At 69.7% G+C, this 224,237-nt stretch carries 227 protein-coding genes, 2 pseudogenes and 1 riboswitch (2 of these 230 only partly in view); of the genes and pseudogenes, 98 read left to right on the top strand and 131 right to left on the bottom strand.

What is annotated here, in order from left to right; translation table 11 throughout:
- Positions 1 to 155, top strand: the final stretch of a protein-coding gene (locus ACH413_RS08390; RefSeq protein ID WP_360033249.1) for an FAD-binding protein. Its footprint begins 1,045 nt before the window's first position; only the last 155 of its 1,200 coding nucleotides appear in the window; its start codon lies off the left edge, out of view; its stop codon occupies positions 153 to 155.
- On the opposite strand, the gene ACH413_RS08395 is transcribed toward ACH413_RS08390, so the two are convergent.
- Positions 131 to 709: an SRPBCC domain-containing protein gene (locus tag ACH413_RS08395; protein ID WP_360033246.1), complete on the bottom strand. Its 579-nt coding sequence runs from the start codon at positions 707 to 709 to the stop codon at positions 131 to 133. The genes ACH413_RS08390 and ACH413_RS08395 overlap by 25 nt on opposite strands.
- On the bottom strand, positions 702 to 1,199 hold the full coding sequence (locus tag ACH413_RS08400) for a helix-turn-helix domain-containing protein (RefSeq protein ID WP_360033243.1): 498 nt from the start codon (positions 1,197 to 1,199) through the stop codon (positions 702 to 704). The genes ACH413_RS08395 and ACH413_RS08400 overlap by 8 nt, the downstream gene beginning before the upstream one ends.
- 105 nt (positions 1,200 to 1,304) lie before the next feature.
- Here ACH413_RS08400 and ACH413_RS08405 point away from each other — a divergent pair, with 105 nt between their 5' ends.
- Positions 1,305 to 3,434 (top strand): RICIN domain-containing protein, encoded by a 2,130-nt coding sequence (locus tag ACH413_RS08405; protein WP_360033240.1) that lies wholly within the window; start codon positions 1,305 to 1,307, stop codon positions 3,432 to 3,434.
- 60 nt (positions 3,435 to 3,494) lie between these two features.
- Positions 3,495 to 4,745: an amidase family protein gene (locus ACH413_RS08410; protein WP_360033237.1), complete on the top strand. Its 1,251-nt coding sequence runs from the start codon at positions 3,495 to 3,497 to the stop codon at positions 4,743 to 4,745.
- Here the strand turns inward: ACH413_RS08410 and ACH413_RS08415 are convergent.
- Positions 4,720 to 5,046 carry a DUF6204 family protein gene (locus ACH413_RS08415; protein WP_360033234.1) on the bottom strand — a complete coding sequence of 109 codons (327 nt, stop codon included), beginning with the start codon at positions 5,044 to 5,046 and terminating at the stop codon, positions 4,720 to 4,722. The genes ACH413_RS08410 and ACH413_RS08415 overlap by 26 nt on opposite strands.
- A 69-nt stretch (positions 5,047 to 5,115) precedes the next feature.
- Here ACH413_RS08415 and ACH413_RS08420 point away from each other — a divergent pair, with 69 nt between their 5' ends.
- The gene (locus tag ACH413_RS08420; protein ID WP_360033232.1) at positions 5,116 to 5,757 is read left to right on the top strand and encodes a transcriptional regulator; all 642 of its coding nucleotides are present in this window, start codon (positions 5,116 to 5,118) and stop codon (positions 5,755 to 5,757) included.
- 39 nt (positions 5,758 to 5,796) lie between these two features.
- On the opposite strand, the gene ACH413_RS08425 is transcribed toward ACH413_RS08420, so the two are convergent.
- A complete protein-coding gene (locus tag ACH413_RS08425; protein ID WP_360033229.1) occupies positions 5,797 to 7,293 on the bottom strand; it encodes a cellulose binding domain-containing protein in 1,497 nt (498 codons plus the stop codon).
- 94 nt (positions 7,294 to 7,387) lie between these two features.
- Here ACH413_RS08425 and ACH413_RS08430 point away from each other — a divergent pair, with 94 nt between their 5' ends.
- Positions 7,388 to 8,152: an alpha/beta fold hydrolase gene (locus tag ACH413_RS08430; RefSeq protein ID WP_360033226.1), complete on the top strand. Its 765-nt coding sequence runs from the start codon at positions 7,388 to 7,390 to the stop codon at positions 8,150 to 8,152.
- Between the two features lie 13 nt (positions 8,153 to 8,165).
- Positions 8,166 to 9,173 carry a hypothetical protein gene (locus ACH413_RS08435; protein WP_360033223.1) on the top strand — a complete coding sequence of 336 codons (1,008 nt, stop codon included), beginning with the start codon at positions 8,166 to 8,168 and terminating at the stop codon, positions 9,171 to 9,173.
- Here the strand turns inward: ACH413_RS08435 and ACH413_RS08440 are convergent.
- Positions 9,170 to 10,000 (bottom strand): oxygenase MpaB family protein, encoded by an 831-nt coding sequence (locus ACH413_RS08440; RefSeq protein ID WP_360033220.1) that lies wholly within the window; start codon positions 9,998 to 10,000, stop codon positions 9,170 to 9,172. The genes ACH413_RS08435 and ACH413_RS08440 overlap by 4 nt on opposite strands.
- A gap of 66 nt (positions 10,001 to 10,066) precedes the next feature.
- A complete protein-coding gene (locus ACH413_RS08445; RefSeq protein WP_360033832.1) occupies positions 10,067 to 12,928 on the bottom strand; it encodes an alpha-L-fucosidase in 2,862 nt (953 codons plus the stop codon).
- A gap of 193 nt (positions 12,929 to 13,121) precedes the next feature.
- On the opposite strand from ACH413_RS08445, the gene ACH413_RS08450 reads away from it, so the two are divergent.
- Positions 13,122 to 13,988 carry a DUF4231 domain-containing protein gene (locus ACH413_RS08450; protein ID WP_360033217.1) on the top strand — a complete coding sequence of 289 codons (867 nt, stop codon included), beginning with the start codon at positions 13,122 to 13,124 and terminating at the stop codon, positions 13,986 to 13,988.
- A gap of 18 nt (positions 13,989 to 14,006) precedes the next feature.
- Here the strand turns inward: ACH413_RS08450 and ACH413_RS08455 are convergent, their stop codons facing one another.
- Entirely contained in the window at positions 14,007 to 14,393 is a 387-nt protein-coding gene (locus tag ACH413_RS08455) for a hypothetical protein (protein WP_319973078.1), read from the bottom strand.
- A 30-nt stretch (positions 14,394 to 14,423) separates the two neighbouring features.
- On the opposite strand from ACH413_RS08455, the gene ACH413_RS08460 reads away from it, so the two are divergent.
- The 11 genes from ACH413_RS08460 to ACH413_RS08510 are packed head-to-tail and all read left to right on the top strand — an operon-like array spanning position 14,424 to position 24,556.
- The gene (locus ACH413_RS08460; RefSeq protein ID WP_360033214.1) at positions 14,424 to 14,969 is read left to right on the top strand and encodes an XRE family transcriptional regulator; all 546 of its coding nucleotides are present in this window, start codon (positions 14,424 to 14,426) and stop codon (positions 14,967 to 14,969) included.
- A gap of 27 nt (positions 14,970 to 14,996) precedes the next feature.
- The gene (locus tag ACH413_RS08465; RefSeq protein WP_360033211.1) at positions 14,997 to 16,076 is read left to right on the top strand and encodes an FAD-binding oxidoreductase; all 1,080 of its coding nucleotides are present in this window, start codon (positions 14,997 to 14,999) and stop codon (positions 16,074 to 16,076) included.
- The gene (locus ACH413_RS08470) at positions 16,073 to 16,255 is read left to right on the top strand and encodes a 2Fe-2S iron-sulfur cluster-binding protein (protein ID WP_360033208.1); all 183 of its coding nucleotides are present in this window, start codon (positions 16,073 to 16,075) and stop codon (positions 16,253 to 16,255) included. Before ACH413_RS08465 ends, ACH413_RS08470 begins: the two co-directional genes overlap by 4 nt.
- Positions 16,252 to 17,442: an FAD-dependent oxidoreductase gene (locus ACH413_RS08475; RefSeq protein WP_360033205.1), complete on the top strand. Its 1,191-nt coding sequence runs from the start codon at positions 16,252 to 16,254 to the stop codon at positions 17,440 to 17,442. The genes ACH413_RS08470 and ACH413_RS08475 overlap by 4 nt, the downstream gene beginning before the upstream one ends.
- The gene (locus ACH413_RS08480) at positions 17,439 to 18,332 is read left to right on the top strand and encodes a dihydrodipicolinate synthase family protein (protein ID WP_360033202.1); all 894 of its coding nucleotides are present in this window, start codon (positions 17,439 to 17,441) and stop codon (positions 18,330 to 18,332) included. The genes ACH413_RS08475 and ACH413_RS08480 overlap by 4 nt, the downstream gene beginning before the upstream one ends.
- On the top strand, positions 18,329 to 19,321 hold the full coding sequence (locus tag ACH413_RS08485; RefSeq protein WP_360033199.1) for a proline racemase family protein: 993 nt from the start codon (positions 18,329 to 18,331) through the stop codon (positions 19,319 to 19,321). Before ACH413_RS08480 ends, ACH413_RS08485 begins: the two co-directional genes overlap by 4 nt.
- A gap of 17 nt (positions 19,322 to 19,338) precedes the next feature.
- Entirely contained in the window at positions 19,339 to 20,205 is an 867-nt protein-coding gene (locus tag ACH413_RS08490; RefSeq protein WP_360033196.1) for a hypothetical protein, read from the top strand.
- Positions 20,206 to 20,880 carry a hypothetical protein gene (locus tag ACH413_RS08495; protein ID WP_360033193.1) on the top strand — a complete coding sequence of 225 codons (675 nt, stop codon included), beginning with the start codon at positions 20,206 to 20,208 and terminating at the stop codon, positions 20,878 to 20,880. It begins immediately after the preceding gene.
- Between the two features lie 21 nt (positions 20,881 to 20,901).
- Complete coding sequence (locus tag ACH413_RS08500) at positions 20,902 to 23,346, top strand: ABC transporter permease (protein WP_360033190.1); 2,445 nt, start codon at positions 20,902 to 20,904, stop codon at positions 23,344 to 23,346.
- A 20-nt stretch (positions 23,347 to 23,366) separates the two neighbouring features.
- Complete coding sequence (locus ACH413_RS08505; RefSeq protein ID WP_360033188.1) at positions 23,367 to 23,942, top strand: ATP-binding cassette domain-containing protein; 576 nt, start codon at positions 23,367 to 23,369, stop codon at positions 23,940 to 23,942.
- Complete coding sequence (locus ACH413_RS08510; RefSeq protein ID WP_360033185.1) at positions 23,939 to 24,556, top strand: ATP-binding cassette domain-containing protein; 618 nt, start codon at positions 23,939 to 23,941, stop codon at positions 24,554 to 24,556. The genes ACH413_RS08505 and ACH413_RS08510 overlap by 4 nt, the downstream gene beginning before the upstream one ends.
- Here ACH413_RS08510 and ACH413_RS08515 read toward each other — a convergent pair.
- A complete protein-coding gene (locus ACH413_RS08515; protein ID WP_360033182.1) occupies positions 24,529 to 24,975 on the bottom strand; it encodes an Lrp/AsnC family transcriptional regulator in 447 nt (148 codons plus the stop codon). The genes ACH413_RS08510 and ACH413_RS08515 overlap by 28 nt on opposite strands.
- Positions 24,972 to 26,093, bottom strand: coding sequence for a Xaa-Pro peptidase family protein (locus ACH413_RS08520; RefSeq protein WP_360033179.1), 1,122 nt, complete (start codon positions 26,091 to 26,093; stop codon positions 24,972 to 24,974). Before ACH413_RS08520 ends, ACH413_RS08515 begins: the two co-directional genes overlap by 4 nt.
- 128 nt (positions 26,094 to 26,221) lie before the next feature.
- On the opposite strand from ACH413_RS08520, the gene ACH413_RS08525 reads away from it, so the two are divergent.
- Positions 26,222 to 27,166, top strand: coding sequence for a 5'-3' exonuclease (locus ACH413_RS08525; protein ID WP_360033176.1), 945 nt, complete (start codon positions 26,222 to 26,224; stop codon positions 27,164 to 27,166).
- Here ACH413_RS08525 and ACH413_RS08530 read toward each other — a convergent pair.
- From ACH413_RS08530 to pafA, 14 genes are all read right to left on the bottom strand, one after another.
- Positions 27,163 to 28,332, bottom strand: a complete 1,170-nt coding sequence (locus ACH413_RS08530; RefSeq protein WP_360033173.1) for a GNAT family N-acetyltransferase — start codon at positions 28,330 to 28,332, stop codon at positions 27,163 to 27,165. The genes ACH413_RS08525 and ACH413_RS08530 overlap by 4 nt on opposite strands.
- Before the next feature lie 113 nt (positions 28,333 to 28,445).
- Positions 28,446 to 29,159 carry a DUF4333 domain-containing protein gene (locus ACH413_RS08535; RefSeq protein WP_360033170.1) on the bottom strand — a complete coding sequence of 238 codons (714 nt, stop codon included), beginning with the start codon at positions 29,157 to 29,159 and terminating at the stop codon, positions 28,446 to 28,448.
- 96 nt (positions 29,160 to 29,255) lie between these two features.
- Entirely contained in the window at positions 29,256 to 32,003 is a 2,748-nt protein-coding gene (locus ACH413_RS08540) for a DEAD/DEAH box helicase (RefSeq protein ID WP_360033167.1), read from the bottom strand.
- Positions 32,004 to 32,118: 115 nt separating this feature from the next.
- Positions 32,119 to 33,960 carry a molecular chaperone HtpG gene (gene htpG, locus ACH413_RS08545; RefSeq protein ID WP_360033164.1) on the bottom strand — a complete coding sequence of 614 codons (1,842 nt, stop codon included), beginning with the start codon at positions 33,958 to 33,960 and terminating at the stop codon, positions 32,119 to 32,121.
- Between the two features lie 44 nt (positions 33,961 to 34,004).
- On the bottom strand, positions 34,005 to 34,865 hold the full coding sequence (locus ACH413_RS08550; RefSeq protein WP_360033161.1) for a diacylglycerol kinase family protein: 861 nt from the start codon (positions 34,863 to 34,865) through the stop codon (positions 34,005 to 34,007).
- Positions 34,862 to 35,770 carry a twin-arginine translocase subunit TatC gene (tatC, locus tag ACH413_RS08555; RefSeq protein ID WP_360033829.1) on the bottom strand — a complete coding sequence of 303 codons (909 nt, stop codon included), beginning with the start codon at positions 35,768 to 35,770 and terminating at the stop codon, positions 34,862 to 34,864. Before tatC ends, ACH413_RS08550 begins: the two co-directional genes overlap by 4 nt.
- 112 nt (positions 35,771 to 35,882) lie before the next feature.
- Positions 35,883 to 36,176 (bottom strand): Sec-independent protein translocase subunit TatA, encoded by a 294-nt coding sequence (gene tatA, locus ACH413_RS08560; RefSeq protein WP_360033159.1) that lies wholly within the window; start codon positions 36,174 to 36,176, stop codon positions 35,883 to 35,885.
- Positions 36,169 to 36,441, bottom strand: a complete 273-nt coding sequence (locus ACH413_RS08565; RefSeq protein WP_360033156.1) for a bacteriophage holin — start codon at positions 36,439 to 36,441, stop codon at positions 36,169 to 36,171. Before ACH413_RS08565 ends, tatA begins: the two co-directional genes overlap by 8 nt.
- An 18-nt stretch (positions 36,442 to 36,459) precedes the next feature.
- Positions 36,460 to 37,431, bottom strand: a complete 972-nt coding sequence (locus tag ACH413_RS08570; RefSeq protein WP_360033154.1) for a YafY family protein — start codon at positions 37,429 to 37,431, stop codon at positions 36,460 to 36,462.
- Positions 37,428 to 38,393 (bottom strand): WYL domain-containing protein, encoded by a 966-nt coding sequence (locus tag ACH413_RS08575; protein WP_360033151.1) that lies wholly within the window; start codon positions 38,391 to 38,393, stop codon positions 37,428 to 37,430. Before ACH413_RS08575 ends, ACH413_RS08570 begins: the two co-directional genes overlap by 4 nt.
- 61 nt (positions 38,394 to 38,454) lie before the next feature.
- A complete protein-coding gene (locus ACH413_RS08580; RefSeq protein ID WP_396424928.1) occupies positions 38,455 to 39,306 on the bottom strand; it encodes an alpha/beta fold hydrolase in 852 nt (283 codons plus the stop codon).
- Positions 39,307 to 39,364: 58 nt separating this feature from the next.
- The gene (locus ACH413_RS08585; protein ID WP_360033148.1) at positions 39,365 to 39,997 is read right to left on the bottom strand and encodes a hypothetical protein; all 633 of its coding nucleotides are present in this window, start codon (positions 39,995 to 39,997) and stop codon (positions 39,365 to 39,367) included.
- A gap of 1 nt (position 39,998) precedes the next feature.
- Positions 39,999 to 41,003, bottom strand: coding sequence for an oxidoreductase (locus ACH413_RS08590; RefSeq protein WP_360033145.1), 1,005 nt, complete (start codon positions 41,001 to 41,003; stop codon positions 39,999 to 40,001).
- Positions 41,004 to 41,035: 32 nt separating this feature from the next.
- Positions 41,036 to 42,394 (bottom strand): Pup--protein ligase, encoded by a 1,359-nt coding sequence (gene pafA / locus ACH413_RS08595; protein ID WP_093587937.1) that lies wholly within the window; start codon positions 42,392 to 42,394, stop codon positions 41,036 to 41,038.
- Between the two features lie 116 nt (positions 42,395 to 42,510).
- On the opposite strand from pafA, the gene ACH413_RS08600 reads away from it, so the two are divergent.
- From ACH413_RS08600 to ACH413_RS08615, 4 genes are read left to right on the top strand one after another with little or no spacing between them, the layout of a single operon-like run.
- Positions 42,511 to 43,875 (top strand): phosphatase PAP2 family protein, encoded by a 1,365-nt coding sequence (locus ACH413_RS08600; protein ID WP_360033823.1) that lies wholly within the window; start codon positions 42,511 to 42,513, stop codon positions 43,873 to 43,875.
- A 41-nt stretch (positions 43,876 to 43,916) separates the two neighbouring features.
- The gene (locus ACH413_RS08605) at positions 43,917 to 44,672 is read left to right on the top strand and encodes an IclR family transcriptional regulator (protein WP_360033142.1); all 756 of its coding nucleotides are present in this window, start codon (positions 43,917 to 43,919) and stop codon (positions 44,670 to 44,672) included.
- 54 nt (positions 44,673 to 44,726) lie between these two features.
- Positions 44,727 to 46,211 carry a glycerol kinase GlpK gene (glpK, locus tag ACH413_RS08610; protein WP_360033139.1) on the top strand — a complete coding sequence of 495 codons (1,485 nt, stop codon included), beginning with the start codon at positions 44,727 to 44,729 and terminating at the stop codon, positions 46,209 to 46,211.
- The gene (locus ACH413_RS08615; protein ID WP_360033137.1) at positions 46,204 to 47,724 is read left to right on the top strand and encodes a glycerol-3-phosphate dehydrogenase/oxidase; all 1,521 of its coding nucleotides are present in this window, start codon (positions 46,204 to 46,206) and stop codon (positions 47,722 to 47,724) included. Before glpK ends, ACH413_RS08615 begins: the two co-directional genes overlap by 8 nt.
- Here ACH413_RS08615 and ACH413_RS08620 read toward each other — a convergent pair.
- Entirely contained in the window at positions 47,721 to 48,545 is an 825-nt protein-coding gene (locus tag ACH413_RS08620; RefSeq protein ID WP_360033134.1) for a hypothetical protein, read from the bottom strand. The genes ACH413_RS08615 and ACH413_RS08620 overlap by 4 nt on opposite strands.
- A 5-nt stretch (positions 48,546 to 48,550) precedes the next feature.
- A complete protein-coding gene (locus ACH413_RS08625) occupies positions 48,551 to 48,970 on the bottom strand; it encodes a MarR family transcriptional regulator (RefSeq protein ID WP_360033131.1) in 420 nt (139 codons plus the stop codon).
- Positions 48,971 to 49,044: 74 nt separating this feature from the next.
- On the opposite strand from ACH413_RS08625, the gene ACH413_RS08630 reads away from it, so the two are divergent.
- Positions 49,045 to 49,653: a maleylpyruvate isomerase family mycothiol-dependent enzyme gene (locus ACH413_RS08630; protein WP_360033128.1), complete on the top strand. Its 609-nt coding sequence runs from the start codon at positions 49,045 to 49,047 to the stop codon at positions 49,651 to 49,653.
- Here ACH413_RS08630 and ACH413_RS08635 read toward each other — a convergent pair.
- Positions 49,643 to 50,269: a GNAT family N-acetyltransferase gene (locus tag ACH413_RS08635; protein WP_360033125.1), complete on the bottom strand. Its 627-nt coding sequence runs from the start codon at positions 50,267 to 50,269 to the stop codon at positions 49,643 to 49,645. The two genes, ACH413_RS08630 and ACH413_RS08635, sit on opposite strands and share 11 nt — an antisense overlap.
- Positions 50,270 to 50,382: 113 nt before the next feature.
- On the opposite strand from ACH413_RS08635, the gene ACH413_RS08640 reads away from it, so the two are divergent.
- Genes ACH413_RS08640 through ACH413_RS08655 form a run of 4 tightly spaced genes read left to right on the top strand, consistent with a single transcriptional unit; the run spans position 50,383 to position 54,904 of the window.
- Positions 50,383 to 50,928: a PadR family transcriptional regulator gene (locus ACH413_RS08640; RefSeq protein WP_360033123.1), complete on the top strand. Its 546-nt coding sequence runs from the start codon at positions 50,383 to 50,385 to the stop codon at positions 50,926 to 50,928.
- Positions 50,925 to 51,629: an ABC transporter ATP-binding protein gene (locus tag ACH413_RS08645; RefSeq protein WP_360033120.1), complete on the top strand. Its 705-nt coding sequence runs from the start codon at positions 50,925 to 50,927 to the stop codon at positions 51,627 to 51,629. The genes ACH413_RS08640 and ACH413_RS08645 overlap by 4 nt, the downstream gene beginning before the upstream one ends.
- Positions 51,626 to 54,262 (top strand): FtsX-like permease family protein, encoded by a 2,637-nt coding sequence (locus ACH413_RS08650; protein WP_360033117.1) that lies wholly within the window; start codon positions 51,626 to 51,628, stop codon positions 54,260 to 54,262. Before ACH413_RS08645 ends, ACH413_RS08650 begins: the two co-directional genes overlap by 4 nt.
- 9 nt (positions 54,263 to 54,271) lie before the next feature.
- Positions 54,272 to 54,904, top strand: coding sequence for an alpha/beta hydrolase (locus ACH413_RS08655; RefSeq protein WP_360033115.1), 633 nt, complete (start codon positions 54,272 to 54,274; stop codon positions 54,902 to 54,904).
- A 51-nt stretch (positions 54,905 to 54,955) separates the two neighbouring features.
- Here the strand turns inward: ACH413_RS08655 and prcA are convergent, their stop codons facing one another.
- From prcA to ACH413_RS08680, 5 genes are all read right to left on the bottom strand, one after another.
- Positions 54,956 to 55,720, bottom strand: a complete 765-nt coding sequence (prcA, locus tag ACH413_RS08660) for a proteasome subunit alpha (protein ID WP_360033112.1) — start codon at positions 55,718 to 55,720, stop codon at positions 54,956 to 54,958.
- 34 nt (positions 55,721 to 55,754) lie between these two features.
- Entirely contained in the window at positions 55,755 to 56,603 is an 849-nt protein-coding gene (gene prcB, locus ACH413_RS08665; protein ID WP_360033109.1) for a proteasome subunit beta, read from the bottom strand.
- Positions 56,604 to 56,652: 49 nt separating this feature from the next.
- Entirely contained in the window at positions 56,653 to 56,847 is a 195-nt protein-coding gene (locus tag ACH413_RS08670) for a ubiquitin-like protein Pup (protein WP_030477124.1), read from the bottom strand.
- A gap of 79 nt (positions 56,848 to 56,926) precedes the next feature.
- Complete coding sequence (gene dop, locus ACH413_RS08675) at positions 56,927 to 58,420, bottom strand: depupylase/deamidase Dop (RefSeq protein ID WP_360033106.1); 1,494 nt, start codon at positions 58,418 to 58,420, stop codon at positions 56,927 to 56,929.
- A gap of 73 nt (positions 58,421 to 58,493) precedes the next feature.
- Positions 58,494 to 60,890 carry an FtsX-like permease family protein gene (locus tag ACH413_RS08680; protein ID WP_360033103.1) on the bottom strand — a complete coding sequence of 799 codons (2,397 nt, stop codon included), beginning with the start codon at positions 60,888 to 60,890 and terminating at the stop codon, positions 58,494 to 58,496.
- 107 nt (positions 60,891 to 60,997) lie between these two features.
- Here ACH413_RS08680 and ACH413_RS08685 point away from each other — a divergent pair, with 107 nt between their 5' ends.
- Entirely contained in the window at positions 60,998 to 61,483 is a 486-nt protein-coding gene (locus ACH413_RS08685) for an NUDIX domain-containing protein (RefSeq protein WP_360033100.1), read from the top strand.
- Here ACH413_RS08685 and ACH413_RS08690 read toward each other — a convergent pair.
- The 5 genes and pseudogenes from ACH413_RS08690 to ACH413_RS08710 all read right to left on the bottom strand — a co-directional run.
- The gene (locus ACH413_RS08690) at positions 61,480 to 61,815 is read right to left on the bottom strand and encodes an antibiotic biosynthesis monooxygenase (RefSeq protein ID WP_360033097.1); all 336 of its coding nucleotides are present in this window, start codon (positions 61,813 to 61,815) and stop codon (positions 61,480 to 61,482) included. The genes ACH413_RS08685 and ACH413_RS08690 overlap by 4 nt on opposite strands.
- Positions 61,816 to 61,828: 13 nt before the next feature.
- Positions 61,829 to 62,707, bottom strand: a complete 879-nt coding sequence (locus ACH413_RS08695; RefSeq protein ID WP_360033094.1) for an aldo/keto reductase — start codon at positions 62,705 to 62,707, stop codon at positions 61,829 to 61,831.
- 74 nt (positions 62,708 to 62,781) lie between these two features.
- Positions 62,782 to 63,837 (bottom strand): glycoside hydrolase family 5 protein, encoded by a 1,056-nt coding sequence (locus tag ACH413_RS08700; protein WP_360033092.1) that lies wholly within the window; start codon positions 63,835 to 63,837, stop codon positions 62,782 to 62,784.
- Between the two features lie 96 nt (positions 63,838 to 63,933).
- Positions 63,934 to 64,689 (bottom strand): ABC transporter permease, encoded by a 756-nt coding sequence (locus ACH413_RS08705; RefSeq protein WP_360033089.1) that lies wholly within the window; start codon positions 64,687 to 64,689, stop codon positions 63,934 to 63,936.
- A 56-nt stretch (positions 64,690 to 64,745) separates the two neighbouring features.
- Positions 64,746 to 65,387 (bottom strand): annotated as a pseudogene (locus tag ACH413_RS08710) (ABC transporter ATP-binding protein); the annotation flags it as partial.
- Positions 65,388 to 65,498: 111 nt separating this feature from the next.
- On the opposite strand from ACH413_RS08710, the gene ACH413_RS08715 reads away from it, so the two are divergent.
- On the top strand, positions 65,499 to 66,566 hold the full coding sequence (locus tag ACH413_RS08715; protein ID WP_360033086.1) for a histidine kinase: 1,068 nt from the start codon (positions 65,499 to 65,501) through the stop codon (positions 66,564 to 66,566).
- A complete protein-coding gene (locus tag ACH413_RS08720) occupies positions 66,563 to 67,189 on the top strand; it encodes a response regulator transcription factor (protein WP_360033083.1) in 627 nt (208 codons plus the stop codon). The genes ACH413_RS08715 and ACH413_RS08720 overlap by 4 nt, the downstream gene beginning before the upstream one ends.
- 54 nt (positions 67,190 to 67,243) lie before the next feature.
- Here ACH413_RS08720 and arc read toward each other — a convergent pair whose 3' ends face one another.
- Positions 67,244 to 69,043, bottom strand: coding sequence for a proteasome ATPase (arc, locus tag ACH413_RS08725; RefSeq protein ID WP_093587965.1), 1,800 nt, complete (start codon positions 69,041 to 69,043; stop codon positions 67,244 to 67,246).
- Between the two features lie 713 nt (positions 69,044 to 69,756).
- On the opposite strand from arc, the gene ACH413_RS08730 reads away from it, so the two are divergent.
- Positions 69,757 to 70,602, top strand: a complete 846-nt coding sequence (locus tag ACH413_RS08730; RefSeq protein ID WP_360033079.1) for a hypothetical protein — start codon at positions 69,757 to 69,759, stop codon at positions 70,600 to 70,602.
- A 40-nt stretch (positions 70,603 to 70,642) separates the two neighbouring features.
- Positions 70,643 to 71,503, top strand: coding sequence for a hypothetical protein (locus ACH413_RS08735; RefSeq protein WP_360033076.1), 861 nt, complete (start codon positions 70,643 to 70,645; stop codon positions 71,501 to 71,503).
- 54 nt (positions 71,504 to 71,557) lie between these two features.
- On the opposite strand, the gene ACH413_RS08740 is transcribed toward ACH413_RS08735, so the two are convergent.
- Positions 71,558 to 72,385: a tRNA (adenine-N1)-methyltransferase gene (locus tag ACH413_RS08740; protein ID WP_360033073.1), complete on the bottom strand. Its 828-nt coding sequence runs from the start codon at positions 72,383 to 72,385 to the stop codon at positions 71,558 to 71,560.
- A 12-nt stretch (positions 72,386 to 72,397) separates the two neighbouring features.
- Entirely contained in the window at positions 72,398 to 73,516 is a 1,119-nt protein-coding gene (locus tag ACH413_RS08745) for a site-2 protease family protein (RefSeq protein ID WP_360033070.1), read from the bottom strand.
- Between the two features lie 176 nt (positions 73,517 to 73,692).
- Here ACH413_RS08745 and ACH413_RS08750 point away from each other — a divergent pair, with 176 nt between their 5' ends.
- The gene (locus ACH413_RS08750) at positions 73,693 to 74,538 is read left to right on the top strand and encodes a PD-(D/E)XK nuclease family protein (RefSeq protein ID WP_360033067.1); all 846 of its coding nucleotides are present in this window, start codon (positions 73,693 to 73,695) and stop codon (positions 74,536 to 74,538) included.
- Positions 74,538 to 75,311, top strand: a complete 774-nt coding sequence (locus ACH413_RS08755; RefSeq protein ID WP_360033064.1) for a thioesterase family protein — start codon at positions 74,538 to 74,540, stop codon at positions 75,309 to 75,311. Before ACH413_RS08750 ends, ACH413_RS08755 begins: the two co-directional genes overlap by 1 nt.
- On the opposite strand, the gene ACH413_RS08760 is transcribed toward ACH413_RS08755, so the two are convergent.
- From ACH413_RS08760 to ACH413_RS08770, 3 genes are read right to left on the bottom strand one after another with little or no spacing between them, the layout of a single operon-like run.
- Positions 75,312 to 76,058: an OmpA family protein gene (locus tag ACH413_RS08760; RefSeq protein ID WP_360033061.1), complete on the bottom strand. Its 747-nt coding sequence runs from the start codon at positions 76,056 to 76,058 to the stop codon at positions 75,312 to 75,314. It abuts the gene before it with no gap.
- Positions 76,055 to 76,576, bottom strand: coding sequence for a sigma-70 family RNA polymerase sigma factor (locus tag ACH413_RS08765; RefSeq protein ID WP_360033058.1), 522 nt, complete (start codon positions 76,574 to 76,576; stop codon positions 76,055 to 76,057). The genes ACH413_RS08760 and ACH413_RS08765 overlap by 4 nt, the downstream gene beginning before the upstream one ends.
- Positions 76,577 to 76,634: 58 nt before the next feature.
- Positions 76,635 to 76,817 carry a hypothetical protein gene (locus ACH413_RS08770; RefSeq protein WP_360033056.1) on the bottom strand — a complete coding sequence of 61 codons (183 nt, stop codon included), beginning with the start codon at positions 76,815 to 76,817 and terminating at the stop codon, positions 76,635 to 76,637.
- 128 nt (positions 76,818 to 76,945) lie between these two features.
- Here ACH413_RS08770 and ACH413_RS08775 point away from each other — a divergent pair, with 128 nt between their 5' ends.
- Positions 76,946 to 77,560: a phosphoribosyltransferase family protein gene (locus ACH413_RS08775; protein ID WP_360033053.1), complete on the top strand. Its 615-nt coding sequence runs from the start codon at positions 76,946 to 76,948 to the stop codon at positions 77,558 to 77,560.
- Here ACH413_RS08775 and ACH413_RS08780 read toward each other — a convergent pair.
- Genes ACH413_RS08780 through ACH413_RS08790 form a run of 3 tightly spaced genes read right to left on the bottom strand, consistent with a single transcriptional unit; the run spans position 77,521 to position 78,969 of the window.
- Positions 77,521 to 77,832 carry an antibiotic biosynthesis monooxygenase gene (locus ACH413_RS08780; protein ID WP_360033051.1) on the bottom strand — a complete coding sequence of 104 codons (312 nt, stop codon included), beginning with the start codon at positions 77,830 to 77,832 and terminating at the stop codon, positions 77,521 to 77,523. The two genes, ACH413_RS08775 and ACH413_RS08780, sit on opposite strands and share 40 nt — an antisense overlap.
- Positions 77,829 to 78,689, bottom strand: a complete 861-nt coding sequence (hisG, locus tag ACH413_RS08785; protein WP_360033048.1) for an ATP phosphoribosyltransferase — start codon at positions 78,687 to 78,689, stop codon at positions 77,829 to 77,831. The genes ACH413_RS08780 and hisG overlap by 4 nt, the downstream gene beginning before the upstream one ends.
- Before the next feature lie 16 nt (positions 78,690 to 78,705).
- A complete protein-coding gene (locus ACH413_RS08790; protein ID WP_089912086.1) occupies positions 78,706 to 78,969 on the bottom strand; it encodes a phosphoribosyl-ATP diphosphatase in 264 nt (87 codons plus the stop codon).
- A 108-nt stretch (positions 78,970 to 79,077) separates the two neighbouring features.
- Here ACH413_RS08790 and ACH413_RS08795 point away from each other — a divergent pair, with 108 nt between their 5' ends.
- The 7 genes from ACH413_RS08795 to ACH413_RS08825 all read left to right on the top strand — a co-directional run bounded on the left by ACH413_RS08795 (position 79,078) and on the right by ACH413_RS08825 (position 84,415).
- Positions 79,078 to 79,728 (top strand): (2Fe-2S)-binding protein, encoded by a 651-nt coding sequence (locus ACH413_RS08795; RefSeq protein WP_360033045.1) that lies wholly within the window; start codon positions 79,078 to 79,080, stop codon positions 79,726 to 79,728.
- 34 nt (positions 79,729 to 79,762) lie between these two features.
- Positions 79,763 to 79,954, top strand: a riboswitch (cobalamin riboswitch).
- Positions 79,955 to 79,986: 32 nt separating this feature from the next.
- Complete coding sequence (locus ACH413_RS08800) at positions 79,987 to 80,175, top strand: CbtB-domain containing protein (protein ID WP_330277318.1); 189 nt, start codon at positions 79,987 to 79,989, stop codon at positions 80,173 to 80,175.
- A gap of 25 nt (positions 80,176 to 80,200) precedes the next feature.
- Positions 80,201 to 80,959 (top strand): CbtA family protein, encoded by a 759-nt coding sequence (locus ACH413_RS08805; protein WP_360033042.1) that lies wholly within the window; start codon positions 80,201 to 80,203, stop codon positions 80,957 to 80,959.
- A gap of 60 nt (positions 80,960 to 81,019) precedes the next feature.
- The gene (locus ACH413_RS08810) at positions 81,020 to 81,475 is read left to right on the top strand and encodes a YbaB/EbfC family nucleoid-associated protein (RefSeq protein ID WP_360033040.1); all 456 of its coding nucleotides are present in this window, start codon (positions 81,020 to 81,022) and stop codon (positions 81,473 to 81,475) included.
- Positions 81,472 to 82,902: a hypothetical protein gene (locus ACH413_RS08815; protein ID WP_360033038.1), complete on the top strand. Its 1,431-nt coding sequence runs from the start codon at positions 81,472 to 81,474 to the stop codon at positions 82,900 to 82,902. Before ACH413_RS08810 ends, ACH413_RS08815 begins: the two co-directional genes overlap by 4 nt.
- Positions 82,902 to 83,378 carry a hypothetical protein gene (locus ACH413_RS08820; protein WP_360033035.1) on the top strand — a complete coding sequence of 159 codons (477 nt, stop codon included), beginning with the start codon at positions 82,902 to 82,904 and terminating at the stop codon, positions 83,376 to 83,378. The genes ACH413_RS08815 and ACH413_RS08820 overlap by 1 nt, the downstream gene beginning before the upstream one ends.
- Entirely contained in the window at positions 83,375 to 84,415 is a 1,041-nt protein-coding gene (locus ACH413_RS08825) for a hypothetical protein (RefSeq protein ID WP_360033032.1), read from the top strand. Before ACH413_RS08820 ends, ACH413_RS08825 begins: the two co-directional genes overlap by 4 nt.
- A gap of 8 nt (positions 84,416 to 84,423) precedes the next feature.
- Here the strand turns inward: ACH413_RS08825 and ACH413_RS08830 are convergent, their stop codons facing one another.
- Together ACH413_RS08830 and ACH413_RS08835 are read right to left on the bottom strand one after the other, a co-directional pair.
- A complete protein-coding gene (locus ACH413_RS08830; RefSeq protein WP_360033029.1) occupies positions 84,424 to 85,992 on the bottom strand; it encodes a hypothetical protein in 1,569 nt (522 codons plus the stop codon).
- A gap of 11 nt (positions 85,993 to 86,003) precedes the next feature.
- Positions 86,004 to 87,503 carry a serine protease gene (locus ACH413_RS08835; RefSeq protein ID WP_360033026.1) on the bottom strand — a complete coding sequence of 500 codons (1,500 nt, stop codon included), beginning with the start codon at positions 87,501 to 87,503 and terminating at the stop codon, positions 86,004 to 86,006.
- A gap of 157 nt (positions 87,504 to 87,660) precedes the next feature.
- On the opposite strand from ACH413_RS08835, the gene ACH413_RS08840 reads away from it, so the two are divergent.
- A complete protein-coding gene (locus ACH413_RS08840) occupies positions 87,661 to 88,005 on the top strand; it encodes a CU044_2847 family protein (protein ID WP_360033023.1) in 345 nt (114 codons plus the stop codon).
- On the opposite strand, the gene ACH413_RS08845 is transcribed toward ACH413_RS08840, so the two are convergent.
- Entirely contained in the window at positions 88,002 to 88,658 is a 657-nt protein-coding gene (locus tag ACH413_RS08845; RefSeq protein ID WP_360033020.1) for an HAD family phosphatase, read from the bottom strand. The two genes, ACH413_RS08840 and ACH413_RS08845, sit on opposite strands and share 4 nt — an antisense overlap.
- The gene (gene metH / locus ACH413_RS08850) at positions 88,651 to 92,187 is read right to left on the bottom strand and encodes a methionine synthase (protein ID WP_360033017.1); all 3,537 of its coding nucleotides are present in this window, start codon (positions 92,185 to 92,187) and stop codon (positions 88,651 to 88,653) included. Before metH ends, ACH413_RS08845 begins: the two co-directional genes overlap by 8 nt.
- Before the next feature lie 48 nt (positions 92,188 to 92,235).
- Between metH and ACH413_RS08855 the strand changes: the two genes are divergently transcribed.
- The gene (locus ACH413_RS08855) at positions 92,236 to 93,135 is read left to right on the top strand and encodes a PAC2 family protein (RefSeq protein ID WP_093587980.1); all 900 of its coding nucleotides are present in this window, start codon (positions 92,236 to 92,238) and stop codon (positions 93,133 to 93,135) included.
- Positions 93,136 to 93,528: 393 nt separating this feature from the next.
- The gene (locus ACH413_RS08860; RefSeq protein ID WP_360033015.1) at positions 93,529 to 94,689 is read left to right on the top strand and encodes an MFS transporter; all 1,161 of its coding nucleotides are present in this window, start codon (positions 93,529 to 93,531) and stop codon (positions 94,687 to 94,689) included.
- Here the strand turns inward: ACH413_RS08860 and ACH413_RS08865 are convergent.
- Positions 94,619 to 96,202 (bottom strand): ABC transporter permease, encoded by a 1,584-nt coding sequence (locus ACH413_RS08865; RefSeq protein WP_360033012.1) that lies wholly within the window; start codon positions 96,200 to 96,202, stop codon positions 94,619 to 94,621. The two genes, ACH413_RS08860 and ACH413_RS08865, sit on opposite strands and share 71 nt — an antisense overlap.
- Positions 96,199 to 97,086, bottom strand: coding sequence for an ABC transporter ATP-binding protein (locus ACH413_RS08870; RefSeq protein WP_360033009.1), 888 nt, complete (start codon positions 97,084 to 97,086; stop codon positions 96,199 to 96,201). Before ACH413_RS08870 ends, ACH413_RS08865 begins: the two co-directional genes overlap by 4 nt.
- An 83-nt stretch (positions 97,087 to 97,169) precedes the next feature.
- Between ACH413_RS08870 and ACH413_RS08875 the strand changes: the two genes are divergently transcribed.
- Positions 97,170 to 97,667: a MarR family transcriptional regulator gene (locus ACH413_RS08875; RefSeq protein WP_360033006.1), complete on the top strand. Its 498-nt coding sequence runs from the start codon at positions 97,170 to 97,172 to the stop codon at positions 97,665 to 97,667.
- Between the two features lie 52 nt (positions 97,668 to 97,719).
- On the opposite strand, the gene ACH413_RS08880 is transcribed toward ACH413_RS08875, so the two are convergent.
- Positions 97,720 to 98,820, bottom strand: coding sequence for a S1 family peptidase (locus tag ACH413_RS08880; RefSeq protein ID WP_360033003.1), 1,101 nt, complete (start codon positions 98,818 to 98,820; stop codon positions 97,720 to 97,722).
- 499 nt (positions 98,821 to 99,319) lie between these two features.
- Here ACH413_RS08880 and ACH413_RS08885 point away from each other — a divergent pair, with 499 nt between their 5' ends.
- Positions 99,320 to 101,026, top strand: coding sequence for a S8 family serine peptidase (locus ACH413_RS08885; protein WP_360033000.1), 1,707 nt, complete (start codon positions 99,320 to 99,322; stop codon positions 101,024 to 101,026).
- A 64-nt stretch (positions 101,027 to 101,090) separates the two neighbouring features.
- Here ACH413_RS08885 and ACH413_RS08890 read toward each other — a convergent pair whose 3' ends face one another.
- Positions 101,091 to 102,104: a hypothetical protein gene (locus tag ACH413_RS08890; RefSeq protein ID WP_360032997.1), complete on the bottom strand. Its 1,014-nt coding sequence runs from the start codon at positions 102,102 to 102,104 to the stop codon at positions 101,091 to 101,093.
- A gap of 32 nt (positions 102,105 to 102,136) precedes the next feature.
- Here ACH413_RS08890 and ACH413_RS08895 point away from each other — a divergent pair, with 32 nt between their 5' ends.
- Together ACH413_RS08895 and ACH413_RS08900 are read left to right on the top strand one after the other, a co-directional pair.
- A complete protein-coding gene (locus ACH413_RS08895) occupies positions 102,137 to 102,379 on the top strand; it encodes an ATP-dependent Clp protease adaptor ClpS (protein ID WP_360032994.1) in 243 nt (80 codons plus the stop codon).
- Positions 102,376 to 102,837, top strand: a complete 462-nt coding sequence (locus ACH413_RS08900) for a hypothetical protein (RefSeq protein ID WP_360032991.1) — start codon at positions 102,376 to 102,378, stop codon at positions 102,835 to 102,837. Before ACH413_RS08895 ends, ACH413_RS08900 begins: the two co-directional genes overlap by 4 nt.
- On the opposite strand, the gene mshC is transcribed toward ACH413_RS08900, so the two are convergent.
- Complete coding sequence (gene mshC, locus ACH413_RS08905) at positions 102,834 to 104,072, bottom strand: cysteine--1-D-myo-inosityl 2-amino-2-deoxy-alpha-D-glucopyranoside ligase (RefSeq protein WP_360032988.1); 1,239 nt, start codon at positions 104,070 to 104,072, stop codon at positions 102,834 to 102,836. The genes ACH413_RS08900 and mshC overlap by 4 nt on opposite strands.
- Before the next feature lie 236 nt (positions 104,073 to 104,308).
- Here mshC and ACH413_RS08910 point away from each other — a divergent pair, with 236 nt between their 5' ends.
- From ACH413_RS08910 to ctaD, 5 genes are read left to right on the top strand one after another with little or no spacing between them, the layout of a single operon-like run.
- Entirely contained in the window at positions 104,309 to 108,469 is a 4,161-nt protein-coding gene (locus ACH413_RS08910) for a glycoside hydrolase family 2 TIM barrel-domain containing protein (protein WP_360032985.1), read from the top strand.
- Between the two features lie 49 nt (positions 108,470 to 108,518).
- Positions 108,519 to 109,301, top strand: coding sequence for a slipin family protein (locus ACH413_RS08915; RefSeq protein WP_360032982.1), 783 nt, complete (start codon positions 108,519 to 108,521; stop codon positions 109,299 to 109,301).
- Between the two features lie 58 nt (positions 109,302 to 109,359).
- Positions 109,360 to 113,256 (top strand): AAA family ATPase, encoded by a 3,897-nt coding sequence (locus ACH413_RS08920; protein WP_360032979.1) that lies wholly within the window; start codon positions 109,360 to 109,362, stop codon positions 113,254 to 113,256.
- A complete protein-coding gene (locus tag ACH413_RS08925) occupies positions 113,257 to 114,582 on the top strand; it encodes a hypothetical protein (RefSeq protein WP_360032976.1) in 1,326 nt (441 codons plus the stop codon).
- Positions 114,583 to 114,620: 38 nt separating this feature from the next.
- Positions 114,621 to 116,381, top strand: coding sequence for a cytochrome c oxidase subunit I (gene ctaD, locus ACH413_RS08930; protein WP_360032973.1), 1,761 nt, complete (start codon positions 114,621 to 114,623; stop codon positions 116,379 to 116,381).
- Here ctaD and ACH413_RS08935 read toward each other — a convergent pair.
- Positions 116,378 to 117,190 (bottom strand): hypothetical protein, encoded by an 813-nt coding sequence (locus ACH413_RS08935; RefSeq protein ID WP_360032970.1) that lies wholly within the window; start codon positions 117,188 to 117,190, stop codon positions 116,378 to 116,380. The genes ctaD and ACH413_RS08935 overlap by 4 nt on opposite strands.
- 76 nt (positions 117,191 to 117,266) lie before the next feature.
- On the opposite strand from ACH413_RS08935, the gene ACH413_RS08940 reads away from it, so the two are divergent.
- On the top strand, positions 117,267 to 117,803 hold the full coding sequence (locus ACH413_RS08940; RefSeq protein ID WP_360032967.1) for a DUF4240 domain-containing protein: 537 nt from the start codon (positions 117,267 to 117,269) through the stop codon (positions 117,801 to 117,803).
- On the top strand, positions 117,800 to 118,321 hold the full coding sequence (locus tag ACH413_RS08945; RefSeq protein WP_360032964.1) for a DUF4240 domain-containing protein: 522 nt from the start codon (positions 117,800 to 117,802) through the stop codon (positions 118,319 to 118,321). Before ACH413_RS08940 ends, ACH413_RS08945 begins: the two co-directional genes overlap by 4 nt.
- Here ACH413_RS08945 and ACH413_RS08950 read toward each other — a convergent pair.
- From ACH413_RS08950 to ACH413_RS08960, 3 genes are read right to left on the bottom strand one after another with little or no spacing between them, the layout of a single operon-like run.
- On the bottom strand, positions 118,289 to 118,624 hold the full coding sequence (locus ACH413_RS08950) for a hypothetical protein (RefSeq protein WP_360032961.1): 336 nt from the start codon (positions 118,622 to 118,624) through the stop codon (positions 118,289 to 118,291). The genes ACH413_RS08945 and ACH413_RS08950 overlap by 33 nt on opposite strands.
- A gap of 38 nt (positions 118,625 to 118,662) precedes the next feature.
- On the bottom strand, positions 118,663 to 120,591 hold the full coding sequence (locus ACH413_RS08955; protein ID WP_360032958.1) for a VWA domain-containing protein: 1,929 nt from the start codon (positions 120,589 to 120,591) through the stop codon (positions 118,663 to 118,665).
- The gene (locus ACH413_RS08960; protein ID WP_360032956.1) at positions 120,588 to 121,979 is read right to left on the bottom strand and encodes a sigma 54-interacting transcriptional regulator; all 1,392 of its coding nucleotides are present in this window, start codon (positions 121,977 to 121,979) and stop codon (positions 120,588 to 120,590) included. The genes ACH413_RS08955 and ACH413_RS08960 overlap by 4 nt, the downstream gene beginning before the upstream one ends.
- A gap of 155 nt (positions 121,980 to 122,134) precedes the next feature.
- On the opposite strand from ACH413_RS08960, the gene ACH413_RS08965 reads away from it, so the two are divergent.
- On the top strand, positions 122,135 to 122,560 hold the full coding sequence (locus ACH413_RS08965) for a YcxB family protein (protein ID WP_360032953.1): 426 nt from the start codon (positions 122,135 to 122,137) through the stop codon (positions 122,558 to 122,560).
- A gap of 60 nt (positions 122,561 to 122,620) precedes the next feature.
- Entirely contained in the window at positions 122,621 to 123,418 is a 798-nt protein-coding gene (locus tag ACH413_RS08970; RefSeq protein ID WP_360032950.1) for a hypothetical protein, read from the top strand.
- 2 nt (positions 123,419 to 123,420) lie between these two features.
- Here the strand turns inward: ACH413_RS08970 and ACH413_RS08975 are convergent, their stop codons facing one another.
- Positions 123,421 to 124,332, bottom strand: coding sequence for a catechol 2,3-dioxygenase (locus ACH413_RS08975; RefSeq protein ID WP_360032947.1), 912 nt, complete (start codon positions 124,330 to 124,332; stop codon positions 123,421 to 123,423).
- 2 nt (positions 124,333 to 124,334) lie between these two features.
- Positions 124,335 to 124,673, bottom strand: coding sequence for a 2Fe-2S iron-sulfur cluster-binding protein (locus tag ACH413_RS08980; RefSeq protein ID WP_360032944.1), 339 nt, complete (start codon positions 124,671 to 124,673; stop codon positions 124,335 to 124,337).
- A gap of 132 nt (positions 124,674 to 124,805) precedes the next feature.
- Here ACH413_RS08980 and ACH413_RS08985 point away from each other — a divergent pair, with 132 nt between their 5' ends.
- Complete coding sequence (locus tag ACH413_RS08985; RefSeq protein WP_360032941.1) at positions 124,806 to 125,651, top strand: alpha/beta fold hydrolase; 846 nt, start codon at positions 124,806 to 124,808, stop codon at positions 125,649 to 125,651.
- Here the strand turns inward: ACH413_RS08985 and ACH413_RS08990 are convergent.
- From ACH413_RS08990 to ACH413_RS09005, 4 genes are read right to left on the bottom strand one after another with little or no spacing between them, the layout of a single operon-like run.
- Positions 125,596 to 126,321 carry an FCD domain-containing protein gene (locus tag ACH413_RS08990; RefSeq protein ID WP_360032938.1) on the bottom strand — a complete coding sequence of 242 codons (726 nt, stop codon included), beginning with the start codon at positions 126,319 to 126,321 and terminating at the stop codon, positions 125,596 to 125,598. The genes ACH413_RS08985 and ACH413_RS08990 overlap by 56 nt on opposite strands.
- Positions 126,322 to 126,352: 31 nt before the next feature.
- Positions 126,353 to 127,378, bottom strand: a complete 1,026-nt coding sequence (locus ACH413_RS08995; RefSeq protein WP_360032935.1) for a ferrochelatase — start codon at positions 127,376 to 127,378, stop codon at positions 126,353 to 126,355.
- 52 nt (positions 127,379 to 127,430) lie between these two features.
- Entirely contained in the window at positions 127,431 to 128,198 is a 768-nt protein-coding gene (gene fabI / locus ACH413_RS09000) for an enoyl-ACP reductase FabI (protein WP_093588011.1), read from the bottom strand.
- Positions 128,199 to 128,235: 37 nt separating this feature from the next.
- Entirely contained in the window at positions 128,236 to 128,940 is a 705-nt protein-coding gene (locus tag ACH413_RS09005) for a beta-ketoacyl-ACP reductase (RefSeq protein ID WP_360032932.1), read from the bottom strand.
- A gap of 108 nt (positions 128,941 to 129,048) precedes the next feature.
- On the opposite strand from ACH413_RS09005, the gene ACH413_RS09010 reads away from it, so the two are divergent.
- Genes ACH413_RS09010 through ACH413_RS09025 form a run of 4 tightly spaced genes read left to right on the top strand, consistent with a single transcriptional unit; the run spans position 129,049 to position 132,927 of the window.
- Complete coding sequence (locus ACH413_RS09010) at positions 129,049 to 131,631, top strand: FAD-binding and (Fe-S)-binding domain-containing protein (protein WP_360032929.1); 2,583 nt, start codon at positions 129,049 to 129,051, stop codon at positions 131,629 to 131,631.
- A gap of 28 nt (positions 131,632 to 131,659) precedes the next feature.
- Positions 131,660 to 132,082 (top strand): hypothetical protein, encoded by a 423-nt coding sequence (locus tag ACH413_RS09015; protein WP_360032926.1) that lies wholly within the window; start codon positions 131,660 to 131,662, stop codon positions 132,080 to 132,082.
- Between the two features lies 1 nt (position 132,083).
- On the top strand, positions 132,084 to 132,503 hold the full coding sequence (locus ACH413_RS09020) for a hypothetical protein (protein ID WP_360032923.1): 420 nt from the start codon (positions 132,084 to 132,086) through the stop codon (positions 132,501 to 132,503).
- A gap of 1 nt (position 132,504) precedes the next feature.
- The gene (locus ACH413_RS09025) at positions 132,505 to 132,927 is read left to right on the top strand and encodes a hypothetical protein (protein WP_360032921.1); all 423 of its coding nucleotides are present in this window, start codon (positions 132,505 to 132,507) and stop codon (positions 132,925 to 132,927) included.
- Positions 132,928 to 132,981: 54 nt separating this feature from the next.
- On the opposite strand, the gene ACH413_RS09030 is transcribed toward ACH413_RS09025, so the two are convergent.
- Positions 132,982 to 133,299, bottom strand: coding sequence for a hypothetical protein (locus tag ACH413_RS09030; RefSeq protein WP_360032918.1), 318 nt, complete (start codon positions 133,297 to 133,299; stop codon positions 132,982 to 132,984).
- A 150-nt stretch (positions 133,300 to 133,449) separates the two neighbouring features.
- Here ACH413_RS09030 and ACH413_RS09035 point away from each other — a divergent pair, with 150 nt between their 5' ends.
- Genes ACH413_RS09035 through ACH413_RS09050 form a run of 4 tightly spaced genes read left to right on the top strand, consistent with a single transcriptional unit; the run spans position 133,450 to position 136,804 of the window.
- A complete protein-coding gene (locus ACH413_RS09035) occupies positions 133,450 to 134,109 on the top strand; it encodes a response regulator transcription factor (RefSeq protein ID WP_093588014.1) in 660 nt (219 codons plus the stop codon).
- Complete coding sequence (locus ACH413_RS09040) at positions 134,110 to 135,414, top strand: HAMP domain-containing sensor histidine kinase (RefSeq protein ID WP_360032915.1); 1,305 nt, start codon at positions 134,110 to 134,112, stop codon at positions 135,412 to 135,414.
- Positions 135,411 to 136,274 carry a TAXI family TRAP transporter solute-binding subunit gene (locus tag ACH413_RS09045; protein ID WP_360032912.1) on the top strand — a complete coding sequence of 288 codons (864 nt, stop codon included), beginning with the start codon at positions 135,411 to 135,413 and terminating at the stop codon, positions 136,272 to 136,274. Before ACH413_RS09040 ends, ACH413_RS09045 begins: the two co-directional genes overlap by 4 nt.
- Positions 136,271 to 136,804, top strand: a complete 534-nt coding sequence (locus ACH413_RS09050; protein WP_360032909.1) for a dihydrofolate reductase family protein — start codon at positions 136,271 to 136,273, stop codon at positions 136,802 to 136,804. Before ACH413_RS09045 ends, ACH413_RS09050 begins: the two co-directional genes overlap by 4 nt.
- Here ACH413_RS09050 and ACH413_RS09055 read toward each other — a convergent pair.
- From ACH413_RS09055 to ACH413_RS09075, 5 genes are all read right to left on the bottom strand, one after another.
- Complete coding sequence (locus ACH413_RS09055) at positions 136,789 to 137,754, bottom strand: VWA domain-containing protein (protein WP_330277363.1); 966 nt, start codon at positions 137,752 to 137,754, stop codon at positions 136,789 to 136,791. The two genes, ACH413_RS09050 and ACH413_RS09055, sit on opposite strands and share 16 nt — an antisense overlap.
- Positions 137,751 to 138,632 (bottom strand): DUF58 domain-containing protein, encoded by an 882-nt coding sequence (locus tag ACH413_RS09060; protein WP_360033820.1) that lies wholly within the window; start codon positions 138,630 to 138,632, stop codon positions 137,751 to 137,753. Before ACH413_RS09060 ends, ACH413_RS09055 begins: the two co-directional genes overlap by 4 nt.
- Before the next feature lie 59 nt (positions 138,633 to 138,691).
- Positions 138,692 to 139,741 (bottom strand): MoxR family ATPase, encoded by a 1,050-nt coding sequence (locus ACH413_RS09065; protein ID WP_360032906.1) that lies wholly within the window; start codon positions 139,739 to 139,741, stop codon positions 138,692 to 138,694.
- 62 nt (positions 139,742 to 139,803) lie between these two features.
- Positions 139,804 to 140,334: an NTP transferase domain-containing protein gene (locus ACH413_RS09070; RefSeq protein ID WP_360032903.1), complete on the bottom strand. Its 531-nt coding sequence runs from the start codon at positions 140,332 to 140,334 to the stop codon at positions 139,804 to 139,806.
- Positions 140,331 to 141,014, bottom strand: a complete 684-nt coding sequence (locus tag ACH413_RS09075) for a TetR/AcrR family transcriptional regulator (protein ID WP_360032900.1) — start codon at positions 141,012 to 141,014, stop codon at positions 140,331 to 140,333. Before ACH413_RS09075 ends, ACH413_RS09070 begins: the two co-directional genes overlap by 4 nt.
- A gap of 77 nt (positions 141,015 to 141,091) precedes the next feature.
- Between ACH413_RS09075 and ACH413_RS09080 the strand changes: the two genes are divergently transcribed.
- Together ACH413_RS09080 and ACH413_RS09085 are read left to right on the top strand one after the other, a co-directional pair.
- The gene (locus tag ACH413_RS09080; protein ID WP_360032897.1) at positions 141,092 to 142,000 is read left to right on the top strand and encodes an ATP-binding cassette domain-containing protein; all 909 of its coding nucleotides are present in this window, start codon (positions 141,092 to 141,094) and stop codon (positions 141,998 to 142,000) included.
- Positions 141,997 to 142,740: an ABC transporter permease gene (locus tag ACH413_RS09085; protein ID WP_360032894.1), complete on the top strand. Its 744-nt coding sequence runs from the start codon at positions 141,997 to 141,999 to the stop codon at positions 142,738 to 142,740. Before ACH413_RS09080 ends, ACH413_RS09085 begins: the two co-directional genes overlap by 4 nt.
- Here the strand turns inward: ACH413_RS09085 and ACH413_RS09090 are convergent.
- Positions 142,727 to 143,599: an oxidoreductase gene (locus tag ACH413_RS09090; protein ID WP_360032891.1), complete on the bottom strand. Its 873-nt coding sequence runs from the start codon at positions 143,597 to 143,599 to the stop codon at positions 142,727 to 142,729. The two genes, ACH413_RS09085 and ACH413_RS09090, sit on opposite strands and share 14 nt — an antisense overlap.
- A gap of 27 nt (positions 143,600 to 143,626) precedes the next feature.
- Here ACH413_RS09090 and ACH413_RS09095 point away from each other — a divergent pair, with 27 nt between their 5' ends.
- Positions 143,627 to 143,968, top strand: a complete 342-nt coding sequence (locus ACH413_RS09095; protein ID WP_360032888.1) for a DUF2203 domain-containing protein — start codon at positions 143,627 to 143,629, stop codon at positions 143,966 to 143,968.
- On the opposite strand, the gene ACH413_RS09100 is transcribed toward ACH413_RS09095, so the two are convergent.
- A complete protein-coding gene (locus ACH413_RS09100; RefSeq protein ID WP_360032885.1) occupies positions 143,965 to 144,975 on the bottom strand; it encodes a hypothetical protein in 1,011 nt (336 codons plus the stop codon). The two genes, ACH413_RS09095 and ACH413_RS09100, sit on opposite strands and share 4 nt — an antisense overlap.
- Between ACH413_RS09100 and ACH413_RS09105 the strand changes: the two genes are divergently transcribed.
- The 3 genes from ACH413_RS09105 (at position 144,974) to ACH413_RS09115 (ending at position 147,045) form a co-directional block, all read left to right on the top strand.
- Positions 144,974 to 145,522 (top strand): isochorismatase family protein, encoded by a 549-nt coding sequence (locus ACH413_RS09105; protein WP_360032883.1) that lies wholly within the window; start codon positions 144,974 to 144,976, stop codon positions 145,520 to 145,522. The genes ACH413_RS09100 and ACH413_RS09105 overlap by 2 nt on opposite strands.
- Complete coding sequence (locus ACH413_RS09110) at positions 145,519 to 146,421, top strand: DJ-1/PfpI family protein (protein ID WP_360032880.1); 903 nt, start codon at positions 145,519 to 145,521, stop codon at positions 146,419 to 146,421. The genes ACH413_RS09105 and ACH413_RS09110 overlap by 4 nt, the downstream gene beginning before the upstream one ends.
- Positions 146,422 to 146,493: 72 nt before the next feature.
- The gene (locus tag ACH413_RS09115; RefSeq protein WP_360032877.1) at positions 146,494 to 147,045 is read left to right on the top strand and encodes a cysteine hydrolase family protein; all 552 of its coding nucleotides are present in this window, start codon (positions 146,494 to 146,496) and stop codon (positions 147,043 to 147,045) included.
- Here ACH413_RS09115 and ACH413_RS09120 read toward each other — a convergent pair.
- The 4 genes from ACH413_RS09120 to ACH413_RS09135 are packed head-to-tail and all read right to left on the bottom strand — an operon-like array spanning position 147,042 to position 148,825.
- Positions 147,042 to 147,212 (bottom strand): hypothetical protein, encoded by a 171-nt coding sequence (locus tag ACH413_RS09120; protein ID WP_360032874.1) that lies wholly within the window; start codon positions 147,210 to 147,212, stop codon positions 147,042 to 147,044. The two genes, ACH413_RS09115 and ACH413_RS09120, sit on opposite strands and share 4 nt — an antisense overlap.
- 55 nt (positions 147,213 to 147,267) lie before the next feature.
- The gene (locus tag ACH413_RS09125) at positions 147,268 to 147,657 is read right to left on the bottom strand and encodes a hypothetical protein (protein WP_360032871.1); all 390 of its coding nucleotides are present in this window, start codon (positions 147,655 to 147,657) and stop codon (positions 147,268 to 147,270) included.
- On the bottom strand, positions 147,654 to 148,295 hold the full coding sequence (locus ACH413_RS09130; protein ID WP_360032868.1) for an epimerase: 642 nt from the start codon (positions 148,293 to 148,295) through the stop codon (positions 147,654 to 147,656). The genes ACH413_RS09125 and ACH413_RS09130 overlap by 4 nt, the downstream gene beginning before the upstream one ends.
- The gene (locus tag ACH413_RS09135; RefSeq protein ID WP_360032865.1) at positions 148,292 to 148,825 is read right to left on the bottom strand and encodes a TetR/AcrR family transcriptional regulator; all 534 of its coding nucleotides are present in this window, start codon (positions 148,823 to 148,825) and stop codon (positions 148,292 to 148,294) included. Before ACH413_RS09135 ends, ACH413_RS09130 begins: the two co-directional genes overlap by 4 nt.
- Before the next feature lie 14 nt (positions 148,826 to 148,839).
- Between ACH413_RS09135 and ACH413_RS09140 the strand changes: the two genes are divergently transcribed.
- Together ACH413_RS09140 and ACH413_RS09145 are read left to right on the top strand one after the other, a co-directional pair.
- The gene (locus ACH413_RS09140; RefSeq protein ID WP_360032862.1) at positions 148,840 to 149,349 is read left to right on the top strand and encodes a GNAT family N-acetyltransferase; all 510 of its coding nucleotides are present in this window, start codon (positions 148,840 to 148,842) and stop codon (positions 149,347 to 149,349) included.
- 86 nt (positions 149,350 to 149,435) lie between these two features.
- Positions 149,436 to 149,873, top strand: a complete 438-nt coding sequence (locus ACH413_RS09145; RefSeq protein WP_360032859.1) for a PLAT/LH2 domain-containing protein — start codon at positions 149,436 to 149,438, stop codon at positions 149,871 to 149,873.
- Between the two features lie 38 nt (positions 149,874 to 149,911).
- On the opposite strand, the gene ACH413_RS09150 is transcribed toward ACH413_RS09145, so the two are convergent.
- The 3 genes from ACH413_RS09150 to ACH413_RS09160 all read right to left on the bottom strand — a co-directional run bounded on the left by ACH413_RS09150 (position 149,912) and on the right by ACH413_RS09160 (position 153,714).
- Positions 149,912 to 151,222 carry an NlpC/P60 family protein gene (locus ACH413_RS09150; protein WP_360032856.1) on the bottom strand — a complete coding sequence of 437 codons (1,311 nt, stop codon included), beginning with the start codon at positions 151,220 to 151,222 and terminating at the stop codon, positions 149,912 to 149,914.
- A gap of 158 nt (positions 151,223 to 151,380) precedes the next feature.
- Positions 151,381 to 152,895 (bottom strand): AMP-binding protein, encoded by a 1,515-nt coding sequence (locus tag ACH413_RS09155; protein WP_360032853.1) that lies wholly within the window; start codon positions 152,893 to 152,895, stop codon positions 151,381 to 151,383.
- Between the two features lie 9 nt (positions 152,896 to 152,904).
- Entirely contained in the window at positions 152,905 to 153,714 is an 810-nt protein-coding gene (locus tag ACH413_RS09160) for a Sir2 family NAD-dependent protein deacetylase (RefSeq protein WP_360032850.1), read from the bottom strand.
- Between the two features lie 18 nt (positions 153,715 to 153,732).
- On the opposite strand from ACH413_RS09160, the gene ACH413_RS09165 reads away from it, so the two are divergent.
- From ACH413_RS09165 to ACH413_RS09175, 3 genes are all read left to right on the top strand, one after another.
- The gene (locus ACH413_RS09165) at positions 153,733 to 154,185 is read left to right on the top strand and encodes a hypothetical protein (RefSeq protein ID WP_360032848.1); all 453 of its coding nucleotides are present in this window, start codon (positions 153,733 to 153,735) and stop codon (positions 154,183 to 154,185) included.
- Positions 154,182 to 155,681, top strand: coding sequence for a flagellar basal body protein FliL (locus ACH413_RS09170; RefSeq protein WP_360032846.1), 1,500 nt, complete (start codon positions 154,182 to 154,184; stop codon positions 155,679 to 155,681). Before ACH413_RS09165 ends, ACH413_RS09170 begins: the two co-directional genes overlap by 4 nt.
- Before the next feature lie 84 nt (positions 155,682 to 155,765).
- The gene (locus ACH413_RS09175; RefSeq protein WP_360032843.1) at positions 155,766 to 157,067 is read left to right on the top strand and encodes an FAD-dependent monooxygenase; all 1,302 of its coding nucleotides are present in this window, start codon (positions 155,766 to 155,768) and stop codon (positions 157,065 to 157,067) included.
- On the opposite strand, the gene ACH413_RS09180 is transcribed toward ACH413_RS09175, so the two are convergent.
- From ACH413_RS09180 to ACH413_RS09190, 3 genes are read right to left on the bottom strand one after another with little or no spacing between them, the layout of a single operon-like run.
- Positions 156,987 to 159,776, bottom strand: coding sequence for a BTAD domain-containing putative transcriptional regulator (locus ACH413_RS09180; RefSeq protein WP_360032840.1), 2,790 nt, complete (start codon positions 159,774 to 159,776; stop codon positions 156,987 to 156,989). The genes ACH413_RS09175 and ACH413_RS09180 overlap by 81 nt on opposite strands.
- A complete protein-coding gene (locus ACH413_RS09185; protein ID WP_360032838.1) occupies positions 159,776 to 160,408 on the bottom strand; it encodes a hypothetical protein in 633 nt (210 codons plus the stop codon). Before ACH413_RS09185 ends, ACH413_RS09180 begins: the two co-directional genes overlap by 1 nt.
- Positions 160,405 to 161,115 (bottom strand): ATP-binding cassette domain-containing protein, encoded by a 711-nt coding sequence (locus tag ACH413_RS09190; protein ID WP_360032836.1) that lies wholly within the window; start codon positions 161,113 to 161,115, stop codon positions 160,405 to 160,407. The genes ACH413_RS09185 and ACH413_RS09190 overlap by 4 nt, the downstream gene beginning before the upstream one ends.
- A 237-nt stretch (positions 161,116 to 161,352) precedes the next feature.
- Here ACH413_RS09190 and ACH413_RS09195 point away from each other — a divergent pair, with 237 nt between their 5' ends.
- Both ACH413_RS09195 and ACH413_RS09200 read left to right on the top strand, forming a co-directional pair.
- Complete coding sequence (locus tag ACH413_RS09195; RefSeq protein WP_360032833.1) at positions 161,353 to 164,169, top strand: aconitate hydratase; 2,817 nt, start codon at positions 161,353 to 161,355, stop codon at positions 164,167 to 164,169.
- Positions 164,170 to 164,291: 122 nt separating this feature from the next.
- Positions 164,292 to 164,717 (top strand): DUF1761 domain-containing protein, encoded by a 426-nt coding sequence (locus ACH413_RS09200; RefSeq protein ID WP_360032830.1) that lies wholly within the window; start codon positions 164,292 to 164,294, stop codon positions 164,715 to 164,717.
- On the opposite strand, the gene ACH413_RS09205 is transcribed toward ACH413_RS09200, so the two are convergent.
- The 11 genes from ACH413_RS09205 to ACH413_RS09255 form a co-directional block, all read right to left on the bottom strand.
- Positions 164,714 to 165,145, bottom strand: a complete 432-nt coding sequence (locus ACH413_RS09205) for a PH domain-containing protein (protein ID WP_360032827.1) — start codon at positions 165,143 to 165,145, stop codon at positions 164,714 to 164,716. The two genes, ACH413_RS09200 and ACH413_RS09205, sit on opposite strands and share 4 nt — an antisense overlap.
- Positions 165,145 to 165,642 (bottom strand): 6,7-dimethyl-8-ribityllumazine synthase, encoded by a 498-nt coding sequence (gene ribH / locus ACH413_RS09210; RefSeq protein WP_086665621.1) that lies wholly within the window; start codon positions 165,640 to 165,642, stop codon positions 165,145 to 165,147. Before ribH ends, ACH413_RS09205 begins: the two co-directional genes overlap by 1 nt.
- Entirely contained in the window at positions 165,639 to 166,901 is a 1,263-nt protein-coding gene (locus ACH413_RS09215) for a bifunctional 3,4-dihydroxy-2-butanone-4-phosphate synthase/GTP cyclohydrolase II (RefSeq protein ID WP_360032823.1), read from the bottom strand. Before ACH413_RS09215 ends, ribH begins: the two co-directional genes overlap by 4 nt.
- Positions 166,898 to 167,518 carry a riboflavin synthase gene (locus ACH413_RS09220; protein WP_360032821.1) on the bottom strand — a complete coding sequence of 207 codons (621 nt, stop codon included), beginning with the start codon at positions 167,516 to 167,518 and terminating at the stop codon, positions 166,898 to 166,900. The genes ACH413_RS09215 and ACH413_RS09220 overlap by 4 nt, the downstream gene beginning before the upstream one ends.
- An 8-nt stretch (positions 167,519 to 167,526) precedes the next feature.
- Positions 167,527 to 168,510, bottom strand: coding sequence for a bifunctional diaminohydroxyphosphoribosylaminopyrimidine deaminase/5-amino-6-(5-phosphoribosylamino)uracil reductase RibD (gene ribD / locus ACH413_RS09225; protein ID WP_360033817.1), 984 nt, complete (start codon positions 168,508 to 168,510; stop codon positions 167,527 to 167,529).
- Positions 168,511 to 168,524: 14 nt separating this feature from the next.
- Complete coding sequence (gene rpe / locus ACH413_RS09230) at positions 168,525 to 169,190, bottom strand: ribulose-phosphate 3-epimerase (RefSeq protein WP_360032818.1); 666 nt, start codon at positions 169,188 to 169,190, stop codon at positions 168,525 to 168,527.
- Positions 169,191 to 169,216: 26 nt separating this feature from the next.
- Positions 169,217 to 169,714 (bottom strand): flavoprotein, encoded by a 498-nt coding sequence (locus ACH413_RS09235; protein WP_360032815.1) that lies wholly within the window; start codon positions 169,712 to 169,714, stop codon positions 169,217 to 169,219.
- 539 nt (positions 169,715 to 170,253) lie between these two features.
- Positions 170,254 to 171,705 (bottom strand): RsmB/NOP family class I SAM-dependent RNA methyltransferase, encoded by a 1,452-nt coding sequence (locus ACH413_RS09240; RefSeq protein WP_360032812.1) that lies wholly within the window; start codon positions 171,703 to 171,705, stop codon positions 170,254 to 170,256.
- 109 nt (positions 171,706 to 171,814) lie between these two features.
- Positions 171,815 to 172,741: a methionyl-tRNA formyltransferase gene (fmt, locus tag ACH413_RS09245; protein ID WP_360032809.1), complete on the bottom strand. Its 927-nt coding sequence runs from the start codon at positions 172,739 to 172,741 to the stop codon at positions 171,815 to 171,817.
- A 2-nt stretch (positions 172,742 to 172,743) separates the two neighbouring features.
- On the bottom strand, positions 172,744 to 173,292 hold the full coding sequence (gene def, locus ACH413_RS09250; protein WP_360032806.1) for a peptide deformylase: 549 nt from the start codon (positions 173,290 to 173,292) through the stop codon (positions 172,744 to 172,746).
- 46 nt (positions 173,293 to 173,338) lie between these two features.
- A complete protein-coding gene (locus tag ACH413_RS09255) occupies positions 173,339 to 173,488 on the bottom strand; it encodes a hypothetical protein (RefSeq protein ID WP_360032803.1) in 150 nt (49 codons plus the stop codon).
- A 120-nt stretch (positions 173,489 to 173,608) separates the two neighbouring features.
- Here ACH413_RS09255 and ACH413_RS09260 point away from each other — a divergent pair, with 120 nt between their 5' ends.
- From ACH413_RS09260 to ACH413_RS09270, 3 genes are read left to right on the top strand one after another with little or no spacing between them, the layout of a single operon-like run.
- Positions 173,609 to 174,211, top strand: a complete 603-nt coding sequence (locus ACH413_RS09260) for a sigma-70 family RNA polymerase sigma factor (protein ID WP_360032800.1) — start codon at positions 173,609 to 173,611, stop codon at positions 174,209 to 174,211.
- Positions 174,211 to 175,362, top strand: a complete 1,152-nt coding sequence (locus ACH413_RS09265; RefSeq protein WP_360032797.1) for a hypothetical protein — start codon at positions 174,211 to 174,213, stop codon at positions 175,360 to 175,362. The genes ACH413_RS09260 and ACH413_RS09265 overlap by 1 nt, the downstream gene beginning before the upstream one ends.
- Before the next feature lie 10 nt (positions 175,363 to 175,372).
- Complete coding sequence (locus tag ACH413_RS09270) at positions 175,373 to 175,891, top strand: DinB family protein (protein WP_360032795.1); 519 nt, start codon at positions 175,373 to 175,375, stop codon at positions 175,889 to 175,891.
- Position 175,892: 1 nt separating this feature from the next.
- Here the strand turns inward: ACH413_RS09270 and ggt are convergent, their stop codons facing one another.
- Positions 175,893 to 177,662: a gamma-glutamyltransferase gene (gene ggt, locus ACH413_RS09275; protein ID WP_360032792.1), complete on the bottom strand. Its 1,770-nt coding sequence runs from the start codon at positions 177,660 to 177,662 to the stop codon at positions 175,893 to 175,895.
- 65 nt (positions 177,663 to 177,727) lie between these two features.
- On the opposite strand from ggt, the gene ACH413_RS09280 reads away from it, so the two are divergent.
- A complete protein-coding gene (locus ACH413_RS09280) occupies positions 177,728 to 178,195 on the top strand; it encodes a hypothetical protein (RefSeq protein ID WP_330277405.1) in 468 nt (155 codons plus the stop codon).
- Positions 178,196 to 178,199: 4 nt separating this feature from the next.
- On the opposite strand, the gene ACH413_RS09285 is transcribed toward ACH413_RS09280, so the two are convergent.
- Genes ACH413_RS09285 through ACH413_RS09295 form a run of 3 tightly spaced genes read right to left on the bottom strand, consistent with a single transcriptional unit; the run spans position 178,200 to position 183,927 of the window.
- On the bottom strand, positions 178,200 to 180,734 hold the full coding sequence (locus tag ACH413_RS09285; RefSeq protein ID WP_360032789.1) for a primosome assembly protein PriA: 2,535 nt from the start codon (positions 180,732 to 180,734) through the stop codon (positions 178,200 to 178,202).
- A gap of 30 nt (positions 180,735 to 180,764) precedes the next feature.
- On the bottom strand, positions 180,765 to 181,970 hold the full coding sequence (locus ACH413_RS09290; RefSeq protein ID WP_360032786.1) for a hypothetical protein: 1,206 nt from the start codon (positions 181,968 to 181,970) through the stop codon (positions 180,765 to 180,767).
- Between the two features lie 10 nt (positions 181,971 to 181,980).
- Positions 181,981 to 183,927 (bottom strand): phosphocholine-specific phospholipase C, encoded by a 1,947-nt coding sequence (locus tag ACH413_RS09295; protein WP_360032783.1) that lies wholly within the window; start codon positions 183,925 to 183,927, stop codon positions 181,981 to 181,983.
- A 113-nt stretch (positions 183,928 to 184,040) separates the two neighbouring features.
- Here ACH413_RS09295 and ACH413_RS09300 point away from each other — a divergent pair, with 113 nt between their 5' ends.
- A complete protein-coding gene (locus ACH413_RS09300; protein WP_360032780.1) occupies positions 184,041 to 184,526 on the top strand; it encodes a hypothetical protein in 486 nt (161 codons plus the stop codon).
- Here the strand turns inward: ACH413_RS09300 and ACH413_RS09305 are convergent.
- The 13 genes from ACH413_RS09305 to pyrR all read right to left on the bottom strand — a co-directional run bounded on the left by ACH413_RS09305 (position 184,513) and on the right by pyrR (position 199,947).
- Positions 184,513 to 187,377, bottom strand: a complete 2,865-nt coding sequence (locus tag ACH413_RS09305) for a hypothetical protein (protein ID WP_360032777.1) — start codon at positions 187,375 to 187,377, stop codon at positions 184,513 to 184,515. The two genes, ACH413_RS09300 and ACH413_RS09305, sit on opposite strands and share 14 nt — an antisense overlap.
- Positions 187,378 to 187,492: 115 nt before the next feature.
- Positions 187,493 to 188,695, bottom strand: a complete 1,203-nt coding sequence (gene metK / locus ACH413_RS09310) for a methionine adenosyltransferase (RefSeq protein WP_319973231.1) — start codon at positions 188,693 to 188,695, stop codon at positions 187,493 to 187,495.
- Between the two features lie 38 nt (positions 188,696 to 188,733).
- Positions 188,734 to 189,942: a bifunctional phosphopantothenoylcysteine decarboxylase/phosphopantothenate--cysteine ligase CoaBC gene (gene coaBC / locus ACH413_RS09315; RefSeq protein WP_360033814.1), complete on the bottom strand. Its 1,209-nt coding sequence runs from the start codon at positions 189,940 to 189,942 to the stop codon at positions 188,734 to 188,736.
- A gap of 38 nt (positions 189,943 to 189,980) precedes the next feature.
- Positions 189,981 to 190,259 carry a DNA-directed RNA polymerase subunit omega gene (gene rpoZ, locus ACH413_RS09320; protein WP_045313812.1) on the bottom strand — a complete coding sequence of 93 codons (279 nt, stop codon included), beginning with the start codon at positions 190,257 to 190,259 and terminating at the stop codon, positions 189,981 to 189,983.
- 3 nt (positions 190,260 to 190,262) lie between these two features.
- A complete protein-coding gene (gene gmk / locus ACH413_RS09325) occupies positions 190,263 to 190,859 on the bottom strand; it encodes a guanylate kinase (protein WP_093588062.1) in 597 nt (198 codons plus the stop codon).
- Positions 190,856 to 191,173 carry an integration host factor, actinobacterial type gene (mihF, locus tag ACH413_RS09330; RefSeq protein WP_030481817.1) on the bottom strand — a complete coding sequence of 106 codons (318 nt, stop codon included), beginning with the start codon at positions 191,171 to 191,173 and terminating at the stop codon, positions 190,856 to 190,858. Before mihF ends, gmk begins: the two co-directional genes overlap by 4 nt.
- A 290-nt stretch (positions 191,174 to 191,463) precedes the next feature.
- On the bottom strand, positions 191,464 to 192,276 hold the full coding sequence (gene pyrF, locus ACH413_RS09335) for an orotidine-5'-phosphate decarboxylase (RefSeq protein ID WP_360032774.1): 813 nt from the start codon (positions 192,274 to 192,276) through the stop codon (positions 191,464 to 191,466).
- Positions 192,273 to 195,575: a carbamoyl-phosphate synthase large subunit gene (carB, locus tag ACH413_RS09340; protein WP_360032771.1), complete on the bottom strand. Its 3,303-nt coding sequence runs from the start codon at positions 195,573 to 195,575 to the stop codon at positions 192,273 to 192,275. Before carB ends, pyrF begins: the two co-directional genes overlap by 4 nt.
- Positions 195,575 to 196,687, bottom strand: coding sequence for a glutamine-hydrolyzing carbamoyl-phosphate synthase small subunit (gene carA / locus ACH413_RS09345; protein WP_396424929.1), 1,113 nt, complete (start codon positions 196,685 to 196,687; stop codon positions 195,575 to 195,577). Before carA ends, carB begins: the two co-directional genes overlap by 1 nt.
- Entirely contained in the window at positions 196,684 to 197,172 is a 489-nt protein-coding gene (locus ACH413_RS09350) for a transporter (RefSeq protein ID WP_360032765.1), read from the bottom strand. Before ACH413_RS09350 ends, carA begins: the two co-directional genes overlap by 4 nt.
- Complete coding sequence (locus tag ACH413_RS09355; RefSeq protein ID WP_360032762.1) at positions 197,169 to 198,449, bottom strand: dihydroorotase; 1,281 nt, start codon at positions 198,447 to 198,449, stop codon at positions 197,169 to 197,171. Before ACH413_RS09355 ends, ACH413_RS09350 begins: the two co-directional genes overlap by 4 nt.
- Positions 198,446 to 199,378, bottom strand: a complete 933-nt coding sequence (locus ACH413_RS09360) for an aspartate carbamoyltransferase catalytic subunit (protein ID WP_360032760.1) — start codon at positions 199,376 to 199,378, stop codon at positions 198,446 to 198,448. Before ACH413_RS09360 ends, ACH413_RS09355 begins: the two co-directional genes overlap by 4 nt.
- Complete coding sequence (pyrR, locus tag ACH413_RS09365; protein WP_089912344.1) at positions 199,375 to 199,947, bottom strand: bifunctional pyr operon transcriptional regulator/uracil phosphoribosyltransferase PyrR; 573 nt, start codon at positions 199,945 to 199,947, stop codon at positions 199,375 to 199,377. Before pyrR ends, ACH413_RS09360 begins: the two co-directional genes overlap by 4 nt.
- A gap of 257 nt (positions 199,948 to 200,204) precedes the next feature.
- On the opposite strand from pyrR, the gene ACH413_RS09370 reads away from it, so the two are divergent.
- Entirely contained in the window at positions 200,205 to 200,693 is a 489-nt protein-coding gene (locus tag ACH413_RS09370; protein WP_030471611.1) for a transcriptional regulator, read from the top strand.
- 82 nt (positions 200,694 to 200,775) lie between these two features.
- Here ACH413_RS09370 and ACH413_RS09375 read toward each other — a convergent pair whose 3' ends face one another.
- Positions 200,776 to 201,501 (bottom strand): RNA polymerase subunit sigma-70, encoded by a 726-nt coding sequence (locus ACH413_RS09375; protein WP_360032757.1) that lies wholly within the window; start codon positions 201,499 to 201,501, stop codon positions 200,776 to 200,778.
- Positions 201,502 to 201,585: 84 nt separating this feature from the next.
- Complete coding sequence (locus ACH413_RS09380; RefSeq protein WP_360032754.1) at positions 201,586 to 202,395, bottom strand: sigma-70 family RNA polymerase sigma factor; 810 nt, start codon at positions 202,393 to 202,395, stop codon at positions 201,586 to 201,588.
- 88 nt (positions 202,396 to 202,483) lie between these two features.
- On the opposite strand from ACH413_RS09380, the gene ACH413_RS09385 reads away from it, so the two are divergent.
- Both ACH413_RS09385 and ACH413_RS09390 read left to right on the top strand, forming a co-directional pair.
- Entirely contained in the window at positions 202,484 to 203,185 is a 702-nt protein-coding gene (locus ACH413_RS09385) for an NAD(P)H-binding protein (protein WP_360032751.1), read from the top strand.
- A 12-nt stretch (positions 203,186 to 203,197) separates the two neighbouring features.
- The gene (locus ACH413_RS09390) at positions 203,198 to 203,839 is read left to right on the top strand and encodes an HD domain-containing protein (RefSeq protein WP_360032749.1); all 642 of its coding nucleotides are present in this window, start codon (positions 203,198 to 203,200) and stop codon (positions 203,837 to 203,839) included.
- Here the strand turns inward: ACH413_RS09390 and ACH413_RS09395 are convergent.
- From ACH413_RS09395 to ACH413_RS09410, 4 genes are all read right to left on the bottom strand, one after another.
- Positions 203,836 to 204,372 (bottom strand): hypothetical protein, encoded by a 537-nt coding sequence (locus tag ACH413_RS09395; RefSeq protein ID WP_360032746.1) that lies wholly within the window; start codon positions 204,370 to 204,372, stop codon positions 203,836 to 203,838. The two genes, ACH413_RS09390 and ACH413_RS09395, sit on opposite strands and share 4 nt — an antisense overlap.
- Before the next feature lie 95 nt (positions 204,373 to 204,467).
- On the bottom strand, positions 204,468 to 204,887 hold the full coding sequence (nusB, locus tag ACH413_RS09400; protein ID WP_360032744.1) for a transcription antitermination factor NusB: 420 nt from the start codon (positions 204,885 to 204,887) through the stop codon (positions 204,468 to 204,470).
- The gene (gene efp, locus ACH413_RS09405) at positions 204,887 to 205,456 is read right to left on the bottom strand and encodes an elongation factor P (RefSeq protein ID WP_360032741.1); all 570 of its coding nucleotides are present in this window, start codon (positions 205,454 to 205,456) and stop codon (positions 204,887 to 204,889) included. The genes nusB and efp overlap by 1 nt, the downstream gene beginning before the upstream one ends.
- Before the next feature lie 31 nt (positions 205,457 to 205,487).
- Positions 205,488 to 206,564, bottom strand: coding sequence for a Xaa-Pro peptidase family protein (locus ACH413_RS09410; protein ID WP_360032738.1), 1,077 nt, complete (start codon positions 206,562 to 206,564; stop codon positions 205,488 to 205,490).
- Between the two features lie 35 nt (positions 206,565 to 206,599).
- On the opposite strand from ACH413_RS09410, the gene ACH413_RS09415 reads away from it, so the two are divergent.
- On the top strand, positions 206,600 to 207,010 hold the full coding sequence (locus ACH413_RS09415; RefSeq protein ID WP_360032735.1) for a B-4DMT family transporter: 411 nt from the start codon (positions 206,600 to 206,602) through the stop codon (positions 207,008 to 207,010).
- On the opposite strand, the gene ACH413_RS09420 is transcribed toward ACH413_RS09415, so the two are convergent.
- Together ACH413_RS09420 and ACH413_RS09425 are read right to left on the bottom strand one after the other, a co-directional pair.
- Positions 206,994 to 207,602, bottom strand: a complete 609-nt coding sequence (locus ACH413_RS09420; RefSeq protein WP_360032732.1) for a hypothetical protein — start codon at positions 207,600 to 207,602, stop codon at positions 206,994 to 206,996. The genes ACH413_RS09415 and ACH413_RS09420 overlap by 17 nt on opposite strands.
- Before the next feature lie 19 nt (positions 207,603 to 207,621).
- Complete coding sequence (locus ACH413_RS09425; protein WP_360032729.1) at positions 207,622 to 207,999, bottom strand: VOC family protein; 378 nt, start codon at positions 207,997 to 207,999, stop codon at positions 207,622 to 207,624.
- Positions 208,000 to 208,030: 31 nt separating this feature from the next.
- Here ACH413_RS09425 and ACH413_RS09430 point away from each other — a divergent pair, with 31 nt between their 5' ends.
- Complete coding sequence (locus ACH413_RS09430) at positions 208,031 to 208,756, top strand: Long-chain-fatty-acid--CoA ligase (protein WP_360032726.1); 726 nt, start codon at positions 208,031 to 208,033, stop codon at positions 208,754 to 208,756.
- 172 nt (positions 208,757 to 208,928) lie between these two features.
- Here ACH413_RS09430 and aroQ read toward each other — a convergent pair whose 3' ends face one another.
- The 7 genes from aroQ to ACH413_RS09465 form a co-directional block, all read right to left on the bottom strand.
- A complete protein-coding gene (gene aroQ / locus ACH413_RS09435; protein ID WP_360032723.1) occupies positions 208,929 to 209,360 on the bottom strand; it encodes a type II 3-dehydroquinate dehydratase in 432 nt (143 codons plus the stop codon).
- Positions 209,357 to 210,466: a 3-dehydroquinate synthase gene (gene aroB / locus ACH413_RS09440; protein ID WP_360032720.1), complete on the bottom strand. Its 1,110-nt coding sequence runs from the start codon at positions 210,464 to 210,466 to the stop codon at positions 209,357 to 209,359. The genes aroQ and aroB overlap by 4 nt, the downstream gene beginning before the upstream one ends.
- Positions 210,463 to 210,969: a shikimate kinase gene (locus ACH413_RS09445; RefSeq protein ID WP_360032717.1), complete on the bottom strand. Its 507-nt coding sequence runs from the start codon at positions 210,967 to 210,969 to the stop codon at positions 210,463 to 210,465. The genes aroB and ACH413_RS09445 overlap by 4 nt, the downstream gene beginning before the upstream one ends.
- Complete coding sequence (gene aroC / locus ACH413_RS09450) at positions 210,966 to 212,165, bottom strand: chorismate synthase (protein ID WP_360032714.1); 1,200 nt, start codon at positions 212,163 to 212,165, stop codon at positions 210,966 to 210,968. The genes ACH413_RS09445 and aroC overlap by 4 nt, the downstream gene beginning before the upstream one ends.
- 13 nt (positions 212,166 to 212,178) lie before the next feature.
- Positions 212,179 to 212,631, bottom strand: coding sequence for an A24 family peptidase (locus ACH413_RS09455; protein ID WP_360032711.1), 453 nt, complete (start codon positions 212,629 to 212,631; stop codon positions 212,179 to 212,181).
- Positions 212,632 to 212,750: 119 nt separating this feature from the next.
- Complete coding sequence (locus ACH413_RS09460; RefSeq protein ID WP_360032708.1) at positions 212,751 to 213,206, bottom strand: PTS glucose transporter subunit IIA; 456 nt, start codon at positions 213,204 to 213,206, stop codon at positions 212,751 to 212,753.
- A complete protein-coding gene (locus tag ACH413_RS09465) occupies positions 213,203 to 213,439 on the bottom strand; it encodes a glucose PTS transporter subunit EIIB (protein ID WP_093588084.1) in 237 nt (78 codons plus the stop codon). Before ACH413_RS09465 ends, ACH413_RS09460 begins: the two co-directional genes overlap by 4 nt.
- A gap of 115 nt (positions 213,440 to 213,554) precedes the next feature.
- Between ACH413_RS09465 and ACH413_RS09470 the strand changes: the two genes are divergently transcribed.
- The 3 genes from ACH413_RS09470 to ACH413_RS09480 are packed head-to-tail and all read left to right on the top strand — an operon-like array spanning position 213,555 to position 215,914.
- Positions 213,555 to 214,310: a GntR family transcriptional regulator gene (locus ACH413_RS09470; RefSeq protein ID WP_360032705.1), complete on the top strand. Its 756-nt coding sequence runs from the start codon at positions 213,555 to 213,557 to the stop codon at positions 214,308 to 214,310.
- A complete protein-coding gene (locus ACH413_RS09475; protein WP_360032702.1) occupies positions 214,307 to 215,617 on the top strand; it encodes a PTS transporter subunit EIIC in 1,311 nt (436 codons plus the stop codon). The genes ACH413_RS09470 and ACH413_RS09475 overlap by 4 nt, the downstream gene beginning before the upstream one ends.
- Before the next feature lie 30 nt (positions 215,618 to 215,647).
- Positions 215,648 to 215,914 (top strand): HPr family phosphocarrier protein, encoded by a 267-nt coding sequence (locus tag ACH413_RS09480; protein ID WP_319973703.1) that lies wholly within the window; start codon positions 215,648 to 215,650, stop codon positions 215,912 to 215,914.
- 198 nt (positions 215,915 to 216,112) lie between these two features.
- On the opposite strand, the pseudogene ACH413_RS09485 reads toward ACH413_RS09480, so the two are convergent.
- Positions 216,113 to 216,604: pseudogene (locus ACH413_RS09485) on the bottom strand (phosphatase PAP2 family protein); the annotation flags it as partial.
- Between the two features lie 102 nt (positions 216,605 to 216,706).
- On the opposite strand from ACH413_RS09485, the gene ACH413_RS09490 reads away from it, so the two are divergent.
- From ACH413_RS09490 to ACH413_RS09505, 4 genes are read left to right on the top strand one after another with little or no spacing between them, the layout of a single operon-like run.
- Positions 216,707 to 217,381, top strand: coding sequence for a response regulator transcription factor (locus ACH413_RS09490; RefSeq protein ID WP_360032700.1), 675 nt, complete (start codon positions 216,707 to 216,709; stop codon positions 217,379 to 217,381).
- Positions 217,382 to 217,424: 43 nt separating this feature from the next.
- Positions 217,425 to 218,735 (top strand): HAMP domain-containing sensor histidine kinase, encoded by a 1,311-nt coding sequence (locus ACH413_RS09495; RefSeq protein WP_360033811.1) that lies wholly within the window; start codon positions 217,425 to 217,427, stop codon positions 218,733 to 218,735.
- Entirely contained in the window at positions 218,732 to 219,127 is a 396-nt protein-coding gene (locus ACH413_RS09500; protein WP_360032697.1) for a hypothetical protein, read from the top strand. The genes ACH413_RS09495 and ACH413_RS09500 overlap by 4 nt, the downstream gene beginning before the upstream one ends.
- Positions 219,128 to 219,141: 14 nt before the next feature.
- Complete coding sequence (locus ACH413_RS09505) at positions 219,142 to 219,966, top strand: MarR family transcriptional regulator (protein WP_360032694.1); 825 nt, start codon at positions 219,142 to 219,144, stop codon at positions 219,964 to 219,966.
- Between the two features lie 2 nt (positions 219,967 to 219,968).
- Here ACH413_RS09505 and ACH413_RS09510 read toward each other — a convergent pair whose 3' ends face one another.
- The 5 genes from ACH413_RS09510 to alaS form a co-directional block, all read right to left on the bottom strand.
- A complete protein-coding gene (locus ACH413_RS09510; RefSeq protein WP_360032691.1) occupies positions 219,969 to 220,463 on the bottom strand; it encodes a DUF6985 domain-containing protein in 495 nt (164 codons plus the stop codon).
- Positions 220,464 to 220,662: 199 nt separating this feature from the next.
- Complete coding sequence (locus tag ACH413_RS09515; protein ID WP_360032688.1) at positions 220,663 to 221,481, bottom strand: shikimate dehydrogenase; 819 nt, start codon at positions 221,479 to 221,481, stop codon at positions 220,663 to 220,665.
- A gap of 2 nt (positions 221,482 to 221,483) precedes the next feature.
- Positions 221,484 to 222,704: an endolytic transglycosylase MltG gene (gene mltG / locus ACH413_RS09520; protein WP_360032686.1), complete on the bottom strand. Its 1,221-nt coding sequence runs from the start codon at positions 222,702 to 222,704 to the stop codon at positions 221,484 to 221,486.
- Complete coding sequence (gene ruvX / locus ACH413_RS09525; RefSeq protein WP_360032683.1) at positions 222,701 to 223,189, bottom strand: Holliday junction resolvase RuvX; 489 nt, start codon at positions 223,187 to 223,189, stop codon at positions 222,701 to 222,703. The genes mltG and ruvX overlap by 4 nt, the downstream gene beginning before the upstream one ends.
- Positions 223,176 to 224,237: the final stretch of an alanine--tRNA ligase gene (gene alaS, locus ACH413_RS09530; RefSeq protein ID WP_360032680.1), read on the bottom strand. The gene runs 1,608 nt beyond the window's last position; the window shows 1,062 of its 2,670 coding nt (coding positions 1,609–2,670); its start codon lies off the right edge, out of view; it ends in the stop codon at positions 223,176 to 223,178. Before alaS ends, ruvX begins: the two co-directional genes overlap by 14 nt.

The following is a 224,237-nucleotide window of genomic DNA, read 5'->3' on the forward strand; positions in this document are numbered from 1 at the left end:
CGCACTGGGGCAAGCTCTTCACCGTGCCGCCGGCGCTGCTGGCCGCCCGCTACCCGCAGTGGGACGCCTTCCGGGCGTTGCTGCGCGAGCACGACCCGAAAGGCGTCTTCCGCAACGACTTCCTGACGACCTACTTCGGGTCCGCCTCCAGCTGAGGCCCCTTGCCGCGCAGTTCCTCCAGCTCGGCGTCGGAGAACCCGTAGGTCGTCACGACGGTCATCTTGTCGCTGGTGACGAGCAGCCCGGGGCCCCACTCCTCGACGACGACGCCGCGCTGGTTCGCCGACTCGAAGAACGGCTTCCCCTCGACGCCGAGATCGGCCACGGCCGGCCAGAACAGCGTTCGGCGCTTCTCGCCGGGGTGGAACTCGTGCGCGAACTTCAGCTGGTGCAGGAACGTGATCCAGCCTTCGGTGATGTCCTCGTAGTAGTCGTCCCACTCGGGCGAGGTGCCCTTGGGCGCGCGGGTCAGCACGACGCGGGTGCCCTCGGGAACGGGCGTGAGGGCGAACGTGTCGTGGTTGTGCACGATCAGCGTCGTGCCGTCCTCCTCCGCGTTCTGGAAGTAGATGTGGTCGATCTCGGCGTCGAGCTCCGGGATGTCCCAGCCGTGCCAGTGGCGCAGCTTCTCCTTGTCTCGGAACGACTGCCACACCTCGTCGACCGGTGCGGCCACGGTGATCTCGATCCGCACGCCCTCGTCACTCATCTGCTGCTCCGGGATGGCCCATCGCGACCACCCGGTACGGGCGGCCTGCCTCGGTGTCGTACCTCAGCGCGATCTGCCGCACCGCTTCGGCCAGGTCGCTGGTGAACTCGTGGACGGCGCCGGGCGCGCCGAAGCGGACCGTCGTCTCCACCGTGAACGTGAGCAAGCGCTTTCCCGCATCGGCCGCGGCGCTCGACATCCGCTCGACGTCGCGAGCGGTGTCCTCGGCGACGGACATGAGGTGCGTCGCGGCGAACTGATCTTGGACGTCGGCGGCGATCTCCCGGCCGGGCTTCGCCCGCAGCACGCGTTCGACACAGCCACGGCGCTGGCGTTCCTCGACGAGTTCGACCAGTCCTGCCTGCTCCAGGGCTCGCACGTGGTAGTTGACGCGCTGCCGGGGCAGGTCGAGGACCGCCGCGAGCTGCGTCGCCGAGGCGGGCGATCTCAGCAGCTCCAGCAGCGATCTGCGCAACGGCGACAGCTCCACGCATAGCACGGTCTCATTTGACAAAATATTTTGTCAATACCGGAACGGGACCGGAAACAGTTAGGTTCGTTGACGGTTGCAACAAACCACCCCCACCCTGTGACCGTGAGAACCCCCCTGCTGGTGGCAGCGTTGGCGGCAGCAGCGATCGTTCCTGTGTGGACGGTCGCGGCGCAGGCCGACGTGGTGCCCGGAACCGCTTATCAAGTGACGAACGTCGGCAGCGGAAAGTGCGTGGAGTCGCTGGGAACGGCCAACGGCGCACAGCTCCGCCAACAAGGATGCTCTGGACAGACCTGGACCTTCACGCCCACGAGCGACGGCTACTACACGGTCGGCGACGGCCAGGTCTGGGACGTCTCGAACGTGTCGACCGCGGACAACGCGGCGGTCCACATGTGGCAGTCGTTCAGCGCGAACAACCAGCAATGGCGCGCTGAGGCCGTCGGCACGGACACCTACCGGTTCGTGAACCGCAACAGCGCCAAGTGCCTCGACGTGCCCGGCGCGTCGACCGGTGACGTCCAGTTGGTCCAGTACACCTGCAACGGGACCAACGCACAGCTCTTCCGCCTCACCGGCGGCACGCAGCAGCCGGGCCAGCCCGACTTCGGCCCGAACGTGCTCGTCTTCGACCCGTCGATGTCCTCCGCCACGATCCAGGCGCGGCTCAACGACGTCTTCCGTCAGCAGGAAGAGGGTCAGTACGACGCGCGCCGGTTCGCGATCATGTTCAAGCCCGGCAACTACAACGTCGACGTCAACATCGGCTTCTTCACCCAGGTCCTCGGCCTGGGCCTGCTGCCGGACGGCGTGACGATCAACGGCCAGGTGCACGTCGAGGCCGACTGGTTCGAGGGCAACGCGACGCACAACTTCTGGCGTGGCGCGGAGAACCTCGCGATCCGGCCGCCGTCGGGCACGAACACGTGGGCCGTCTCGCAGGCGTCCGCGATGCGCCGCACGAAGACCTACGGCAACATGCAGCTCGACGACAACGGCTGGTCGAGCGGTGGTTTCCTCGCCGACTCCGTGGTCACGGGCCAGGTCCGCTCCGGTTCGCAGCAGCAGTGGCTGTCGCGCAACACCGAGTGGGGTTCGTGGACCGGTGAGAACTGGAACATGGTGTTCGTCGGTGCCCGCAACGCACCGCAGAACACGTTCCCGGAGCCGCCGTACACGACCGTCGCGCAGACCCCCGTCGTGCGGGAGAAGCCGTTCCTGAACGTCGACGGCAGCGGCAACTACAACGTGTTCGTCCCGGCGCTGCGCTCCAACACCAGCGGCACCACCTGGGCCTCTGGCAACCAGCAGGGCACGAACATCCCGCTGTCGCAGTTCTACATCGCGAAGCCGGGCACCTCGGCGGCGACGATGAACGCGCAGCTCGCGGCCGGCAAGCACCTGCTGCTCACGCCGGGCGTCCACCAGGTCTCGGAGCCCATCCGCGTCACCCGGCCCGACACCGTCGTGATGGGCCTCGGTCTCGCGACCGTCATGCCCACCAACGGCAACCTGGCGCTCGACGTGGCCGATGTGGACGGTGTGAAGATCGCCGGTCTGCTGCTGGACGCGGCCCCGACCAACTCGCCGCTGCTGGCGCAGATCGGCGCGCCGGGCAGCAACGCCAACCACTCGGCCAACCCGACGTCGCTGCACGACTTCTACGTGCGCATCGGCGGTTCGGCCATCGGGCGGGCCACGACCTCGTTGGTGGTCAACAGCCACAACGTGATCGGCGACCACCTGTGGTTGTGGCGGGGTGACCACTCCGTCGGCGTCGGCTGGGACGTGAACCGGGCGGACACCGGCCTGATCGTCAACGGCAACAACGTGACGATGTACGGCCTGTTCGTCGAGCACTACCAGAAGTACCAGACCATCTGGAACGGCCAGGGCGGCCGGACGTACTTCTACCAGAACGAGATGCCGTACGAGGCGCCCAACCAGGCGGCGTGGATGAACGGCTCGACCCGCGGCTACGCGGCGTACAAGGTCGCCAACAACGTCACGACGCACGAGGCGTGGGGCCTGGGCAGTTACATCTTCGCCAACGCCAACCCGAGCGTGGTGGCCGACCGGGCGTTCGAGGTGCCGAACACCCCGGGCGTCAAGTTCCACAGCATGGTGACGATCTCGTTGGGCGGCAAGGGAACCATCGAGCGCATCATCAACAACTCGGGTGGACGGGTGACCGCCGGTTCTACCGAGGCTTACCTGGCCAACTACCCGTGATGTTCCGCTGAGTGGATTTAGATCCCACATCCCCATGCTCCGGTCCGCATAGACTGGAGCATGGGGATTCTTTCTGAGCAGTTGCGCATCATCGAGGCCTTGAACCCGGTCTACAACGCGTTGACCAGCGTGTTCGACGTGTCTGGCGAGCCCGTGGGTCCGCTCGCGGGCATGGTGTTCTCGGTCAAGGACAACATCGACGTCGCGGGCGCCGCCACCACGCACGGCCTGAAGTCGCTGGCGGGCAACGTGAAATCGGCGGACGCGCCCATCGTGGCGCGGCTGAGAGCGGCCGGTGCGACACCGATCGGGCACGCCAACATGCCGACGTTGAACGCCCGTGGCATGCACACATACAGCGAATTGGCGGGGCACACCATCAACCCGTGGGACAGCACTCTCTCGCCCGGCGGCAGCTCGGGCGGTGACGCGGTCGCGGTGGCCACGGGCATGGTGCAGCTCGGGATCGGCAACGACAGCGGCGGCTCACTGCGCCTGCCGGCGTTCCTGAACGGCGTCTGCGCCCTGAAGCCGAGCCACGGCCGCTACCCGCAGGGCAGCGTGCTCGGCCAGCCGGACCCGTCGTTCCCCACCCAGGTCATGACGGTCGAGGGCCCGCTCGCCCGCACTGTCGCCGATCTGCGGAAGGTGCACGGCCTGCTGTGCGGCGCGGATCCGGCCGACCCCCGCGCGGTGCCGGTACCGGCGTTCGGCGCGCCGGCACCGCGGGTGGCAGGGTTCGTGCTGGGCGACCCGGTCGTCGAGGAGGCGGCCCACCGCCTGGCGCAGGCCGGGTACGAGGTCGAGGCCGTCGAGGTGCCCAGGCTGGACGAGGCCGCGGACCTGTCCCTGCGGATGATCGCCACGCCGATCGCGCTCGGCTTCGAGCAGTTCGCCGCGTTCGCCGGGGAGGAGGTCGCGCTGTTCGCCCGCCATCTCCTGGAGGTGCGGCCCGGTCTCGACCTCGCGGAGTTCCTCGCGCTCACCGGCACCCGGCTGGCGATCCAGCGGGAGTGGGCGGGCCTGCTCGACCGCTACCCGGTGCTGCTCGGGCCCGTGTCCACGATCCCGTCGTTCGAACCGGACCAGGACCGCCGCAGTTCCGAGGCGCTCGGCGAGTACTTCGACGCGCTGAAGCTGTGCGAGGCGAGCAGCTTCGTCGGCGTGCCGTCGGTGGCAGTGCCGACGGGGCTGCGGAACGGGCTGCCGACGGGCGTCCAGGTGATCTCCCGGATGTACCGGGAGGACCTGGCCCTGGACGCCGCCGAGGTCCTGGAAACCCCGCTCAGCCCAGCCGTTTCGGCCGGTTGATCTTCATCTCGTCCACGTCGGTGACCTTGGCCTTCAGGCCCTTGAAGTCGACGCCGAGCGAGTCGAGGGCTGTGGCCGCGCGCCGCAGCCCCGCCTCGTCGGGCTTCTCGGCGGCGGTCAGGATCACGCGGTAGCTGAAGAAGTCGAGCTTCTCGTCGTAGGTGAGCGCGCCGTCCTCGCTGAAGCCCATGTCGCGCAGGACGTCGAAGCCCTTGAGACGATCCTGGAGCGTGACGCGCTGCTCTGAGGTGAGGTCGGCGAACCGGCCGCGGACGAGTACTCGGTAGGTGTGTTCAGCCACGAGCGAAGATGCTCCCTGAAGGGCCCGCGGTCTGGCGAACGATTTCCCGAGTGCGAAAGAATCGGGACCATGAACGCAAAAGAGCTGGTCACGCGCATCCGAACGGAGCTGCACCCCGGTGAGCACGACAACCTCGTGGTCAAACTGATCGAAACCGGACAGGCTCCGCGCGCTGTGATCGCCACGTTCGCCGCGGAGGAGAACCACATCGTGTCGTCGGACTGGCGAACATTCCTGGCGCTGGCGGCGAAGGCGGAGGAGCCGAACGCGCGGGCGTTCTTCACGTTGCTCGCGGGCGGCGAGGAGCTGGTGCTGCCGATGCTGGAGCCGCTGGCGAGGGCGGCGGGCATGTCCGCCAAGGACTTCCAGAACTACGAACCGTTCCCCGGCTGCCAGTCCTACCCCGCCTACCAGGCGTGGATGGCGCTCAACGGCGAGACGACGGACGTGATCCTCGCGATCCTGGCGAACTTCACCGCGTGGGGCGGGTACTGCGCGCGCATGGCGAAGGGGCTGCGCGAGCACTACGGGTTCGACGACGAGGCGTGCGCGTTCGTCGACTTCTTCGCCACCCCCGCGCCGCAGCTCGAAGACCGCGCGGTCGCCGCGATCCAGACGTCCCTCGACGCCGGCTGGCAGCCGAAGCACGCGTGGCGCTACGGCCGCCTGCTGCAGGCGTACGAACTGCAGTTCTGGTCCACGCTGGCGTGACGAGGACGGGGGCGGCTCGCGAAAGCCGCCCCCGACCCGTTATCGGGGCAGATAAGCCCTGTGGGCCTTGGAGAACTCGTAGTTGTTGTACTTGTCCCAGTTGATCGACCACGTCATGAGGCCGCGCAGGTTCGGGTAGACGCCCTTCGGCTTGTAGCTGCCGCAGCGCGTGCCCTTGGTGAGGCAGTCCAGCGCGGTCTGCACGTCCGCGACGGACGTGAACCCGTTGCCCGCGTACTGCGCGGCGGGCAGGCCGATCGCGACCTGGTCCTGGCGCAGGCCCGCGAAGAACTTCGACGCGTCACCGCGCACCGGGAACCCGGCGAGCACCATGTCGGTCATCGCCACGTGGAAGTCCGCGCCGCCCATGTTGTGGTACTGGTTGTCCAGCCCCATCACGGGTCCGGAGTTGTAGTCCTGCACGTGCAGCAACGTCAGGTCGTTGCGCATGGCCTCGATCACCGGCAGGTACGCACCCGTGCGCGCGTCGCCGGTGCCCGTGCCGCCGTAGAACTGGTAGCCGACCTGCACGAAGAACGTCTCCGGTGCCATGGTGAGCACGAAGTTGGCACCGTAGCGGGCCTTCAGCGACCGCAGCGCCGAGATCAGGTTCACGACCACGGGGGTGGTCGGGTTCTTGAAGTCGAGGTCACCGGGGTTCAGCGACAGCGAGTGGCCCTCGAAGTCGACGTCGAGACCGTTCAGGCCGTACTTGTCGATGATGCCGCCGACCGTCCGCACGAACGCGTCACGTGCCGCCGTGGTCTCGAGCCGCACCTGGCCGTTCTGGCCGCCGATCGAGATGTTGACCTTCTTGCCCTTGGCCTGCTGGGCGCGGATGCCGGCGATGAACTCGGCCTCGGACTCGACGTTCGGGCACTCCGCGACCGGGCACTGGCTGAACCGCAGGTCACCGCTCGTCGCGCTGGTGGGTTCGGCGAACGACAGGTTGATGACGTCCCACTCGTCCGGCACGTCCTTCATGCGGATGTAGCCGGAGCCGTTGGCGAAGCTGGCGTGCAGGTAGCCGACGAGCACCTTGCGCGGCAGCTGACCCGTGGGCGGCTGACCGGTCGTTGTCGTGGTCGTAGTGGTTGTCGTCGTCGTGGTGGTGGTCGTGCTCGTGGTGGACGACGTCGTAGGTCCAGTGCCACCCGTGCATGCCGCACCGTTGATCGTGCAGTTCGCCGGGTCGGCGGTGCCGGCGGCGTTGAAGCCGAACGACACGCTGGCGCCGGGCGCGACCGAGCCGTTGTACTCCCGGTTGACGAACGTGTTGTGGTTGCCGCTCTTGGTGAGCAGCGAGTCCCAGTAGGCACCGACGGAGGTCGAGGCCGGGTAGTCGAACTCGACCTTCCAGGAGCTGATCGCCGCGCTGGTCTCGTTCTTGATCGTCACCGTCGCGGTGTAGCCGGAGTCCCAGCCGTTCTTGGAGAACGTCGCCGTGACTCCGGCGGCGCTGGCAGGGGCGAGGCTCACGATCACGGTGCCGAGCACCAGTGCGGCCACCGCGGATATTCGAGCGAACAACAGCATGGGTTCCATCCCTCACGCGTTGGCGGCCGGCAGGGGGTCACCCCGAATTGGACTAGACCATCTATCGAGAAGTCAAGGTTCTAGACTTCTCGCCGTGCCCCACGCTCGTGCCGCCGACGGAACCAGGCTCTTCTACTCGGTCGAGGGCTCCGGGCCCCCGCTGCTGCTCATCGCGGGCCAGGCGAACTCGTCGAAGTGGTGGTCACAGGTCCGCGGGGACTTCTCCGCCCGGTTCACGACGATCGTCACCGACCACCGCGGAACCGGTTCCAGCGACAAGCCGGACGTCCCGTACAGCACGAGGATGTTCGCTGAGGACTGCGTGGCGATCCTGGCCGACGCGGGCGTCGAGTCGGCCCACGTCTACGGCACCTCGATGGGCGGCCGAATCGCGCAGTGGCTCGCGGCCTCGCACGGCGAGCGCGTCGACCGGCTCGTGCTCGGCTGCACCTCCCCCGGCGGCCCGCACGGCATCGAACGCAGCGCCGAGGTCCGCAAGTCGTTGGCGCAGGTCGACCCGATGAAGGCGCGCAGGGCGTTGGAAGCGCTGATGTACACACCGGCCTACCGCGGCCCGTACAACACGCTGGGCGACCCGCAGATGCCGCCGCACGCCCGCAAGCGGCACCTCTTCGCGAGTGCCGAACACGACGCGTGGGACGTGCTGCCGTCGATCGCCGCACCGACGTTGGTCGTGCACGGCACCGAGGACATCTTCAACCCCACGGCCAACGCTCCCCTGATCACGGAGCGGATTCCCGGCGCGCGCATGCACCTGATCGAGGGAGCCCGACACGGTTACTTCGAGGAGTTCGCGAGCGAGGCGACGCCACTCGTGGTCGACTTCCTGGAGGCCTAGCTCTGGGGGATGTATGCGGAAAGCGCCTCTCGTTCTTCTCGTGTTGTCGTTCTTCGCCTTCCTGCCCGCTCCCGCCACCGCGGCCACCGAACTGCCCGGCGGCAAGGCGTACTTCGTCGTGTCGCGCGGCTCGTTCAAGACGGGCACGTCCAACTGGATGCGCCTGAGCGACTACACGTTCACGACCGACGGCAAGGTGCGAGCGCGCACCTATCTGTGGCAGCAGGCGAAACCGGTCGCACGTCAGGGCACCGGCACCACGCCCGACAGCTCGTGCTCGACCTCGTCGCCGACCGCTCCGCAAACCCTCGTGCGCTCCTGCCAAGTCATGACGGCCGGCGGCTTCACCTCGTCTCCGAACGAGTCGACCGCGGGCAACTACCGGCTGGACGGCGACCAGCTGCACATCACCTGGGACGTGCCGGGCTGGAACGAGCAGTGGGCCGTCGTCCCGAGTCCCGACGCCACGCTCGCCAGGCTGGACTTCCAGTCCAACGCCCTGGCCACCGCCGGATACGGCTACGGCAGCAACACCCCGCTGACCACCCGCCGCCAGATGGCGAGCGTGCAGTCGTTCCCCGGCAACCTGCGGCTGGAGTTCCACGGCTGGGACAAGGGCAACCCGGTCAGCAACGGCAGCGGGTTCAGCATCGGCCTGTACAAGACCTGCACCACCACCTCGTGGTGCCTCACCTACCGCCAGCCCGAGTCGGCCAACTCCTGCCAGGGCGGGAGCGGCTGCAAGGCGGGCGGGGACACGTCGATCCAGAACCACATCGTGCGCGTCTCGAACACCGACCGCCGCGACACGCACTGGCACTGGTGCAGCTGCCTGAGCATCAACTCGCAGGGCAAGGAAGAGTTCTGCTACAAGGGCAACTCCCACGTGAAGCCCATGCTCCAGATCCTCGACGACAACGGCCAGTTCCATGGCTGGGTGGGCGTAGAAGCCTCCTTCAGCCCGCAGAACAACCGCAACGACGACATGATCTCCGCGTTCCGCGTCGCCGACTTCCGCTAACCGGTCACCCACCGCAGGCCGCGCATCAACGCGTGGCCGGCGAACCGCACCCCGGTGGCCTCCGCGATCGGCAGGTAGGGCAGCCGCAACGGCACCCGAGCCCACACCGGCAAGGTGGCGACCGCGGTGGAGCTCAAGATCGCGTACGGCCCGCGCGCCAGCACCGGCAAGGGCGCCTTGAGCAGCAGGAACCTGGCCGCCTCCCGTGCCTCGGGCGTGCCTTTCAGCTCGGGCCGGTAGGAGGCGAGCGTCGCGTCGAGCTCGGCGGTGGTGCGCGGCGGGTCCGGAATGCCCATCGCGTCGGCGATGACGGCCATGTCGGCGACGTACCCGTCGTAGTCGTCGAGCGGCTTCTCGCCATAACGCTGATGGCAGCGCAGGAAGCTGTCGACCTCGGCCACGTGCACCCACGCCAGCAGGTGCGGGTCGTCGGCGCGATACTGCCGCCCGTCCGCCGCTGTGCCATGGATGTGCTGATGCACGCGCCCAAGCCGTTCAACGGCCTTGAGCGCGTCCTGGGTCGTGCCGTACGTGGTGACGCCGACGAACAAACTCGTGCGCTGCAACCGCCCCCACGGGTCGGTGAGGTAGTCGGAGTGCTGCGCGACCGCCGCCATCGCCAGCGGGTGCAACGACTGCAGCAGCAACGCCCGCAGCCCGCCGATGAACATGGCGTGATCAGCGTGGACGTGCCGGATCGGCCGGTCGTCGGCGAACAGGCGCGGACCGGGCGAGTCGTGGATCCGGCGTGCGTGTTTCGCCCGCTCCGGACCCGCGACCTTCTCGAACAGGCTCTCGCTCAGCTGCCGCCGCAGTGCCTCCAGCATCACTCCATGATGCGCGCCGGTCGCTGAGAAAGGCACCCCGCCGAGGCAGGGTGCCTTTCAGCCTGATCAGGCGAGCGCGATCTGGTCCAGATCGGGGGCGCCCGCGCCGTCGTTGCCGAACCTGATGGTGTTGGCGCCGGCGTTCAGCGACACCGGGATCTCGGCCACGTAAGGCGTGTTGTTGCCGACCCCGTCGAGCTTGACCTCGACCGGCGCGCCGCCGTTCACGGAGACGAAGTACGAGCGCGGCCCGTTCACCGTGAACTGGATGAACAGCTTGTAGGAGCGCGTCTCCGGCACGGTCACACCGGGGAAGGTCACCGACGCGTCCGCGCTGCCGCCGATGTTGCGCACCTTCTCCGCGCCCGAGCACGGGCCGCAGCTCGTCAGGCCGGTGCTGCCGAACTGGTTCGCCGAGTCCTCGGCCTCGCGCACGAACACGCGATCAGCCGGCCGGGTGCGCACCGGCACAGACCCGGAGACCTTGCGGTCGGAGCCGAGCAGCTGGAACGAGGCGACGACGGGAATGCTGACCGAACCCACGTCGGCCGGCGAGGTCGCGGTCCAGGTTCCTTCCAGCACACCGGCGAGGCGCATCGACGCACGCACAGCGGGCGCACCGGTCAGCGTCCAGCCCGCGGGCAGGACCGGGGCGAGGGACACGTTGTCGATCTGGTCGTCGGCGTCGAGGCGCAGCCGTGCGGTGATCTTCACGGACTGCTGTCCGGGCGCGACCCATTGCACGCCATGGGGTTCCACGGTCAGGGTCGTCTTCGGCGTGTAGTTCGACGGCGGCAGCCCGCCCACCGAGATCCGGTCCAGGCCGAGCTCGCCGGTGCCGGACACCTTCACCGTGTTGCGGCCCGCGTTCAACGGCACCGCGACCGACGTCGGGTCCGGCACGTCCGCTCGATCACGTGGCACCGCAACGGAAACCGGTGCCGCGCCGTTCACGGAGACCGAGACGACCGAGGACTCGGCGGACGTCAGGTCGAGCCGCAGGTCGTAAGTGCCAGCCGCAGCAACGGAAACATCGCGGAAGGTCACAGCGCCGCGTTCGCCGAGCCCGACCACCTGCCGCGTGCCGGAGCAGGCCGCGCAGAACTCGCCGTGCGCCGAACCCGACCGCGACGCGTCCTCGGCCTCCAAGGCGCCCGGCACACCGCGCGGATAGCTGTGGCCGACGCGGATCTCGTCGATCTTCAGTTGCTTGAAGTACACGGGAGCCTGCGGCCCGCCCCACGTGTTCAGCACGGTCAGCTTCAGGAACCGGGCCTCCTGCGACCCGATGTCGATGAACTGCGTTCCACGCGCCGAAGGCAAAGCCCCACTGCGCACGTGCCACCAGGAGCGGCCGTCAACAGACGCGGTCAGCTGATAGTCCTTGATACGTGAGGAATCCTCCGGCCGCCCGAACGACACACGGGCATGCGTGGGCGACGACTCGCGCTGGTTGATCGCGAGGAACGCGGCCGCACGACGACGCCCGAGATCCAAGGAGATCGAGACGGGCTGGGCGGCGCCGGCGTCCCAGTACGTCTCGTAGCTGCCATCCGTCAGATTCGAGGCCGGGAAGCCGCCGGAGGAAGACGTCGCCGAAGCCTTCACGCCGGTGTAGAAGCCTTGCTGCCCAGCGGTTTCCACGGCGAACACCGTGTCGTACTCGTCCCACGCCGTGATGCCCTGGATCGCCAGAAACCCGGCCGACTGAGAGAACCGCATCCGCGCGCCGGTCCGCAGATCACGAACAGAAGTGACGCGATATCCGTTGTCCCGCAGGCGAACGAAGTCGGCACGCGGCCGGGTGACGACGTGGACGTACTGCTTGCCGCTGGCGGGATTGATGGTGATCACGCCGTGCGCGCCGTCGTTCCAGAACCCCGGCTGCATGCCGCCGTACATGTACCCGGCGCCCTCTACGCCCTGGATCGACTCGCGGATCGGCGGCACCCACGAGGCCATGAAGTTGTTGTAAGTCTCTTGCTGCACAGGCATCCTGCCGTTCACCATCGGCGTCTCGGCCATCAGCGACTTGATCGACGAGCCCGCGTTGGTGATGTAGCGGCCGGTGTTCAGGCGCGTGTCGACGGCGTGGTTTCCGCCGTCGTACCACCAGTCCCCCGTGGTGGGCAGCTTGTAGCAGGCCTCGGACAGGCGCGGCATCGGCGTGAACGTCGCCGCCGGGTAGTCGTAGGACGGGAACATGCCGGTCTTCTGCTCGTTCGAGACCGTGTCCATGATCGGCGTGTCCTCGTTGTTGTTGCTCAGCAACCAGGTGGGCCGCAGCTGCCGGATCTGCTCGTAGAGCTTGTTGCGCTCCCAGTACTCGTTGTCGTTGTCGATCCAGAAGCCGGCGAGGTCGTCGTAGTTCTTCATCACCTCGAAGAACAGGTCGTAGCTGTACTTGCCGAAGCCTTCCCGCGTGGTCAGGTCGACCTGCTCGCCGCGATAGGCGGAGTACGCGGCCGAGTCGAGCATCTGCACGCCCTGCTCGCTGTGCCACTGCGGGTCGTCGGTCATGTAGAGGACGACCTTGACGCCCTTGGCCTTGCCCGCACGGACGAGTTCGCCGAGCAGATCGCGTTCGGTGGCACAGCTTCCGGGGACATGAGACGGCCACGGCCGCGCGTAGCCCAGCCGCGAGTGGAACGTCGCCAGCACGACGTAGGAGGCGCCGAGCTTGCGGGCCTCGTCGATCCAGTAGTCCGGGGTCCACCCGCCGCCGGTGACGTCGCGCTCCCACTCGGCGCAGTTCAGGTGCTTCGGGGCGGTGAACATGCCCCAGTGCAGGAACAACCCGGCGGTCGACTGCCGCAGCCACTCCTGTCTCGGGTGCTGCACCTCGGCTGGAGCGGCGCCTGGGGTGAGCAGGCCTGCGAGCAACGCGGCCACCACAGCCGCGCACCAACGACGTAGTCCCATGACCATCGCCTTCTCGTCCGGGGCGGCGGCGAGAAGATCCGATGATTGCAACCGGAACCAGGCGGGTCAAGGCCCATTCGCCCACCAGACACGAAGACTCATCGGAGCAATCCATGATCCAGCGCATGGTCAGCCGCCGCCGTGATAATCAGGCGTTTGGCTGCGCACGATCAACTTCGGCCAACGAGGACGGAACCGGATGAACGACGAGCACCTGCCCGGCTTCTACCACGACGCGGAGGCGGTCTCCCGGCTCGGACAGCGGCTCACCCTGCTGTTCAGCCGGGTGCGGCTGATCGGCGCGGTGGTCGCGGCGGTGGGCGGTGCGTTCAAGTGGCAGATCGGCGGCGGGGTCGACGTCTGGGCGTGGGTGGCACTGGGCGGTTTCCTCATCGCGCTGTTCGGCGAGCTGCTGCTGTGGGTGATGCACCCGGAGCTGAAGTGGAACGCGGGCCGCACCGTCGCCGAACGCGTGAAGTCGCTGGCCTGGCGCTACGCCGTGGCGGGCGACCCGTTCCACCGCATCGTCCAGAACCCGCGCGCGGAACTGGAGCTCGCCATCGCCGACGCGGTGCGGGAACACCGCAGGGAGGTCATGCTCACCAGCGCGAACGACAACGGCGAGCAGGTCATGACCGAACTGCGCACCGCGTCGTTCGACGAGCGCAGGACCGCCTACCGCGAGGCCCGCGTCCAGCCGCAGGTGCAGTGGTACCGCGACCGGTCCGCGATGAACGAGACCCGCGCGAACGTGTTCCGCGTCCTGATGATCGTCGGCGAGCTCGTCGCGATCGTCTTCGCCATCCTGCGCATCAACGGCGTCTGGGACGTCGACCTGTCCGGCGTGATGGCCGCGGCCGTCGCGGGCGGCGCGGCCTGGATCGGCCTGCGGCAGTACGAGAACCTCAGGGTCACCTACGCGGCCGCGGCCGGCGAGCTCGCGGACATCTACCAGCGGCTCCCCCACGTGCGGGAGAGCGACTGGGCCGCGGTGGTCGCCGAGACCGAGGCCGTGATCGGCAAGGAGCACGCCGCCTGGCTCGCGTCGCGGCCCAGCGCGACCTGAGCCAGGCGGAACGCGCCGTCAGCTGAGTGCTTCGACGACCTTGGTGACCATCGCCCGTTCCGCGGCAGCCACCTCGCCGTCCGCACCCGCCACCGAACGGCACATCTCCGACACGGCGGCGCGGAAGATCGCGACATCACGCGGTTCGTGGGCGTTGATGATCGCCACCGAGTCCCGCAGCGCGGCCAGGACACCCGACTCCACATCGGACGCCGAGCCCTTCGGCAACGAGGGCGGCGCGGCGGCGATGATGGCGCGCAGGTCGTCCGTGAGCAGGGTGATGGCCCTGACGCCGGCCTGGCTCTCCTCGTCGACCGAGCCGGGGTCCGCAGTGGACACCAGCACCATGGCACCGAAAACGGCCGTGCGGAGGGTCTGCCCCTCCGCCTCCGTGTACGCAGTCATGGGCGCAAGCCTATGCAACGATCAGTGGCTATGAGTGCGGGTCAGGTGCTTGGCGCCAACATCAGGGCGTTCCGTGAGCAGCGCGGGCTGTCGCTGTCGGAGCTCGCGCGGCGGTCGTCCATCGCCAAGGGCACGCTGTCGCAGCTGGAGAGCGGCGCCGGCAACCCGACGATCGAGACAGTGTTCAGTTTGTCGAACGCTCTGGACGTGCCCGTGTCGGAACTGGTGACCGCGCGGACGCCGCCGGAGGTCGTGCTGGTGCGCGCCCGCGACGTCGAGGTGCTCAGCAGCAACGCCGTCGACCTGCGTCTGATGCGGCGGATGGACATCGGGGACACCGTGCTGGAGATCTACGACCAGCGCGTCCGCCCCGGCGCCACGCAGACCAGCGAAGGGCACCCCGGCAGGGAACACGTGCTGGTCACGAGCGGTCAGCTGCGCGTGGGACCGGCGGACGAACCGTACGAACTGGGCCCCGGCGACTACGTCTGCTTCCCAGGTTCGATGCCGCACTCGTACGAGACCGTCGACGGTGAGGTCAGCTCGGTACTGGTGCTGGAGTACCCGAAGCACTAACGTTCATTCTATTGAACGGAGGTGGCGATGCAGCCGGACGTCGTGGTCATGGGCGCGGGCATCATCGGGGCGGCGTGCGCGCAGGCCCTGAAGGCACGCGGGCTGCGCGTTGTCATCGTCGACCGCCACGGACCGGCGTCGGGCACCAGCGCGGCCGGTGAGGGCAACGTCCTGGTCAGCGACAAGGAACCCGGCCCGGAACTCGACCTGGCCCGGGCGAGTCGCGACCTCTGGCCGGAACTGGCGGAAGACGCCGAATGGGAGGAGAAGGGCGGACTGGTCGTCGCCACGACTCCCGAGGCGGTCGTGCCGCTGCAGTCCTTCGCCGCGAAGCAACGAGCCGCGGGCGTCGACGCCTGCGAGATCAGCACCGCCGACGCGCTGACCCACGAGCCGCACCTCAACCCGGAGATCACCGCCGCCGTCCACTACCTCCAGGACGCGCAGCTCAACCCGGTCAGGGCGACCCGAAGCCTGCTGCGCGGCATCGAGGTCAGACGCGCCGAGGTGTCCGCGACGGACGGCCGGTCAGTGACCACCCCGGACGGCGCGATCAGCTGCGGCGCGGTCGTGAACGCCACCGGCCCGTGGGCGAGGAACTTCGGCGTCAACGTGCTGCCCCGGCGCGGCGTGGTGCTGGTGACCACGCCGATCCCCGGCACCATCCGGCACAAGGTCTACGACGCGGACTACGTCGGCGCGGTCGCGAGCGGCGACGCGGACCTGCAGACGTCCGGCGTCGTCGAGTCGACCCAGGCCGGCACCGTGCTGATCGGGTCGAGCCGCCAGCGCAAGGGCTTCGACGACACGATCGAGAGCAGGGTGCTCAAAGCGTTGGCGCTCAAGGCGATCGCGCTCTTCCCGATGCTGACGAACGTCCCGGTCATGCGCGCGTACGGCGGTTTCCGCCCGTACGCGCCGGACCATCTGCCGATCATCGGCGAGGACCCCCGCATGCCCGGCCTGTGGCACGCCACGGGTCACGAGGGCGCGGGCGTCGGTCTCGCCCCGGCGACCGGGCGGCTGCTCGCTCAACTGCTCACCGGCGAGTCCCCGCTGGTCGATCCCCACCCGTTCCGCGTGGACCGGCCGGAGGTGATGGTGTGAAGGTGACGTTCAACGGGCTGCCGCGCGAGGTCGCGCACGTCGCGGAGTTGTTGCCAGGCAGGTTCTTCTGCGGCATCGGCGTGTGCTTCGGCTGCGTCGCGGAGATCAACGGGGTGCCCGAGGTCCGCGCGTGCCGCCACCCGTTGCGCGACGGCGACGTGATCAGGACGACGTCATGAGGGTCGTGGTCGTGGGAGCGGGACCGGCCGGGATGGCCGCCGCCAGGACCGCCGCCGACGCGGGCGCCGAGGTCGTGCTGGTCGACTCGGAACCGGAGGCCGGCGGCCAGTACCTGCGCGGCCGGGCGAAGTTCGGCCACGCAGGGGTCACGCACCTCAAGAACACCGAGGCCTGGCTGGTGGAGGGGAACACCCTTCATCTGCGCGGGCCGCAGCAACTGCGGTTCGACTCGTTGGTCATCGCCACCGGCGCCTACGACCGGCCGCTCCCCTTCCCCGGCTGGGACGGCCCCGGCGTGATCACCGCGGGCGCCGCCCAGGCACTCGCGAAGCAGGGCGTCACGCTGGCCGAACGCGTGATCGTCGCGGGCACCGGCCCGTTCCTGCTGCCGGTCGCGACCGCGCTGCAGGACCTCGGCGCCACGCTCGTCGGCGTCTACGAGGCCTCCTCCCCCACCAAGTGGCTCCGTGAGGCCAAGGCGATCGCCGCGAACCGGCACAAGATCGGTGAACTCGCGAGCTACCGGAAAGTGCTGCCACGCCTGGAAACCCGCACCGCCGTGATCGCCAAGCAGGGTGACCGGGTGACCGTCGCGAAGCTCGACAGCCAGTGGCGTCCGGTCAGCCACCGCACCGTGCAGGCCGACCTCGTCTGCATCGGCTACGGCTTCCTGCCCCGCACCGACCTCCTACCGAACGCCCGCCGCACCAACGACTTCTACGACGTCGACGACCACCAGCGGACGTCGGTCGAGCACGTCTACGCGGCCGGTGAGGTCACCGGCATCGGCGGCGCCGACCTCGCCGAGGCCGAAGGCGTCATCGCCGGAGCCTCAGCGGCAGGACAGAAGCCTCCGCAGAAGGCCGTAGAAGCCGTGCGCAAGGGGCGGTTGTTCGCCCAGGCCCTGGCCAGAGCGCACGCCGTTCAACCGGGCTGGCAGACGTGGCTGGACCCGGACACCACGGTGTGCCGCTGCGAAAAGGTCAGCCTCGAAGACCTCTGCACAGCCACGAGCATGCGCGAACTGAAGCTCACCTGCCGCGTCGCGATGGGCCGCTGCCAGGGCCGCATCTGCGCCCGCAACGCCGACGAACTCACGGGTGTCCCGTTCGACGGCCAACGCCGCGTGATCGCAGTCCCGATCCCCCTAGGCGAACTCGCCACGCTCCCAGAGGAGATGTCATGACCGAACGCCTCGACGGCGTCATCGTCGCCACCGCGCTCCCCTACGCGGAGGATCCCAGCGCACCGGCCGGACTGCGCCCCGACCTCGACAAGTTCGCCGAGCACTGCCGGTGGGTCGTCGAGAACGGCTGCCGCGGCGTCGGCCCTAACGGTTCGCTGGGCGAGTACTCGTCGCTGACCGACGCGGAACGCCGTGAGGTCGCCCAGACCGCCATCGCCGCGGTCAAGGGCCGCGGAATCGCGGTCATCGGCGTGCACGGCGTGGGCGCCCACCAGGCCCGGCACTGGGCCGAACTGGCCGCCGAGGACGGCGCGGACGGCGTGCTGTGCCTGCCGCCGACCATGTACCGGGCCAACCGCGGCGAGGTCGTGCACCACTTCCGCGAGGTCGCGAAGGCCGGGCTGCCGATCATGGTCTACAACAACCCGATCGACACCAAGGTCGACCTCACGCCCGACCTGCTCGCCGAGATCGGCCAGATCGAGAACGTCGTGGCGGTCAAAGAGTTCTCCGGCGACGTCCGGCGCGTGCTGGAGATCCGCGCGGCCGCCCCGCACCTCACCGTCGTGGCAGGCGCGGACGACGTCGTGCTGGAGAGCCTGCTGATGGGCGCGACGGGCTGGTTCGCGGGCTACCCCAACGTCTTCCCGGCCGAGTCCACCCAGCTCTTCAATCTGGCGCTGGAAGGCAAGCTCGACGAGGCCCGCCACCTCTACGAAAAGCTCGTGCCGGCGTTCCGCTGGGACTCGCGCACCGAGTTCGTGCAGGCCATCAAGCGTTCGATGGACTACGTCGGCCGCTACGGCGGACCGTGCCGTCCCCCGCGCGGCCCGCTGAGCCCCGAACAGCTCGCCCAGGTCGACGCCGACATGAAGCTGGCGACGTCGTGAGGTTCGCGAAGTACTTCAGCGCCGTCGACTCGCACACCGAGGGCATGCCGACGCGGGTCATCACCGGTGGCGTCGGCGTGATCCCCGGCGAGACCATGGCCGAGAAGCGGCTGAACTTCATCAAGAACCACGACCACATCCGGAAACTGCTGGTCAACGAGCCGCGCGGGCACGCGGCCATGAGCGGCGCGATCCTGCAGCCGCCGACCCGCCAGGACGCGGACTGGGGCGTGCTGTTCATCGAGGTCTCCGGCCTGCTGCCGATGTGCGGGCACGGCACGATCGGCGTCGCGACGGTGCTGGTCGAGACCGGCATGGTCGAGTTGACAGAACCTGTCACGACCGTGCGCCTGGACACCCCGGCCGGGCTGGTGCTCGCCGACTACGACACCCGCACGAAGCTCGTGACGATTCGCAACGTCCCGGCGTACGCGCACGAGCTGGACGCCGTCGTCACCGTGCCCGGACTCGGCGAAGTGCGCTACGACATGGCGTACGGCGGCAACTTCTACGCGATCGTGCCCCTGGCGGACCTGGGCATCCCGTTCGATCGCGTGGAAAAGGACCGAATCCTGGCCGCCGGTCTGTCCATCATGGACGAAATCAACTCGGCGAACCGGCCGGTGCACCCCGTGGACCCGTCGATCGGCGGGTGCAAGCACGTCCAGTTCACCGCACCCGGCCAGGACGGCGCCGACGCCCGCAACGCGATGGCGATCCACCCCGGCTGGTTCGACCGATCACCCTGCGGCACAGGCACTTGCGCCCGAATGGCCCAGCTGCACGCACGAGGCCTGCTCGGAATCGGTGAAGACTTCGTGAACGAGTCGTTCATCGGGACGAGGTTCATCGGCCGGCTGCTGGAAGAGGTCCAGCTGGGTGACCGCACGGCCGTCGTGCCCACAGTGGCCGGTCGGGCGTGGATCACTGGCATGGGTCAATACTTGTTGGACGAGACCGATCCGTTTCCTGAGGGATTCACGTTGTAGTCACTACAGTCATGCGCGTGACAACGACGCCCAGTCTGGAAGCGCTGCTGCGCATCGGACCGTTCCACTCGGCACTGCGCGCGGCCATCCGCCGGCGTGGCCTGACGCTGGAACGGCTGCGGCTACGCCTGGCACAACAGGACGTGGCGGTGGCGTTGTCCACGCTGAGCGACTGGCAGCAGGGCCGGGTGCGGCCGAACTCCCCGAAGTCGCTCAGGGCCGTCTCGGTCCTGGAAGAGCTGCTGGAGGTGCCGCCCCGCGCGCTGCGGACCCTGCTCGAGCACACCGGCCCGAGCGGCTGGCCGGACGTCGTGCCCGGCATGATGCCCGGCTTCAACGCGAACGACCTGGAGATCCTCTCCCGGCACGACAGGGTGTTCGTGGACGCCGCCCGGCACGCGTCCCGGGTCGACGCGCAGGTGGTCGTCCGGGCACGTCGTGACGGCGTCGACCGCTTCTACGCGCACTACTTCTGCGACGACTCGGTGGAGACGGCGGAGGTGCGGCAGGAGCCCGTCCGCAACTGCCGTCTCGGCCGGTCCACGCGGAACGAGACCGAGCGCGTGGTCGTGGACGAGCTGCTGTTCGACAAGCCGTTGCTGGAAGGCGAGACCTGGGTCTTCGAGTACACCGCGCACGACCCGACGCGGCTGGACAGCATCGAGTACGCGCACGGCGTGCGGTGCTTCCTCGCGCAGAGCCTGATCGAGGTGCACTTCGACCCGGCCGCGCCGCCCGTCGACCCGCACGTCTACCTCCAGGACTGGGAGGAGCCGCAACCGCACCGGACGATCGACCTGGAACCCGACCACACGAACTCCGTGCACCACTTCGAGACTGATGTGTCGGTGAACTGGGTAGGTATCCGCTGGAGGTGGGCGTAGATGATCACTACCGACTTCGTGCCCGGAGCGCCTGCCTGGCTCGATCTGGGCACGTCCGACGAGGCCGCCGCGGCGGAGTTCTACGGGCGCGTGCTCGGCTGGGGCTACCAGCCGCTCGACACCCCGGGCACCGGCGTGTTCACCCACGCGGGCCTGACGGTCGCGGGGCAGGTGCCCTCGCAGTCCGGTTCGTGGACCGTCCACTTCGCCGCGTCCGGCGCGGAACCGGCGGCCGACGTCCGGCTGACCGATCCGCACGGCGGCGAGTTCGGCGTGTGGCAGGCGGGAGAACGCCCCGGGATCGGCGCGGTGTCGATCCCGGGATCGCTGACGTGGCTCGAACTCCACTCCCCCGCGCCCAGCGCGTCCGCGGCCTTCTACCGGTCGCTGTTCTCGTGGGAGATCGAGCTGATTCCGGGTGCGCCCGGCCAGTTCCTGCGGCCGGCGGGCGCGGGAACCGGGCGGCTGTTCGGCGCGATCGTCGCGGACACGCAGGCGTTCTGGTTGCCGTACTTCGAGGTGGCCGATGTGGATCAGACCGCGGCCTCCGCGCCGGTGCTGCTCGCACCCCACGACCTGGACGGGGTCGGCCGGATCGCGGTGCTCGTCGACCCGTTCGGAGCGCGGTTCGGGGTCATGCGTTCCGTTACCGTCGAAAGCCTCCCAAATTCCTGAGTCGCCGGTTAGCGTGCGCAGGTGCAGTTGCCGTGGAGAGCCGCGCCCAGGGCCGCGCTGTCGAGTCCGCTCACGTTGCTGGTGAGCATCGCGACGACGTTGCTGCTGGGCTTCGTGGTGGCCGCGGCCGCACTGCACTCCTCAGCGGCGGGCAGTGCCGCTCTCGCCTACCAGCAGGGCCGGATGTGCCCGCATTCCGTGCATCCGTCGCTGGACGGGGACGGGATGCCGCTGGCGGCGGCCGTCGAGATGGCGGCGCGCAGCGACCTGGGCGCCGCCTACACACCGATCGGCCGGCCCGACTTCAACGGCCTCGCGACCTACGGCCGCTTCGGTCATCGGCCGGACGCGCTGCGGCACCTGACCGTCGTGCAGGGCGGTGGCACCGGGTTGTGGGTGCCGCAGACGATCGCCACGGCCGCTCGGGTGAAGGTCGGCGACCGGCTGACCGGGTCGTCGCTGGTGGTGACCGCGATCTACGCCGACCTCACCCAGCCCGTGTCCGGGTGGTGGTGTTCCGAGGCGAAGTCCGTGGTGCCGAACCCGCTGGGCGGTGACGGCGCCAGCACGTCGGTGATCTGGGTGGCCTCCTCCTCGGACCTCGCGCTGCTGCCGCCGGAGTTCACGGAGTACGCCACGGTGTCGCTGCGCTTCCCGGTCGAGCCACCGGCGACGCTCGCCGAGGCGGAGACGCTGCGGGACAACGGCAACGCGCGGCTGGCGTCGCTCGGGCTGTCGCTGACGCGGACCGACCTGCTGACCGGGGCGATCACGGCGGCCCGCACCGCGGAGCGCAACGTCTCGTCCGCGCTGCTGCCGTTGGTGATCATCAGCGTGCTGGTCGGGCTCGCGGGTGTGGGCACCGTGACCGTGCAGTGGGCGCAGCGCCGGCTTTCCGAGCTGCGGCTGCTGTGGGTGCGTGGGGCGAGTCCGTTGTCCCTGGGTTTTCGCGGCGTGCTGGAACTGGGGTTGCCGCTGGTCCTGGGCGGTCTGCTCGGACTGGTGGCCGCGCGGCTGCTGTTGCCGTTGTACGCGCCTGGGGTCGTGCTGGCGTCCGGAACGCTCTGGGTGGCGCTGGGTTTCGTGCTGGCCGTGGTGGTGCTGAGCCTGGCGGTGACCGTGCTCGTGGCGGCCTGGCGAGCGCACCGGACGTTCCAGGCCCGGGCCCGGACGCGGCGGCTTTCGCTGGTGCCGTGGGAACTGGTCGTCGCCGGACTGGCCGTGCTGGCGTGGGTTCGCCTGTCCCACAACGGGTTGGGCACGGCGTTGAAGTCGGGCACGCTGCCGCGCGTCGACGTGGCCGCGCTGGCGTTCCCACTGCTCGTGGTGCTGGCGGCGGCGTTGCTCGCGACCCGGCTGCTGCGGTGGTCACTGGGCTGGTCGCACCACGTGCAGTGGTGGCGGGTGCCGGCCGCCCAGCTGGCGGTGCGCCGCCTGGCCGCGGCCACCGGTCCCGTGACCGGTGTGCTGCTGGTGGGTGTGCTGGCGGTCGGCACCATCGCGGTCGGCAGCGCGGTGGCGGGTGCGCAGCAGTCGGCGCTGGACTCGAAGTCGGGCGTGTTCGTCGGCGCCAACAGCACGGTCCAGGTGTCGCAGGACATCGCGCTCGGCCGGGTCGCGCTGCCGTCATCGTTGCGGGGCAACACCACTCTCGTCGGCGTGAGCACCGGTGCGTTGGTCGTGGACCCTGTGACCTTCACCGACGCCGCCGTTCTGAACGACGCCGCGTCGGTGCGTTCGCTGCTCTCGGGGTTGCGGCGGGACGGTGAGATCGCGCAGGCCGTGCGCATCGGCCGTTCGGCGAACCAGGAGATCCAGGTCCCCGGCCTGCCGTTGCTCAAGCCCGTGGCGTCGCTGCCGTCGTTCCCGAAGCTCGGCACGCGCGGTTACGTGGTCGCCCGCGACTCGGTGCCCGCCGCCGAACAGGTCGGCTCGTGGCACCTGTGGTCGTCGCTTCCGTTGTCCGCCTTGACTTCCGCCCTGCAGGCCGAGGGCATCCACTACACGAACGTCGCCGACCGCGCCCGCGTGCTGGACGGCCTGCCGTTCCTGACCGTCGAGTGGACGTTCGGCTTCGTGGCGGCGATCGGCGTAGTCCTGGCCGTGGTCGCCGCCGTGGCACTGCTGCTGGCCGTCGAGGTCCGCCGCCGGCAGAACGCCGTCTCCGGCGCGCTGTCGACCCGCATGGGCATGCGCCCGTCCGTGCTGTGGTCGAGTCATCTCCTGGAAGTGGGCGCGCTGGCGTTGCTGGCACTCGGGATAGGCTCGGTGGCCTCGTTCATGAGCGCGGGAGCGGCCGTACCGCGCCTGGATCCCGCGCCGTGGCTGAACCCGGCCCCGATGCTGCCGGACCTGGTGCCGTTGCTGACTTCTATGGTGACGTGCGGCGCCCTGGTGGTCGTCGTGGCGGCCTGGCTCGCGTTGCGCGGTGTGCGCACCGCACGGATGGGAGAACTGCTCAGGTGATTCGCGCTTGTGGCGTAGGGGTGTCCTACGGTTCCGTGCGCGCCGTCGCGGACATGTCGTTGTCGATCGCGCCCGGCCTCACCGTTCTGTCCGGACCTTCCGGGTCTGGCAAGTCGACACTGCTGCGCGTGCTCTCGCTGATCGAACGTCCGTCCCTGGGCGAGGTGTTCGTGCACGACGTGCCGACCTCGTCGCTGTCGTGGACGCAGCTGCGGGCGTTGCGGCGCAAGGAGATCGCCGTGGTGTTCCAGAACCCGGCCGACAACCTGATCGCGCACCTGACCGTCGGCGAGAACCTCCGCGCGGCCGGTGCCGAGGACTTCTCGCTGCTGGACCAGCTCGGGCTGGGCGGGTCCGCGACCTGGCGAATCGGTGCTCTCTCCGGTGGGCAGCAACAACGTCTGGCGTTCGGGTGCGCCATCGCCCGTGGCGCTTCGGTCGTGATCGCCGACGAACCGACCTCGCAGCTCGACGTGAAGTCCGCCGATCTCGTGCTGGAGATCCTGGAGTCCTTGCCGGTGCCCGCTGTGGTGGCGTCGCACGACCCGCGGCTCGTGTCGCTGGCGGACCTGTGCATCCCGCTGGCCGCGTCATGATCCGGGCGGACGGCGTGCACCGGACCTTCGGTGGTGTCTCCGTGCTGCGCGGGGTGGATCTGGCCGTCGCTGCCGGTGAGCTGGTCACCCTGAGCGGGCCGTCCGGGTCCGGGAAGACGGCTTTGCTGTCCCTGTTGTGCGGGTTCGACTTCCCGGACAGCGGGTCGGTGCTGCCCGGACTGGCTTCGTGGTCCGCCTGCGCGGTTCTGCCGCAGTCGCTCGGGCTGGCGTCCGAGCTGACGCTGGAGGAGAACGTCGCGCTGCCGCTGCGGCTGGCGGGGCGCGAGGTGGCCGGGGTCGCGGAGTTGCTGGCGGAGCTGGGGATCTCCGGGCTGGGTGCCCGGTATCCGGGGCAGGTCTCGTTCGGGCAGCAGCAGCGGGCGGCGCTGGCACGCGCTGTCGTGGCGCGGCCGTCGGCGTTGCTCGCGGACGAACCGACCGCGCACCTGGACGCCGTGAGCGCTGTGGCGGCCGTGGGGCTGCTGCGGCGGGTCGCCGACGAGGGCGCCGCGGTGCTGATCGCCACGCACCACGACGCCGTGCACGCCGTCGCCGACCGAGTGCTGCTGCTCGCCGACGGACAGGTTCAGACCGCCGGAGGCCTGTCCTCGTAAGGCGTGGACAGCACGACCGTCGTCCGCGTCGAGACGTTCGCCGACTCCCGGATCTTCTGGAGGAGCTCCTCCAGCGCGACCGGCGAGGCGACGCGGACCCGCAGGACGTAGGACGCGTCGCCCGCCACCGAGTAGCAGGCCTCGATCTCCGCGAGGTGCTCGAGGCGCTTCGGGTAGTCGTCCGGCTCGGCGGGGTTGATCGGGAACAGCGAGATGAACGCGGACATCGGCAGGCCGATCTCGGTGCCGTCCAGCCGGGCCGCGTAGCCCTTCACGATGCCGCGCTGTTCGAGGCGCTTCACGCGTTGGTGCACGGCCGACACGGACAGGCCCACGCGCTCGGCGAGGTCGGTGAAGCTGCACCGGCCGTCCGAGGCGAGTTCCTTCAGTATCGCTCTGTCGATCTGCTCGAGGGTCAAAGCACCACCAGGTCGTGAGGTCGGTTGTTGAAGGACTCGACGCCGTCCGGGGTGGCGACCACGATGTCCTCGATGCGCGCGCCCCAGCGGCCGGGCAGGTAGATGCCGGGCTCCACGCTGAAGGCCATGCCCGCTTCGAGCGGCAGGGAGTTGCCGCTGACGATGTAGGGCTCCTCGTGCACGTCCAGGCCGATGCCGTGGCCGGTGCGGTGCACGAAGTACTCGCCGAAGCCCGCGTCGGTGATGACCTTGCGGGCTACGGCGTCGATCTCCTCACAGGTCACGCCAGGCTTCACGGCGTCCACCGCGGCCTGCTGCGCCGCCTGGAGCACCGCGTAGGTGTCCCGGACGTCGTCGTAAGTGGGCTCGCCCATCACGTAGGTGCGGGTCGAGTCGGAGTTGTAGCCCTCGGCGACCGGGCCGCCGATGTCGATGACGACGACCTCGCCCGCCTGCACCACGCGGTCGGAGTCGCGGTGGTGCGGGGACGCGCCGTTCGGGCCGGAGCCGACGATCACGAAGTCGGCGACGGTGTGGCCTTCCTCGACGATCGCGGCGGCGATGTCCTTGGCGACCTCACGCTCGGTGCGGCCGACCCGCAGGAACTCGCCCATGCGCGCGTGCACGCGGTCGATCGCGGCACCGGCCTTGCGCAGGGCGTCGATCTCGGCGGTGTCCTTGCGCATGCGCAGCTCGCGGATGATCGGCCCGGCCAGCGACTGCTCGCCGCCGATCGCGTGGCCGAGCTTGATGGTGTGCAGCGCGGGCATCATGTCCGCGACCGCCGTGCGGGTGCCCTTCAGCGCGTCCTTGACCAGCGCGTACGGGTCCTCGCCGTCGACCCAGGTGACGACCTCGACGCCGAGTTCGTCCGTGGGGATGGCCGCGTAACCCGGCTGCTCCAGCTTCGGCACGACCAGCCTCGGCGTGCCGCCCACCGGCAGCGCGAGGCAGGTGAGGCGCTCGAACGAGTCGCCACCGGCGCCGATCAGGTACCGCAGGTCCGAGCCGGGCGAGATGAGGAGGGCGTCGACGCCCGCCTGCTCGGCGGCGGCGGTGGCGCGGTCAAGCCGCGCACGCAGCGCGGACACGTCGATGGGCCCGGTGATCGTTGCCATGGTCGAAATCCTAGTGCGTGGACCGCAATGCCCGCCGCACGCCTTCGGCACTCAGCAGGACACCTCACGGGAGCGCTGAACGCGTCCGGCAAGCGTCAGCGGTCCACGCACGAGTAGTTTGTCCACTCGTGAGCTCTCCCCTGGTGCTGCTCGACTCCGCGAGCCTCTACTTCCGGTCGTACTACGCGCTGCCGGACTCGATGACGGCGCCCGACGGCACGCCGGTGAACGCCGTGCGCGGGTTCGTCGACACGATCGCCCGCGTCATCACCGAACGCGGCGCGGCCCGGCTGGTCGCCTGCCTCGACGCCGACTGGCGGCCCGAGTTCCGGGTCAAGGCGCTGCCGTCCTACAAGGCGCATCGCGTCGCCGAGGGCGCCACCGACGGGTCCGAGGAGGTCCCGGACACGCTGACGCCGCAGATCCCGATCATCCTCGACGTGCTCGACGCCGCCGGCATCTGCACCGGCGAGGCGGCGGGTTACGAGGCCGACGACGTGATCGGCGCGCTCGCCCACCACGAGAAGAAGTCCCGCGTCGAGGTGGTGACGGGCGACCGCGACATGTTCCAGGTCGTGCGCTTCGACCCCACGCCCGTGCACGTCGTCTACGTCGGCCGCGGCTGGAACAAGGCCGAGGTCCTCGGTCCGGAGGAACTGGCCACCAAGTACTCGCTGCCCGTCGAGAACGCGGGTTCCGCGTACGCCGACATGTCCGTGATGCGCGGCGACCCGTCCGACGGCCTGCCGGGCGTCGCGGGCATCGGCGAGAAGACCGCGGCGAAGCTCATCACCGAGTTCGGCTCGCTCGACGCCGTCCTCAAGGCCGTGACGGACCCGATGGACCGCAAGCTCACCACCAAGGCCCGCAACGCCCTCATCGCGGCCGAGGACTACCTGGCGGTGGCACCCCTGGTCGTCCGCACGGCGCTGGACGCCCCGGTCGTCCTGGACCGCTCCGACGAGGTGCCGCGCGTGCCCGCCGACCCCGAGCGGCTGCGTGAGCTCACGCAGCGCTGGGGCCTCGGCAGTTCGGTGCCGCGCCTGGTGAACGCGATGGAGCGGCGCGGCTAGAAGAAGGTCGAGCAGAGCGGTGCGACGGGGACGGCGAACAACGCGTCGGCCTCGTCGAACCGCGAGCCTTCGATCCGCTTGGCGGCCGCGAGGTCCGAGAACCTCGTGTCGCCGAGGTAGACGGCTCCGAGCAGGTCGGCGGGGATCGTGATGTCGGCGGGGCCGTCGACGCGTTCGGCACCGTCCGGAGACACGCGGTAGCTGCCGTCGTTCGCGGGCAGCAGACTGTCGCGTACCTCGATGACGACGGGCTCGGCGACGCCGTAGGTGCGGGCGGCGAGCATGCGCGGCACGTCCACCAGCCGCAGCCAGATCTGGTCGAAGACGTCCTTCGTGTACACGACCCGCGGGTCCTCGAACAGCCAGTTCACCGGGTCGTCGAGGGCGGCGTCGACGTTGATCTCGTCGATCAGGTCCAGCCGCGTCAGGTAGATCCAGAGGTCGCGCCACGCGTCGGCGTTGGCCCACGCGAAGTCCTCGATCTCCATGTTGTGCTTGAAGTCCTTGTCCTCGGACACCTTGTAGCACACGTAACCGTCGTCGCCGTCCGGTCCACTGTGGACGACGGTGACCACGTTCTCGGCCGCGCCCTTGCGCTCCTGGTGGATCGCCCACCAGCCGGCCCAGCGGGAGATCTGACCAGGACGGTCGAGCCCGAACGTGGCGTGCAGCTCCGGCACCAGCTTGTCCGAGGTGTCGGGGTCCACCATCCGCACGCGTCCGACCGGCGAGCCCGGGATCACGGCCTTGCGCGCGTCGATCCGCAGGAACCGCACCCGCCCGGCGAGCCCGTACCCGAAACGGCCGTAGATGCGGCCCTCCGACGCACGCAAAGTCGCGACGGGATCCGACAGCGTCGAGAGTTGCTCGCGCATCAAGGCGCTCAGCACGCCACGGCGCGTGTAGTCCGCACGAACCCCCACGCGCGACACGGCGGCGTGCGGTACGACGGCGCCACCGGGCACCACCATCGAGCCACCGAAGGTCTGCGTCGTGCCGACCATCTCGTCGCCCTCGAACGCGGCATGCGTCCGGCCGGGCTCGTAGGTCTGCCGGATGATCTCCCACTTGTCGTCCTCGGCCGGACTCCAGTGCATCGCACGGCGGAAGAGCCCGTGGTGGGCGCGATACTGCGCTTCGTCGGTGAGAACGCGGATGTCGGTCACGCCCGCGATCCTGGCTCAGCGGGCGCGCGAACGCACCTCAGTTTCCCGGCCGGACGCGAAAGGCGTCCGCCAGAACAGTTCTGGCGGACGCCTCGCGAAGCACAACCGGACGATCAGCCGGTGGGCTGGCCGACCTCGTACTCGCCGTCCTCGGTCTTGACGACGATCTTGACCTTCTTGTCCTTGCCGCCGACCTGCACCTTGCACTCGAACGAGGTGTTGGGCTTGACCTCGTTCTCACCGGCGCAGGTCGCCGCGCCGACGTCGGAGATCTTGTACTCGTCCTTCAGGATCTGGACGATGCCGCTCTGCACCGCGGTGTTGTCGAAGATCTTCTTCTTGAAGAAGGCCGGCGACACGAACCCGGTGAACAGCACGCCACCGACGAGCAGGACGACGACCACAGCGGCGACCCAGATGGCCGCGCTGGACTTCTTCTTCGGCGGCACCGGCGGGCCGTAACCCGGCTGCTGGCCGTACGGGTTGGGCTGCTGTTGCTGGCCCGGCATGCCGTACTGCTGCGTCTGCTGGCCGTACGGGTCCTGTGCGGGGGTGCCGTACGGGTTCGACTGAGGCTGCTGGCCGGGCATGCCGTACTGCTGCGTCTGCTGCTGCGACGGGTCGAAACCCGGGTACGGCTGCTGCTGGCCCGGCTGGGGCTGCGGCGGGCCGTAGGGGTTCTGCTGCCCCGGGTTCTGCGCCGGGAAGCCGCCGGACGGCGTGCCGGGAGGGAAACCGCCTCCATAGGGCTGCTGCGGCGGCTGCGGCTGCTGGCCCCACGGCTGCTGCGGATCGTTCCCTCCGGACGGTCCGTACGGGCTGCTCATCTGTCGACCTCCACGTGTACGACGTTGCGGCGAAATCCAATCACACCGTTGACGTCAGTCTTTACTCCGACTCGCAAAACCTTCGTCAGGCCCATGTCACATCATCGCCACAACTCCGCGCCTCAGCGCGTCGACGGCCTTGGCCGCGGCCGCTCCGACCGGGTCCTGGCGGCCGACCACCTCGCGGATCTGGTCCAAAAGGTCGATCACCTGCCGGCACCAGCGCACGAAGTCGCCCGCGCCGAGCTCGTTGCCGCCGGCCTCGGCGGCCACGAGCACCTTCTCCAGCGACTCGCCGCGCGCCCAGCGGTACACCGGCCAGGCGAAGCCCGGATCCGGCTGGCGGGTGATGCGTTCGAGCTTGTGCCGGCGCTCGTCGTCCTCGATCTCCGCCCACAGCCGCACGGTCTTGAGCATCGCGTCGGCGACCGGGCCCTGCGGCAGCCGCGCCTCGACGGGACCGTCCCTGCGCGCCTCGTAGACCAGCGACGACACGACGGCGGCCAGTTCCTCCGGCTTGAGGCCCTTCCACACGCCGTTGCGGATGCACTCGGCCGCGAGCAGGTCCGACTCGCTGTAGAGCCTGGTCAGCCGCTTGCCGTCGGCGGTGATCTCCTCGGCCTCGCTGAGGTAACCGCGCTCGCGCAGCAACGCGCGGATGCGGTCGAACTGACGCGCCAGCGAGTGCGTCGTCGCCGCGACCTTGCGCTCCAGCTGCTCGGTCTCGGCCAGCAGCCGGTGGTACCGCTCGCCCCACCTGGCGTGGTCCTCGCGCTGGTCGCAGCCGTGGCACGGGTGCGCGCGCAGTGCCCGGCGCAGCGTCGCGAGCTCGGGGTCGTCGTCCGCCGTGGTCTGCCTGCGGCCCCGCGACGGCACGGTGATGCCCGTGTTGCGGATCGTGGACGCGAGGTCGCGCCGCGACTTGGGCGAGCGCACGTCGACCTGCTTGGGCAGCCGGATGTGGCCCAGCACCTCGACCGGCGACGGGAAGTCGGCCGACGTGAGGCGGCCTGACCAGCGGTCCTCGGTGACGACCAGCGGCTTCGCCTCGCCCATCGGCTCGAGGCCGGGGTCGACGACGACCGCGAGGCCGCTGCGACGCCCGGACGGCACGGCGATCACGTCGCCCTTGCGCAGCCGTTCGAGCGACTTGGCCGTCTCGATGCGGCGCGAGTTCGTGTTCTGCTTCGCGAGCTGCTTCTCCCGGTCGCCGATGCGGCGGCGCAGTGCCGCGTACTCGGTGAAGTCGCCGAGGTGGCACGTCATCGCCTCGGTGTAACCGGCGAGCGCCTCCTTGTTGCGGTCGATGCGGCGGGCGAGCCCGACCACCGACCGGTCCGCCTGGAACTGCGCGAGCGACTGCTCCAGGATCGCGCGCGCGGCCGAGGCGCCGAGCTGGGCCACGAGGTTGACGGCCATGTTGTAGCCGGGCCGGAACGACGACCTCAGCGGGTACGTGCGCGTGGACGCGAGCCCGCCGACCGCCTTGGGGTCGATCCCCGGCTGCCAGACGACGACCGCGTGCCCCTCGACGTCGATGCCACGACGCCCCGCGCGACCCGTGAGCTGCGTGTACTCGCCCGGCGTCAGGTCGACGTGCGCCTCACCGTTGTACTTCACGAGCTTTTCGAGCACGACCGTCCGCGCGGGCATGTTGATGCCCAGCGCGAGCGTCTCGGTCGCGAACACGACCTTGACCAGCCCGCGGACGAACAGCTCCTCGACCGTCTCCTTGAACGCGGGCAGCAGCCCGGCGTGGTGCGACGCGATGCCCCGTTCCAGGGCCTCACGCCACTCCCAGTAGCCGAGCACCGCCAGGTCGGCCTCCGGCAGGTCGCGCGTCTTCTCGTCGACGATCCGGCGAACCTGCTCGGTCTCCTCCGGCGAGTTGAGCCGCAGTCCCGCGCGGGCCGTCTGCGCGACCGCGGCGTCACAACCCGCACGGCTGAACACGAACACGATCGCGGGCAGCAGCGAGGCCGCGTCGAGCCGCTGGATCATGTCGGTGCGCGAGGTCGGCTTGAACCCGCTGTTGCGCGCCGGACGGCCGGGGCCGCCGCCACCGCTGCGGTTGCGCCCGCGGCTGAACGGCACGTGGTAGCGCGTGAGCTCCTCGGTCTTGCGCAGCACCTGGGTGTTGATCCGCGCGTGCGTCTGGTCGCCCTCGAACAGGTCGAGCATCTGGTTGCCCACCAGCATGTGCTGCCACAGCGGCACGGGCCGGTGCTCGTCGACGACGACCGAGGTGTCGCCGCGCACCTCGACCAGCCACTCGCCGAACTCCTCGGCGTTGCTGACCGTCGCGGACAGGCCGACCACCTGCACGTGCTCGGGCAGGTGCAGGATGACCTCTTCCCACACGGGGCCGCGGAACCGGTCCGCGAGGTAGTGCACCTCGTCCATCACGACGTACGCGAGTCCGTCCAGAGTGGACGAACCCGAGTAGAGCATGTTCCGCAGCACCTCGGTGGTCATGACGACCACGGGCGCGCCGCCGTTGATGCTCGTGTCGCCGGTGAGCAGGCCGATCTTGTCCGCCCCGTACCGCGCGGTGAGGTCGGCGAACTTCTGGTTGCTCAGGGCCTTGATCGGCGTGGTGTAGAAGCACTTGCGGCCCTCGGTCAGGGCCAGGTGCACGGCGAACTCGCCCACCACCGTCTTGCCGGCACCGGTGGGGGCGCAGACGAGCACTCCGTGACCGTCCTCCAGGGCCTCGCAGGCCTGGCGCTGGAACGGGTCCAGCTCGAACGAGATCACGGACAGGAAGTCGGTCAGCTTGGGCCGTTCGGCACGACGCCGGGATTCGGCGTAGGCCTCGGCCGGGGACCGCGAAGCACTTGACACTCCATCAGGCTTTCACATCACACCGACAATCGCCGCCGAGATAGATTAACTTCAATCAACACTGAAACGACAGAGGGCGATGTCCCTCGGACATCGCCCTCCACCTGCGGTTTTGTCAGAACGTGCGCTGCACCCGGTCCGCCACCAGCTTCACGAAACGGGACGGATCCGCGAGTTCGCCGCCCTCAGCCAGCAACGCCAGCCCGTAGACGAGCTCGGCGGTGTCGGTGAGCGACTCGCGTTCGCCCGCCGCGAACGCCCCGTGCAGCCCCTCGACCAGCGGGTGCGACGGGTTGAGCTCCAGGATCCGCTTGATCTTCGGCAGCTCCTGCCCCATCGCCTTGTACATCTTCTCCAGGGTCGGAGTGATGTCGTAGGAGTCGCCGACGACGCACGCCGGTGAGGTCGTCAGGCGCGTGGACAGACGCACGTCCTTGACGTCGTCCTCCAGCTGCTCCTTCAGCCACGTCAGCAGGTCGCCGAACTCCGCGGCCTTGGCCTCGTTGGCCGTCTTCTCCTCGTCGGTCTCCAGGTCGACCTGACCCTTGGCGACGGACTGCAGCGTCTTGCCGTCGAACGCCGGAACGGAGTCGACCCACATCTCGTCGATCGTGTCGGTGAGGATCAGCACCTCGAAGCCCTTGGCGCGCAAGGCCTCCATGTGCGGCGAGTTCTCGACGGACGTCCGCGAGTCGCCGGTCATGTAGTAGATGTGCTCCTGGCCGTCCTTCATCCGCGAGACGTACTCGGCGAGCGTCGTCATCGAGTCCGCGGAGTTCGTCGAGGCGAAGGAGCAGACCTCCAGGATCGCGTCGCGGTTGTCCGTGTCGGAGAGCAGGCCCTCCTTGAGCGCCGCGCCGACCTCGCCCCACAGCTTCGCGTAGTCGTCGGGACGCGAGGACTGCAGCGACTTGATCGAGGAGAGCACCTTCTTCACCAGACGGCGGCGCATCAGCTGGATCTGGCGGTCCTGCTGCAGGATCTCTCGCGACACGTTCAGCGAGAGGTCCGCCGCGTCGACGACACCCTTCACGAACCGCAGGTACTCCGGCATCAGCTCGGCGCAGTCCTCCATGATGAAGACGCGCTTCACGTAGAGCTGCACACCGCGCTTGCCGTCGCGCATGAACAGGTCCATCGGCGCCTGCGCCGGCAGGAACAGCAGGGCCTGGTACTCGAACGTGCCCTCCGCCTGCATGCGGATGGTCTCGAGCGGCGCGTTCCAGTCGTGGCTGATGTGGCGGTAGAACTCGGCGTACTCCTCCTCCGTCACCTCGGCGGCCGGGCGCGCCCACAGGGCCTTGCGGGAGTTGATCTCCTCGCCGCCCAGGCGCACCGGCCAGGTGATGAAGTCCGAGTAGCGCTTGACGATCTCCTTGATCTTCGCCGGCTCGGTGTAGTCGGGCAGGCGGTCCTCGTCGTCGGACGGCTTGAGGTGCAACGTGACCGAGGTGCCCTGCGGCGCGTCGTCCACGTCGTCGATCGTGTACGTGGCCTCGCCACTCGACTCCCAGCGCACGCCCTTCTCGGCGTGCGGGTACTTCGTCACGAGGGTGACCTTGTCCGCCACCATGAACGACGAGTAGAAGCCGATGCCGAACTGGCCAATCAGGTCCGACGTGCTGGACTGCTGTTCCTTGAGCTGCTTCAGGAACTCCGCCGTACCGGACTTGGCGATCGTGCCGATCAGCCGCACGACGTCCTCGCGCGTCATGCCGATGCCGTTGTCCCGCACGGTGAGCGTGCGCTCGGCGGGGTCGGACTCGATCACGACGTGCAGGTCGTCGACGTCGACGACCATGTCCTTGTCGCGGAACGACTCCAGCCGCAGCTTGTCCAGCGCGTCGGAGGCGTTCGAGACCAGCTCGCGCAGGAACGTGTCCTTGTTCGAGTAGATCGAGTGGATCATCAGCTGCAGCAGCTGGCGGGCCTCGGACTGAAACTCAAGCGTTTCCATGCATCCCTACCGAAAACCGAAAACGAACCGAACAGCCGTACAACTTAGCGACCCAGGACTGTGAGAGCGCCTGGAACCGTCCGAACTGAGACCGGCAATGCCTCCTGGCGTTCGCCATCGGCGTACGCGATCCAGCCGTTACCGCCGGACAGAGAGACCTCACGCGCGCGGAACGTCCGCACGGCCGGGTGCTCGGTATGCGTGCCCGTGCGCAACGTCGGCAGCATCCGCATCAGCATCCTGCGGTTGCCGTGCTCCACCACGGTCACGTCGAAGAGCCCGTCATGGGCGTCGGCACCGGGGCACACGGGGATGCCGCCGCCGTAGTTCGGCGTGTTGCCGATCGCCACGAGCGTCGCGTCCAGCTCGAACGTCTGGTCCTCGGTCGTCACGACCAGCGGCGCCGACTTCAGCGACGCCAGCTCGGCCACGATCGCGAGGTCGTAGCGGCGCGGACCGGCGGGCCAGCGCATCGCGTTCGCCCGCTCGTTGACCGCGGAGTCGAACCCGGCGCACAGCACCGTCGCGAACCACTGCCCCGTCGACAACCGGCCGAGGTCGAGCTGCTTGCGAGTGCCGTGCACGACGTCCTCGACCGACCGGGACCCGACGGCCACGGCCAGGTCGTTGCCGGTGCCGGCCGGGACGATGCCCAGCGCCGTGGACGTGCCCGCGACGGCCTGAACGCCCAGGTGGGCCGCACCGTCACCGCCGAGGACGACCAGCAGGTCGACACCGTCCGCGACGGCCTCACGGGCCATCGCGAGCGTGCCTTCGGCGTCGTGCGCGACCAACTGCTTCAACGACGAGACGTGCGGACGCAACGCCGCGGCGGTCGACCCGGCCATCCGGGCCGCTCGCCCCTTTCCCGACGCGGGGCACACCAGTAAGGCGGCCCGCGTCACGTGGCGTCGTCGTAGTTCACGCGCTTCGAGGGCTCCGAAGCGATGGCCTTCTCACCGGGATCGTTGCCGTCGGCGTCGGACGCGACGTAGTCGAACGGCGCCGCCTCGTCGTCGTCGAGCTCGTCCAGACCCTCGGCGGCACGCAGCTTCGCCTTGCGCTTGTCGTGCACGCGGGAGATCTGGATCGCCATCTCGAACAGCACCGACAACGCGAGGGCCAGCACGACCATCGAGATCGGGTCGGTGCCCGGCGTCGCGATCGCGGCGAACACGAACAGGCCCATCAGCAGGCCGCGCCGCCACTTGGACAGCCGCTCGTAGGACAGCACGCCCGCGCGGTTGAGCATCACCACGACCAGGGGGAGCAGGAAGCTCACCCCGAAGATGAACAGCATCGTGATGACGAAGTTGATGTACTTGCTACCCGTGAGCGCGGTGACCCAGTTGTCGCCACCGAAGCCGAGCAGCACCTTCAGGCCCTGGGGGACCACCAGGTACGCGAGCACCGCGCCGGCCACGAACAGCAGCGCTCCGGCGCTGACGAACATGCGCGCGAACTTGCGTTCCTTCTGGTAGAGGCCGGGCGTGATGAAGGCCCAGATCTGGTACAGCCACAACGGGCTGAGCAGCACCGCGCCCGCCGCCGTGCCGACCTGCAACTGCACGAGGAAGATCTCGAACGGCTCGGTCTGCAGCAACGCGCAGGTGCCGTCGTTGGTGATCTTGGCTCGGTACTGCGCCAGATCCGGCTGGCAGTACGGCCCCGTCAGGATGTCGCCCAGCGACGGGATCGGGCCGAGCCGCACCTGGAACCAGATGAAGCCGAAGATGGCACCGACGGCGATGACCAGCATCGCCAGGCCGAGCCGGTACCTCAGCTCGTACAGGTGCTCTTTGAGCGACATCGTGCCGTCGGCGCTTCCCCGACGGCGCCTGCCGCGTTCCCGGCGTTCAGCAACCCACCGGAACGGACTTGCCACCGCGTTGACCGTCCTTACAAGTCAGGAGACCGGAGGGTCAGTTGTTCGCGGCCTTGTTCTGGCTGGTCTGCTCGATCGGAGGCGCGACCTGGGGCTGCTGCTGCACCTGCGGCTGGGCCGGAGGGAGCTGCTGGACCGGCTGCTGCGCGGGCTGCTGCTGCACCGGCGCGTCGTCCGCGTCGTGGTTGTCGCGCAGGCCCTTGGTCTCAGCCTTGAAGATCTTCGCCGACTTGCCGAGCGAACGCGCCATGTCAGGAAGCTTCTTCGCACCGAACAGCAGAATGATCACCACTGCGATGATGATCAGCTCGGTGGGTCCGAGGTTACCCATTGGTGATCCTCCTGTCTCCCCCGTCACGACGATCGTACGCGGGGTTTGCCCTGGTGCGGGCCTGTTCCTTGGGGCGTCGTTGTGCGAAGGCCACCTTCAGCGCTGCGGATCGCGCCTTGAGCAGGCCCACGCCGTCCCCGACCCTGTCCCCCACCAGAGTGCGGGCACGGGCGAATCGACGCAAGGATCGGATGACTCGGACCATGATCGCGACGAGCACGATCAGGCCGAGCGCGATCAGCGCCAGGGTCGGTGTCGACGGCACAACCACAACCTATACGTCTTAGGTGGACAGCAGGTGATCTGCCCGGCGCAATGCCTCCCGCGCCTGGCGGACCACCTCGTCCGCCAGTTCCGCCGGCTGCTCTACGTGCACGTCGCCGCCCAGTCCGAGGAGCAGGCGGACCATCCAGGACGGGTCGTCGTAGCGCATGAGGACACGCGTGCGGCCGTCCGAGAGCTCCGCCGAGTGATCAACCGGGTAGTACTCGGCGACCCAGTGCGCGTCCGGTTCGAGAAGAAGGACCGCGATCTTCTGATCGTCCCGTGGATGGAACAACCCCTCCGATGTATCGGTCAGCTGGGCGTGCGGAGGAGGCGAGGACGGCTCGTCGAGCACCTCGACGTCGTCGATGCGGTCGAGCCGGAACAAGCGCACGCCGAGCGCCGAGCGGCACCATCCTTCGAGGTAGCCGCGCCCCTCGACGAGCAGCAGCCGCATCGGATCGACCACTCGGTCGCTCATCGCGTCGTGCGACTGCGAGTAGTAACGGATGCGCACGGCCCGTTCGCGCTTCACGGCGTCCTGCACGGCGGCGCGGACCTCGGCGGTCTCCCCGCGTTCGAACGCGCCGAGCCCGACCACCATGCCCGCCGGCTGCGCCTTGCCGACCGCCGCCTCGATCTTCGCGAGCGCCCGCTGGACGGCGTCCGTGTCGACCACACCAGGCGTGTCGGCCAGCGCCCGCAGCGCGACCAGCAGCGACGCCGCCTCGGCCGCGGTGAGGCGCAACGGCCGGTCGAGGCCCGCGTCGAAGGAGACGGTGATCGTCTCCCCTTCGAAGGACAGGTCGATCAGGTCACCGGGCCCGTAACCGGGCAGGCCGCACATCCACAGCAGTTCGAGGTCCTTGCGCAGCTGCTTGGGCGTGATGCCGAAGTCGGCCGCGGCCTCCTTGACGGTGATGGCGGGGCGGGTGAGCAGGTACGGCACGAGTGCGAGCAGACGCGGCAGCCGTTCGTTCGACGCGGTCACCGCGCTCCTTCCAGTGCGCCCTGCAGGCGGTCGCGGACCGACTTGGCCAGGACCTCGGGTTCCAGCACCACGACGTCGGGCCCGAACCCGGCGAGCCACTTGGCGGCCGAGTCGGGGAACTTCAGGTCGATCTCGACGACGTCGCCGCCGTCGCGTTCCTCGACGACCTTCGCGTGCCGCCGCAGCCCCTGCGCCCGGTCCTTGGCCACCCAGATCTTGGCGGGCGCCGTGTGGTGCGGATCGACCTCCGTGCGCGCGATGAGGCTCATCAGGTCCGTGCCTTCGGGAACGGTGAAGGCGTTGGGCCTGCCCACGGTCCGGACCGCGCCCACGACGCGTGAGAGCCGGAAGCAGCGCGTGTCGTTGCGTTCACGATCCCAGCCCACGAGGTACCACTTGCCGCGCCACGCGACGACACCCCACGGCTCGACCGTTCGTTCCTTCTGCCCGCCCGGCGGCGGCTTGCGGTAGTCGAACGCGACGACCTGCCCCGCCTGCACGGCCTGCAACAGCGGCGGGAACGCGGGCTCGTTCGCCCGCACCTTGGGCTCGACGGCCGCGGGCGTGTCCTGGTCGACGTCCACCCCGGCGGCCCGCAGCTTGATCAACGCCCCGTGCACCGCGCCCGTGAGCTGCGGCGAGTCCCAGAGCCGGGCGGCCAGCGCCACGGCCGCGGCCTCGTCGGGTTCGAGGTCGATGTCGCCTAGCTCGTAGTCACGCCGCGCGATCCGGTACCCGTCCTCCGCGCCCTCGGCGTTGGACTGCCGGCCGGTCTCGAGCGGCACGCCGAGATCCCGCAGCTCGGACTTGTCCCTTTCGAACATGCGGAAGAACGCCTCGTCCGTCGGCGCTTCGTGATAGCCGGGGACGATGGCGCGGATGCGCTCCGCTGTCAGGTACTGACGGGTCGACAGCAGGCACAGCACCAGGTTGACAAGGCGTTCGGCGCGTGCGATGGCCACGGAGAGACCCTAACGCGTGCGCGCACCGAAACCTCATCACCACCTGTCGTCAACGGTCCGTTCAGAACAGGGTCCGCAGTTCCCGGACCAGTTCGACGGGTGCCTCCTCGGCCATGTGGTGACCGCAGTCGAGGGCACGTACCCGCACGTCATCCGCCCACTCGGCCCAGATCCCCGGCAGGTCGTCGTACAGCTCGCCGAGGTCGTCCCCGGCCGACCACAACGCCAGCACCGGGCAAGAGATCTTCCGCCCGGCGGCGCGGTCCTCGTCGTCGTGCCGGCGGTCGACCTCCAGACCGGCGCGGTAGTCGCCGCACATCGCGAGCACGGTCGCCGGGTCGTGGATCGCCCGCTGGAAGTCGGCCCAGTTCTCCACGCCCATCGCGAGCGGCGTGTCGTGGTAGCGGCGGCCGTACCAGAGATCGGGGTCCTGGTTGATCATCGCGGCCGCGAGTTCCTGCTGTGCCAGGAAGAACCAGTGGTACCAGTCCTGGGCGAAGCGGGCGTTCGCACGGGAGAGATGAGCGCCGATCGGCAGCCCGTCCAGCACGGCGAGTCGCGTGACTCTCTCCGGGTGGTCGAGCGCGAGCCGGATGGCGGCGGCGGCGCCCCGGTCGTGGCCCGCGACGGCGAACTCCTCGTGGCCCAGCTGGCTCATCAGGTTCACGAAGTCGCGCGCCATGGCGCGTTTCGAGTAATCACCGGGTTTGCTGGATTCGCCGTAACCGCGAAGATCCGGGCACACGACCGTGTAATCGTTCGCCAGCAACGGCGCGACGCGGTGCCATGTGGTGTGTGTTCGCGGATGGCCGTGCAAGAGGAGGACCGGCGGCCCTGCACCACCGGTCCTCACTCGCAGATTGGCCTCGCCAACGTCCCTGCAACGCAACGAGAATCCGTCGAACACCTGCATCGGCTACCCCGCTCGGAAGTGGCCGACACGTCCTTTTTCGCCGGACACCCGGCAGGCGTTACACACCTACGACGATCTCCGTCTCGGGATCGTGGTCGAGCGTGGTCGTACCTGCCACGACGACGGTCGCCTGGCGCCACGGCTGTTCGCGCGCCAGGAACGGCAACTCCTCGGCCAGCCACGCGGCGACGTGCCATTGGTGCTCGGCGGAGTCACCGTCCCGGGCGACCAGCCGTCGTTCCTGCTCGTCCAGGTCGCCCTGCACCCAGATCGAGGCGTCGATCCACTCGGCGCACCGCTCCCGGATGATCCCGGTGCCCTCGATCCACACGACGTCCAACCCGGACGCGACCTGGATCGCGCCGGGCCGGTCGTGTTCGGCCCAGGCCACCGGCCGGAACGCCACTGCCTCGCCCCGGCGCAGGGGCGCCAGCACGTTCTCGACCAGCAGGTCCGCCCAGTCGAAGTAGGCGTGGTGCCAGGCGACGTCGTCGGTGTGCACCACCTCGGACCGCGGCACGATCCTCCGCAGCCGTCCGGCGAGAGTGGACTTCCCGGCACCGCCGCGCCCGTCGATCGCGACGAGGAGGGGACGCCCGGTGGGCGCCTCCTCCCGCAGCCGCCGCACGACGTCGGCCAGCCTGGTGACCCGCCAGCCCGCAGCCTCGGTCTCACCAGGATGCAGACGCATGTCAGGTCCGGCCGACCCGCCCCTTCTCCCCCGCCGCCCAGCAGGTGGAACCGACGCAGTCCACAGTGTCGAAACTCCCGGTGTCCGCGACCTTCCAGGACTTGCCGTCCCTGCTGGTGTCCGTCCCGGACGGACCGACCGCGACCAGCCCGTCCCCGCGATAGGCGATGCCGGACCGATACCCGACCGGCGCCTGCTTGCCCGCCGTCCACCCGCGACCGTCGTTGGTCGCGAACGCCGGCGTCGGATCGGTCGGCTTCAGGTAGTCCCCGCCGATAGCCACACCCCGCCACGGCGTCTTGAACGCCACCGCGAACACCCCGGCCGCCTCACCGCTGGGCAAGGGCGTGTCGGAGGCCTTCCACGACCGCCCACCGTCCCGCGACTCCAACACCCGTGCCTTCGCCCCGCCGCCGGTAGCGATCCACGCGTGGTTGCCGCTGGTCGTCACACACTGCCCGGACGCCGCGAACGCGAACTCGCCCGGCAACGCGTCCGGCATGCCCTTGGTGTCGTTGACGTGCCACGACCGCCCACCGTCCCACGTCCTGAGGACACGGAACTTGCCGTCGACGGGATCACTCAACGCCAGCCCGCGGAACCGGTCGAAGAACGCCACGCAGTCGTAGAACGCCTTCGGATCCGCGTTCCGGAACTCCTCCTGCCAGCTCTTACCGCCGTCGGCCGTGCGGTAGATCCGCGACGACTCACCCTCGCCGATCGACAACGCGACGGCGTTGCGCGCGTCGAAGGCCTCGATGTCGCGGAACTCCAGCGCCTCCGTACCGGGCGGCCCGACGGAGTCCCACGTCCGCCCGCCGTTCGTCGTGCGCAGCACGGTGCCCTTCGACCCGCTGACCCACGCGACCTGCCCGTTGACCGCGGACAGTCCTCGGAAGCGCGCGTCGGTGCCGGTGGGTTTCAGGTCCCAGAAGGTGTCGTCCGATGCCGAAGCCACCCCGGGAAGTATCAGGAAAGCAGCGAGTGCCGCCGCGATGATCCTCATGCGACGGCACTCTGCCACTTCTCAGACGCCTGCTACAGCGACGAAATGAGCCTTTCGACGCGCTCGTCCACCGCGCGGAACGGGTCCTTGCACAGCACCGTGCGCTGCGCCTGGTCGTTCAGCTTCAGGTGCACCCAGTCGACGGTGAAGTCGCGACCGGCGGCCTGGGCCGCGGCGATGAAGTCACCGCGCAGCTTGGCCCGCGTGGTCTGCGGCGGGGTGTCCTTGGCGGCCTCGATCTCGCCGTCGTCGGTCACCCGCTCGACCTGGCCCTTGCGCTGCAGCAGGTCGAACACGCCGCGGCCGCGGCGGATGTCGTGGTAGGCGAGGTCGATCTGGGCGATGCGCGGGTTGGACAGGTCCATGTTGTGCTTTTCCATGTACCGGTTCATCAGGCGGTTCTTGATGGCCCAGTCGATCTCGCGGTCGATCTTCGTGAGGTCCTGCGCCTCGACGGCGTCCAGGGTGCGGCCCCAGAGTTCGAGGACGCGCTCCGCCATCGGGTCCGGTGAGCGCTTGGCGCAGTGCTCGACGGCCTTCTCGAAGTACTCGCGCTGGATGTCGAGCGCGGACGCTTCCTTGCCACCAGCCAGCCGGACGGTGCGGCGGCCCGTGAGGTCGTGGCTGATCTCGCGGATGGCGCGGATCGGGTTGTCCAGCGAGAAGTCGCGGAACTGGACGCCCTGCTCGATCATCTCGAGCACCAGGTTCGCGCTGCCGACCTTCAGCAGCGTCGTCACCTCGGACATGTTCGAGTCGCCGACGATGACGTGCAGGCGCCGGTAGCGCTCGGCGTCGGCGTGCGGCTCGTCGCGGGTGTTGATGATCGGGCGGGAGCGGGTGGTCGCGGACGACACGCCCTCCCAGATGTGCTCGGCGCGCTGCGAGAGGCAGTACACGGCGCCGCGCGGGGTCTGCAGGACCTTGCCCGCGCCGCAGATCAGCTGCCTGGTCACCAGGAACGGCAGCAGCACGTCCGCGATGCGCGAGAACTCGCCGGCGCGTGCCACCAGGTAGTTCTCGTGGCAGCCGTAGGAGTTGCCGGCCGAGTCGGTGTTGTTCTTGAACAGGAAGATGTCGCCGCCGATGCCCTCGTCGGCGAGCCTGCGCTCGGCGTCGACGAGCAGGTCCTCGAGGATCCGCTCACCGGCCTTGTCGTGCGTGACGAGCTGCGCCAGGTCGTCGCACTCGGCCGTCGCGTACTCCGGGTGGGAGCCGACGTCGAGGTAGAGCCGGGAGCCGTTGCGCAAGAAGACGTTGGAAGAACGCCCCCACGAGACGACGCGGCGGAACAAGTACCGCGCGACCTCGTCCGGGGACAGACGACGCTGCCCGTGGAAGGTGCAGGTCACCCCGAATTCTGTCTCAATGCCGAAGATCCGCCGCTGCATGCCTCAACAGTAGGCGACTCTCAGGCGGAGCAGGGTGATCCGTTCGGGCGGCACGCCGGTTGCGGTTTAGTGTCGGAGGGGTGTGGAAACGGGTCAGCGCTCTCGACAAGAAGCTCATGAGCTCCTCGGCCGGACTACGTCCGAGCAGGCTCGACAGGGGTTTGAAGAGGCTTTCGAAAGCCGCCAACCACAGCCTGCTGTGGTTCGTCGTCGCGGCGATTCTGGCGACCAGGAAAGGCCCGTACCGGCGTGGTGCGATGCGGGGCCTTGCGGCCATCGCAGGGGCCTCTGCCAGCGCGAACCTCGTCGGCAAGTCACTTTTCCCGCGCCGTCGGCCCGCCGCGGATCTGCTCGCGATGGACCGCAGGTTGTCCAAGCGGCCGACGTCCTCGTCATTCCCGTCCGGTCACTCCGCGTCAGCGGCCGCTTTCGCCACGGCGGTGGCCATGGAATCCCCCAAAGCAGGCGCTGTGGTGGCGCCGATCGCGGCCGCGGTCGCCTATTCACGCGTTCACACGGGCGTTCATTGGCCGACGGATGTCGCGGCCGGCGCGGCGGTCGGTGTCGGCGCCGCGCTGCTAACCCGCCGCTGGTGGCCGCTCGGGGTGAACGAGCCCGCGTCGGCCTACGAACACGCCGACCTGACGTCGTTGCAGGACGGCGACGGGCTGGTCGTGGTGGTGAACCCGCACTCGGGGATCGGGCCGGATCCGACTCCGCAGATCACCGAGGAGTGGCCGAAGGCGCAGATCGTCTCGGTCGAGGAGCTGTCGGACCTGCCGGACGCGAAGGCGCTGGGCGTGGCCGGTGGCGACGGGACCGTGGCCACCGTGGCCGCCATCGCCGCCGAGCGCGACCTACCGCTGGTGCTCGTCCCCTCCGGCACGTTGAACCACTTCGCGCGTGACGTGGGCATCATGGGCCTGCACGACACGGCTCAGGCGGTGGCGGACGGCGTGGGCGTGCGGGTGGACATGGCGAAGGTCAACGACCAGTGGTTCATCAACACGGCGTCGCTGGGCGGCTACCCCGACATGGTGCGCATCCGCGAGAAGCTGGAGAAGCGGTGGGGCAAGTGGCCCGCGGCCGGAATCGCGATGTTCCGGGTCCTGCAGCGCGCGAAGCCGTTGCACATGACGATCGACGGCGACAAGCACCTCGTGTGGATGCTGTTCGTGGGCAACGGGCCGTACCGGCCAAAGGGCTTCGCGCCGACCATGCGGCCCCGGCTGGACGACGGGCTGCTCGACGTGCGGTTCGTTCGTGCGGACCGGAAGTACTCGCGGACGAGGTTCTTCTTCGGCGCTCTTCTCGGGGCGTTGGAGCACTCGCGCATGTACAAGCACTTCGAGGTGGCCTCGTTGAACGTCGAGGTGCACGGATCGCCCATCTCGATCGCGACGGACGGTGAGGTCCGGGAGAAGGCGAACCACTTCAAGTTCCGTTCGCGTGCGGCCGCGCTGGGAATCTATCGGCCGTAAGTGTTCGACATTGTCGAACGTACGCAGCTAGAGTGGGGTGCGTGCCCGGCCCCATTCAGTCCATCCAGCGCGCGGCAGAGGTCCTGAAGCTGCTCGCGCACGGCGGCGCGCACCAGCTGAGCGTCGGCGAGATCGCCCGTGCCCTGGACCTCGCGAAACCGACGGTGCACGGCATCCTGCGGACGTTGCAGGAGGTCGGGTTCGTCGAGCAGGAGGTCGAGGGCGGCAAGTACCGCCTGGGTGCCGCGCTGTTCCAGATCGGCACGTCCTACCTGGACGGCAACGAGCTGCGCGCCAAGGCGTTGAACTGGTCGGACACGTTGGCGATGCGGGCGCGCGAGGCCGTGCGCATCGGAGTGATGCACGGCAAGCACGTGCTCGTCGTGCATCACGTGTTCCGGCCGGACAACAGCCGGCAGACGCTCGACACCGGCGCGCTGCTGCCGTGGAACGCGACGGCCCTGGGCAAGGCGCTGGTCGCGTTCGGCGACTGGCCGGACGGCGACCTGCAGCCGTTCACGCGGCACACCCTCAACCCCGAGCAGCTCGCCGCCGCCATGAACGAGGTCCGCGACCGCGATTGGGCCTACGACCTGCACGAACTGGTCGAGGGCGAGGCGTCCGTGGCGGCGCCGATCCGGGACAAGCGTGGCGTGGTTGTGGGCGCCGTCGGCATCTCCGGTCCGGTCGAGCGACTGTGCGACTCCCCCGATCTGCCCCCTCGCCTCGAACTCGTCTCCTACGTACGTGAGGCAGCTCGCAGCATCTCGAGGGAGCTCGGCGGGCTCTCCTGGTAGTAGTGTGGAATCGTTCGACATTGTCGAATGGTTCGCACAAGGGAGTGTGTGCACGTGGCTTACATCGCGGCGATCGACCAGGGCACGACGTCGTCCCGGTGCATCGTGTTCGACCAGTCCGGCGGGATCGTGTCGGTCGCTCAGCGCGAGCACCGGCAGATCTTCCCCAGGCCGGGCTGGGTGGAGCACGACGCGACCGAGATCTGGACGAACGTGCAAGCCGTCGTGCGCGACGCCCTCTCTCACGCGTCGCTGACCTTCGCCGACATCGCCGCGTTCGGCATCACGAACCAGCGCGAGACCACGGTCGTGTGGGACAAGGCGACCGGCGAGCCCGTGCACAACGCGATCGTCTGGCAGGACACGCGCACCGACGCGTTGATCAAAAAGCTCGGCGACCAGGACAGGTTCCGCGAACGCTCCGGACTCCCCCTGGCCACCTACTTCTCCGGCCCGAAGCTGCGCTGGCTGTTCGACAACGTCGACGGTCTGCGGGAGAGGGCCGGCCGCGGCGAGGTCCTGTTCGGCACCATGGACACCTGGCTGATCTGGAACCTGACCGGCCGCCACGTCACCGACGTCACGAACGCTTCGCGCACCATGCTGATGAATCTGGAGACCCTCGACTGGGATCCGGAACTCGTCGCCGCGATGGACGTTCCGCGCGAGATGCTCCCCGAGATCCGGTCCTCCTCCGAGGTGTACGGCAGCTACGAGGGCGTGCCCGTCGCGTCGGCGCTGGGCGACCAGCAGGCCGCGCTGTTCGGCCAGACCTGCTTCGAGCCCGGTGAGGGCAAGTGCACCTACGGCACCGGCGCTTTCCTGCTGATCAACACCGGTGGCAAGCCGGTGCACTCGCGGAACGGCCTGCTCACCACCGTCGGGTACAAGATCGGCGACGAGCCGGCGGCGTACGCGCTGGAGGGCGCGGTCGCGGTGACGGGCGCGCTGGTGCAGTGGTTCCGCGACAAGATCGGGCTGATCTCGTCGGCGGCGGAGATCGAGACGCTCGCACGGACCGTGGACGACAACGGCGGTGCGTACTTCGTGCCGGCGTTCTCCGGGCTCTTCGCACCGCACTGGCGCAGCGACGCGCGTGGCGTGATCGCCGGCCTGACGGGCTACATCTCGCGCGGGCACCTCGCACGGGCCGTGCTGGAGGCATCGGCGTGGCAGACGCGTGAGGTCGTGGACGCGATGAACGCCGACGCTGTGAATGCCCACTCGGCGGCGGACCTCACGACGTTGCGCGTCGACGGCGGCATGACGGCGAACAACCTGCTCATGCAGTTCCTGTCGGACGTGCTGGACGTGCCGGTGGTGCGCCCGATCGTGGCCGAGACGACGTGCCTCGGCGCGGCGTACGCGGCAGGCCTCGCGGTGGGCTACTGGCCCTCCACCGAGGCCCTCAAAGCCAACTGGCACAAGGCGGCCGAGTGGGAGCCGTCGATGGAACCGGCGGCGCGGGCTCGCGGCTACCGGAAGTGGAAGAAGGCGGTCGAGCGGACCGTCGGGTGGATGGACGAGGACGATGACTGACTCAACTCAGCGGACCAGGGCTCGCGAAGAGCTGCAGCACGGCAAGTTCGACGTCGTCGTGATCGGCGGCGGCATCCTGGGCATCGCGACCACGTGGGCCGCGGCGCGGTCGGGACTGCGGGTGGCGCTGGTGGAGAGCGGCGACTTCGCGGGCGCCACGTCGTCCGCGTCGTCCAAGCTCGTGCACGGCGGCCTGCGCTACCTGGCGATGGGCCCGTCGGCGGTGCCGATGGTGCACGAGAACCACAAGGAACGCCGCGCGCTGGGCGACCACCTGGCCCCGCACCTGGTGCGCCCGCTGCCGTTCCTCGTCCCCGTCTACAAGGGCGGCCCGCACAGCCGGTTCGTGCTGGGCGCGGGCGTCACGCTGTACTCCGCGCTGTCGGGCTTCGGCGACGGCATGGGGAAGGTGCTGTCGGCGCGCAGGGCCGCGGAGTGGGTGCCTGACCTGCGCGCCGACGGTCTGCGCGGTGCCGCGATGTACTACGACCACCAGATGAACGACAGCCGCGTGGCGATCACCGCCGCCCGCGCCGCCGCCGAGGCCGGTGCCGTGCTGCTCAACCACATCTCGGTCGTCGGCCTGCGCAAGACCGGCGCGAAGGTCACGGGCGTGGACCTGCGCGACTCGCTCGGCGAGTTCGGTGTGGACGCGAAGGTCGTCGTGAACGCCACCGGCCCGTGGCTCGACGTGCTGCGGCGCATGGAAGACGCCGCCGCCGACCCGTCGATCCGCCTCTCCAAGGGCTCGCACCTGGTGCTGAAGCAGACCTCGGAGTGGAAGGCGGCGCTGACGATCCCGGTCGACGACGTGCGCGTGTCGTTCGCGATCCCGTGGGAGGGCCACCTCCTGCTCGGCACCACCGACGAGGCCTACGAGGGCGACCCGGCCGCGGTCGCGTGCACCGACGCAGACATCGACCAGATCCTGGACGAGGCGGGCGTCGCGGTGTCCGGTCTGGACCGTTCGCGGATCGCCTACACGTTCGCGGGCCTGAGGGTGCTGCCCGGCGGCCCCGGCGACACCTCGCACGCCAAGCGCGAAACGGTGATCACCGCGGGGTCCGGCGGCATGATCAGCGTGGCCGGCGGCAAGTGGACGACGTTCCGCAAGATCGGCGCCACCGTCCTGGCCCGCGTGAACTCCGAACTGGGCCGCACCTTCGACGGCCCGCTGGACGGCGTCGCGCTGCCCGGCTCGGCGTCGCCCGACACCGTGGGTTCCGTGCTGGGCCACGCGTTCGACGCGCTGCCCGGCGACGTGGTCCGCCACCTCGCCACGCACTACGGCACGACGTCGCACGAGGTCGTCGCGCTCGGCCTGGAGAACCCGGCACTGCTGGAGCGCGTGCACCCGGACGGCCCGGACATCTGGGCGCAGGTCGAGCACGCCCGCCGCACCGAGTGGGCGTCCGAAGTGGACGACGTGCTGCGCCGCCGCACCACCGTGATGGTCCGCGGGCTCGACTCCCCCGAGGTCCGCTCGCGGGTGTCGGAGTTGCTGGCGTCCTAGAGGGCCATGGCGCGTTCCACGAGGTACTCGGCCAGTTCGGGTTCCGAGTGGAACGCGCTGCGCACCGCCAGCGTCCCGTCGCACCCCAGCACGACCTCTTCCCGTGACACCGCACGGTGTTCCAGCCGCAGCCCTTCGAGGTACGCGTCGATGATCGCCTCGCGCACGGGCGGCAGGTCCGCGACGGCCATCCGTCCTTCCTGTGCGAGGCCCACGAGCAGCTGCCCCAGGTCGGCTCCGACCGGGTTCGGACACTGCCAGCCCACGTCGATCACCACGAACGACTCGGGATCGTCGAGCGGTACCAGCAGGTTCTGCGGGCACGCGTCGTTGTGCCCGGTGGCCTGGGGCAACGCCTCCAGCCGTGCCAGCAGATCAGGCATCCGGCGGGCGAGTGGCGGGCAGTCCGGCCGCAGGAACGCCTCCCGCACCAGTCTTCCCTCGTACAGCAGCCGCAACGCCCTGCCCGGCGCGCCGCCGAAGCGACGTCCTGCCCACCGGCCCAGCGCCACGGCGGCTCGCCGGAATCGCGGCAGATCCCACGGGACGTCCGCGCACACGACGTCCTCCAGCCACAGCCCGATCCGGTCGCCGAGGTCGTCGACCCGCAGCACGCGCGGCCGCCGCATCCCCGGTGGCAACACGAAGTCCGACACCAGGAACTCCGCCTCATCGCGCCACGGGAACTCCCCGACCAGCTCCTCGAAGCCCGGAAACACCGGTCGCCGCAGGACTTTCACGAACGCCGGCTCCCCCGCCGACTCCACCCGGTAGACCGCGGCCGTCGTCAGCGCGACCGGGTCGAACGCCACCGGCACCACGCGGGTCAGCGGTACGGGTCGGTGATCTCGCCGAGCATCTCCAGTGCCTCGCGGAGCTGGCCCATGCGCCGCTTGCCCAGGTGCCGTTCCCATTCCGCCTCGATCCTGGCCAGTTCCTCGTTCGCGACGGGCACCGCGCCCAGCGCCTTCTCGGTGACCCGCACCAGCCGCGCCCTGCCGTCCGCCGGGTCGGGCACCCGCTCGACGTACCCGGCCTTCTCCAGCTGGTCGACCAGGAATCCGGCGGTCTGCTTGGTCACCTGGGCCGCCTCCGCGAGCACGGTCAGCCGCGTTCCCTCCGGGTCGACGCGCATGAGCACCCGAGCCTGCGCCTGCGTCACCTCGAAGCCCGCCGCGTTGACCGCCGCCAGGACGCGGTTCTCGACGTCGCGGTTCGGGATGAAGAGCAGCAGTCCGATGTTCACCCAGACCCCTTGTTCTAGTCAGATTCTCTGATTAAAGTAGTCAGCCTCTCGAACTAAATCAAGAGGAGAGGGCGATGGACGAAGCGACGATCTGGCAGACGATCGACTCCGAACGCGCGGCGACCGCGGACCTGCTCGCCGGACTGACGGAGGTCGAGTGGACCTACCCGTCGCTGTGCGAGGGCTGGACGGTGCGCGAGGTCGCCGCCCACCTGTCGCTCGCGGGCCGGGTCAGCGTCGGGATGGCGTTCAAGGCGTTCGTCCGGGCACGCGGGAGCTTCAACCGCATGGTCGACCAGACCGCGCGCGACGAGGCGCGCAGACCGGCCGCCGAGCTCGTCGCGGAACTGCGCGGCGCCGTCGGGCTCCACCGGCTCGCGCCCGGTCAGACGCTCAAGAACGCGCTGATGGACACCATGGTCCACACGCAGGACATCGCGATCCCGCTCGGGATCGAACGCCACATGCCCCTCGACGCCGCCGTGGTCGCGGCGGACGACCTCTGGCGCATCGGGTTCCCGTTCCACGCGCGGCGCAGGCTGGCCGGGCACCGGCTGGTCGCCACCGACGTCGACTGGTCTGCCGGCGACGGCGCCGAGATCCGTGGGCCGATCGAGGCGCTCGTCATGCTGCTCGCCGGACGTACCGCCACCATCCCGAGGCTCACCGGCATCACGGCCTGAGCGCGCGCACCATCCTCCGGCACACGTGCACGCGCTCGAACCGTTGCCGCAGCTCGGTTTCCCGTTCGATCCTGGCGTGCAGGAACGCCCCTACGGGCTCCAGTCCGTACCTCACGCTCAGCACGCTGCCCACCTCGGCGGGCGACGCGTACACCTGCAGGTAGCGGCGGTCCTCCACGAACCCGTTGCGCGCGAACCATCCCAACGCCGGCGCGTCCTCACGTGTCCATGCGTGGACCTCGCGCACACCACATCGCTCCAGCCGTCGCACCGCCTCCGCCAACAGCGCCGTCGCGATGCCCCGCCCTTGGTGGTCCGGGTGCACGACGACGGTCTCGATCATCGCCTCCGCCCCCGGCACGGACACGTCGAGCACGCCGGTCACGTCGCCGTCGACCGCGACGAGTTCCAGGTCGGCGCGGCGCTTGGCAGGCCACACGTCGTCGTAGCAGGTCGTCGCCAGCAGTCCGAGAACCCGGCAGCGCAGCCACGCCGGCTCGTCCGCCGGTTCGTAGTCCCGCACGTCGGGCGGCCCCGGAACGTGGCGCGCCTCGGTCCTGCCCGGAGCCCCCAGCAAGCTCAGTCTTCCCGTTCTTCTCCGCGCGGTGCCGTCCACGCTCCCACCCCGCTTCAGCCACCCATCAGGGTTCCTGATGTCAGCACCGATCGCACGTGTGTTTACCCGTCACCGTTTGCCAGGAACATACTCAGTATGCATACTCAGTAGGTATGTCGGTCAAACACGGTCTGCTCGCGTTGCTGCAGCGCGGGCCCATGTACGGCTACCAGCTGCGGGCGGCGTTCGACTCGGCCACCGGCGGCACGTGGCCGTTGAACATCGGGCAGGTCTACACGACGTTGTCGCGCCTGGAGCGCGACGACCTGGTCGCCGCGCTGCCCGAGAACGAGGGCCAGCGGCCCTACGAGATCACCACGCAGGGCCGCGACGAGCTGAGGAAGTGGTTCGCGACGCCCGTCCAGCGCGGCGACCGGCCGCGTGACGAGGTGGCGATCAAGCTCGCCCTCGCCATCACCACGCCGGGCGTCGACGTCGCCAAGGTCGTGATGACCCAGCGCACGGCCACGATGCGCACGTTGCAGGAGTACACGAGGCTCAAGACCCAGCCCGGCGACCTGCCGTGGCTGCTCGTGCTCGACGCGATGATCTTCCAGGCCGAGGCCGAACTGCGCTGGCTCGACCACTGCGAGACGAGCCTGCTGCGCTACGAACCGAAGCCCGTCCCCGAGACGACCGACGTCGAGGTGCCGAGATGACCGTCCTCGAACTGCGCGACGTGCATCGCGTCCACGGCACCGGCGAGACGGCGGTCAACGCGCTCAACGGCATCTCCCTCACCGTCGAACCGGGTGAGCTCGTCGCCGTGATGGGGCCGTCCGGCTCCGGCAAGTCGACACTGCTGAACCTCTGCGGCGGCCTCGACAGCCCGACCAGCGGCCAGGTTCTCGTCGACGATACGAGCCTGCAGTCGTTGTCCCGCAAGCAACTCGCCGCCTGGCGCCGCAAGCGGATCGGCTACGTCTTCCAGGACCTCAACCTCATCGCGAGCCTCACCGCCGCCGAGAACGTCGCACTCCCCCTCGACCTCGACGGCGTCCGCAGGTCCCGCCAGCAGGCCGAAACCGCACTGTCCGAAGTGGACCTCGACGGCTACGCCGACCGGTTCCCCGACGAGATGTCCGGCGGCCAGCAGCAACGCGTCGCCATCGCCCGTGCCCTGATCGGCGAACGCCGCCTGGTGCTCGCCGACGAACCCACTGGCGCCCTCGACTCCCGCACCGGCGAGACCGTGCTCCGGCTGCTGCGCTCCAAAGTGGACGCCGGAGCCGCCGCCGTCCTCGTCACGCACGACGCCCGCCACGCCGCCTGGGCCGACCGCGTCGTCTTCCTGCGCGACGGCGTCGTGGTCGACGTCTCGTCCCGCGACCAGCCAGAAGAACTGCTGAGCACGCCGTGAACGGGTGGCGCGCGGCACTGCGCATCGCCTGGCGGGAGGCCCGCAAGTCCGCCGGCCGCTCGGCCCTCGTCATCGCCCTGATCGCGGTCCCGGTCGCCGCGCTGTCGTTCACCGCGATCGTGCACGACTCGACCAGCCCCACCCCGGACGAGGACGCCGACCGCCGCATGGGCGCCGCGCAGGCCCTGGTCAGCTGGCCCTACCGCGGTCCCGTCATCCAGGAACCGACCAGGGACTTCGCGATCCCGACCACGAACGCCGAGGGCCAGGACCCGTCGGAGGAACGACTGAAGGCCCTGCTCCCCGGCACCGAACTCGTCCCCGTTGACCGCGGCGGCGTCAACATCCGCACGACGGCGGGCGTCGGCCGCGCGGGCGTCCGCATGCTCGACCTGAACAACCCGGTCACCCGCGGCATGATCACCGTGCTGGAGGGCAGGGCGGCCGCGAACGCCACCGAGATCACGTTGTCCCGCAAGGCGATGGACCGCACCGGCGCCGCACTCGGCGGTTCCCTCACGACCGAGGACGGCCGCACGTTCACCGTCGTCGGCGTCGTCGAGGAACCGGACCGGCTCGACAACACGACCCTCGTGGCGCTGCCCGGCACGTTCGAGCGGACCGACCGCTCCTGGCTGGTGACGACGCCGCTGTCGTGGCCGAAGGTCAAGGAGCTCAACAAGGTCGGCATCGCGGCGTTGTCCCGCGCCGTGCTGAACGACCTGCCGCCCGCCTCCGAGCGCTACCCGGAACTCCCCGGCTCGAACGAGATCACCGCCGACGTCCTCGTCCTGGTTGCGGGCCTGGCCGTGCTGGAGATGTCGCTGCTGGCGGGCTCGGCACTGGCCGTCGGCGCCCGCCGCCGCAAACGCGACCTCGCGCTGGTGGCCGCGGTCGGCGGTTCCCCCGCCCACGTCCGCCGCATCGTCCTGGCGGACGGCGTCGTCATGGGCGCGCTGGCCGCTCTGGGTGGCGTGATCCTGGGCGTCCTGGCCGCGGTGGCCGGTCGTCCACTGATCGAATGGCTGCTGGCCGAACGCTTCGCCGCCCAACGCTTCTACCCGTCAGCCCTGGCCGCACTGGCTCTGCTGGCGATCGTCACCGGCGTCCTCGCGGCTCTCGTTCCCGCGTGGATCTCGTCCCGGCAGGACGTGGTGACGGCGCTGGCGGGCAGGCGGGGCATCACCCGCTCGCGCCGCCGCTGGCTGGTGCTGGGCCTGACCCTCGTGGCCGCGGGCATCGCGGTGGGCGTCTTCAGCGCGATCCAGATGCGGTTCACCGGCATCCTGGCCGCCCTGGTGCTCACCGAGGTGGGCCTGGTCCTCTGCACCCCGTCGCTGCTGGGCCTGCTGGCACGCGCCGGTCGTTGGCTGCCGGTGGCACTGCGCATCGCCCTGCGCGACGCCTCCCGCAACCGTACCGCCGCGGCCCCCGCGATCTCGGCCGTGATGGCCGCGGTGATCGGCGCGGTGGCCGTGAGCGTCATGCTCACCTCGCAGTCCCAGCAGGAAGCAGGCCAGTTGGCGGGCAGCATGGGCGACGTCACCGTCTACCGCCTGGACGACCTCACGAAGTCCAGCACCGCTCCCATCCCGGCCTCGGTGGCGACCGCGATCCGGAACGCCCTGCCGGTGGCGGAGACCCACGAGATCAAACTCCTCTCGTGCGACGGCGGCCCCTGCTTCGCGCACGTCCGTCCGCCGGCGGACCGCGAGTGCCCGTACACCCTCGACGTCCTGCACCGAGATCCCACCGAGGCGGAACAACAGTCCGCGCTGGCCGACGACCGCTGCGCCGGCGTGGGCCGGACCCACCGCTACTTCGGCACCTACACCACCCCGAACGGCTTCCTGGTGGTGGCGAAGCCCGAGGCCGTCCAGTCGTTGCTGCACTTGAACTCCGGCGACGTGGCGGCCGCCCAGACGGCGTTGCGCGAAGGCAGGATCGTCGTCAACGACCCCGATCTCGTCTCCGGCGACCAGGTCCTCCTGGCCACCGGCACCCAGGCCACCACCACCCCGGCCCCGGGTTTCGCGGCACCCCAGCGACATCCGGCACCGCTGGCCGTGATGACCGAGGAGACCGCGCGCTCACTGGGCTACGACGTCACGACGTTCACCATGTACGCCACCACTACCCGCATGCCCACCGAAGCGGAGCAGGAGGCCCTGACCGCGGCGCTGGGCGGCGAGTACGAGGTGAACGTCGATCGCCCGACGGAGTCCGACGTGCAGCAGGCGCTGACCGTCCTCGGCATCGTGGCGGGCATCATCACCCTCGCGGCCGCCGCCCTCGCCACGGGCCTGGCGGCAGCCGACGGCCGGCGCGACCTCACCACGCTGGCCGCGGTGGGAGCGACCCCGACGTTGCGCAAACTCCTGTCCCTGAGCCAGGCGGGCGTGATCGCGGGCATCGGCGGCTTCCTGGGCACGGCGGCGGGCGCGGGCTCGGCCCTGGCCCTGCTGGCTGCACTCAACATCGGCTACTCCGGCTTCTGGCCCGCGCCGGAACCGAACCCGCTCACCGTCCCCTGGCCCACGATCGCGATCTCGCTGCTGGTGGTCCCGGCCGTGGCCATGCTGGGCGCGGCCCTCTTCACCCGTTCCCGCCTGCCGATCGAACGTCGCGAATAGGCTGCGGCCATGACGACCTTCGCGATAGCGCACGGCGCGGGCGACGTCGGCTGGTCGTGGCACCTGGTCGCAGAAGCCTTGCGGGCCAAGGGTCACACCGTCGTCGCACCGGACCTCCCCATCGAGGACGAGTCGAAGGACCTGACGGACTGGGCGTCGACCGTCGTCGACGCCCTCCCGTCCACTTCGGACGTGGTGGCGGTGGGCCACTCGTTCGGCGGCTTCGTCGCACCCCTGGTCGCCGCCCGCGTCAACGCCAGGGCGTTGGTGCTGGTGACCGCGATGGTGCCGAGTCCAGGTGAGACTCCTGGCGACTGGTGGGCCAACACCGGCTACACCGACTCGGGTCTGGAGGACCAGTTCTTCCACGACGTTCCCGCCGACCTGGCCGCGGAGTCGCAGAAGCGGGAACGCGGCATGTCCGAGACCTCGATGGCGAAGCCGTGGCCGTTGGACGCGCTGCCGGACGTGCCAACGCACTTCATCCTGTGCACGGAGGACCGGTTCTTCACCCCGGACTTCATGCGCGGGGTCGTGGCGGACCGGCTGGGCGTCGTGCCGGTGGAGCTGGCCGCGGGCCACTGCGCGCCGCTGAGCAAGCCGGACGAGCTGGCCGACCTGCTGGCGATCTACGCGGACTGACGTGAAGGGCCCCGGGCAACACTGCCCGGGGCCCTTCACCAGCGATCAGACCTACTTGGACTCGTCGTCCGACGGCAGCTCGACGTCCTCGACGGTCTTGCCGTCCTTGGTGGGCGCGGGCATCAGGCCGTCCAGAGCGGCACCGGCGATCCGGCGGAACGCCCTGCGCGGCCGAGCCCTCTCCAGCACCGCCACCTCCAGCTTCGCCGCCGGAAGCAGCTCAGTGGACCCAGTCCCCGTGGACGGTGACCCGGCGGACAACGCCTTCACCGCAAGAGGAACGGCCTCGGCCAGCGTGAGACCGTCGGCGAAGGCCTCCTTCAGCGCCGTGTTGGCGGCGTCGACGGTGCCGCCCATCACGATGAACTGGGGCTCGTCCACGATGGACCCGTCGTAGGTCAAGCGGTACAGCGTGTCCGACCCGGCGGTGTCGCCGACCTCGGCCACGGCGATCTCCACCTCGAACGGCTTGATCTGCTCGGTGAAGTACGTGCCGAGCGTGGTGGCGTAGACGTTCGCGAGAGACCGGGACGTCACGTCGCGCGGGTCGTTCTGGTACCCGCGGACGTCGGCGAACCGGATGCCGGCCTGGCGGAGGTTCTCGAACTCGCTGTAGCGGCCGACGGCGGCGAAGCCGATGCGGTCGTAGATCTCCGAGACCTTGTGCAGCGTGCTGGAAGGGTTCTCCGCGACGAAGAGAATGCCGTCGGCGTACTTGAGCACGATGACGCTGCGACCCCTGGCGATGCCCTTGCGGGCGTACTCCGAGCGGTCGCGCATCACCTGCTCCGCCGATGCGTACAGCGGCATCGTCATGGGTGGTGCTCCTGACGTCGAACCTGTGGGGGACTCAGCCTGAGGGGCGGGACCGGCGGCCTTCGACGACCGCGTCGGCGATCGTGGCGACCTGGGGTTCCGGCACCTCTACGGCACCATCGGCACCGTTGATCGTGACCACGATCGGGTAGAGGCGGCGGACCGGGTCCGGGCCGCCTGTCGCCGAGTCGTCGTCCGCCGCGTCGTAGAGCGCTTCGACGACTGAGCGGATCGCCGCTTCGGCGTCCGCGTCGGGGTCGTAGAGCTTCTTGAGCGCGGACTTCGCGAACAGCGAGCCCGAGCCGACGGCCTGGTAGCCCTGCGACTCCTCGTAACGGCCGCCGGTGACGTCGTAGGACACGATGCGGCCGGCGCGCTCCGAGTCGGTGGCCGAGGTGTCGTACCCGGCGAACAGAGGCACCACGGCGAGGCCGGCCATGGCCGCGTCGAGGTTGCCCCTGATCATCGCCGAGAGGCGGTTCGCCTTGCCGTCGAGCGACAGCGGCACGCCCTCGATCTTCTCGTAGTGCCGCAGCTCCACCGTGTACAGGCGCACGATCTCGATGGCGATGCCCGCCGTGCCCGCGATGCCGACGGCCGAGTGGTCGTCGGTGACGAAGACCTTCTTCATGTCGCGCTGGGCGATGACGTTGCCCATCGTCGCGCGCCGGTCGCCGGCGATCACGACACCACCCTTGTAGGTGGCCGCGACGATCGTCGTCCCGTGCGGGGCCTGGACGGTCCCCTCCGGGAGCTTCCGGGCGCTAGGCAGCATGTCGGGTGCCTGGGCCCGCAGGAAGTCCGTGAACGACGACGAGCCCGGCGTGAGGTACGCGGAGGGCAGCGCCGCGGCCGGGTAACGCCCGGTCGAGCTGTGGTCCATGTGTTGGTTGTTCTCCCGTCCCCGAGGTGGTCAACAGGCCCCCGAAGGCCTACTGACCACCCTTCTGCACGTATGCGCGGACGAAGTCCTCCGCGTTCTCCTCAAGCACGTCGTCGATCTCGTCGAGGATCGCGTCCACGTCCTCGCCGAGCTTCTCGCGGCGTTCCTGACCGGCTCCCGCGGCGTCGTCGGCACCGTCGTCGCCGTCGCCACCACCCTGGTGCTGCTTCTGTTCCTGGGACATCTCGGCCTCCCACTCACTCGCCTGACAAGAACACTACCCAGCGGCACCGACAAAAATCCTGAGCCACTCGGGTAGACGATCACCCGCGAGTCAGTGCGTCCACGAGTTGCTCGGCGGTGTCAGAGGCCTCCAGAAGGGCTCCGACGTGCGCTTTCGTCCCGCGCAGCGGCTCCAGGGTGGGGATTCGCACGAGGGATTCTCGACCGAGATCAAAGATCACCGAGTCCCACGACGCGGCCGCGACCGAGGTCGGGTAGCGCTCCAGGCACCGGCCGCGGAAGTACGCACGCGTGTCCTCGGGCGGCGAGGTGATGGCCGCGCGGACCTCGTCCTCGCTCACCAGCCGCTTCATCGAGCCGCGCGCGACGAGGCGGTTGTAGAGGCCCTTGTCCAGGCGGACGTCGGAGTACTGCAGGTCGACCAGGTTCAGCCGGGCGGCGCCCCACTCCAGGCCGTCGCGCTGCCGGTAGCCCTCGAGCAGCCTCAGCTTGGCGACCCAGTCGAGCCGGTCGGCGCACTCGGACGGGTCACGGGCCAGCGCGTCGAGCACCTCGCCCCAGATCCGCAGGACGTCGCGGTCGCCGACGCCCTCCTTCTCCACGAACGCCAGCGCGCGCTCGTGGTAGGCGAACTGCACGTCGAGGCCGGTGAACTTGCGGCCACCGGTCATCTCGACCTTGAACTTCAGGGTCGGGTCGTGGCTGATCTGGTGCACCGCGCGCACCGGGTCGACCATGCGCAGGTCGTCGAACCGCTGCCCGGCCTCGATCATGTCGAGCACCAGGGACGTGGTGCCGACCTTGAGGAACGTGGAGTATTCGGCCAGGTTCGCGTCGCCGATGATGACGTGCAGGCGGCGGTACTTGTCCGCGTCCGCGTGCGGCTCGTCGCGCGTGTTGATGATGCCGCGCTTGAGCGTCGTCTCGAGGCCGACCTCGACCTCGATGTAGTCGGAGCGCTGCGAGAGCTGGTAGCCGGCCTCCTCGCCGGACTGCCCGATGCCCACGCGGCCGGACCCCGTGATGACCTGGCGCGACGCGAAGAACGGCGTGAGGCCCGCGATGACGGACGTGAACGGCGTCGAGCGCTGCATCAGGTAGTTCTCGTGCGTGCCGTACGACGCGCCCTTGCCGTCGACGTTGTTCTTGTACAGCTGCAGGCGGGGCTGGCCGGGCACGGAGGCGGCCTTGATCGCGGCCTCCTCCATGATCCGCTCCCCCGCCTTGTCCCAGATCACCGCGTCACGCGCGTTGGTGACCTCGGGAGCCGAGTACTCGGGGTGCGCGTGGTCGACGTAGAGCCGCGCGCCGTTGGTGAGGATGACGTTCGCCGCGCCCAGGTCCTCGACGTCGGAGTCGGCGGGGTGGCCACCGGGGCTGCCCAGGTCGAACCCGCGCGCGTCGCGCAACGGTGACTCCACCTCGTAGTCCCAGCGCGCCCGCCTGGCGCGCGGTATGTCCGCCGCCGCCGCGTACGCGAGCACCACCTGTGTCGAAGTGAGCACCGGGTTCGCGGTCGCGTCGCCCGGCACCGCGATGCCGTACTCGACCTCGGTTCCCATGATCCGCCGCATAGCTCACACCTTATGACCTCACCCCGACACCAAGCGTGAGGGGAGCTTCGCGTTGAAGCTCCCCTCACCCTATTCACCCGGACGCCAGTCCGGCGGCAGGACGAATCCGGGACGCGCCGCGAGACGGCCCGAAAGCGGCGGCCACGGCGAGCAGGACCACGATGGCCGCGCCTGTGACCAGCGGCAACACCACCTTGAGAGCGGGCAGTGTCAGCGGGACGCCGATCGAGAGAAACGCGACCTCCGCGTAGGCGAACCCGAGCACGCCTCCCCCGATCACCCCGACGAGGGCCAACATGATCGCTTCAGCGATGACTCCGCCCTGCAGTCCGCCCTGAGTGACACCCAAGGCGCGCCTGAGCGCGAGCTCCTTGCGGCGTTCCTGGACGGAGATGGTCAGCGCGGTGCCGATGCCGGTCACGGCGACCGCCACGGACAGTCCGAGCAGCACCATCATCAGCACGGTGCCCAGGTGCATGTACCGGGCGGCCTCGGCCCGTTCGTCCGCGTCCGTCTGCACGATCACGGTCGGGTTGTTCGGCAGCGCGGCCTGCAGTTCCGAGCGGAACTGGGCGGGGTCGACGCCGGGTTTCAGCGCGACCAGCACCTTGTCCGCCGGTCCCGACGTGGCGCCGGCGATGATCGGCGTGTAGCCGGTGATGCTGCCGGGGATCGTGCCGACGACCTTGTACTGCTTGCCGTCGGCCTCGACGAACGGCCGGTCCTCCCAGTGCGGCGGCACGATCGCGGTACCGGCGACGAGCTGGTCGGCACCGGACACGTTCTGCGCCCGAAGCCAGGTCCTGAACTGCTCGGGGTCCACGCTCGCGGCGCCGTCCCCGGTCTTGTGCAGCACGACGCTCGCGGCCACGCCCGGCTGGGCGGGGATCTGCGGCAGCGGCCGGTCGCCCGCGTCCACCACGGTCGCGTCCGGACGTTCCTCGTTGGCGTACTGGAACGTCAGCTCCTCTGCCCCGCCCAGCACGACCAGGAAGAAGGTCACCATCGAGCTCGCCAGGAGCAACGGCAGCGCCACCGAGGCAGAGCGCTGCGGCATCCTGCGCACCTCGGCGCCGGCGAGCTTCCACTGCGTGCCACCGATCCGGCCGAACAGGCGCGCGATGAGCGGGACCGTGACCGGGCCGAGGATCCAGAACAGGCCGGTCACCGCGGCGATCGCGGAGAACGTGACGGCCAGTGGGGCGGCGGACGTGCCCTTGGCCGCGATCGCCGCCATCGCGAGCAGCACGGCACCACCGGTGAACAGCACACCGAACACGAGCCGAAGGCGGCGCACGGACCGAGGCGGCACCTCGTTCTCCGCGTCACGCAGAGCAGCCAACGGCGAGACGCGGGCGGCGTTGATCGCGGGACGGACAGCCGCCATCACGCTCAACAGCGCGGCGACGACGACTCCGAGGATCACGTACCCGAGCGACGGCAGCAGTTCCGGGCTGAGCTCCACCGCACCGAACAGCACCGAGATGCCGGTGACGTCGAACGTCCTGGCCAGCAGCCACGCCATCGGCCCGCCCAGCAACGCGCCCGCGACACCCGCCAGCGCACCCGTCACGAACGCCTCGAACAGGCTCCTGCGCACCAACGGCCCGCGCTGGGCGCCGATGCACCGCAGCAACGCCGTCTGCCGCTGGCGTTGCGCGTAGACCGCCCGGAACGTGGCCGCCGCGACGAACACCGCCGTGGCGAGCGCGAGCACGCTGAACGGCAGCAGGAGGAACGTCAGCTCGTTGCCGATGCTGTCCGCGTCCGGCGCCGGATCCCACACGACGTAGGACGCGCCCGCCGCACTCGCGACGGCGTCCCTGGCCCCGCCGATCACCCAGATCTCCTTGGTGAACGGCTGCGGGTCGAGCTTCTTCGCGAGATCCGGTCCCGCGACCAGGATCGGCCGCGCGTCCATCCCGCCCTTCTTCATGATCCCGCTGACGGTCACCTCGACCGGCTTGCCGTCCGCGGCGGCGAGCTTGATCCTGTCGCCGGGCTTGAGGCTGCGCTCGTACGCGGTGATCTTGTCGACGGCGACCTCGCCGTCGGCGGCGGGGGCCTTGCCCTCCGCCAGCGGCCAGCGCACCAGGTCGGGCTGCTGGACGTGCACCTCGGCGCGGTGCTCCCCCGCCCGGCCGTTGCCGTCGAGGAGGTCGGCCTGGGCGACCTGCACCGGCACGGCACGGCCGACGGAGGAGAGCTTCGCGAGCAACGCGTCGTCGAGCTTCGGGCGGTTCGCCTCGGCGGCGCCCGCGTCGTACTCGACGGGTTTGGTGTCCACCACGTGGCTCACCGACGACGGTGTGAGGGGCGCGCCCTCGTCGACCGACCTGGTGAGCGCGTCGCTCAGCACGAGGGCGGCCAGCAGGCAGGCGACGCCGACGACGAGCGCGACGCCGGGCAGCAGCGCGCGGCCCGGCCGGGCGCGGAACTCGGCAACGCCGAGCCGCAGGGAAGTGGACACGAATCCTCCTCGGTGACGTCTGACGTTCACGAAGGTAGGAAGGAAGGCGATCAGCGGGCGTCGGACTGGGGTAGCAAGCTCGCGTACGACCACAGGAGGACACGGGGATGATCAACCTCTACGACGAGGCCGCGAACGTGATCGGCGAGGTGACCCGCGAACGGATGCGCGCCGAGAACCTCTGGCACGGCTGCGTCCTGACCGTCGTGTACTCGGGCGACGGCGACCGGATCTACGTGCACCGCCGCACCGACACCAAGGACATCTTCCCCGGCCTGTACGACTACGCGGCGGGCGGCGTGATCGACGCGGGCGAGACCCCGGACGAGGCCGCGGTCCGCGAACTGCGCGAGGAGCTCGGCGTCGAGACCCCGCTGACGCCGCTCTTCCGGACCACCTACGTCGACGAGCAGACGCGCTATCACGCGTGGATCTACGAGACGCGCAGCGACGGCCCGTTCACCCACCAGCCCGAGGAGGTCGCCTGGGGCGGGTGGATGGACGCGGACGAGCTGCGCGGCAAGATCGAGGACCCGGGCTGGCCGCTCGTGCCGGACGGCCGCGCGATCGGCCGGGAGTGGCTGAAGCTCTAGGCGCGCTTGAAGGTGTGGCTGCGCTCCACCTTCGCCACGTGGATCGTGTAGCTCTGGTACCAGTGGGCGCGCCCGCGCTGCTGCGCCGCCTGGTGTTCGGCGTTGGTCCGCCATTGCGTGAGGGCGTCGGCGTCGCGGAAGTACGCGACGGTGATGCCGAGTCCGCCGGGGTTCTGCGCGTGGTCCATCCCGAGATAGCCGGGGACGTCCTTCACCAGTTCTTCCATGCGCGCGTTGGTGTCGCGGTAGCCGCTCTGCTCCTGCGTCCGCACCGTGGTGAAGACGACCGCGTAGTAAGGGGGTTCGAAAGCCTCGACGGGCGCATCGCTCACCGCGCCACGGTAACTAGTTCCAGCTGAGGCCGGAACGGATTTTCCAGTACTGCTCGGCGGGCTCGGCCAGATCCGGCAGGTCGGCGTCGATCCGCAGCGCGTCCACATTGGACCGCAGCTGGTCAGGGCTCGCCGCGCCGGACAGCACGACGTCCACCCACGGCTGCCGCGCGATCGCCGCCAGCGCGACCGCGTCCGGGCCGACGCTGAGCGCTTTCGCCTGGGCCGCAACCGCTTGCGGCGGGTCGACGACGAGCCGTCCGTTGGCCACGCCCTCCTTGATGATCACGCGCAACCCGGCGTCGTGCGCCTCCCGCAGGGCCTCGCCCGCCGAGGTCTCCAGCACGTTCCAAGTGGACTGGACGGACCGGAAGATGCCGAGTTCCAGCGCCTTGCGGATGGCGTCGGCCTGGCGCGGCCCGGACGTCGAGAAGCCCAGCGGCACCCCGATCCCGGCCATCGCGTCCTGCAGCGCGCGATCGTCGAACAACGGGCTGTCGGCCGTCAGCGAGTGCACCTGGTAGAGATCGACCCGGGGCAGCAGGGCCGTGGTCTCCTGCCACTGCCGGGTGAAACGGGCGAGCGAGTGCTCCTTGACCTCGTGCACCTCGGCGTCCGGCCGCCAGTCCGCGGTGTAGGCGTAGCCCCACTTGCTGGAGACCGTCACGTCGTCATGACCGGGCAGCCACGACGCCAGGAAGTCCTCGGACAGCCCGTACGAACGGGCCGCGTCGACCCACCGGATGCCCAGTTCGTAGGCCGTGTCGAGCACGAGATGACACTGCGCGCGCATGGACTCGACGTCGCGCACGGCGGGCAGCGCGTCCTCACGGCCGAGGTTGATGTAGGCGGGACGACCGAGGGAGGCGAGACCGAGCGCGAGTTGTGCCATGCCGACAACGGTAAACGGCGGCCCCGAAGGACCGCCGCTCACGTGACCCGCCGGGGTCGGTCGAACAGAGGAACTCAGAAGTCGTCGGCGGTGCGGATGTGGTTGCGCACCCACTTGCCGGCGTCCTTCAGGGGACCCTCACCGGTGAAGCCGCTGCCGGAGCACGTGCCGCTCTTGAACACCGCGCCGGTCCGGTTGTCGTCGGAGAAGTTCCAGTTGGTCCAGGAGATCTTCGCGTCCTTCATGAACGTGATGAACTTGTTCGCCATGGTGAAGTCGTTGGGACCGTCACCGGAGGCCTCCTGCGAACCGAACTCGGTGACGAAGACCGGCACCTGGCTCGAGACCGTCTTCAACGCGTTGAGGTACGAGTCGCGGTGGTCCTTGGCGTAGAAGTGGAACGTGTACATCAGGTTCGAGGCGTTGACCTTGTTCTGGCTGACCTCGTTGATGTTCTTGCCGTCGGACAGGCCGAACGTCGACCAGCCGTGCGTGCCGACGAGCACGAGGCTGTCCGGGTCCTCCGCGCGGATCGTCGGGATGACGGCCTCCGCGTAGGACTTGACCTTCGCCCACGTCACGCCGTTCGGCTCGTTGGCGATGTCGTAGATGATGTTCGTCTTGTCCTTGTGCCGCTGCGCGATCTCCTTGAAGAAGGTCTTGGCGCGCGCGGTGTTGGCGTTCGGGTCGCCCGGCGAGAGCTGGTGCCAGTCGACCAGCGCGTAGAGGCCGCGCTTGGTGGCCTCCTCGATGTAGCCGTGCACCAGGTCGGTGAACTTGCGAGGGTTGGTCTCGTAGCCACCTTCCTGGATGTACATCGAGATGCGGAGGACGTCCGCCTTCCAGTCGTTGGCGAGCGCGTCCAGCGACGCGGTCTTGACGCACTGGGAGTACCACTGGATGCCGTGCGTGCTCATGCCGCGCAACTGGATCTGCTTGCCGTTCTTGTTGCACAGCTTCACGCCGCACACCTTGAGCTGACCGTTGACCGCCGCGGGCGAACCCGGCGGCAGCGCGGCAGCGGCGAAGGTGCCCTCGGGGGCGGCGGCGACGGAACTGCCCGCCATCGCACCGGTCAGCGGGAGCACGACTGCCGCGGCGAACGCCACCACAGACTTCTGCCAGGACATACAGCGTCTCCTCTCGGATGCCGGCGGCGGATTAGTTAGGTAAGTTTCCTTACCGATTAAAGGTATAGATGACCTTAGGGGCACCCCAAGAGCGAGTCAAGCGTCTCGTCGCAGAAGAGTCACCGTTCCGGCACCCAGCGTCACCAGTACGTAAACGGCCAAAACTGCAGCGGCGGCCAATGGACCCAGCGGTGCGTCGTTCACGACCCCGGCGACCTCCCACACCAGGTACGGCACCATCACCGCGGACGCGTCCATGTTCCAGGGCTCCGGGAGCATCGGCGTGATGGCGGGCAGACCCCACAACAGCACGCCCACCACGACGATCGTGACGGCCGTCGACCGCACCGCGAGACCGATGCCGAGGCCGGTCAGTCCGGTCACCAGGATCGACAGCACGGCCGCGCCCGCCCACGGCAACGCGTCGCCGAGGCCGTCCCACGGCGCGATGGGCGGCGGCCGGTCCCCCATGATCAGCCAGCTCGACCCGACGCTCAGTGCCAGAGTGATCGCGCCGACCACCACGGCCGTGGTGGCGACGAGCACGCTTTTGGCCACCAGCAAGCGTTTCCGGTCCGGCACGGCGGTCAGCGCGGTCAGCCTCGGGTCGGAGGTGGCGACCAGCGCGCCGAGCGCGGCGACGAGGAACTGGACGACCGGGGTGATCACCACGCTGCTGTCAGCGGAGGCGAACCTCGCCTGCTCCGCGGCCGGTGAGGTGTCGTAGTCCTGGACGATCAGCCACGACAGCAGCGCGCCCGCGACCACCATCAGGCCGACGGTGATGATCAGCCCGTACGACGAGCGGACGGTGCGGAGCTTGAGCCACTCCGCGGCGAGCGCGTTCTTCACAGTCCCCTCCCGGAGGTGAGTTCGAGGTAGGCGTCCTCCAGCGAACCGTTGCGGGTCAACGCCTCCATCGGCGTCTCCTTGACCAGCTGTCCTCTTGCGACGATCACGACGTGGTCGGCGGTCAGCGCCATCTCGCTCATCAGGTGACTCGAGACGAAGACCGTGCGGCCCTGCTTCGCGAGTCCGCGCATGAGGTCGCGGATCCACCGCACGCCCTCGGGGTCGAGGCCGTTGACCGGTTCGTCGAACATCAGCACGCCGGGGTCGCCGAGCAACGCCGCCGCGACGCCGAGCCGTTGCTTCATGCCGAGCGACAACGCCCTGATCCGCTTGTGCCGCACGCCTCCCAGGCCGACCTGCTCCAGCAGCTCGACCGCGCGCTTCTCGCCGAAGCCGTTGCTGGCGGCGATCCAGCGCAGGTGGTCGAGCGCCTTGCGGCCGTGGTGCACGGCGGCGGGATCGAGCAACGCGCCGACGTGCCGCAACGGCCGGTCCAGGTCCTGGTAGCGCTTGCCGGCGATCAGGGCCTCACCGCCCGATGGCCGGTCCAGGCCGAGGATCATCCTCATGGTCGTGGACTTGCCGGCGCCGTTCGGGCCGAGGAAGCCCGTCACCAGTCCAGGGTGGACGGTGAAGGACAGGTCCTGGACGGCCGTGGTGTCGCCGTATCTCTTCGTCAGGTTCCGCACCTCGATCATGCGGAACAGGTTGGCGCTCCCGCGTTCGGGGCGGATCGGCCTCTGCTCCGATCCCGGGAATCGGACCGTGGTCCGAGGCGCACCGCTCGACGGCTCGTTAACGTCGTCGGTGTGATCGCCAAACTGCACCTCTACCTGGTCGACCTGACCGCCGCCGTGGTGATCGGCGTGCTCGTCGCCTACGCCATGGTGGAGAACCAGGACAAGCCGTGGTGGCTGGTCCTGCCCGGTGCCGTGCTGGTCGCGCTGCCCGTCGCGGTCCGCCGGTGGTGGCCGCTGACGGTGCTGGCGATCACCACGGCGGCAACGGTGGCGGTGGTGATGACCCAGCTGCTGCCGGTCCAGGCGCTCGGCGCTCCGGTCGGCGCGGTCTGCTTCGGGCTCTACACGGTGGCGGTCGAACGCACCCGCAGGTGGTCGCTGGCCGCTCTCGTGGTCACCGTCGTCGCGGTCTCCGGTGTCTCCGGAGGCGAACCGGAGACCCTCCTGGTCGGTCTGGCCGTGCTCGGAGCGGTGTGGGTGATCGGCTACACGACACGGCTGCGGCGCTCGTTCCTGGCACGCGAGACCACCCAGCAGGCCGAGCAGGCCCTGGCCGACGAACGCCTGCGCATCGCCCGCGAGCTGCACGACGTAGTGGCGCACAACCTGTCCCTCATCGCCGTGCAGGCCGGCAACGCCGCACACGTGCGCTCACCCGAGCACGCCTACGAGGCGTTGCAGGTGATCTCCGAGACGAGCCGCGCGGCGCTGACCGAGATGCGGGGGCTCCTGGGCGTGCTGCGGTCCGACGCCGAGCTCGCGCCCTCCCCCGGCCTCGGCGGACTGGCCGACCTCGCGGACCGGGCATCGCTCGCCGGGGTGCGCGTGACGTTGGACGTGCGGGGTGACGCCGTCGTGCCGGAAGGGGTCGGGCTGTCGGTGTACCGGATCGTGCAGGAGGCGCTGACGAACGTCGTGAAGCACGCGGCACCCGCGGCGTGCACGGTGCTGGTAGAGGTGACACCGGAAGCCGTCCGCGTCGACGTGGCGGACGACGGGCCTGGGGTGAGGGAGCTCGGAGTGGGACACGGGTTGATCGGCATGCGTGAACGCGTGGCCGTGTACGGCGGCACGTTCAGCGCGGGCCCCGGTGAGACCGGCGGCTTCCGGGTCGTCGCGGAACTGCCGCACCGATGATCCGTGTGCTGATCGCCGACGACCAGGCGTTGCTGCGCGCCAGCTTCCGCCTGCTCGTCGACAACGAACCGGACCTGACGGTCGTCGGCGAGGCCGGCACCGGTGCCGAGGCCGTCGCGCTGGCGTCCACGGCGAAGCCGGACGTCGTGCTGATGGACATCCGCATGCCCGAGATGGACGGCATCGAGGCCACGAGGCTGCTGGACGGCCCCCGCGTGCTGGTGCTGACCACGTTCGACCTGGACGAGTACGTCTTCGGCGCGTTGCGGGCCGGCGCCTCGGGTTTCCTGCTCAAGGACACCCCACCCGCCGAACTGCTGGCCGCGATCCGCGTGGTGGCGTCCGGCGAGTCGCTGCTGTCGCCGACGGTCACGCGCCGGCTGATCTCCGAGTTCGTCCGGCGGCCCGCCTCGCCCGTGGTGCGCGGGCTGGACCGCGTGACCGAACGGGAGAAGGAGGTCCTGCTGCTGATCGCCCGCGGACGGTCGAACGCGGAGATCATGGCCGAGCTGCACGTCAGTCCCGGCACGGTGAAGACGCACATCGGGAACCTGCTGGCGAAGCTGCACGCCCGCGACCGCGCCCAGCTGGTGATCGCGGCCTACGAGTCCGGCCTGGTCTGAACGAGAAACCGCCCCGGCCGTGTGCAGCGACCGGGGCGGTTCGGTGAAGCGGTCTTACAGGTACGTGCCGGTGTTCGTGGCCGTGTCGATCGCGCGGCCGGCGTCCTGGTTCTTCCCGGTGACGAGCGTGCGGATGTAGACGATCCGCTCGCCCTTCTTGCCCGAGATGCGAGCCCAGTCGTCCGGGTTCGTCGTGTTCGGCAGGTCCTCGTTCTCGGCGAACTCGTCGAGGATGGCGGCCTGCAGGTGCCGGACGGAGAGTCCGGGCTGCTTGGTGTCCAGCAGCGACTTGATCGCGGCCTTCTTCGCCCTGTCGACGATGTTCTGGATCATGGCGCCGGAGTTGAAGTCCCGGAAGTACAGGACCTCCTTGTCACCGTTGGCGTAGGTGACCTCCAGGAACCGGTTGTCCTCGGACTCCTCGTACATGCGCTCCACGGTGTGCTGCACCATGCCCTCGATGCAGGCCTTCGGGTCCCCGCCGAACTCGGCGAGGTCGTCGGCGTGCAGCGGGAGGTTGGGCGTCAGGTACTTGTTGAAGATGTCCTTCGCGCCCTCGGCGTCCGGTCGCTCGATCTTGATCTTCACGTCGAGTCGGCCGGGGCGGAGGATCGCCGGGTCGATCATGTCCTCGCGGTTGGAGGCGCCGATGACGATGACGTTCTCCAGGCCCTCGACGCCGTCGATCTCGGCGAGGAGCTGGGGCACGATCGTCGTCTCTACGTCGGACGACACACCCGAACCACGGGTGCGGAAGATCGAGTCCATCTCGTCGAAGAACACGATCACCGGGGTGCCGTCGGACGCCTTCTCACGAGCCCGCTGGAAGATCAGGCGGATGTGCCGCTCGGTCTCACCGACGAACTTGTTGAGGAGCTCGGGGCCCTTGATGTTGAGGAAGTAGGACTTGGCCTGCTTGTCGGTCTCGCCGCGGATCTCCCGCACCTTCTTGGCCAGGGAGTTCGCCACCGCCTTGGCGATGAGCGTCTTGCCGCAACCGGGAGGGCCGTAGAGCAGCACGCCCTTGGGCGGGCGCAGCTCGTACTCGCGGAACAGGTCGGCGTGCAGGAACGGCAGCTCCACGGCGTCGCGGATCTGCTCGATCTGCCGGGAGAGGCCACCGATGTCGCTGTAGTCGATGTCCGGGACCTCCTCGAGCACGAGGTCCTCGACCTCGGCCTTGGGGACCCGTTCGTAGGCGAAGCCCGCCTTCGAGTCGACCAGCAGCGAGTCGCCGGGCTTCAGCGGCGAGTCGAGCAGCGGCTGGGCGAGCCAGACCACCCTCTCCTCGTCCGCGTGGCCGACGACCAGCGCGCGCGAGATGGTGTCCAGACCGTCGTCGTCGGTCAGCACCTCCCGCAGAGAGCAGACCTCACCGGAACGCTCGAACCCGCCGGCCTCGACGACCGTGAGCGCCTCGTTGAGGCGCACGGACTGGCCGTAGGCGATCTTCTCCGGCTCGACCGCGGGGGACACGGCTACGCGCATCCTGCGGCCGGACGTGAAGACGTCCACGGTCCCGTCGTCGAAACGTGCCATGAAGACGCCGTACCCGCTGGGCGGTTGCGCCAGCCGGTCGACTTCCTCACGCAGCGCGAGCAGCTGGCTTCGTGCTTCGCGGAGGGTGTCTATGAGCTTCGTGTTTCGCTCGGTCAGCTGGCTGACGCGCTCTGTCGCCTCAGCCAAGCGCTGCTCGAGCAACCGCGTGTGCCGCGGCGACTCGGTCAGCTTGCGACGCAACGACGCGATCTCGTCCTCGAGGAACCTGATCTGCGCAGTCAGCTCAGCAGAATTGTTGCCCTGGTTCAGCTCGCCACCCTCATCGGGTTGGCTGCCGGGATGACCGTGCTGCATGTCGGCACCCTCCTCCCGTGTTCGTACCGATTACGGTACCGGCGATCACCGACAAAATGGGGTACTCACAACATCATCTTCGCTCGTGTGGTGCAACGGTGAACCCTCCAACTGAGGTCAACTGCTCCATCTCGGTGTCCGGTCCGACCGCCCAACCGCTACGGTGCGTCTCAGAAACCACCATCGGCGTTTCGCGCCGCGACACGCCAGACGACCTGCGAGAAGTCCGAGGAGGGGGTCATGGGAGCACCTGTGCGGGCACCCGGCCCCTACGGTCCGCGACCACCCTCGGACGATCACGAGCACACCTGGTATAGGCCACGACCCGTCGACGGGCGGCAATCCGCCATCGTCCCACCAGGTGGACCAGACATTGGTCCGATCGGCGGTCACGCACCGCAACCCACCCCGTTCGTGCCCGTCGGAGGACCCGCGCGAGCGAGGCTCCGATGCCTCCGGAGGGCGTGCGGCCAACCGGGTGGTCTCGCCGACGCGACCGGCGCACCACCCCGACAGCGCAGAGCATCGCGCTCAAATCCCGGTGGAGTTGCCACAATCGTTATCAGACACGACCTTTGCGCGGCCAGATCGCGGGTACAGGGCGTGTGCATAACCACTCGTGCGTGTCGATAGACCCCATTCGCCCGCGAGTAGTCCGGCGAAGTACGACAATGTCCAGCGAAAGATCACCTCATCCGCATCGGGGGAGTTTCATGACCTACCCGCCGCAGCAGCCCGGGCCGTACGGGCAGCAGCCGCCGCAGCCCGGAGGTCCCTACGGGCAGCAGCCGCCGCAGCAGCCGGGGTACGGCCAGCAGCCCCCACCCGGCTACGGCCAGCAGCCTCCGCCGGGACACGGACAGCAGCCCGGTCAGTACGGCCAGCCGCAGCAGGACCCGTTCGGCCAGCAGGGACCGCCCAGCGGCGGCTTCCAGCAGGGCCAGTACGGGCAGCAGCCAGGTCAGTACGGCCAGCAGCCCTACGGTCAGCAGCCGTTCGGCCAGCCCGGCGGGTTCGGCGGCCCTCCGCCTCCCAAGAAGAGCAACACCGGCCTGATCATCGGCGTCGTCATCGGCGTGCTGGTGCTCGTCGGCGGTGGCATCACGGCCGCCGTCATGCTCACCGGCAACAGCTCGAGCAACTCCAGCAGCTCGTCGCCGGACTCGGGTTCGAGCGACAACGGCAGCAGCGGCGGCAACGACGAGGCCGACGTCAAGAAGGCCGCCGAGGAGTACATCGCGGCGGCGACCTCGAGGAACGAGAGCAAGGCCAAGTCGATGGCCTGCCAGGAGATGCTCGACGAGGCCGCGGAGGCCGAGAAGAACGCCACCCCCGAGCAGAAGAAGCTCGCCGAGGAGATGAAGAAGCTCCCGGTGCCGAAGATGGTGTACAAGAGCGCGACCGTCTCCGGCAACGAGGCGACCGTCAAGATCACCGTCACCGCGGACTACGGCGGCCAGACCCAGACCGTCGACTCCGACACGAAGTTCAAGAAGGTGTCGGGCAAGTGGAAGGTCTGCATCCTGGTCAAGGACATCAAGGTCCCGACGACCCGCTAGCCGGGAAGCAGTCGGTTCATCCACCTCGGGGGAATTCGTCATGACCTATCCGCCGCAGCAGCCAGGGCCCTACGGGCAGCAGCCGCCGCAGCAACCCGGTTACGGCCAGCAGCCGCAGCCGGGGTACGGACAGCAGCCCGGCCAGTACGGCCAGCAGCCGGGATACGGGCAGCAGCCCGGTCCCGGTCAGTACGGGCAGCCTCAGCAGGACCCGTTCGGCCAGCAGGGACCGCCCAGCGGCGGTTTCCAGCAGGGTCAGTACGGGCAGCAGGGCCAGTACGGCCAGCAGCCGCCCGGCCAGCCCCCGTACGGCCAGCAGCCCGGCTACGGCGGGTTCGGCGGCCCTCCGCCTCCCAAGAAGAGCAACACGGGCCTGATCATCGGCGTCGTCGTCGGCGTGCTGGTCGTGGTCGGTGGCGGTATCACGGCCGCGGTCCTGCTCTCCGGCGACGACTCTCCGAGCAGCACGAACACCGCGTCGTCGAACACGAACACGAACCCGGAGCCGGCGGACGGCAGCACGAAGCCGACCGCGCCGTCGTCGAAGAGCTCGTCGAGCGGCGGTGACAGCGATGCCGAAGACGTCGCGAACGAGTTCACCGAGAAGATCCTGAAGGGCGTTCACGCGGGCACCAGCACGCCGAACGACGTCAAGGACCTGGTGTGCACGGCGGAGTTCCCCAAGCTGAAGGCGCAGACCACCAAACCGAACCCGAGCGTGAAGGCCACCGTGTCGGAGGTCAGGACGTCGGGCAGCACGGGCACGTTCCGGCAGAGCCTCACCGGGCTCGCCGATCCGGCCAACCCCGGCAAGACCACGTCGGGCGCCATCATCTACAAGCTGTCCAAGGAAGGCGGCAAGTGGACGGTGTGCGGCATCGACAAGCTCGAAGGCAACTGATCTGACGCGAGAAAGGGCCCCGCACCTCGGTGCGGGGCCCTTTCTCGTCCGGGATCAGCCCTTGCTGGGCCGGCGCTGCGGACGCGGTGCCGTCACGCCGTCCGCGAGCTTGCGCGTGGTCAGCAGGAACGCCGTGTGCCCGATCATCCGGTGCTCCGGCCGCACGGCCAGGCCGACTACGTGCCACGGGCGGACGAGCGTCTCCCACGCATGGGGCTCGGTGAAGCACGTCATCTCGCGCAGCGCCTCGGTGACGACCGAGAGCTGCGTGGTGGTGGCGACGTAGACGACCAGGACGCCGCCGGGGATGAGGTTCTTCGCGATCGAGGGCAGGACCTCCCACGGCGAGAGCATGTCGAGGATGACCCGGTCGACCTCGCCCTCGTGGTTCTTCACGTCGTCGACGGTGATCGACCAGTTGCCGGGGCGTTCGCCGAAGAACGTCTCCACGTTGCGGATGGCGTGGACCGCGTGGTCCTCGCGCACCTCGTAGGACTGGACGCTGCCCTTCTCCCCCACCGCGCGCAGCAGCGAGCACGACAACGCGCCGGAGCCCGCGCCCGCCTCCAGGACACGCGCGCCCGGGAAGATGTCGCCGTACATGCAGATTTGCGCGGCGTCCTTCGGGTAGATGACCTGCGCACCGCGCGGCATCGACAGCACGTAGTCGGGCAGCAGCGGGCGCAGCGCCAGGAAGTTCGTGCCGCCGACCGACGCGACGACCGAGCCCTCGGGCTGGCCGATCAGCTTGTCGTGCGGGATGGCGCCGCGGTGGGTGTGGTACTCCTTGCCGGGTTCGAGAACGACCGTGTAGTGCCGGCCCTTGGGGTCGGTCAGCTGTACCCGGTCACCCGGCTGGAACGGTCCACTTGCGCTAATCACCGCGCAATGGTGTCAAACGCCCTTCTCAATGGCCGCACGCAGGTCCTCCCTGCGCAGCACGCCCGCCGGGCGGCCCTCCAGGTCGACGACGAGGAACTGCCACGCGGCGGTGCCCTGGACGCGTTCGACGATCTCCTCACCGGGCTCGTCGGCGAGCAGCACGGTCTCGGGCAGGATCGGCTCGGCCGCCTGCTCCGCGGGAGCGAAAGGACTTGCGGCGGCGAGCTTTCTGGCCAGTTCGGTGTCGAGCAGACCGGCCGCCACGCCGTCGGCCCGCACCAGCACCACGCCCCGGCCGGCCGACGTGCTCAGCGCGTCCGCGACGGGGCTCTCCGCCGGCAGCTGGAGCACCGGCAGGATCAGGTCGCTGAGGGTGACACCAGCGGGCCACGTGCGGCGGCGCTCGCTCGCGAGTTCGCTCCTCGCGCCGGCGACGACGACCCACGCCGTGAGCACGCACACGCCGAAACGCAACCAACGGTCGTCCGCGCCTTCCGCGACGCCGTACAGCGCCCACGCCACCAATGCGATGGCCACGGCGAACCCACCGACCACGGCGACGCGCGTGCCCATCGCCCGTTGCCCCGTCACGGCCCACACACCGGCCCGCACGATCCGGCCACCGTCGAGCGGCAGGCCGGGCAGGAGGTTGAAGACGGCGACGGCGACGTTGGCGGCGGCGATCTGGAAGACCAGCACCCACACGACGTCGCCGGGTTCCATGACCAGCGCGCCGACGCCGAAGATCGCCGCCAGCGCGACGGACACGATCGGCCCCGCGCCCGCGACCACGCCCTCGTGGCTGGGTTTGCCGGGCGTGCGCATGATCTCGGACAGGCCGCCCAGCAGGTACAGGCGCAGTCTTCTGACCGGCAGCCCGAGCCGCAGCGCCGCGACGCAGTGGCCGAGTTCGTGGGCCAGCACGCTCAGCCCGAGGAAGATCGCGAAGAGCGCGGCGAGCAACAGGCCGACTCCCGGCGGTGTGCCGGGGGCGAGGTCGTCGACGAGCGGCGCGTAGAAGGCCACCACGATCGCCGAGCCGATCCACCAGGACGGCGCGAGGATCACCGGGATGCCCGCCACCCGGAACAGCAGCAGGCCGCCCTCTCGTTCACTGATCCGCGCGGCCACGGGTGAACTGTAGGGCTCCGGGTGTGATCCCGCGGTCTGGTGCTGCTCGCCCGAAGGCGATGAGGGCGGCGTTCCTGCATGGGAGCCTCGTCGAGCTCGGCCCTCATCGGCTTCGGGCAAGGGGTTGTCAGGTGGCGAAAACAGAATTGTCAGACCTCTGTCCTAGGGTGCGAACCATGAGCACCACGTTGCGCAGGCCCGCGCTCTCGCCTTCCCGGGCAGGGGACTTCAAGCAGTGCCCGCTGCTCTACCGGTTCCGCGCGGTCGACCGGCTGCCGGAGAGGCCGACGAAGGCGCAGGTGCGCGGCACGGTGGTGCACGCGGTGCTGGAAGACCTGTTCGCCCTGCCCGCCGCCGACCGCGTGCCCGACCGCGCGCGTTCGATGATCACGCCGGCCTGGGAGCGCGTGAAGGCCGAGCGCCCGGAGTTCTCGACGCTGTTCGAGGTCGAGGGCAGCGAGGAGGAGGCGGAGTGGCTGGCGTCCGCCACGAAGCTGCTCGACGGCTACTTCGGTCTCGAAGACCCCCGGCGCCTGGAACCGGAGTCGCGCGAGCTGCTCGTGGAGTCCGAACTGCCGTCGGGCGTGCTGCTGCGCGGCTACATCGACCGCGTGGACGTGGCCCCGACGGGTGAAATCCGCGTGGTGGACTACAAGACCGGCGCCGCCCCCCGCGAGGTGGGCGAGGCGAAGGCGTTGTTCCAGATGAAGTTCTACGCGCTGGTGCTGTGGAAGCTGCGCGGCGTCGTCCCCCGCCAGCTGCGCCTGATGTACCTGGCCGACGGCCAGGCCCTCGCCTACACGCCGGACGAGTCCGAACTGGCCCGCTTCGAACGCACCCTCGACGCGATCTGGCAGGCCATCATGCGCGCGGCCCCGACGGGCGACTTCCGCCCCAACCCCAGCCGCCTGTGCGACTACTGCGACCACAAGGCCTTCTGCCCGGCGTTCGACGGCACCCCGCCGCCCTACCCCGGCTGGCCGGAGCCCGACGACACCGAGACCCTCCAGGACCGCGACTGATGACGGCCTTCTACCTGCCGCTGGGCAACGACACGTACCGCTCCACCGAGCACACCGTCGGCCCGTGGGGCCCGGACAGCCAGCACCTGGGCCCACCCTCGGCGTTGCTGGTGCGCTCCCTGCTCGCCCTGGGCAACCCGTCCTCCGCCCTGGCCCGCGTGACGTTCGAGGTGCTCGGCCCGGTCCCGGTGGCCGACCTCACGGTGTCCACTTCGGTCGAACGCCCAGGCCGCTCGGTAGAACTGCTCGCCGCCTCGCTTTCCTTTGAGGGCCGCGCAGTCCTCACGGCACGTGCGTGGCGCATCGTCGGCTCAGACACCACAGCCGTAGCGGGAGGCGAAGTCCCCGCTCTCGCACCACCCGCTTCCGCCGTGCCGATGGAGATCCCGGACCACTGGGGCGGCGGCTACCTGGCCGCGGTCGAGTGGCTTTCCGTGTCGAGCGGCATCTTCACGCCGGGCGACGCCCAGGTGTGGGCCCGCCCGCGCGTGGCCGTCGTAGAGGGCTTCGAACCCTCACCGGAAGAGCGCCTGTTCGCCGTCGTCGACTCGGCCAGCGGCGTCTCGTCCCGTGTGGACATTCGCAAGTGGTACGCCATCAACACAGATCTGACCGTCCACCTGCACCGCCGCCCCGCCGGCGAGTGGGTGGGCATGGACGCGCGGACGACCATCGGGCCGGACGGGGTCGGGCTCGCGACCAGCGTGGTGCACGACGTGGAGGGGCCGGTGGGCACGACGGCGCAGGCGCTGTTCGTGCGCGAGCGCTCCTGATCACACCCTCTCCACCACGGCGCGATCGTCGCGAGGGTCGTACTCGCTCGCGGCCTGCGTACAACCCACGCCGTTCGCGGTGATCACGCCCTCCCGCAGACCGGCTTCGAGCAACACACCGCGCACGGCCTCGGCTCGACGCCAACTGAGCGCGAGCGCACGCTCAGTGTCACTCGTTCTGGCCGTGTACCCGATGACGATCACGCGATCGCTTGGCCTCACCCTCCCCACGAACCTGCGCAGAGCGCGCAGGTCTACGTCCGACAGTTCCGCCGAATCCATCATGAAGATGACGGTGAGGTCTTCCAGCGATGGCTGAGGTGGAGGCGGTGGAGGCAACTCGGTCCAGGGCGGAGGCTCCGCTCCGTTCGTCGTCGTCCTCGCGGACGAAGTGATCTGACTTGGTTCCGGCGCCGGGGTCATCCTTTCAGTGGTCATGGCGTCAGGCGGTACGGCCTCGCTCACGTACGGCGACGTCAGCCACGGATATCCAGGCTCCTGAGTGGCGATTCGGCGCGCGTCCGGCAGCACCGACGCCGGCGAGGCGAAGGCCACGACCAGCGAGACCACCACAGCAAGAACGACACCGGTCGCCACCACCAGCGCGGCCCGGTCCAGCTGCGGCACCCACGACCGCACGGGACGTTTCACCACAAGTGGCAAGCGGGCGGGTGGCAGCACCGCGGCCAGGTCGGCGACGAACACTTCGTGTCGCGCCTTCAGCATCTCGTCCAGGTCGTCGTTCATCGTTTCCCCTCCCCAGTGGCGAGCATCGGGCGAATCGCGTCTCCCGCCTTCTTGACGCGGTCCTGCACCGTGCGCTCCGCGATCTTCAGCTCGACCGCGATCTCCTTGGTGGTGAAGCCGTCCAGACGCAGCGCGATCACGTCGCGCTGGTGCTTGGGCAGGCTGTTGATCGCCCGGACGAGATCGCTGTCGCGTTCCAGGATCTCGTCGACAACGGCGTCGTGCCGGTCCTCGTCGGGACGAACTCCCTTGGCCAGCAAGTGTTTCAGCAACTTCATCGGCGTCCGCGCGACCTTGTCCCCCGCGAGGCGCCTGGCCGTGGTCCGCACCCACATCCGCCGATTCGTGTGCACCTTGAACCACGACAAGTACAGCTCGACCAGTGCCTCGGACGCCGCCTCGTCCGCGATGTGGTGGGCGAAGCCGAGGTAGCGCAGGTGGGCGACGACGGCGGGGTACTCGGCCCGGTGGAAGCGCAGGAAGTCCGCGTCGCGGTCCGGGAGTTCTTCCTGCGCCATCGGTCTCCGTGCGTCGGGTGCCGGGTCACCCAGGAGATCGCGCGACAGTGTCATCCCGTCACGACCCGCTCGGCCGGCCGAGGATCGACAGCGCGGCGAGTCCCGCGGCCAGCACCGCCGCGCCGGCCGTCACGACGACCGAGCCCGTCAGGACGTACAGGGAACCAACGCCCGCAAGCAGTCCGTTGACCAGCACAGCCGCCTCGCCACGGCCGACCGGGCTTCCGTTGCGTCTCGTCATGACGCTCAGGGGCGATCAGAGGCCGTTCCGCGCAACCAAGCGCTGGAATTCACTCGACCGGGTCAAAACGATTCCAGGTCAACGCTGTGCGCCAACTCCCAGTAGAAGGGCGTAGCGTCAACCAGACTGTGAAGAGGTTCGCGAACCGGCAGGAAGCGGGCCGCGCCCTCGCCGCGCGACTCGCCGACCTCCCCTGGCACGACCCGCTGGTCCTGGGCCTCCCCCGAGGCGGCGTCCCAGTCGCCAAGGAGGTAGCCCTCCACCTCAACGCCGAACTGGACGTGGTCGTGGCGCGCAAGATCGGCGCCCCAGGCCACCCCGAATACGGCGTGGGCGCCGTCACCGCCGACAGCGAGCCCATCTACGACCCGAGAGTGCTGAGAGCGCTCAACCTCACCGAGGAACAACTGGGCCGCACCTGCGACGAGGAACGCGAAGAAGCCAGAAGACGCACGACCCTCTACCGCGGCGACAAGCCGCTCACGCTCAAGGACCGCGACGTGATCCTCGTGGACGACGGCCTGGCCACCGGCGTCACGGCCAAGGCAGCGCTGCACTGGATCGCCCAGCACGAACCGCGGACCACGACCCTCGCCGTGCCGGTGGCCGCGCGAGAATCGCTGACCACGTTCACGACGCCGGTGATCGCGCTCCTGCTCCCGCGCCGCTTCGGCGCGGTCAGCCGCTGGTATGACAGCTTCGCTCAGACCACGGACGAAGAGGTGCTCAGCGCGCTCTCGTAGTGCTCCACCACGGGGAACGGCGAGTAGAAGCGGTGCAGCAAGGCAGACCACTTCTCATACGAAGGCCCCTGCCGGAAGCCGACCGTGTGCGCCTCGACCGAGTCCCAGCGCACGAGCAGCAGGTAGCGCGACGGCGTCTCCAGGCACCGCAGCAGTTCGAGGCCGCGGAAGCCCGGCGAGGCGGAGATCAGCTCCCGCGCCTCGCCGAACGCCCACTCGAACTCCTCGGCGGAACCTGGCAGCACGTCCAGCAGGGCGTGCTCCGTGATCACAGCCGGCAGAACCTGATGTCCGAGGCCAGCACGGCCTTGGCACCGATCGCGGCCAGCTCGTCCATCACCTGGTTCGCCTCCTTGCGCGACACCATCGCCCGCACGGCCGCCCAGTCCGGGTTGGCCAGCGGCGCGACGGTCGGCGACTCCAGGCCCGGAGTCAGCGCGATCGCGTCGTCGAGGATCGAACGCGGGCAGTCGTAGTCGAGCATCAGGTACTGCTGCGCGAACACGACGCCCTGCAGGCGTGCCGTCAGTTGCTTCTTGGCGGCCGTGAGTTCCGAGCCGTTGCGGTGGATCAGCACCGCCTCCGACTGGCAGATCGGCTCGCCGAACGGCACCAGGTCGTGCTGGCGCAGGGTGCGGCCGGAGCCCACCACGTCGGCGATCAGGTCGGCCACGCCCAGCTGGATCGAGATCTCCACGGCGCCGTCGAGCCGGATCACCTTCGCGGTGATGCCGCGGGCCTTGAGGTCGCGGCCCACCAGCTTCGGATACGCGGTGGCGAGGCGCTTGCCCTCGAGGTCGGAGACCTTCCAGTCGGTGCCGCGAGGGCCCGCGTAGCGGAAGGTCGACGAGCCGAAGCCCAGCGCCAGCAGCTCCTCGACGGAGTTGCCGTTGTCGTCGGCGCCCGAGTCGGCGGCCAGGTCGCGGCCGGTGATGCCGAGGTCCAGGTCGCCGGACGCCACGTAGATCGCGATGTCCTTGGGGCGCAGGAAGAAGAACTCGACGTCGTTGTTGTTGTCGAGCACGGTCAGGTCGCGCGGCTCGTGCCTCTGCCGGTAGCCGGCCTCGGTGAGCATGGCGGAGGCGCGTTCAGCGAGCGCGCCCTTGTTCGGGACTGCAACGCGCAGCATGTGAAAGTCTTTTCCGTCAGAGGTACTTGTAGACGTCTTCGAGGGTGAGCCCACGGCCCAGCATGAGCACCTGGAGGCGGTAGAGCAGCTGCGAGATCTCTTCGGAGAGCTTCTCGTCGGACTCGTACTCGGCGGCGATCCAGACCTCGCCCGCCTCCTCCAGGACCTTCTTGCCCTGCGCATGGACCCCGGCCTCGAGCGCAGCAACGGTGCCGGAACCCTCCGGCTTGGTGGCGGCTCGTTCGGTCAGTTCAGCGAACAGGGAATCGAAGGTCTTCACGGCATGACATCCTCCCATCCCGGCGACCCCCGTCCACACCGCGGTCACATCTGTCCCAGGCCGTGGACGTGATCTGTCCTGCATGGACACCCAGTAGCGTGAACTTCTGTGTCTGAGTTCGCCGAGGTCCTCGAAGCACTGCGCCGGGTGCGCGGAATCAACCCGTTCTTCGCGCTCGACGTGGGCCGCCCCGACGAGTCCTGGCTGCCGGGAACGGCCCTGCTCGAAGGTCCGGCGCTCAAGAACACCATCGACGCGATCGCGATCCGGTACAAAGCGGAGGAACCACGCGTAGCGGCCAGCCTGTTCTTCCTCAGCTACACGGCACGGCTGCTCAGCCCGCTCACGGCCGCGGGCATCCCGATCGACGTCCGCCCGGAGAACCTCTGGTGGCAGCACCACCCCGCGAACGGCCTGAGCGTCCGCATCGACCAGCCGAGACTGGGCCCGAAGGCCGCAGAGGCACTCGAACCGGTGGTGGAAGCGATCCAGGCCGTCACGCCGGTGGCGCGTGGATTGTTGTGGGGCAACGCGATGTCGAACGTCGCGGGCGCGCTCAAAATGGTTGTGCGCGCACGCATGCTCACCGCCGAGGAAGCGGAAGAACGCGGCGAACGGCTCATGAGCTCACCGCCGTTCGAACAGGCGGGAGAATTCCTCAGTTTTCCCGGCGAGGTCACGTTCCGGCGTCGGTCGTGTTGTCTCTACTACCGCGTCGCCGCAGGTGGGAAGTGTGGTGACTGTCCACTCGTGAAGTGAGGAACGCAACAACTCTTATGGCCGGTTGTGCTTAACCGATGGATCAACTTACGGTGCACGCGCCGCAGTGACGGGAAGCCGGTGAAAATCCGGCGCGGTCCTCGCCACTGTGACCGGGAAGCGATCCCCGCCGAGCACGTCACTGGTCCTCGCGAGAGGGCTGGGAAGACGCGGGGGCAGCGTTGATCCGGGAGTCAGGAGACCGGCTGCGGCGCCGCAAGGAGAGTTGACCTTCCACGAGGTATGGAGGAGCCCGTCATGACGAGCCCCGCAGCAAATCTGTCCGCCGTCCAGGTGCCCAAGTGGGCGTTCGCCGCCGCACTTCTCGGCCTGATCGTCACGTACCTCGTCCTGCAGGAGAACGGTCTCGCGCTCGGCGCGGGTTCCGAGTTGCTGCACGAGTTCTTCCACGACGGCCGCCACGCGCTCGGCGTCCCCTGCCACTGATCCCCCGATCCCAGGCAGGGAAGACATGACGACGACGTACAAGTCCCTTGCGCTGCGCGGAGTCGCGGCCGGCGGTATCGCCGGCGTCGCCTCCGCGCTCGTGCAGCTGCTGGTGACCGAGATTTCGATTCGCGCCGCGCTCGCGGTCGAGGAGGCACGGGCACCCGCCGGCGAAGAGGCCGGCCACACGCACGGCGGCGAGGAAGAGCTGGTCAGCCGCGGCGCCCAGATCGTCGGCGGCATGCTCGGCGTGGTGATCGTCGGCATCGCGGTGGGCCTCGTGTTCGCCACGGCCTACGCGCTGTCGAAGCGCTGGTTCGCCGACCGCACGCCGTTCAGCCGCAGCTTCGCGTTCGGTGCCGCGGTGTTCGGTGCCGTGGCGCTGCTGCCGTGGCTCAAGTACCCGGCCAACCCGCCCGCCGTGGGCGACCCGGAGACGGTGAACTACCGGACCGCGCTCTACCTCGGTGTGGTGGTGGCCGGTCTGGTGATCGTGTGGGCCGCGAGCTGGCTCGCCGAGCAGCTGCGCGCGCAGTCGCAGCCGGTGCGGACCACGGCCGTGCTGCTCGCGGTGGCCGCGGCCGTCGCGGTGGTGCTGCTGGCGTTCCCCGCGCCGCCGGACACGATCCCTGCGGACATGCCGGTGAACGTGCTGTGGCAGTTCCGCCTCAGCTCGCTCGCCCAGCTCGCCACGCTCTACGTCGGCATCGGCGTGGTGTTCGGCCTGCTGATCGACCCGGCCACGCGCAAGGCCAAGGCCCCTGAGAAGGCCGCTGTCGCCTGATGGTGTGGGGTGGCCGCGGGTGCGGCCACCCCGCCCAGCCGCGATTGGTACGTTCGGCGCATGCCTGACAGCGCTGAGTTGCTGGAACAGATGCGTCAGAAGCTCGAGTTCTTCGAGCAGGCGAACCGCGCCGCCGACGCCCGTGCCGCCGAGTACGACGCGATGGGCGACGAGCTCAGAACAGTGGAAGCCAGCGTCCAGTCCCCCGACCGTTCCGTCACGGTCGTCGCGGGTTTGTCCGGTTCCATCAAGGAGATCCGGTTCACCGAGGACGCGAAGCGGCTGAGCACCACGCAGCTCTCCCAGGCCGTGATGTCGACGCTGCAGCTGGCCGTCGCCGCGGCCGCGCGTCAGCAGGCGGAGATCGTGCAGGGCCACACCGACCTCCCGATCGCCGAACGGGTGCTGGCGACGCAGCAGGAGATCTTCGGCCGGCCCGCCGACCCACCGGCCCGTCCCCCGGTGGACGACGACGGCGACACCGGCAGCATCTTCCGCAAGGACGACCGCTGGTGACCGGGATCGTGGTGCACGCGGACGAGATCGCCCGGTGCGCGAAGACCATCGGCACGCTCTCCGGCACCTCCACGAAGCTCAACGACGCCGCCACGACCGCGTCGGTGCCCGCGGTCAGCTGGGGCGCGCTCGGGCACCTGCTCGGCCTCTACCAGCAGTACGACGAGTTGCTGGGCGATCTGCACGGCCACTTCGGCAAGATGACCGAGGGCTTCGGCAAGATCGATTCCGCCCTCACCGCCACCGCGCAGACCTACGCGGGCCACGAGCAGACGACGACGGACGCGTTCGGCAAGACGCTCCAAAGTGGACTCGACAGCGCCACCGCGCCGCCGATGGTCTCCGGCGGCAAGGGGACCTCGAACCTCGGCGCGCTCGGCAAGAGCTACGGCGACCAGTACTCCGGCGACAACGTCGGCAAGGCGTCCGCGAAGCTGATCCCGTTCGGTGGCAGCAGTTACTCGCTCATGAAGGACAGCGCGAAGCTCGGCGACGACCTCCAGAAGGGCGACGGCGCCGCGATCGCGAAGGACGTCGTCAGCGTCATCTCCGACATGAACAACTTCATGCAGGACGGCATGAAGCTCGCCGGCGCGATCTCCGACCCGCTGAACTTCCTGATCAGCAAAGGACTCGGCTGGCTGCTCGACGTCGTGGCGCCGTTGAAGCAGGCCGTGGACCTGGTCACCGGCGACCCGGCGGCCACGAGCAAGGCCGCGGGCGCGTTCAACGACATCGCGACGCAGACCGAGGACTTGGCGCGCACGTTCGACGAGCACCTGCGGCAGGGCCTGCAGAGCTGGAAGTCCGAGGCGGGCGACAAGGCCGCGGCGAAGCTCGGCGGGTTCCACCACGGCATCGAGGGCACGGCGGGCACCGCGGGCCACGTCGCGTCGCTGCTGCAGGGCAGTTCGATGTTCATGCAGGTGGCCGAGGACATCATCAAGGGGATCCTGAGCGACCTGATCGAGTGGCTGGTCGTCACGTGGGTCGCCGCGCAGATCGCGGCCATCCCGACGTGCGGGGCCTCCGAGGCCGCCGCGGCCGCCGCCACCCCGGTCGAGGCGGGGATCTCGACCGCCAAGGCGGGCAAGGAGGTCGGCAAGGTCCGTTCGGTGATCCAGAAGATCATGGACGTGCTGCGCCGGATCCGCGAGGTGCTCAGGAACTCGAAGGTCGGCAACGCCTTCCGCGAGGGCGTGGCCGACAAGCCGGGCTCGTTCGGCGAGGCACTCGGCAAGGCCGCGAAGGACCAGCTGAAGAAGGCGGCCGGACTCGACAAGAGCGGCCCCGACGGCGCGAAGTACACGGACCCGGTCAAGATCGCGAACAAGGTCGCCGGGTACGCCGACGGGATCTACAAGACCGTGTCGTACGGCTCCAAGGGCGACGAGTCCTCGAAGACGGACCAGGAGCTCGACATCTGATGCGCTGGTGGCGGAAGTGGCTCTGGCCGGAGGAGTCGGCGGCGGCCACGCTCTCCGCGGGCGGCCGCACGTTCGCGGTCCACTCGGAGACGAGGATCGTCGGCCTCGCGTCCGCGCCGGGCGACGACGTGAGCGCCCGCACGGAGACCATCGTGTCGGTGAGCACCGACCTCGGCCCGTGCCCACCGTTGCGCGTAGTGGAGCGTGTTTCGCCGGACCCACGCGACGAGAACGCGGGCGCGGTGGCACTGGGCGTGCCCGCGTTCGACGACCGCTTCCTGGTGTTCTGCGACGACTTCGCGTTCGTGCGACGCCTGACCCCGGCCCTGACCGCCGCGCCCACCGAGTCGACGGCAGGACTGTCACTCGGCGGCGGCAGGATCACCGTGCACCGCAAGGGAGTGCGACACAACGCCACCGCCGCGAACTACCTCAACGCCCTGATTCCCTTGCTACCGCCGGAGTTGCACCGATGAACGACGCGCCGATCATCGTGCCGCTGTCCACCGGACTGGCCGTGGTGATCGAACAGGACCGCGTCTACTTCAGCCGCCTGGCCAACGGCGCGCTGGTCGACTCCCCGGTCCTCGGCGTGCCGCTGGCGGCGGTCGTACTCGTGCAGCCGGGGGAACTCCGCGACGAACTCACGCACCGCATCGACCAGAGCGACGGCATCGCCGAGAAGGTCGTGCTCCCCCGCGGCCCCGCCGTCTGGATCCGGTACGCCGACGACATCATCGTGCCTTGTGCAGACCCACGCGGGCTGGCGGCCGAGATCGAACGACGCCGCCGCCGGGTCGCACGGCACGGTGGCCTCGCGGCGGCCGAGGTGTGGAAGGTCAACCCGAAGCTGCGCAACGGATTCGAGCCCGGCGGCGCGGAGTTCGCTCCCCCGCACCCGCTGAACGCTCACTGGCAGCCGGTTTCGCCCTCTCTGACCGGGGAACCGTCCCCAGGTCGACCGCTCACGCCTCCGGTGGTGCCTTCTGCGGTGCCGTACCCGGAGTCGCTGCCGGTGCTCACCGAGACGCTGGCCGGCGGGGTTCGGCTGTCGGTGTCGGTGCGCAGGACGGTGCTGGGGTTCGGCACGGCGGCTCCTGAACTGGTGACCGAGGCGGTGCCGCCGTCCGCGCTGCACGTGCCGCTGGCCGCCTGGCACGTGGTGGAGGCGGGTTCGGTGCGTGGCGGGCTCGCCCCGATCCGCCGGTGCGCCGCCGATGGCACCGAGATCAGGGTCGACCTGCCGGACGGGCCCGCGCTGTGGTTGTGGGGGCCGTTGCGCGAGTGGGTCGTCGCGACGCCTCGCGCTGCCGAGCTGGCCGACGAGATCCGGCTGAGGCAGGCCGTGGGGATGATGTTCCCGCTGTCCAGTGGGCTCGGGGCGGAGCGGAAGACGTGGCTGGACCTGCCGACTACGCGGCCGGTGGACACGGCAGCGGGACGCGCCCTGCCCGCTGTTCCTGAGTGGGCACCAGTCTCGCCCACTCTCGTGCCGCGCGACTGCTGGAGCTAGTGGTTCGGTCAGGCCCCGCACTCGCCCTTGGCTCGGTTTGTGGCGTCACACCATCGCAACGTCAGTCCGGACGGGCCGCTCATCATCAGTCCGGGGAACTTCCGCTCGAACACCACGCTCGCGCCGTTGGGCATCGCGGTGTCGTTACTCGTGAGCACCGTTGCGGTGGCACGGTCACCGGTCACCTCGGTGATCCGCATCGTGAGTTCCGGGAAGGTCGGCATCACGGTCACGGTGGACTGGTAGCTCATCGTCACCAGGCCGTCTGGGGCGATGGTGAGGCCTCCGGCGTGCTGCGACCACGTGCCGGCGAAGGACGCGGGAGGTGCGGCCGCGACGACCGAACTGGTGATGGGCTGCGGTGCCGGCACGCTGATCGGCGGCGTTGAGAGGAACATCGCCTTCTCGGCGACCACTGTGCGTTTGCCGTCCCGTTGGAGCACAAGTAGTCCGGTGGTGCAGTTCGCGTTCGGGTCGGTCTGACCGAGGCAGCTCGGCACGGTGAGCGCTGCGGTGGTGCCGTTGCCCAGATCACGCACCATCGTCACAGCGTCCATGCCTCCCTTGACCCACTTGCCGTTCTCCAACGCCCACAGGTCCCCGGCGCTGTGCAACACGTGCGTGCCGTTGTTGTTCGGCTTGAGATCGGTGCAGGTCCACGAGTTGGCAGTCGCCCGCAACTCGCCCTTCGGGGTCCACCACAGATCGGTCACCCGGAATCCACTCCCGGCGCCAGGCGGCATCATCGCGGACGTGTCCGTGTTCGTCGCCTTGCCGTTGACGTCCAGGATGCGAACCGCAGACCGACCTCCGCAACCATCACTCTCGGCCACGGCGAGCGCATACTTCTCACCGTCACCGTTCTCGTAGGGCGCGACAGGGGTGTAGTAGTTGGAGCTGTGGGTCCCGAACTGCTTGGCCGCCGCGCCGGACTCCGCCAGCACCAGAACGACCTTCCCCTTGCCGTTGTACTGCATGGTGATCACACGCCTACGGGTGCTGACGAGGAACGCTCGTGAGTTCGGTGAGTCGAGCGCGGGCGGGAACCGGGTGTCGTCCTTTCTCTCCCCCGTGCGCAGGTCGACCGTCTGGAATCGATCCCCGACCGAACCCGTCAAACCCACGTTGAGCAACACGCTGTCCGGACCGGTCGTGGTGATGTCGTAGCAGAAGCCACAGGGATGGCGCCGCTGTTCTCCGGTGCGTGCGTTGATCGCGATCAGTTCGGCCTGTTCGTTCGACCCAGGAAGCAGGTTCGCGTCGGAGAACAACGCGATGTAGTCCCCGCTGTTCGTCCACACCACCCTGTTCCGCAGCGCGTCGCCGCCGCCGAAGAACCGGCGAAGACGAGTGATGACCTGGTCGCCGTGCATGACGAAGAGATGGGTCTCCGTGAAGTAGAGGTAGTCGGCTCGTCCCGTCACGACCGGACCGGAGGAGCTCGGAGCCGAGGTGGCAGCGGTCGGCGGTGCGCCTGCAGGCGCCTGTTCGCCCCGCTGCTTCAGGACGAACACCGTCATCACCGCCGTGACGAGGCAGAGCCCCGCGAGCAGGGCCACGAGCTTCTTCACGGTCATGGCGGGCCTCGCTAGGGACGGTAGGTACGGGGATCGATGCGGGACCAGGTGTCGTAGTTGCGCAGGTAAGCGGCCTGATATGCGGAGAACGGCGCTCCCTGCACCGTCGGTGCGGCCTTTCCGCTGACCTCGAACGGCTTGCCGTTGTCGTCGACGTCGAGCGAGTACGAACCGGCCGCGGTCGCGATGATCAACCGCAGGCGGAATTTGCAGTGCCGGTTCGTGGTGAGGGCGGCGAGCACCAGGTCCTGCTGATCACCTGGGCTCAGCTCGATCGACTTGTCGGTGAAGTAGCTTTCGCCGATCAGCTTCGGGACGTCCTGGAGCGCCATCTGCTGGACGGTGGGACTCGGCTCGTCGAGGTCGAAGCCGAGATGCACCACGCCGGACGGACCGCCCTGGGTGAAACCGCTGAAGTACGTGCCCGCGATCGGAGTCGCGCACTCCTTGAGAACCTCGATGTCGGTGATCCGCACAGCAGCGCTGTCCTTGTTCATCAGGGTCACCTTGGTCAGTCCGAACCCGATCGGAACGCCGCCGTTGCGGTCGTACCACGTGGCCTGTCCCTCGGTCTTCTCGACGACCTCGGTGGTGAACTTCGCGAGCTGGGAGTCATTCATGTCGATCTTGGCTGGGACCGTGAACGCCGACGCGCCACCGCTGCGGCGTTGCACGCGTTCGGTTCCCACCACCGCCACAGCCGGCGAGTCCGCCGGCATCGGCTGGACACCTTTGTGGACGGCGACCGGTGTCGTGGTGGGTGGGGCCGATGTCGCCGTGATGGCTGGTTGCCGGGCGAGTTGGACGACGCCCGCCGTCGCGGACACGGTCAGCAGCAACGCGGCGACCGTGAGCAGCACCGCCACCTTCCTGCTCACGCGTGCCTTCGGCTGACCGACGACCTTCACCCGATGGCCGACGGGGAGCAGCGCGAGAACGTCCTCCATCCGTGCAGTCCACACGGCGAACTGCAGCCAGCGATCGCTGTTGTACCGCGCGGAGACCACACCGACCACCGCGTCATCAGCGGCGCGGCGCACCGGACCGCCGCTCATCCCCAGCGCCACGGAGTCCGAGGTGAAGTAGCTCTTCGGAACGTCGTTCCTCGTGAGCTCACCACGCCACACACCGGTCGTGGTGAGGAATCCGTACTCGTGACCGGGATCCTCGACCTTGGCCACCCCGGTCACGACGACCTTGGTGTCGGGCGCCACCGCGTCGGTCAGCGAGACGGCCTCGATCGTGCCGGGCAGTGGTGTCTCCCTGCGCAGCACGGCGAGATCGCGCCGTTCATCCACCGCGACCACCTCAGCGCGCAGCACTGGGTGATCACCGCCCGCCAACGCGTCCACGTCCACGTACGAACCGACCTCACCTGCCCGGAGGTCGCGCAGGACGTGCCACGCGGTCACCAGGACTCCGGGAGTGACCTGGAAGCAGGTGCCCATCGGAGCCCCCGCTCCGGTCAGGATCCGGCCGAGGTACAGCGGAATCCGTTCATCACCCGGCATCTGGCCTCCCGTCGCGGATCTGTCTGCCCATCGCCGCGACCGGCACTCCGCGTTACGCGAGTCCTTTGTGGACAAAAAGATTCCAGAATGCCTGGAATCCCCCCGTGTAACGCCGAACCGACCGTCGGACGATCAGACAGCGACCAAGGAGGACGTCATGACGGGCAAGCTCATGCCGATGAGGATCGGCGACGTCGAAGTGCTCGTGGAGGCGGTCGGCGAGCAGTGGAGCGAGGACACCTCAGCCCTGGACGAGGCGGGCAAGCGCTTGCTGGACGCCTTCGCTATGGCGCGCGAGGTGATCGTGGGCGCGGCCATCGCCACCGCGGAGACAGCGGGCAACCTCGCCGCCCGTTCCGTGCGACCGGACAAGCTCGAGGTCGAGTTCGGGCTCGGCTACTCGATCAAGGGCAACGTGGTCGTGGTAAGTGGTCATGCCGAGTCGACCCTCAAGGTGAAGCTGACCTACGACGCCCCTGATCAGGACGAGAAGCCGGTCTAGAGCGCCTTCAGGACGTCCGCGTCCACTCCCACGAGCGAGTCGCGGAAGATCCGCCGCTCCCCCTCCGCCACCTCGACGTCGCACGGCACCACCAGCACGGTGCACCCGGCCGCCACCGCCGCCGCCACCCCGGTGGGCGAGTCCTCGATCGCGACACAGCTCCCGGCGTCCACGCCCAGCAGCCGGGCGGCCTTCAGGTACGGCTCGGGCAGCGGCTTGTTGAGGCCGTCCACCTCGTCGCCGCACACGGTGACGTCGAACAGGTCCCGCCCGATCGTGTCCAGCGCGACCTCGGTCAGGGAGCGCTCGGTCGACGTCACGAGAGCCATCGGCACACCGGAGGAACGCACGGCACGCAGGGCCTCCTGAGCGCCTGGACGCCACGGCAGGCCCGCGCGGAACACCTCCTCGGTGCGGCGCGAGATCCACGCGGCGCCGTCCACCAGGTCGGCTGGGGTGGGGTCGATGCCGATGTCGGCGAACAGCAGGCGCATCGTCGTGGGCACGTTGGTGCCGACCATGCTCTCGCGGGTCTCCAGGGAGAGGACGCCGCCTAGCTTCTCCGCGTACTCGTAGAGCGGGATGTCCCACAGCTTCTCGGAGTCCAGCAGCGTGCCGTCCATGTCCCACAGGACAGCGTGCAGGTCAGACATTGAAGTACTTCGCCTCCGGATGGTGCGCCACGAAGGCGTCGGTGGACTGTTCCGGGTGTAGCTGAAGTTCCTCGGACAGCGAGACCCCGATGCGCGCCGGGTCGAGCAGTTCGACGACGCGCTTGCGGTCTTCCATTTCGGGGCAGGCGCCGTAGCCGAACGAGTACCGCGCGCCGCGGTAGCCGAGTTTGAAGTACTCCTCGACGGCGGCCGGGTCCTCAGCGGCAACGGACTCACCGCTCGGCCACACGAGTTCCTCGCGGACCCGCTTGTGCCAGTACTCGGCCAGCGCTTCGGTGAGCTGGACCCCCAGTCCGTGGACTTCCAGGTACTCACGATACGCGTTCTTGCCGAACAGTTCGTTCGCGTAGTCGGCGATCGGCTGGCCCATCGTCACGAGGTGGAACGCGATGACGTCGACCTCGCCGGAGTCACGTGGCCGCCAGAAGTCCGACAGGCAGAGCCGCCGATCCCTTTTCTGGCGCGGAAAACTGAACCGGAAGCGCTCGGCGGAAGCCACAGCGGGCTCTTCCAGCACGACCAGATCGTCGCCGTCCGAGACGCACGGGAAGTAGCCGTAGACGACGGCGGCGTGGGCAAGAACACCTTCCGTGGCAAGGCGTTCCATCCAGTAGCGCAGGCGTGGGCGGCCCTCGGTCTCGACCAGTTCCTCGTAGGTCGGGCCTCCGCCGCGCGCGCCCTTCAGGCCCCACTGGCCCATGAACGTCGCGCGCTCGTCCAGCAGAGCCGAGTAGTCCGCGACCGGGATGCCCTTCACGACCCGGCTGCCCCAGAACGGCGGGACCGGGATCGGGTTGTCCTGAGCCACGTCGGAGCGGCCGGTCACGACCTCTTCCACCGCAACGGCTTTGCGGGCCGCGGCGATGCGCAGCGACCGTTCGCGACGGGCCTTGCGCTCGGCGGCCTTCTCCCGCATCTCGTCGTCCACCAGCGGAGCCTCGCCGCGCTTGGCCGCCATGATGGCGTCCATCAGGCGCAGGCCCTCGAAGGCGTCGCGGGCGTAGCGGACGTCGCCGAAGTACATCTCCGTCAGGTCGTTCTCGACGTACGCGCGCGTCAACGCCGCGCCGCCCAGCAGCACCGGCCACCGTGCCGAGACACCACGGGAGTTCATCTCCTCGAGGTTCTCCTTCATGATCACGGTCGACTTGACCAGCAGGCCGGACATGCCGATCGCGTCCGCGCGGTGCTCCTCCGCGGCTTCGAGGATGGTGTTGATCGGCTGTTTGATGCCGATGTTCACGACCTCGTAGCCGTTGTTGGACAGGATGATGTCCACGAGGTTCTTGCCGATGTCGTGAACGTCGCCCTTCACGGTGGCGAGCACGATCCGGCCCTTGCCGCCGTCGTCGGACCGTTCCATGTGCGGTTCGAGGTGCGCGACGGCGGTCTTCATGACCTCGGCGGACTGCAGCACGAACGGCAGCTGCATCTGGCCGGAGCCGAAGAGCTCGCCGACGGTCTTCATGCCCGCCAGCAACGTGTCGTTGATGATCTGCAACGCCGGCCGCTCGTCCAGGGCGAGATCCAGGTCGGCTTCCAGGCCGTTGCGCTCGCCGTCCACGATCCGGCGCTGCAGGCGTTCGAACAACGGCAGCGCGGCCAGTTCCTGGGCCCGCGTGGCGGAGTTCGACTTCGTCGTGACGCCCTCGAACAGCTCCATGAGCCTCTGCAACGGGTCGTAGCCCTCGCGGCGGCGGTCGTAGACCAGGTCCAGCGCCACCGCGCGCTGCTCGTCGGGAATGCGCGCCATCGGCACGATCTTGGCGGCGTGCACGATCGCCGTGTCGAGACCGGCCTGCACGCATTCGTGCAGGAACACGGAGTTCAGCACCTGCCGCGCGGCCGGGTTCAGTCCGAAGGAGACGTTCGACAGGCCCAGAGTCGTTTGCACGTCCGGAAAACGGCGCTTGAGCTCGCGGATCGCCTCGATCGTCTCGACGGCGTCGCGGCGGACCTCCTCCTGGCCGGTGGAGATCGGGAACGTCAGGCAGTCGACGATGATGTCGTTGACGCGCATGCCCCAGTTGGTCGTCAGGTCCTCGATCAGCCGGGCGGCGACGCGGACCTTCCACTCGGCCGTGCGGGCCTGGCCCTCCTCGTCGATGCACAGCGCCACGACCGCCGCGCCGTGCTCCGAGACGAGCCGCATGATCTTCTGGAACCGGGAGTCCGGGCCGTCGCCGTCCTCGTAGTTGACCGAGTTGACCGCGCACCGGCCGCCGAGACACTCCAGACCGGCCCGCAGCACTCCGGGCTCGGTGGAGTCGAGCATGATCGGCAGCGTCGACGCGGTGGCCAGCCGGGAGGCCAGCGCGCGCATGTCCGCCTCGCCGTCGCGGCCCACGTAGTCGATGCAGAGGTCGATCAGGTGGGCGCCCTCCCGCGTCTGGTCGCGCGCGATCTCGATGCAGTCGTCCCACTTCTCGACCAGCATCGCCTCGCGGAACGCCTTGGAGCCGTTGGCGTTCGTGCGCTCGCCGATCATCAGCACCGAAGCGTCCTGTTGGAACGGAACGGCCTGGTACAGCGAGGACACACCGGGTTCCGGACGCGGCCGCCGCGTCGACGGACCCAGGTCGCGCACCGCCTCGGCCACCTGACGCAGGTGCTCGGACGTCGTGCCGCAGCAACCGCCGACAAGCCGCGCGCCGAACTCGCGAACGAACCCGGAGAGCGCCTGAGCCAGCTCTTCCGGCGACAACGGGTAGACCGCGCCGTTCGGCCCCAGCTCGGGAAGTCCCGCGTTCGGCATCACCGACAACGGGATTCGCGCGTGCTTGGACAACGTGCGCAGGTGCTCGCTCATCTCGGCGGGACCGGTGGCGCAGTTGAGTCCGATCAGGTCGATTCCCAGCGGCTCCAGCGCCGTCAGCGCCGCGCCGATCTCCGAACCGAGCAGCATCGTGCCGGTCGTCTCGACGGTGACCTGGGCGATGATCGGGACGTACCGGCCCTCGGCGGTCATCGCGCGCTTGGCGCCGACGACGGACGCCTTGGTCTGCAGCAGGTCCTGCGAGGTCTCGACGATGATCGCGTCCACGCCGCCGGCGAGCAGGCCCTTGCACTGCTCCTGATAGGCGTCGCGCAACGTCGCATAAGGAGCGTGGCCGAGCGTCGGCAGCTTCGTGCCGGGACCGACGGAGCCGAGCACGAACCGCGGCTGACCGGACGTGCTGAACTCGTCCGCGACCTCCCGCGCCAGCGCCGCACCGCGTTCGGACAGGTGGAAGATCTGGTCCGGAATGTCGTACTCGGCCAGGTTCGCGAGGTTCGCGCCGAACGTGTTGGTCTCCACGGCGTCGCAGCCGACCTCGAGATAGCCGCGATGCACTGCCTTCACCACGTCCGGGCGGGTGACGTTCAGGATCTCGTTGCAGCCCTCCAGACCGTTGAAATCGTCAAGAGAGAGGTCAACGGCCTGAAGCATGGTGCCCATGGCGCCGTCAGCGACGACAACACGGTTCACCAGCGCTTCCAGCAACGGCGACTCTCCGCGATCACGCATGGGCCAAGCCTACGATGAGTTGACTGGCCGAACCCGTAGTCTGGCGCCGTGAACGATCCGTCCCAGGAATCCCCGACCCCCTCGAACCCGCGCATCCCGCTCACGGCTCCGATCATGGTCTGTGCGTTCGAAGGCTGGAACGACGCCGGCGACGCCGCCAGCACCGCGATCGAGCACCTCCAACTCACCTGGGACGCCACCCCGCTCGCCGAGATCGACCCGGACGACTACTACGACTTCCAGGTGACGCGCCCCACCGTGCGGATGGTGGACGGCGTCACGCGAAGGGTCGACTGGCCGACGACGCGGCTGTCGGTGTGCCGCCCTCCCGGTTCTGACGTGGACGTGATCCTCGTGCACGGCATCGAGCCGAACATGCGGTGGCGCAAGTTCGCCGCCGAGTTGCTGGGCCACATCGACGCTCTCGGGGTGACGACCGTGGTGACGCTCGGTGCCCTGCTGATGGACACGCCCCACACCCGCCCGGTCCCGGTCACCGGCACGGCCTACGACGCGGACGCCGCCGAGAAGTTCGGCCTGGAGCACTCGAAGTACGAGGGCCCCACCGGCATCGTCGGCGTGTTCCAGGACGCGTGCGTGCAGGCCGGCATCCCGGCGATCTCGTTCTGGGCCGCCGTGCCGCACTACGTGTCGCAGCCGCCCTCCCCCAAGGCCACGCTGGCCCTGCTGCACCGGGTGGAGGAGGTGCTCGACATCGAGGTCCCGCTCGGCGCGCTGCCGGAGCAGGCCGAGGAGTGGGAGCGCACGGTCACCGAGATGGCCGACGAGGACGAGGACGTGCGCAACTACGTGCGCGCCCTGGAAGAGCGCGGCGACGCGGAACTCCAGATCACCGAGGCCTCGGGCGACGACATCGCGGCGGAGTTCGAGCGCTACCTGCGCCGCCGCGGCCGCGGTCCGGGCTGGCCGTCGACCGGCCCTCGCTAGCCGCACCTTCACGCAGGTCAGAAGCCGTCTCGGTCATTTGGGCCGGGACGGCTTTTTCACGCTTCCGAGTGATCGAGTCGGGGATTCCAGACGCCGAGGAATGGGTACAAGATCCTTCTTCAGACAGGAACCACCCGTGTCTCTCGTGCGCAAGATCGTGGTCGGCCTTGCTGCGGGCGGCGGCGTGCTGTTGGCCGTGTCTCCCGCCAGTGCAGCTCCTCTCTCCCCCGTCGACTCCCTCGGGGAGAACGGTCCTCACACGACCGTGAGCGATGTCAGGGAGTCGTTCCAGGGTTTCACCGCGGGCCTCCACGGATAGAAACTTAGCGACAACAACCACTTTGTGGCGCTCTCCGCCGCTCGCCCCCATAGGGTGAGCGGCGGAGGTGTCAGTTGGGACGGTTGGCACGCGCCGGGCTGTACGCGGGCGCATTGATCGGGCCGTTCGGCGGCGCCATCACCACGTCGATCCTGCCGGAGATCGGGGACAGCTTCGGCCGCTCGGCCGGATCCGCGGCCTCGACGCTGACGTACTACCTCGTGCCGTTCGCCGTGCTGATGCTGGCTTCCGGCACGCTCGCGCAACGCTGGGGTCCACAACGGACTGTCCGGATCGCGTACATCGCCTACGCGCTGACCTCTCTGCTCGCCGCCTCCTCGTGGACGTTCGAGGTGCTGCTGGCCTCACGGGCGTTGCAGGGCGCGGCGAACTCGTTCACGACGCCGGTGCTGTTGGCCGTGATCGCGGCCTCGACGCCGAAGGAGAAGCTCGGCCGCGCGCTCGGGCTGTTCGGGTCGATGCAGGCCGCCGGGCAGACGTCCGCGCCGCTCGTGGGCGGCCTGACCGCCGAGATCGACTGGCGGCTGGCGTTCGTCGTGATCGCGGTGGTCGCCACGGCGCTCGCGGTCCTGGGCGTGCCGGACACGGAGGCCGAACCGGAGCGCGACGCGAGTCTGCGCAGCGCGTTCGTGCCGAGCACGCTGAGGCCCGCGATCGTCGCCTTCGTCTGCTGGGGATGCCTTGGCGGACTGTCGTTCCTCGTGGCGTTCCGGCTGGACGACGTGTTCGGTCTCGGCGCCGGTGAACGCGGAATCCTGCTCACCGGCTTCGGCATCGTCGGGTTCCTGACCGCACGGCAGATCGGCAAGGCCATCGACAGGTTCGGTGCCGCCACCACCGTCGTCGTGGGCGCGACGCTGGGCGCCGGGCTCGTCGCGGCGGTGGGCACGACGCCGATCATGGCGGTCGCGGTCATCGCGTGGGCGCTGACCGGTGCGGCGGCTCAGGGTGTGCTGGTGAGCATCAACGCGTTGGTGTTGCAGAGCGACAACGCCAACAGGGGCGGCAGCGTCAGTGTCGTGCAGTCACTGCGCTTCATGGGCGCGGCCGCGGCCCCGTTGGCGTTCGTCCCGCTCTACCAGGCGCACCCGTTGCTGGGCTTCCTGGTGCCGGCGGCTCTGCTGATCACGATCCCGGCGATCGTCACGTGGTCAGGTCGCGCCGGCGGAAACCGGCGAACCCCGCCGCCAGCAGCACCACCGCCACCACGGTGAGCCACGCGAGCGGCCCGAAGGTGATGTCCGGGTACTTCGGGACGTGCGTGAACGGCGAGACGTCGATGATCCACTGATCGAGCTGCAGGGCCGGGCCGAGCAGCGTGATCACCAGCGACACCGACACCACCGCCCAGCTCACGCCGGTGAGCTGCGGGAACAGTCCGAACAGGGCCAGCGCCACGCCCGCGACCACCCAGGCCGCCGGGAGCTGGACCAGTGCCGCGCCGAGCATCTTCGGCACGACCGTGCCCAGGTCGTCGATCTGCAGCCCGTAGACCAGGCCCAGCCCGAGTCCGGCCGCCGCCAGCACGACCGCGCCGCCCACCAGGGCGAACACCGCGTGCGAGGCGACCCAGCCCCAGCGCGAGACCGGCGTGGCGAGGACCGGTTCCGCGCGGAACGAGGTCTCCTCCGAACGCAACCGCAGGATCGCCTGCACCAGGTAGATCGAGGTGATCAGGCCCAGCAGCTGGGTGATGGTGGCGAAGAAGGCGTCCACCATCGCGTCGGCGCCGCCGATCTTGCTGACGATCTGCCCGAGCGTCGGGTTGTCCTGCACCATCTGCCCGACCGCCTGGGCGACGCTGCCGTAGATCGCGCCCACCGCGAACAACGCGATGGACCAGCCGATCAGCGAGCCCTTCTGCAACCGCCACGCGAGCCCGAACGGCGTGCTGATCGTGCCTTGCGGCGGGCCGAGCCTGGCCGGGAGCAGACCGAGCCCGACGTCGCGGCGGGTCACGACGTACGAGGAGACGCCGACCAGCAGGGCGAACGCCGCCAGCGGGAGCAGCAGCACCCAGAACCTGTTGTCCGCGAACGACCGCACGTGCTCGGTCCAGCCGATCGGCGAGAACCAGGTCAGCCACTGCGGGCCCGACTCCCCCGCCGCGTCGCCCGCCGCGCGCAGCAGGTAGATCACGCCGAGGAACCCTCCCGCGATCGCGTTGGACACGCGCGAGTTCTCCGAGAGCTGCGCGGTGAACGCGCTGACGCCGGTGAACACCAGCCCGACGCTCGCGGTCGAGAGGCCGAACGCGAAGGCGCCCGCCGGAGCGAGGTCCTTGCCGATCAGCGCCACCGCCTGCAGAACACCGATCAGCAGGCTCGTGCCGCCCGCGACGATCACGGCGGCGGCGAGCGGCGCGTGCCGTCCGACGACCGTGGCCGCGATGAGTTCGGTGCGGCCGGCTTCTTCTTCCGCCCGCGTGTGCCGGGTGACGACCAGCATGGCCATGATCGCGATGAACAGGCCGGAGAAGACGCCCCAGCGCCACACGACCAGGCCACCGAGCGACGACCAGTCATGCAACGGGCCGAGCATCGCCAGGAACGCGGAGTTGGCGTTCGCGGTGACGCCGAGCAGGTCCCGCGACTGCTGCGTGTTGTACAGCTCCTCGAGCGCGGTCGTCGTCGAGAAGGTGACGCCGACCAGGAAGAGCACCCAGACGGGCAGCAGGATCCGGTCGCGGCGCAGTGCCAGGCGGACCAGTTGCCAGGTGCCGGTCATTTCACGTCCTCGTAGTGGCGCAGGAAGAGCTCTTCCAGGGTCGGCGGCTGCGAGGTCAGCGTGCGGACGCCGGTGGACACGAGCTGCTTGAGCACGAGGTCGAGCTTGTCCGAGTCGACCTCGAACCGGACGCGGTTGCCCTCGGTCACGAGGTCGTGCACACCGGCCAGCGACGCCAGCCCGTTCGGCGGCCCCGCGAGCTCCGCCGAGATGGACGTGCGGGTCAGGTGCCGCATGTCGGCGAGCGTGCCGGTCTCGACGATGTGGCCGTTGCGGATGATGCTCACCCGATCGCACAGCGCCTCGGCCTCGGCGAGGATGTGGCTGGAGAGCAGCACCGTGCGGCCGCGCTCGCGTTCGTCGTTGATGCAGGCCTGGAAGACGGACTCCATCAGCGGGTCGAGGCCCGAGGTCGGCTCGTCGAGGATCAGCAGCTCGACGTCGCTCGACAGGGCGGCGACCAGCGCGACCTTCTGCCGGTTGCCCTTGGAGTAGGTGCGGCCCTTCTTGCGGGGGTCCAGTTCGAAGCGCTCCAGGAGCTCCTCGCGGCGACGGGAGTTCAAGCCGCCGCGGAGCCGTCCGAGCAGGTCGATGACCTCGCCGCCGGTCAGGTTGGGCCAGAGGTTGACGTCGCCGGGGACGTAGGCGAGCCGGCGGTGCAGAGCCGCGGTGTCCTTCCACGGGTCGCCGCCGAGCAGCCGCGCGGTGCCGGAGTCGGCACGCAGCAGGCCGAGGAGGATCCGGATCGTCGTCGACTTGCCCGCGCCGTTCGGGCCGAGGAAGCCGTGCACCTCACCGGTCTGGACGTCCAGGTTGAGATCGTCCAGTGCACGCGTCGAGCCGAAGGTCTTCACCAGGCCCGACACGGATATCGCAGATGTCATGCCCGGTAAGCTACACTTCTTTCACAACTTCGTGAAGGACGTAAATTTTGCTCGATCGGCTGACGAAAGGGGATGATGCCGCCGTGACGAGTACTACGGAGCGTGACACGCAGGCGGTGAGCCAGTTCGTCGAACGGTTCGGCGGGATTCTGGCGGACACCGGCGTTCCGCGCATGCCGGCTCGCATCCTCGCGGCGCTGCTGACGACGGACACGGGACGGCTCACCGCGGCCGAGATCGCCGACCTGCTGCAGATCTCCCCGGCGGCGGTGTCGGGCGCGGTGCGCTACCTGACCACGGTCCAGATCGTCAGCCGCGAACGCGAGCCCGGATCACGCCGCGACGTCTACCGGATGCGCGACAACGTCTGGTACGAGGCGACGTTCCGCAAGGACCAGATGCTGGTGATGATCGACGAGGTGCTCAGCGAGGGCGTCACGGCACTCGGCCCGGACACCGACGCGGGGCTGCGGCTCGACGAGACGCGGGAGTTCTTCCGGTTCGCGCACAGCGAGCTCGGCTCGATGCTGGACCGGTGGCGCGTGCACCGCGAGAAGTGGCTGGAAGAGCGCGAGGACTGAAAGCGGAAGGGGGAGCCTCCACGGATGGAGGCTCCCCCGTTCACTGCCCGCGTCAGCCCGTGGTGAGCGTCAGGCCGTAGGTCTCGAGGATCTCGTTGACCGGCTGGTAGTAGGTCGTGCCGCCGCTGGTGCAGTCACCGGAGCCACCCGAGGTGACGCCCTGCGCCTGCGTGCCGCTAACCCACGAGCCACCCGAGTCACCGGGCTCCGCGCACACGTTCGTGCGCGTGAGGCCGCTGACCGAGCCCTCCTGGTAGTTCACGGTCTGGCTCTTGGCCTGGACCTCGCCGCAGTGCCAGCCCGTGGTCGAGCCGGAACGGCAGATCGAGGCGCCGACCGCGGACTCGGTGTGACCGGACACGATGACGTCAGCGCCGCCGTAGTGGTTCACCTTGGCCGTGGACGTCCAGGACGAGTTGGTCTTCACGAACGAGTAGTCGTTGCCCGGGAAGGACGACTTCTCGAACTCGCCCATCGCCGTCTTGTCGACGCCGGTCACCGTGTCGCCGGGCGACCCGCAGTGCCCGGCGGAGACGAAGCCGCCCTCGACCGCGAAGCCGACGGAGCAGCGTCCCGCGTTGTTGATGTAGTAGGCGTCGCCGCCGCGGGTGTCCTTGAACAGCCGCGGGGCCTCGTCGGTCTCGACGACCTTCGCGACCGCGCCGGCCTTCTCCACCAGCGTCTTCGCCGCCTCGGTCTGGCCGCGCTTGACGGTGATCGTGACCGCGTTCGCCTTGGTGTCGACGAACCAGCCGGTGACCTCGGCCGGAGCCTGCGACGCGTCGAGCTTCGCCTTGGCCGCGTCGAGGTCACTCGCCTTGTGCGCGACCGTGCGGGGCTCCGCGCCGAGCTTGCGGAGCCGGTCGGTCTTGGTCGCGTCGGTCACGCCCACGACGAGCTTGCCGATGGACGCGTCGAACCACGCGCCGCCGTAGCTCTCGCCGGCGAAACCCTCCGCGACTCGCTGCAGGACCGTGGCCGCGCTCTCCTGGCGCAACCGTTCCGCCGCCTGCGTGGCGTCCAGCCCGAGGTCGCGCTGCATCGCGGCGAGCAGGTCGGCGGAAGGTCCCTCGGCGGCGACGGCGGCAGGGGAGACCGTCGTCGCGAGAGCACCCGCCAACACGGCCACAGCTGCGACAGCCATGCGCTTCATAGGCATTTCTCCTTGATCTTCGGTTTTGTGCAGGGCCGGTGTAACGCCGGACCGGGCAACCGCGATGAGGAGATCAGCTGTGCTGCAACACAGCGCGTACGACACCGGATGAATGGCGTCCCCAGGCGGCGAACTGCCCGATCAGTTCGTTCCTCCGTCTGGGCGACGCTACTTCGGCATGTCTACCGGACGGTAGGGTCGATCGAGGGGTGGACCTCGCGGCGTTCGGGTTGATATAGGGAAAGCAAATGCGTTCTCTCGGCCTATTTCCGTGACTGTCCGCAACTGTCGCTTTGACACGAAATGTCAAATCTGTCAACAGTTCGCACTCGTCGGCGTATCCCTCTGACCTGCGGTTTAGGGCTAGCGTGCTGGTCACCCTGTTCCCTGCACGAGGGAGAACCCTGCAATGCGAAGAGTCTTGGGTACGGGACTCGCTGCCGCGGCCGCCGTATGTCTGGCCGCCGCCGTGGTCCCCGCCGCATCAGCTCAAGAAAACGTGGGGACGATTCTCGGCGCCGACCGCGCCGATGTCGTGAAGGACAGCTACATCGTCTCGCTGAAGGCCGACACGGCGTCGAGGGCCGCCGCACCGGGCTTGGCGAGCAAGTACGGCGGCCAGGTCGGTCAGGTCTGGCAGCACGCGCTCAACGGCTTCTCGGTGAAGATGACGGCCAAGCAGGCCGCCAAGCTCGCCGCGGACCCGAAGGTCGCGTACGTCCAGCAGGACGCCGAGGTGCACCTGCTCGACGTCCAGCAGAACCCGCCGTCGTGGGGTCAGGACCGCGTCGACCAGCGCGACCTGCCGCTGAGCAACAGCTACCAGTACGACACCACGGCGTCCAACGTCACGGCGTACGTCATCGACACGGGTGTGCGCACGACGCACTCCACGTTCGGTGGCCGCGCGACGTGGGGCACCAACACCTCCGGTGACGGCAACAACACCGACTGCAACGGCCACGGCACGCACGTCGGTGGCACCATCGCGGGCGCCGAGTACGGCCTCGCGAAGGCCGCCAAGGTCGTCGCCGTCAAGGTGCTGAACTGCTCCGGCTCCGGCACCACCGCCGGTGTCGTCGGCGGTATCGACTGGGTGACCGCGAACCACGTCAAGCCCGCTGTCGCCAACATGTCGCTCGGCGGCGGCGCGGACGCCACCCTGGACGCGGCCGTGCGCCGTTCCATCGCGGCCGGCGTCACCTACGCCATCGCCTCCGGCAACTCGAACACCGACGCCTGCAGCACCTCGCCTGCACGCGTCACCGAGGCGATCACGGTCAACGCGTCGACCAACACCGACGCGCGCGCCTCGTTCTCGAACTACGGCTCCTGCACGGACATCTACGCACCGGGTCAGAACATCGTGTCGTCGTGGAACACCAACGACACCGCGACGAACAACATCTCCGGTACGTCGATGGCCACCCCGCACGTCGCGGGCGCGGCTGCCCTGTGGCTCGCCACGCACCCGACCGACAGCCCGGCCGCGGTGTGGGACGGCCTGAACGCCGCCTCCACGCCCAACAAGATCACCAACGTCGGCGCCAACACGCCGAACAAGCTGCTCTACACGCTGTTCGGCGGCGGCCAGCCGGGCAACCCCTCGGTGACGAACCCCGGCACGCAGACCTCCACGGTCGGCACGGCGGCGTCGTTGCAGCTCTCGGCCAGTGGCGGCACCGCGCCGTACACCTGGTCCGTGAGCGGCCTCCCGGCCGGTCTGTCGGCGTCCGCCTCCGGCGCGATCTCCGGCACCCCGACCACGGCGGGCACCTCGTCCGTCACCGCCACGGTGACCGATGCCGCGAACAAGACCGGCACGGCGACCTTCTCGTGGGTCGTCAACGCGGTCGGCGGCAGCTGTGACGCCCGGACCAACTCGACCCCGGTCGCGATCCCGGACCAGGCCACGGTGACCAGCACGATCGTCGTCTCCGGCTGCGCGGGCAACGCGTCGGCCACCTCGACGATCAAGGTCTCGATCACGCACACCTACAAGGGCGACCTCGTGGTCGACCTGGTCGCGCCCGACGGCACGGTCGTCAACCTGCACAACCGGACCGGCGGCTCGGCCGACAACATCAACGAGACCTACACCAAGAACCTCTCTGGTGAGGCTGCCAACGGCACCTGGACGCTGCGCGTGCGCGACGCGGCGTTCCTGGACACCGGCACGTTGAACAACTGGACGCTCGACGTCTGAGCAGACCAGCTGTAACCGCTGAACGAGACCGCCCCCGGTGCTTCCGCCCCGGGGGCGGTTTCCTTCATCTGAAGCGTTTCTCCGCCTCGGCCACCGCGTCCAGCACGACCGGAGGCAGCCCCGGCACGTCCCGCGCCTGCCGCCCCGCCTCGGCGAACACCTCACGGGCGAGCCCGATCTCCGCGACCCCGGCGAGCAGGTACAGCTCGTGCACGAAATCGCGCCCGAGCCCGACCTCCCGCCAGTCCGCCACAGCTCCCAGAGCGGCCCCGCACTCCCGCAACGCGTCCCAGGCAGCGCGGTGATCCCCGGCCTGGCGTTCGAGCCGGGCCAGGACGCACCACCCGACTGCGCGATCCCAGTCACTGTCCGCGAACGGGAGAGCCTCCCGCTGGGTCCGCGCCGCCTCCGCGAACTCCCCCAGATCCGCGAGCTCGTAGCGCAACTGGTTCAACGTGCTGATGTCCCTCGAACGGCCCAACGCCCACCGGTCCAGCTCGGCACGCGCCAGCTCCCGCTCCCCCGCCAGCTTCGCGCGCTCGACCCACGTCAGCGGGTCCTCGTCGGCGGGGTCTTGCGGGAACCACTCGTGGCGGCTCTCCAGCCACGCCCGCACGTCCTCGTCGGCCACGTCCCGGTCGAGGAGGAACTCCAGCACCTCGTCCCGGTCGGGATGATCACTCGCCCGCACGTGCGCGACCGTGGCCTCGGCACCGGCGGCGAAGACGTGCTCCTGGTCGTAACCGCACCAGGTGTCGAAGTTGGCGCGCTTGATCGCGTGCTGCCGCCACACGTCCTCGACCTGGCCGTGCACGGCCAGCAGGAAGCCGGCCAGCTGGGCCTCCTCGCCGATGCCCTGGAACGGCGCGTTGCGACGGCACAACGCCTCCTGCTCGGCCAGGAACCGCAGCAGTGGCAGGTCTTCGGGCCGTCGGTCGTACTGCAGGGCCCACAGGACTTTGGCGCGCGGCACCTCGTTCGCGTCGTCGCCGTCGTTGATGCTCTCGTAGCGCAGTTCCTGCCACGCTGCCGCTGACTCCCGCATGCGCGCGAGGTCGCGCCGTGCCGCCTCCATCACGGTTCCATTGTGGTCTGCCGCATACTTCGTCCATGACTTCTGGGGGAAGTTGGCAGGTCGTCGTGCACAACGACGACGTGAACTCGTTCGTGCTCGTGCACCACGTCCTGCGCACGGTTTGTGGCCACGACGATGCGCAGGCACGAGAGAAGACGATGGACGTCCACCGCTCCGGCCGTTCCGTCGTAGGTGTCTACGACCGTGCTACCGCCGAGGCGATGGCCTTGCGGCTGGTGAGGTTCGGGGTGCGCGCGACGGTGGACGGTGCGCGATGACCGAGGTGCACTTCGACGCCTTCCCCGCCGGGGACGGCCTGCTGGCCCGCAGTTCGGACGAGAACCTCACGGCGATGGCCGACCGGCTCGACGAGCTGGTTCGCCTGCTCGAGAACGGCGTGGTGCCACCGGGACGCGAGAGGTGGTGGCGCGCTCCGGCGGCGGACGTGCTGCTGAGGCGGATGTTCCCGATCTCCGACGAGTTCTGGGCCGTGCACCGCGAGATCCTCACCGATCCCGGCCCCGCGAGGAGGGTGCGCGCCAAGATCGACGAACCGACGCCGTGGCTGATCGGCTTCGACGAGGTCGACGACTGGCTCATCGCGTTCGCCCTGATGCGCGCGCTCTACGTGACACGGAGAACCGCGTCGGCCTCGGGCGCCGAGACGTTCAACCACGTCCCTGAGTGCCTGGCGGTGGCGCTGCACCCGAGCAGCGCCACCGGCTGGCCTGTCTAGAGGTCCACGCCCAGAAGCGCGTCCACCGCGTCACGGATCTGTGACGGCCCGTGCTTGTCCGACCCGCCGTGCGTCAACGCCTCGTCGGCCCACGCGTCGATCGCGGCCAAGGCCTTCGGCGTGTCGAGGTCGTTGCCCAGGTGGTCGCGCAGCCGCGTCACGGTGTCCACAGCGGACGGTCCGGTGTCGCGGCCGGCGGCCTGGCGCCACTTGTCGAGCCGCGCGAGTGCCGTGTCCAGCAGCTCCTGCGACCACGGGCGGTCTTCGCGGTAGTGGCCGGAGAGCAGGGCCAGGCGGACGGCGTTCGGGTCGACCTTCTGCGAGCGCAGCTTCGAGACGAAGACCAGGTTGCCGCGCGACTTCGACATCTTCTCGCCGTCGAGGCCGATCATGCCCGCGTGCACGTAGTGGCGGGCGAACGGGTGCTGGCCGGTCTGGGCCTCTGCGTGCGCCGCGGAGTACTCGTGGTGCGGGAAGATCAGGTCGGAGCCGCCGCCCTGGACGTCGAAGCCGGAGCCGAGGCGGTTGTGGGCGATGGCGCTGCACTCGATGTGCCAGCCGGGGCGGCCCTCGCCCAGTTCGGACTCCCACGCGGGCTCGCCGGGACGCTTCATGCGCCACAGCAGCGCGTCGAGCGGGTGGCGCTTGCCGGGGCGGTCCGGGTCGCCGCCGCGTTCGGCGAACAGCCGCAGCATCTCCTCGGCCGAGTAGTTCGACTCGTAGCCGAACCGGCCCGTGGCGTCGTGCGCGAAGTAGATGTCCGGGTACTCGGAGTCGTCGGCGCGGTACGCGTGGCCGTCGTTGAGCAGCTTGACGACCACCTCGACGATCTCCGGGACCGCCTCGACGACGCCGACGTAGTCCTGCGGCGGCAGGACGCGCAACGCCTCCATGTCCTCGCGGAACAGGGCGGTCTCGCGCATCGCGAGCACCTCCCAGTCGTCCTTGTCCCGCAGCGCCCGCTCCAACAGCGGGTCGTCCACGTCGGTGACGTTCTGGACGTAGTGCACGTTGTGGCCGTTGTCGAGCCACACGCGGTGCACGAGGTCGAACGCGAGATAGGTGGCGGCGTGGCCGAGGTGCGTCGCGTCGTACGGCGTGATCCCGCAGACGTACAACCTGGCGGTGTCTCCTGGAGCCGTCGGACGCACTTCGCCCGTGGCCGTGTCGAACAGCCGCAGCGGGCGGGGGTCCCCCGGAACCCGCGGCACAGGAATTGATGACCAGGTCTGCATGTATCCGACACTAACGCGTGCTGCGGAGTGGAGCGTGATTTCCGGACGTTGGGACGCGTCGGCCAGATCCGTTCGGACAGAAAGAGCGGACATTCGTTGACGCCGTCCTCACGCCGCCCCTAGCTTCCGAAGGCATGCTTCGTGTCGTCGTAGCCACGGTGGTAGCGCTCTCACTGGCCCCCGCAACCGCGCAGGCCGAACCCCTGGATGCCTTGGCATATCTGGAGAATCCCAGAATGACGGGCGAGAACCAGGAACCTCCGCACCCGGATCTGAAACCCGAGCGCAGGCTCAGCCTCAACGGCGAGTGGCGCATCCGGATGTTCGACAGGCCGCAGGACGTGAGAGACACGCCCGACGGATGGCGCACGGTCAAGGTCCCCCACACGTGGCAGACCGACTTCCTCGACCACCCGATGTTCCGCAACATCCCCACCGAGATGTACCCGGACGCCCCACCGGCGATCCCGCACGACGTCAACCCGACCGGTGTCTACGAGAAGACGTTCGACCTGCCGCAGAACTGGGACCGCACGCTGGTCCGCTTCGAGGGCGTGACCAGCGGATACTTCGTGTGGGTCAACGGCGCGTACGTCGGCTATGACCAGGGCGGCTACACGCCCGCCGAGTTCGACATCACCAGCAAGCTCAAGCCCGGCCGCAACACGATCAGACTCCAGGTCCACCGCTGGGGCTCCGGCTCCCACCTGGAGGACTACGACCAGTGGCGGTTCTCCGGCATCTTCCGCGAGGTCTGGCTCTACTCGACGCCGAAGACGTACCTCCAGGACGTCACGATCAAGACCGACCTGGACGCCCAGTACCGCGACGCCACGATCAGCGCGGACGTCAAGATCGGCGGCCCGCAGGAGGGCCACACCGTCCGGACCAGGCTCTTCGACCCGCTGGGCCGCGAGGTCCCCATCCGGGACGGCAGGGTCACCGACCCGCTGAAGTGGACCGACGAGACCCCGAACGTCTACGAACTCCGGATCGAACTGGTCAAGGACGGCCGTGTGATCCAGACCGGCAGGCAGCCGGTGGGGTTCCGCAAGATCGAGATCATCGACCGGCAGTTCAAGATCAACGGGAAGCGCGTGCTGTTCCGCGGCACCAACCGGGCCGAGACGTCAGTTCACGGCAGCCGCTACGTCACCCGCGCCGACCAGGACAAAGACGTCCAACTGATGAAGCGGTTCAACATCAACGCCGTGCGGACGTCGCACTACCCGAGCGACCCGTACTTCTACGAGCTCGCGGACCGCAACGGCCTGATGATCGCCGACGAGGTCGACATCGAGACCCACCACCACGACGGCTGCCCGACCAACTGCCTCGCCGAACGCCCCGAGTGGCAGGACGCGTTCCAGGACCGGTTCACCGCCATGATGCAGCGCGACAAGAACCACCCGAGCGTGGTCATGTGGGACACCGGCAACGAGGCCGGTCTCGGCAAGGCGCACTACACGATGGCCGAGTACGCGCGGAAGAACGACACCCGCCCGCTGTACCACCAGCCGAACGTGCCGGACGGCGACGCGCCGTTCGCGGACGTGGCCGGCCCGCGCTACCCGTCGCCCGCGAGTCTCGAAGCCAAGGCGAAGACCACGACCAAGCCGATCATCATGGGCGAGTACGCGCACGCGATGGGCAACAGCCTCGGCAACTTCAAGGAGTTCTGGGACGTCGTCCGCGCCTATCCGCAGGTGCAGGGCGGGTTCATCTGGGACTGGGCCGAGCAGAACATCGCCCTGCCGCTCTACACCACGCCCGATGACGCCAACGGCATCCTCTCCTACCTGTCCGGCAAACCGTCCCAGGTGGACGGACCGCACGGCAAAGCGTTGCAACTCAGTGGACTCGACGACTTCGTGGAGGTCTACCGCGACCGCAAGCTCGACGAGGTCACCAACGGCCTCACGCTGGACGCCTGGGTCAAGCCCGACACCTGGACCGGCGACTTCACCGTCATCTCCAAGGGCGACCACCAGTACGCGCTGAAGATGTCCAACGCCACCACACTGGAGTTCTTCGTCCACAGCGGCACCTGGCGCACGGTCAGGGCCACGGTCCCGGCGGACTTCTACGGCAACTGGCACCGCGTCACCGGCACGTTCGACGGCGCGAAGCTGCGGTTGCTGATCGACGGCCGCGAGGTCGCCACCACCGAGTTCAGCGGCGCGATCGACTGGTCGCACTGGCCGGTCAACATCGGCCGCAACGCCGAGACCATGCAGGAGAACGTCGGCACCCGCATGGCGCACGGCTCGGTCGACCAGGTCCGGATCTACCACCGCGCCCTGACCGACGCCGAACTCGCGGCAGATCCGAAGAAGACCGCCGTGCTGGCGCTCGACTTCGAGAAGCTGGAGGACAAGGGCCGTCAGCAGTCCTACGGCGCGGGCACCGGTGGCGTCGACGGCGTGGTGTGGTCGGACCGCAGGCCGCAGCCGGAGACCACCGAGCTGATGGCCGTCCACTCCCCCATCCGCTTCTCCTTCTCGGACAACAAGCTCACGACCGTCAGCGAACGCCAGTTCACCGGCACCGACGACCTCGAACTGCGCTGGCAGGTCCAAGACAACGGCCGCACGATCGCCGAGCACCGCGGCAGGCTCCAGCCGGGCACGATCACGTTGCCGGACTTCCAGGCCGAGACCGAGCGGTGGCTGACCGTCCGCGCGACCGACCGGCAGGGCAACGACGTCGGCATCGCGGACTTCCCGCTGGGCGGCACGCAGATCGCCGGCCTGCACACGCCGGGAGCGCCCGGCAAACTCACGACCACCCAGACCGACGTCGAGATCGTGGTGTCCGGCAGGGACTTCCGGTACGTCGTCAGCAAGCGGTCCGGCACGCTCACGTCGATGCGCGTGCGCGGCTCCGAGCTGCTCAAGACCGGCCCGGAGCTGGACGCGTGGCGCGCCCCGCTGTCGAACGAGTTCATGAGCGAGGACGGTTCCTGGTACCGCAACGGTCTCGACCGCCTCAAGACCACGCCGTCGAGCGTCACCGTCACCCAGAACGCGACGGACACGGTCATCACGGCCAAGTCCACCGCCCAGGCCGTAGCCGACGCGTCGTTCGGCCAGACCTTCACCTACCGGATCACGGGTGACGGCGAGATCAACGTCGGCCACCGGGTCGCCGCCCGGGACCGCATGCGCGACCTGAGCTACCTGCCCGGCATCGGCTTCACTCTCAAGGTTCCCGCCGACTACGGCAGGTTCACCTGGTACGGCCGCGGTCCCGGTGAGAACTACGACGACCGCAAGGCGGGCAACCCGGTCGGCGTCTACCAGTCCACTGTGGACAAGGAGTTCAACGACTACTACAAGCCGCAGGACTTCGGCAACCACGCGGACACGCGCTGGGCGACGCTGTCCAACGGCCGCGCTGGCCTGCTCGTCGCGGGCGACCTGGACGTCCGGGTCTCGCGGTACGACGACCTCGACCGCGCCGCGTACCCGTTCGCGCTCAAGAAGAACGACGGCTGGACGACCCTGCACGCGGCACATCGCGTGACAGGTGTCAGCGAGACGTTCCACGAGCCGTTGCCGCAGTATCAGGTGGAGGCGGGCAACGAGTACGCGTACTCCGTGCTGCTGCGCCCGCTCACGCCCGTGGAGGCCGCCACGGGCAAGCTCGGCCGCAACGTCGACTGCGCTCCTGCCGCGCAGCTCAACGCCGCCGACACCGTCCTCGAACCAGGTGAGCAGGTCGAGGCGGAACTGGTCGTGACGAAGCCGTGCCCCGGCAGGACCACGGCCAGGCTGACCGCGCCGGACGACTGGTCCGTCACGCCGGGCACCGTCGACCTCTCCAGCGGCTCCGCGAAGGTGACGATCAAGCGCGAGGGCGGGGAAACCGGCACGCGTCCGATCTTCGCGGAGATCAGCTCGGGCAAGGCGACGAGCACGATCATCAAGGACTTCACCGCCACGCCGCGTCCGCCGCAGGGTGAGGCTCAGGTGTCCGCGCTGGAGTTCCTGAACGAGCGCAACGGCTGGGGCCCGATCGAACGCGACCGCAGCAACGGTGAGAACGCGGGCGGTGACGGCAACCCGATGAGCATCCGGGGAGCGAAGTTCGACCGGGGCGTCGGCACGCACGCCGACTCGGAGTTCCAGGTCTACACCGGCGGGAAGTGCTCCGCGCTCACCGCCACGATCGGTGTCGACGACGAGACGAACGGTGGCGGCACCGTCCGGTTCGAGGTGCTGAAGGACGGCGTGTCCGCCTACCAAAGCCCCACGCTGACAGGACAAAGCGCCGCCGTACCTATCACCGTCGACACGTCTGGAGCAACGGTGCTGACGTTCCGGGTGACAGACGGCGGTGACGGCAACGCCCACGACCACTCCGACTGGGCGAACCCCGTTCTGAGCTGCGTTTGAGGCGTACCGTTGGAGATCAAGGGCATTCGCCGATGAAAGGCGGGGTCTCATGATCTTCTTCGAAATCCTCGGTGGTCTCGTCGCGCTCGGAGGCCTCGGCCTCGCCATGAGCGCGCGAGTGATCAAGCAGTTCGAACAGGGACTGGTGTTCCGGTTCGGCAAGCTCCAGGAGGGCGTGCGCGGGCCGGGGCTGACGATGCTGGTTCCCGGGGTCGACCAACTCCGGAAGGTCAACCTGCAGATCGTCACCCTCCCCGTGCCGGCCCAGGACGGCATCACGCGCGACAACGTCACCGTGCGCGTCGACGCCGTCATCTACTTCAAGGTGCAGGACGCCGCGAAGGCCGTCGTCAGCATCGAGGACTACCGGTTCGCGATGCAGCAGGTCGCGCAGTCCTCGCTCAGGTCGATCATCGGCAAGAGCGAGCTCGACGACCTGCTGTCCAACCGGGAGCGCCTCAACCAGGGCCTGGAGCTGATGATCGACACACCCGCGCTGGAGTGGGGCATCGACATCGACCGCGTCGAGATCAAGGACGTGGCGCTGCCGGAGAGCATGAAGCGCTCGATGTCGCGGCAGGCCGAGGCCGAACGCGAGCGCCGCGCCCGGATCATCACCGCGGACGGCGAGTTGCAGGCCTCCAAGAAGCTCTCCGAGGCCGCCGGGACCATGGAGGCGACGCCCGGCGCGCTTCAGCTGCGGCTGTTGCAGACCATCGTGGAGGTGGCGGCGGAGAAGAACTCGACGCTGGTGCTGCCGTTCCCGGTGGAGCTGCTGAGGTTCCTGGAGAAGAACACGAACCTCGAGCTGCCCAAGGATTCGGCCGAATGAGTTAACCGGAGTAACGGCCCTTGCCGCACAACGACGTGTGGACAGGGGGTAGTGAGTCATGCAGGAGAGGGTCAGAGGCAGGTTCGTCGGCATCGGCGTCGGCTCCTACGAGCTGGTGCAGCCGCTGCAGCACGCCGTGAGCGACGTGCGGGAGTTGCGCGCGCTGCTCAAGGGCTACGAGGGCGAACCGCTGGCCGACCCGACCGAGGCCGAGATCCGCGCGCACATGAAGGCGCTGCGCGCCAAGCCGCAGGACGGCGGCGCGCTGGTGGCGTTGTGGAGCGGGCACGCCATCCCCGTCGCGGGCAACCTCAGGCTCCTGGCCAGGGACAACGACGGCGTGGTCGACGGGATCATGCTGCACGAGTTCGCGCTGTGGTGTGCCGCGTCGGGCGCGCACCAGGTGCTCATCGTCATCGACGCCTGCTATGCCGGCGCCCAGCTCGACGAGGCCGTGCGCACGGTCGCGGCCGTCCAGGAGGAGCTGCTGGCGGGCCAGGCGCACTGGGCGGGCGTGCTGGTGGCGTGTTCGAGCGTCGAAACGGCCCGTGACGGCCTGTTCGGCGGGAAGCTCCGCAAGCTGCTGCGTGCCGGTCCCACGGCCGATGAGGACGCACGGCGGTGGAGCGACCGCATCGCGTTGATCGACGGTGGTGCGGTCGGTACCGCACTCCTGAACGCGTGGGACAGCGACATCCAACGGCCGCGCTTCATGCAGTACGGGTCCGCACAGCCGATGCTGCCGAATCCTCTCTACGCCGCGAACACGGTCGTGAAGCACCTTCTGCTCGCGGCCCGCGGTGGTGACTCCACGACCAACCGGTCGTGGTTCACCGGCCGCACCGCCCAGGTCGACAAGGTCGTGAGCTGGGTGAAGTCCGGGGCGGCCGGTCTGCGGGTGGTCACCGGGTCGCCGGGCACGGGCAAGTCCGCGGTCGTCGGCCGAGTTGTCAGCCTGTCCAACTCGGCCGAGCGCGACCGCCTGCTGTCCGCCGGGCCGTCGTTCCGGCACGCCGACCCCGGTCCCGAGTCGGTCGACGCGGCCGTGCACGCCCGCGCGATGGACGCCGACCGCGTCGCCGACCTGCTCAGCCGCCAGCTCGTCGCCGCGGGCCTGGTCCCCGCACCCGACGGCCCGCGCCGGGGCGCCGCCGAACTGGTGGGCGTGGTCAGCGCGTTGACCGAACCGCCGGTGCTGGTGGTCGACGGCCTGGACGAGGCGCGCGGCGAGTCGTTCTCGATCGCCACCTCGCTGCTGACCAAGCTCGCTGCCTACGCCGTCGTGATCGTCTCGACGCGGCAGGCGCACCGGGTCGCGGGTGGCGCTCCCCTGCTGACCGAGCTGTCGCCGGTCGAGGTGCTCGACCTCGACGAGGCGGGCAGCGAGGCCGACGTGCGCGAGTACGTCCTGGCACGTCTGGGACCCGGCGCTCCGCAGTCCACTGTGGACGAGCTGGCGAAGCTGCCGTTCCTGACCGCGTGGATGATCACCGACCAGGTGCTGGCCGACGGCGGTGGCGATCTCCGGTTCTCGCTGGAGGCGGCGTTCGACCGTGAACTCGCGAAGGTGCCCTCAGCTCGTGCGCTGCTGACCGCGTTGACGTGGAGCTACGGCGCGGGGTTCCCCGAGGCCGAGTGGATGGCGGTCGCGCAGGCGTTGTCCGGCGAGGAGTTCACCCGTGACGACATCACCGCCGTGCTCACCGAGCTGGGCCGCCACGTCGTGCAGGACGGCGAGGAGGGCACGGCCGTCTTCAAGCTGACGCACCAGACGTTCGCGGACCACCTGCGGCCGCAGTTCGCGCCGAGCCGGGAGGTGGTGTTCGCACCGGGCGCGGAGAAGGTGGCCTGCGCGTTGATCCGGCTCTACCGGCAGCGCCTGGAGGCCGGCGTGCCGCCGAACGTGCCGGGTTACCTGTGGAAGTACGCGTGGCGGCACTGCGGGCACGCAGGCACGCAGGCGTTGGACGGGCTGCGCGACCTCGCGGGGATGAACCGGATGTTGTTGCCGGACATCGCACTCGCGGCCACGACGTCGGCTAACGAGCTGATGCACTGGGGTCGCGGCGACGAGGCCATCGCGCCGTTGGAGGAAGCAGCCGAACACTTCCGCGCACTCGTGCCGACACTGCGGATGTACTTGGCGGACTTGGCTTTCGTGCTGAACAAGCTCGGCCGGCGGTTCCGCGACGCCGGACGCCTGCAACAGGCCGTGGCGCCCGCCGAAGAGGCCGCCGTGCGCTACCGCGAGCTGGTGGCGTCGACACCGACGACGGCAGAAAGCCTTACGCACAAACGGCTCGCGCAACGCATCGCGAAGACGACGACGCACGGCGGCGACAACCCGACGTACGCGGCGCACCTCAGCGGCGCGTTGGTGGACCTGAGCGAGGTATACGCGATGCTCGGCCGTCGGCAAGAGGCGCTGTCCACGGCACGTGACGCCGTCGCGGCCGTCGAAACCGATGCACCGCTTGCGCGCGCGGTGACGTGTCTTGCCGCCCGATGCAGCGACTCGGGCCTGCGTTATGAGGCCATGCAACGGTCGAAGCAGGCCGTCGAGCTGTACTACTCGCTCGCGCAGACGAACCCGGTGTTCCTCGCGGACCTGGTCAGCGCGTTGGTGGAACTGAGCCGCGACTACCTGGCGCTGGGCAGGCTGTCCGACTCCGACAGCATGACCCGGCAGGCCGCGGAGATCAGCGGCACGCTCGGCCGGCACGCCGCGTTCCGTCCCCAGCTCGCGGACGCGGCGCTGAGCCTGAGCGTCGCCTACAGCATGGTCGACCGCACGGACGCGGCCCTCAACGCCGCCCGGCAGGCCGCCGACCTCGCCGAGGGCTCGCGCATCCACGCCCAGGCGCTGCACAACCTGATGCGCCGCCAGCGGGACGCGGACAAGCCCAGGGAGGCGCTGGCCACCGGGCTGCGGACCGTCGAGGTCTGCCTGCTGCCGGAGAACGTCGACCGGCTCTCGACGCTGTCCGCCGCGTTGTTCACGCTCGACACGATCTGCGCGGGACTCAAGCAGCCCGAGATCGTCGAGGAGACCTGGGAACGGGTGACCGCGCGGTTCAACGGCCCGCACCTCGCCACGCTGCTGATGCTGCGGGCGGCCGCGACGAAGGCCGGTGATCCGGCGGCGGCGAAGTGGCTGTGCCAGGCGCTCACGCACGTCGGCCAGTCACGGCAGGCGATCCACGACGTGCACGACATCGCACGCCGTCACTACGACTCGGGTCCGTGGCCGTGGGACTCCACGCCGGACTGGCTGACGGTCGACCGTGCGTTGCTCAAGACCGCACGCTTGTGGGTGTTCGCGCGCTCGTACGCCGAGGAGCGCGCGCTCCTGGTCGCACACCCCGAGTTGTTGTCGACCGACGCGGACGTCGCCGTCACGGAGGCGTTGTACGGCACGAGCCTGATCGAGGCGCAGGTCATCCAGTCCCGCCGCACGACCGCGCAGCAGCAGGGCGTCGCACTCGCCTATCGGCCGTGGCTGCTCGCGAGTCTCGCGGACGAGTTCATGGACGCCACGCCCGCACGCCGTCGCGAACTCCTCGCCACGCGACGGGAGGAGTTGCTGGACAAGGAAGTGCTGAAGAACGTCCGCGACAACCGGCCCGTGCACGCGTTGCTGCTGCTGGCCGACGAGGACGCCGATGTGCTCGATCTCGTGCTGGACGCCGTGGAGGACCCTTCGCGCGTGACCGACATCCTGCGTGGGCTCGCCACCGGTGCTTCACCGCAGGCCTTGAGCCAGGCCGTGACGGCATTGGAGCCGCACGCCTTGGCGGCGCTGTACAAGGCGGTCGCGCGCGCTCGGGCCGGTGACGAACGTCTGGCGTTGCCCGCGCCGGACCAGCGTCTGGTCTGGATCCATGAGCTGACCTACCTGGTGCCCGCGAACCTCGCGTTGCTCTCCCTCATCCGCAAGCTCGCAGAGGAGTCCTAGATGACCGATCTGGTGGTGGTCCTGCCCGGCATTCTCGGCAGCACGCTGCGCAACGCGGACGGCATGGTCTGGGAGGTGTCCGGCAGGGCCGCGTTGCGCGCGGTGCTGACGCTGGGCCGCAGCCTGGGGAGGTTGAAGCTGCCCGCCGGCATCGGCGACGAGCACCCCCAGGACGGGGTCGAGCCCGTCGCGCTGATGTCGGACCTGCACGTCATCCCGGGCATCTGGACGCCGTTGAAGGGCTACGACCGGGTGACGCGCAGGATGAACTCGCTCGGCTACACCGTCGAGAAGGGCAATCTGCTGCTCTTCGCCTACGACTGGCGGCTGTCGAACCGCTACAACGGCGCGTTGCTCGCCCGGCGGGTGGACGAGGCGCTGGACCGGATCGGGCCGGACGCCAAGGTCAGCTTCGTGTGCCACTCGATGGGCGGGCTGGTCGCGCGGTGGTGCATCGAGCAGTGCGGGATGGCCGAGCGCACGGCGAAGCTGATCACGATGGGCACGCCGTATCGCGGAGCCGCGGCCGCGTTGGACCAGCTGGTCAACGGCGTGCGCAAGGGGCTCGGGCCGTTGGCGATCGACCTGACGGAGTTCGCGCGGTCGATGCCGTCGCTGCACCAGCTGTTGCCCGAGTACGCGTGCATCGAGTCGCCTGGTGGCCTGCTCAAGACCACTGAGACCTCGTTGCCCGAGCTCGACACGAAGATGGTCGAGGACGCGATGGCGTTCCACGGCGCGTTGACCGACTCTTTCGCTGATCAGACGTACGCGATCCTCGGCGGTAAGCAGCCGACGGCCACCACTGCTCGGATCGCCGACGGCAAAGTCACCTGCTTGCGGACGTACGAGGGCGAGGACCTGTACGGGGATGCGACCGTGCCCATGGTCGGCGGCGCACGGCGTGGGTTGGCGTTGTCGTCGAACACGCTGCACCGCGTGACGGAGCAGCACACGTCGTTGCAGGACAACGCCGCCGTACTGGACGCGGTGGAGTCGTTCCTGACCGCGAAGGCCGTCGTCCCGCGCAACGTGACGGCGACGGAGCCCCAGCTCACCGTGCCCGACCTCGTGCTGACCGGGGAGGACCTGGAGGTCACCGTCGAGCTGAAGGACACGGCGGCGCGGGCGGTGAAGGTGGCGTTGCTCGACGAGAACGGCAAACAGGTCGAATCGCGCAGTCCGGCGATCTCCGAGAGGATGACGATCAAATTCGATGAATTGGTCCCCGGCGCCTACTACGTGCAGGTCAGCGGCATTTCGGTAGGTGCTCCGGTGGTCCCGGTGACCAGTGCGGTGCTCGTCATGGATTGCCCCCCGGTCTGACCGGGAGGACGATTCACGTCTGGCACGGAGGAGGCGCGATGACCACGATCAAGCCCACGCCTGTGGTGCCCCATCCGGGGGCGGCGCGTGCACGGCCGAAGGGTTCGTACTTCCTCTCGTTGTTCAAGACGACAGATCCCAAGCAGATCGGGATCATGTACCTGACCACGTCGTTCGCGTTCTTCATGATCGGCGGCGTGATGGCGCTGCTGATGCGCGCCGAACTGGGGCGGCCGGGTCTGCAGTTCCTGTCGAACGAGCAGTACAACCAGCTGTTCACCATGCACGGCACGATCATGCTGCTGCTCTACGCGACGCCGATCCTGTTCGGGTTCGCGAACTACATCCTGCCGCTGCAGATCGGCTCGCCGGACGTCGCGTTCCCACGCCTCAACGCCTTCTCGTACTGGCTCTACCTGTTCGGCGCCATCATCACCGTCTCGGGGTTCCTGACGCCCGGTGGCGCGGCGGACTTCGGCTGGTTCGCGTACACACCGCTGTCGTCGGCCGTGCACTCGCCGGGCATCGGCGCGGACCTGTGGATCATGGGTCTGGCGATCTCCGGTCTGGGCACGATCCTCGGCGCGGTCAACATGACGACGACCGTGGTGTGCCTGCGGGCGCCGGGCATGACGATGTTCCGCATGCCGGTGTTCACCTGGAACATCCTGGTGACGTCCGTGCTGATCCTGCTCGCGTTCCCGATCCTGACCGCGGCGCTGATGGGCCTGGCGGCGGACCGGCACCTCGGGGCGCACGTGTTCGACCCGGCCAACGGTGGCGTGATCCTGTGGCAGCACCTGTTCTGGTTCTTCGGCCACCCCGAGGTGTACATCGTCGCGTTGCCGTTCTTCGGGATCGTGACCGAGGTCTTCCCCGTGTTCAGCCGCAAACCGTTGTTCGGCTACAAGGGTTTGGTGTTCGCGACGCTGGCGATCGCGATGCTGTCCGTGGCCGTGTGGGCGCACCACATGTACGCCACGGGTGCGGTGCTGCTGCCGTTCTTCGCGCTGATGACGTTCCTCATCGCGGTGCCCACGGGCATCAAGTTCTTCAACTGGATCGGCACGATGTGGAAGGGGCAGCTGACGTTCGAGACGCCGATGCTGTTCTCGATCGGCTTCCTCGTCACGTTCCTGTTCGGTGGCCTGACGGGCATCCTGCTCGCCTCGCCCGCCGTCGACTTCCACGTGTCCGACACGTACTTCGTGGTGGCGCACTTCCACTACGTGCTGTTCGGCACGATCGTGTTCGCCACGTACGCGGGCATCTACTTCTGGTTCCCGAAGATGACCGGGCGGATGCTCAACGAGCCGTTGGGCAAGCTGCACTTCTGGACGACGTTCCTCGGGTTCCACGGCACGTTCCTCGTCCAGCACTGGCTGGGCAACGAGGGCATGCCGCGCCGCTACGCCGACTACCTCGCCTCCGACGGCTTCACGACGCTGAACATGATCTCGACGATCAGCTCGTTCCTGCTCGGCGCGTCCGTGCTTCCGTTCGTGTGGAACGTCTTCCGCTCCTACCGCTACGGCGACCCGGCACCGCAGGACGACCCGTGGGGCTACGGCAACTCGCTGGAGTGGGCCACGACGTCACCCCCGCCGCGGCACAACTTCAAGGAGCTGCCGCGGATCCGTTCGGAGCGTCCGGCGTTCGAGCTGCACTACCCGCACATGGTCGAACGGATGCGGGACGAGGCGCACTTCTCGCTGACCCATCCCGGAAAGCATCGTGCCGGGAAGGACGAGGCCACCGAGAAGGCGCTCGCGTCCACTGACCGCGACGGGACCGACTAGCGGCGTCCGGGGACCATCCCGGCTTCGACCACGGCCTTGCTGAGCGGCGCGGCCAGTTCGACGAACCGCTGCTTCTCCTGGTCGGAGAGGACGTCGTAGGCCGGCGCGGCCATGCGGTCCGTGTCGTCCTCGATGCCCTGCCGCAGCTCGCGCCCCTGCTCGGTGAGCAGCTGGTCTTGGTTCACCAGCCCGCGCTTCTGCAGGTCTTCCACCGTCGCCGCCCACTGCTCCTCCGACCACGCACGCGTCTTGCGCAACACGTCGGCCGGGTAGTCACCCGTCGCGACGTGCAGCACCAACGCCTCGATGCCGGAGATGTTGTGCCGCAGCAGAGCCGCGAGATGCCCGTCGCCGCGGAACTCGCGCAGCAACGTCTGGGCGTGGAACAGCTGCAGGCGGGGCTCGTCCGGCCACGGCAGGCGCGCGTGCGCGGCGAACAACGTGCGGCCGCTCAGCATCTCCTTCGACCGTTCGGCAGCGCGCTTCGCCAGCTCGGTGATCTCCTTCAGATCATCGGGCAGGGCCTTCGCGAGAGCCTCGTCCGCCGCCTCCCAGCGCAGTTCGAGCATGCGCTCCGGCGTGACCTTCTCCCACGCCTGGGGAATGCGCGCCCGCACGATCTCGGGGTTGAAGTTGTAGAAGGTCGCGATCACGATCTCGGCCCCGACCGCCCCCAGCGCCGCCGCCCGTGACGCGAAGTACCCGCCGGGCCGGTCGAGCCCGACGCTCGCGTACCGGGAGTCCGCCTCGGGGGCGAAGTAGATCATTCCGTGGACGGCCTCGAGCGAACGAAACAGGTTCCTGATCATGTGTCTCAACCTAGAACGTTCCGGCTCGTAAGTCAGGCGCCAAAAATTGTCAGACCCCTCTGCCAAGCTTCTAGACGTGGATCAGAACACCTTCTGGAAGCTCATCGCCGACGCCCGTGCGAGCGTCTCCGACCCGTCCGACGGCGAGGAGGTGGCCGCGGCCGCCTCCGCCCTGCTGGCAGCCCGTCCGCCCGCCGAGATCGTGGCGGCGCAGCAGGTCCTGTGGGATCTGCTGGCCGTCTCGTACCAGAACCCGCTGTGGGCGGCGGCCTACCTGATCAACGGCGGCTGCTCGGACGACGGCTTCGACTACTTCCGCGGCTGGCTCCTCACCCAGGGCGAGGAGACCTACACCGCCGTCGTGGCCTCGCCCGACTCGCTGGCCTCCCTGCCCGCGGTCGTGGAGGCCGCCGAGTCCGGCATGGAGTTCGAGTGCGAGTCGGCCCTGTCCATCGCCTGGAACGCCCACATCAAGGCCACCGGGATGCAGTTGCCGCAGGACGCCTTCCGGATCAGCTACCCCGATCTCGACCCGGACTGGGACTTCGACTTCGACGACAGCGCCGAGCTCGCCGTCCGCTTACCCCGCCTCGCCGCGCTCTACGAGTCGTGACCGACGCCTTCTGGAGCCTGATCGAGTCGGCCCGGGCCGGCACCACGACGTGCTGCGAGGTGGCCGCGAAGGCTGCCGCGCTGCTCGCCACCCGGCCGCCGGCCGAGATCGTGGCGACCCACCAGGCGCTGTGGCGGCTGATGGACGCCTCCTACGTCGCCCCGCTGTGGGCGGCGGCGTTCCTGATCCGCGGCGGGTGTTCCGACGACGGCTTCGACTACTTCCGCGGTTGGCTCCTGACCAGGGGAAGGCAGGTGTTCGAGGCCGCCGTGGCCGACCCGGACTCCCTGGCCGGCCTCACGCTGACCCCTGACCTCACCGGCAGGATCGGCACCTGCGAGAACACCCTCTCCCTCGCGCAGCAGGCCCACGAGGCCGCCACCGGCGAAGACCTCCCCGACGCGGCCTGGGAACCCGGCAACCGCCCAGCCCTGGACCCGTCCTGGGACTTCGACTTCGAGGACGGGACCGAGATGCGCCAACGCTTACCCCGCCTCGCGGCCGTCCACCTGAGCTGATCGGGCGATGAGGACGCCGAACGCCACGTGATCCAGCCACTGCGGCACCTTGGGCAGCGCACGGATCTGCGCGTTGCGGCGCCCGATGATCTCCAGGTCGAGGGCGGCGATCACCAACCCGGCCGCCGCCCCACCGACCACACCGCGCACCCGAAGCCGTGTCAGCACGAACGTCCAGAACGCAGACACGGCAAGGTGCACCACAACGCCGGACCGAACCCCACCGCCGACCAACGACCCGGCGGCTCTGGTGGCGCGCAACAGGTCGTCACCCGCCACCAGAGCGTGCACGGTCGAAGGCACACCGCTGAGCACAACGGCAAGGAGGAACCGACGCACCATCAACGACGCCGGCGCCGAGACCTCAGGTAGTCGCTGACCACGGCGGCCCCGAGCCCTTCCTCGTCCGCCGACACCACGCGCCCGCCACCACGGCGGGCCACGATGTCGACGAAGGCGGCCAGCCGAGGGTCGTCGCCCAGCTTGAACACGGAGATCGTCGCGCCGAGCCGAGCCAGTGCGTCGACCTCGTTCAGGGTCTTGGCCAGGGTCCGGGGCAGCGGCGGGTAGTTGAACTCCGCGTCCCCCTCGGGCTCCAGGTGGGCCGTGGGCTCGCCATCGGTCACGACCAGCACCACGGGCTGTGCGTCGGGATGCCGGCGCACGTGGCGTCCTGCCAGCAACAGGGCGTGGTGCAGGTTCGTGCCCTGCTCCCACACGCCTTCCAGCGCGGTCAGCTGACCGATGTCCACGGCCTCGGCGTAACGCCCGAAGGTCACCAGTTGCAGAGCGTCCGTCCGGAAACGGGTGCGCACGAGGTGATGCAGGGCGAGGGCCGTGCGTTTCATCGGCACCCAACGGCCGTCCTGCACCATCGACCAGGAGGTGTCCACGCACAGAGCGACGGCCGCACGGGTGCGGTGTTCGGTCTCGGACACTTCCAGGTCCACGACGTCGAGGGACATCGAGCCGGAGCGCAGCACGGAGTTGCGCAGGGTTCGTGGCACGTCCCAGGGTTCGGTGTCGCCGAACTGCCACGGCCTGGTCGAGCCGATCAGTTCGCCCGCGGCGCCGGCGGACGTGGTCTCGCGCGAACCCTGCGACGAGCGGAGCTGGTCGACGACGCCGCGCAGTGCCGTTTCGCCCAGGCGCCGCAACGCTTTGGGCGTCAGGCGCAGCGAGCCGTCCGGGGCGCGTTCCACGATGTTCTGCTGGCGCAGCGCCTTTTCGAGCTCCGCCAGGCGACGGGCGTCGACCGAGGCCGACTCGCCGAGCTGGCGTTCCAGGGCTTCGAGGTCGATGTCCTCCAGGCGTGCGCCCGGATACGACTGGGAGAGCTGTTCGGCCAGGGCGTCGAGTTCGGCCAGGTCCGCCATGGCCTGCGCGCCCTCGCCCAGGCCCAGCGGGTCCTGGCCGCGGAAGCGGGCCGACGACGTCCAGTCCTCGCCGGGGCGCAGGCGTTGCAACAACGAGTCCAGAGTGGACAGAGAGGAGCCGATACCACCGAAGGCCTGCTGGGACAACGCGGACAGCTCGGCCCGCTGGGCGTCGGTCATCGAGTTCATCATGCGTTGCGCGGCCGCCGAACGGGCGGCCAGCGCGTCGATGAGCTCGTCGACGTTGCGGGGCTGCTCCGGGAAGAACTCGCCGTGCTTGCGCATGAAGTCGTCGAACATGCGCGGCGTGTCCGGGGAGCCGGAGGCGTGCGCCTCCAGCAACGAGTTGAGGTCGCGAAGCATGCGCTGGATGCGCTTGACGTCCTCGGCGTCCACGTTGGACATGGCTTCCTTGATGCCCTGGAAGCGCTGGTCCAGCAGTTCACGGCCGAGCAGGTCGCGGATCTGCTCGAACGCCTCGCGGGCCTCCTGCGAACGCCAGTCGTAGGAGGACAGCTCCTGCACGGCCGCGGCGGTGCCCGGTGGCAGTGCGTCGAGCTGGGCCTCGCGGAAGCGCGCGTCGTCGGACGGGTCCGGGAACAGCGCGCGGCGCTCGGCCTCGACCGCCTTGTCCAGCAACTGCCTGACCTCGGTCAGCGTGCCGTCCAGGCGGTGCCGGCGCTGGATCGACGCACGGCGCTGCCACAGGCGCGAGGTCAGGTCGTCGAGGCCGCGGGTGCCGTCGACGCCGCGGCGCAGCAGTTCGCGCAGGGCGGACTGCGGCGAGGCGCCCTCCATGATCTCGCGGCCGAGCTCGTCCACGGCCGCGCGGAGGTCCACCGGGGGCGCCAGCGGATCGGCGCCGCCGCCCCAGCGTCCGTAGCGGTATCTCATCCGTACACCGATCGGTCGTCGTCGGAGGAGTTGTCCTTCGACAGGTGGCGGGTCAGGTACAGCGACTCCAGGGCCAGTTCCACGGCGGAGGCGATGCGGCCGACGGGGTCCTTCGGGCCCGCGCCCATGCGGGCCGCCACCTCGTGCAGGATCGGGAGCTCCGGCAACGCCGCCAGCAGGTCGCCCGCGTGCACCCGGTCGCCGGTCGCGACGGGGTGGCCGTCCGAGACGACCTCGGCCAGCGCGCGCAGGTTCAGGCCGGCCAGCCGGGCACGAGCCGTGTCGGCGATCGAGCGGCGCAGCAGGTGGATGAGGACCTCGTCCTCACGGCCCTCCTCCCCCGCCTCGAACTCGAGCTTGCCGCGCAGCACGTCCGGCACCGACTCGAGGTCGACCGGGCGGGCGATGGCCGGGGTCTCGCCGATCAGCGCGGACCGGCGCAGTGCCGACGCCGCGACGGTCTCCGCCGCCGCGACCGCGAACCGGGCCGAGACGCCCGAGCGCTGGTCGATCGACGACGACTCGCGCAGGTGGCGGACGAACCGGGCGATGATCTCCAGCAGGTGGTCTCCCACCTCGGCGACGAGATCGGCTTCCTGGCGGACCAGGTCGACCTCGGCGTCGATCTCCAACGGGTAGTGCGTGCGGACCTCGGCGCCGAAGCGGTCCTTCAGAGGCGTGATGATGCGGCCGCGGTTCGTGTAGTCCTCGGGGTTCGCGGTCGCCACGAGCAGCACGTCCAGCGGCAGCCGCAGCGTGTAGCCGCGGACCTGGATGTCGCGCTCCTCCATGACGTTGAGCAGCGAGACCTGGATGCGTTCTGCCAGGTCGGGCAGTTCGTTGATGGCGATGATGCCGCGGTGGGCGCGCGGGAGCATGCCGTAGTGGATCGTCTCCGGGTCGCCGAGCGAACGGCCTTCGGCGACCTTCACCGGGTCGACGTCGCCGACCAGGTCGCCCACGGACGTGTCGGGCGTCGCGAGCTTCTCCGCGTAGCGCTCGTCGCGGTGCCGCCACACCACCGGCAGGTCGTCGCCGAGCTCGGCGGCCCGCCTCTTCGACTCGGGCGTGATCGGGTCGAGCGGGTGTTCGCCCAGCTCGGAGCCCTCGATGACGGGCGTCCACTCGTCGAGCAACGACACGATGGTGCGCAGCAGGCGGGTCTTGCCCTGCCCGCGTTCGCCGAGCAGGACGACGTCGTGGCCGGCCAGGAGAGCGCGTTCGAGCTGAGGGAGCACCGTGCGGTCGAAACCGACGATGCCGGGCCACGGATTGCGTCCTTCGCGCAGGGCCGCGAGGAGGTTCTCCCTGATCTCGGTCTTGACGCCGCGCGGCAGGTGCCCGGCGGCGCGCAGTTCGCCCGCCGTGCGGGCCAGGTTCTGGGTCACGCAGACGACGCTACGCACCGAATCGGGACCCGTCGATGTGGAGCAACTCCAGGCGCGGGCGGGGCCCGTGCGCCAGAATGCGGGGCGACATGAGTGACAGCGTTGATTTCAAATGGGCCCCTTCACCGGCGGACTGGCGGGCCAGCCTGCGCGCGATGGTGCCGATGTTCAGATGGGCGCCGTGGTTCGCGCTCGTGCTCGCGGTGGTCTCGCTGGTGCTGCTGTTCGGCTTCGACGACGCGCTCTTCGTGGCGCTCTTCGGCCTGGTGTGCGCGCTGGTCATCGGGTTCATGGAGCCGGTCGCGGTGTGGTGGCGCTTCACGTCCGACGAGATGATCAGCCGGACCGTGGTCGGCAGCGCCGACGAGCAGTCGTTCCGGATGGCCGTGGGCAACGCGGTGCGCGAGGAGATCGTCTGGCAGGAGCTGCCGGGCTGGACCGAGACGCGGCAGGGCTTCGTGCTGGAGACGCTCGACGAGGGCGCGGCGTCGCTTTCCGTGCCGCACCGGGCTTTCGCGTCCGATGAGGACACGGCGTCGTTCCGCACTCTCCTCGAAAAGCACATCGGTCCGGCCAAATAGTCGTCTCGGATCGGGCACACCGGGTGGGGCTGGCGGGGCAGGGCCACGTAATCTCGTCGGGTGTCCTGTGCAAGTGCCACGCTGGTCGTGTGGACGTCGGGATGGCTGCACGGTCTAGCCGCCGCCGACGACGTCCTCGACGCCCTGCACATGTGGGCCGAGCAGCACGAGGTGGTGGCCGACGACGACGGCACCGCCACGGCGCTCGACCTCCCCGGTCCCGACGAGGCCCCCGTGGGGCCCGCTCTGCTGCTGGCCGCCCTGCGGCGCGCGGGCGCGACCTCCGCCCGGCTGGTGCTGCCAGTACCGGGCGACGTACGAGGCCTGGGAGGCAAAGGCCAGCTCTCGACGTGCGCGCTGCGGTCCGGCGAGGCTCTCGTGGTGCCGTCCGTGCACATCGGGCTCGTGCCGAAGATCGTGGCGGACGGCGTGATGCGCTGGACGGTGTTCGACCTGCCGTCGTCCAACGGCCTGGAGCACATCCCGATCGGTGAGGCCGAGCACGGCCTGGGCGCGGCGCTGCGCGAGGCGACGGCGGCCCTGGCGTCGCTCGACGTGGCCAAGCACCGCCCGAACGTCCGCAAGGAGATCACCGACCTCTCGGCGGAGAACTCCAAGCTGCCGTGGCCGGACGCGATGCCGCCCCGCTCGCTGCGGGTGCTGCAACGGGCCGCCGAGGTGGCCGCGATCGTGTCCGTGGCGAGCTCCGACTCCCCCGGCGGCGCGATGTCGGCGTCGGCGATGACCGCGCGCACCGAGGCGCTGCGGCCGGTGGCGGAGGCCGTGCGCCGCGCACGGTGCGCGGCGGTCGACGAGGCCGTGCGCGTGCTGGCGGACAGCGGAGCCGGCCGGCACTGACGTCAGGTGACGACCTGGAGGAACTCCTGGTCGATCTCCCGGTGGGTGTAGTTGATGCCGCGCGCGGCCTGGTCCATCGTCCAGGTGATGGGACGGAAGTCCGGGCCGGTGCGGTAGCCGCCGGAGAAGACCTCGTTGCGGTTGCCGGACGGGTCGAAGAAGTAGATGGTGCCGCCGCGGGTGATGCCGTGGCGGGCGGGACCGAAGTCGATCGGCACGTCGTCCATCGACATGACGTCGCCTGCCCGCAGCAACGCGCTCCAGTCGTCGATCTCGTAGGCGAAGTGGTGGAGCTTTCCGTTGGCGCCCTTGACGAACGCGATGTCGTGCGGCTGGTCACCGCAGGACATCCACGAGCCGACGAGGTCGGAGTCCTCGTGGCTCGCGACCAGCCGTTCGGACGGCCGGAAGGCCAGCACGTCGGTGAAGAACCGCTCCAGCAGGGCCGGGTCCTCGGTGGTGATCAGGGCGTGGTTGATCCGGGGCACGCCGATGCCGCGCAGGTCGCGGGGCCACGGGTCGGGGTTGAGCTTGCCGACCCTCGTGCCCAGGTAGTCGACGTCGGAGTAGAGCTCCAGCACGTGCTCGGACGGCAGCGTGACGCGCAGCCCGTCACCCACGCCCACGTTGTCCCCCTTGGACATCCGCTCGCAGGTGGCGCCGAACGACCGCGCCTTCGACTCGATCGCGTCCAGCGTGCCGTCGGCGGTGACCTTGTAACCGAACTTGACCAGCCCGACGCCGCCCTCCTCGAGCACGACCGAGTGGTGGTCGTCCTCGTCCCACGACTTGAGGTAGACCCTGCCGTCCTCCTCGTGGACGGCGTCCATGCCGAGCGTCTCCTGGTAGTGCTGCCGGGCCTGGGCGAGGTCGGTGACACGAACGTGCACGTAGCCGAGTCTGATGACCGCCATGGTCACAGTCCTTCCTGCGGGCGGGGATCGGGAGAGGGTGCGCTGGCCAGCACCGCGCGGAGCGGCTGCGCGCCGATGTCGAGCACGACGTCGGTGACCGGAACTGCGCGGCAGGGCAGGCACTGTCCGGCCGCCTGCTCCGCCGCGCCGAGCACGGACTCGGCCACCGGCACCGGGTAGCGGATCCGTCCGGAGAGCAGCCGGGCGCGGCACGCGCCGCAGCCACCGCGCCGGCACCGGTACGGACTGCGCCAGCCGTGCCGGCGCAGCGCGTCGACCACCGACTCGCCCGCCCGCGCCCGCACCTGGACGTCCTGGGGAACCACCGTGACGACGGGCATGACCGGCCTTCCGGCAAAGTTTCGGAAACTTCCACAATGTTTCCAGCTCGTCAGCAGCATAGGCGCACTCCGAGCGCTAGTTCAAGTTTGAACGAGCTAGATTGTTCCTGAAAGTTGTGCAACTATCCGGCCATGCGTGAGACCAACGAGGAGATCGGCCGGAGCGTCGACGTCGGCGGCGTCGCGACGAACTACCACGACCTCGGCGACGGGCCGCCCGTGCTGCTGATCCACGGCTCCGGTCCCGGCGTCTCGGCCTGGGCGAACTGGCGAACCGTGCTGCCCCGCCTGTCCGAACGGCACCGGGTCCTCGCGCCGGACGTCGTCGGCTTCGGCTACACGACACGGCCGGCGCACCTCGCCTACGGCCCGCAGGTGTGGCTCGACCACCTGCTCGGCTTCCTGGACGCGCTGGACGTGCCGAAGGTGTCGGTGGTGGGCAACAGCTTCGGCGGCGCGCTGGCACTGCGCCTGGCGGACGTGGCTCCCGAACGGGTCGACCGGCTGGTGCTGATGGGCAGCGTCGGCGTGCCCTTCGAGCTCACGCCCGGACTCGACGCCGTGTGGGGGTTCGAGCCGTCGCTGGAGGCGATGCGCGATCTCCTGCGGGTGTTCACCTTCGACGGTTCCGCCGTGCGCGACGACCTCGCCCGGCTGCGCCTCGACGCGGCCACCCGGCCCGGCGTGCACGAGGCGTTCGCCAGCATGTTCCCCGAACCACGGCAAAGCGGTGTCGACGCGCTCGCGCTGGCCGACGACGTCATCTCGGCGCTGCCGCACGAGACGTTGATCGTGCACGGACGCGACGACCGCGTGATCCCGCTGGCCACCTCACTGCGGTTGCTCGACCTGATCGACAGGGCTCAGCTGCACGTGTTCGCGCGCTGTGGACACTGGGTCCAGATCGAACAGGCGGAGCGGTTCACCGCGCTGCTGGAGGACTTCCTGGCCGACCGGGTGAGCGCGACGGCTCGGTGAGCCGCACCAGATCCGTGCGGTGGTCGATGATCGCGGCGGCGAGCAGCTCGCGGTCACCCGAGGTGATCGCCTTGATCAGCCGGGCGTGCACCTCGATGTTGTGGTCCAGCGCCTCGCTCGGATCGGCCACCGCGAACTCGGCCCGCACCAGCGCGCCGCGCAGCAGCGTCACGATCGACTCGTACATGGCCGCCAGCACCGGAACGCGGGCGGCGCGGGCGATCACGGCGTGCAGCCGCATGTTGGCCTCGAGGTAGAGCCGCGGGTCGTCACGCCGGTCGCGCAGTTCCTCCAGCGCCCAGCCCAGATCGCGGGCGTCCTCCGGGGTCGCCCGCTCGGCCGCCACCTCCGCGAAGCCGTCCTCCAGCAGGGAACGCGCCTCGAACAGGTCCACGGCGTCCACCAGCAGCCCGCGGAACCACAGGTCGATCACGCCCAGCCGGACCTGGGGCGGCGGCTGGGCGATGAACACTCCACCTTGGACACCGGGCTTCACGACGACGACTCCGCGCTCCCGCAGGATGCGCAGTGCCTCGTTCATCGCGTTGGCGCTGACGCCGTACCGCTCGATCAGCTCCGTGCGCAACGCGTAGCGCGCGCCGGAGTCCAGCCGCTGCTCGAGGATCTCCTTCTCCAGCTCGGCGGCGATCCGGTCGGGAACGGACGTCATGAACGGCAGTTTTCCACAGTTCGGCAGGTCGCTAGGCCCGAGCGGGCCTCTTCGCCGGTTCGCAGCACAACGGCGCGCACGGCGCACCGTTCACCGTGCACCCCGCCACCGCGAACGACGACAGCTTCCGCACGGGAGCGTCCGCCATGTGCTCGGCCACGAGCTCCACCACGAGTTCGGCGAAACGCGGGTCGCCGTTCGGCGTGGCGGCGCGGGCGAACTCCATGCCCAGTTCCGCGGCCCGGTCGCGGGCCTCGGTGTCGAGGTCCCACACGACCTCGAGGTGGTCGGACACGAACCCGATCGGGCACACGACGACCCCGGTGACGCCCTTGGCGTGCAGGGCGTCGATGTGGTCGACGACGTCCGGCTCCAGCCACGGGATCTGCGGCGGGCCCGACCGCGACTGCCACACGACGTCGTACTCGGTGACGCCCAGCTCCGCGGCCACGAGCCGCGAGGCCTCGACGATCTGACGCGAGTAGCGGTAGCCGCCCTCCTCGGGCGGTCCGGCGGCCTTGTCGGCGGACACCGGCACCGAGTGCGCGGTGAAGACCAGCCGGTACGCGCCATTGAGGGACGCGGCGGCGGCGCGGATGCCGTCGGCGAAAGAGGAAACGAAGAGCGGGTGGTCGAAGAACTGGCGCAGCTTCACGAGTTCGGGGCCGTCCGGCACGGCCTGCAGCGCGCGCACGATGTCCTCGTCGTACTGGCGGCACGCGGAGTAGCCGCCGTACGCGCTCGTCGGGAACACCAGGGCGCGCTTCACGCCGTCGGCCTTCATCTGCGCCACGACGTCCTCGACCATCGGGTGCCAGTTGCGGTTGCCGAAGTAGATCGGCAGCTCGAAACCGGTGGCGCGCACGGCCTCGATGGCCTCGAGGTTCAGGCGGTTGATCGGCGACACGCCGCCGAAGTGCTGGTAATGGGCCTCGACCTCGTCCAGCCGCTCCGGCGGCACGCCACGTCCGCGAACCACGTTCTCCAGGAAGGGACGGACGTCCTCAGGACCTTCTGGGCCGCCGAAAGACAGCCAGAGCAGCGCGTCGAAACTCACCACTCCATCCAATCAGACGCCCGATCGCCTCACATGACGAACAGATGTGACGTCAGAGACCGAGGAAGTGCACGCCGCCGTCGACGAAGACCATCGAACCGGTGGTGGCCGGGAACCAGTCGGACAGCAGGCCGCAGACGGACTTCGCGACCGGCGTGGGGTCGTCGACGTCCCACGACAGCGGAGCCTTCTCGCCCCACATCTTCTCCAGCTCGCCGAAGCCGGGGATGGACTTCGCGGCCATGGTGCGCACCGGGCCGGCGGAGATCAGGTTCACGCGGATGCCGTCCGGGCCGAGGTCGCGCGCCATGTAGCGGTTGATCGACTCGAACGCCGCCTTCGCCGCGCCCATCCAGTTGTACGCGGGCCACGCCTGGCGTGCGTCGAAGTCGAGGCCGACGACCGACGCGCCGTGCGAGAGCAACGGACGCGTGGCCTGCACGAGCGCCTTGTACGAGTACGCCGAGACGTGCATCGCGACGGAGACGTCCTCCCACGGCGCGTCCATGAACGGGGCGCCGAGGCAGCTCTGCGGGGCGAAGCCGATGGCGTGCACGACGCCGTCGAGACCGTCGACGTGCTCACGCACCCGGTCGGCGAGCGTGTCGAGGTGTTCCTGGTTCTGCACGTCGAGCTCGACGACCGGCGCCGGCTTGGGCAGGCGCTGGGCGATGCGCGTCACGAGGCTCATCCGGCCGAACCCGGTCAGCACGACCTCGGCGCCCTGCTCCTGGGCGACGCGTGCGACGTGGAAGGCGATCGACGCGTCGGTGATGACACCGGTGATCAGCAGTCGCTTGCCTTCGAGCAGTCCGGTCACTTGATCCAACCCTTTCGCAGTACGGAAGTTCAGAAAATCAGTGGCCCATGCCGAGGCCGCCGTCGACCGGCAGCACGGCACCGTTGATGTAGCCCGACTCGTTCGCCGCGAGGAACGTGACGGCGCGCGCGATCTCTTCCGCCGCACCGTAACGAGCGGCCGGGATCTGCTTGAGCGCGGCGTCGCGGACGGCCTCGGGAAGGTCCGCCGTCATGTCCGTGGTGATGAAGCCGGGCGCGATGACGTTCGCGGTGATGTTGCGCGAGCCGAGCTCCAGCGCGATCGAGCGCGCCATGCCGACCATGCCCGCCTTGGACGCGGCGTAGTTGACCTGGCCCGCGCCGCCGGTGAGGCCGACGACCGACGAGATGAAGACGATGCGGCCGAACTTCTTGCGCAGCATGCCGCGCGAGGCGCGCTGGGCGAAGCGGAACGCGCCGGTCAGGTTCGCGTCGACGACCTGGGTGAACTGCTCCTCGCTCATGCGCAGCAGCAGCGTGTCCTGCGTCATGCCCGCGTTGCAGACGAGCACCTCGACGGGCCCGTGCGCGGCCTCGACCTCGGTGAACGCGGCGTCGATCTCCGCGGAGTTCGTCACGTCGCACTTCACGCCGAGCAGGCCTTCGGGAGCGCCGGACCCGCGGTGCGTCACGGCGACCTTGTCGCCCTGCGCGGCGAACGCCTGCGCGATGGCGAGGCCGATGCCGCGGTTGCCTCCGGTGACCAGAACGGACCGACTCACTAGCTCTCCTGAGAATCGCTGCTGGTTGACCGGGTGAGGTTATCGGCTACCGGCAGGTAGACCGGCATCGGCGGAGGCATGTCACACCAAGGCGGGCATGATCAGGTGATGCGGGCCTTTCTCGATCAGCTCCGACGCGATGTGGACGGCGACGTGCTCGACGACCCGGCCAGCCGGGCGCTGTACTCGGCGGACGCGTCGAACTACCGGCACGTGCCCCGCGTGGTCGTCCGTCCACGCACGACGGACGCGGTGGTCGCGGCCGTCGGACTGGCCGCGGAGCACCGGGTGCCGATCACCAGCCGTGGCGCGGGAACGTCCATCGCGGGCAACGCGTGCGGCACCGGCCTCGTGATCGACTTCAGCCGGTACCTGCACTCGTTCGAGATCTCCGGGGACAGCGCGTTCGCCCAGCCGGGTGCCGTGCTCGACAAGATCAACGCGCAGGCCGGCGAGTACCTCTTCGGACCGGACCCGTCGACGCACTCCCGGTGCACGATCGGCGGGATGATCGGCAACAACGCGTGCGGCGCGCACTCCGTGAAGTGGGGCAAGACCAGCGAGAACGTCACGAACCTCCACGTGCTGACCGCCGACGGCCGCACGTTCGACACGACGAACCCTCCCCCGCTCGCCCTGCCGACGTACGACCCGGCGTGGTTTCCGCAGCTCAGCCGCAGGGTCAGCGGGTACGCGCTGGACGCCCCGACGCTGACGCGGCAGCTGGTCGGCACCGAGGGCACGTGCGTGGTGCTGCTGGGCGCGGAACTCAAGCTCGTGCGCAGGCCCGAGCGCCGCGTCCTGGTCGTGCTGGGCTTCGCGGACACCTACGAGGCCGCCGACCAGGTCACCCAGATCGAGAACGCGCTCGCGATCGAGGGCCTGAACGAGGCGCTGGTGCACAGCGTCCGCTCCCGCCCCGACCTGCCGGAGGGCCGCAGCTGGCTGTTCGTCGAGGTCGAGGACGACCCCGGACGCGTCGCCAGGATCACGAAGAACTCGATGATCATCCACGACCCGGCGCAGCAGCGGGCGCTGTGGCGGATCCGCGAGGACGGCGCCGGCCTCGCCACCCGCATGGCCGACGGCAGCGAGGCCTGGTCGGGCTGGGAGGACGCGGCCGTCCCGCCGGAGCGCCTCGGCGCCTACCTGCGTGAGTTCGACGAACTGCTGACCGGATACGGCCGCCGTGGCATCACCTACGGCCACTACGGCGAGGGATGCATCCACGTCCGCATCGACTTCGACCTCGCGCACGGCTACCGCGAGTTCCTGCAGGACGCCGCCGACCTGGTCGTCCGTCACGGCGGCAGCCTGTCGGGCGAGCACGGCGACGGCCAGGCGCGGTCCGAGCTGCTCAGCCGCATGTACCCGCCGGAGGCGATCCAGGCGTTCCGCGAGTTCAAGCACGCCTTCGACCCCGGGAACCTGCTCAACCCCGGCCGGATCGTCGAGCCGCTGAAGCTCGACGACGACCTGCGGATCCTGGTCGCACCACCGAAGATCCCGACCCGCGCGGAGTTCGCGAGCGACACCCGGCGGTGCGTCGGCGTCGGCAAGTGCCTGAACACCCACGGCGGCGTGATGTGCCCGAGCTACCGCGTGACCAAGGAGGAGAAGCACTCCACGCGAGGCCGTGCGCACCTGCTGTTCGAGATGCTCAACGGCGACGTGGTCAAGGGCGGCTGGAGGTCACCCGAGGTCGCGGAGGCGCTGGACCTCTGCCTGGGCTGCAAGGGCTGCAAACGCGACTGCCCGGTCGACGTCGACATGGCGAGCTACAAGGCCGAGTTCCTGCACGAGCACTACAAGAGGCGGATCCGGCCGCGGGCGCACTACGTCATGGGCTGGCTGCCGACGTGGCTGAAGTACGGGCTGGTCAACAGGTTCACCGCGAAACTCGGCCGGTTCGCCGGGATCACGCCGGAACGCGCGCTGCCGACGCAGACCACTCGCCTGGTCCGCCAGCTGCACCCGCTCGGCGAGGGCGATCCGGTGCTGCTGTTCCCCGACACGTTCACGAACCACTTCGAACCGGGCGTCGGGCTCGACGCCGCGAACGTGCTGGCGCACCTGGGAAACCGCGTCGAGGTGCCGTCCGCGAACGTCTGCTGTGGACTGACCTGGCACTCGACCGGCCAGCTCGGCAAGGCCCGCCGGGTGGTCGAGCGCACCGCGCGGGCACTGCTCCCGTGGACGAGCCAGGGCGTTCCGGTGATCGGCCTGGAGCCGAGCTGCACGGCGTTCCTGAGGACCGAGGTCACGAAGCTGTCCCAGGAACACTCGGTGCAAGCGCTTGCCGACGCCACCCGCACGTTCGCCGAGCACGTCGCGCCGAAGCTGCCCGAACTCGAGGGCACCCGCGAGGCCGTCGTGCAGACCCACTGCCACCAGTACGCGGAACTCGGGTTCGGCCCGGACCGCGAAGCGATGGCCAAGGCCGGTCTGAAGCCGAAGATCGTCGAGGGCTGCTGCGGGCTGGCCGGCAACTTCGGTTTCGAGAAGGGCCACTACGACGTCTCGATCGCCTGCGCCGAACAGGACCTGCTGCCGGCGTTGCGGGACAACGAGGACGCGCTGGTGATCGCGGACGGCTTCAGCTGCCGCACGCAGATCCGCCACACCACCGAACGCAGGCCCGTCCACCTGGCCAGCGCTCTCGCGGCCCGGCTGGGTGTGATTTACCGCTGACTAACCGCGCCCGGCCATCGTCGTGCGCATGCAGAAGAGGATTGGTGCCGCCGTGCTGGCGGCCGCGGCGATCGCCGTGACGTTCGCCGGACCGGCCCAGGCCGAGACGAACCCGTACTGCGGCAGCGTCACGCAGATCGGCGCCACGAAGTACATCAAGGCGGGCTCCGAGACCGTCGCCTCGGTCAAGCAGTTCAAGGGCTGCAACAAGAACTGGGGCTACACCTACGTCTGGGACTCCTGGAAGTCCAAGCACGGCAGCAAGTTCCGTGCCGCCGCGGGCATCTACACCCGCACCAGCGAGGGCCCGCTGGGCTACAGCGGCCCCGGCGAGGGCGGCCAGGAGGCGTGGTCGAACGGCTCGAACACGCTGTCCGTCTGCACCCGCGGCTACGGCTCGGTGATCTCGTCGTCCTACTCGTACTACGGCCTGACCGAGGAGCGCTGCTGACGTGCTGAAGAAGATCAGCGCCGCCGCCCTCGCGGCCGCGGCCGTCGCCCTGACCTTCGCGGGGCCCGCGCACGCCGAGACGAACCCGTCGTGCTCCAGCGGGGTCACGCAGATGGGCGCCACCAAGTACATCAAGAGCGGCAGCACGACCATCGCCTCGGTCAAGCAGTTCAAGGGCTGCGGCAAGAACTGGGGCTACATCTACGTCTGGGACTCGTGGCGCGCCGACCACAGGACCTACAGCATCTTCGCCGGCGTCCAGGTCCGCGGCGCCGAGTTCCCGAGCGGCTACAACCGGGCCGAGAACAAGCAGGAGCTGTGGTCCTACGGCACGGACACGCTGACCAAGTGCACCAAGGGCTACGGCTCAATCCAGGCGGCGTCCTACGGTGGCGGCGTCGAGACCGAGGAGCGTTGCTGACGTGTTGAAGAAGATCAGTGCCACCGCCCTCGCGGCCGCGGCCATCGCCATGACGTTCACCGGCGCCGCGCACGCCGAGACGAACCCCAAGTGCTCCAGCGGGGTCACGCAGATCGGTTCGACGAAGTACCTCAAGCACGGCTCTGAGACGGTGGCGTCGCTCAAGCAGTTCAAGGGCTGCAACAAGAACTGGGCGTACGTCTACATCTGGGACACGTGGAAGGCCAAGCACCCGTCCAACCACATCCGGGCGGGCATCTGGACGCGCACCAGTGACGGCGCGGTCGACTACGCGGGCCACGACGGCACCAAACAGGAGTTGTGGTCGAACGGCGCGAACACGCTGAACGTCTGCACCTACGCGGCGGGCGACGTGTTCGGATCCGGCTACAGCGCCAACGGGTCGACCGACGAACGCTGCTAGCGGCGGAAGCGGAGGGCGGTCGCCGCATGACCGCCCTCCGCGAGGTCTACCCGATCAGCACCACTCGCCCGCGAGGGAGAGCGAGTTCACCCAGCCCAGCGGGTTGTCGTAGTCCTGGCTCGCCACCCACTGGTCGGCGTACGGCGGAATGCACACCTTCAGGTTGGGCAGCACGGCGTAGTGCAGCTCCACCAGGTCGGGCGACGCGTCGCAGTTGTGCCACCAGAGTTGCGTGGGCGCGCCCGCCTCGTAGTGCAGGCCGCACACCGACGCCGTGCTCACGGGTGCGGCGGAGGCCGGCACCGTCAGGGTGAGCGCGGCGGCGGCGAGTCCCGCCGACAGGAGCAGCGCACGGCTCTTCTGCGCGATCATTCAGATTCCCCCAGAACCTGTTGTGATGGAACGACTACGTCCCGTTCATCCGAACGTACGGCAACCTCCACGGGCTCCGCGGGCAACTTAACCGTCCCTTAGGCGCGTCGCCACGCACACGAAACAGACGTCATGGCTGATACTGCTCCCATGCGGGTGCTGTTGGTCGAAGACGACGACGGTGTCGCCGACGCCCTGGTGGAAGCGCTGCGGGCGAACGGCCACCGGCCTTCCCGCGTGCGCCGGGGTGCCGACGCGCTGATCGCCCATCGCGACGCGGACGTGGTGCTGCTCGACCTCGGCCTGCCCGACCAGGACGGCCTGGAGGTGCTGCGCAAGCTCCGCAAGATCGACCCGGTGCCGGTACTCGTGCTGACGGCCCGTGGCGACGAGCGCACGGTGGTGCGGGGTCTCCGGCTCGGCGCGGACGACTACCTGGTCAAGCCGGTGCGGCTGGCCGAGTTGCTGGCGCGCATCGACGCGGTGGCACGGCGCAGCGCGGCCCGGTCGCAGGAACCGGAGGACGTCGTGCGGGTGTCCGATGTGGAGATCGATCTGCAGAGCCGTCAGGTCGTGGTCGGCGGACGCGAGATCTCGTTGACCACCAAGGAGTTCGACGTGCTGGCGGTGCTCGCGCGCAGGCCGGGCACGGCGGTGAGCCGGCAGCAGCTGATGGACGAGGTGTGGGGCAACGCGTTCGTGGCGGTGTCGCGGACGCTCGACGTGCACCTCACGCAGTTGCGCGCCAAGCTCGACCGGCCGGGGCTGCTGCACACGATCCGCGGTTTCGGCTACCGGCTCGGTGAATAGATGCGGCAACGGCTTCTGTTGGTGCTGCTGCTGTTCTCGCTCTCGGCCGTGACCGCGTTCGCGTTCCCGTTGCTGATGAGCACCGCCTCCGAACGCACCCAGCAGTTCGTGATCAGCCGCACCGCCGACCTGGACCGCTTCGCCACGCTGCCCGTCGACGTCGTGGTGTCGGAGGCGGAGCGGTACGCCGAGGTCTACGGCGAGGAGATCGTGGTCGTCGACGCGTCCGGCACGCCCGTCGTGGAGTCGGGGATGACGGCCGGGGACGTGTCCGCGCAGATCGACGCGGCCCTGCGCAACCAGCCCGCCGCGCCCGTGCCGACCGTGCTGCCGTGGAGCGGCGGCGACGTCCTGTTCGCCCGGCCGGTCGGCATCGGCACGAAGGTCGCGGGTGCCGTGGTGCTGCGGGCTTCCACCCGCGTGGCCGCACTCGACGTGGCACGGCGGTGGGCGATCGTGCTGGCCGGGGCGTTGCTGGCGGCGTGCGCGTGCGTGCTGCTGGCACTCGTCGTCTCCCGCTGGCTGATCAGGCCTCTGAAAGAGCTCGATCGGGGTGTACGAGCGGTCGCCGAGGGCCAGCGGCGCACCCATGTCGCCGACACCGCCGGACCGGCCGAGCTGCGGGCGTTGTCGGAGTCGTTCAACCGCATGTCCGACGCCGTCGCCGAGGCCGCCGACCAGCAACGACGCCTGATCGCCGACGCCTCGCACCAGCTGCGCAACCCGATGGCGGCACTGCGGTTGCGCGTGGACATGTTGCCCTCCAACGAATCGCTGCTGACCGAGGTCGAACGCCTGGAGTCGTTGCTGGACGGGCTGCTCGCCCTCGCCAACGCCGAGAGCACCGCCACCGAACGCGCGGCCGGTGGCGTCGAACCCGAACTCGCCGATCTTCAGGTCGTCGCGCACGACCGGGTCGACGCGTGGCGTGCGGCGGCGCAGGCGGACGGCGTCACGATCACCGTCGATGACCGGGCGCCCGGACTGGTGCGGTGCGCGGTGTCGGACCTCGCGCAGGTGCTGGACGTGCTGCTGGACAACGCCATCAAGTACGGCGGACCGGAGATCACGGTGGTGTGCGACCGCGCCACGCTGACCGTGCGGGACAACGGACCCGGCCTGTCCAAAAAGGACCTCAAGCACGCCACCGAACGGTTCTGGCGCGGCGACGACACCCGGCGCGGCACGGGCCTGGGTCTCGCCATCGCGGAGCGCATCGTCACCGCGCACGACGGAAAGCTGAAGCTGCACACCGACAACGGCCTGGTCGTGACGGTGGAACTGCCGAAGGAGCCGTTGCTGTGAGGCGCCGGACGTTCCTGCTGGGCACGCTGGCCCTGACCGCGTGTGGCGCCTCAGAACCCGACGGCACCATCAGGATCGCCGGTGGCGAGCCCGGCGGTTTCTACAACGACTTCGCCGCGCTGATCTCCCGCCTCTCCCTCGCCCCGCTGACCATCACGCCGATCCAGACCGGTGGCAGCGCCGACAACCTCAAGCACCTGCGCGAAGGCACCGCCGACATAGGGCTTTCGCTGAGCGACAGCGCCCACCTGGAACCCGGCCTCGTCGCGCTGGGCCGCGTCTACGAGAACTACCTGCAGCTCGTGGTCCTGAAGTCCTCGCCGTACACGACCGCCGCCGACCTGGTCGGCAGGCCGGTGTCGCTGGGCGCGGACGGATCCGGTGCCGCACTGCAGGGTTCACGGCTCGCGCTGGGCGTTCAGGAGGAGCACTACCCGTTGCGCAACGCCGTCGACGCGCTCAAGGCGGGCGAGATCGCCGCCCTGCTGTGGTCCGGCGGCGTCCCGACCCCGGAGCTCGACAAGGCCAGCGGGATCAGGCTCCTGCCGCTGGACGGCTTCCTGCCGAGGCTGCGGCAGGACCACGGCAAGGTCTACGAACGCGTGGATGTGCGCATGGGCGTCTACGGTTCCCCGGTCGACGTCCCCACGATCGGCACGCCGAACCTGCTGGTGTGCCGGCCGGATCTCGACTCCGAGTACGCGAGCGCCGTCGTGCGGCTGCTGGTGGGCAGGGCCGCCGAACTGGTGCCGGAACAGGCGCTCGGCACGCAGTACCTCGACGTGCGCAGTCTGATCGACACAGGCAAAGTGCCCCTGCACCCAGGCGCGGCGGCGGAGTACCGGAGGTTGCACGGATGATCATCACGATGGCGTCGGTCTCGCTGGACGGGTTCTTCGAGGGCCCCGATCACGACATCGACTGGCACCACATGAGCGACGAGTTGCACAGCCACATCAACGACGAACTGGCGAAGATGACCACGTTCGTCGACGGCCGCCGCAACCACGAGCTGATGCTGCAAGCCTGGCCGCACGCCGAGGACCACCCCGACTGGCCGCAGGCGATGCGCGACTTCGGACCGATCTGGCGGGACACGCCCAAGATCGTCTACTCGCGCACGCGGCAGTTCACCGAGTGGAACACCGAGACCCGCACCGAGGTCGTTCCGGACGAGATCCGCGAGCTCGAGGGCGACACCATGGTGGGCGGCAACGAGCTGCTTCAGACGTTCTTCGAGCACTACCTGATCGACGAGATCCGGCTCTACGTCAACCCGGTCGCGATCGGCGCCGGCACGCCGTTCTTCCGGAAGCCGAACGCCCTGGCGCTCAAGGGCACCAGGGCGTTCGACAACGGAGTCGTGCTGCTCACCTATGGCAGGCGCTGACCGAGCAGCAAAGCCGCGGCGGCCGCGAACATCGCCGTCATCGTGCCGAGCAACAGCCACGGTTTCGACGCGTCGGCCTGCTTCTTCTCATAGCCGATCTGCTCGCCGAGCGTGTCGTAGACGCGGCGCAGCTCCTCGGCGGACGCGGCCTTGAAGAACTCGCCGCCGGAGATCTTCGCGATCTCCTTCATCGAGTCGTCGTCGACGGGCACGGACTGCTGGCGCCCCTCGATGTCGACCACGCCGTCCTCGGTGCCGAACGAGATGGTGGAGATCGGGGTCCCGGCCTTCTTCGCGTCCTCGGCCGCGTCGAACGCCTTGCGGGTGCCGACGGTCTCCTTGCCGTCCGTCATCAGCACGATGCGGGCGGGCGGCGGGCCCTCGGCGCCGCCGACGACCTTGCCGAACGAGTCGATCGACGCCATCGCGGCCACCAGCGCGTCACCCGTGGCGGTCGACTGGGCGAGCTTGAGCCCGTCGATCGACTGCGTGACGGCGGCGCGGTCCGTCGTCGGCGCGACCAGCACGGTGGCCGAGCCGGCGAACGAGATCAGGCCCAGGTTGATGCCCGGCGTGAGGCCCTCGGCGAACGACTTGGCGGCCACCTGCGCGGCCTCCAGCCGGGACGGCTTGACGTCGGTGGCCTTCATCGACAGCGACACGTCGACCACCAGCATCACGGTCGCCCGGTTGCGCGGGACCCGTTGCTCGGACGTCGGACCGGCCAGGGCGACCGTCAGCAACGCGAGCGCCGCCAGCAGGAACGCCGCCGGGACGTGCCGCGACCAGCGTTCCCGCTTGGGCGCGACCTTCTCCAGCAGCTCCAGGTTCGTGAACCGCAGCACCCGCTTGCGCCGGACCCGTTGCGCCACCACGTATCCGGCGGTGAGCAGCCCCACCGCGAGCAGCAGCAGGAACCACCACGGGGCGACGAAGTTCGAGAAGCTCATGCGACACCCCCAGACCAGCGGCGCTTGCGCGCCACCACGAAACGAACCGTGTCCGCGATCCAGTCCGAGTCGGTCCGCAGCACCAGGTGCCCGGCGCCGGCGCGGCGCAGACCCGCCGCCACCTCGCCCCGGTGTTCCGCGGCCGCGGCGCCGAACTCCTTGCGCAGCAACGCGGACGCGGTCACCTCGCGCTGCCGGCCGCTCTCCGGGTCGGACAGCACCACGGTGCCGACCTCGGGCAGGTCGACGTCACGCGGGTCGACGACCTCGATGGCCACGATGTCGTGACGCGCGGACAAGGCGCGCAACGGCCGTTGCCACTCCATGCCGCCGAGGAAGTCGGACACCACCACGATCAGGCCGCGCCGGCGAGGCGGGCGGCGCAGTTGTTCGAGCAACTCCGCCAGGTCTCCGCGGGTGCCCTCGGGCGCCCGGTCGATCTCGGCGATCTTGCGGATCATGCCGCGCGCGTGCGCCAGGCCACCGCGCGCCGGGATCCGGACGTTCTCGGCACCCGTCGAGACGGCGGCGCCGATCCGGTTGCCACCGCCGCGGGTCAGGTGTGCGACCGCGGCCGTCGCGGCGATGACCAGGTCGCGCTTCTCGCAGGCCGCGGTGCCGAAGTCGAGCGACGGCGACAGGTCGATCGCCATCCACGTCTCCAGCTCGCGGTCCGCGACCGTCTCCCGGATGTGCGGGATCGTCGTGCGGGCCGTGACCGCCCAGTCCATCCGGCGCACGTCGTCACCGGGCTGGTAGGTGCGCGCCTCGCCCGGTTCGGTGCCCGGCCCCGGCACGAGGCCGAGGTGGTTGCCCTGCAGCAGACCGTCGAGACGGCGCCGGACGTCGAGCTCCAGCATGCGCAGCGCGGCTTCCATCCGGACGCCGCGCAGGACGGGCGGTGCCCAGGAGGGACGCTCTTCGGCTTTGTCCCGGCTCACGGCCTACCAGCCGGAACCGGCTGCTGCGGACGGGCCGACACCTGCGGCAACGGCACGATCTGCAGCACGCGGGTGATGATGTGGTCGAGCGGCACGCCGTCGGCCAACGCGTCGTAGGAGAGCACCAGGCGGTGACGCAGCACGTCCGGGACGACGTCCACGACGTCCTGCGGCAGCACGTAGTCACGACCGCGCACGAGCGCGAGACCACGTGCGGCGGCGATGATGCCGAGCGAGGCACGCGGCGAGGCACCGTAGGCGACCCAGCCGGCGACGTCGGTGAGGCCGTGCTCGCCAGGCGCGCGGGTCGCGATCACCAGGCGCACCACGTAGTCGACGAGCGCGTGGTGGACGAAGACGCGCGACGCCACGCCCTGCAGGCGCACCAGTTCCTCGGGCGAGAGGACCTGGTTCGGCACCGGCGCCTCGACGCCCATGCGGTAGACGATCTCGCGCTCTTCCTCGGCGGTCGGGTACTCGACCTGGATCTTGAACAGGAACCGGTCGCGCTGCGCCTCTGGCAGCGGGTACACGCCCTCGTTCTCGATCGGGTTCTGCGTCGCCAGCACGAGGAACGGGTTCGGCATCGGGAACGTGCGGCCACCGATGGACACGTGCCGCTCGGCCATGACCTCGAGCATCGCCGACTGCACCTTGGCGGGCGCGCGGTTGATCTCGTCGGCGAGCACGAAGTTCGCGACGACGGGCCCGAGTTCGACGTCGAACGTCTCGGTGGACTGGCGGTAGATGCGGGTGCCGAGGATGTCGGCGGGCACCAGGTCGGGCGTGAACTGCACGCGGGAGAACGAGCCGCCCACGACACGGGCGAACGTCTCGACAGCGAGCGTCTTCGCGACACCCGGCACACCTTCGAGCAGCAGATGGCCCTTGGCCAGCAGACCCACGAGCATCCGCTCGACGAGCCGGTCCTGGCCGACGATGACCCGCTTCACCTCGAACACGGTGCGTTCGAGCAGCTGGGCGTCACGAGCCGGGGTGACGGGCGCCGATGCGTTCGGCGTTGCCTCGGCGGCGGGCTCGGTCACGTGCGGGCCTCCATGCAGAACAGGGTTTTACCGATAGTGGAACAGTCTTACCCTTCGCCTGTTCAACCGCTGTGAAGGGTGTCCAGGTCGGCGGGCGTGTCGACGTCCTGAGCCTCACCGGGCAAAGCGGACACTTCGACGGGGTCGAGCTGAAGCAGAGTCTTGCGCAACGGCAGGTTCCGTGGATCTTCGGGGAGGGCTTCCCGCAGCTCAGCGGCGTTCCAGTAGCCGATCAACCATTGCACGCGGTCGTCCTTCAGCACGGCGTTGCGTCCGGCTCCCCGCAGCCTCGCGATGGTGGCCTTCGTGAGGCCCGGCTGGTCGACGGCGAGCACCGCGACCCAGTCCTCGGTCACCTCGACCAGCCCGGCGGCCAGCCCGGCGAGCGGTCCGCCGCCGGGTGGGTCCTCGCGTGCCCAGACGACGCCGGGCAGGTCTTTCTCCGGACCCACAACGACTTTCCGGCTCGCGTCGTCCACAACGGACAGCACGTGGTCGAGCAGCGTGGCGTCCCGATAGGACAGTGCGGCCTTGTCGACGCCACCGAGCCGTTCGCCGGTGCCGCCGGTGAGGATGATCACCGCGTAGGTCATGCCCTGCCTCCGATGTGCGTCGCGACGCCCTCCAGGAACAGGTGCAGGCCGAAGTCGAAGTCGGCAGCGACGTCCTGCTCCTCGAAGAGGTCGTCCACGTCGAACACGCCGGCCGCGACGATCTTCGCGAGAGCGGGCATGCGGCGCGGGTCGACGATCTCGCGCAACCGCTGCCCGTACTGGCGGCTGAACTGGGCCGGGTCGTCCTCGAAGCCCTGCTGCAGCGCGACGCCCAGCCAGGCCTCGCCGTGCACGAACGTCATCAGGCCCATCACCACGCCGACCTTCTCCCCGGCCTCCAGCGGCGTGCCCTCGAGTGCACTCAGCGCGCTGTCGAACCAGGCGAGGCTCTTGAGGCCGGTCGGCGGGCCGCTCATCGGGATCTGCAGGAACCACGGGCGCCTGCGGATGCCACCGAGCATCTCCCTCGCCCAGACCCCGAGCTTGTCCCGCCAGTCGCCGTCCGGCAGGAGTGGCGGTTCGTCGAACGCGGCGTCCGCCATCAACGCCAGGAGCTCGTCCTTGCTCTTCACGTGGCGATAGAGCGCCATCGTGGCGTTGCCCATCTCCTGCGCGACGCGGGCCATCGACACGGCGGCCAGGCCCTCGGCGTCCGCGACGGCGATGGCGGCGCGGGTGATGTCGGCGGCGTCGATGGTCGGCTTGCGCCCCCTCTTCATGCCCTCTAGTCAAACAGATGCGTATATCATACGCTAATTCAGGTTTTGCGTATGAGGTACGCATAAAAGGGGGTTCCATGATCGTCGAGACAGAGGGCCTGACGAAGAGATACGGCTCGAACACCGTGCTGAACGGCCTGGACCTGAAGGTCGCGGAAGGATCCGTGCTCGCGTTGCTCGGGCCCAACGGCGCGGGCAAGACCACCGCGATCCGCATCCTGAGCACGCTGACCAGGCCCGACGGCGGCGCGGCCCGCGTGTGCGGGTTCGACGTGACGAGAGAGGCCGCCGCCGTGCGCGGCGTGATCAGCCTGACCGGCCAGTACGCGGCGGTGGACGAGGAGCAGACCGGCCGGGAGAACCTGGTCATGATCGCCCGGCTGCGCCGTTTCGCCCGGCCGGCGGCTCGGGCGCGGGCCGTCGCACTGCTGGAGCGGTTCGACCTGGTCGACGCGGCGGATCGGCGGGTGCGCACCTACTCCGGCGGCATGCGCCGGCGCCTGGACCTCGCGATGAGCCTGGTGGCGCGGCCGCGGCTGCTGTTCCTGGACGAGCCGACCACCGGCCTCGACCCGGTGAGCCGCACGACGATGTGGGACGCGATCGGCGACCTGGTGCGCGACGGCGTGACGATCTTCCTCACCACCCAGTACCTGGAGGAGGCCGACCGCCTCGCCGGCCGGATCGTGGTGCTGCACAACGGAGGCGTCGTCGCGGACGGCACCGCGGACGCGTTGAAGAACTCGGTCGGCGGCACCCGCCTGGACCTGACCTTCTCGTGCGCCGAGGACGCGTCGCGAGCCCAGGCCGTGGTCGGCGGGGTGGCCGACGGGCTGACGCTGGGAGTGCCGTCCGACGGCAGTGCGGTTCACCTGCACCGCGTGCTGGACGACCTGCTGGCGGCACGGGTGAGCGTGTCGCGGGTGTCCGCGCACCGCCCGACTCTGGACGACGTGTTCACCACGCTGACGGCGGTGGCGGCATGACCGTCCCGCTGACGATGATCGGCCGCGGCATCCGGCTGAGCCGCCGCAACCTCGACACGCTGATCATGGCGATCGTGTTGCCGGTGCTGATGATGGCGTTGTTCGTCTACGTGTTCGGCGGCGCGATCAGCTCAACCCAGTCCTATGTGGACTACGTGGTGCCCGGCATCCTCGTGCTGTGCACCGGTTACGGCGCCACGTCCACCGCGATGTCCGTGGCCGACGACATGAAGAAGGGCGTGGTCGACCGGTTCCGCTCGATGCCGATCGGCGGTTTCACCGTGCTGACCGGCCACGTCGCCGCGTCGGTCGCCCGCAACGCCCTGGCGACGTTCGCGGTGGTGCTGGTGGCCTTGCTGATGGGCTTCCGGCCCACGGCGTCGCTGGGGTCCTGGATCCTGGCGATGGGCCTGCTGCTGCTCTACGTGCTGGCGTTGTCGTGGCTCGCGGCGGGCTTCGGTGTGATCGCGCGGACCGTCGAGTCGGCCAGCCTGCTCGGGTTCTTCATGCTGTTCATCCCGTACCTGAGCAGCGCGTTCGTGCCGGTGGCGACGATGCCGTCCTGGCTGCGCGCCGTCAGCGAACATCAGCCGATCACGCCGGTCATCGAGACCGTGCGCGCTCTGCTGACCGACCAGCCCGTGGGGTCGGGCTGGCTCGCACTGGCGTGGTCGGGTGGCCTGCTGGTGGTGGCGTTCGGGTGGGCGACCTGGCTGTTCCGGCGGATCAGCTCCCGTTGAGGTGTGCGGCGTCGAGGCGGGTGAGCTCGTCCGTGGTGAGGCTCAGCCGCCCCGCCTCGACGTTCTGCCGCAGGTGCTCCGGGTCGCCCGTGCCGGGGATGACAAGCACGTGCGGCCCCCTGGCGAGCGTCCACGCCAGCCGGATCTGCGCGGGCGAGGCGTCGCGGGCATGGGCGATCTCGGTGACCACGTCGTCGTCGGCCGACGTCCCGGCCTCCTGGTTGGCACCGGTGAGCGCGAAGAACGGCACGTACGCGACGCCCCGCTCGCCGCAGACGCCGACGAAGTCGTCCTGCTCCGGGTGGTGCCCGAGGCCGTAGGAGTTCTGCACGCACACCACGGGTGCGATCCGTTGTGCCTGGTCGAGGTGGTGCGGTTTGACGTTGGACAGCCCGAGGTGCCGGATCAGGCCGTCCTGCTGGAGTGCCGCGAGCTGCTCGAAGTGCGCGCTGAGGTCGTCGAGCGCGCTCACCCGCAGGTTGACCACGTCGAGGTGGTCGCGGCCGAGCTGCCGCAGGTTCTCCTCGACCTGTCCCCGCAGCTGCCTCGGCGTCGCGAGCGGCAGCCACTCCCCCTGCGGCGTGCGGCCGGGCCCCACCTTGGTGACGATCACCAGGTCCTCCGGGTACGGCGAGAGCGCGCTGTTGATCAGCTCGTTCGCCGACCGCGTGGCGGAGAAGTAGAAGGCGGCCGTGTCGATGTGGTCGACCCCGAGCTCCACGGCCCTGCGCAGCACCTCGATCGCCTGCCCGCGGTCGCGCGGCTCGGCCCGGCGGTCGAACGCCGTCCCCCGCTGCGGCAGCCGCATCGCGCCGAACCCGATCCGGTTCACGGTGAGGTCACCCAGTCGCCACGTCATTCCCGCCACTGTGCCAGCCTTGTAGCCGTGGGACTGTTCAGCCTCTCCGAAGCCAGGACCGAACTCGCGCGCCTGTTGCCGGCGCTGGACGAGATCGTGCGCCTGCGGGCCGACGCCGCCGAACTCGCCGTCGGCGGGTCCTCGCTGGGCGGGCTGCCGGAGTTCAAGGCCGCGCAGGCCCGGCTGGACGAGCTGATGGAGACCGTGCAGGGAACCGGTGCCGAGCTGAAGGGCTTCGCGCCGCTGCTGGTGGACTTCCCGTCGGAGATGGACGGTGTGCCGGTGCTGCTGTGCTGGCTCGAGGGCGACCGCGAACTGGCCTGGTACCACCGGACGGACCTGGGGTTCGCGGGCCGCCGCCCCCTCTAGCCGGGAGCCAGGAATCCGGCGATCAGCAGCACCGCGATCAGGCCGGTGATGAGTCCGGCGGCCACCAGGTAGTGCTTCCCGGTGGTGCCTCCTGGCATGCGGCTCAGGATGATCCCGGCGGCCACCGTCAGGACGCCCGCGATCGGGGTCAGCGCCCGCCACGCCTTGTCCCACGTGAACGGCAGGTACTCGTCCGCGCCGTACAGCGACAGGATCAGGGCGGGCAGACCCAGTCCGGCGGCAGCGGCGGCGGCGAGCATGTTGAACCGTTGCTGCGCCTCGCCGTCCTGGGCCACGGCGAGCGTCGACACGCTGCCCAGCAACGACTGCAGGCGCGTCATCTCGTCACCGAGCTCGGCGTCCATCGCCTGGCAGTGCGGCAACGCGCCGCCGTCGCGCATCCAGAGCTGCTCGCGGATGGCCTCACGGGCGAAGTCACGGGCACGGCTGAACGCGATCGACAGTTCGACGAGCTGGGCCATGATCAGCCGGAGCGTCGCGTTCCCGCGCTCGGTCAGCAGGTCGGCGACCTGGCGTTCCATCTCGTAGCGCAGCTGCCGCAGCTCGCCGACGGCGTTGCGCGATCCCTCGGCGACGCCCTTGGCGATGGAGACGTCCCGCTGGTGGGACCGGACCGGGTGAGCGGGGTGCGCGAGGGTCTCGCCCAGCACCTCGCCGTTCCAGGACTCCCGGTGCCAGCCGCCGGTCTCGTTCCAGGTGGCGCTGACCGCGATCTCGACGTGCGTCGCGGTGACCCGTGCCTCGCCGACCAGGATCTCCCGGCTGCCGCGGCTGCCGGTCAGGCGCAGGTACGGCACGGCGAGGCCGCTCCTCGGGCCGTCACCCGCGGTCACCTCGACCTCGGCCCCCAGAGCCGGATCCGCGGGATCGCCCGCCAGCACGCGCAGCTTCACGTCCGCGATCTTCGCACGGTGACCGGATCCGTCCGCTCCTCGCCCGGCCCGTGCCTGTTCCGCGATCTTCGAACCCGCCAGGCTGGAGGACATGAAGCGAGCATTGATCGTCATCGACGTGCAGGAGTCGTTCCGCCAGCGCCCCAACTGGGCCGAGGTGTCCAACCCGGACGTCGTGGGCAACGTGAACCAGCTGGTCGACCTGAGCCGCGACGCCGGCGACCTGGTGGTGTGGGTGCTGCACTCCGAGCCCGGCTCCGGCGACGTGTTCGACCCGGCGCTCGGGCACGTGCGCCTGATCGACGGGCTCAAGCCCCTCGATGACGAGCCGATCCTGACCAAGACCGCGCACAACGCGTTCACCACGACGAACCTGCAGCAGACGCTGACGCAGCGGGGTGTGCGGGAGCTGCTGATCAGCGGCATCCGGACCGAGCAGTGCTGCGAGACGACCACGCGGGTCGGGTCCGACCTCGGGTTCGACATGACGTTCGTGACGGACGCGACCGCCACCACGCCGTTGCCGCACTGGCGGACCGGGAAGGTGCTCGGCGTCGAGGAGATCATCGAACGCACCGAGTACGTCCTGGCCGGTCGGTTCGCGCGGATCTCGGATGTCGCTACGCTGACCGGATCGTGACCAGAGTCGTCTTCCTGCTCGTTCCTGGAGTGCACCTGCTCGACCTTGCGGGGCCGGCGCAGGTGTTCTCCAGCGCTGCCGACCTGGTGAACGGGTACGCGCTGTCCTATGTCGGCGACATGGACACCGTGCTCAGTCATCAGGGCGTGCCGCTGGGTGCGTCGCGTGAGCTGCCCTCTCTCGACGTGGACGACCTCGTGTTCGTGCCGGGGTGGCGGTCGCCGAAGATCGTGGGGACTGGACATCTGAGCGAACGCGCGTTGGCGTGGGTGCGCGCGCACCACGACAACGGCGGCACGGTGGCGAGTGTGTGTGCCGGCGCGGATGCGTTGGGGCGCGCCGGTTTGCTCGACGGACGGCGTTGCACCACGCATCACGAGTTGCAGGAGGAGCTCGCACGGCGCTACCCGGCCGCACACGTCGTGCGTGACGTCTTGTTCGTGGAGGACGGCAGGGTCGTGACGTCCGCGGGCATCGCGAGCGGTATCGATTTGGCGTTGCATCTCGTCGCCGTGCGCCATGGGCCCACGGTTGCCGCCGCGATCGCACGCACGATGGTCATCTACGCGCGCAGGAACGGTGACGACCAGCAAGCCAGTGTCCTGCTGCGGCACCGGTCGCACATCAACGAGACCGTGCACCGCGTTCAGGACGTCATCGAGTCACGCCTCGCCGACCGTCTCTCGCTCGCGGAACTCGCCGTCCACGCCGGTTGCAGCGAACGGACCGTGACGCGGTTGTTCGGCCGTGCGACGGGCATGACGCCGTTGAAGTACCAGCAGGCGTTGCGCGTCGAACGAGCCGAACACCTGATCGGTCAAGGTGCCACGGTCGAGACCGCCGCCCGCAACGTCGGTTTCGAGGACGCCCGGATGTTGCGGCGGCTGCGTTCCCGCTGAGCCACACGCGTGCGGCCGTCCACAGTCGACGAACGCCCTTGCACGCCACCGGAAGCGGCCTAAGCTGACCGCGTGACGACTCTGGCGAACCGCCCCAACACAGCGTTGCTCGTGATCGACGTCCAGAACGGCGTGGTGAACCACGCCCACAACCGCGACGAGGTCGTCGCCAACGTCGCCGCGCTGGTCGACAAGGCGCGCGCGGCCGGCGTCCCCGTCGTGTGGGTGCAGCACAGCAGCGAGCACATGCCCAAGGAGTCCGACGGCTGGCAGTTCGTGTCCGAGCTCAAGCTCGCCGAGGGCGAACCGGTGGTGCACAAGACCTACGCCGACTCGTTCGAGGAGACCGACCTCGAGGAAGTGCTGGCGGGCAAGGGAATCGGCAGCCTCGTGGTGTCCGGCGCGCAGACCGACGAGTGCGTCCGCTCGACCCTGCACGGCGCCGTCGTGCGCGGCTACGACGCCCAGCTGGTCAGCGACGCGCACACGACCGAGGACCTGTCGGAGTGGGGCGCGCCCACCCCGGACAAGGTCGTCGCGCACACGAACCTGTACTGGGAGAACCACACGGCGCCGGGGCGCACCGCGGGCGTCGTGAAGACCGAGGACGCGTTCAAGTCCTAAGCGGAGAACACCTTCAGCTCATCGGCGGAGAAGTAGTTCTGGGTCACGTCCGTGATCCGGACGAGGATCTTCTCCCGCTCCGTGTCGAAGTGGACCACGGTGCCGACGTTGCCCGTCATCGTCGTGCCGGTGATCTGAACGGTGTCGCCGATCTTGAAATCGCCCATGGCACCCGAGCGTAACGACGAGGTCCGACACCGGCATCTCGAACTCGGGACGCGGTCAGGCTCGGGTGATGAGGTGCCTGCTCGGCAGGTAGTCGATCTTCCAGTCCTCGTAGACGCCGCACAGCCCGCACTTCAGGCACCGCAGCCCGACGGTCAGCCAGCGCACCTCGCCGTCCGGGCGGCACGACGACCCGAGAGCGGCGGCGAACTCCTCGCCGCCGCAGGTGCACTCGCACTCCTCCGCGTCATCGTCGTCCCAGTGCTCGTCGGAGTCGGCGATGAACTCCGCGAGACCGCAGCCGAGGCAGGTCCGCCGCATCGCCTGGTCCTCGGTCATCTGCACGTGGAACGACTTCTCGCCACACCCGCCGCACACGGACTCCACGACGTGCGTGACCTCGTAGCCGTCCTCCTGGTACTCGCGGATGGCCTCTTCGAGCGTCATCCCGCGATCCGGTTGATCTCGTCGCTGCGCAGCACCCGCGTCGCCTGGGCGCCCTTGGCCAGCGCCACCATCGCGCGCCCGAGCTCGTCGGTGCTCGTGACGAACTTCGGGGCGACCTTCTTCAGCAGCGGCATGAGCCACGAGGACCACGAGTAGACGTAGCGGTAGATGCGGGTGCGCGACGTGATCCCGTGCCGCGGCTGGATGAACCCGGGCCGCACCACGAACACCGGCCGGTCCAGCGCCAGCAGCTCGTTCTCCGTGCGTCCCTTCACCCGCGCCCACATCGTCTTGCTCTCGGCATCGGCGCCCTCACCGGACACGTACACATAGGTGCCGCCGACGACGCGTGCAGCCTCAAGCGCGTAGTCGTGCGTCACGGGCGTGTACTCGGCCTCGCTCAAACCCGCGGACGTCACGCCCATGCAGTAGAAGCACGCGTCGGCGTCGGCCAGGTCGGAGGCGACCGGCGACAGGTCACCGAAGTCGGCGTGCACCACGTGCCGCAGCTTGGGATCCGCCACGGCCGACGGCGAACGCCCGACCGTGACCACCGAATCCACCGCCGGGTCGAGCAGGCACTCCCGCAACGCGCCCTGACCGACCATTCCGGACGCACCGAACACCACGATCTTCACACCGCAAAACTAGTCCCCACCGCCGAGGTGACGCGCTCGCCGTCCCCCGTCGCGAGCAGGTCCAGCAACGCACCCCGCAGCAACGCGAGCTCACGCGTGCGCGCCGCCAGTCCGGCGGCGGTGTCGCGCACCTCCTCGGGCTGAGCGGCGCGCAACACCTCCAGCCAGTCCTCCACGGTCGCACGCGCAAAGCCGGCCCACGGCCCGTCCGGCTCCACGAGAGAACGCGCGTAGGCCTCCAGCCACAACGTCAGCAACGGCCGGTGTGCGGGCGCGGACAGCCATTCCCACAGCCGCGTGACGAGGCCGGGGCCGGTGCCGATGTCGGCGAGCAGCGCCAGTTCGTCGGCGCGTGCCCGCGCCAGCAATGCCCTGACCAGGCCTTCCTTGCTGCCGAACAGGTAGAGCAGCACGCGCGTGCTCGACCCGATGGCCGCCGCCAACGGCCGCAGCGACACGTCGGCGAGGCCGTGGGTGAGCACGTACCGGTAGGCGGCTTCGAGCAGTTCGGTCTCCCGGGCGGACGGCATGGCAGTATCTTGGCATGACTGAAACAGTCGTGTCAGTGGAGGCGACCATGCTGATCCGCCCGCTCGGCCACCCCGGCGACCTCGGCTGGGTGGTCCAGGCGCACGGCGAGCTCTACGCGTCCGAGCTCGCCTGGGACACCTCGTTCGAGGCGTTGGTCGCCAAGATCGTCGGCGACTACGCGGCCGACCACGATCCTGAGCGAGAGGGCGCGTGGATCGCCGAACTCGACGGCCAACGCGTCGGATGCGTGCTCTGCGTTCGTGAGGACGACACGACAGCGAAGTTGCGCGTGCTGCTCGTGCATCCGAACGCGCGTGGCCACGGCGCGGGCAACAAGCTCGTCAGCACGTGCATCGAGTTCGCCCGGAACGCGGGCTACGCACGAATGGCGTTGTGGACGGTCGCCGGTCTCACGTCCGCCCGGAAGATCTACGAGGCGCAGGGGTTCGAACTGGTCGAGGAAACGCCCCAGCACAGCTTCGGCCACGACGTGACCGGCCAGCTCTGGGCACGTGATCTCTGAGCTGCGGATTTCATGATCACCGCACAGTCCCGCAACCGCCCGCCGCCACCGTTGCCCCACTGCACCACCACGAGAGGGGAACAGGCATGAAGAAGGTGGCAACCACCGCGGCCGTCGGCGTTCTCGCCGCGGCGTTCGCCGGCACGCTGGCCATGGGCACCGCCCAGGCCGCACCGGGCCAGTACCGCATCGAGGTCCAGACCTGCGACGTGCCCGACGCGGGCACCGACTCCCGCGTCGAGGCCCGCATCAACGGCAGCACCTCGTCGTCCGGCTGGATCAACCTCGACAACCCCGGTGACGACCGCGAGCGCGGCGACAGGGACGTCTACGACCGGACGCTGTCCGAGGTCGGCGCCATCAGCTCGATCGACATCGCGTTCGACAACAAGGGCGACAGCTCGCACTGGTGCCTCGTGGAGGTCGTCATCCGCGGTCCGCAGGGCGTGACGGTCCACCCGTACGGCAACTGGCTGCGTTCGGCGACCACGAAGAACAACCCGCTCCGGCTGCCCGCCGCCTGAGTGGTGCCCCGATGGCCCGCTCACCGGCGGGCCATCGGTCACAGCACGCGAGTCACGTACGGCATGATGCCGCCGTACCGCACCGGGGAGATCCGCACCACGGCACCGGAATGCGGCGCTTCCACCATCATCCCGCCGCCCAGGTACAACGCCACGTGCGTGCCGCCGCCGGGTCCCCAGAAGATCATGTCGCCGGGGGCCATCTGCGACAGCGGCACCTTGCGGCCGGAGTTGTACTGGTAGCCGCTGTAGTGCGGCAGGTACACGCCGGCACCCGCGAAGGCGTACATCATCAGGCCCGAGCAGTCGAAGCCGATCTTGCGGTAGTCGCCGTACGAGTCGGCGACGCCGCCGTCGCGCACGCCGTACGTCGGGCCGTAGTGGTTGCCACCGCCCCACGCGTAGATGACACCGCGCTGAGCCAACGCCCGGTTGATCACGGTCTGCACGCGGTTGCCGGACGGCGCGGGCGCGGAGGCGGCCGGACGGGGTGCCGGAGCCTGCGGGGCGGCCTGAGCAGCGGCTGCCGCGGCGGCCCTGCGGGCGTTCTCCTCGTCCTCGCGCTGCTTGGCCTCGGTCCACTGGTCGTACTGCTGGCGTTGCGCTTCCAGCCCGTTGACCGCACCTCGCGCCGAGGCGAGCTCACGTTCGACGGCGTCCTTGTTGGACTGCAGCTCCTCGGTCGCCGCGGCCTGCGCCGAGTGCGCGTCCACGGCCACCTGCTGGGCCTGCTCGGCGACCTTCTTGGCCTCGTCGGCGGCGGCCTGCTTCGACTCGGCCTTCTGCAGCGCGGCACGCGCGGCGGAGTCGAGGTTCGCGGCGGTGCCCTGGTCGCGGGTCACCTGGTCGAGCCGGTTCAGGCTGGACGCGGACACCGCCTCCAGCATCTGGGCACGGGCCAGCAGGTCCTCCGGCGACTTGGCACCGATGTACGCGGAGAACGACCCGACGGTCGTGCCCTGCGCGTAGGAGGCGGCGGCGAACTCGTCCAGTTCGAGGCGGCTCTTCTCCACGGCCTTGGAGGCCGCGTCGGCCTCGATCCGGGCGGCCGAAGCCTCACGGCGAGCGGTCTCGGCCTCGGAGATCGCCGTCTCGAGGTCCACACGGGCCTTGTTGGCGAGTTCGCGCTTGTACGAGACGTCGTCGAGCAGTTCCTGCAGGCGTGACTCGGCCTGCGTGAGCCGCCCGGTCAGCTCGCCGACGCGGGCGGCCTTGGCGTCCGCCTCCGCCCGCGACGCCGAGATCTCCGCGTCACTCGGGTTCGGCGGCGGTGGAGGCACGGCGGCCGCTGTCCCCGTGAGGACGGCCGTCATCAACACCGCGACCACGGCGGAGAGTCGTGTCAACACGGGACATCACCTCCGACCGCATTAGACCAATTGGACTCACTCGGCGCATCCGGAACTAACGCACCGTCAGCCACACGTGTCACAGTGGAACACGCGGTGTGGTCCTTTTGGGACGATCGAAGTTCCGGCGTGTCGCCGAAATGGCCTAGTCGACCGGCCTAGTTGACGCCGCGGTCCCGGCCGGACCAGTACGGCTCGCGGAGCTTGAACTTCTGGATCTTGCCGGTCGCCGTGCGCGGGATCGAGTCGCGGAACTCGATCGACGTCGGCGCCTTGTACCCGGCGAGCCGCTCCTTGCAGTGCTTGATCAGCTCGGCCTCGGTGGCCTCCCCGGAGAGCACGACGAGCGCCTTGATCGTTTCACCCCACTTCTCGTGGGGCACGCCGATGACCGCGACCTCGGCGACGGCCGGGTGCGAGAACAGGCAGTCCTCGACCTCGATGGACGAGACGTTCTCGCCGCCGGTGATGATCACGTCCTTCTTGCGGTCCGAGATCGTCAGGTAGCCGTCGTCGTCGAAGTAGCCGCCGTCGCCGGTGTGGAACCAGCCGTCCTCGATCGCGTCCGCGGTGGACTCCGGGTTCTCCCAGTAGCCCTCCATGACCACGTTCGAGCGCGCGAGCACCTCGCCGTTCTCGGAGATCCGCAGCTGCGCGCCCAGAGCCGGCGCACCCGCCCGTGACTGCTTCTTCGCCTTCTCCTCGCCCTCCGGACCCGGCTGGGCGCGGTTGAAGGTGAGCAGCGGCGCCGTCTCGGTCAGGCCGTAGATCTGCAGGAACTCCCAGCCGAGCTCCTCGGTCACGCGCTGGATCGTGCGCGAGGGCGGCGGTGCACCGGCACACACGATTCGCACGGTGTCACGGCCGGGGATCTCGCCGTCCCACGTCTGCGCGGCGTCCAGCACGGCGTTCCACACGGCCGGTGCGCCGCACATGAGCGTGATGCCGTGGTCGCGCACACGACGCAGGATCTCGGCGCCGTCGACCTTGCGCAGCACCACCTGCGGCACACCGAGGCCCGCGAGACCGAACGGCATTCCCCAGCCGTTGCAGTGGAACATCGGCAGCACGTGCATGTACACGTCGCCCTCCCACGCACGGGTGTGCATGGCGAACGTGACCGCGTTCAGCCAGATGTTGCGGTGCGTCAGCTGCACGCCCTTAGGACGTGCGGTCGTGCCGGACGTGTAGTTGATCGTCGCCGTCGCGTCCTCGTCGGGCGCACTCCACGGCCGCGGGTCCACATCGAACCGAAGCAGCGACTCCGACTCCTCGCCGAGCGTGAACCGGTGGCGCGCCACGACGTCGTCCAGTTCCAGCTCGGGGTCGACGAACAACGCCGAGGCGCCGCTGTGCTCGACGATGTACTTCACCTCGTCGGGGCGCAGGCGGAAGTTCACCGGCACGCAGATGCGCCCGCTGCCGGGCAGCGCGTGTAGCAGTTCCAGCATCCGCGCGGAGTTGTGACTGACGACGGCGACGCGTTCGCCCTCGCCGACGCCCAGTGCGTCGAACCCGGCCTGCCACGCGCGCACACGGGTCGCCATCTCGGCGTACGTCGTCGTCGCTACCGGCTTCGCGGGCTGGTCCGGTTCGTCGATGGCCGCCGTCGTCGCTCCGAACGCGAACGACGCGCGGTCCAGGAAGTCCGTGGTGATCAGCGGTACGCGCATGAAGCGACCCTACGACCAGGTGCTCGGATCTCCCCAGGACGAGAATCGGCCTCCCCCGGATGGAGGAACGGAACTGAGGTCGGGAAGCACGTCGGCGACGGGTTCGTGCAGCACAACGGCCGCCACGGAGTCGTACGGCGTCGGCTCGGCGTTGCAGATGATGACCTCGGCACCCGCTTTGGCCGCCAGCGGCACGAGGCCCGCGGCGGGCTGCACCGACAGTGATGTTCCCGCCACGAGCAGCACGTCGCAATCCAGGGCGGCCAGGCGGGCGCGGCGCAACACCTCGCCGTCGAGTTCCTGCCCGAACGAGACCGTGGCGGACTTGAGGATTCCCCGGCAGCGCGGGCAGTCCGGTTCCTGCTCGCCCTCGGCCACGCGCTTCAACGCGTCCCGCATCGGGCCCGTGGCACCACATCCGAGGCACACGGTGGCGTGCAGCGTGCCGTGCAGTTCCAGCACGCGATGCGGATCGGAGCCGGCTTTCTGGTGCAGGCCGTCGATGTTCTGCGTGACCACGGTGCGCAACCGGCCGGACCGTTCCAGTTCCACCAGCGCCAGATGTGCGGCGTTCGGCTTCGCGGTCCACACGGGACTTTCGAGCTTCGCCCGCCAGGAGCGCCTGCGCACCTCGGGGTCGGAGAGGTAGGAGTCGAGCGTCGCTCCGAGCCCGGCGTCGGCGTCGCGCGTCCACAGCCCGTCCGGCCCGCGGAAGTCCGGGATGCCCGAATCGGTGGAGACTCCGGCCCCGGTCAGCACCGTGATCCGGTGGGCGGACGCGACCAGCGCCCGTGCCGCTGCGCACGCCTCCGAGGCCATCGGTTCACACTAGTCCCCGTGCGCAGCGCAGTGGGAGCCGCGATCGCGGCAGTGGGCTTGGTCACCACCATCACCGGAACGTTCTTGCCGTGGCTGAAATCCGGATCGACCACGAGGGACAGTTACGAGGTGCTTTCGCTCCGTGATCTCGCCGGGTTGGACGGGGTGGCGGGCACCGTAGTGACGTCGATCTGGGTGGGGCTAACGCCACTGGCCATGGTCGCGATTGGTCTCTACGTGGTCCGTTTTCCACGGTTTGCCGCATGCATCGGCCTTCTCTTTGGCACGATCGGGGGAACCGTGGCGCTACTAGCCACAGTCCAAGGGGATAGCAAGGGTGCATTGGTCGGAATCAGCATCTCCGGACCAGTCACCACTCTTGCCGGTGCCGTACTGACGATCGTGGGGGCGATCACGGTGCTCACCTCCAACAGGCGCAGCGCAGTGATTACTCCGGGAGGACAACCGTGAGCTACCCAGGTGGCGGCGGCGGCCAGTGGCAGCCGCAGAACAACCCGTACGGCCAGCAGCCGCAGCAGCCCCAGCAGGGCGGCTACCCGCAACAGGGCGGTTACCCGCAGCAGCCGCAGCAGGGCGGTTACCCGCAGCAGGGTGGCTACCCCCAGACCGGACCGCAGGGCTTCCCCCAGCAGGGCTACCCGCAGACGGGCCCGCAGGGCTTCCCGCAGCAGGGCTTCGACCAGCAGCCCTACGGCTACGCGCCGATGGGCGGCGAGCCGCCGAAGAAGAAGCGCACCGGCCTGGTCGTCACGGCCGTCGTCGCGGTGCTGCTGCTGATCGGTGGCGGTGTCACGTTCTTCGCGCTGAAGAAGGCCGACCCCGGCACGAACGCGGGCCAGGACACCCCGGCCGTCGCGGCGAAGAACCTCATCGAGCAGCTGGGCAGCGGTGACGTCGTCGGCATCATGGCGTCGCTGGCGCCCGCCGAGGCCGCGCTGTCCAAGGACTACATGGACTCGATGACGAAGGAGATGAAGCGTCTCGAGATCCTCAAGCCCGACGCCGACCCGAACAAGCTGACGGGCGTCGAGTTCAAGAGCGAGAACATCAAGTTCGACGAGGCCGCCGCCGAGAAGATCAACGACCACCTCACCATCAACAAGCTGGTCGAGGGCAAGATCACGATCACCTCGGACGCGTCGAAGATCCCGCTCACCGACAAGCTGGTGGACGCGCTCGGCACCGAGTTCAGCACGACCACGTCGAAGTCCGAGACCGTCGACATCACCGCCGAGGTGAAGAAGCGCGGCACGCCGATCGGCATCGCGTCGATCAAGGTCGGCGACAAGTGGTACCCGAGCGCCTTCTACACGATCGCCAACGCGGTCCTGGAGGAGGAGAAGCAGAAGTGGCCGGCGAAGGGCATCGCGGCGCAGGGCGCGGGTTCCGCCGAGGACGCCGCCAAGCAGATGGTGAACGCGGCGCTCGACGGCGACCTGACGAAGGTCATCGCGCTGCTGCCGCCCGACGAGGCCGGTGTGCTGCAGGACCTCGGCCCGTTGCTGCTGGACGAGGCCGGCCCGATGAAGCCGACCGGTGCCAAGCTCAACGCGCTGGAGACCGACGTCAAGGACGTGACCGGCGGCAAGCAGGTCACGATCAAGAAGCTCTCGATCACCGCCGAGGGCGAGACGATGACGATCACCCGCGAGGGTGACTGCTACGCGGCCGAGGTGCCCGGCCAGGGCAACCAGAAGCTGTGCGCGAGCGAGATCACGCAGCTGCTGAAGCAGCAGGGCGGCAAGCAGATCCCCGCCGAGGCGATCGACATCATCGGCCGGGTGGCCGGATCGGTCATGAAGTCCGGTGTCGGCGTCGTCTCCACCGAGGTCGACGGCAAGTGGTACGTCAGCCCGGTCCGCTCGTACTACGAGCTGGCGCTCACGCTGTTCCGCGGCTTCGAGCCCAAGGACGTCGACGCGCTGATCGAGCTGCTCAAGAAGTAAGTTCTCGCTGGTCGTCCACGGCCCTGTCACCCGCAACAGCGCGGTGACAGGGCCGTGGCAGTTCGTGGGCCGACTGTGGGCGTCATGGACATTCAGGTTCTGATCATCGGTGCCGGCCCGACCGGCCTCACCCTGGCGCTCGACCTCTCCCGCCGCGGCGTCCCGTTCCGCATCGTCGACGCCTCACCGGCGCCGTTCGCCGGCTCGCGCGGCAAGGGCCTGCAGCCGCGCAGCATGGAGGTCTTCCACGACCTGGGCGTGATCGAGCCGGTGCTGGCCTCGGGCACGTTCCACATGACGATGCGCGCCTATAAGGGCCGTGAGGTGCTGCGCGAGTGGGACGTGCACGAGGGCCGCACCCCGACGGTCGAACGCCCGTACGCGAGCACCATGCTCATCCCGCAGTTCCGGGTGGAACAGATCCTGCGCGAGGCACTCCCCCAGCCCGTCGAGTACGACAAGCCGCTGACGTCCTTCAGCCAGGACGACTCCGGCGTGACCGCGGTCGTCGGCGGGGAGACCGTGCGGGCGAGGTACCTCGTCGGGTGCGACGGTGGAAAGTCGTTCGTGCGCAAGGAACTCGGGGTGTCGTTCGTCGGCGAGACCCATGAGGACCAGCGGATGCTCGTCGGCGACGTCCGGGTCTCCGGGCTGGACTGCGACCACTGGCACCAGTGGGGTGGCCGCGTCGACAAGTGGCTCGCCCTCTGCCCGTTGCCCGGCACCGACCTCTTCCAGTTCCAGGCGACCGGCGACGGCGAGCCGTCGCTCGAGCTCTACCGCGAGATCGTCCGCGACCGCACCGGCCTGGACGACGTGGTCGTGCACGACGCGACGTGGACGTCGTTGTACCGCATGAACATCCGGATGGTCGACAGGTTCCGCACCGGCCGGGTGTTCCTCGCGGGCGACGCCGCGCACGTGCACTCCCCCGCCGGTGCGCAGGGCATGAACACCGGCATCCAGGACGCCTACAACCTGGGCTGGAAGCTCGCGATGGAGACGCTGCTCGACACCTACGAGTCCGAGCGCAAGCCCGTCGCGGAGTGGCTGCTGGGCATGACGACCGCGATCATGATGTCCGGCAAGCCGTTCGAGCGCCGCGGCGACGAGACGCTGCAACTCTCGCTGTCGTACCGGACCGAGGAGGGCGAGGGCCTGCGGGCCGGCGACCGCATGCCCGACGGCGTCACCGAGCAGGGCCGGATCTTCGACCTGCTGCGCGGCCCCGACTTCGTGACGCTCGACTTCCCGGACGGCCCGGTGCTCGTGCGCCCGGACGGCTACGTCGCCGCGATCGGCCGGTCAGCGATCGACGCCTACTTCGGCGCGAACCCGGTCACGCAGCTGCACCACCGCCGGGTCGCTGCTCGGACCGCCGCGTAGCCGTTCCGCCTCGCCCAGGGCCTCCCTCGCGCCGCGGGGGTCGCCCTGGGCGTGCAGCCAGTCCGCGTACCACTCCAGCACCAGCGCCCTGGCCGGTCCGTCGGCACTGCGGTTGACGGTGTCGAGCGCCTTGCCGTGGTGCTCGCCCGCCTCGCTGAACTGCCCGAGGCGGGTCAGCGCCAGCCCGAGTCCGGCGTGGACGGTGGCGCGGAACTGCTTCGCGGGCGAGTCCTCCGTGGCGTCGAGCGCCTGCCGGTACAACGCGACGGCCTGCTCGAAGTCACCGCTGAAGTACGCCATCTCACCGTAGGCCTGCGTGACCCGCGCCCGATCCAGGTCGAACGAGGACGCCGGCACCAGTTCCAGATCCTCCCGGGCTCCGGCCAGGTCGCCGATCCTGATCTTGAGGCGCGCAGTCTGCATGAGCACGGACATCGGCACCAGCACGGACTCCGGCTCACCCAGCTCGGCCGCCACCTGCCGCGCCTCGGAGACCGCCTTGAAGCCCTCGGCGAACGCACCCCGGTTGATCAGCACCATGACCAGGCAGGACAGCCCGAACACGACGGCCCACCGATCCCCCACGGCCCGGAACCCGTCGAGCGCGTCCCGATACGCCGCCTCCGCCCGAGGCGCGGAGCCCTCGCTGAACTCACCGGCCACCAGCCCGCGCACGAGCGCCGCGAACGCGCGCATCCACGCGTCCGGCGACCGCTCCAGCCGACCAGCGAGCACCTCGAGCCGTTCCGCCAGCCCGGTCGCACCCCAGACCTGACCGCTCGTCAGCATCAACGCGCACAGCGCCGTCGGAAGGTCCTCCTCCCACAACCGCTCCGCCGCGGCGAGAGCAGCCGGCGTGCCGAGCGAGGCCAGCACCTCCGACAGCGGGTCGTCGGGCGTGAGCGCGGCCCAGCGGCGGATCTCCTCGAACCGCTTGGTCATCACCAGCCAATGCCACGTGCGCGCGGCCATCATCCGCCGCGCCACGGCCATGTCGTGCCGGACCGCCCACGCCTGCGCCGCGTCGAGGTTGGACCGTTCCACGTCGAAGACCTTCAACGCGTCGAGTTGCTCCGGGCCGCGCAGCAGCGGTTCGTTCCGCTCGGCCAGCGCGACGTAGTAGGCGGCGTGCCTCGCCGCATCGGCTTGGCCCTGCTCCAACGCGTACTCGCGCACGGTCTCCAGCAAGCGGTAGCGCTCACCCGAGCGCACGACCAGCGACTTCTCCACGAGCGCGGCGAGCAGGTCCTCGGTGTCCCAGAGATCCTGATCTTGTCGGACCTCCTGAGTACGTTGTGATGCAGGGGTTCCCAGCTCGGGGGTACCCCTGCGCGAGCCTGCCTCGCACACGAAATGCACCGCCGCGGCCGTCGCCCCGCCCACGAACACGGCCAGCCGCGCCAGCAACGCGCGCTCGGCGTCGTCCAGCAGCTCCCAGCTCCAGTCGATCACCGCCCGCAACGTCCGGTGCCGCGCCGGTCCGGTTCGCGCGCCGCGGTCGAGCAGCCGCAGCCGGCTGTCCACCCGCGACTCCAGCTGCGCCACCGACAGCGACCTGGCGCGGGCCGCCGCGAGCTCCAGAGCGAGCGGAATCCCGTCCAGGGCAGCACAAACCCGCCGCACGACGCCAGGATCCAACGCGGACCCGACCCGTGCGGAGAACAGGCCGACCGCGTGGTCGAGGCCGAGCGGCGCCACCGGGTGCACGACCTCGCCCGGGATCCCCAGCGGCTCGCGCGAGGTCGCCAGCACGCGCGCGTCCGGTGCCTCGGCCAGCAGCCGCACGCACAACTCCGCGGCCGCGTCCACGACGTGTTCGCAGTTGTCCAGCACCACCAGCGACGACCCGAGCCGTGAGAAAGTCGGGGCCGCCAGCGGGTTCGGGCCCAGGGCGGCGTCCAGCGCCGCGAGCGGTTCGGCCGCCGAGTCCAGCTCGACGAACCACGCCTGCGGCACCGACGCGGCATGCGTCAGCGCGAGGCGCGTCTTGCCCACGCCGCCGAACCCGGTGAGCGTCACCAACCGGTTGTCCCGCAACAGCTCCGCCAGCGCGGCCAGATCGCCGGCCCGTCCGACGAACGACCCGACCGGTGCCGGCAGGTTGCCCCGCGAGACGCGCTCGCGCAGCACCGTCAGATGGGCGGCCGCCAGCGCCTCACCGGGATCCACGCCCAGTTCGTCGGCCAGCGCCGTTCGAACGCGCGCGAACACCGCCAACGCGTCCGACCGCCGTCCGGCGGCGTTCAGCGCCAGCATCAACCGGGCCTGGACGTCCTCGCGCAACGGATGCGCGGCCGCCAAGGCCTCCAGCCCCGCCAGGTCGTCGCGCAGCAACGCCAGCCGCACGGCCTCGTCGAGAGCGAACGGCGCCTCCTCGAACGCCGCCCCGCGCCACAAGGCCGCGTCGCGCGTCCGGACGAAGGCCTCGACGTCGGTCGACACCTCCAGCCGGTACCCCGACGCGTGCGACGAGACTGTCGAAGCACCGACCACCCGCCGCAGCCGCGACACGAGCGACTGCAACGCCGCGGGACCGTCGACCGGCGGCTCGTCCGGCCACAGGTCGGCGATCAGCCGGTCCGCCGCGACGACGTGGCCGGGTTCCATCGCCAGCCGGATCAGCAACCAGCGCAGTCGTTTACCGCGCACCTCGACCGGTGCGCCGTCCGCGGCCACGACCTGCAACGGCCCGAGCACGTTGACCCGCATCAGGCCCGCCGCACCCCGGCCACCACCGCGGCGGCCACCAGCGCGACACCGACCACCACCGTCCCCAGCAAGGACAGCGACGCCCGGTTGTGCCCCAGCGCGTCCAGCACCCACCCGAGCGGAGTGGCCCGCCCGAGCGGATAGGTCAGCACCACCACCGAGAACACCGCCAGCACGGTGCGCCCGATGGAGTCGAAAACGGGGCGGGCGAACATCAGGCCCACACCGACGCCCAGCAACGCACATCCAGTATGCGCGGCGAGTCCGACAAAAAATTCGCCCGCCGTGTACGGGTGCGGGTTCGTCACCACCGGCCACACCGCCGCCAGCAGCGCCATCGCCAGCGCGACCAGCACCGACACCAGCGCGGCCGCCGTCAGCACCCGCGACCACCCACCGGCGGCCACCACGGTGATCTCACGCCGCACCACGTCCTCGGACGTCGCCACCACGACGGCCATCCACGCCGCGATCGGGTAGAGCAACGCCGACGACCCCGAGTACGCCTCCAGCGGCTGCCCGGCGTCGGAGGAGAACAGCATCCCCATCACACCGAGGAACACCAGCAAGGGCGCCAAATACCGTTGCCCGCGAAAGACGTCAGCGGCGAGGTACCGAACGAGAGAGATCACCGCACACTCCGCACCGAGCACCCGAGCCGCAACGCCTCCGCGAGCACCTGATCGCTCCGGTCCGGCGCCACGACCACCCGCACCGACGACCCGCGGGCCTGCACGGACCGCACGCCTTCCAAGGCTTCCAGAGCGTCCAAAGCGGACACACGGCTGAGATCGATCGTCACGTGCCCACCGGCGAGGTCCACGCGTGTCGCCGAGGCGAGGTGTCCCTCGTGATCGGACACCAGCGCCGCCCGTCCCTCCAGCAACGACACCAGCTCGGCGGCCGCCGAGGCGTCGAGGCCGGTCCACGGCTCGTCGAGCACCAGCACGTCCGACGCCAGAAAGGCCTGCGCCAGCGCGACCTTCTGCGCGTTGCCCTTGGACAGCTCCGACATCGGCGCCGTCATCGAGCCGACGAACCCCAATCGCTCCAGCACGTCGTTCGACTCAGCACGCCGGATCCGTCCCATGTGCGCCAAATACGCCGAAGCGGACATCTTGACGTCGGAGGGGAACCGCTCAGGTACGTAGCCGACCGAAGCAGGCCGCGAGACACGTCCGGACGTCGGCTTCAACACCCCGGCGGCGATCTTGAGCAACGTCGACTTGCCGGTGCCGTTCGCGCCGGTCAGCACGGTCAGGCCGGACACCTCCAGGGTGAGGTCGCGCAGCACCCAGGGCCCGCGCCCGTACCGCTTGGAAACCTGATCGAGGAGCACCCCGCCAAGATAGCCATCCCGGCCGCAGCGACGGTCGCGATCAGCCCACGGAGAAGCTCCGCGCGCCCGAAGCCGGGCGGGTACCGGACACGACTCGTGACTTAGGGCAACCTGGGTTGAACCGGCTTACAGGACAAGCGTACTGTTTGGGGTCGAGGGGCAGGGGTCAACCAGGTGAGGAAGACTCTCCCCCATCCCGAACTGACCACCGCGCTGTCACCAGTTATGGAGTTGCACGTGACTGCACCAGCTAGCAAGGACAGCTTCGGCGCCCGCGGCACGCTCAACGTCGGCGACGCCTCGTACGAGGTGTTCCGGCTGAGCGCCGTGGAGGGCGCCGAGCGTCTGCCGTTCAGCCTGAAGATCCTGCTGGAGAACCTGCTGCGGACCGAGGACGGCGCGAACATCACCGCCGACCACGTGCGCGCTCTCGCCAACTGGGACCCGGCCGCCGAGCCGAGCACCGAGATCCAGTTCACGCCGGCCCGCGTCGTGATGCAGGACTTCACCGGTGTGCCCTGTGTCGTCGACCTCGCCACCATGCGCGAGGCCGTCACCCAGCTCGGCGGCGACGCCGAGAAGGTGAACCCGCTCGCGCCCGCCGAGCTCGTGATCGACCACTCGGTCATCGCCGACATCTTCGGCCGCCCGGACGCGTTCGAGCTGAACGTCGACCTGGAGTACGAGCGCAACCGCGAGCGCTACCAGTTCCTGCGCTGGGGCCAGACGGCGTTCGACGAGTTCAAGGTCGTCCCGCCCGGCACCGGCATCGTGCACCAGGTCAACATCGAGCACCTCGCGCGCGTCGTGATGGTCCGCAACGGCCAGGCGTACCCGGACACCCTCGTGGGCACCGACTCGCACACCACCATGGTCAACGGCATCGGCGTGCTGGGCTGGGGCGTCGGCGGCATCGAGGCCGAGGCCGCGATGCTCGGCCAGCCGGTCTCCATGCTGATCCCGCGCGTCGTCGGCTTCAAGCTGTCCGGCGAGCTGCCCCCCGGCGCCACCGCCACCGACCTCGTGCTCACGATCACCGAGATGCTGCGCAAGCAGGGCGTCGTCGGCAAGTTCGTCGAGTTCTACGGCGAGGGCGTCAGCGCCGTGCCGCTCGCGAACCGCGCCACGATCGGCAACATGTCGCCGGAGTTCGGCTCCACGGTCGGCATCTTCCCGATCGACGGCGAGACGATCGACTACCTGCGCCTGACCGGCCGTTCCGAGGAGCAGATCGCGCTCGTCGAGGCCTACGCCAAGGAGCAGGGCCTCTGGCACGACGCGTCCCGCGAGCCGGTGTTCTCCGAGACGCTGGAGCTGGACCTGGCGACGGTCGTCCCGTCCATCGCCGGCCCGAAGCGCCCGCAGGACCGCATCGAGCTGACCAACGCCAAGGAGTCGTTCCGCCAGGCTCTGGGCGCCTACGTCGCGCACACCGAGTCCGCGGAGCTGTCCGGTGTGGACGAGGCCGTCGACGAGTCCTTCCCGGCGAGCGACCCGGCCGCCATCCACGAGGGTGGCAACGGCTCGGGCGCGCCGAAGGTGTTCCAGTCCGCCGCCGAGGGCGCGACCGGCCGCGTGTCGAAGCCGGTCAAGGTCTCCCTCGACGGCAACGAGTTCGAGCTGGACCACGGCGCCGTCGCGATCGCCGCGATCACGTCGTGCACCAACACCTCGAACCCGTCCGTGATGCTCGGCGCGGCCCTTCTCGCGAAGAAGGCCGTCGAGCGCGGTCTCGAGCGCAAGCCGTGGGTCAAGACGACCCTGGCGCCGGGCTCGAAGGTCGTCATGGACTACTACGAGCGCGCCGGCCTCATGCCGTACCTGGAGAAGCTCGGCTTCCACCTGGTCGGCTACGGCTGCACCACCTGCATCGGCAACTCGGGCCCGCTGCAGGAGGAGATCTCGGCTGGCGTGCAGGAAGGCGACCTCGCGGTCGTCTCGGTGCTGTCCGGCAACCGCAACTTCGAGGGCCGGATCAACCCGGACATCAAGATGAACTACCTCGCGTCGCCGCCGCTGGTCGTGGCGTACGCGCTGGCCGGTTCGATGGACAAGGACATCACCACCGAGCCGCTCGCGTACGACCCCGAGGGCAAGCCGGTGTACCTGTCGGAGATCTGGCCGACCCCGGCCGAGATCGCCGAGGTCATCTCGACCTCGATCTCCGCGGAGGGCTTCACCAAGGGCTACACGAACGTGTTCTCCGGTGACGAGCGCTGGCAGTCGCTGCCCACGCCGACCGGTAACACGTTCGAGTGGGACGCCCAGTCCACCTACGTGCGCAAGCCCCCGTACTTCGAGGGCATGGAGATGGAGCCGAAGCCGGTCACCGACATCTCGGGTGCTCGCGTGCTCGCGCTGCTGGGCGACTCGGTCACCACGGACCACATCTCCCCCGCCGGTTCGATCAAGGCCGACTCGCCCGCGGGCAAGTACCTGACCGAGCACGGCGTGGAGCGCAAGGACTTCAACTCCTACGGCTCCCGCCGCGGCAACCACGAGGTGATGATCCGCGGCACGTTCGCGAACATCCGCCTGCGCAACCTGCTGCTCGACGACGTCCAGGGCGGCTTCACCCGCGACTTCCTGGCCGACGGCGCCCCGCAGACCACCATCTACGACGCGTCCGTGTCGTACGCGGAGGCCGGCGTTCCGCTGGTCGTGCTGGCGGGCAAGGAGTACGGCTCCGGCTCGTCGCGCGACTGGGCGGCCAAGGGCACCTCGCTGCTCGGCGTCCGCGCCGTCATCGCCGAGTCCTACGAGCGCATCCACCGCTCGAACCTCATCGGCATGGGCGTGCTGCCGCTGCAGTACCCGGCGGGCGACACCGCGTCGTCGCTGGGCCTCGACGGCACCGAGACGTTCGACTTCACCGGCGTCACGGAGCTGAACAACGGCACCACGCCGTCGACGGTGCACGTCGTCGCCACGAAGACGGACGGCTCGAAGGTCGAGTTCGACGCGGTCGTCCGCATCGACACGCCCGGTGAGGCCGACTACTACCGCAACGGCGGCATCATGCAGTACGTGCTGCGCAAGATGGTCCGCAGCTAGTCAACCCTGACGAAAGGGCCGCTCACCGCTGGGTGAGCGGCCCTTTCGCCGTTGATGCACTCGTAACGGTGGGCGCGCACCCCGCGATGCCAAGTCACCCTGATCACCGCGGGAGACCCCACATGAGCTTGACCGTGCTCGGCGACCTCAACTGGTTAGCCGTCATCGTGGCCACGATCACCTACTTCGCGCTGGGCATGGTCTGGTACGCGGAGTACGCCTTCGGCAGGGCCTACCAACACGCGTCCGGCCAGGACCTGAGCCCTCCGGAGAACCAGAGCGCGGCCGTCTACGCCGTCCCGTTGCTGACCTGCTTCGTCATCACGCTCGCGACCGCGATGATCGGCAACGCGTCGAACACCGACAACATCATGGAAGGCATCCTGCTCGGGCTCGTCGTCGGTGTCGGCATCGCGCTGCCGGTCCGGTTCGTGACGGGCGCCTACGACATGACGAAGCCCGCCCCGATCACCTTCGCGGCCATCGGAGCGGGCTATCACGTCGTCGGACTCACGCTCGCTGGCGCGATCCTCGGTCTGTGGGTCTAGACGCGCGCAGCCTTGTGCAGCTCACGCAACGCGCGCACGGACGACACGGCGTACTCGCGGTCCACGGCCTGCACGGCCATCACCGAGATGTACTCGTCCTCCGGCAGCTCCAGACGGGCCCACGCGGCGCCGTCCGGGAAGCTGACCGACAGCACGTCGTTCCAGTCGTAGTGGTGGGACGTCACGACGTTGCGCACGTCGACACCCGCAGCGTCGGCGGTGACGCGGGGACGGGTCAGCAGCAGCACACCACCCGCCAGCAGGAAGCCCAGCAGGATCATGGCGACCTGGTCGGACGTCCGGAAGATCACACCGGTCGGGGTGTTGCCCAGCAGCAGCCCCACGATCGTGAACACCACGACGAGACCGACCGCGCACGCCCACGCGACGCGGCGGATCTTCTTGGGACGCAACACGATGGACGTCATCACTCGAAACCCCGCTCGGTCCAGGGCTGACGCAGGCCGCGCAGCACCAGTGCCGTGTCGATCGCGGCGACGGTCGCCTCGTATCCCTTGTCCTCCACCGAGTCCGGCAGGCCGGCGCGGGCCAGGGCCTGCTCCTCGGTGTTCGTCGTCAGCACGCCGTTGCCGACCGGCGTGGACTCGTCCAGCGCGACACGGGTGAGCCCGTCGGTCACCGAGTCGCACACGTACTCGAAGTGCGGGGTGCCGCCGCGGATGACCACGCCCAGCGCGACCACGGCGTCGTGGTGACGTGCGAGTTCCTGCACCACGACGGGAAGCTCGATCGCTCCCGCCACGCGCACGACGGTCGTGTCGACGCAGCCGGCGTCCTCGGCGGCCTTGAGGGCGCGCTCGACGAGCTGGTCGGTGATCTTGGTGTGCCAGCGCGTCGCGGCGATCGCGACGCTCAGGCCCTTGCCGTCGAGCCTGGTCTGCTCTGGACGGCCCTCGCCGCTCATTCCTTGTCCTCCGTAGCGGAAACAACGGACTCGTACTGCTCGAGCTGGTGCAGTTCGTGGCCCATCCGGTCGCGCTTGGTGCGCAGGTACCGGAGGTTCTCCGGGTTCGGGGAGATCGGCAGCGGCACCCGGTCGAGCACGCGAAGACCGTATCCGGCCTCCAGGCCGACGCGCTTGGCCGGGTTGTTCGTCAGCAGCCGCATGGACTTGATGCCGAGCTCCACCAGGATCTGCGCGCCCGTGCCGTAGTCGCGCGCGTCCGCGGGCAGGCCCTGCGCCAGGTTCGCGTCCACGGTGTCCGCGCCCTCGTCCTGCAGCTGGTAGGCCTGCAGCTTGTGCATCAGGCCGATGCCGCGGCCCTCGTGGCCGCGCATGTACAGCACGACGCCACGGCCTTGTGCCGCAACGGCTTCCAGCGCCGCGTCGAGCTGCGGGCCGCAGTCGCAGCGCAACGAGCCGAGCACGTCACCGGTGAGGCACTCGGAGTGCACGCGCACCAGCACGTCCTCGCCGTCACCGATCTCGCCGTAGACCATCGCGACGTGCTCGATGCCGTCGAGCAGGCTGTCGTAGCCGTACGCGGTGAACACGCCGTGCGCGGTCGGGATGCGGGCCTCGGCGGCGCGCACGACCTGCGTCTCGACCCGGCGGCGGTACGCGATGAGGTCGGCGATCGTGATCAGCGCGAGGTCGTGGTCGGCCGCGAAGACCTCCAGCTCGTCGCGGCGCGCCATGTCGCCCTCGTCCTTCTGCGACACGATCTCGCAGAGCACGCCAGCTGGCGAGAGCCCGGCCAGGCGCGACAGGTCGACGGCGGCCTCGGTGTGCCCGGGACGGCGCAGCACGCCGCCGGCCTTGGCGCGCAACGGCACGACGTGGCCGGGGCGGTTGAAGTCGCTGGCCTTCGCGGTCGGGTCGGCGAGCAACCGGATCGTGCGGGCGCGGTCGGCGGCGGAGATGCCGGTGCTGACGCCCTCGCGCGCGTCGACCGTGACGGTGTAGGCGGTGCCGCGCGCGTCCTGGTTCGTGTGGAACATCGGCGGCAGGTCGAGGCGCTCGCAGTCAGCCTCGGTCAGCGGCACGCAGATGTACCCGGACGTGTAGCGGACCATGAACGCGATCAGCTCTGGCGTCGCCTTCTCGGCGGCGAAGATCAGGTCGCCTTCGTTCTCGCGGTCCTCGTCGTCCACCACGACCACGGGCCGTCCGGCGGCGATGTCCTTGATCGCGCGCTCGATGTCGGCGAAGTCGGTGCTCACTGGGCCTCCTCGCCCGCGATGGCCCGCAGGTGCGGGATCGCCAGTCGTTCAACGTACTTCGCCAGCACGTCGACCTCCAGGTTCACCACGTCGCCGGGCGTGCGACGCCCGAGCGTGGTGAGTTCAAGGGTCGTCGGGATGAGGCTCACGGTGAACTCGTCCTCGGAGACGGTCACGACCGTCAGCGAGACTCCGTCGACCGTGATGGAGCCCTTCTCCACGACGTAGCGGGCGAGGGCCGGCGGGAGTCCGATGTGGACGATCTCCCAGTGCTCGGCCTTCTCGCGCGCGAGAATCGTGCCGGTGCCGTCGACGTGGCCCTGCACGATGTGGCCGCCGAGGCGCTGGCCGACCGCGGCCGCGCGCTCCAGGTTGACCCGGTCACCCTCGGCGACCTTCGCGAGGCTGCTGCGCAGGAGGGTCTCGCGCATCACGTCGGCGGTGAAGGAGTCGTCCCGCACCTCCACGACGGTGAGACAGACGCCGTTCACCGCGATGGAGTCGCCGTGCTTCGCGTCGCTGGTGACGATCGGCCCGGCGATGCGGATCCGTGCCGCGTCCGGCAGGTCCTCCGTCGCTACGACGTGGCCGAGTTCCTCGACGATCCCGGTGAACACCGCTCCTCCTAATTTTCCGGAACCGCGCTGATCCGCACGTCCGGCCCGCTCATGGTGACGTCTTGCACGGTCAACCGGACAGCGTCCGTGATGGTTGACACGCCCGCTCCCAGCACCGCCGCGGGACCGTCCCCGAGCAGCACCGGCGCGATGTAGGCGAGCACGCGGTCGATCCTGCCCGCGCGCCAGAACGCGCCGGCCAGCGTCGGTCCGCCCTCCAGCAGCACGTCGACCACCCCTCGTTCGGCGAGTGCGGTCAGCACGTCGTCCGGGTGGTGCGTGCGCAGGTGCAGCGCGGTGTCCTGGAGCTTCGCTCCGACCGGCAGATCGCTCATGCCCACGACCACCGGCAACGGCTGGCGGGGCAACGGCATTCCACCGGCGTCCCTGGCCGTCAGCGCGGGGTCGTCCTCCCGGACCGTACCGGTGCCGACGATGATCGCGTCGAGCTTCGCGCGCATCTCGTGGACCTCCTTGCGGGAGATCTCCGAGCTGATCCACTGGCTGGTGCCGTCGCTCGCCGCGATCCGGCCGTCCAGCGAGGCCGCGTACTTCCACGTGACGTGCGGACGGCCCGTGCGCGCGTAGTGCAACCACGCCCTGAGGGGGCCGCGGCTGACCTCTGTCGCGAGGAGTCCGCTCTCGACGGTGATCCCGGCTTCTGCCAGCCGGTTCGCGCCGCCCGCCGCCCTCGGGTTCGGGTCGCTGACCGCGTGGATGACGTGCTTGATGCCGGCTTCGATGAGCGCTTCGGCGCACGGCGGTGTGCGGCCGTGGTGCGAACACGGTTCGAGGGTGACCACGGCCGTGCCGCCCCGTGCCTTCGTGCCCGCTTCTTTCAGCGCCATGACCTCGGCGTGCGGACCGCCGACCGGCTGCGTGCCGCCGAACCCCGCCGCGTCGCCGTTCTCGTCGAGGATGACGCACCCAACGGGCGGGTTGGGGCTGGTGGTGCCCCGCACCCGCTCGCTCTCCGCGATGGCGAGCGCCATCGCGTCCTCAGGCGTCACGTGGTCCTGATTCCCTGGGCGCCGGCCGCCTGGGCGCGCAACGCCTCGACGGCCTTGCCGGGGTCGGCGGCGTCGTACACGGCGGATCCGGCGACGAAGCAGTCCACGCCGGCCTCCGCCGCCTGTTCGATCGTGTCGGCGTTGATGCCGCCGTCGATCTCCACGACCAGCTTGAGGTGGCCGGTGTCGACGAGCCGACGGGCCTGGCGCACCTTGTCCAGCACGCCGGCCATGAAGCTCTGGCCGCCGAAGCCCGGCTCGACCGACATCACGAGCAGCGTGTCGTAGTGCTTCAGCACGTCGACGTACGGCTCCAGCGGGGTGCCGGGCTTGATGCTCAGCCCCGCCTTGGCCCCGGCGGCCTTGAGGTTCTTGGCCAGCGCGATGGGGTCGTCGGCCGCCTCGACGTGCACGGTCACGTTGTACGCGCCCGCTTCCGCGTAGCCGATGGCCCAGCGGTCGGGGTCCTCGATCATGAGGTGGCAGTCGATCGGGATGTCGGTCACCTTGAGCAGTGACTTCACCACCGGCAGGCCGAGCGTCAGGTTCGGCACGAAGTGGTTGTCCATGACGTCGACGTGGATCCAGTCCGAGGTGGGCACCGCGGCGAGCTCGTCGGCGAGGCGCGCGAAGTCGGCGGACAGGATGCTGGGGGCGATCATCGGCGTGTGGACCACAAGGGTGAAGTCTAGGTGTCCAGCAGGTCGAGCAGCCTGCCGGGAGGCTCGTCGGTGACCACTACGACACCCGCATTGGTGAGCGTCGTGACGTGCGTCTCCCACATCGGGTGACGGCGCTTGTCCGCGTTGGCCTGGGGCAGGACGACGACCTTGCAGCCCTCCACGCCGATGGCCTCGTTCAACGCGGTCAGCGCCTGGTTGTCGCCGATGCCCAGGGCCAGCTTGGCCACCGAGTTCGCGCTGGCGGGGGCGAAGATGAACGCGTCGGGCGTGGGGTAGGGCTTGGGCTGGCTCGGCATCCGCGGCTCCCAGCGGATCGGGAGGTCCGTGAGCGCCTGCAGCTTGTCCAGCTCTCCGGCTTCCTCGAACCACGGGGCGACGGCCGGGGTGAACGTGATGGCCAACCGCCACCCCCGTTGCGCGGCGGGTTCAGCGAGCTCGGTGCGGAACCACGTCTCCACGCCGCCGCACCCCGATGCCACCAGTCCCAGCAGTCGACCCGTCACGTTGTTGATGTTAGGCCGGGCAGCCAGCCGGTTTCGCCGGCCGTCGGCGCTGCCGCACGACCAGGTCGTCCAGCAGCTCTACCGGCTGCCGCGGCCGGGCCTCTTCCGCGGCCGTCCTGCCCCACCAGCCGCGACAGGCCCTGTCGACAGCCTCCTGCCCACCAACCGCGGCCGGCCCTGCCCACAGCCGCCCTACCAGCAGCGCAGTCCCGCAGCCGCCAAGCCGGCCATCGGGCAACCAGCGGCGGCGACCACCACCCCCGCTGGCCCAGCCACAACTTTGCCGAGCATGGCGCCACTCTCGCCGAGCCGGCCGCCGTCCCACTCGGCCGACCGCCGCCCGACACCGCCTCGATGCCGCTCTCTCGCCGCCGCATCCGTTGTGCCACAGGCAAACCGCCGCCCACAGCCCTACGCGACCACGGGCCCCGCAGCGCCTACCGTCACCCGAACCGGTGAACTCCGCTCCCGTTCCACCCCACAACGGCGACGAGGCCCGAAACCTGTCGGACCCCGTCGCTAGCGTCCTTCACGAGCGCTCAAACAGGGCGTCGCAGCACCGCGCAGAACATCGCGTCGGTGCCGTGCAGATGGGGCCACAGCTGAACGTGCGGGCCTTCCCCGAGGTCCGGAACTCCCGGGAAGAACTCCCGCGTGTCCAGCACTTCGACCCCGGTGCGCTGGGCGACGTCCGTCACCACCCCTACGGTCTCGGAGAGATGAGGTGAGCACACGACATAAGCCACGACGCCGCCAGGCCGCACCAGCCGCAACGCCTCGGTGAGCAGCTCACGCTGCAGCTTCGTGAGCGTGCCGACGTCGGCGGGCTGGCGCCTCCACCGCGCCTCCGGGCGCCTGCGCAGCGCGCCGAGACCGGTGCAGGGCGCATCGACCAGCACGCGGTCGAACGCTCCTTCGACGAAGCCGGTCTCGAGGCCGTCGGCCACCTCCACGGTGACCGGCAGGCCTGAGGTGAGCTTGCGCACGAGCTCGGCGCGGTGGGGCGCCTTCTCGACGGCGATCAGTTCGCCGCCCTCGATGCCGACCAGCGCGGCCAGCAGGGCGGCCTTGCCACCGGGGCCCGCGCAGAGGTCCAGCCAGCGGTCGTCCGTACCCCCGTTGTCGCCGCCCTGGAGCGGCGCGCGCGTCAGGGCCAGGGCGCACAACTGGCTGCCCTCGTCCTGGACGTTGGCGAGGCGTTCCCGGACGGGCTCGAGATCGCCCGGGTCGCCCGCTCCAGGCTCCAGGTGCACGCCGTAGGGCGAGTACGGCGCCACGTCGCCGCCGGTGATGGCGGCGAGCTCGTCGGCGCTCACCTCGCCGGGACGTGCCACCAGGTGCACGGCCGGGCGGGCGTCGTCCGCCGCGAGAGCCAGCTTCAGCGGTTCCTCGCGGCTGCCGAGGGCCTCCGCGAACGCCTGCGCGATCCAGCGCGGGTGGGCGTGGGTGAAGGCCAGGTTGCCGATCGGGTCGGTGTCCGGGTCGGGTGCGAGCTCGTCGACCCAGGCGGCCTCGTCCTGCTCGGCCACCCGGCGCAGGACGGCGTTGACGAAGCCGGCGATGCCGGACCCGAGCTCGCCCCGCACGAGGTCGACGGTGGAGGCGACCGCGGCGTGGGACGGGATCCGGGTGCGCAGCAGCTGGTACGTGCCCAGCCGCAACGCGTCGAGCGCCGAGCCGTCCACTTCGGACAGCGGGCGGTCCGAGCACGCCTCGATGACGGCGTCGAGCAGGCCCTGGGCCCGCGACGCGCCGTAGGTGAGTTCGGTGGCGAGCGCGGCATCACGGCCGGTGATGCGGCGGTCGCGCAGCATCTGCGGCAGCACCAGGTTCGCGTACGCGTCACGTTGCCGCACGGCGCGCAGGGTCTCCAGCGCGGCGAGGCGTGCCGGATCCTCCACGGGTGGCCGGGCGGGTCCGGTGCGCCGCTTCGGCGGGTGGGGCCTGCTCGGGCGGGAAGGCTTGGAAGCGCCTCGCGGGTGGCCGGTCATGCGTTGTACTCCACTGTCTCTGGCTCCCCTGCGGCGGCGCGGGTCACGCGCGCCACGGTCCTGTCCTGCCGCTCACAGGCGACGCCTGCCGAGCTCGTCCAGGAGCACGTCATGCGATGCGCTCCCCTGATTCGATCCGCACGCCGCGCGCCCAGTCGGTGGCGGCCATGCGCTTCTTGCCCTGCGCCTGGACCTCACCGAGGGCCACGGCGGTGGTGGCGGTGCCCACGAGCACGCGTTTGCGCTCGACGAGCACCTCACCGGCCGGCAGCGTCACGTCGGCGACCGGCGTGACGGGGCCGAGCTTGAGCCGCTCGCCCCGGAACTCGGCCCACGCGCCGGGCTCCGGTGTCACGGCGCGCGCCAGGCGGTCGACGGCCGTGGCGGGCGTGGTGAAGTCGAGGCGCGCGTCCTCGACGGAGATCTTCGCGGCGTAGGTGACGCCGTCGTCGGGCTGGTCGACGGCGCGCAGGGTGCCGTCCTCGATGCCGTCCACAGTGGACAGCAGCAGGTCGGCTCCGGAGAGGGACAACCGGGTCAGCAGGTCGCCGGAGGTGTCGCGGTCGCGCACCTTCTCGGTCACCACGCCGAACACCGGGCCCGCGTCGAGTTCCTTCACGATGCGGAACGTCGAGGCGCCGGTGATGTCGTCGCCGTTGCGCACGGAGGCCTGCACCGGCGCGGCGCCGCGCCACGCGGGCAGCACGGAGAAGTGGAGGTTGACCCAGCCGAACTTGGGGACGTCGAGCGTCCGTTGCGGAAGGAGGTTGCCGTAGGCGACGACCGGGCAGAGGTCGGGTTCCAGCGCGCGCAGGCGCTCCAGGAACTCGGGCTCTCCCGCCTTGGCCGGGGTGAGGACCTCGATGCCGTGCTCGTCGGCGAGCGCGCCGACCGGGGAGCGCTCGAGCCTGCGGCCTCGGCCGGAGGGGGCGTCGGGGCGGGTGACCACGGCGACGACGTCGTGGCGGGAGGAGTCGATGAGGGCGCGCAGCGAGGGCAGTGCGACCTCGGGCGTACCGGCGAACACGAGTCGCATGGTCAGCTGGACCTGCCGAAGAGTGGGTGCGGGCTCTGCTTCAAGGTGGGGACCGTACCGTCGAACCACTCGGACTGCCGGATTTCCCGCATGGCCTGCTTGCGGGTGTCGGCGTCGAGGCGGTCGAGGAACAGCACTCCGTCGAGGTGGTCCGACTCGTGCTGGATGCAGCGGGCCAGCGTCTCGGTGCCTTCGACCTCGACGGGCTCACCGTGCATGTTCCAGCCCTTGGCCACCACGTGCAGGTGGCGCTTGCAGTCCCACGACATGCCGGGGATCGACAGGCAGCCTTCGGAGCCGTCCTGCATCTCCTCACCGACCACGTCCCAGGTGGGATTGATGAGGTGCCCCGCGAAACCGTCGCAGTGGTACGTGAACACGCGCAGTCCAACACCGAGCTGAGGCGCGGCGAGTCCCGCTCCGCCGGCGTCCTGCATCGTGTCCCACAGGTCCTTGACCAGGGTGCGCAGTTCCTTGTCGAAGTCGGTGACCTCGGTGGCCGCGGTGCGCAGCACTGGGTCGCCGAACAGGCGGATGGGTTGGACGGTCACGCAATGCTCCTCGTGTGGACTGGAGGCCAGTCTACGAGGAGCGCGGTCAGTGCTCGGACGCGCTGCCGAGGAAGATCACGCTCACCAGCGCCACGGCGAAGTGGCCGGTGAAGCGCAGCGCCGTCAGCACGGGACGCAGCAGCGCGTGGAAGTCGATGTGGGCGGCCGGGGCGTGGGAAACAGTGGTCGTCGTCATGGTGTCAACTGTGCCGTTCGCGCAGGTCAGCTCACATCGGCTCGGAGTATCGAGCCTGTGTCAGCCCGAGGTAGGAAGATCGGGTGCAACACTCGGCCGGAAGGTGGACACCTTCGGGTCATGAGGCTGATGCGACCGATCTGGGAGGGGGCGGCCGGCGTGCGCGAGGACGCCCCGTCGGACGCCGAACTGTGGACCCGCGGCGACGAGCACGCGTTCAGCGAGCTCTACGACCGCTATGCCGAGGCGGTGTGGAACCACGCCTACCGGCTGACCGCGTCGTGGTCGACGGCGGAGGACCTGACGTCGGCGACGTTCATGACCGCGTGGCGCCGCCGCGCCGAGATGACGCTCGTCCGGGACAGCGCGCTGCCGTGGCTGTTCACCGTCGCGGGCTTCCTGGCGCGTTCGGAGTTCCGCCGCAAAGCGCGGTTCACCCGGCTGCTGCACCGCGTGCCGCGCAACGAGGTGCAGCGCGACCACGCCGACGACGTCGCGGAGTCGCTCGACCACGAGGCCAGGCTGCGCGAGGTGCTGGAGGCGGTCGAACGTCTCCCCCGCGCCGAACGCGAGGCCGTGGAGCTCGTGCTGTTCGGCGAACTGTCCGTCGCGCACGCCTCCGAGGCCCTCGGGGTCGCCGAGGCGAGCGTCCGCTCCCGCATCTCCCGCGCTCGTGCCCGCCTGCGCAAGCAACTCTCCTACGACACCCTGGAGGTGGAGTGATGGCCTTCGACCTGCCGCCCCGCCGCGAACTCCCCGCCGAGGTCAAGGACCGCATGCGCCCGGCCTTCGAAGACTCCCGCGAGGAGCCCGAACGCCGCGGCCGCGCGCCGCTGGCCGTGGCCGCCGCCGTGCTCCTGATCGCCGGAGGTGTCGCCGCCACGCAGTTCGTCGTGCAGCCGTTCATCCACCAGGCCCGCCCCGGCAACGAGCGCGTCGTCCAGCCCTCCGGCCAGGACCTGGCCCGGTGCCGCACCGCGCTGGGCGACCAGGACTGGCAGTCCGCCGAGATGGTGGAGTTCGGCCTGCGCAAGGTCCTGATCGGCCTGGACGGCCGTTTCTGCGAGCTCACCCGTTCTCAGGCCTTCGTCGCGGCGGACGGTTTCCGGCCGGCCGCGCTGCAGGAGGGCTCGGTCGCCTATCGCTCCGGCCGGGTCATCGCCGGCGTTCCCCGCTCCGGCGCGCGGACCGTGAAGGCCAGGCCGAAGCCGGGCTCCTCCCAGAGCTTCGAGCCCGAGGCCGGCGTCGTCACCCCGCACTTCTTCGTCATCGAGACCCGGCACAACGTCTCCGCGCTCGACCTCGTCTTCGACGACAGGGCGATGCCGATGCCCGTCATCCCGGAGAACTCCGCGACCGGGTCGGAGAGCTACGAGAGCGGCGACGCGAACCCGTGGACGCCGGTCAACCTCATCGCCAGGTGCACGGACCAGGCCTACGCGATGGGTGTGAGCGCAGCCGAACTCCAGGGCTGGGAACCCATGCTGGCAGCGGGCCTCGACCAGCACGACGGCATGGTCGTCGCCCATCGTGAGCACGACGTGTGGGCCGGCTGCTCCTTCAGCGGCGGCTCGTCCGGTCCGACCACCTGGGAACAGCTGCGCATGATCACCGAGAAGCCCGAGAAGCCCGTCCTGCTCGGCACGCACGAGGCCGAGTCGACGCTCATGGTGGTCGGGCGCATCAAGCGGTCGGTCAACACCGTCGAGGTGTCCGACGGCGACGGGTCCTCGGTGACCGCGGACGTCGTGGACGGTCACTTCCTCGCCGCCGTCCCCGTCAACAGGGACGACAAGACCGAATACGCCCAACGCCTGCACGTCGTCGGCCACGACACCGACAACGCGGTCGTGTACGAGGGCGGGTTCGAGTGATCATGGAGCCATGACCTGGACCGCACCTGAAGTCGACATCACCGACGAACCGCTCCTCGGGGCGGAACGCCCGATGCTGGAGGCGTGGCTCGACCGCCATCGAGCCACGTTCCTGGGCAACTGCGCGGGGCTCACCGGCGAGCAACTGGCCGAGGAGTCCGCGGCGCCGTCGAACCTGAGCCTGCTGGGCCTGATCCGGCACCTCGCGGACGTGGAACGCGTCTGGTTCCGCGTCCGCCTGGCGGGCCAGGACGTGCAGGCCGTGCACAGCAAACCGGGCGACTGGGACGGCGCCTTCGAGGGCCTCGACCCGGCCCGAGCCGAGGCCGAGTACGCCTATCTGGTGGCCGAAATGGCCGAGGCCCGCGCGGCTGCCGCCACGCGGGACCTCGACGACGTCTTCCTGCACGAACGGGTGGGCGAGATCTCGGTGCGCTGGCTCTACGTCCACCTGACCGAGGAGTACGCGCAGCACAACGGCCACGCCGACCTCCTCCGCGAACGCATCGACGGACGCACCAACAACTAGCTCAGCCCACCTTCACCACGCGGGCCGCGCCACCTCCGCGCCTCGTCGGCTCGGCGACCGCGCGCCAGCGGCCGTCCTTGGCCCGTTCGACGGCCGTGGCGGCGCCGATCTCGGCGTTCTGGCTGAACCTGTGCCCGATGGCCTGCAGGCCTGCGGTGGTCGAGGCGGCGATGAACGCGGCCTCCGCCGGGGTGGTGGCGGCGTTGCGCTGGGAGGCGCGCGGGGCCGCGACGGCGTCGACCAGGGACATCTTGCGGTCGAGGCGGCCGGTCAGGATCTGGGCGACCGTGGTGATGATCGTGGCGCCGCCCGGTGAGCCGACGGCGAGCACGACCTTGCCTTGGTCGAGGACGATCGTCGGGGCCATCGACGAGCGCGGGCGCTTGCCGGGGCCGGGGAGGTTCGGGTGCGGGACGCCGGCGGTCGGGGCGACGAACTCGAAGTCGGTGAGCTCGTTGTTGAGCAGGAAGCCGCGGTTCGGGACGACGATGCCGCTGCCGCCCTCCGCCTCGATGGTCAGGGTGTAGGCGACGACGTTGCCCCAGCGGTCGGCGGTCGTGAGGTGCGTGGTGCGTTCGGCGTCCTCACGCAGGGCAGAGAGTCCGGCGGTGGCCTCACACGCCTTGGGGTCGCGCGGGTCGGCGGCGGGCTGCGGGGCGGGCAGCACGGCGTCGGGCTTGATCAGGCAGGCGCGGCTGTCGGCGAACTTCTGCGAGAGCAGGCCCTCGGTCGGCACGCGGGAGAAGGCGGGGTCGCCCACCCAGCGCAGGCGGTCGGCGAAGGAGAGCTTGGTCGACTCGATGAAGCGGTGCAGGTACTCGACGTCGGAGACCTTCGACAGGTCGGTCGACTCGAGGATGTTGAGCGCCTCGCCGACGGTCGTGCCGCCCGACGACGGCGCCGCCATGCCGTAGACGTCGAGGCCGCGGTAGCTGGTACGCGTCGGGTCGCGGCGTTCGACCTGGTAGCGGGCCAGGTCGGAGAGCTGCATGTCGCCGGCGCGGACGTTGCGGGTCGAGCCGGGCACGACCGGCGGCTTCTGCACGGCCTTCACGAGGTCGCGGCCGACCGCGCCGCCGTAGAGCGACGCCAGTTCGGTGCGGGCGAGTTCGCGGTAGGTGTCGGCGAGCTGCGGGTTGCGGAACGTGCTGCCGACCGCGGGCGCCTGGCCGCCGGGCAGGTACAGGTCGCGGGTCGAGGTGAAGTCGGCGAAGCGGGCGGCGTTGTTCGTGATCTGCGAGTTGAACGTCTGGTCGACGACGAAACCACGCCGTGCCAACGCTTCCGCGGGCGCCATGGCCTCACGCAGGTTCAGCGTGCCCCACTTGCGCAGTGCCTGCTGCCACGTCTTGGGCGTGCCGGGGACCCCGACGGACTTGCCGCTGGTCATCGCCTCGGCGAACGGCAGTGGCTGGCCGTTCTCGACGAAGAGCTGGTCGGTCGCGGACCGCGGCGCGGTCTCCCGGCCGTCCAAAGTGGACACGCGGCCGGTGCGGGCGTCGTAGTGGACGAAGAACCCGCCGCCGCCGATGCCCGCGCTGAACGGGTCGGTCACGCCGAGCGCGGCGGCGGTGGCGACGGCGGCGTCGACGGCGTTGCCACCGCGGCGGAGCACGTCGATGCCGATCTGGGACGCGTCGGGGTCGACGCTCGAGACAGCGCCTCCCCAGCCCACCTGCTCGGGCACGCGTGGCGATGATTCCGCCGCTCCTGCCGGGGCAGGAGCGACCAGTACGACGGAGAGCGTCAGTGCGGCAACCGTTCGCAACATGCGGAAACTTCTACTCCGTTGTCACCGGATGGCAACACCCCTTGAGGAAGGCCTAAGGTGCGGGCGTGTCGATCGATCTTGATCAGTTGCGAACCGATTTCACGAACACCCCGCTCGACGAGGCCGACCGCGAGGACGCGCTGCACCTCCTGCTGCGCGAGCGCCGCGACGAGGACGCCGGCCTGCTGCGCCACCTCCTGGCCGAGGAGACCGCCGCACACCAGGAGGGCTGGGGCGTGCGCGAAGCGTTGGTGCTCGCCGCCCTGCTGCTCGCCGAATGCGGGCGTGAAGAGGACGTCTGGGCCCTCTGGGAGGCCAAGAACGCCTCCTTCGACACGATGGCAGGCCTCGACGGCTTCCTGCTGTTCCCGGCGGGCATCGCGGGCACGACGGCGCACGTGATCGCGGGTGAGGAGCACCCGGAACGCGGCGACCTCATGACCTACATGAGCGAGTACCTCGAGTACGAGAAGCTGACCGACGAGGACATCCGCGAGCACATCGCCGGCCTGCGCTCCCACTTCGCGAACTGAGCGCCTACAGGACCTCCAGCGGGTCGAGCTTGATGCGCACCAGTTCCTGCTCCTTGCGCGCCGTCCGCACGGCCTGCGCCTCGGCCAGCACGGCGGCCAGCTGACGGCCCTCGCCGCGGGCGACCCGCACCAGGGCTCGTTCCTTGGTCTCGTCGTCGCCCAGCGGCACCGGGCCGAGGACCTCGCCGGTGGGCGGCAGCCGGAGTTCGTCGAGCAGGGCGTTCACCGCGTCCGGGGTGCCGTCGACGGTCGCCATCCGGACCGCGGGCGGGAAGCCCAGCTCGGTCCGCGCGGCGAGTTCGGTGGCGGCGTGCCACACCGGGTCCCAGCGGACCAGGGCCTGCACCGGGGTCAGCGACGAGTCCGCGATCACGACCACCCGCCCGTTGCCGGGCCTCACCAGGCCCGCCGCCGTCATCCACCGCCGGAGCGCCTCCTCGGCGGCGCGGAGGTCGGCCCTGCCCAGCAACGCCCACCCGTCGAGCAGCAGCACGGCACCGTAGCCGCCCTCGGCCACGGGTTCGGCGCCCGGCGTCGCGACCACCAGCGAGGGCCTGCCCGGCACCTTGGTCAGCACCTCGTCCGCGCCGCTGGTCCGCACCGGAATCCCGGGAAACGCCCGCCCGAGCTCCTCCGCCGTGCGCCGGGCCCCGATGATCTGCCCGCGAAGCTTGCGCGACCCGCACGTGGGACAACGGAACGCGGCCTCCGTCGCCGCGCACCACCGGCAATAGGCGGGCTTCGGCAGCCCGTCCTCGGTCCCGCCCGGCAACGCCAGCGGCCCCGCGCACCGGCGGCACCGCGCGGGCCCCCGGCACTGACCGCAGGCGAGCGACGGCACGTAACCACGGCGCGGCACCTGGATCAGCACCGGCGAGTCGGTGAGCGCGAACCGGGCGGCGTCGAACGCGATGGACGGAAGCCGGGCCGTGCGGGCAGCGGGGTCCTTGACGTCCTGCCACTCGTTGTCGCCCACCGACACCACCCGCGGCGCCACGGACCTCAACGTCTCGCGCGACGCCACGATCTCGTGCGCCCAGCCCGTCTCGACCAGCAACTGCGCCTCGGCCGTGCGGGCGAACCCGCCGATGAGCAGCGCGGCCCCCGTCATGTGCGCGCGCTGCACCAACACGTCACGCACGTTGGGATACGGCGACCGCTGCTCGACGTGCAGATCGTCACCGTCGTCCCACACGACCAACAGCCCAGGATTCTGGACCGGCGCGAACGCCGTGGCCCGCGTACCGACCACCACCCGCGCCACACCCCGGCGGACCAACAACCAGCGCTTGTAGCGCTCCGACGGCCCGAGGTCGGCCGACAGCGTCACGACGCCTTCGATCAGCTGGCCACACGCCTCGGCGACACGGGCCAGGTCGCGGTGGTCGGGAACGACGATGGCCACCCCACGCCCGGACGACGCGACGGCGGCGGCCGCCTCCGCGAGCCGGGCGGGCCAGTCCTCGGCGGGCAGCGCCTGCCAGACGGCGTGGGCGGGCCGGCCCTCGTGCAGGGCCTCCAGGTACTTGGGGCCGCGGGGATAGCGCGCCCAGGCGTCGGCGGGGACGGGAGGCAGCTGCGAACGCCCGGCGGCCGCTTCGGGAAGCGACACGGCTTCGGCCGGCGAGTCTGCTTCGGGATGCGAAGCGGGTTCAGGCTGTGCAGCGGGTTCGGCCGGCGAAGCGGATCCGGGGTGCGCAGCGGATCCAGCCTGCGGAACAGCTCCGGGATGCGAAGCGGGTTCGGCCGGCGAAGCGGATCCGGGCTGGGAAGCGGGTTCGGTTGGTGGGACGGCTCCGGTCGACGGGAGCGCTGCGGGGTGCGAAAGGGCCTCGGCCTGCTGCGCCTCGGGCTGCGAGCCCGTCTCGGTCTGAGGAACCCCGATCTGCGGCACGGCTCCGATCTGCGGCACGGCTCCGGTCGGCGGCACAGCTCCGGAATGAGATGCACCGTCGGCCCGCCGCGTCTCGGTCTGCGAAGCCTCCACAGGCGATGAAGCGGCTTCGGCCTGCCGCTCCTCGGTCTGCGCAGCCACCTCGGGCTGCGAGGCCACCACGGTCAGCAGCGCGGCTCCGCCCTGTGGCGCCTCGGCCGGCGGCTGACCCACCCACGCGGGCAGCTGGGGCAGCGGCGGCGGCTCCGCTGAGGCGGCGGCTTCCGCTCGGGCGTGCCGGGGCGGGATGGCCAGGCGCAGCACGTCGATCATGCCGCCCGCGTACCTGTCGGCGATGGCACGGGCGAGGGTGGCGATCTCGGGTGCGAGGACCGGTTCGGGTGACACGACCTTCTCGATGAAGGCGAGTTTCTTGCCGTACTCCGAGGTTTCGGCTCGCTCCAGCAGGTAGCCGTCGACGAGCTGGCCCGCGAACCTCACCCGGACGCGGCAGCCCGCGACGGCGGCTTCGTCCAGTTCGGACGGAACCGAGTAGTCGAAAGGGCGGTCCAGGTGGGCCAAGGGGACGTCCACCACGATCCGGGCGACCGGCAGCGACTCCGCGGGGACCCGCTCCCCTTTTCTCGCTGCGGTCTTCGCGTTCATGCCTCCTGGTGTATCAGACACCCCCGACAGTCACGCGTTGCGCCTCACCAAACCGGTGAAGCCCGCCACGAACAGGGTCGCGAACGCCCAGGCCAGGATCTGCAGCAGCCAGGTGGTGGCCAGGACCACCTGGCCTGCGCTCGCGCCCGAGTCGACCGTGCAGCGGGTGGCGTCGACCTTGACCAGCGGTGTCGCCACGTTCAGGGCGTAGCCGACCTGTTCCACGGTCGAGCAGCGGACGGCTCCGGAGATCAACACCACACCGACCGACACTGCGAGCACGCCGGCCAGCCACACGAGCGCGAGGCCGGGGCGGTAGCCGTGTCCGACGGTCACGCCTCGGATCAGGTGCCAGGCGCGGCCCCATCGCGAGAGCTGGCCGCGGCGGCGCAGGTCGCGTTGCTGGGCCACCCGGATCCGCCGCACGTCGCGTTCGTGCCCCGCGCCCTGGTGCGCGGCGGCGAGCTGGGCCCAGGGTTGCGCCGAGTAGCGCAGGGTGCGCGCCGGCAGGAACGCCAGCCAATCGTCCAAAGTGGCGTCTCGCGGCAGGCCCTCGTAGGTCAGGCCTTCGAGCTGCGCCCTGCCCTCGACGCCCTCGAAGGGCAGGAACAGTTCCTTGCCCACGCGCACGTGCCGCAGGTCGAGCGCCACCTCGGGCGAGCTGAAACGGCCCTCCCTCAGGACGAGCTGCCCGTCGACCCGCGTCCCGCGCATCCGCACCGACGCGTGCTTGCCGCCACCGGAGATGTGGCACCCCTGGGACAGGAAGATCCCGTCGCCGACCCGCAGGTCGACCAGGAAGATCCCGCCCTCGAAACGCGCGCCGACGCACCGGAGCACGGCCGAGATCTGCGATCCGCTCAGCGTCACCGAACCCGCGGCGTGGAACCCGTCGTCCAGGTACACGCTGCCGCCGATGCGCATGTGCAGCGCGTCGATCGACTCCGGGGCGCTCAGACGCGCGCCGCTCAGGCTGAGGTTGTGCTCCACGGACAGGCCCCGCGCGTGCACGGCGGGCGCGGTCAGGCCGCGCAGGTCCAGCTGCGAGAACTGCGCCCGGTCGAGCAGCACCGGCTGCTCGGTCGTGCAGTCGCGCAGCACCAGCGGTTTCTTCGCCACGACGTCGGACAGGTCGAGCTGACCGGTGATCTTCGCCCCGACGAGCACGAACCCGCCGGGATCCAGTAAGTCGTGCTCGATCATCCGCCGCCGGATCTCATCCCCCTTGATCTCCACGGGGGCAACGTTATCCGGAGATCGACTCCTGGCCGTTCTCGATGTGACCGCACAGACGACGGCGGAACCGGGGCTCCTCCTCCACCGTCACCGTCAGGTCGTACCAGCCGGAGTTCATGACGGTCAGCCATGGGATGACGTGACGATGTCCCGGCCTCACAACGTAACGACGCCGCCCCAGCACGAACGTCAGCCGCGACGATCCGCTGTTCTCGAACGTCAACGTCAGCACACGGCTGTATCCACGCACCGACGACGAGACGCGCGCACGGTCAGAGGAAGACCCAGCGAACTCACGCCGGAAGCCGTTGGGACCCAGCAACACGAGGTCGTGATCACCGGCGACCTCGAGCGACGCCGACGACGCGACGTCGAAGTGCTGCGGCAGCGCGAACTGGCCCGAGTACGGGTACAGCGCGAAGTGCACGGACGCCGATCCGGAGTTCGACATGTCCAGCGTCGACCCGCGCAACGAGGCGTCCGGCTGGTACGGCAGAGCGCGCGCACGTCGCCGTCCGGCCTCCTGCTCCGGCATCTTCTGCTCGGACGGAGGCGCGGGACGCCAGCGCGGCGTCGCGGGCGGCACGGCGGCGGGCTCGCCGACCTCGGGCCACGTCCGGCGCCGGTCGAAGTCGAACGCCGAGGTCAGGTCACCGGCGACGGTCCGGCGCCACGCGGAGATCTCCTCCGACCGCACCCCGGTCCACTTCTCCAGGAACCGCGTCATCGACGTGTGGTCGAACACCTGCGAGTTCACGTAACCACCGACGGACCACGGCGAGACGACGGTCATCGGCACGCGCGCACCCAGCCCCAACGGCCGGTCGCCCACGTACTCGTCGGCGACGGACAACGGCGGGCGCGGCGGCGGCACGTGGTCGTAGAAGCCGTCGTTCTCGTCGTAGGTGATGAACAGGACCGTGGACTCCCACACCTCCTGGTTGGACGCCAGCGCGTCCAGCACCTGGTAGGTGATCGAGGCGGAGGCGGCGGGCGACGACGCGCCGGGGTGTTCCGAGTCCACAGAGGACGGAACCAGGTACGACACGGCGGGCAACCGGCCCGCGACGACGTCCGCCCGGAACGTCTCCCCCAGCCCACCGGGCTTCACCCGGTGCAGTCCGCGCGAGTACAGCGACTTCTCCGCCGCGGAGAGCTTCGAGAGGTCCAGCGAGCCGATCAGCGCGGGGTCACCGGTCCCGTACAGCTTGTCCAGCGACTTGAACCCGGCGGGCAGCACCTTGCGCGCGATCTCCTTGAACCGCACGTAGAACTCCAGGTTGTTGTCCTGGAAGTTGTCCCACTCCTGGTACACGCGCCACGACTTCCCCGCCGCCTCAAGGCGTTCCGGGTACGTCTTCCACGTGTACCCGGTGTGGGTGTCCTCGCTGTAGGCCGCGTTGCCGGTCGCACGGCCGCCGGACGGCTCGAAACCCGTGTACCCGGACACCCAGTAGTTCCGGTTCGGCGAGGTCGAGGACGGCACCGAGCAGTGGTAGGCGTCGCACAGCGTGAACGTGTCCGCGAGCTCGTAGTGGAACGGGATGTCCTGGCGCGTGTAGTACGCCATCGTCGCCCCGGTCTTCGCCGGCACCCAGTTGTCGTTCCACCCGCCGCGCAACGCCGAGTGCCCGCCGTTCCAGCTGTGGTCCAAGTCGCCGATGTACTGGATGTCCCGCCCGGACGCCGCCTCACGCACCGGGAACGGCAGCACGCCCGACTGGTTGAACACGCCCTTCAGCGCGTTGCGGTCGGAGAACCCGCGCACGCCGCGGAGGGTCCCGTAGTAGTGGTCGAACGAGCGGTTCTCCTGCATCAACAGCACGACGTGCTTGATCGCGCGCAACCCTCCCGCACGGGGCTCACGGGCCAACGCGGCGTACACCGACGGCGGCAGCAGCGTGCCCGCACCGGCTGCGGCGACGGCAGCCATGAACCCACGACGAGAGAGCGACATGAACGGAGTTTGTAGCCTCGCAAGGTGTCGCGGAACCGACCTTTGGTTAGCGTTCGGGCAACGCGCGGTTGTGACTCTCTCCCCAGGCAAGACACAGAAGAGGGGAAACGACCATGAGACTGCGCATTGCCGCCGCCGCGCTCGCCATCGGGCTCTGCACCGCCGGTGTCGCCCAGGCCGACGAGGTGCCGCCGGAGTTCCAGAACAGACCCACGCCCGCGAACTGCTACAACGCCGTGCCCACGATCGTCGGCGCGGGCTTCATCGTCGGCGGGCCGGGACCGGACGTGATCGTCGGCAGCAACGGGCCGGACACCATCCTCGGGCTGGGCGACAACGACATCATCCTCGGGCTCGGTGCCGACGACACCATCTTCGGTGGAGACGGCAACGACCTGGTGTGCGCCGGCTGGGGCCCGGACCAGGTCCAGGGCGGCGACGGCCACGACACCGTCTACGGCGAGGCCGGCGACGACGACATGCTCGGCGGCGACGGCATGGACCTGCTGTCCGGCGACCTGAACTTCGACCGCGGCGACGGCCAGCTCGGCTTCGACTTCTGCCCGCCTTCGACGGAGGTCACCGTCAGCTGCGTGTGACCGCCTGCCGCAACAGGATCTCCGTGGCCGGGTCGGGTCCCACCCCGAGCTGCCGCAACGAGTCCAGCACGCGCGCACGGACCTCCTCGGTCCTTTGTGGATTCCGTGCGCGCAACGCGGCGGCGAGCGCCAGCCGGTGCCCACGCGGTTCGAACGGCTCCAGGTCCAGCGCCCGGTCGGCGAGGTGACGGGCCTGCGCCGGATCCCCGGTGACGAGCCGGAGTTCGCCCAGCGCCAGCAGGTTGCCGACGTGCCGCTCCCTGATCCGGGCGATCTCCGCCTCGCACAGGTCGGTCAGGTCCGGGAGCGGCTCACCTCGCCACAACGCGACGGCCTCGCTCTGCCTGGCCGTGTCGCTCAGCTCGTGGAACGACCACAGATCCACCGTCAGCAGGTCGCTGCGGACGAGCCGGAGGGACTCGCTGTCGCTGCGCAGGAAGTAACTGGCCTCACCGCCCGTCCGACCCGGCTCCAGCAGCCGCCGGAGGTGGGTCATCGTCACGCGCAGGTTCCTCGCGGCGCTCGCGGGGTCCAGGTCGGGCCACAGCAGGTCGATCGCCTGGGCACGGGTGATCACGGTGCGCACCACGAGAAGGCCGAGGAGCTGGCGGACGCGGGCGCGGCGCAGTTCCGGAGCCGGTGCGGTGAGGCCGTTCCTGGTGACCCGCATCGGGCCGATGACCTCGATGCCGATCGGATGCTCCGGCGGCGAGGGCACGGTGGCCAGGAGCTTGAGGGCACCGGCGGCGAGGCCCGGATCTCTGGCCAGCTCGCGGAACCGGCGGTGCGCGGCAGGTCCGACGCGGTCCGCCAGCCAGGTGCCCAACGCGGTCCTGCCTCTCGCGGCCTGACGGGCGGCGAGTTCCGCCGACCACGGCAACGGGAGGAAGCAGAGGGCGTGTTCCGCCGGCAGCTCGGTGCGGAGATCTCCTTGCCTGGCCTGCAGGAACGCCCGTCCCGCCGCACGGGCCCTGCGGTGGGACGGGCCCAGATCGGTGCTGTCCCAGCGTTCCCTGAGTTCGTCGCTGAGCACGTAGCCCAGCGTCAGGAACCGGCGCAGGTGCCGTTCGGCGACCTTGACGTCCACGGGCCATCGGGCCAGGTGCTGCTTGTAGAGGTCGCGGGCCAGTTCTTCGTCGCCGCGGGTGACGGCGGCCGCCGCCTGCGCCGCACACGTCAGCACCGCGTCGCGCGGATTGTCCTGCTCGGCCGACAACTCGGCGGTGGTCTCGCCGAACGACGCGGCGATGACCGCGTGAAAGGCCCGCGCCACGAACTCGTCGCGAGCCGTGCCGTCCTCGTCGTCTCCTTGGAACTCAACGGGTTCACCGTCGAACCACCGCGCCGTGGCGACGTGCCGGCGGGACAGGTCGCCGGTGAGCATCCGGCCGGCCAGTTCGGCCGCGTCCTGGCCCCGCCCGCACAGCGCGAGGCAGTGCACGTGGAACCGCGTCGTGGACACCGCAAGCGCTTGGGGCACCTCACTCGTGGGCGCCTGGGCGAGGTGGACGAGCGCGGTCTCCGGGTCGCCGGCGAGCTCGGCGATCACCGCGGCGACGCTGTGCCGGAGCAGTCTCAGCACGGGTGACCGCGCTTCAAGTCGTTGTGCCCGTTGGGCGACGGCGGCCAGCCTGGTGAGGTCTCCCCTCGAATGCGCGGTGATCACGGCCTGTCCCAGCGCCACCGCCGCGCCGTCGTGGTCACCTGCGTCGAGCCACTGCGCACAGGCCCGGTCGACCAGGCAGTCGATGGCCGGGTCGGTGAAGTCGTCGGCGTGCCGGACGGCGGCGGTGAGCAACAGGAACGCCGGCTCCTGGAGTCGGTGTGCCGGAACCGCTTCGAGCCATCGGCGGGCCGTCGCGCCGGGCAGGACCGACAGCGTGGTCCGCACGAGTTCGACCGCCAGGCGCGCGAGCAGCGTCCAGTCGCCGGCCCGGCACGCGACCCGTCCGGCCCCCGCCAGTTCGCCGCGCTGGACCAGCACTTCGGCCGCTTTGGCGCGCATGTGCGCGGTGGGCAGAACGCTCGCCCACAGGTCGTGAGCCCGGTAGCGGCCGTCGTCGAGGCGGTCCACCAGCGGAACGGTCCGGACGAGGTGTTCCACGTCGGTGTCCGTACCCGCCACCGCGCCGATCTCCGCGGCGGTCGCGGTTCCGAGGATCACCAGTGCCGCCAACGTTTCCCGCGTCGGTGCGGACAGGCGGCTCAGCACCTCCTCGGCGGCGTAGCGCCAGGACGCGGCCGGACCGGCGGTGAGGGACAGCCTGATCAGCGCGGGCCAGCCGTGCAGGTCCTCGGTGAGCTCCCGGCCGAACCTCGCGGCCAGCGCGGACGTTTCGGCGTCGGTGAAGGCCAGGTCGGCGGTCTCGATCGTGGCCACCTCCCCCGCGGCCTCCCTGCGCGCCAGCGGAAGGCCCGGCACGACACGTCCGGACAGGACGAGGTGCGCGGTGGCCGGCAACGCGCGGGCGAGGGTCGCGAGCAGCTCCGCGCCGGGTGATCCGTCCGGGACCTCGTGCACGTCGTCGAGCAGCAGGCACACGTCGAGCGGGGCTTTGCGGTGCAGCGCCTGGAGGATCTCCGCCGCGCCGGCCTGGGATCCGCGTTCTGCCGCGAGGGCGTCCAGGATCGCGGTGGCGAGCCGGGTCGCGTCCTCGTGGCCGGGACCGCAGGTGACCCAGGCGTCGACGCCGCGTGGTTCCAGGAGGTTCGCGCGCACCGCCTGGGCCAGCGCGGTGGTCTTGCCGAAGCCCGCGCCGGCGGTCACCAGCGTCACCGGGCGGCACCAGCGGCCTCTCAGGCGGTCGACCAGCCGCGGGCGGGCCAGCTCGACGTCGAGCGGGCGCGGCACCGCGTGCAAGCCTGTCTGGTCGTCCCCCACTCACTGCGGAGGCCCGCGAGAGACCCGAAATACGCGAAACGGCCCGCCTCCGGGTGGAAGCGGACCGTTCGGGCGTGCGGGGTGATCAGGCGCCGGCGGCGTTGCGCAGGGCGTCGGCGCGGTCCGTCGACTCCCAGGGCAGGTCCACGTCGGTGCGGCCGAAGTGGCCGTACGCGGCGGTCGGGGCGTAGATCGGGCGCAGCAGGTCGAGGTCGCGGATGATCGCGGCCGGACGGAGGTCGAAGACCTCCGAGATGGCCTGCTGGATCTTCGACGGGTCGACGGTCTCGGTGCCGAACGTCTCGACGAACAGGCCGACCGGGGCCGCCTTGCCGATGGCGTAGGCGACCTGGACCTCGACGCGGGTGGCGAGGCCCGCCGCGACGGTGTTCTTGGCGACCCAGCGCATCGCGTACGCGGCGGAGCGGTCGACCTTCGACGGGTCCTTGCCGGAGAACGCGCCGCCACCGTGACGGGCCATGCCGCCGTAGGTGTCGACGATGATCTTGCGGCCGGTGAGACCAGCGTCACCCATCGGGCCACCGATGACGAAGCGGCCGGTCGGGTTGGTGAGCAGCCGGACGCTCGAGGTGTCGAGACCCAGTTCGGCGATCTCGGGGGCCACGACGTGCTCGCGCAGGTCGACGCCGAGCAGCTTCTCGAGGTCGATGCCGTCGGCGTGCTGGGTGCTGATGACGACGGTGTCGAGGCGCACGGGCTGGTCGCCCGCGTACTCGATGGTGACCTGGGTCTTGCCGTCCGGGCGCAGGTACGGCACGGTGCCGTCCTTGCGGACCGCGGTCAGGCGACGGGACAGGCGGTGGGCCAGCGCGATCGGCAGCGGCATGAGCTCGGGCGTGTCGGTGCACGCGTAGCCGAACATCAGGCCCTGGTCGCCGGCACCCTGCTTGTCGATCTCGTCGTCGGCGCCCTCGACGCGGTTCTCGAACGCCGTGTCGACGCCCTGCGCGATGTCCGGGGACTGCGCGCCGATGGCGACGTTCACGCCACAGGAGTTGCCGTCGAAGCCCTTCTGCGACGAGTCGTACCCGATCTCCAGGATCTTCTCGCGGACGATCGTGGGGATGTCCGCGTACGCCTCGGTGGTGACCTCACCCGCGACGTGGACCTGGCCGGTGGTGACCATCGTCTCCACGGCGACGCGGGAGCGCGGGTCCTTGGCCAGCAACGCGTCCAGGATCGAGTCACTGATCGCGTCACAGATCTTGTCGGGGTGTCCCTCGGTCACCGACTCACTGGTGAACAGCCTGCTGCTGTGCTGGCTCACGGACACTCCTTGTTCGAGGGGCTCAACAGGGAAAAATTCTACTGAGAATCAGTCAAGCGAACGGTAACCGCGTCCCACACAGCGGACGCCACTTGTGTTTTGGGGCCGTGCGGTATAGGCGTCTCGGCGCCGTCCGGGGACAGCAGCCAGCCGGCGTTGTCCTCCTGCTCGAACGCCTTGCCGTCGCCGACCGCGTTGAGCACCAGGAGGTCGCAGCCCTTGCGCCGCAGCTTCGCCCGTCCGTAGTCGAGCACCGACGTCGTCTCGTCGCCGGTCTCCGCCGCGAACCCGACGATCAGCTGGCCCGTCCTACGTGCGGAAACGAGCTCCACGAGGATGTCGGGGTTCTTCGTCAGCGCGATCGGGTCCGGGTCGCCGTCGGTCTTCTTGATCTTGTGCCCGGTGAGCGACAACGGCCGGAAGTCGGCCACCGCGGCGGCCATCACGACCACGTCCGCGTCCGCCGCGACCTTGTGCATGGCCTCGCGCAACTCCACGGCGGAGCCCACACGTACGAGGTCGACACCGGCAGGTGTGGCCAGATCCGCTGTGTTTCCCGCGACCAAAGTCACTCGGGCACCGCGTTGCGCCGCCACCCGTGCGAGTGCATAGCCCTGCTTGCCGGACGAGCGGTTGCCGATGAACCGGACCGGATCGAGTGGTTCTCGCGTGCCACCGGCGGAAATCGCGACGTGCACACCTTCGAGTGTCCTCGCGAGGGCGTCGCGGCGCACCAGCAGCAGCCGGGCCAGTTCGACGATCTCGGCGGGGTCGGGCAGGCGACCCTTGCCGGTGTCCTTGCCGGTGAGACGGCCGGACGCGGGTTCGGCGACGATGACACCGCGACTGCGCAACAACGCCACGTTGTGCTGGGTGGCCGGGTGCTCCCACATCTCCGTGTGCATCGCCGGCACCAGCAGGACCGGGCAGCGCGCGGTCAGCAGGGTGTTCGTCAGAAGATCGTCCGCGAGGCCGTGCGCGGCCTTCGCGATCAGGTTCGCCGTGGCCGGGGCGACGACGACGAGGTCGGCGTTCTGCCCGAGTTTGACGTGCGGCACCTCGTGCACGTCGTCGAACGGGTCCGCGGACACGACCTGGCCCGACAGCGCCTCGAACGTGGCGGCTCCCACGAACTTCAGCGCGCCCTCGGTGGGGATGACCCGCACCGAGTGGCCTGATTCGGTCAGTCGCCGCAAAACCTCACAGGCCTTGTACGCGGCGATGCCCCCGCCAACCCCAAGAACGATCTTGGGGCGAACAGGGGCACCAGCGTCAGATGACGCAGTCACTCGCCCTCGGTGTGCTCAAGCAGACCCGCGTGGATCTCGCGAAGAGCAATCGAGAGGGGCTTCTCACGCGGGCCCGGCTCGACGAGCGGGCCGACGTACTCGAGCAGGCCCTCGCCGAGCTGCGCGTAGTAGTCGTTGATCTGGCGGGCACGCTTCGCGGCGTAGATCACCAACGCGTACTTCGAGCTCACCTGCTCAAGCAGGTCGTCGATCGGCGGGTTGGTGATGCCCTCCGGAGAACCGGTCAGGTGACCGAGCTCGGTGTGGGTGATCACTCGTCAATCTCCTGAATTTCGTGGTCCGACCATCAAGGATAGCAAGTCGGACGCGGCCGACTGCACGTCGGCGTTCACGACGACCTCGTCGAACTCCTTTTCGGCCGCCAGCTCCTCGCGGGCGATGGCGAGCCGGCGTTCGACGACGTCCGGGTGTTCGGTGCCTCTGCCGGTCAGCCGGTCGACCAGGTGCTCCCAGGACGGGGGCGCCAGCATGACCAGCTGGGCGTCTGGCATGGCCACGCGGACCTGCCGCGCGCCCTGGAGTTCGATCTCCAGGAGCGCGGGGCGGCCCGCGGCCAAAGCTTCTTCGACGGGCCTGCGAGGGGTTCCGTAGTGGTTTCCGGCGAACTCGGCGTGCTCGAGGAACTCGCCAGCCTCGACCATCTGCTGGAACTTCTCGTGGTCCACGAAGTGGTAGTGCACTCCGTCGACCTCGCCCGGCCTCGGCTTCCTGGTGGTCGCCGAGACGGAAAAGTAGATATCGGGTTGCTGGCTGCGCAGCTCCGTCAGAACGCTGGACTTGCCAACGCCGGACGGCCCGGACAAGACGGTGAGGCGGGAACGGGCAGAGCCCGTTCCCGCCTCGGTGCCAATCACTCTCCGCTGAACTCGGAGAGCAGGGCCTTGCGCTGACGGTCACCAAGACCGCGCAGGCGACGGCTGGGAGCGATCTCGAGGCGCTCCATGATCTGCTGAGCACGCACCTTGCCGACACCCGGCAGGGCCTCAAGCAGCGCGGACACCTTCATCTTGCCAAGGATCTCATCGCTCTCGGCGGACTTCAGCACGTCCGTCAGGGTCGTGCCGCCACGCTTGAGGCGCTCCTTGAGCTCAGCCCGAACGCGACGAGCGGCAGCAGCCTTCTCCAGCGCTGCGGCCCGCTGCTCCTCGGTAAGCTGGGGAAGAGCCACGATTTCCTCCGTGTGGATTCTTTTCGGATCGGTGCCGCGACCGTACCGACCGCAATTGCCTGAGTACAACGTGACCCAGTCAGGTAAATCTTCAGCGGTCATGATTGCGGCGGGTGGTAGTAGTACCAACACCCTCCGGCGGCCTGATCACCGCCCTCCGGCAACTCATCGCCCACTCTAGGTGTGCTATGAGGCCGGTGACCAGCGGGGCAGCCGGTGGCGTGGACCCTACCAACACATGTTTGCCCTGGTGAGCGCACCACACCCCAAAAGGCGTGGCGCGCCCCTCCTCAGAGGCTCTGCTGAACCCTCTGCACCGCGCTGACCAGCGAAGACACGTCGGGGCCGTGCTTGAGAACATCTCGTGAAGAAGTCGGAAAGACGTTGCGCATGTCGGGTCCGAAGAGCCGTTTTAGATCGGCCACGGAGCCTCCCTGAGCGCCGAAACCGGGCGCCAGGATCGGTCCGTTGAACCCGGAGAGGTCTACATCCGTTTCCCCGATCGTGGCACCCACGACGAGACCAACATCGCCGCACGGGGAAATGCCTGAATTCCGAGCGGAGGCGAAATCGATGATCGTCTTCGCGACGGTTCGCCCGTCTGGAGCAACCGCCCGCTGGACCTGCGCACCTTCCGGGTTCGAGGTGAGGGCGAGCACGAACACGCCCCTGCCCGTCGCCCGCGCCGTGTCGAGCGCGGGCTGCAGCGATCCGAAGCCCAGGAACGGGGAGATCGTGACCGCGTCACCGGCCAGTGGCGAGCCGTCGCCCAGGTACGCCTGGGCGTAGGCGGCCATGGTGGAGCCGATGTCGCCGCGCTTGGCGTCCACGAGCACCAGCGTGCCCGAGTCGCGCAGCTCCGCGATCACCCGCTCCAGCACGGCGACCCCACGCGACCCGTAGGCCTCGAAGAACGCCGCCTGCGGCTTCACCATCGCCACCCTGCCGCCGAACGCCTCCACGGCCGTCAGAGCGAACCGTTCGAGGCCCTCCGCGGTCGGGGAGAGGCCCCACGCCTCCAACAGGCTCGGATGCGGGTCGATGCCGACGCACAGAGGTCCGTACGCCTCAACGGCTTTCGCGAGTTTGTCGCCGAAGGTCACTTGTCACCCCGCAGAGCGGCCTGGAGGGCCTGCAGCGGCTGGACGCCGATGTCACCCTGGATGAGCGCCTCGATGCCGTGCACGGCCGCGGCAGCGCCCTGGATCGTGGTCACACAAGGGATGTCCTTCGCCACGGCGGCGGTGCGGATCTCGTAGCCGTCGATGCGCGGGCCGCTGTTGCCGTACGGCGTGTTGAAGATCATGTCGATCTCGCCGGCCAGGATCATGTCGACGACGTTGCCCTCGCCCTCGAAGTGCTTGCGCACCTCGGTGCACGCGATCCCGTTGCGCTTCAACACCTCCGCCGTGCCCGCGGTCGCCAGGATCTGGAAACCGAGGTCGGCCAGCCGCTTGACCGGGAAGATCATCGCGCGCTTGTCGCGGTTCGCGAAGGACACGAACACCTTGCCCGACGTCGGCAGCGAGCCGTACGAGGCCGTCTGCGACTTCGCGAACGCCTTGCCGAACGACGAGTCGATGCCCATGACCTCGCCGGTGGACTTCATCTCCGGGCCCAGCAACGAGTCCACGCCGAGACCCTCCGGCGTGCGGAAGCGGTGGAACTGCATGACCGCTTCCTTCACCGCGACCGGCGCGTGCTCGGGCAGCCGGGCACCGTCACCGGTGGCCGGCAGGATGCCCTCCACGCGCAGTTCCGCGATCGTGGCGCCGAGCATCACGCGGGACGCGGCCTTGGCCATCGACACCGCCGTCGCCTTGGACACGAACGGCACCGTGCGCGACGCACGCGGGTTTGCCTCCAGGACGTACAGCACGTCGTCCTTGAGCGCGTACTGGACGTTCAGGAGCCCCTTCACGCCGATGCCCTTCGCGATGGCCTCGGTGGAGCGGCGGACGTTCTCGATGTCGGAGGCGCCGAGCGTGATCGGCGGCAGCGCGCACGACGAGTCGCCGGAGTGCACACCGGCTTCCTCGATGTGCTCCATGACACCGCCGATGAACACCTCCTCGCCGTCGCACAGCGCGTCGACGTCGATCTCGATGGCGTCGTCGAGGAACCGGTCGACCAGCACCGGGTGCTCGGGCGTCACCTCGGTCGCGCGGGCGATGTAGCCCGACAGCGACTCCTCGTCGTACACGATCTCCATGCCACGGCCGCCGAGCACGTAGGAGGGCCGCACGAGGACCGGGTAGCCGATCTCGTCCGCGATCTCCTTGGCCTCGCTGAACGACGTGGCCGTGCCGAACTTCGGCGCGGGCAGGCCGGCCTCGGTCAGCACCTTGCCGAACTGGCCGCGGTCTTCGGCGAGGTGGATCGCCTCGGGCGTCGTGCCCACGACGGGCACACCGGCGTCGGCCAGGCGCTGCGCCAGGCCCAGCGGCGTCTGGCCGCCGAGCTGGACGATCACGCCCGCGACCGTGCCGGAGCGCTGCTCGGAGTGCACGACCTCCAGCACGTCCTCGAACGTCAGCGGCTCGAAGTACAGGCGGTCCGACGTGTCGTAGTCCGTCGACACCGTCTCCGGGTTGCAGTTGACCATCACGGTCTCGTACCCGGCCGCCCGCAACGCCATGGCCGCGTGCACGCACGAGTAGTCGAACTCGATGCCCTGACCGATGCGGTTCGGCCCGGAGCCGAGGATCAGCACCTTCGGCTTCTCGCGCTGTTCCGCGACCTCGGACTCGGCCTGAGGGTCGAGCTCGTACGCCGAGTAGTGGTACGGCGTCTCGGACTTGAACTCCGCCGCGCACGTGTCGACCGTCTTGTAGACCGGACGCACGCCCAGACGGTGCCGCAGCCTGCGCACGCCGTCCTCACCGGCCAGTTCGGACCGCAGCACCGCGATCTGCCGGTCGGAGAGCCCAGCGCGCTTCGCCTTGCGCAGCAACGGCTCGTCGAGCACGGGAGCGTCCAGCAGCTCCTGCCGCAACGTGCCGAGCCACGCGATCTGCTCGATGAACCACGGGTCGATCTTCGACGCGTTGTACACGTCCTCAATGGACGCGCCGAGTCGAAGAGCACGCTCGACCGTGTAGAGGCGCCCGTCGTGGCCGCGCTCCAACTGCTTCAGAGTGGACTCCAGAGTAGTGCCCTCCGGGTCCGGCTGCGTCCAGAAACCGACCGATTTCGTTTCCAGCGAACGCAGCGCCTTACCCAGCGCCTCCACGAAGTTCCGGCCGATCGACATGGCCTCGCCGACCGACTTCATCGTGGTGGTCAGCGTCGGGTCCGCGCCGGGGAACTTCTCGAACGCGAACCGCGGCGCCTTCACGACCACGTAGTCGAGCGACGGCTCGAACGACGCCGGGGTCTCCCCCGTGATGTCGTTGGTGATCTCGTCGAGCGTGTAGCCGATGGCGAGCTTCGCGGCGATCTTGGCGATCGGGAAGCCGGTCGCCTTCGACGCGAGTGCCGACGACCGCGAGACGCGCGGGTTCATCTCGATGACGACCATGCGGCCGTTGTCCGGGTGGATCGCGAACTGGATGTTGCAGCCACCGGTGTCGACGCCGACCTCGCGGATGACCTGGATGCCGACGTCGCGCATGTGCTGGTACTCGCGGTCGGTCAGCGTCATCGCCGGCGCGACCGTCACCGAGTCACCGGTGTGCACGCCCATCGGGTCGATGTTCTCGATCGAGCAGATGACGACGACGTTGTCGTTGCGGTCGCGCATCAGCTCGAGCTCGTACTCCTTCCACCCGAGCACGCTCTCCTCGATGAGCACCTCGGTGACCGGGGACTCCTCCAGGCCGATCGCCGCGAGACGCTCCAGCTCCTCCGCCGTGTACGCCATGCCGGAACCCAGGCCGCCCATGGTGAACGACGGGCGGATGACGACCGGGAGACCCAAGTCGGCGACGGTCTTGCGCACCTCGTCCATCGACTTGCAGACGGCCGAGCGCGGCACCTCGGAACCGATGCCCCGCACCAGGTCCTTGAAGATCTGCCGGTCCTCACCGCGCTGGATGGCGTCGATGTCCGCGCCGATCAGCTCGACGTTGTACTTCTCCAGCACACCGCGCTCGTGCAGCGCGATGGCCGTGTTGAGCGCCGTCTGACCGCCCAGCGTCGCCAGGATCGCGTCCGGGCGCTCCTGCGCGATGACCTTCTCCACGAACTCGGCCGTGATCGGCTCGATGTAGGTGGCGTCGGCGAACTCGGGGTCCGTCATGATCGTCGCCGGGTTGGAGTTCACCAGGCTGACCCGGATGCCCTCTTCGCGCAGCACGCGGCACGCCTGGGTACCGGAGTAGTCGAACTCGCACGCCTGACCGATGACGATCGGACCGGAGCCGATCACCAGGATGTGCTTGAGATCAGTCCTCTTCGGCATCAGCGGGCCTCATTCATCAGCGTCACGAACTCGTCGAACAGGGGCGCGGCGTCGTGCGGACCGGCCGCGGCCTCGGGGTGGTACTGCACGGAGAACGCCGGCGCGTCGAGCAGCCGGACGCCCTCGACGGTGCCGTCGTTCGGGCAGTAGTGCGACAGCACGGCGCGGCCGAACTCCGAGGAGAACTCCTCACCGGGCGTGCCCTCCAGCGCGAACCCGTGGTTCTGCGAGGTGATGGCGACCTTGCCGGTGGTCACGTCGATGACCGGGATGTTGATGCCGCGGTGGCCGTAGCGCATCTTGTACGTCCCGCGGCCGACCGCGCGGCCCAGGATCTGGTTGCCGAAGCAGATGCCGAACAGCGGCAGCTTGCGGCCCAGCGCCTCCTTCGTCAGCGCGATGGCGTGGTCCTGCGTGGCCGGGTCGCCCGGGCCGTTGCTCAGGAACAGGCCATCGGGGCTGACCTTCAGGATGTCCTCGAAGGAACTGGTCAGCGGCAGCACGTGCACCTCGATGCCGCGCGCCGCCATCATCCGCGGGGTGTTCGACTTGATGCCCAGGTCGAGCGCCGCGACGGTGAACTTCTTGGCACCGATGGCCTCGACCACGTACGGCTTGTCCGTGGTGACGTCGACCGCGAGGTTCGCGCCGACCATCTCCGCCGACGCCTTGACCTGCTCGACCATCGACGCGTCGTCGGTGAGCTCGGAGCCCGAGAACACCCCGGCGCGCATGGCGCCCCGCTCGCGGATGTGGCGGGTCAGGGTGCGGGTGTCGAGGCCCGCGATGCCGACCACGCCCTGGTTGGTCAGTTCCTCGTCGAGGCCGCGCTTGGACCGCCAGTTCGACGGCGTGCGCGCGGGGTCGCGGACCACGTACCCGGCGACCCAGATCTTCGAGGACTCGTCGTCCTCGTCGTTCCAGCCGGTGTTGCCGATCTGCGGCGCGGTCTGCACCACGATCTGGCGGTGGTAGGAGGGGTCGGTCAGGGTTTCCTGGTACCCGGTCATGGCCGTGGAGAACACGACCTCGCCGAGCGAGACGCCGGTCGCTCCGTACGCCTCACCGCGGAAGACACGTCCGTCTTCCAGCACCAATGCCGCGTTCGTCACGCCTTGCCTCCCACGAGTGCTGCAACCCATTCTTGGTAAACGTCCTTGTCGTCACCGCGGAACCCGGTGTCGAACAAGTGGCCTTCGTTCTCCCACTGGACCACCAGAAGGCCTTCTTCGCTGAACATGACCTTCCCGGCCAGGCCGCGGTCGGTGCGGGCGTCCCGGATGGACTCGGCGGGGATGAAGATCGGTGACGCGCCAACGCGTTCGATGGCGACACCTTCCGGAACGAGGCTCAGCGTGGCCTCGGCGCGGAAGCCGATGTCCCCGACCTGGACGCGGTCCTGCCAGTTGCCCGCGTTCGTCGTTCCGATGTAGACGCCCGTGGTCGCGAGCTTCGGCGCGCCCAGGGCGGCCGGCGTCGAGGGGAACGCGGGCAGGCCGGCCTGCTCGCGCTGGCGGCGCTTCCAGCCGTGCCACATGCCGTAGACGCACAGCGCGAAGAAGATGAAAACCGCCAGGGACAGGAGAATGCGCGTCATTCCGCAATCCTCCCCGCCAGTGCGGTCACCCGGCCACGCAAGATGGTGGCCGTCACCGCGGCGGGCAGTTCCATGCCCTCGAACGGGGTGTTGCCCGCGATGCTCGCGAGCTCCGCGCCGTTCACCGTCCACGACGCGTCCGGGTCGACCAGCACGAGGTTCGCGGGCTCGCCGACCGCGATCGGACGGCCCTGGTCGGTCAGCCCGGCGATCTCGGCGGGCTTCTCGCTCATCACCCGCGCGACGCCGCGCCAGTCCAGCAGGCCGGTCCGCACCATCGTCTCGACGACGATGCCGAGCGCGGTCTGCAGGCCGAGCATGCCCGGACGGGCCGCCGACCACTCGCAGTCCTTGTCCTGGATCGCGTGCGGGGCGTGGTCCGTGGCGACGCAGTCGATGGTGCCGTCCGCGAGCGCCTGCCGCAGCGCGTCCACGTCGGACTGCGTGCGCAGCGGCGGGTTGACCTTGTTGACCGGGTCGTAGGTGGAGAGCCGGTCGTCGGTCAGGATCAGGTGGTGCGGGGTGACCTCGGCGGACACCTTGGTGCCGCGGGCCTTGGCCCACTTCAGGACGTCCGCCGTGCCGGTGGTGCTGACGTGGCAGACGTGCAGCCGCGCGTCGACCTGCTTCGCGAGGATGCAGTCACGGGCCACGATCGACTCCTCGGCCGCCGCCGGCCAGCCCTGCAGTCCGAGCCTGGAGGCGTTCTCGCCCTCGTGCGCCTGGGCACCGACCGTGAGGCGCGGTTCCTCGGCGTGCTGGGCGATGACGGCGTTGAGGGCCTTCGAGTACTCCAGCGCGCGGCGCATGATCAACGGGTCGTGCACGCAGTGGCCGTCGTCGGAGAAGACCCGGACGTTGGCCTTGGAGTTCGCCATCGTGCCGAGCTCGGCGAGCTTCTCGCCCTTCAGACCCACGGTGACGGCGCCGACCGGGTGGACGTCGACCAGGCCGACCTCCTGGCCGCGGCGGGCGACGTGCTCGACGATGACGGCGTTGTCGGCGACCGGATCCGTGTTGGCCATCGCGAAAACGGCCGTGTAGCCACCGAGTGCGGCGGCCTTGGAGCCCGTCTCGATGGTCTCGGTGTCCTCGCGGCCCGGCTCACGCAGGTGGGTGTGGAGGTCTACAAAGCCGGGCAGCAGAACCGCGCCGTTGCCTTCGATGATCTCGGCGTTCTCGTCCGTACCTTCTGCGATCACGCCGTCGCGGATCAGCAGGTCGATCGGATCACCCTCGCCGTAGGGCCTGACTCCCTTGAGAAGCAAGGGTTTCACGCGTTTTCCTCCTCGTGGGCAAGCAGGTGGTACAGCACGGCCATGCGCACGTGGACACCGTTGCGGACCTGCTCGGTGATCGCGGCCTGCGGGCTGTCGGCGACGACGGAGGCGATCTCCATGCCGCGCAGCATCGGGCCGGGGTGCAGCACGACGGCGTGCTCTGGCAGCAGCTTCAGCCGCCGCTCGTTGAGGCCGTACGCGATCGAGTACTCGCGCGAGCTCGGGAAGAACCCGCCGGTCATCCGCTCGGCCTGCACGCGCAGCAACATCACGGCGTCCTGCGAGGCGAGCTCGGAGTCGATCTCGTGCGAGACCGCGACCGGCCACTTCTCGACGCCGGTGGGCAGCAGGGTCGGCGGCGCGACCAGCGTGACCTCGGCACCGAGCGTGGTGAGCAGGTGCACGTTCGAGCGCGCCACGCGGCTGTGCAGGACGTCGCCGACGATCGCGACGCGGCGGCCGTCGAGGCTGCCCAGGCGGTCGCGCAGCGTGGCCGCGTCGAGCAACGCCTGCGTGGGGTGCTCGTGCATGCCGTCGCCGGCGTTCACCACGGACGTGCTGGTGTGCTTGAGCCAGCCCGCGAGCCGGTGCGCCGCACCGGAGGCGGGGTGGCGCACGATCACGCAGTCGGCGCCCGCGGCCTGCAACGTCAGCGCGGTGTCGCGCAGCGACTCACCCTTGCTGACACTGGAACCGGAGCTGCTGACGTTGATCACGTCCGCGGACATCCACTTGCCGGCGATCTCGAACGACACCCGCGTGCGCGTGCTGTTCTCGTAGAACATCGTGATCACCGTGCGGCCGCGCAACGTCGGCAGCTTGCGGACCTCGCGGCCGAGCAACGCCTGCTTGAGGCGGTCCGCGGTGTCGAGGATCGCGATCGCCTGGTCGCGGTCGAGGCCGTCGGTGGAGAGCAGGTGCTTCACTTCAGGACCACTCCGTCGCGGCCGTCGAACTCTTCGAGCATCACGACGACGTCCTCGGTCTTGGACGTGGGCAGGTTCTTGCCGACGTAGTCCGCGCGGATCGGCAGTTCGCGGTGACCGCGGTCGACGAGCACGGCGAGCTGGACGGCGCGGGGCCGGCCGTGGTCGCGCAGCGCGTCGAGGGCCGAGCGGATCGTGCGGCCGGAGAACAGCACGTCGTCCACGAGAACGACCAGCTTGTCGTCGATGCCGCCCTCGGGCAGCTTCGTCGCTTCCAGGGGCCGCGTGGGGCCTCTGCGCAGGTCGTCGCGGTAGAGGGTGATGTCGAGCGTGCCCTCGTGCACCGTCCGGCCGGAAAATTCGGCGATCTTAGCGGCTAGACGTCGTGCGAGGGGGGCTCCCCGGCTGGGAATACCCATCAAGACGACGTCGGGTGCGCTGGGTGCATCGAGTGCGGTCTTCTCGATGATCTGATGGGCCATTCGGGCGACAGTGCGCGCGACGTCACCGGCCGAGAGAATCTCGCGATCCCCGGCCGGATCCGTCGCGCCACGTTGACGTGACGCCACGGCTGGACCTCCTTCCCCGCCTCACTGGACGGGTCCTTAAAGGACGTCGGACACCTAGTGACAACTAGGCTGACCTGCACCGTATCACCTACGGACGGTCAACCATCCGAGTGGTGTGCCAGGCGTGGCGCGCGTCTCTCCTTGAGATCAGCTTGACCTGCCGACCACGGCGAGTAATCATTACTCTGCGTATCGATCGAAGCCTCCCCGCAGCACGCCGGTACTGCTGACGGGGCGAATGAACGGAGAACCGCCACATGGGCGACTACGCCAAGGCGCTGGGGGCCAAGCTCCGCGCTATCCGCCAGCAGCAGGGTCTGTCCCTGCACGGCGTCGAGCAGAAGTCCGGCGGTCGCTGGAAGGCCGTGGTCGTCGGCTCCTACGAGCGCGGTGACCGCGCGGTGACCGTGCAGAAGCTGGCCGAGCTGGCCGACTTCTACGGCGTTCCCGTCGCCGAGCTCCTGCCCGAGGGCCGCGTTCCCTCCGGTGCCGAGCCGGCCACCAAGATCGTGATCAACCTCGAACGGCTGCAGCAGCTGCCGGTCGAGAAGGTCGGACCGCTGGCCCGCTACGCCGCGACCATCCAGTCGCAGCGCGGGGACTACAACGGCAAGGTCCTCTCCATCCGCACCGAGGACCTGCGTTCGCTCGCGATCATCTACGACATGACGCCGGGCGAGCTCACCGAGCAGCTCATCGACTGGGGTGTGCTGCCTCCCGAGGCCCGCCCCGCGAAGGAAGACTGAGCTTCACACGCCGTTCATGGCTCCCCCGACGTCCTGCTGGTCGCCCTGAGGACGTTCGAGGGAGCCATGTGCGTTCTCGAGGTCATTCGGGTGAGAACAGCCGCCGGACGTGCTCCCGGTCCGTGATCGCGTGGATCGCCGCGATCTTCCGCTCGCGCACCGTGAACGCCACCAGCGCGACCGGCTGACCGTCCACTGTCGACACCAGCCCGGCCTCGCCGCCGACGACCGCCGGTTCCATGCACGGCGCGGCCTGCATCACCGCGGTCTTGTGCGCGACCATGCCGGCACCCCGCAGCCAGATCCCCTCCGAGCGCAGCGTCACGTCCGCGTCCAGCACGTTCTCGCCCGCCATGAACGCGTCGACGACCTCGCGCTGTCCTGCCAGGTCCACATCGGACACCGGTCTGCCCGCCACCCGCTTGCGCGCCCGCGCCTCCACCTGCAGCGCGCCCAGCGGTGTGCGGCCGATCAACGGCGCCACCTGCTCGAACGGCTCCTGGAACATGTCGTGCAGCACGTAGGCGACGCGTTCGTCGCGGGTCAGCGCGTCGAGTGCGGTCAGCACACCGAGGCCGGGTTCGTGGTTCGGCTCCCTGCTCACGACCGGGTCCGGCATCTCGAAGCCGTTCTTGGCCCGCACGCGCAGCATCGTGAGACTCACGCGTGCGACGACCGTGCTCAGCCAGCCGGGCTCACCGGTCTTCTCGATCTTGCGGCGCGCCTCCCGCACCGCGTCCGCCGCCTCGGCGAACCGGCCGAGCATCCGGTAGGCGAGCCTGTCCCCCTGGTCCAACTCCCCGATCATCGTTGGTCCCCTTCACCTCGAGCGCCCACCTCAAATAGACACCTGGCGGGCGTTCGACGTGACCAGTGACAGCAGTGGTATTGCTCACGGAATAAGTGCGGCCAGTTGCTGCCGGTCCTGGATCACGTGGATAGCGGCGATCCGGTCGTCGCGCACCGTGAACGCCATGATCGAGAACACCACGCCGTCCACCCTCGTGACGAAGCCGATCTCGTCGCCGATGACCGCGAACTCGACGGCGGCCAGCGCGGCGTACTTGCGGAACAGGCTCGCACGGCCCGCGACGGTCCGCCCGCCGACGACCCGCAGGTCGCCCGCGCGCAGCACGGCGTCCGGGTGCAGCACCGCGACCAGGCCTTCGAGGTCGCCCTCCCGGGACGCCCTGAGGAACGCCTGCACCACTTCGCGCTGCTTGGGCAGGTCGACGTTGGGCTGTGGCCGGTCCTGCACGCGCTTGCGGGCCCTGCTCGCCAGCTGACGCGCGGTGGCCGGGGTCTTGTCGATCAACGGCGCGATGTCGTCGAACGGCACGGCGAACAGGTCGTGCAGCACGAACGCCAGCCGCTCGTCGGGCTTGAGCGAGTCCAGCACGATCAGCATCGCGAGCCCGACCTGGTCCTTCGCGACGGCCTGCTGCTCGGGCTCCTCCCCCGTCTCGATCACGGGATCGGGCATCTCGAACGCGTGCTCCCGCCTGTCGCGCAACATGTTCAGGCACACCCGCCCGACGACGGTCGTGAGCCACGCGGCCGGGTTGTCGATCTCGCTCGTGTCGGCGCGCTCGACGCGGAGCCAGGCGTCCTGCAGCGCGTCGTCGGCCTCGGCGAACGACCCGAGCATGCGGTGGGCGATGGCGCGCAACCTCGTGCGCTCCTGCTCGAACTGCGCGATCAAAGCTTCCCCCTGTGGCCTGGCACACACCCTGTCACGTTCCCGCGCGCCGCCGGGTCGACCGGGCAACGACTCATTCGGGAGGGTAATCATGAAGATCCTCGTCACCGGCGGCACCGGCACGCTCGGCAGGCACGTCGTCGCCGCGCTGCGTGCGGCCGAGGCGGACGTGACCGTGCTGAGCCGCCACGGCGACATCGCCTGCGACCTGCTCGGAGAGGTGCCGCCGCTCGAGGCCGACGTCGTGGTGCACCTCGCCGGCGGGCAGAAGGGCGACGACGTCGCGACCCGCAACCTGCTGGCGGCCTGCCGGGACGTCCGGCACCTCGTGTACATCTCGGTGATCGGCGCGGACACCGTGCCGCTGGCGTGGCTGTGCACCAAACTCGCCTGTGAACAGGCGATCGCGGACTCGGGCATCCCGTTCACGATCCTGCGCGCGGCCCAGTTCCACGACCTGACGCTGACCATGGTGCGCGGCCTGGCGAAGCTGCCGGTCGTGCCGGTGCCGGGCCTGCGGCTGCAGCCCGTCGACGCTCGTGACGTGGCCGCGCGCATCGTCGAGCTGGCGCTCGGTGCGCCCGCCGGACGCGTCACGGACATCGCCGGCCCCGCGGTCTACGAGCTGCGGCAGCTCGTGCGGGACTACCTGTCGGTCACGGGCAAGCGCCGTCTCACCGTGCCGGTGCGGCTGCCGGGCAAGGCCGGACAGGCCTACCGGGACGGGCGGAACCTGACGCTGGACGGCGACCACGGCGCCCGCACGTGGGAGGAGTTCCTCGCCGATCGGTAGAATCCCGGCAACGTGACCTCTTCCGACGCAGGACTTCTCGCCGATCAGAACCCGCTGCCGTCCGGTGTGGACTCCCGGCTGCGCGAGCACCTCACGTTCCTGATCGAGGTCGATCAGCTCAAGACCGTGCTGCGCGCGTCCCCTCTCGCGGCGGCGGACCGGCGGGAGAACGACGCGGAGCACTCGTGGCACCTCGCGCTGATGGTGCTGACTCTCGCGGAGTACGCCGACGAACCGATCGACGTCGGCCACACGATGAAGCTCGTGGTCGTGCACGACCTGGTCGAGATCTACGCGGGTGACACGCCGATCTACGACACCGAACTGGGCGAGAGCCAGCAGGAACGCGAGGAGGCCGCCGCCGACCGGTTGTTCGGAATTCTTCCCGACGACTCGGGACGCGTGCTGAGGGCGTTGTGGGACGAGTTCGAGGCGCGGTCGACGCCCGAGGCGCGGTTCGCGAAGGCCATGGACCGGCTGCAACCGTTGCTGCTCAACTGGATGGCGAAGGGCGGGACCTGGCGGACGCCCGGTGTGACGGCCGATGCCGTGCGCGGTCGCAAGGCCGTGATCGGCGAGGGCTCGACGAAGCTCTGGGAAGCGGCGCTGGAGCTGATCGACGAGGGCGAGCGGCGAGGCTGGGCGCGGTCCTAAGGGGTGTGCCAGCCGCCGACGAACCACTCCACGTCGCCGGTCTCCGGGTCGTAGCGACGGCGTTCGATGGTGCCGATGTCGGCGCCGTAGACGTGGATGCCGATGGTCGGCTCCTCCGATTCGGCCACGACCGAGTGAACATCGTCGTCGGTCGTGCAGCACACGGTGACCTCGCCGCGCCGGAAGATCTGCTCGCCCAGCTCGATCAGGGGACCTGGTCCGGTGGGCTTGGCGTAGCGGATCTCGCGTTCGGCGCCGGAGTAGATGCCGACGGCGCCCCACGTCTCATGGCCGTGCACGGGCGTGCGCTGTCCTGGCGCCCACACGACGACGGCGACGCACCAGCCGAGGGCGAGGTGCAGCGGGTAGTTGACGTGGTGGTCGGGCGACGGGCGGGTGAGTTCGGGCGGGAGGCGGTAACCGCTGTCCAGCAGGGCGGACAGGCGGTCCGCGACCCGTTTGGTGATCTCATGCTCGTCGTCGGAGGCGGCCACGATCGACGCCACGTCGTCGAGGAAGGTCTGCAGGTTCATGACCTGAAGCCTGGGGCAGCGCCCGTATGACGTCCAATGCCAAAACCGCGGGCATCCCATCAACCTGGTTGATGAGACACCCGCGGAATGGGGAACTACAGGACGGCGCGCAGCTGGTCCGCGATGACCGCGATCCGGCCGAGCACACCGTTCACGAACCTCGGCGAGTCGTCCGTGGACAGGCCCTTGGCGAGCTCCACGGCCTCGTCGATCGCCACCGCGTCCGGCACTTCGGTCGCCCACAGCAGCTCGTACAGGCCGAGGCGCAGGATCGCGCGGTCGACCGCCGGCATGCGCTGCAGGGTCCAGCCCTCGGCGTGCTCCGAGATGAGGTCGTCGATGCGCGACCGGTGTGCGGTGACGCCCTCGACGAGCGTCACCGTGTAGTCGTTCACCGGCGGCACGTCGGGAGACCCGACGCGCGAGGCCAGCAACGTCACCGCGTCGCTGCCCAGCAGGTCGGCTTCGTAGAGGAAGTCGACCGCGCGCTTGCGGGCCTTGCTCCGAGCACCCATCAGGACTTGTCGCTGATGCGGCCGAGGTAGCGGCCGTCGCGGGTGTCGACCTTGATCTTCTCGCCGGTCGTGACGAACAGCGGGACCTGGATCTCGGCGCCGGTCTCCAGGCGGGCGGGCTTGGTGCCGCCGGTGGAGCGGTCGCCCTGCAGGCCCGGGTCGGTGTGCTCGATGATGAGCTCGACCGACGTCGGGAGCTCGACGAACAGCGGGACGCCCTCGTGCGTGGCGACCATCGCTTCCTGGTTCTCCAGCAGGTAGTTCGCGGCGTCGCTGACCGTCTCGGCCGAAACCGGGATCTGGTCGTAGGTGTCGCCGTCCATGAAGATGAAGTCGGTGCCTTCCTTGTAGAGGAAGGTCATGCCGCGCTTGTCCACGGTGGCGGTCTCGACCTTGGTGCCCGCGTTGAAGGTCTTGTCGACGACCTTCCCGGTCAGCACGTGCTTGAGGGTCGTGCGCACGAAGGCGCCACCCTTGCCGGGCTTGACGTGCTGGAACGCGGTGACGGTCCAGAGCTGGCCGTCGAGGTTCAGCACCAGGCCGTTCTTCAGGTCGTTCGTGGTGGCCACGGTGGGATTTCTCCTGTGTAGGACGGGGGTGTCAGACGACCACGAGTTCTTTCGTGGTCAGGGTGAGGAGCTCCGGCCCGCTCTCGCGGACCACGAGGGTGTCCTCGATGCGGACCCCGCCCCGCCCCGACAAGTAGACGCCGGGCTCGACGGTGACCGCCATACCGGCCGAAAGTGTACCGGCACCCGCCTTCGACAACGCCGGTGCCTCGTGGATCTCCAGCCCGACCCCGTGGCCGAGGCCGTGCAGGAACTCGTTCCCGTGCCCGGCCTTCTCGATCACCTCGCGCGACGCGTGGTCGACGTCGCTCACCCGCGCGCCGGGCGTGAGCGCGTTGCGGCCCGCCGCCTGCGACCGCGCGACCAGGTCGTACAGGTCGCGCTGCCAGTCCGCGGGCTTGCCGAGGACGAGCGTGCGGGTCATGTCGGAGTGGTAGCCGTCGACCAGTGCGCCGAAGTCGAGCTTGATGAGGTCGCCCACGTGCAGGGTCGCGTCCGTCGGTGAGTGGTGCGGGACGGCCGAGTTCGCGCCGAACGCCACGATCGAGGAGAACGACGGGCCCTCCGCGCCGTGGTCGAGCATGCGGCTCTCCAGCTCGCGCGCGACCTCGCGTTCGGTGCGGCCGGCACGCAGCCCGCCGTGGCCGATCAACGCCCCGAGGGCGCGGTCCGCCGCCGCGCACGCCATCCGCAGCGCCTCGATCTCGACCTCGTCCTTGACCAGCCGCAGCTTCTCGACCAGGCCGCCGGCCTTCACCAGCTCGGCCTTGCCCGCGGCCGCGGTCAGCTCGTCCAGGCCGTCGACCGTCACCTGGTGGCTCTCGAACCCGAGGCGGCCCTTCGCGCGTTGGGCCAGCGCCGTGTCGCACGGGCGGTCGATCAGCCGTTCCAGGTCCGGCACCTGCTTCGCCGACTGGGTGAGATAGCGGCCGTCGGTGCAGAACACCGTCGTGTCGTCGCCCGCCGCGCCGATCAGGACGGCGGCGTTCGATCCGGTGAACCCGGTGAGGTACCGGACGTTCAGCAGGTTCGTGACGAGCAGCGCGTCCAGGTTGGTGGCCTGGAGCTCCTGGCGGAGGGCGGTTCGGCGTGCGGCGTACGACGACATGTCTCGCAGCGTACGGCCAGTCCTAAGCTGTCCGCATGCGTCCTTGGTTCGTCCGTGCGTTGTGGATGGGGCTCCTGCACGGAGCCGTGCAGACCGGCGTGGCGGCCGTGGGCGTGCGCAGCCCCGAGGCCTCCTCGGTCCGCCCGATCGCGATCGGGCTGCTGATCGCCGCCGCCGTCATCTGGGGCGCCGTCGACACGGCGCGCGACCTGGACGGGCGCGGCATGCAGTGGTTCATCGCGGCGCTGATCGCGGGCCCGTTCGCGGGCGCGCTGGGTGTGATCGGGACGGCGTTGCTGGTCGACCAGACCGGGCAGGAGGCGCTGTGGGTGGCGCTGACGGGCGGCGCGGCGTTCACGGCGTTGCTCGTGCTCGCGCCCGCCGGGCTGGGGATGCTGCTGGGCGGGTTCCTGGTGGGCAAGGACCCGGCTAGTCCGAGGAGCTGACGAGGAGCAGGTAGCGCGCCGAGTTGCTGAAGGTGCCCGACTCGCCCTTGACCAGCAGCTCGTGTTCACCGGGCTTGAGCGGCGGGATCCACGCCCACAGTCCGCAGCCCTGCGCCGGCACCCGTCCCTCGCGCTGCCCCACCACGTTGTCGCGCGAGGCCTGGTAGGTGATCGCGACCGGCGCGATCCGGCGCAGTTCCACCAGTTGCCCGTCGAGGGTCACCGAGCCCTTGGCCGCGTCCATGAACGACGCGCAGTTCGTGTCCGTGGAGGCGAGGTTGAGCGCGGGACCGGCGAGCGGGCGCCCGGCGGGCACCTGGCACCTGCGGTTCACGGCGCCGCCGAACGTGCCGGCGAAGAACCACACGTCCTTCGGCTGGTTCTCCGCGCACCACTGCCCGGTGTCGTCGACCACGGGGTTGCGGTTCTCCGGACTCGACGCCGCCCACGTCCACCACCGCGCCTGCAGCTCCTGATCGGACAACTGCTCGCCTGCGGCCGTCGTCGTCTCGCTGCTGACGGGCGCGGGCTCCGGCGCGGCGGCACACCCGGCCAGGAGCAGGGCGAACGCGGCGATCCAAGGTCTCGGCACGATCAGCATCTTCACACGTTCAGATGGCGACCAGCTCGATTTCGAAGCCGTCCTCGTTCTCCAGGAACGCCGCGTAGTGGTCCGGTCCTCCCGCGTGAGGGTGCCTGTCCGCGAACATGAGTTTCCAGCCGTGCGCCTCGGATTCCCGGGTCAGCCGGTCGACGTCCTCGCGGGTGCCGGTGTGCAGGGCGAGGTGGTTCAGGCCCGCCTTCATCCGGTCGTGCGGCCCGGTCATGGCCGGGGACTGTTCGACCACCACGTAGGTCTCGCCGAGCTTCCAGCTGACGCCGGCGCTCCAGCGCTGGTGCTCGGTCCAGCCCAGTTCGGTGAAGATCCACCCGAACGTGGCCTCGGCGCGGGCGAGATCAGGCACCCACAGTTCGACGTGATGCAGCATTCCGGGCTCCCCTGGCTCCTACGATCGGCTCGTGAAGATCGTCTCGAACGGCGAGCGACCCGACCTCCAGGGCCCCGCCCAGGCCTCGCTGCGGGACGGCTGGCCACCGTTCGTGCTGCGCGGCCAGATCCCGGCGGCCCATCGCGACGCCGTGGCCGAGTATTTCCCGCGCTACGACGTGCTGCTTCTCGATGACGACGCGGTGCTGGCGCGGGCGACGGCGGTCGCGCTGCGCTGGGACGGCGAGACGCTGCCCGACGGCGGGTATGACGGCGCGCTGGTCGCGGCGGTCACCGAACACGAGGCCGGGGTCGCGCCGGACACCCTTTGTGTGGTGGCCGCGACCGTGCGGTCCGACCGCACCGGTGGCGGGCTGGCGGGGAAGGTGCTCACCGGCCTGCGCGAACGGGCCGCGGCCGACGGGCTCGCGCGGGTGATCGTGCCGGTCCGGCCGACGCTCAAGGCGACCTACCCGCTGACCGCGATGGAGGACTTCCAGCGGTGGACGCGCGAGGACGGCCTGCACCTCGACCCGTGGATCCGCACGCACCAGCGGCTCGGTGCCACGATCCTCGGACCGGCGGCTCGGTCGATGGTCGTGACCGGCACCGTCGCGCAGTGGGAGACGTGGACGGGGATGGCGTTCCCGCAGACCGGCCGCTACGTCGTCGCGGGAGGGCTGGACCTCGTGGCGATCGACCGGGAGCGCGACCAGGGGCGCTACGAGGAGACGAACCTCTGGATGCGCCACCGCTGAGCTGGCGGCGAGATTCAGAGCGTTGGCCGGGTGGTTCACGCACAGCGGAGCGTCTCACGGCGTGACCGGAACGTTGACTGAGTGCTTCACGCACAGCGGAGCGCCTCACGGCGCGACCCGGAACGTCGGCCAGGCGGTTTACGCACAGTGGAGCGCCTCGCGGCGCTCCACGTCACTGCCTCTTGAGCGCCAGCCAGCGCAGTGCGAGCAGGTAGCCCTCGACGCCCAGGCCCACGATCACGCCGCTCGCGATGGCCGAGATGACGCTGTGGTGCCGGAACTCCTCGCGCTGGTGGATGTTCGAGATGTGCACCTCGACCAGTGGCGCGGTCAGCTGGGAGCACGCGTCGCGGATCGCGATCGAGTAGTGCGTCCAGGCGGCGCCGTTGAGGACCACGGGGATCGAGGCGTCGGCGGCCTCGTGCAGCCACGCGACCATCTCGCCCTCGTGGGCGGTCTGGCGGACCTCTACCTCGAAGTTGAGTTCCTTGCCCTCGGCCACGCACATCTGGACCAGGTCCGCGTACGTCGTGCGGCCGTAGACGTCCGGCTCGCGGGTGCCGAGGCGGTCGAGGTTCGGACCGTTGAGGACGAGGACCCTCACAGCAGCACCTTTCCGGAGCCCGTGGTCGGTTCGGCGGCGACGGCCGAGTAGGCGGCGGCGATCAGGGACGGGTCCGGGCCTTCGAGGCGGCCCGGCTTGGCCAGGCCGTCGAGGACGACGAAGCGCAGGACGCCCGCCTTGTTCTTCTTGTCGACCTTCATGCCCTCCATGAGCTGCGGGAGGGCGTCCGGGTCGTAGGAGGTCGGGAGGCCGAGCAGTTGCAGCACGCGCTTGTGGCGGTCGGCCGTCTCGTCGTCCAGCCGGCCCGTGAGGCGGGCCAGTTCGGCGGCGAAGACCAGGCCCACGCTGATGGCGGCGCCGTGGCGCCAGCGGTAGCGCTCGCGGCGTTCGATGGCGTGGCCGAGGGTGTGGCCGTAGTTCAGGATCTCGCGCAGGTTCGACTCGCGCAGGTCCGTGGTGACGACGTCGGCCTTGATCTGGATCTTGCGGCGGACCAGGTCGGCGAGCACGTCGCCGGTCGGGTCGAGGGCGAGCGCGGGGTCGGCCTCGATCAGGTCGAGGATGACCGGGTCGGCGATGAAGCCGCCCTTCACGATCTCGGCCATGCCGGCGATGAGTTCGTTGCGCGGCAGCGTTTCCAGCGTCGCGAGGTCGACGAAGATCGCGTCCGGCTCGTAGAACGTGCCTACGAGGTTCTTGCCCGCGTCGGTGTTGATGCCGGTCTTGCCGCCCACGGCGGCGTCGACCATGCCGAGCAGCGTCGTCGGGATGTTGACCAGCCGCACGCCGCGCATCCAGGTGGACGCGACGAAGCCCGCGAGGTCCGTGACCGCGCCGCCGCCCAGGCCGACGACGACGTCGGAACGCGACAATCCGATCTTGCCCAGCACGTCCCAGCAGAAGCCGGCGACCGCGAGGTCCTTGCCGTCCTCGGCGTCGGGGACCTCGACGCGGTGCGCGTCGACGCCCACGGCCTTGAGCTCGTCGACCAGCACCTTCGCCGTCTCGGCCAGTGTCGGCTGGTGGACGATCGCGATCTTCGCCGTGTTCTTGAGGAACTCGACGATGTCGCCGAGCAGACCACGGCCGATCACGACGTCGTAGGCCTTCTCCGCGGCGACCCGGATGCGCACGGGCTCGGTCATGCTTGCACTCCCTCGATCACCGCGTCGGTGACCTGTTCCGGGTCCAGCGAATCCGTCAGGACCTCGATCGTCGCGACCTCGCGGTACAGCGGCAGGCGCGCGTCCAGCAGCGCCTTGAACGTCGCCCGCGGGTTGATGCCGGACAGCAGCGGCCGCGAGGACGACAGCCCGGTGCGGCGCACGCCCTCGGCCATGCCCACGTTCAGGAACACGACGGTGTGCTCCTGAAGGCGCTCGCGGGTCGCCGCGGACAGCACGGCTCCCCCGCCCAGCGCCAGCACGCCCTCGTGCTCGACCAGCGCCTTGGCGACCGCTTCCTCTTCCATGGCGCGGAAAGCGGGCTCGCCGTCGTCGGTGAAGATGTCCGAGATGGGCTTGCCGGCCAGCGCGACGATGTCCGCGTCGGCGTCGCGGAACGGCAGGCCCAGGCGGGCCGCGAGCAGTTCGCTGACCGTGGTCTTGCCCGCGCCGGGCGGGCCGACCACGACGTAGCGGGGGCTCACATGCCCTCCCAGCGGGCTTCCAGGGCCTTGAGGTACGCGTGGGCGTTGCGGCGCGTCTCGTCGAGCGAGTCGCCGCCGAACTTCTCCAGCGCGGCCTCGGCCAGCACCAGCGCGACCACGGACTCCAGCACGACACCGGCACGCGGCACGGCGCAGACGTCCGAACGCTGGTGGATCGCGGTGGCGGCCTCACCGGTGCGCACGTCCACAGTGGCCAGTGCGCGCGGGACCGTCGAGATGGGCTTCATCGCCACGCGGACGCGCAGGATCTCGCCGTTGGTGATGCCGCCTTCGAGACCACCGGCGCGGTTCGAGCGGCGCGTCACGCCGACCGGGCCGCTGCCGCGGTCGATCTCGTCGTGGGCCTGCGAACCCCAGCGCTGGGCGGAGGTGAAGCCGTCGCCGATCTCCACGCCCTTCATCGCCTGCACGCCCATCAGGGCGGCGGCCAGGCGGGCGTCGAGGCGGCGGTCCCAGTGCACGTGCGAGCCCAGGCCCGGCGGCAACCCGTAGACGAGCACCTCGATCACGCCGCCGACGGTGTCGGCGGCCTTCTGCACGGCCTCCACCTCGGCGACCATCGCGGCGGTGCCGCGGGAGTCGAAGCAGCGCACCGGCGACTCGTCGATCGCGGGCAGGTCGTCCGGCGTCGGCAGCGCGGAGTCCTCGGGCGTCACGGCCTTGCCGATGGACACCACGTGGCTCAGGACCTGGACGCCGAGCAACTGCTGCAGGAACTGCCGGGCGACCGTGCCCAGCGCGGTGCGGGCGGCGGTCTCACGGGCCGAGGCGCGCTCCAGCACCGGGCGGGCCTCGTCGAAGCCGAACTTCTGCATGCCCGGCAGGTCGGCGTGACCGGGGCGCGGGCGAGTGAGGGCCTCGTTGCGGCCCGTCGGCTTGAGCAGGCTCGGGTCGACCGGGTCCGGCGACATGACCGTCTGCCACTTGGGCCACTCGGAGTTGCCGATCGTGACCGCGACCGGACCGCCCTGGGTCTTGCCGTGGCGCACGCCGCCGAGGATCTCGACCTCGTCCTGCTCGAAGCCCATCCGGGGCGAGCGACCGAAACCGAGCCTGCGGCGCCCGAGCTGGGTGACCAGGTCCTCGGTGGTCACCTCCACTCCGGCGGGCATGCCCTCCAGGACGGCGACGAGAGCGGGGCCGTGTGACTCTCCAGCGGTGATCCAGCGCAGCACGTTCACAATCCTTTCACAGCGTCGTCAACGCCCAGGTGGCGGCCAGCAGCCCCGGTCCGTGCGGCACGGCACGGCTGCGCCGCAGCGCGGCGACGACGAGCGTGACCGCGCTGGACAGGATCGCCGCAGGTAAGAGGGACGGCAGCGGGAGCACCGCGCCGAGACCGAACGCGAGCTTCACGTCCCCGCCGCCCATGAGCGCGGGCCGCCACCGCCGGACGGCGAGATGCGCGCCACCGAAGACGAGCGCCGACAGCACCGCCGCTCCCACCCCGTGGAACTGCAGGAGCAGCAGGGCGGCACCCAACGGGAGGGTCAGCGCGTCCGGCAACCGGTGGTGCCGCAGATCGATCATGGCGAGCACGATGCCGAACCAGGCCAGCAGGAACGACGAGGGTGGAGCGTCCAGGACGGCGGCGACCGTCCACAGGGAACCCAGCACAGACGCGAGCAGGACCGTGGTCATGACACCACGGTCCTGCTCGGCACGACCTGGCACAAATTTCGGCCTGTCGTGAACGGTCCGTTCACGCACAGGCTTCACGGTGCCTCAGAAAGGGCTGGGAGAACGCCCGGAACAGCGGTTCAGCGAGACCAGTCGAACAGGGCGTCGTTCGCCGCGACGTCGACGTCCAGCGCGAGGTCGGCCAGCACCTCGGCGGACGCGTCCAGCGCGATCACCGGGCAGATCGGCGCGAACCCGGCCGCCTCGACCTCGGCCGGGTCCCACGTCACGATCTTCTGACCGGCCCTGACCTGCTCGCCCTTGACGACGTGCAACTCGAAGCCCTCGCCCTTGCGCTTCACGGTGTCGATGCCGAGGTGGACCAGGACGGCCGCCCCGTCACCGTTGGCGACCACGAACGCGTGGGGGTGCAGCGTGACGATGGTCCCGTCGAGCGGCGACACCACGTCGGACTTCGATCGAACCGGCTCGACGGCCACACCGGGGCCGACCATCGCCTCGGCGAAGACCTGGTCCGGAACGGCGGAGAGCGCGACCACCCGGCCGGCGACCGGGCTGCCGACGCGGAGGCTCACAGGAGGTCCTCGATGTCCGACGCGATGGTGTCCGCCTCGGGTCCGACGACGACCTGGACGACGTTGCCGGAGCGCATGACTCCGTGTGCTCCCAACGCCTTCAGGGCCTTCTCGTCCACGACGGAACCGTCCTCGAGCTCACACCGCAGGCGGGTGATGCACGGCTCGATCTCGACGATGTTGTCCCGTCCGCCCAGCGCGGCGAGGATCTTCTGAGCCTTCTCGTCAGCCACGTTCGTACCTCTCGTTCCCGTAACAGCGGTTGACACCCGCTCGGTGCGCGGAGCATTCTCCCGCACCAACTGGTCTAGACCGGAAAGTACCACTAGCGACGAGGGAGGTGACCGAGTGAACGAGATCGTGGACGGGCCCAAGCCCAAGCACGCGCAGTTGCGCGAGATCCTGCGACGGCTGGCCGAACAGGAACTCGCTCCCGGCTCACCCATTCCGTCGGAGCGCGACCTCGCCGAGCGGTACGGAGTCTCTCGCATCACCGTGCGGGCCGCAGTCGGCCAACTGGTCGCGGAAGGCCTGCTCACCAGGGCCAAGGGCCGTGGGACGTTCACCGCCAAGCGGCGCTACGACCTGCAGCTCTTCCTGGCCTCGTTCACCTCGGACATGAAGGCGCGCGGGGTCGAACCCAGCACCGAGGTGATCAGCTGCGCCCAGGCGGCACCCGGCTCGAAGGCCTCGCTGGGCCTGGAGGCCGACGAGTACGCGTACCGCGTCGTGCGGCTGCGCAAGGCCGACGGGGCACCGTTGGCGCTCGAAGCCGGCTGGTACAGCCCGCACATGCTGCCCGAGCTCGACCGATGTGACCTGACCGGATCGATCTACGAGATCATCGCGACCCGGTACGGAATTCAGCTGGACCACGCGCGGCAGACCGTGTGGGCCGAGACCGCCGACGCGGAGACCGCGAAGGCGCTCGACGTCCGCAAGGGCAGCCCGCTCCTCGTTTTCAGGAGGGTCGCCAGCTCCGACGGGCGGCCCTGCGAAGACGTGACCTCCTGGTACCGGGGCGATCTCTACCAGGTGACCATGCAACTGGACCGGACCGTCCCGGGTTCCGGACCTAACTCCGCCAAGGGAGGTACCACATGAGCGCCAGCGCCCCAGAGGCGACAGGCGGTCGCGGGTTCAAGGGCCTGGCCGGTATGCAGCGATTCGGCCGCAGCCTGATGCTGCCGATCGCCTCACTGCCCGCCGCCGCGATTCTTCTGCGTTTCGGTCAGCCTGACCTGCTCGGCAAGGACGGCCTGGGCTGGAACAAGGTCGCCGCCGTCATCGGCGGTGCGGGCGACGCCCTGTTCAGCAACCTGCCGTTGCTGTTCGCCGTGGGTGTGGCCATCGGTTTCGCCCGCCGGGGCGACGGCTCGACCGCACTCTCCGCCGTGGTCGGTTTCGTCGTCACCCAGGCCGTGTTCAAGGCCATGTCGCCGATGGTGCTTCCTCTCGCCGAGGATCCCGCCAAGCAGGAGCAGATCAACTACTCGGTGCTCACCGGCATCGTGGTCGGCCTGATCTCCGCCGTTCTGTGGCAGAAGTACCACCGCATCAAGCTGCCGCCGTACCTGGCGTTCTTCGGTGGCCGTCGCTTCGTGCCGATCATCGTCGCGGCCGTCATGATCCCGGTCGCGGTCCTCATGGGCCTCATCTACCCGTGGTTCGACAAGGGCCTGACCGCGGTCGGCGAGGCCGTCTCGGGCAGCACGATCCTCGGCGCGGGCGTCTACGGCGTCATCAACCGCCTGCTCATCCCGCTGGGTCTGCACCACATCCCGAACACGTTCATGTGGCAGGTCTTCGGCGAGTACCAGGCGGACGGTGCCACCAAGACCGGTGACATCCCGAGGTTCTTCGCGGGCGACCCCACCGCGGGCACGTTCATGAGCGGCTTCTTCCCGATCTTCATGTTCGCGCTCCCCGCGGCCGCGCTGGCGATCATCCACACCGCCAAGCCGTCGCAGAAGAAGATCATCGCCGGCATCATGGGCTCGGCGGCCCTCACCTCGTTCATCACGGGTGTCACCGAGCCGCTCGAGTTCGCGTTCATGTTCGTCGCGTGGCCGCTGTACGTCATCCACGCGTTCCTCACCGGCACATCGCTGGCGATCACCAACGCGCTGGGTGTGCACGACGGCTTCGGCTTCTCGGCGGGTGTGATCGACTACCTGCTCAACTTCAACATCGCGACGAGGCCGTTGCTGATCATCCCGATCGGTCTTGTCTACGCGGCGATCTACTACTTCCTGTTCCGCTTCGTCATCACCAAGTGGAACCTGAAGACGCCCGGCCGCGAAGATGACGAGTCGCCGGAGGCCGACGAGAGCGTCGTCGGCAGCAGCGGTGACACCGCTGTGCGCGAGACTGCGGTGCGCGAAAGGCGCGCCACGAACGAACAGCAGTAAGCACAACCAGTACTACCGGGAGGAACCATCATGGCCGAGCGACGGGTCACCGTGGCCAGCAAGGTCGGACTGCACGCCCGGCCTGCCGCACTGCTGGCGAAGGCCGCCGCCGACCAGCCGGTGACGGTCACCATCAGCAAGGACGGCGGCGAAGCCGTTGACGCGGCGAGTGTCCTGGGACTCATGACCCTGGGCGCTATGCATGGTGACGAGGTGGTGCTCAGCGCCGACGGGGACGGAGCGGATGCCGCTCTGGACGCCATCGCCGAACTGATCGCCACCGATCACGACGAGTGAGCCGGGTCGTGAGTGGTCTCGGTCGCCCCGATGGCCGAGACCACTCACGACCCACCCGAAGTGCAGCACTACACCCGCGGTCACGACGCCGGCCAAGGTCGACGGCGTGGCCTGCGGGTAGCTCACCATCAGCCAGACCCCGCCCACGGCCAGCACGGGCGGCACGAGAAGACCAGCGGTCCACTTGCGCAGCAACAGGAACGCGAGTGTCGAGACCAGCAGCGCCGCGCCGAGCGTGTCGCTGAACCGGTGCCAGCCGAGCGACACCGTCTCCGCCGCGACCGCCCCCGCGCCGATCGCCCCCGGAATCGCCACTACCAGCGCGAACCGCTTGGGCACGGCCATCGTCACCGCGATCACCGACGCCACCGCGGCCGTCGTGTGTCCACTCGGGAAGCTGTTGTGCACCAGCACGGCGTCGTCGTCCAGCGGCGGCCGCACCAGCACGTAGAGCTTCAGCACCTGCGCGCCCAGCACCGAGCCGCCGAGCAGCAGCAACGGTGTCAGCGACTTCTTGCGCGCGAAGAGGATCACGAGGACAGCGGCGACGAGGATCGCCATGTCCACGTTGGACGCCCACGAGCGTTGCAGTGACAGCTCGGGCAACGCGGCGTTCTCCGCCTTCTGCCCGAACGACGTCCACACCAGCGCGAAGTACGTGAAGAGGAATCCCAGCAAGCTTCCGGCCATGACTTCGAGATTCCGCGAGCCGCTCTATGGGAACGTGCACGGCATGTCATGGTTCCGCTACAGAACCGGCGCGGGTGCCGTCTCCTGCCGATAATGGATCTCGTGGCGATGGTCTTGCTGGTCGAGGACGACCCCTCCGTGCGTGAAGGACTCGGACTGGCGTTGCGCCGGCAGGGACACGACGTGCGGGCGGCGGAGACAGGCGAGGAAGGCGTCGCCCGGCTGCGCGAGTCCCGTCCCGACATCGTGGTCCTGGACATCATGCTGCCGGGCATCGACGGCTTCGAGACGTGCCGCCGGATGCGCACGCACGCCGAGGTGCCGATCATCATGCTCACCGCGCGCGGCGACGACTTCGACGTGGTCGCGGGCCTGGAGGCGGGCGCGGACGACTACGTGGTCAAGCCCGTCGAACCGCGCGTCCTGGAGGCCCGCATCCGCGCCGTGCTGCGGCGGACCGTCGCGGAGCCGTCCAGCCTCGAACGCCACGGCTCGCTGGTGATCGATCGGGCAGGCCTGCAGGTGCTCAAGAACGACGTGAAGGTCGCGCTGACCCCGACCGAGCTGAAGCTCCTGCTCGAACTCTCCCGCACCCCCGGCCGCGTGCTGACCCGCCAGCAGATCCTCGAAGCCGTCTGGGAGCACGACTACCTCGGCGACTCTCGGCTCGTCGACGCGTGCGTGCAGCGGTTGCGCGCGAAGATCGAGGACGTGCCGTCCGACCCCGGCTACGTCCACACCGTGCGCGGCTTCGGTTACCGCTTCGGCCCGCGATGAGGTCGTGGTGAGGTCACTGCTCAGGGGCCTGCGCCCGAGGCTGATGGCGGCGTTCCTGCTGCTGACGGTGCTGGGCGCGGTGGGAGCCGCGGGCGCCTCCTACGCGACCGCCCGCACGTTGCTGCTGGCGGACGCGCAGGACAACTTCATGAACCCGCTCGTGCAGGACGTCCGCGACTACGCGCCCCGGCTGACCGTGCCGCCGGCGCAGCAGGACCTGGACGAGTTCGGCACGTACCTGCGCGGTTCGGCGGTGGTGCTGTACGAGGGCCTGCGTTCCACCACCGGCCCCGATCCGGCGTTCATCCCCGCCGAGATGCGCGAGATGCTCAAGACGAGCAGGACGACCCTCTGGCAGCGCCGCACGGACCTGACCGACCCGTACGTCGTCATCGGCATCCCGCTGCTGCGCGCGGACGGCAATCCGACCGGCGTGGAGGTGTGGGCGCTGCTGTACCTGAGGGGCCCGCAGACCGCCATCGACAGCTTCTCGACCGCCGCCTGGGTGGGCGTCAGCCTGGTCCTGCCCCTGGCCCTGGGGCTCGCGCTCTTCACCGCCCGCGGCGTCCTGCGCCCCGTCCGCCGGCTCGGCACCGCGGCCCGCGCGCTGGGCTCCGGACGGCTGGACACCCGTGTCGACGAACGCGGCTCCGACGAACTCGCCGACCTGGCACGGACGTTCAACCGCGCCGCCGAACAGCTGGAGGCCTCCCAGGCCGCGTCCCGCCGGTTCGTCGCCGACGTGTCCCACGAGCTCCGCACGCCGCTGACCGCGATGAACGCCGTGACCGCGGTCCTGGACGAGGACGCGGACACGTTGCCGCCCGACACGGCCGTCGCGGCCAGGCTGGTGTCGGCCGAGACGCGCAAGCTCACCCGCCTGGTCAACGACCTGATGGAGATCTCCCGCTTCGACGAGGGCCGCAACCTGCTGGAACTGGACGACTGGGACATCAGCACGGCCGTCCGCGACACCCTGGCCGCCCGCGGCTGGGCCACGTCCGTCCAGGCCTCGCTGCCCGAGGGCGTGGTGGGCCGGGTGGACCGCCGCCGCCTGGACGTCATCGTGGCCAATCTCGTGGGCAACGCGCTCAAGCACGGCGGCGTGCCGGTGCGTGTGACCGTGCGGCCTGGTGTCATCGAGGTGTCCGACCACGGCCCCGGTATCTCTCCCGAGGCCCTGCCCCACATCTTCGACCGCTTCTACAAGGCAGACACGGCCCGCTCCCGTTCCGAGGGCAGCGGACTGGGATTGGCGATCGCATGGGAGAACGCACGCCTGCACGGCGGCACCATCGAAGCGGCCAACGCGCCCTCCGGTGGCGCGGTCTTCACCTTGCGCTTGCCCTGGTGACCCTCACGGCCTGCGGCATCCGCCCGACCTCGATCCTCACCGGGGCCGAGGCGCCGACGGTGTCCTCGCACTCGGTGACCATCTACCTGGTGAACCCGGATGGGGACGGCCTGGTGCGCCGGACCCGCGAGTACACCGGCACCCTCGACATCACGACGGCCATGAACCTGCTGCTGGCCGGGCTCACCGACGAGGAGAAGAAGCTCGGCCTGACGAGCGAGCTGCCCACCACGTCGGCCAAGGCGATCGCCGTGCAGAACGTGATCGTGATGCCGCAGGGGGTCGAGCCGCCGTCGTCCAAGTGGGCGGTGTTCCAGGTGCACTGCACGGCGCTGGCGAGCCGCGCGAAGGTGGCGGGCGTGGAGTCGCTCCCCGACGAGAACTGCCCGTAGGCATGAGGGAGACCATGGCTCACACCGCCCGTCGCCTGTTCGAGCTCCTGGAGCCGATCTGCCTGGTGACCTTCTTCGCCGCCGAGTGCGGCGAGGAGCTGGCCGCGCTCGGCCACCGCACCTACTGGGACGGCTACTTCGCGAGCCGGGCCGCGCCGCTGGGACGGGTGCCGGCGGAGGTCGTGCACGCCGCGTTCTACAACTTCGCCGACGGAGAGGCCGCACGGCACATCCCGAGCGCGTGGGAGACGATTCCGCCCGAGGCGTCGCTCGCCGCACGGGAACGGGGCAGCGCGGCCTCCCTGCGGCGGATCCTCGGCGACCTGGCCGACTCCCCCGGTCTGGTGCGCGCCGCCGACCTGACCACCAAGGCCGCGACGAGCGCGCCCACGGTCGGCCGGGTGATGTACGCCGGGATGCGCACGGTCCCGGTGCCCAGCGACCCCGTCGCCCGGCTGTGGCACTCCGCGACCATGCTGCGCGAGCACCGCGGTGACGGGCACATCGCCGCTCTCGTCGGCGCGCGGATCGGCGGCACCGAGGCGCACGTGCTCTCGGCGCTGGCGATGGGCGTCCACCCGGCGGAGACGTTCGGGCGCATCCACCACCTGCCGAAGAAGCGACTGGCCGCGGTGATGGACGGCTTGCGCGAGCGTGGTCTCATCGACGCCGAGGGCCACTTCACCGACGCCGGTCGCGAGACCCAGCAAGGCATCGAGTCCCTCACCGACGAACTCGCCGCGGCGCCCTACGACGCCCTCTCCCCCGCCGAACTGGACGAGCTGGTCACCGAACTCGACCCCATCAGCGCGAAGCTGGCCGCCGCGGGATCGAAGTGACGTCAACGCTCGTAGAGCACATCCCGGTCGTTGGTGAGATGACCGTCGTACGGCCCGACCTTCGTCACGCGCGCGCCGTCGCGGAACACGACCTGCAGCCCGTGCTCCACTTCCCACTCGCACTCGGCCTCTAGAGAGATGTAGACCGGCCCGCCGCCGTGGTCACGTTGCACGGTGACCTCGTGGCCCGCGAACGAGACGTGGTTCCAGACCTCGGCGGGCCCGGCGATGCGGGGGAAGTCGTCCAGTTCGTCGCCGAAGACCTCGCCCATGTGCCGGTAGTAGTCGAAGACACCGGGCGCCGCCGCCTCCAGCGCCGTGCCGTCCAACGCCAGGAAGGCGCGAATGGCGGCGTGGAAGTCGTCCGGCGCCGGGTCGTCGGTGTAGCCGTCCAGGTGGAACGGCAGCGCGACACCGATCACCGGCACCGGGATCGGCGCGCTGACCAGGCTTTCGTACTCGTTCTCGACCACGGTGCCGAGTCCGGGGATCTCCACCGGGTCATCCTAGGAAAAAGGCGGGACGCAGCGGCGGCCGTAGGCCGTGCGTCCCACCGACCGGCCCTCCCAAGGTGAGGAACACCGGCATGCGATGGCTGCGGCCGAGTGGCACATCGTCCACAGCCAGCGAGTCAGCCGTAGGCAATCACAGGCCTCGCGCACGCCGGAATCGAACAGCCGAAGATCAAGACGAAAGTTACGCGCGCGCGGCGAGGGCGGCGTCGAGCGCCGACCGCATGACGTCCTGCGGCGCGGGCTTCCCGGTGAACTGCTCCACCTGCCCGAAAGCCTGATGCAGCAACATGTCCAGCCCGGTGGCCAGTCGCGCCCCGGAGACCTCCACGGCCGCGGCAACGGGCGTGGGCCACGGGTGGTAGATCACGTCCAGCACGTAGGGCGCACGGGCCAGGTCGGCGGCCAGCGGCACGGTGGCCTCGGCGGGCACCGTCGACACGACGACGTCCGACGCACCGGCCAGCACAGCCAGGTCCACAGAGGACAGTTCCAGGACCTCGACGGTGACGCCGACCCTGGACGCGGTCTCCAGAGCCTCGCCCGCACGCGAGGGATCGCGCACCACAAGGGAAGCGGAGGTGATGCCGAGCGCGGCGAACCCGGCCAGCGCGGCCGTCGCCGTGCCACCGGCACCCAGCACGACGCCGTGCGTGCCGCCGGAGAAACCCTTCTCCCGCAGCGCACCCACCACACCGTCCACATCGGTGCAGTCGGCGTGCCACCCGGAACCGTTGCGCACCAGCGTGTTCGCCGCCCCCACCGCCGAAGCACGCGGGGTCACGACGGACGCGAACGCCAGCGCGGCACGTTTGGTCGGCATCGTGCAGGACAGGCCGACCCACTCCGGTCCCAGCGAGGCGACCAGAGCGGGAACCTCAGCCTCGGAGCACTCCAGGCGGGTGTACTCCCAGTCGAGGCCCAGCGCGGCGTACGCGGCGTTGTGCAGCACCGGGGACAGGGAGTGCTCGATCGGCGAACCGATCACCGCGGCCTTGCGCACCACTAGTAGATGCCGTCCTTCTGAGCCTTCTGGTCGTTCGCGTTGTGCTCTTCGAACGTGGTCGCGAAGCACGACGTACCGTCCGTCTGGCACTTCACGAAGTACAGGATGTCGCCGCCCTCCGGCTTGATCGCGGCGGCGATCGCCTGCTGCGACGGCGAGCCGATCGGGGTCGGCGTCAGGTTCTGGTTGATGTAGGTGTTGTACGGCCCCTGCGCCTCGCGGTCCGCGTCGGACGTGCGGATGTGGGGCTGGTTGTTCTTGTAGTTGATGGTCGAGTCGAACTGCAACGCCATCGGCTTCTTGATGCGGTTGTAGATGACCTGCGAGACCTTCGCGAAGTCCTTCTCGATGGCCTCCTTCTCGATCAACGAGGCGATGACCAGCACCTCGTAGGGACGGAAGCCGGTGTTCATGGTGCCGCCGGGGATGCCGGCACCCTGCAGCTTCTGCGAGGAGGACACGATGATGCCGCGCAGCAGCTCGACCGCGCTGACACCCGGTTTGACCTGGTAGACGCCGCGCATGATCAGGCCTTCGAGGCGGTACTGCGGCTCGGCGCGCTTCACGTCGGCCAGCGCCCAGTCCGGCACGCCGAGGGCGACCGGGTCGGTCTGCTCGGCCGCGGCCTTGATCTCGTCGCCGGTCAGGCAGACCTTCGCGCCGTCCTTCTCCGTGCAGCTCGCGTCGGCCAGCAGGGAGTAGATGCCCTTGACGGTCTTGCCGTTGGCCTGGATGTCGGTGAGCTTGAGGCCACCGACGACCTGGACGGCCGGGACGCGCGTCTTCGGGTCGATCATGCGGGCCACCGCGTTCTGGCCCGACATCTTCGTCTTCATCAGGTAGAAGCCCGGCTGGATCGACGTCACGCGGGCGTCGGTCTTGCTGGCCTCGATGAAGGCGCGCGCGGAGGCGATGACGCCGTTGTCGTACAGGGTCGACGCGATCTTGCTGACCACGTCGCCGTCCTGGACCTCGACGATGGCGTCGGCCTCGCCGGTACCCGCGAAGTCCTCGAACGAGCCGATGCCGCGCAGCTCCTTGTAGCCGTAGTAGGCGCCGCCCATGCCGACGGCGAGGATCAGCGCCACGACGAGCCAGAGGACCGTCTTCTTGCGCTTCTTCGCCTTGGCACGGGCGTTGTCCCGGCTGCGGTCACGCTTCAGCGGGCGTCGCTCGTCCGCTTCGGGGTCGGTGAACAACCCGAGATCGTCGCCGCTCACACCTCGTCCTTTCGGGCGGACACAACCCGTGCCCGTGCGTCCAGCCAAGACTGAAGGATCTCGACAGCGGCGGCCTGGTCGACCACGGCACGCTGCTTCTTGCCCTTCACACCGCGCTGTGCCAGCACTCGGCTCACCACAACCGTCGTCAGTCGTTCGTCGCTGAGCCGTACCGGCACCGGGGCGATGCGATCGGCCAGGGCCGCAGCGTACGCGGAAGCCGACTCCGCTGCGGGGCCGTGCCGACCGGCCAATGTCTTCGGTAAGCCGACCACGACCTCTACGACGTCATGTTCGGCCACGAGACGTACGAGCTCGGTGAGGTCCGAGCCGCGCTTCTCGTCACGCTGCAGGGTAACCAGCGGAGTGGCGAGAAATGCCGATGGATCGCTGAGGGAAATTCCCACGCGAACCGATCCGACGTCGACGCCGAGCCTCCGACCGAGGCCCGGGTCGCCGACATCAGTGGAATCAGCGCTGTTCAAGCACCTTGTCCAGTTCGTTGGTGAGGTTCGTGATGGCCTCGGGGACACCGGCCGGGTTCGTGCCGCCGCCCTGGGCCAGGTCCGGCTTGCCGCCACCGCGGGCGGCGATGGCCGGGCCGAACACCGGGACGAGCTTGCCGGCGGCGAGACCCAGGTCGCGAGCGGCGGCCGTGGTGGCCACCACGAAGCTGACCTTGTCGCCGTCGACCGAGAACAGGGCCACCACACCGGGCTTGCTGCCCAGGCGGTTGCGGACCTCGCCACCGAGGGTGCGCAGGTCGTTGCCCGACACGCCCTCCAGGCCCAGGGCCACGAGCGACAGCCCGCGGATGTCCAGAGCCTTGTCGGCCAGAGCGCCGGCGTTGCCCAGCAACTCGGCGGCGCGGACCTTCTCGAGCTCCTTCTCGGCGGACTTCAGGCGCTCGACCAGCGACTCGATCCGCTCGGGCAGACCCTCGGAGCCGACCTTGAGCATGTCGGAGAGGTTCTGCACGATGGCACGTTCCTTGGCCAGGAACCGCATGGCCTCGATGCCGACGTAGGCCTCCAGGCGGCGCACGCCGGAACCGACCGACGACTCACCCAGCAGGGTGATCGGGCCGATCTGCGACGAGTGCTCGACGTGGGTGCCACCGCACAGCTCGCGGGACCACTCGCCACCGATCTCGATGACGCGGACGGTCTCGTCGTAGGTCTCGCCGAACAGGGCGACGGCACCCAGCTCCTGGGCACCGGCCATGTCGGTGTAGACGATGCTGACCGGCAGGTCGCGGCGCACGGCGAGGTTCGAGACCTCTTCGATCTCGCTCTTGGCCTCGGCGGACAGGCCACCGGTCCAGGCGAAGTCGAGCCGCAGGTAGCCGGGCTTGTTGTACGAACCGCTCTGCAGGGCCGACGGGCCGAGCACGTGGCGCAGGGCGGCGTGCACGACGTGCGTGCCCGAGTGGCCCTGACGGGCGCCGACGCGCCACTCCGGGTCGACGCGGGCCTCGACGTGCTCGCCCTCGCTGACCTCACCGGACTTGACGCGCACCTGGTGCACCCACAG

This window comes from Lentzea sp. NPDC020367 (assembly GCF_044387305.1).
Classification (GTDB): domain Bacteria; phylum Actinomycetota; class Actinomycetes; order Mycobacteriales; family Pseudonocardiaceae; genus Lentzea.

What these genes read in the sequence shown, in the direction of transcription:
- tatA (WP_360033159.1), bottom strand. Translation starts at nt 36,176, where the DNA reads ATGGGTAACCTCGGACCCACCGAGCTGATCATCATCGCAGTGGTGATC.
- ACH413_RS08695 (WP_360033094.1), bottom strand. Translation starts at nt 62,707, where the DNA reads ATGGCACAACTCGCGCTCGGTCTCGCCTCCCTCGGTCGTCCCGCCTAC.
- ACH413_RS08450 (WP_360033217.1), top strand. Translation starts at nt 13,122, where the DNA reads ATGAACGACGAGCACCTGCCCGGCTTCTACCACGACGCGGAGGCGGTC.
- ACH413_RS08760 (WP_360033061.1), bottom strand. Translation starts at nt 76,058, where the DNA reads ATGAACGACGACCTGGACGAGATGCTGAAGGCGCGACACGAAGTGTTC.
- ACH413_RS08395 (WP_360033246.1), bottom strand. Translation starts at nt 709, where the DNA reads ATGAGTGACGAGGGCGTGCGGATCGAGATCACCGTGGCCGCACCGGTC.
- ACH413_RS08510 (WP_360033185.1), top strand. Translation starts at nt 23,939, where the DNA reads ATGATCCGGGCGGACGGCGTGCACCGGACCTTCGGTGGTGTCTCCGTG.
- ACH413_RS08750 (WP_360033067.1), top strand. Translation starts at nt 73,693, where the DNA reads ATGAGCACCACGTTGCGCAGGCCCGCGCTCTCGCCTTCCCGGGCAGGG.
- ACH413_RS09055 (WP_330277363.1), bottom strand. Translation starts at nt 137,754, where the DNA reads ATGAGCTTCTCGAACTTCGTCGCCCCGTGGTGGTTCCTGCTGCTGCTC.
- ACH413_RS09120 (WP_360032874.1), bottom strand. Translation starts at nt 147,212, where the DNA reads ATGGGCGATTTCAAGATCGGCGACACCGTTCAGATCACCGGCACGACG.
- ACH413_RS08700 (WP_360033092.1), bottom strand. Translation starts at nt 63,837, where the DNA reads ATGTCCTGGCAGAAGTCTGTGGTGGCGTTCGCCGCGGCAGTCGTGCTC.
- ACH413_RS08765 (WP_360033058.1), bottom strand. Translation starts at nt 76,576, where the DNA reads ATGGCGCAGGAAGAACTCCCGGACCGCGACGCGGACTTCCTGCGCTTC.
- prcB (WP_360033109.1), bottom strand. Translation starts at nt 56,603, where the DNA reads ATGGACCACAGCTCGACCGGGCGTTACCCGGCCGCGGCGCTGCCCTCC.
- ACH413_RS08755 (WP_360033064.1), top strand. Translation starts at nt 74,538, where the DNA reads ATGACGGCCTTCTACCTGCCGCTGGGCAACGACACGTACCGCTCCACC.
- ACH413_RS08670 (WP_030477124.1), bottom strand. Translation starts at nt 56,847, where the DNA reads ATGTCCCAGGAACAGAAGCAGCACCAGGGTGGTGGCGACGGCGACGAC.
- ACH413_RS08585 (WP_360033148.1), bottom strand. Translation starts at nt 39,997, where the DNA reads ATGCGTCTGCATCCTGGTGAGACCGAGGCTGCGGGCTGGCGGGTCACC.
- ACH413_RS09495 (WP_360033811.1), top strand. Translation starts at nt 217,425, where the DNA reads ATGGCGGCGTTCCTGCTGCTGACGGTGCTGGGCGCGGTGGGAGCCGCG.
- ACH413_RS08535 (WP_360033170.1), bottom strand. Translation starts at nt 29,159, where the DNA reads ATGAGCAGCCCGTACGGACCGTCCGGAGGGAACGATCCGCAGCAGCCG.
- ACH413_RS09370 (WP_030471611.1), top strand. Translation starts at nt 200,205, where the DNA reads ATGGGCGACTACGCCAAGGCGCTGGGGGCCAAGCTCCGCGCTATCCGC.
- ACH413_RS09010 (WP_360032929.1), top strand. Translation starts at nt 129,049, where the DNA reads ATGCGGGCCTTTCTCGATCAGCTCCGACGCGATGTGGACGGCGACGTG.
- ACH413_RS09375 (WP_360032757.1), bottom strand. Translation starts at nt 201,501, where the DNA reads ATGATCGGGGAGTTGGACCAGGGGGACAGGCTCGCCTACCGGATGCTC.
- ACH413_RS09050 (WP_360032909.1), top strand. Translation starts at nt 136,271, where the DNA reads ATGATCATCACGATGGCGTCGGTCTCGCTGGACGGGTTCTTCGAGGGC.
- ACH413_RS09255 (WP_360032803.1), bottom strand. Translation starts at nt 173,488, where the DNA reads ATGACGACGACCACTGTTTCCCACGCCCCGGCCGCCCACATCGACTTC.
- mshC (WP_360032988.1), bottom strand. Translation starts at nt 104,072, where the DNA reads ATGCAGACCTGGTCATCAATTCCTGTGCCGCGGGTTCCGGGGGACCCC.
- ACH413_RS08865 (WP_360033012.1), bottom strand. Translation starts at nt 96,202, where the DNA reads ATGACCGGCACCTGGCAACTGGTCCGCCTGGCACTGCGCCGCGACCGG.
- ACH413_RS08520 (WP_360033179.1), bottom strand. Translation starts at nt 26,093, where the DNA reads ATGGCAACGATCACCGGGCCCATCGACGTGTCCGCGCTGCGTGCGCGG.
- ACH413_RS09080 (WP_360032897.1), top strand. Translation starts at nt 141,092, where the DNA reads ATGATCGTCGAGACAGAGGGCCTGACGAAGAGATACGGCTCGAACACC.
- ACH413_RS09475 (WP_360032702.1), top strand. Translation starts at nt 214,307, where the DNA reads ATGAGCGCCAGCGCCCCAGAGGCGACAGGCGGTCGCGGGTTCAAGGGC.
- ACH413_RS09300 (WP_360032780.1), top strand. Translation starts at nt 184,041, where the DNA reads ATGAGACTGCGCATTGCCGCCGCCGCGCTCGCCATCGGGCTCTGCACC.
- nusB (WP_360032744.1), bottom strand. Translation starts at nt 204,887, where the DNA reads ATGGGTGCTCGGAGCAAGGCCCGCAAGCGCGCGGTCGACTTCCTCTAC.
- ACH413_RS08985 (WP_360032941.1), top strand. Translation starts at nt 124,806, where the DNA reads ATGCGTGAGACCAACGAGGAGATCGGCCGGAGCGTCGACGTCGGCGGC.
- ACH413_RS08900 (WP_360032991.1), top strand. Translation starts at nt 102,376, where the DNA reads ATGACCGAGGTGCACTTCGACGCCTTCCCCGCCGGGGACGGCCTGCTG.
- ACH413_RS09480 (WP_319973703.1), top strand. Translation starts at nt 215,648, where the DNA reads ATGGCCGAGCGACGGGTCACCGTGGCCAGCAAGGTCGGACTGCACGCC.
- ACH413_RS09285 (WP_360032789.1), bottom strand. Translation starts at nt 180,734, where the DNA reads ATGAACGCGAAGACCGCAGCGAGAAAAGGGGAGCGGGTCCCCGCGGAG.
- ACH413_RS08825 (WP_360033032.1), top strand. Translation starts at nt 83,375, where the DNA reads ATGAACGACGCGCCGATCATCGTGCCGCTGTCCACCGGACTGGCCGTG.
- ACH413_RS08895 (WP_360032994.1), top strand. Translation starts at nt 102,137, where the DNA reads ATGACTTCTGGGGGAAGTTGGCAGGTCGTCGTGCACAACGACGACGTG.
- ACH413_RS08445 (WP_360033832.1), bottom strand. Translation starts at nt 12,928, where the DNA reads ATGGTCATGGGACTACGTCGTTGGTGCGCGGCTGTGGTGGCCGCGTTG.
- ACH413_RS09085 (WP_360032894.1), top strand. Translation starts at nt 141,997, where the DNA reads ATGACCGTCCCGCTGACGATGATCGGCCGCGGCATCCGGCTGAGCCGC.
- ACH413_RS08980 (WP_360032944.1), bottom strand. Translation starts at nt 124,673, where the DNA reads ATGCCCGTCGTCACGGTGGTTCCCCAGGACGTCCAGGTGCGGGCGCGG.
- ACH413_RS09395 (WP_360032746.1), bottom strand. Translation starts at nt 204,372, where the DNA reads ATGAACCTGCAGACCTTCCTCGACGACGTGGCGTCGATCGTGGCCGCC.
- ACH413_RS08495 (WP_360033193.1), top strand. Translation starts at nt 20,206, where the DNA reads ATGATCACTACCGACTTCGTGCCCGGAGCGCCTGCCTGGCTCGATCTG.
- ACH413_RS08460 (WP_360033214.1), top strand. Translation starts at nt 14,424, where the DNA reads ATGAGTGCGGGTCAGGTGCTTGGCGCCAACATCAGGGCGTTCCGTGAG.
- ACH413_RS08720 (WP_360033083.1), top strand. Translation starts at nt 66,563, where the DNA reads ATGATCCGTGTGCTGATCGCCGACGACCAGGCGTTGCTGCGCGCCAGC.
- ACH413_RS09030 (WP_360032918.1), bottom strand. Translation starts at nt 133,299, where the DNA reads ATGATCGCGCAGAAGAGCCGTGCGCTGCTCCTGTCGGCGGGACTCGCC.
- ACH413_RS09075 (WP_360032900.1), bottom strand. Translation starts at nt 141,014, where the DNA reads ATGAAGAGGGGGCGCAAGCCGACCATCGACGCCGCCGACATCACCCGC.
- ACH413_RS09160 (WP_360032850.1), bottom strand. Translation starts at nt 153,714, where the DNA reads ATGGCCTCGGAGGCGTGCGCAGCGGCACGGGCGCTGGTCGCGTCCGCC.
- ACH413_RS08475 (WP_360033205.1), top strand. Translation starts at nt 16,252, where the DNA reads ATGAGGGTCGTGGTCGTGGGAGCGGGACCGGCCGGGATGGCCGCCGCC.
- ACH413_RS09240 (WP_360032812.1), bottom strand. Translation starts at nt 171,705, where the DNA reads ATGACCGGCCACCCGCGAGGCGCTTCCAAGCCTTCCCGCCCGAGCAGG.
- ACH413_RS09140 (WP_360032862.1), top strand. Translation starts at nt 148,840, where the DNA reads ATGACTGAAACAGTCGTGTCAGTGGAGGCGACCATGCTGATCCGCCCG.
- ACH413_RS08730 (WP_360033079.1), top strand. Translation starts at nt 69,757, where the DNA reads ATGACCTACCCGCCGCAGCAGCCCGGGCCGTACGGGCAGCAGCCGCCG.
- ACH413_RS08835 (WP_360033026.1), bottom strand. Translation starts at nt 87,503, where the DNA reads ATGCCGGGTGATGAACGGATTCCGCTGTACCTCGGCCGGATCCTGACC.
- ACH413_RS08455 (WP_319973078.1), bottom strand. Translation starts at nt 14,393, where the DNA reads ATGACTGCGTACACGGAGGCGGAGGGGCAGACCCTCCGCACGGCCGTT.
- ACH413_RS08420 (WP_360033232.1), top strand. Translation starts at nt 5,116, where the DNA reads ATGAACGCAAAAGAGCTGGTCACGCGCATCCGAACGGAGCTGCACCCC.
- ACH413_RS09180 (WP_360032840.1), bottom strand. Translation starts at nt 159,776, where the DNA reads ATGCGGGTCAACGTGCTCGGGCCGTTGCAGGTCGTGGCCGCGGACGGC.
- ACH413_RS09410 (WP_360032738.1), bottom strand. Translation starts at nt 206,564, where the DNA reads ATGTCGTCGTACGCCGCACGCCGAACCGCCCTCCGCCAGGAGCTCCAG.
- ACH413_RS09350 (WP_360032765.1), bottom strand. Translation starts at nt 197,172, where the DNA reads ATGACGCGCATTCTCCTGTCCCTGGCGGTTTTCATCTTCTTCGCGCTG.
- ACH413_RS08880 (WP_360033003.1), bottom strand. Translation starts at nt 98,820, where the DNA reads ATGAAGCGCATGGCTGTCGCAGCTGTGGCCGTGTTGGCGGGTGCTCTC.
- ACH413_RS08685 (WP_360033100.1), top strand. Translation starts at nt 60,998, where the DNA reads ATGATCAACCTCTACGACGAGGCCGCGAACGTGATCGGCGAGGTGACC.
- rpe (WP_360032818.1), bottom strand. Translation starts at nt 169,190, where the DNA reads ATGATCGCCCCCAGCATCCTGTCCGCCGACTTCGCGCGCCTCGCCGAC.
- arc (WP_093587965.1), bottom strand. Translation starts at nt 69,043, where the DNA reads ATGCAGCACGGTCATCCCGGCAGCCAACCCGATGAGGGTGGCGAGCTG.
- ACH413_RS08770 (WP_360033056.1), bottom strand. Translation starts at nt 76,817, where the DNA reads ATGACGAGACGCAACGGAAGCCCGGTCGGCCGTGGCGAGGCGGCTGTG.
- fmt (WP_360032809.1), bottom strand. Translation starts at nt 172,741, where the DNA reads ATGCGACTCGTGTTCGCCGGTACGCCCGAGGTCGCACTGCCCTCGCTG.
- ACH413_RS09505 (WP_360032694.1), top strand. Translation starts at nt 219,142, where the DNA reads ATGGCTCACACCGCCCGTCGCCTGTTCGAGCTCCTGGAGCCGATCTGC.
- ggt (WP_360032792.1), bottom strand. Translation starts at nt 177,662, where the DNA reads ATGTTGCGAACGGTTGCCGCACTGACGCTCTCCGTCGTACTGGTCGCT.
- ACH413_RS08830 (WP_360033029.1), bottom strand. Translation starts at nt 85,992, where the DNA reads ATGACCGTGAAGAAGCTCGTGGCCCTGCTCGCGGGGCTCTGCCTCGTC.
- ACH413_RS09205 (WP_360032827.1), bottom strand. Translation starts at nt 165,145, where the DNA reads ATGACGTCCATCGTGTTGCGTCCCAAGAAGATCCGCCGCGTCGCGTGG.
- ACH413_RS08935 (WP_360032970.1), bottom strand. Translation starts at nt 117,190, where the DNA reads ATGATCAGGAACCTGTTTCGTTCGCTCGAGGCCGTCCACGGAATGATC.
- ACH413_RS09040 (WP_360032915.1), top strand. Translation starts at nt 134,110, where the DNA reads ATGCGGCAACGGCTTCTGTTGGTGCTGCTGCTGTTCTCGCTCTCGGCC.
- ACH413_RS08975 (WP_360032947.1), bottom strand. Translation starts at nt 124,332, where the DNA reads ATGGCGGTCATCAGACTCGGCTACGTGCACGTTCGTGTCACCGACCTC.
- ACH413_RS08920 (WP_360032979.1), top strand. Translation starts at nt 109,360, where the DNA reads ATGCAGGAGAGGGTCAGAGGCAGGTTCGTCGGCATCGGCGTCGGCTCC.
- carB (WP_360032771.1), bottom strand. Translation starts at nt 195,575, where the DNA reads ATGCCGAAGAGGACTGATCTCAAGCACATCCTGGTGATCGGCTCCGGT.
- ACH413_RS09295 (WP_360032783.1), bottom strand. Translation starts at nt 183,927, where the DNA reads ATGTCGCTCTCTCGTCGTGGGTTCATGGCTGCCGTCGCCGCAGCCGGT.
- ACH413_RS08820 (WP_360033035.1), top strand. Translation starts at nt 82,902, where the DNA reads ATGCGCTGGTGGCGGAAGTGGCTCTGGCCGGAGGAGTCGGCGGCGGCC.
- ACH413_RS08840 (WP_360033023.1), top strand. Translation starts at nt 87,661, where the DNA reads ATGACGGGCAAGCTCATGCCGATGAGGATCGGCGACGTCGAAGTGCTC.
- ACH413_RS09260 (WP_360032800.1), top strand. Translation starts at nt 173,609, where the DNA reads ATGAGGCTGATGCGACCGATCTGGGAGGGGGCGGCCGGCGTGCGCGAG.
- ACH413_RS09455 (WP_360032711.1), bottom strand. Translation starts at nt 212,631, where the DNA reads ATGACCACGGTCCTGCTCGCGTCTGTGCTGGGTTCCCTGTGGACGGTC.
- ACH413_RS08410 (WP_360033237.1), top strand. Translation starts at nt 3,495, where the DNA reads ATGGGGATTCTTTCTGAGCAGTTGCGCATCATCGAGGCCTTGAACCCG.
- ACH413_RS09015 (WP_360032926.1), top strand. Translation starts at nt 131,660, where the DNA reads ATGCAGAAGAGGATTGGTGCCGCCGTGCTGGCGGCCGCGGCGATCGCC.
- ACH413_RS08425 (WP_360033229.1), bottom strand. Translation starts at nt 7,293, where the DNA reads ATGCTGTTGTTCGCTCGAATATCCGCGGTGGCCGCACTGGTGCTCGGC.
- ACH413_RS08435 (WP_360033223.1), top strand. Translation starts at nt 8,166, where the DNA reads ATGCGGAAAGCGCCTCTCGTTCTTCTCGTGTTGTCGTTCTTCGCCTTC.
- ACH413_RS08925 (WP_360032976.1), top strand. Translation starts at nt 113,257, where the DNA reads ATGACCGATCTGGTGGTGGTCCTGCCCGGCATTCTCGGCAGCACGCTG.
- ctaD (WP_360032973.1), top strand. Translation starts at nt 114,621, where the DNA reads ATGACCACGATCAAGCCCACGCCTGTGGTGCCCCATCCGGGGGCGGCG.
- ACH413_RS09070 (WP_360032903.1), bottom strand. Translation starts at nt 140,334, where the DNA reads ATGACCTACGCGGTGATCATCCTCACCGGCGGCACCGGCGAACGGCTC.
- dop (WP_360033106.1), bottom strand. Translation starts at nt 58,420, where the DNA reads ATGCGGCGGATCATGGGAACCGAGGTCGAGTACGGCATCGCGGTGCCG.
- ACH413_RS08915 (WP_360032982.1), top strand. Translation starts at nt 108,519, where the DNA reads ATGATCTTCTTCGAAATCCTCGGTGGTCTCGTCGCGCTCGGAGGCCTC.
- ACH413_RS08655 (WP_360033115.1), top strand. Translation starts at nt 54,272, where the DNA reads ATGACGACCTTCGCGATAGCGCACGGCGCGGGCGACGTCGGCTGGTCG.
- ACH413_RS09415 (WP_360032735.1), top strand. Translation starts at nt 206,600, where the DNA reads ATGCGTCCTTGGTTCGTCCGTGCGTTGTGGATGGGGCTCCTGCACGGA.
- ACH413_RS09125 (WP_360032871.1), bottom strand. Translation starts at nt 147,657, where the DNA reads ATGACGCTCGAAGAGGCCATCCGCGAGTACCAGGAGGACGGCTACGAG.
- ACH413_RS08590 (WP_360033145.1), bottom strand. Translation starts at nt 41,003, where the DNA reads ATGAGGATCATCGCGGCGGCACTCGCTGCTTTCCTGATACTTCCCGGG.
- ACH413_RS09265 (WP_360032797.1), top strand. Translation starts at nt 174,211, where the DNA reads ATGGCCTTCGACCTGCCGCCCCGCCGCGAACTCCCCGCCGAGGTCAAG.
- hisG (WP_360033048.1), bottom strand. Translation starts at nt 78,689, where the DNA reads ATGCTGCGCGTTGCAGTCCCGAACAAGGGCGCGCTCGCTGAACGCGCC.
- ACH413_RS09385 (WP_360032751.1), top strand. Translation starts at nt 202,484, where the DNA reads ATGAAGATCCTCGTCACCGGCGGCACCGGCACGCTCGGCAGGCACGTC.
- ACH413_RS09100 (WP_360032885.1), bottom strand. Translation starts at nt 144,975, where the DNA reads ATGTCCTCCAGCCTGGCGGGTTCGAAGATCGCGGAACAGGCACGGGCC.
- ACH413_RS08810 (WP_360033040.1), top strand. Translation starts at nt 81,020, where the DNA reads ATGCCTGACAGCGCTGAGTTGCTGGAACAGATGCGTCAGAAGCTCGAG.
- ribH (WP_086665621.1), bottom strand. Translation starts at nt 165,642, where the DNA reads ATGAGCGGCGAGGGCCGTCCAGAGCAGACCAGGCTCGACGGCAAGGGC.
- ACH413_RS08480 (WP_360033202.1), top strand. Translation starts at nt 17,439, where the DNA reads ATGACCGAACGCCTCGACGGCGTCATCGTCGCCACCGCGCTCCCCTAC.
- ACH413_RS08910 (WP_360032985.1), top strand. Translation starts at nt 104,309, where the DNA reads ATGACGGGCGAGAACCAGGAACCTCCGCACCCGGATCTGAAACCCGAG.
- ACH413_RS08440 (WP_360033220.1), bottom strand. Translation starts at nt 10,000, where the DNA reads ATGCTGGAGGCACTGCGGCGGCAGCTGAGCGAGAGCCTGTTCGAGAAG.
- ACH413_RS09425 (WP_360032729.1), bottom strand. Translation starts at nt 207,999, where the DNA reads ATGCTGCATCACGTCGAACTGTGGGTGCCTGATCTCGCCCGCGCCGAG.
- pafA (WP_093587937.1), bottom strand. Translation starts at nt 42,394, where the DNA reads ATGCAGCGGCGGATCTTCGGCATTGAGACAGAATTCGGGGTGACCTGC.
- ACH413_RS09175 (WP_360032843.1), top strand. Translation starts at nt 155,766, where the DNA reads ATGGACATTCAGGTTCTGATCATCGGTGCCGGCCCGACCGGCCTCACC.
- ACH413_RS09105 (WP_360032883.1), top strand. Translation starts at nt 144,974, where the DNA reads ATGAAGCGAGCATTGATCGTCATCGACGTGCAGGAGTCGTTCCGCCAG.
- prcA (WP_360033112.1), bottom strand. Translation starts at nt 55,720, where the DNA reads ATGACGATGCCGCTGTACGCATCGGCGGAGCAGGTGATGCGCGACCGC.
- ACH413_RS08465 (WP_360033211.1), top strand. Translation starts at nt 14,997, where the DNA reads ATGCAGCCGGACGTCGTGGTCATGGGCGCGGGCATCATCGGGGCGGCG.
- ACH413_RS09090 (WP_360032891.1), bottom strand. Translation starts at nt 143,599, where the DNA reads ATGACGTGGCGACTGGGTGACCTCACCGTGAACCGGATCGGGTTCGGC.
- ACH413_RS09035 (WP_093588014.1), top strand. Translation starts at nt 133,450, where the DNA reads ATGCGGGTGCTGTTGGTCGAAGACGACGACGGTGTCGCCGACGCCCTG.
- ACH413_RS09060 (WP_360033820.1), bottom strand. Translation starts at nt 138,632, where the DNA reads ATGGAAGCCGCGCTGCGCATGCTGGAGCTCGACGTCCGGCGCCGTCTC.
- ACH413_RS08870 (WP_360033009.1), bottom strand. Translation starts at nt 97,086, where the DNA reads ATGACATCTGCGATATCCGTGTCGGGCCTGGTGAAGACCTTCGGCTCG.
- ACH413_RS09270 (WP_360032795.1), top strand. Translation starts at nt 175,373, where the DNA reads ATGACCTGGACCGCACCTGAAGTCGACATCACCGACGAACCGCTCCTC.
- ACH413_RS08580 (WP_396424928.1), bottom strand. Translation starts at nt 39,306, where the DNA reads ATGCAGGTGTTCGACGGATTCTCGTTGCGTTGCAGGGACGTTGGCGAG.
- ribD (WP_360033817.1), bottom strand. Translation starts at nt 168,510, where the DNA reads ATGGCGCTCGCCATCGCGGAGAGCGAGCGGGTGCGGGGCACCACCAGC.
- ACH413_RS09155 (WP_360032853.1), bottom strand. Translation starts at nt 152,895, where the DNA reads ATGCGCGTACCGCTGATCACCACGGACTTCCTGGACCGCGCGTCGTTC.
- ACH413_RS08615 (WP_360033137.1), top strand. Translation starts at nt 46,204, where the DNA reads ATGACTGACTCAACTCAGCGGACCAGGGCTCGCGAAGAGCTGCAGCAC.
- ACH413_RS08640 (WP_360033123.1), top strand. Translation starts at nt 50,383, where the DNA reads ATGTCGGTCAAACACGGTCTGCTCGCGTTGCTGCAGCGCGGGCCCATG.
- ACH413_RS08600 (WP_360033823.1), top strand. Translation starts at nt 42,511, where the DNA reads ATGAGCTCCTCGGCCGGACTACGTCCGAGCAGGCTCGACAGGGGTTTG.
- ACH413_RS08645 (WP_360033120.1), top strand. Translation starts at nt 50,925, where the DNA reads ATGACCGTCCTCGAACTGCGCGACGTGCATCGCGTCCACGGCACCGGC.
- ACH413_RS08955 (WP_360032958.1), bottom strand. Translation starts at nt 120,591, where the DNA reads ATGAGATACCGCTACGGACGCTGGGGCGGCGGCGCCGATCCGCTGGCG.
- ACH413_RS08805 (WP_360033042.1), top strand. Translation starts at nt 80,201, where the DNA reads ATGACGACGACGTACAAGTCCCTTGCGCTGCGCGGAGTCGCGGCCGGC.
- ACH413_RS08965 (WP_360032953.1), top strand. Translation starts at nt 122,135, where the DNA reads ATGGTGCCGATGTTCAGATGGGCGCCGTGGTTCGCGCTCGTGCTCGCG.
- ACH413_RS08735 (WP_360033076.1), top strand. Translation starts at nt 70,643, where the DNA reads ATGACCTATCCGCCGCAGCAGCCAGGGCCCTACGGGCAGCAGCCGCCG.
- ACH413_RS09200 (WP_360032830.1), top strand. Translation starts at nt 164,292, where the DNA reads ATGAGCTTGACCGTGCTCGGCGACCTCAACTGGTTAGCCGTCATCGTG.
- htpG (WP_360033164.1), bottom strand. Translation starts at nt 33,960, where the DNA reads ATGGAAACGCTTGAGTTTCAGTCCGAGGCCCGCCAGCTGCTGCAGCTG.
- ACH413_RS09135 (WP_360032865.1), bottom strand. Translation starts at nt 148,825, where the DNA reads ATGCCGTCCGCCCGGGAGACCGAACTGCTCGAAGCCGCCTACCGGTAC.
- ACH413_RS08990 (WP_360032938.1), bottom strand. Translation starts at nt 126,321, where the DNA reads ATGACGTCCGTTCCCGACCGGATCGCCGCCGAGCTGGAGAAGGAGATC.
- ACH413_RS08800 (WP_330277318.1), top strand. Translation starts at nt 79,987, where the DNA reads ATGACGAGCCCCGCAGCAAATCTGTCCGCCGTCCAGGTGCCCAAGTGG.
- ACH413_RS08845 (WP_360033020.1), bottom strand. Translation starts at nt 88,658, where the DNA reads ATGTCTGACCTGCACGCTGTCCTGTGGGACATGGACGGCACGCTGCTG.
- metH (WP_360033017.1), bottom strand. Translation starts at nt 92,187, where the DNA reads ATGCGTGATCGCGGAGAGTCGCCGTTGCTGGAAGCGCTGGTGAACCGT.
- aroB (WP_360032720.1), bottom strand. Translation starts at nt 210,466, where the DNA reads ATGACCGAGCCCGTGCGCATCCGGGTCGCCGCGGAGAAGGCCTACGAC.
- ACH413_RS09145 (WP_360032859.1), top strand. Translation starts at nt 149,436, where the DNA reads ATGAAGAAGGTGGCAACCACCGCGGCCGTCGGCGTTCTCGCCGCGGCG.
- ACH413_RS08630 (WP_360033128.1), top strand. Translation starts at nt 49,045, where the DNA reads ATGGACGAAGCGACGATCTGGCAGACGATCGACTCCGAACGCGCGGCG.
- tatC (WP_360033829.1), bottom strand. Translation starts at nt 35,770, where the DNA reads ATGTCGCTCAAAGAGCACCTGTACGAGCTGAGGTACCGGCTCGGCCTG.